The sequence below is a fragment of the Sutcliffiella horikoshii genome, from assembly GCF_019931755.1.
GTDB lineage: Bacteria > Bacillota > Bacilli > Bacillales > Bacillaceae_I > Sutcliffiella_A > Sutcliffiella_A horikoshii_E.
Map to the genome: position 1 here is coordinate 1,205,690 of NZ_CP082918.1, position 230,686 is coordinate 1,436,375.

The following is a 230,686-nucleotide window of genomic DNA, read 5'->3' on the forward strand; positions in this document are numbered from 1 at the left end:
GAGATGCTAAACGAGTTAAAGCTGGCAGTTGATCATAAAGGAACCCGTGAAGAGTTTATTCACTTGCTAAGATGGGACAGAAGTTATCGCGATTTTGTAGAAGGCTTTTTAAAGGACGAATGCACCTATGCTTTTGATCATCCTGATTGGAAAGCTGCGGAAACCATCCTGTCCATTGGTGAGATGCAACGATCGTTTTAAACATGAAATAAAATGACGTGGACCCTTAAAAGGAAGCCACGTCATTTGAGTATTACTTGATACCGTGATTAATTTTAGTTGCGATTTCTTGCAGATCTTGTGTTGTGTAATCGCTCTGGTTCGATTTCCATACTGCACCAAACCCGTCACCTTTGCCGTAGCGAGGGAGGATGTGAAGGTGATAATGAAAAACCGATTGACCGGCAGCTTCTCCATTATTATTTAAAAGGTTAAGCCCAATCGGTTCAAATTGCTCTTTTATGGAGTTAGCGATTTTAGGAACCACTTTAAAGAGATTCTCCGCGATCTCAGGTGTAAGCTCGTAAATGTTTTCTTTATGTACTTTCGGAATAACTAATGTATGTCCTTTTGTCACCTGGCTGATGTCAAGAAAAGCCAGAACATGTTCGTCTTCGTAAACCTTGGCAGCAGGGATGTCCCCATCAATAATTTTGCAGAAAATGCAATCACTCATCTGTTTCACCTCTGAACTTTAGTTTCATCTATTTTACCATGTTTTGGACAAGTATCCTAATAGGATGAGCAGGCAAAATAAACAAGCAAGAGCAAAAGCTCCTGCTTGTGAAGAAAGGGACGAGAGGCAACAAGCTTCTCTATCTGAATAAGGAGAAGCCTACAAACATCATTTTAGCGTTCAAATAACTGTGTTTGATAAACACCTCATCTGATTTATAAAATGTGTCTAATTGTCAGCTTTCCTGTTCAAAACAACCATCCCCTTGTTACTGAGTTTTACAACTTTAGTAACGCGGCTATCGACGTAAAGTCTCTTTAACGAACACCTCATTTTCAGAATGAATCAATCACAGGTTACGACTTTAGAGTAAAGTGTCGCCCGTAAGCACCTCATTTCTTTATCAATCGGAGTTGCGTTACAGATGATCGTGTGGTTGCAGTCGGTTAAGTCCCACAACGACGAGAGAAAAAGTTTAACCTAATCTAGAACAAAGCAACACTGTCTTTGACAGTCACCTCATCTACAAAGAAGTAAACCAAAGGCTTGTCTAAGTGCCCCTCTGTCCCCTTCCTTACTTATGATGCGCACTTTCGTTTAAATTATGTTATGGTAAAATTTAATAATAATAAAGTTTTATTTCAGGCAGAAAGGGTAGGTTGATGTGAGTTTATTGGAGATTAGTGGATTGACTGGCGGTTATACGAATCAGGCTGTGTTGAAGGATGTCTCATTTGGTGTCAAGGCTGGCGAGTTGGTGGGGTTGATTGGCCTTAATGGTGCCGGTAAAAGTACGACAATCAAACATGTAATCGGAACGATGGAGCCGAAGAAAGGATCCATCAAGATTAATGGAATTTCCATTCAAGAGGATACGACAAAGTATCGTTCGACTTTTACATTTATTCCTGAAACACCGATTCTATATGATGAATTGACGTTGTATGAACACCTAGAACTAACTGCGATGGCGTATGGGTTATCAAAAGAAACTTTTGAAGAACGATTGCACCCGCTACTAAAAGAGTTCCGTATGGAAAAGCGTCTTAAATGGTTTCCTGCCCATTTTTCAAAAGGTATGAAACAGAAGGTCATGATCTTAGCTGCTTTTCTGATCGAACCGAAGCTCTATATCGTCGATGAACCTTTTGTCGGTTTAGATCCGCTTGCCATTCATTCTTTGCTTGAAATGATGGATAAAGTGAAAAAGAGTGGAGCAGGCATCCTTATGTCCACGCATATCCTTGCGACAGCGGAAAGATACTGCGATTCATTCGTTATCTTGCATGAAGGGGAAGTGCGGGCAAAAGGAACGTTGGAAGAACTTAGGATGCAGTTCAAGATGCCGATGGCTTCGCTTGATGACCTCTATATTCAACTGACAAAGGAAGAGAGCAATGTTTAATGTCGATCAGCTCTGGCAAGCCAGATTCAGTCAATATTTAAAGGATACGAGAAGATATTTACGCTATATGTTTAATGACCATCTTGTGATCGTGATGATCTTTTTGTTAAGCGGCCTTGCTCTAGCTTATCAAAACTGGTTAGAGGTGGTACCGCCAGATTTTCCGTATGCGTTGCTAATGGGAATAATTTTAGCCCTTCTAATGACAAGAGGAAGCATACATACTTTTCTTAAGGACCCGGACCTTGTCTTTCTGCTTCCACTTGAAGAGAAGTTAAAACCATATATTAAAAAATCATTCCTTTATTCCATCGTATTGGAGAGTTATTTTCTTTTACTCGTATTTGGCGTTTCCGTGCCACTTTTCTTTACCTTGACAGATGCAACGCTCCAAACGTTGATATCCGTCCTTCTCTTATTGCTGGGAATGAAATCCTGGAACCTATGGATGACATGGCTCATCAATTTTTATACGGATAAAAAGGTAAGGCTTGTGGATGGGTGGGTCAGGCTTGCATTGAATTTCGGCCTGCTTTATCTCGTGTTTTCCGAAGCGAGTCTGCTGTTTATCGGTGTAGTTGTAGTTATTATGCTGCTTTTGCTTGCCTATTTCCAAAATGCGACCAAGAAAATGAACTGGAAATGGGACTTATTAATAGAAAACGAAACCAAACGGATGCAGTTATTTTACCGGGTAGCCAATCTTTTCGTTGATGTACCAGGACTTAAAGAAAAAGTAACAAGAAGAAAATGGTTGGATGTTTTCCTTTCCTGGACTCCTTATGCGAAAGACAAAGCGTTTGATTATCTATACCTGCGCACATTTTTGCGTTCGGGCGATTATTTTGGGCTTTATCTGCGGTTATTGATTATTGGAGCGGTTTTGCTTGTAACACTTCCAGTCGGGTATGCGACATATCTAGTGCCTGTATTGGTGCTGTATTTGACAGGGTTTCAGCTTATCCCGATGTGGCGGCACCACTACAATAAACTCTGGTTGTCGATATATCCTGTTCAAGAAAAGCACCGTATCCTTGCTTTTACGAAAATGATTACGGTTATCCTAATTTCACAAACCATTGTCCTTGCTGCTTTATTAGTTTTTGTAGCGACTTGGATGGAAGTAGTGGTTGTGTTGGTTGGCGGGATCATTTTTGCCTTCTTATATGTACAAGGTGTGGTAAAACGCAAAATTGCTTCGCTATAATCTCTAGAAAACACTCAAGGCTGCTTGGGTGTTTTTTAGATAAGAAAGTATATAATCGGTTGGATTTCCGTTTCAGGTGCTTCGCTTGCCTGCGGGCGGTCCGTGAGCCTCCTCAGGCTTCGCCTTCCGGGGTCTCACCTGTCCCTTCCTCCCGCGGGCGTCTGCGCGCCTTCCACTCCAATCAACATGGGACTACTTTTCACCTAATGGGTTATAGGATTTAGGAGTCTTAAGCTTTAGTTTTCGGTTTAACGCAACAACTTTAGTCATGTATTTTCCAGCTGTGGATTGGAGCAAATGGCGGAGACTCCAGCGGGGGAGTAACGGTAGGTTGAGACCCCGCAACGAAGTGAGGAGGCTCAAGCACCGTCCCGCGGAAAGCGAAGCCATTTGCGGAAAGGAACAGCGACGGTAACACAGTAACTGAAATCGTTTCGCCCGTTTTTTCTTATTTTGTGAAACATATTTAACATATATCCCGTATATGAAGTTAAGGATAGATAAAGGTGAGGAGTGTTTCCTTTGTATGAAGAAAAGGTAATGGATGAAACTAGAAGGTGGAAGATGCAGGTTGCGAAGAAATCCACAATGTTTCAGCGATTTTCTAAGGGTGCCCAAAATAAGGTGAATGCCGTCATACCAGAGAAAGTCCATACCATCATTACAGAGAGCATTAAAAAGATGGTTCAAGGGACACTTGTTGGGAGTAATATGACAACAAAGATGAACGAAGGACATGTTGTCATGACATTAGAAGAAAAGGAAAAATGGATAGAAGAGAAACTAAATGTATATAAAAAGACAGCCGCAGTGGAGGGGGCTGGGACAGGTGCTGGAGGAATCCTCCTTGGTCTTGCGGATTTTCCTTTGCTCTTGTCGATTAAAATGAAATTTCTTTTTGAAGTGGCTGCCATCTACGGTTTTAATACGAAGAATTATGAAGAGAGAGTTTTTGTTTTATACATTTTTCAGTTGGCCTTCTCAAGTGATTCGAGGCGAAAAGAAGTGTTGAGGTATATAGAAAATTGGGAAGAGCACAAAGAGGAAGCGAAGGAACTTGATTGGAAGGCATTTCAACAAGAATACAGAGACCACATCGATTTAATCAAAATGCTGCAAATGATTCCTGGGTTTGGAGCGGTAGTTGGGGCATATGCAAACTACAACTTTCTGGATCAGTTGGGGACGACTGCGAAAAACTGCTATCGGTTAAGAATGTTTAAAGAAAAAGGCATCAACATATGAAAACCGTCAGGCTCTAACTTGAGCCTGACGGTTTTTAGGGTTTCTCAACCACTTATTGATGAGTAGGGACGAGCTTTTCTTTCTCATGTTGATGATACAGTACAGTGGCAGCACCGAGTGTTTTAGCGGCAATGAGTAGTGACTTTTCGTTAATATCAAATTTAGGATGGTGGTGAGGATATGCCACTTCCAAGCCTTCTGGTTTTGCGCCTGTAAAGAAGAAAGTCCCCTTCACATGTCTTAGATAATACGAATAGTCTTCTCCGCCCATATGTGGTGGTGTTTCTTCCAACGTTTCCACCTCTTTTACACCAGAAGCGACGTTAACAAGATATTCTGTCTCGTCTTTATGGTTGACAACGGCAGGGTACCCTCTGTGGAAATTATATTCGTAGGTAGATCCGTTCAGTGCACATGTAGAAGATGCGACAACGTCTATTTCGGCTTCAATCATATCGCGTACATCATCATTGAATGTTCGCACAGTTCCTTCTAAATAAGCGGAATCGGCAATGATATTGAAAGCATTTTCTGCAACAAACGTTCCGACCGAGATCACTGCAGGGTCAACAGGGTTTACACGTCTGCTTACTATCTGTTGAAGATTGAGGACCAATTGAGAAGCGGTGACCACGGCATCTTTTGTTTTGTGCGGTTGTGCACCGTGGCCGCCGGATCCTTGGACTTTGATCGAGAAGCGGTCGGCTGCAGCCATCACAGGGCCTACCCGGTATTGAATTTTACCAACTTCCGTACCAGCCCATAAGTGGGTGCCGAATATGACATCGACTCCTTCTAAGCAACCGTCGTTGATCATGGCGACTGCTCCACCTGGTGCATATTCCTCTGCATGTTGATGAATCAGGACAACATTTCCTTCAAGGTCCTCTTTTAGTTCGTTTAAACATTTTGCGAGTACTAGTAATGTTGCGGTGTGACCGTCATGTCCACAAGCATGCATAACTCCCGGAACTTTTGATTTATATGCCACTTCTTTTTCATCCTGAATTGGAAGTGCGTCGAAATCGGCACGCAGGGCAACTGTTTTTCCTGGTTTCGCTCCGGCAATTTTGGCAACAATGCCATTTCCGCCAACGTTTGTTTGGTGAGCGATTCCTAGATTTTCATAAAATTCGGCTATGTAAGCGGCCGTATGGAATTCTTTAAAAGATAATTCAGGGAATTGGTGCAAATAGCGTCTAATCTCAACCATTTCATCGTAACGACTTTCTAGAAGTTCATTCAGCTTATCTAACAAGTGCCTCTCCCCATTTCTGAAATTAATTATCAATGCTTTTATTTAATATAGTATTCTATATGACTATTCGAAAAATTAATAGTCATAACTTTCATAAATTTAGTAAAATAGTAATTGGAAGTTGTTATAAGAGGAGACGTGAAATATGGAAGCAGAATTAGGAAAGAAGCTGGTCAAAGAAAAACAAAGTAGTAAATGGAGAAGGTTGATCCTATTTATATTATGTGGTGCCTTTTTTATATGGTCCTTTCAACAAATAATGAATGAACATGCAATTGGTTTTGATGAATCCATTCGCAGCATGGTAAATGGATGGGAAGCAGAGGCACTGATTAGTTTTTTTCACTTGTTTACGATGCTTGGGGATAAAACCGGAGTCATTATCATCATGTTACTATCCATCATGCTGATTTGGTGGAAACAAAGGGATTACGCAGCGATGGGAGTAATCGTTGGAGGCGTGATAATCGTCAATGAACTTAACAAATGGCTGAAAGGCTTCACAGGGCGCGAAAGACCGATGACAGGTCCAGGAGCGGAAAGTCTCAGTTTTCCAAGTGGACATGCGATGGTTGGGTTGTTTTTCTATGGCTTATTATTATATTTTGCATTAGCATATACAAAACAAAGTGGAATGCGTTTCTTTATTGCGATATTTGGGGTAATCTTTATCGCGCTTCTCGGTACAAGCCGAGTGTTTTTAAATTACCATTATCCTTCTGATGTTTTTGCAGGATATGCAGCAGGCTACATATGTTTGATTTTAGGAGTATTATTATATGAATGGATTCAATCGTTACGTCAAAGGAAGAAAGCAATGTAGCTGTGGCTCATTGCTTTTTTATCTTCATTTCAGTCTTCAGACGGACAAAGAAACTGGCTGTGGATAGGGGATTTTCAATAAGTGAAAACGTAAAATAGAAATATATTAGAGGGTTTAATCTAAACTGTGTCAAATATACAAGAAGGGGGGCTTTCGGAAATCAGATGAAAACATTTAATCAAAAAATCATGGCAATTGTCTTTGTTTTTATAGGAATAATGTTGTTGCTTGTCAATATTGGTGTCATTTCCTTGGAAATAAAAGAGTATTTTGTCACCTATTATCCAGTGCTAATTGTACTTTTCGGGTTGAAATTATTAGTAGATACTTTATTTTTTCATAAACGAGCGCTTTTCATAAGTTTATTTCTATTAGCTTTTGGAGGGTTGTTGTTAGTTGACCGTGTCGGCTATATCGATTTTCAGTTTCATATGTTCTGGAAATTGTGGCCGCTTTTAATTGTTTATTTTGGTATGAAATTGTTCGTAAATAAGCGTCCGGTCAAAATTCGGTTTACAAAGGAAAATGAGGAGTTTAATGATGTATTCGACACCTATGACGAGTCCGATGAAGATGGTAATTGGAAAGGAAATAGTACAAAACGTGTAATAACAATCGGCGATATGAAAATGAATAAGCAAAATTGGGCAGTAGAGCCATTGTCTGTTTGGAATGTAGTAGGCGATTATTATTTTGACTTTAGTAAGGCTTATATACCAGACAAAGAAACATGTATCCAAATCAAGGGAGTTGTCGCGGATTTAAAAATGCTTGTTCCGGAAGATCTGCCAATTAAAGTGTCCGCTAAAGTAAAGATCGGGCACTTGAATATATTGGGAAACACCTCAGAAGGAAAAGGGAACAAACTTTACTATGAATCCGAAAATTACAATGAAGCTTCTAGAAAGCTCAATATTGTGCTGGATATGAAAATAGGGGATGTTAGAATTGATCGGGTCTAATAAGGGGAGAAAAATTGAGAGTTTACGATTTTGGTATATCCGTTCTTTTATGGTTGTATCGGTTGTATCTGCGTTCCTTTTTTTCCTGTTTCTCCAGGTTGTTCTGCTTTTCTACCCGGATGGCTTAATCGTCAATGTTCAATGGAGTATGTTGTTGACGGTTGTGGCGTTCGTAATTTTAGCCATCACAAGTTTATATTTTGGCTATAAGCAAAGCGGATATATGAAAAAAAGAGTGGAGGATATTTCCACATACATTGCGACGTTGGGTAGAGGGAAATTTTCTGAAAGAATAGCAGTTGGTCAAAAAGATGAATTGGGTAGATTAGCAGAGGATATCAATCAGCTTGCCATTAAAATTCAAAACCAAGTGAGATCACTGCAAAAGCTGGCTGAAGAAAAGAATGAATTGGCAATCAAAGCCCATAATGCCGCAACAATTGAAGAGAGGCAACGTCTGGCAAGGGAGCTTCACGACTCGGTAAGTCAGCAGCTGTTCGCTTTAAGCATTATGTCTTCGGCTTCTATTCGAATGTTTGACTCCTATCCGCAAGAGGCCAAAAAGCAATTAACAGATATCGCAACCATCGCTGCCCAAGCTCAAGGAGAAATGAGAGCCTTGCTTCTTCATTTAAGGCCGGTCTCTTTGACAAATGATACGCTGTGCGTGGGGATTAACAAATTATTGGAAGAGTTAGAAGATCGAACTCCCATTACGTTTCAAAAAGATATTCAAGAAATTACAGTTCTTTCTAGTGCGACAGAAGATCATCTTTTCCGAATTATCCAAGAGGCGATATCCAATATTTTGAGACATGCTGATGCCACAATCGTTAAGTTGGACATGCATCAAAAGGGAAATCAGTATGTATACATATTTATTAGTGACAACGGTAAAGGATTTGAAATAAATCACCAAAAACAAGCTTCCTTTGGTCTTCATACGATGCGGGAGCGTTGTGAAGAAATAGGGGGACAGTTCCATATCCGATCTAAAGAAGGGGAAGGAACACATATTGAAATCAATATCCCGATACGAGAGGGGGAAAACTAGATGGATAGAATTAGAGTAGGGGTAGTCGATGATCATGATATGGTGCGAAAAGGATTATTGGCCTACTTAATAACGGAACCCGGGATAGAAATCGTCGGGGAGGGTTCTAGCGGACAGGCAGCCATCGAACTTGCTAGAAAAGAAAAGCCTGATGTTATCTTGATGGACTTATTGATGGAAAATGGTACAGGGATTGAAGCTACCAGGGAAATCATCAAATTTCATCCTTCCTGTAAAATCATTATTATCACTAGCTACTTTGATGATGAACAAGTCTTTCCAGCCATTGAAGCTGGAGCGTATAGTTATCTGTTGAAGACGGCAAGGGCGGAAGATATTATTAAAGCGATTGAGAAAGCTGTACAAAATGAGCCTGTCATTGAACCAAAGGTTGCAAGTAAGATGATGAATAGATTCCGGTCGCCATCCAAATTGCCACATGATGATTTAACAGACCGGGAACTAGAAGTTCTTATGTGCCTTGGGGACGGTTTGACAAATCAGGAAATCAGTGAGGAACTATTTATTGGAATCAAGACGGTGAAAACACATGTTAGCAATATATTAAGTAAGCTGCAGGTTGCTGACAGAACGCAAGCGGCAATCTATGCAAATAGACATGGAGTGCTCCGTGAGAAAAAATGAAGCAAACGAAAACCCGCTCTTCGTGAAGGGCGGGTTTTGTTGTGCTATAGTTTTAGCTTAGTCCTGTTCCGTTTTCTCTGCATAGTAAGTTGTTACATAGGAAGGGCGGGGGAAAATCTGTTGTTTCTGATCGACGCCTTCTGAAGTGCCGCGCTTTTCATGTGCTTTATCGTAAGCTTTGGATTCTTGCCATTGCTTGAAGTATTTCACGTCTTCCCATAACGTTAAAATAACATAAGTATCAGAATCTACTGGCCTAAGTACGCGGATTGCTGCAAATCCAGGTTCCTTTTCAATCAATCCTGCTCTTTGGCTGAAACGATATTCAAAAACAGGACGACCTTCATCTGTTACTGGAATGTTATTCAAAACGGCAAACTTCCCTTGTGACAGATCCCCATTGGAATCAAGTACTTCAAAATTCTTCCCTGATTTGAAGCTGGACTGCTCAAGCGTTTCGTGCATAAGAACCGCATTATCCTCCCCAAACATCAACAGACTTTCTCCATTTTCCAAATTGTTTCTTAGATCGGTTAAATAATCGGTGGTACCGAATGTCATATAAAAATTCATCTTCTATCTCTCCTTTATGTTTAATATCGACATAATAATTACAAAATAAGGGAAACCCGAGAAAAAATATGTAGAATAAGGTAGAATATAGGGTGGATAACCTTTCAATTTCACCTTACTAGATGATTATTCCCGGTACATAGGAGGAGGTAAACCACTTTGGAAAGATTTAAGAGAAATAAATTATCCCAAATGAAGCTACCAAACATCAAAGCAATCTTGTCAAAAAAGTACTTCCTTTTTCCATTTATTTTAGCATGTATTGCTTCTATAGGACTAATAGGTTATATCTTTATCATTTTATTAGGAGACTATGTCATTGATGAAAAGAAATTGATTATGGATTCTACGACAACCATGGTGGATGAAAACGGAAATGAGATAGCCTCGCTTTTTTTTGAAAACAGGGAAATTGTAGAGATAAACAAAATCCCAACCCATGTCAGAGAGGCATTTGTGGCAGTGGAGGACAACCGCTTTTATGAACATAGAGGTATTGATGTTCGAGCCATTGGAAGAGCGGTCTACCGTGATATTCTGGCAAGAAGCAAGGTGGAGGGGGGAAGCACCCTCACTCAGCAGCTGGCTAAAAACATTTTCTTGACCAATGAAAAATCTTGGCTTCGAAAAACGAAAGAAGCTGTAATAGCCATAAACCTTGAACGTAGGTACACAAAGAATGAAATCTTGGAAATGTATTTGAATCAAATATATTTTGGGCATGGTGCATATGGCGTCCAAGCGGCATCACAGCTTTATTTTAATAAGAATGTTGAAGACTTGACGGTAGAGCAAGGGGCTTTGTTGGCGGCTCTTCCAAAGGCACCTAACGGATACTCTCCCATTAACCATCCAGAGGAAGCGAAAAAAAGAAGAGATCTTGTCTTGCACCTTATGGAAGACCAAGGCTATATAGAGGCGGAAGAAGCTGTCGGGTTAATGGGGAAAACATTGGGCCTGGATATTGTAGAATCGCCAGAAAAACAGGCTTATTTAACGTATATCGATATGGTGATGGAAGAAGCAGAGGAGAAATATGGCTTTACTCCGGAGGAATTGCATAGAGGTGGGTATAAAATATTGGTTCCGATGAATGTTGCTGCTCAGGATGCTGCATTTCAACGTTTTCAGGACAATCAATATTTCCCTGGCACCAATGAAAACGTAGAAGGTGCGTTTGTCATGATGGATCAGCATAACGGTGGCGTAATGGCTGTTATCGGGGGCCGAAACTATGTGACCAAGGGGATCAACCGGGTCAATATTAGAAGACAACCTGGTTCTACCTTTAAACCTCTGGCTGTCTATGCTCCAGCATTAGAAGAAGGCAAATATGAGCCGTACAGCCTTCTGAAAGATGAGTTGCTATCCTATAAAGATGGACAGGAAGTTTATAAACCAAGAAACTACCATCATCAATATAAAAATGAAGTTACCATGTATGAAGCTATTAAAGATTCTTTGAATGCTCCAGCTGTTTGGGCATTAAATGAATTAGGAATCAAAAAAAGCAAAAGCTATCTGGAAAAATTAGACCTTGCTATACCTGATAACGGGCTGGCTATTGCACTTGGAGGGTTGAAAGAAGGGGTTACCCCTTTAGAGCTAACAAAAGCTTATCGATCCTTTGGCAATAACGGGAAGATTGTGGAACCTTATTTTATTCAGGAAATCAGGACAAGAAAAGGCGAAGTTATCGCCAAGGCCAAGAAAGCCGAAAAGAAAGTATTCAGTCCTCAAACAGCGTGGAATATGACACGTATGCTTGAAGGAGTGGTTCAGGACGGTTCGGCACAAGCAGGAGAGCTTCAAGGGGAGCTTGCCGGCAAGACTGGCACTACAAACTATCCCGGGGTAGATAATGCCATCAAGGATACTTGGTTTGTCGGATACACTCAAGATGTGATCGGAACCGTGTGGATGGGCTATGATACCACCACTCCAGAGCAGCATCTAACAGCAGGAGGGGCTTATCCTACAAGATTGTTGAAAGATATATTACGAGATGCCGGGCTTGATAATGGAGCGTTTTCCGTTCCTGTCGGAGTAACGGACTTGGAGAACCCAATCACTATGCCGGAAAGCATCCAACTGAAGGGGTCGATGACATTTCATCCTTTGAGCTTGTTTACGGTCGACTTGGAATGGAGTGAAGCGGAAGATGACCGGATAGTCTATAGGATCTATTCCGTTTCCGGTGACAAAGAGAGCCTGATTGGAGAAGTATCAGGAGACCATCAATACTCCGTTAAGAATATCAACATATTTAACGTGCCGGAATATTACGTCATTCCATACAACACCCAAACCAAAAAAGAAGGAAACCCATCCAAAACCCTAAAACCGACCTTTAGATAAGGTGGATATTTATAGCTGTTGATTGGAGCAAAAGGCGAAGACTCCTGAGGGAGATAGCGCTAGGTGGAGACACAACAGGCGAAGCCGAGGAGGCTCCAGCAGCGCCCCTAGGAAAGCGAAGCCTTTTGCGGAAATCAACAGCGGTGTATTACACAAACATATAGATAGAAAATAATTGAAATGTACTGTTTGAGGAGAAGCGGGAGATGAATGTACAAGTAGGAGCAACATTAGCACGATATGCAACAAACATTAAAGAAGCCTGGATAAATGAAAGAAGGTTAAACCTTGAGCAGACACATATCATTCATCAGAAAAACAAGCTGATGCTGGTCGTCTTTGTTACACTGCTCATCCTAGACCTTTTAACAAACCTTTTTATTTTCCCGGAGATACTTCCAGCCATCTTGCTTACTGCAGGCTTGGGATGTGCCCTGGTAGCTTTCTTTGTTCTGCGTCCTAAGCTTGCCAAGGTAGGGATGTATGTCATTGTATGTACATCTTTTATTCCCTTTTGGGTGGTTGCCTATCTCGATAAAGACGTGATCAATTTTTATTTTTTATCAATGCCTTTAATTATGTCTTCTTTATATAATCGTATTTTGCCCATATTAATTGCTAGTTTCTTGACCTGTATTACTCTGTCATTTTTTTATATCGACTATAGCAAAATTGTATTTTCCAATCATTTAAAAGTGGATGTATTATATTTCATTCTGTTTTCCATTTTCGTCACGATCTTCCTCCTCTTTTCAAGCAGGCTCACAGGAAGCCTTTTAGAAAGGGCAGAGAAAAAAGAGAAGCAAACCTCTCTAGAACTTTTGTCTACGAAAGAATATCTAGAAGCTTACTTCAATAATACGACGGACTCGATTGGAGTATATGACCTTAACGGTACAATATTAAAGGTAAATGCTTCTTTTGAAAAAATGTTTAAGGTGGATGGAAAAGACATCCTTGGTATGGAAACAAGCTTTCTTTCCTTCACATCTGCAAATTCATTACGGGTTTTTCTCAGTAAGTTAAAAAAGCAAAAGCAACTTTCCTTTGAATTACTAACGGCTACAAAGGAAGGAAATCATGTAGACCTCAACATCACGGTTACTCCTGTAAAGAACAGCGAGGGAGTCATCATAGCGCTTGTGTTTCTCATGAAGGATATTACCGACAAAAAGAGAACGGAAGAGGCACTCATGCAGTCAGAAAAGCTTTCTGTCATAGGAGAGCTTGCAGCGGGAGTAGCCCATGAAATCAGAAATCCAGTCACCGTCTTAAAAGGATTCGTTCATCTTCTTTCACAGGAAAGTAGAGAGAAAGAATTCTTCACCATCATGGATAAGGAATTAGAACGAATCAATCAAATTACAAATGAATTTATGGCGCTTGCAAAACCACAAGCTATCAAAATTAAAAGGCAGAATTTAAAAGAGCTCATACAAGAGGTCTGTGTCTTTCTTGAAAGTGAAGCTTTTATCCATCAAGTTGTCATAGAGGTTGTTCACTTTGAAGATTACATATGGTTGGAATGTGAACCAAACCAAATCAAGCAAGTGCTAATTAACTTAATAAAAAATGGCATGGAAGCAATGCCAGACGGCGGGAAGATAACCATTCATACTCAAGTGGTGGACGGTTGTGTGAACCTTGTGATAAAGGACGAAGGGTATGGAATTCCAGAAGAGGTGATCAATAAGGTGGGACAACCTTTCTTTACAACGAAAGAACAGGGCACAGGTCTCGGTCTCATGGTTTCCATGAAGATTATTGAAAACCACGGTGGTCAGTTAACGATACAGAGTGAGGAGAAGATAGGATCGACAGTGGAGATCTTGCTACCACATTTGGAGGTGGGGGAATAATCGTCTATTTTATGAACAATAAGCCCTCATTCTATACTTTCCTTACATTTATAGGTATAGTGTAACATGACAGAAGTGTAACGAAATAAAAGTAGAAAAAAGTCATTCGGAAGGGGTCATCATTTTGAGTCAAACAACATTTAACGATACATTTTTACGAGCATGTAGAGGAGAGAAGACAGAACATGTCCCATTATGGTATATGAGACAGGCTGGACGTTCTCAACCGGAATACAGAAAAATTAAAGAAAAGTATTCTCTATTTGAAATTACCCATCAACCTGAGCTCTGTGCATATGTGACAAAGCTTCCTGTTGATCAGTATAACGTGGATGCAGCCATTCTTTATAAGGACATCATGAGTCCCCTTCCTGCAATTGGTGTAGATGTGGAGATAAAATCCGGAATTGGACCTGTCATAGATAACCCGATCCGTTCTATGCAAGATGTTGAAAAGCTAGGGGAAATTCACCCTGAACAGGACGTTCCATATGTACTGGATACAATCAAACTATTAACAAAAGAACAATTGAATGTTCCGTTAATCGGTTTTGCAGGGGCACCTTTTACACTTGCTTCCTACATGATCGAAGGCGGCCCATCTAAAAACTATAATAAAACAAAAGCATTCATGTATGCAGAACCGAAAGCTTGGTTTGCATTAATGGATAAACTAGCTGATATGACCATCACTTATGTGCGCTCTCAAATCCATGCCGGTGCAAAAGCAATTCAAATTTTTGATAGCTGGGTAGGAGCATTGAATGTAGAAGACTACCGTTATTTCATTAAACCGGTAATGAATCGCATCTTCTCTTCTTTAAAAGAAGAAAATGTACCTTTGATTATGTTTGGTGTTGGTGCAAGCCACTTAGCAAACGAATGGCACGACCTTCCGCTTGACGTTGTCGGCCTTGACTGGCGCTTGCCAATCTCAGAAGCAAGAGAACGTGGAATCACAAAACCTGTTCAAGGTAACTTAGATCCTGCTATTCTTTTAGCACCATGGGAAGTTATCGAAGAGAAAGCAAAAGCAATACTTGACCAAGGAATGCAACAACCGGGCTACATCTTCAACCTTGGCCACGGAGTATTCCCGCAAGTAAACCCAGACACACTAAAACGTTTAGCAACATTCGTACATGACTATTCTTCTAATAAATAGAAATATAAAAAGAAAATAGACCAGAAAAGAGGTAACTATATGTCCAAAAAAACAATGGGCTTGTTGGTAATGGCATACGGTACACCATATAAAGAAGAAGACCTAGAAAGATACTACACACACATCCGTCGCGGCAGAAAGCCATCTGACGAAATGCTGCAGGACCTGCGCGACAGATATGACGCAATTGGAGGAATCTCTCCACTGGCACGCATCACAGAACAACAAGCAAACGCCTTAGGCGATCACCTGAACAATATTCAAGACGACATCGAGTTTAAAGTGTACCATGGCTTAAAACATATCGAACCATTCGTAGAAGATGCAGTTCAGCAAATGAAAGCAGATGGAATTAAAGAAGCGGTAAGTATCGTACTTGCTCCTCACTTCTCGACTTTCAGCGTTAAATCATACAACGGACGAGCACAAGAAGAAGCAGAAAAAATCGGTGGCCCATCCATCGTTTCTGTTGAAAGCTGGTATGACGAGCCGAAATTTATCCAGTACTGGGTAGATAGAGTGCAAGAAACGTTTGGATCAATGGATGAAAGTGAACGTGAAAAAGCAGTACTGATTGTTTCAGCACACAGTCTTCCAGAAAAGATCATTCAAATGGGAGACCCATATCCAAACCAACTTCAAGAAACTGCAGACCTGATTGCAAAGGGTGCAGGAATCAATAACTACGAAATTGCATGGCAAAGTGAAGGGAACACACCAGACCCATGGTTAGGGCCGGATGTTCAAGATATCACCCGTGACCTTCATAAAGACAAAGGATATACGTCCTTCGTTTACACTCCGGTAGGTTTTGTATCTGATCACTTGGAAGTTTTATATGACAATGACTACGAGTGTAAGATTGTAACAGATGAAATCGGTGCAAAATACTACCGCCCGGAAATGCCGAATACACAACCAGAATTTATTGATGCGATGGCTACCGTCGTATTGGAAGAATTAAAGAAAGTATCTCAGTAAATCTAGAAAAGAAGGCGATGAAACCATGAACGAGGAGAAAAAAAGGGTTGTCATCATCGGTGGAGGCATTACTGGCCTAGCTGCCGCCTATTATCTTCAAAAGGAAAAAAAAGAGAAAAACCTTGATATAGAGATCACCCTGATTGAAGCAAGCAATCGACTTGGAGGAAAGATCCAAACAGTCCAACGTGATGGGTTCACCATTGAACGTGGTCCAGATAGCTTCCTTGCTAGAAAGCTAAGTGCAGGAAGATTGGTAAAAGAAGCAGGTCTTGAAGATCAATTAGTTCATAATTCAACTGGTCAGGCCTACATCCTGCTAAAAGGACAACTGCATCCGATGCCAGAAGGAGCTGTAATGGGTATTCCTACAAAACTGTCACCATTTGTTACGACGGGATTATTTTCCCCGATCGGTAAAATGCGTGCAGCAGCGGACCTTATCCTTCCTGCTTCAAACAATGGCGGTGAAGACCAGTCTCTAGGTTCTTTCTTCCGCAGAAGACTCGGGGATGAAGTGGTGGAAAACTTAATTGAACCGTTGTTATCCGGCATTTATGCCGGTGACATCGATAAACTAAGCCTTCAAGCTACTTTCCCGCAATTTCAGCAAGTGGAAGAAAAATACCGCAGCTTAATACTCGGGATGAAACAGACAACTCCCAAACAAAAGCCTGCACCAGCCCAGAAGAAAAAAGGCATGTTCCAGACATTACGCGGTGGGCTTCAAACGCTTGTAGATGCTCTGGAAGAAAAGCTAGATCAAGTAACCATCTTAAAAGCTGTGAAAGTTGACTCTATTAAGAAAACAGCGGACCAGTATTCTCTATCTTTAAGTAATGGGAAAACCGTCCACTGTGATAATGTCATCATTTCAACTCCTCATCATGCTACAGCTGGCCTGATTCCTGAAGCGGACTATCTTGCTCCACTGCAACAGATGTCCTCTACATCTGTTGCGACCATTGCGATGGCTTTTGATGAATCAGCACTTAAACAAGACATTGACGGTACTGGATTTGTCGTGTCGAGAAACAATGATTATACGATTACAGCTTGTACTTGGACCCATAAAAAGTGGCCGCATACAACACCAAAAGGGAAAGTAATCCTACGCTGTTATGTTGGTAGAGTGGGAGAGGAAGCAATCGTTGATCAGAGTGATGAGGAAATAAAGAAAGTCGTACTGGATGACCTTAACAAAATCATGGAGGTCGGTGCGGAGCCTGAGTTTACGATTGTCACCCGTTGGAGAGAAGCAATGCCACAATATGCTGTCGGACATAAAAAGATGCTACAAGAGATGAATGACCGTCTATCAGAAGAGATGCCGGGAGTATATCTTGCTGGAAGTTCTTTTGAAGGGGTCGGACTGCCTGACTGCATCGATTCTGGTGAAGCGGCAGTTCAAGCGGTGTTAAATAGCATAAAAAATAAACCTGTTGCTCAGGTATAAAAAAACGGTTCAGTCGCGGATAAAGCGACTGAACTGTTTTTTTTTGAAAGTATGTAATACAGTTGATTTCCGTTCCAGGCGCTTCGCTTGCCTGCGGGCGGTCCGTGAGCCTCCTCAGGCTTCGCCTTCCGGGGTCTCACCTGTCCCTTCCTCCCGCGGGCGTCTACGCGCCTTCCACTCCAATCAACAAGATGGCTTCATTCATTTAAGGGTTAGTGAAAAGTCCTCTAACCGAGTTAGCTGTAAAAGGATTAACGTAACTTTACGCTATTTTCAGCTGTGGATTGGAGCAAATGGCGGAGACTCCAGCGGGGGAGTAACGGTTGGTTGAGACCCCGCAACGAAGTGAGGAGGCTCAAGCACCGTCCCGCGGAAAGCGAAGTCATTTGCGGAAAGCAACAGCGGCGACAATGCAAATACTAAACCTAGATGTTGCTTTTTTGTAAAAGAGCATCTATAATAAAACTCATTGACCGATATCGACATTTAGTCATATTGATGAAAGGAGCCATCAAATGGATCGTAAACAAAGTATCCTGGAGGCAGCTTTAAAATCTTTCTCTCTGTTTGGATATAAAGCTACGACGATGGATCAGGTTGCCAAGCTAGCAAACGTTGGAAAAGGGACGATTTATACCTTTTATTCTAATAAAGAAGAGCTCTTTAGTGAAATTGTAGCAGGTATACTAAGAGAAATGCAGGAAGTGGCTGACATGTCCATTAATCCCGAGCAGTCCTTTTTTGAAAATGCTCACAGAGCGCTTATCAGCTTGCTTGATTTTCGAAATGAACATCAATTAACCGTCAAACTGATTCAAGAAGAAAAGGAACTTGGGACAAAGATAGTCAACCAAGAACTTAACCGTTTGGAGCAAATGATTATTAGTTTTATCAAAGAAAGAATTGAAAAGGCCATAGAAAAAGGGGAATTAAGAAAGTGTGACCCGGAAGTAACAGCCTTTTTAATGCTTAAGCTTTATGTGGCGCTTGTTGTGGACTGGGAGGAGCATCATACCCCATTATCCAAAGAGGAAATTGCCAATCTATTTGAATTATATTTTATCAAAGGATTATCAACTTGATGATCCTTACTATTTTGAGTAAAAATGACTAAATGACAAAAATGGTCATAATGTAATGTGGAGGTAATAAAGAATGAAAAGTGTAATATTTGAGTGGAAGGAATTACTTGAAAATAAAAAAATTCTGATACCTGTAATAGCGGTACTATTGATTCCGTTGTTATATAGCGGAATGTTCCTGTGGGCTTTTTGGGATCCATACGAGAAACTTGATGAACTTCCGGTAGCAGTGGTCAATTTGGATGAAGGTGCTGAGTACGAAGGGGAGCCATTAACGATAGGGAAAGATCTTCAAGAAAACTTGAAGAAAAATGATGGTTTTAAATGGGAGTTTGTTTCGAAGGAAGCGGCATACGAAGGGCTGGACAAACAGCAGTACTATATGGTCATTGAAATTCCTGATAATTTTTCAAATAGTGCCACCACGCTATTAGATGAAAACCCTTCTTCACTGGAAATGAAGTTCGTTCCAAATGAGAGTTATAATTTTCTTTCAGCTCAAATTGGCTCGACAGCAGTAGAGAAAATTAAAGAGGAAGTATCCAAAGAGTTGACAAGTACGTATGCAGAAGCGATGTTTGCTAATCTGGAAAAGATGGCTGACGGATACAAAGATGCCGCAGACGGTACTAGTAAATTAAATAATGGCGTGCATGAGTTAAAAGATGGTTCTGTTGCTTTGAAAAAAGGATTGGAACAGGCTGCAGAAAAATCGATCGTATTCCAAGATGGAGTTGGAAAGGCCTATGGTGCCGTAAAAGATATCCATAAGGGAAATGAGGACCTGTCAAATGGTTTGGGCCAATTGCTTGAAGGTCAAGGAAAATTGTCATTAGCATCTGAGCAACTCCAAACTGGAGCAGCAACTCTTAACGATGGTTTAGCAAAAAGCAATGAAGGTATGTCACAGTTGCAAAATGCTCAAGAGGAACTCACGAATGGAGCAGGAAGCTTGGCAGAAGGTGCCGCGGAATTAAATGCTGGGACCGTTAAGCTTGAAGATGGGGCTTCACAAGCACAAGAAAAAGCAGAAGAATTGAATCAAGGAATGATTCAATTGAAAAAAGCACTTGAGCCCATGATAGAGCAGGCAAGCGAAGCACAACAGGCAGAAATCAATGCTTCTTTTGAACAGTTGATTAATGGCAGTGGTGAATTTTCTCAAGGACTGATGGCTCTTGAACAGGGAGCTTTGGAATTAAATACAGGCACTTCTTCCTTAGCGGAAAATAGCAGAAAGCTTGCAGATGGCCATTTAAACTTTCAAACTGGTTTGTCAGAACTGGCAAATGGATCTAACCAACTCTCTGAAGGTTCATCAGAACTTCTTAAGGGCCAAACTGAATTTAACCAAGGACTAACACAGTTTGGTGAAAAATTGGGTGACGCAAATGAGGGCAGTAAAAAGCTTGCAGAAGGGTCGGGGCAGCTCTTAGCTGGTATGGAGCAGCTTGACGGGGGATCCAAACAATTTCAACAAGGTACAAAAGAGCTTGCAGAAGGTTCAAATAAAATCACCACAGGACTGTCTGAAGTCGGTGATGGAACAGAAGAACTAGAGGGAAAATTGAAAGATGCTTCTGAGAAGTCCGGGGATGTTAAGGGGACTGACAAAACCTTTGATATGATGTCTGAGCCGGTGAAAGTTAAATCAGAAGTGGAGAATGGAGTTCCTAACTATGGAACAGGTTTTGCACCTTACTTCTTATCTCTTGGTCTTTTTGTAGGTGCACTCTTGCTTTCTATCGTATTTCCAATGCGCGATCCTGCAGGCATTCCTCGCTCAGGGACAGCATGGTTCAGCGGGAAAGTGGCGGTACTTGCAGCCGTAGGAATCTTGCAGGCATTGCTAGCAGATGCCGTATTGATCTTAGGATTAGGTGTAGAAGTGAAGAGCATGGCATTGTTTATTCTTTTCAGTATCCTTACTTCCTTTACTTTTATTGCACTAGTGCAGTTTTTGGTAACCACACTAGGTGACCCAGGCCGATTTGTTGCCATTCTTATTTTGATACTGCAATTAACAACAAGTGCGGGAACATTCCCGTTAGAACTAATTCCTAACGCACTTCAACCGTTCAATCTATTGTTGCCAATGACCTATTCTGTGTCAGGATTCAAAGCGGTTATATCAAGCGGGGACTTCGCTTACATGTGGGAAAATGTGTGGATATTAAGTGGATTCATGGTTGTTTTGCTTGCAGGAACATGGGGATATTTTGTTTATAAGTTTAAAAAAGACTACAAATCCCCAGTCGCAGAATCACCGTTAAGTTAATAGATTTTCTACTTAGGAGGCTGCATTAAAATGCGGTCTCCTATTTTAATATTAAATAATTGTAAAATTTTTATTGAAAACACTTACATTTCCTTTTATACTAGTAGTTATGAAAACGATTTCAACCATTCTACTAACCTATTATTTCAGCTAAGGTGGCGAGACTCGTGGCAACAATAGAAGATGTAGCAAAACTGGCAGGGTTATCAAGGACCACTGTTTCCCGTGTCATAAATAACCACCCGTATGTATCGGAAAAGAAACGTGTACTTGTATCAAATGCAATGAGTGAACTTGGTTATGTTCCAAATTCATCTGCAAGAAGTCTGAGGAGCCAGAAGACCGAAATGGTAGCGTTATTGATACCTCGTGTGATGAATCCATTTTTCAGTGAACTGATTGAACGGATGGAAATGGCTGCAGCCGAAAACGGTTACCAGCTTATCATCTGTCAGACAAAGTATTCAAAGAAAAAGGAACTTGATTATTTGAACTTGTTAAAAACGAAACAAGTGGACGGGATTATCCTTTCCTCCATACAAAATGACTGGAATATAATAGAACCGTTTTTAGAATATGGACCGATCGTTTTGTGCAATGAGTTTGAAGAAGAAGCAGATGTACCGTCTGTCAGGCTTGACCAGACATATGGCGGTTACATATCCACCAGGCATTTGTTGGAACTTGGTCACCGCAAGATTGCCTATTGTACTGGGGGATATAAAAGCAATGTCGCCAAAAGCAGGGAGGCAGGCTTTAAAAAAGCGCTTGCGGAATTCAATGTGGATTTTCGTGAAGAGTTCTCCTTTCGTGATGCCTTTACCATCGAGGATGGGAGAAGGGTGTTTCAGGAAATTTTGGAGCTGAAGGAAAAACCAAGTGCTATCTTTACAGGTGGGGATGAAGTGGCAGCAGGCATCATTTCAGAGGCGAAGCGCTCAGGCTGGAAGATACCAGAAGATCTTGCAGTAGTGGGCTTTGACAATCAGGCTATTACGGAGCTGGTGGAACCGACCATCACCACCGTGTATCAGCCTATTGATGAAATGGCGCGTAAAGCTTTCCAGGTCATGATGGAAAAGGTGCGTTCCAAACGCTATCGCCACAAGGAAGTTTATGAATATGATCTCGAGCTTATCGTTCGGGAATCAACGGTCAAACAAGGGGTTTACGTATAAAATAGAAAGAAGAGCACTTATGGGGATGAGTGCTCTTTTTGTTATGAGAAAGTATAACATCGGTTGATTTCCGTTCCAGGCGCTTCGCTTGCCTGCGGGCGGTCCGGGAGCCTCCTCGGCTTGCGCCTGCGGGGTCTCCCCTGTCCCTTCCTCCCGCGGGCGTCTACGCGCCTTCCACTCCAATCAACAAGATGGCTTCATTCATTTAATGGTTTATGAAAAAGCATCTAATAGAGTTAGCTAAATAAGCATAAACATAAAATTTACGCAATTTTTCAGCTGTGGATTGGAGCAAATGGCGAAGACTCCAGCGGGGGAGTAACGGTAGCTTGAGACCCCGCAAAGAAGTGAGGAGGCTCAAGCACCGTCCCGCGGAAAGCGCAGTCATTTGCGGAAAGGAACAGCGGTGTAAAACAATAAACCAGGGAACCTGCTATGAATCTAGCAAATTCCCTGGTTACTATTTTATATTATTTTAACTGACTGGACATACACTCATCGCAATGGTTGCCGTAGCACTCGTGCTGTTCATCCATTGTTTTTTTGCATTCAACGCATTTTTTAGGTGGTAAGGTTTTGAAAAATTCTGTACTTTTAATCAACATGTTATCACCCTCCGTTTTCTTATTTGTTGTTATTGTATTATAACAGAACTTGTCCTGTCAACATCTGTTTTAAAACAACTTCTCGAAATAGGAAAATGGGCAGGGATATGGTAGACTTGATTTTGGAATCCAAAAGAAGGGTGATGTATAGCCATGAAGCTTACTGTGGTAGGGTTTTGGGGAGGATATCCAGCTGTTAATAGTGCGACATCTGGGTATTTGGTCGAGCATGAAAATTTTAAATTATTGATTGATTGCGGAAGTGGTGTATTAGCACAGCTTCAGAATTACATAGAGGTAACAGAGCTTGATGCAGTGATTTTGTCACATTACCATCACGATCATGTTGCAGACATAGGTCCATTACAATTTGCGAGATTGATTTCCTTTTACATGGGCAAATCAGTGACGCAGCTTCCTATCTACGGACATCAGGAGGATATGCAGGGGTATTCCACACTAGATCATAAAGAATATACAAAAGGAATTGCATATGATCCTTCACAACCGTTAGAGGTTGGACCATTTAAAATAGAATTTCTGAAAACAACACACCCTGTACCGTGTTATGCCATGAAAGTATCCACAGATGAAGGTTCGTTTGTGTACACGGCAGATACAAGTTATCAGGAGTCATTCATCCCTTTTACCAAAGGGACAGACTTATTGATTTGTGAGTGTAATCTGTACGCGCACCAAGATGGCAAGGCTGCAGGACATATGAACAGCCATGATGCGGCAAAGGTTGCTCTAGGTGCAGAAGTTCCACAACTATTGCTCACACATCTACCGCATTTTGGAGAGGTGGAGCAGTTGGTCGAAGAGGCAGCAAGCATTTATAAAGGAAAAATCGATTTAGCACATAAAGGATTTAGTTGGGAGAGTGGAAAGAAATGATGCTTTTTATAGATAATAACGGAATTACGGATCCAAGAATCAACTTGGCAATAGAAGAATATGCCCTTAAAAATCTCGATATTGAAGATACCTATTTGCTTTTTTACATCAATGAGCCTTCCATCATCATCGGGAAGAATCAGAACAGTGTAGAAGAAATCAATACAAAGTATGTCGAGGACAATGGAATACATGTTGTTCGTAGATTATCTGGTGGTGGAGCGGTCTATCATGATCATGGAAACCTGAACTTCAGTTTTATCACAAAAGATGACGGAGAGAGCTTTCATAATTTCAAAAAGTTCACGGCACCTGTTGTGGAAGCATTGAAAAGCCTTGGAGTGGAGGCGGAAATGAGCGGGCGCAATGATATTCTTGCAGAAGGACGCAAAATTTCCGGAAACGCGCAGTTCTCTACAAGAGGCCGTATGTTCAGTCACGGTACTTTGTTGTTTGATTCTGAGATTGAGCATGTCGTTTCCGCGTTGAATGTGAAGAAGGATAAAATAGAATCCAAAGGGATTAAATCGATTCGCAGCCGTGTGGCAAATATTAAAGAATTCTTAAAAGAAGAGATTACGATTGAACAGTTCCGTCAGTTATTATTGGAGGCTATTTTTAAGTCCAAGGATATCCCTAAGTACGAACTAACAGAGAAAGATTGGAAGAACATTCACGAGCTCTCCAAGGAACGTTATCAAAACTGGGATTGGAATTACGGAAAGTCACCGAAATTCAACCTTCAGCATTCCCACCGCTTTCCAGTGGGTCAGATTGATGTGCGCCTCGATGTGACAAAAGGAAAAATAGAAAACTGCAAGATTTATGGAGATTTCTTTGGTGTTGGAGATGTGTCAGAAGTGGAAGACCTTTTATCAGGCGTGAAGTACGAGAAGGCAGAAATTTCACAGGCTTTAGAGGGATTAGATGTAAAACATTATTTTGGAAATATTACCAGAGATGAATTGATTGATCTAATATATTAATTTTAAGAGCATGGAGCGGGGATTCCTTGCTCTTTTTTTATATTAAAATATTTTATCTGAAAATTTTAATTTTATCGACATAATTTAATGACAGATATCTAGCAATCTACTATAATGGATAATGGGAGATTTATGAATGGTCATTCATTCAATTTATTCGAAGGGGAGATGAAACACTTGAATATTTCATCGCAATTGGCACTAACAGCGAAAACAAATCCAATGAAAGAAGCGTATATTTTTGAAGGGGATTCAAAAACTTACGCAGAATTGAACGCTGCAATAAACGCATTTGCTACAGGGCTTGAAAAGATGGGGATCTCACAGGGAGATCATGTCGGGCTTGTTGTCGGAAACTCGCCATACTTTGTCCTTGGACTTTATGGTGCGGCACGAATCGGGGCCACTGTTATTCCTATCAATCCAATCTATACTCCAGACGAACTTTCTTACATCCTTAGAGATGGCGATGTGAAAGCCATCATCACCTTAGACCTTCTTGTTCCACTGTTCGAAAAGCTTCATGGTCACCTGCCTTTAACGGAGCATTACATTATTTGTGAAACACCTGACGGAAAAGAAAAAGCGAAAGATTTTCCACTTGAACAACTTTCTGTTTATCCGAAATTGAAATCGTTTACATCCGTAATGGCTTCTGGAAGCTTTACATATGAAGGTCCGGAACTGAAGGATGACGATGTGGCCGTAATCCTTTATACATCTGGGACTACAGGCAAGCCGAAAGGGGCAATGCTGACACATAAGAACTTGTATCGCAATGCCAAGGATTCTGCGGACTTTTTGAAGATGAACGAAACGGATAAGGTTGTGGCAACTCTGCCTATGTTCCATGTATTCTGTTTAACAGTAGCATTGAATGCACCATTGATGAACGGTGCGACAGTCATCATTGTTCCAAGGTTCAGTCCGCAGGTGATTTTTGATGTGGTAAAAGAACATGAGGCAACAGTTTTCGCAGGTGTTCCGACCATGTACAATTTCCTTTTGCAATCTCCAGGGGATGTAGAAGATTTGAAATCATTAAGACTTTGCATTTCTGGCGGAGCTTCTATGCCTGTAGCTCTATTGAAGAATTTCGAAATGAAATACAATGTCATTATCTCAGAAGGCTACGGGTTATCAGAGGCATCTCCTGTTACATGTTTCAATCCGTTAGATAAGCCTCGAAAAGCTGGTTCTATCGGGACGACGATTGTAAATGTGGAAAATAAAGTCGTGAATGAACTTGGAGAAGAAGTGGCACCTGGAGAAGTTGGGGAACTTGTAGTCCGAGGACCGAATGTCATGTCAGGATATTATAAAATGCCAGAGGAAACGTCCGTTGCAATACGTGATGGATGGCTTTATACAGGCGATCTAGCAAAAATGGATGAAGACGGTTACTTCTATATCGTTGACCGCAAAAAAGACATGATCATTGTTGGAGGCTACAATGTTTATCCTCGTGAAGTAGAAGAGGTTCTTTACAGTCATGAAAATGTAGTGGAAGTGGCAGTTGTCGGGGTGCCTGACCCTCAGTTCGGTGAAGCGATAAAATGTTTTGTCGTAACGAATGCTCCGATAAATGAATCAGAGCTGCTTGGTTATTGTGCGGAGCGTCTAGCAAAATATAAGGTTCCAACATCTATTGAATTTTTAGAAGAGCTTCCTAAGAATACTACAGGGAAAATTTTAAGAAGAGCATTAAAAGAAAAACTAGGCGTATAAAGGATTTTTGCTCTCTGTAGAGAATGTATAAAATAGCGAAATTTGTAACCGCTAACAATCTTGGAGGGAGTAGGACAGATATGAGTTATATTGCAGTAGAGGTAAAAGATCATGTAGCAACCGTAACGCTTAACCGCCCAGATGCGATGAATGCGTTTAATTATGATATGTTAGTAGAATTGGGAAATGTAGCGGAGGAGCTTCGCACTAATGCCGACGTCCGTGTGGTAGTGATTACAGCGGCAGGGGAGAAAGCATTTAGTGTTGGAGCGGACCTCAAGGAAAGAAGAGGCCTTACCGAGCAGCAAGTAAGACGTAATGTGTACAAGATCGGGGATGTGTTCAACCGCATTGCCGACCTGCCGCAGCCGACAATCGCAGCAATAAATGGATATGCATTTGGAGGCGGGATGGAGCTTCTTCTTGCTTGTGATTTCCGTGTGACAGGCAAAGATGTGAAAATGGGACTGACAGAAACAAGTTTGGCAATCATTCCAGGAGCCGGTGGCACGCAGCGTCTGCCACGTATTATCGGTGAAGCAAAGGCGATGGAGCTGATTCTGACTGCTCGCCGCTTTTCCGGGGAAGAGGCTTACAGTTTTGGTTTGATTACAAGATTAGTAGATGAAGCCTCACATGCTCTTGATGGAGCCATGGAGCTTGCGCAGGAAATGTTGAAGAATGGCCCGATTGCGGTACAGCAGGCTAAATTTTCCATCCGACAAGGGATGGGAGTGGACATCCAGACAGGCTTGCAAATCGAGCGTAAAGCATATGAAGTGATCATCCCGACAGAGGATCGCGTGGAGGCGCTTGTTGCGTTTGGGGAAAAACGCGCGCCGGAGTTTAAGGGGAAATAAATTTTTGTGGACTCTCTCTTCTTTAGGAAGGGGGAGTTTTTTAACGTTATGAAGACCTTAATGACGAGTGAAAAGAAGAAGAGAGGTCCTCATGGTCGTTATGAAGACCTCAGTGACGAGTGAAAAGAAGAAGAGAGGTCCTCATGGTCGTTATGAAGACCTCAGTGACGAGTGAAAAGAAGAAGAGAGGTCCTCATGGTCGTTATGAAGACCTCAGTGACGAGTGAAAAGAAGAAGAGAGGTCCTCATGGTCGTTATGAAGACCTCAGTGACGAGTGAAAAGAAGAAGAGAGGTCCTCATGGTCGTTATGAAGACCTTAGTGACGAGTGAAAAGAAGAAGAGGAGTCCTCACCGCCAACATGAAGACCTTAGTGACAATGAAATATCATTGCTTCTTCACAACAAGCAAAAAATTATCTCGTATTGCGAAATACTCTTTACATATCCAGTAAACTACTAGTATATTTATAAATAATTCAATTTACTAGTATAGGAGAAATGCACAGTGGCAACGACCATCGCAGCTAGAAAAACCTCTTCTTTTCGAAACGGGTTGCAGGCTGGTGTCAGCATCGCAATCGGATACATACCTATTGCCATTACGTTCGGACTATTGGCAAAATCCGCTGGTTTAACAGTTACGGAAACGGTCCTGATGAGCTTGCTCGTTTTCGCAGGAGCGGCACAATATATGTCTTTGAATATGATTGTGTTGGGGTCTGGAGTATTTGAAATTGTCATGACCACATTTATTTTAAACATCCGTCATTTCCTGATGAGCGCTTCCCTCAATGAGAAGGTGGAAGAGAAGAGCCTCTGGAAAAAATCACTCTTTTCTTTTGGTATTACAGATGAAACCTTTTCTGTCACCGCTACCAAAGAGGGAACCATAAAGACAGGGTACATGTTCGGAGTAATCTTAATCGCCTATTCCAGCTGGGTGGTAAGCTCAGGAATCGGGCATGTCATCGGGAGCAGTTTACCTTCATCCCTTCAGGAAAGCATGGCGGTTGCCCTTTATGCCATGTTTGTCGGCTTGTTGATGCCTTCCTTAAAAAAGCACCGTAAAGTGGTGATGCTTGCAGGCGCTGCGGCTATTCTTAATTCTGTATTTTCTTTGGTGATTGGTATTGCTGCTGGATGGTCCATCGTCCTTGCGACCATTACGAGTGCTGTTGGGATAGAAATTTTATATGCAAAATGGTCAAAGGAGGAAAATGCAGATGAATAGTACCATCCTCATTATGATCGTCGGCATGGCTTTAGTCACCTATCTTCCAAGACTGATACCGTTTGTCATGTTTCAGGGCAAGGAGCTGCCGCCATTCATACAGGCAGTATTGAAGAATGTTCCCTATGCAACACTAGGGGCCCTTATTGTTCCTGGCATCTTCCTGATCAATGAAGATATTATGTATGGCGTGATTGGCGCAACAGTAGCATTTATTGTCGCTTATTTCGGTGCAAACGTCATTTTGGTTGTAGTCAGCTCCATTGCAGCTTTGAGTGTGTATTCCTGGCTGGTTGGCTAATAATGAAATGAGTAGGCTTTTCTTTCCTATAGCCTGCTTATTTTTTATATTGCGGCATAGAATATAACAGGGTGTTTAGGACGAGGAGGTGCGGAAATGTGAAAAAAACGGTTTCTCTAACGTTGGTCGGCTACATTCTCTATGCTTTAGCAGTGACATTTTACATATGGGTGGGAGCAGATACCTCCCTTCCGGCTGAACTTGCAGGAACAAAAGCGGATCCAGCCACTTTTCTAAGTAACAAGGAACTGATGATTACAGAAGAGTATTCTAAAATACGAAATACCATCTATTTTCTGACGCTTCCAGTGGAATGGATTTTTTATTTCCTTCTTCTTGTTTTAGGTGGCGCAAGGGCCATTCAAGGATGGGCGGAGAAAGTCACAAAATATAAAACGCTTCAGACAGGAATCTATCTTTTTTGGCTGACTTTTTTTAGCACGGTTATTCATTATCCACTGAGCTATTTACGTTATTTTCTCTCAAAAGATTATGGCATTACAGTTCAGTCTTATTCCGGCTGGATGCGTGACCAGGTTGTAGGATTTTGGGAAGGAATTCTTATTATGTGGATAGTGGTTCTTCTTCTCTATGTGCTTATCCGTAAATTTTCTAAATGGTGGTGGGCGATTGCCTGGTCATGTTTCATACCACTTGTATTTTTCATGATGTATATCCAACCGGTTGTCATAGATCCTTTATACAATGATTTTACCGAGCTGCAAGATAAGGAGTTAGAAGAAAAGATCCTGGATTTGGCTTCTGAAGCGGATATTCCTGCCGACCGAGTCTATGAAGTAAACATGGCGGAGAAAACCAATAGCATCAATGCGTATGTTACTGGAGTCGGCGGAAACTCGCGTATTGTGCTATGGGATACACTCCTGAATCGACTTAAAGAAGAGGAGATTCTGTTTATCATGGCACATGAAATGGGTCATTATGACATGAATCATATCGTAATTGGCATTACAGGATACATTGTGTTTTCTTTCTTTGCTTTTTACTTGATCCATTTGTCAGCAGGCAGGCTTCTAAACAGATTCGGTCAGAGGTGGAAAATCAATAGCTTAAACCAACTTGCCTCACTACCGCTATTATTGTTGCTGGTATCTTTGTTGCTTTTTCTTGCAAGTCCTGTAACAAATGCAGTATCTCGATATCAGGAACACAGGGCAGATGTGTATGCCATAGAACTAACCGGAAATGCAGAACCCGCTATTGAAGCATTTCAAGAAATTACGAGATCTAGTTTAAGTGAAGTGAACCCTCCTGCCTTAGTGAAGTTTTTTCGATATACCCATCCTTCAATGGTGGACAGAATCGCCTATTTAGAGCGGTATGTAAAAGAAGAGTGAGCAGCATGCAAGTGTGCGTTGCTTGCTTTTTTTTTGCGCTTTTTTACCGTGTCGAAAAATATTTGTGAATAAATTTTCAAAAAAGTCTTTTAAATTATGAACATTCTGTTATATAATACAATACAAATATACTAACTGTTTCATAACAAGAAAGGAGCAAGTATATCGTGAATACTGGTACAACAGGAATCAGCGTTACAGGTCAAATGAACAATGGCTATGAAACTGTACTAACACAGGAAGCATTATCTTTCATCGAGAAGCTCCATCACAACTTCAATAAACGCAGAAAAGAATTATTAGCAGAAAGAAAAGAGAGGCAAGCAAGGATTGATCGAGGAGAACAATTAAACTTCCTTGATAGCACAAAAGCTATTCGAACAAGTGATTGGAAAGTGAATGAAATTCCGCAAGACCTTCAAGACAGAAGGGTGGAAATAACGGGGCCGGTTGACCGCAAGATGATTATTCATGCACTTAACTCCGGAGCAAAGGTGTTTATGGCGGACTTTGAGGATGCCTCCTCGCCAACTTGGAGCAACATGATAGAAGGACAAATCAATTTACGCGATGCAAACCAACGCAAAATTGACTTCACGGCTTCAAACGGCAAAGAGTACAAACTGAACAAAGAAATCGCCACCCTTCTTGTCAGGCCAAGAGGCTGGCATCTAGAAGAAAAACATATTCAAGTCAACAACGAATCAGTTTCAGGAAGCCTTTTCGACTTTGGGTTGTATTTCTTCCATAACGCCAAGGTCCTTCAGGAAAATGGAAGCGCTCCATATTTTTATCTTCCAAAGCTTGAAAGTCACCAGGAGGCAAGACTATGGAATGATGTGTTTGTATTTGCCCAGAAAAAATTGGGCATCGAACAAGGGACGATTAAAGCAACGGTATTAATTGAAACCATCACGGCAGCATTTGAAATGGATGAGATACTGTACGAACTGAAAGAGCATGCTGCAGGTCTTAACTGTGGGCGATGGGATTACATTTTCAGCTTTATCAAGAAGTTCAGAAATGATCCATCCTTCCTTTTGCCGGATAGAAGCCAAGTAACGATGGCAGTCCCATTCATGAGAGCCTATACCCAATTAGTCATACAGACCTGCCATAAACGTGGTGCCTTTGCAATTGGCGGTATGGCAGCACAGATACCAGTAAAGAATGATGAAGAAGCTAACACACAAGCATTTGCAAAAGTAAGGGAAGATAAACTCCGAGAAGTGAAAGATGGACATGATGGAACGTGGGTGGCACACCCGTCATTGGTTCCGGTGGCATTGGAAGTCTTCAATGAACATATGGAAGGTCAGAATCAATTGCACATAAAAAGAGAAGATGTCATAGCTGATCCTAGTGAGCTTGTCCAGATTCCTGAAGGTACGATAACAGAAGATGGTTTGCGGAAAAATATTCATGTTGGGATGGAGTATATTGCCGCATGGTTGGATGGAAGTGGCGCGGTACCAATCTTTCACCTGATGGAAGATGCAGCTACAGCAGAAATATCCAGATCCCAAGTATGGCAATGGGTTAGACATCCAGAAGCCAAATTAGAGGATGGTACACAAATTACACTTGCGTTGGTCAAACAACTGGTTCAGGAAGAAAAACAGGCCATCATAGAAAAAGTAGGTCCTGACCGCTTTTCAAAAGGGAAGCTGGATCAAGCTGCCACTCTTTTTGAAAACCTAATCAAAGATGATAACTTTGCTGAGTTTTTAACACTTCCAGCTTACAATTTATTGGAAGATTAATAGATAACTAACCTTAGGGAGGAATTAATAATGAGAAGAGAAGAAAGAATTGCACAGTTAGAAGAAAGCTGGGAATTGGAACAACGATGGAATGGCATTGAAAGACCCTATTCTGCAGAGGAAGTGTTGCGTCTTAGAGGTTCCATTGATATTGAACACACATTGGCAAAAAGAGGAGCACAAAAACTTTGGGATCTTCTTCATACGCAGGACTATGTTCATGCACTTGGAGCTTTAACAGGAAATCAGGCTATCCAGCAAGTAAAAGCGGGATTAAAAGCTATTTACTTAAGCGGCTGGCAAGTAGCGGCAGATGCCAACCTATCGGGTCATATGTATCCCGATCAAAGTCTCTATCCGGCAAACAGTGTGCCGCATGTAGTTAAACGAATCAATCAAGCTCTGCAACGTGCAGATCAGATTCAATACTTAGAAGGAAGCGAAGAAGTGGATTACTTTGCACCGATCGTTGCGGACGCAGAAGCAGGATTTGGTGGTCAGTTAAATGTATTTGAGTTGATGAAAGGCATGATTGAGTCCGGTGCATCTGGTGTTCACTTTGAAGATCAATTGTCTTCAGAGAAAAAGTGTGGCCATCTTGGTGGGAAAGTATTATTGCCAACCCAAACGGCTGTGAAAAACTTGATCTCAGCACGTCTTGCTGCAGATGTTATGGGTGCTCCGACGGTCTTGATTGCCAGAACGGATGCGGATGCGGCAGATCTTATTACAAGTGATATTGATGAGAACGATCATGCTTTCTTGACTGGTGAGAGAACAGCTGAGGGATTCTATCGAACAAAGGCCGGCATTGACCAAGCGATAGCCCGTGGCCTTGCTTATGCACCATATGCGGATTTGATCTGGTGTGAAACGTCCGAACCTAACCTAGAACAGGCAAGAGCTTTTGCGGAAGCGATTCACGAAAAGTTCCCTGGTAAACTGTTGGCTTATAACTGTTCGCCATCTTTCAACTGGAAAGCAAAATTGGATGATGCCACCATTGAAACATTCCAGCAGCAGATCGCCCAGTTCGGCTATAAATTCCAATTTGTAACTTTAGCAGGATTCCATGCCTTGAATCATGGCATGTTCGAGCTTGCAAGAGGATATCGTGACCGTGGGATGGGAGCATATTCCAAGTTGCAACAAGCCGAGTTCGAAAGTGAGCAATATGGCTATACGGCAACCCGTCATCAACGCGAAGTAGGAACAGGGTATTTTGATGAAGTGGCGAAGCTTGTTTCCGGTGGAACATCCTCTACCACTGCACTGAGCGGCTCAACAGAAGAAGCGCAATTTTATCAAGCGAAAAAATAAATCCAACATTAACAAGGAGAAGAGAAGAGCCAACTGTGCTCTTCTCTTTTTCAGCGTTTTAACTCTCTAAGCAGAAACGCCCCAATCGTTCAGGAATTTTTTATATCTGGCGGAAAGTAAGTGGAACTGAGAAGGGTCATTGGCATCCAAGGCACTGTCAATTTTCTCTTGCAGAAGGTTTTTGTGGTAGTGGAATAAAGACTCATCAATGATCATCTGGACATACACATTCATCATATAGGCTTCAACGGACACTTTCTTGTTCATCTTTTTCGCTTTCATCAATTCCGTATAAGACTTCTCATTCTTCATGAGTTCCTCACCTCGAGCCTTTTTAATAGTATATTGAGGAACGCTATAAAAATCAACAAATTTTTAAAATATTTAAAATATTTTAAAAACCTTTACACAGCTTGGGTTTTCTGGGAAAATATACATAAATAGTCAAAATAGTGGTTCGATTGTCACGAGATGACAGAGAACACATATGGAAAGGGTGAACATAATGAAGAATAATGTCGAATTGTCGAGTGATTATGAGATTAATGGCTTTACTATGGCAATCATTCCTGTTGAAATGGAGGGAAATCTTTATTCAAAAGTACTGGAAGAAGAAGGAGAAATTTATGTTTCATTGCCGCCAATCAAAATCATTGAAGACAGCTGCAACTTTTACGGATCTAGTTTTGAAGGAAGAAAACAAGGTACCAAGGGCATCTCCGGCTATACTCACAAACCCCCAATCGTCATTGATCCGATGAATGACATTTTCTTTTTCCCCACTGCATCACCTACAAATGATAGCTGCATCTGGATTTCACTACATTATGCGTATGAATATAACAAGACCCCAACCGCTAACACAAAAGTGATGTTCCCGAACAACACCATCGTGGAATTTCCCATCTCGAAAACTTCTTATGAGGCACAAATCCACCGTACGTCCCTCTTTAGGGCGAAGCTCCAACAACGAGTCAATAGGAAAAGAAGTAATTCCAATCGAAGTCTTGTTGCTACACCAGGGATCATGTACAGATTGAGAAACAGTAAGGACTTGCAGAGCTAAATGACATAATGCACCTTTCAACATGAGAGGTGTATTTTTTTGGGAGAAAATTGCATATCCCATCCTTTTTGAATAACCCTAAGGAAAAGGACAGAGGAGGTATGTCTAACATGGAGCTTTTCACGGACTTAGCAAAAGTACTTTTCCGTATTGTAACCATCCTGCCATTAATGCTAATAGTTACGCTCTTCATGGGAAAACGGTCGATTGGAGAGCTTCCGGTCTTTGATTTTCTAGTTATTTTAACACTAGGTTCCGTCGTGGGGGCCGACATAGCCGATCCAAGTGTTCATCACATGCCGACTGTAGGGGCAATCATTGCCATTGCTCTCTTGCAAAAGTTTATTGCCTGGTGGAAAATAAAAAATCATCATATTGGGAAGTTGTTGTCCTTTGAACCGACGCTTGTTATTTATGACGGACAATTCCATATTGAAAATATGTACAAAATACATTACTCCATTGATAACATCCTGCAGATGTTAAGGGAAAAGGATGTCTTCCGTATCGAGGATGTCCACTTTGCATTAATTGAAGCGAATGGCGAGCTTTCGGTGAAATTAAAACCTGCAAAAGAAGCGGTTAAAGTGGAAGATGTGGCCACTGTACGTCCTAAGACTTCTATAGAATATAGCGTAATTATGGATGGGAGAATACAGCGAAAAACTCTGAACCTGTTGGGATTTGATGAAGCATGGTTAAAAGAAGAGTTGTTGAAAAAGGATATCGTTAATATCCAAGATGTTTTTTATGCTGCCATCAATGAAGAAAACAAGCTTCATGTTTCTTTGCGAAATTCTAAACTAAGGCCGACTATACCTATTTTTCACTAGTCGAAGACCCTTCCATTTTCAAAATATAATGCATTAAAAGTTCATTAACCTTATTCCTGATTCGCGGGTTGAAGTAATTATGGTGTTCTTCATATCCATTAAAAAGAAAAGCATACATCGTAAACGATTCATCCTGTTTTAATTTGTGGAGCTTCATTTGTTGCTGCTTCATGTCTGCTTTTATTTGCTTAAGTTGCAGCTGAATTTTGCGCATGACCTGATCAATAAGAGTGAGATAAGGTTCTTTTAATTTTATTCCGCTGTCTTTAATAATGCTTGTATCTCTTTCTAGTACAATCAGTAATAAAGGAAGATATATCGCCTGTTCAAACAGGTTTATTTGCTCTTTTGATAATCTTGTCATTTCATCTTCCTCCTAAATAATCAGAACGTTTGTTCGTATTTATTTTATACCAAAGTCTTAAAAATATGCAAGTAACTTTTTAAAACAGAAAAATAAAGTTTTTTTAAGTTTCTTAAAGGGGAATTATTTCATTTGTCGAAATAAGTAGAATAAAGAATTTTACATAAGGGAGAGATTTCAATGACAAAGAGAAAAATAGAGTCAACAGATCTGTTTCGTCTAACATCTATCACCGATCCGCAATGGGATAAACATTCCCGTAAATATGCGTTTGTGCAGACTACAGTACATGAGGAAGAAAATGAATATCGCTCTACCATTTACGTAGGGGATTTAGAGGGGAACGCGATACCATTCACATCTGGAAAAGGGAGAGCAACAAGCCCAAGATGGTCTCCGGATGGAAGCAAGCTTGTTTTTGTCTCCAACCGAAACGAGAAAAGCCAACTATATGTTATGCCGGTAAACGGTGGAGAAGCAGAGCAGGTAACCTTCTGTAAAAATGGTGCAAGAGGGCCAGTCTGGTCGCCATGCGGAACGAAAATATTGTTTAGTACTTCTGTAGAGAGTGCGGATGATTTGCATTCTACAAGCTCTAAAAGTGAGGAAAAGAAAAAACCTGAGCCTCTTGTAGTAGAAAAAATGCGCTACAAGTCCGATGCTAAGGGATTTTTAGACAACAAAAACGATCATCTTGCACTATTGGATTTGAAAACAAAGGAAGTAAGTCTCCTCACAGAAGGAGACAGGGATTATGGAAGCGCTGCATGGTCGCCTGATGGAACAAAAATTGCTTTTGTAGCAAATCTTGAAGAAAATCCAGATGTTTCTTTGGTTTCTGATGTTTATGTAATGGATGTTCAGTCAAAAGAAAAGAAAAAGCTTACACATAGCAACGGCTTCTTTTCCACCATCTCCTTTTCACCAGACGGTCAGTATCTGGGCTTTCTAGGACATGAAAAAGAGTTTCATAGTGCGACATTGACTCGTGTATGGGTGACCCAGATTGCAACAGGTGAAACCCATTGCCTAACAGAGAACCTTGATGTAGAGGTTGGGGATGTTGCTATTGGGGATTTCCATTCCGGTAACGTAAATCCTGGACTTATGTGGACAGAAGAGAGTGAGGGTTTCTATTTCTTAATGAGTGACCAAGGTGCTACAGGAATCTACTTTGGTTCTTTGGACGGTTCCATGTATCCAATTCATCTACCCGATGAGCACGTATATGCAGTAAGTATGCTTACAGATACCCATGAAGCAATTGTAGGGGTAAGCAACTCTACAGATCCAGGGGAACTTTACCACCTTAATTTCCGTTCTCAGACACGAACACAATTGACTAAAGTTAATGAAGCTTGGAAAAATGAAGTAGAGTTGAGTGTGGCAGAACCTATCCGCTATAAAGCACCGGATGGTTGGGATTTGCATGGCTGGATCATGAAACCTGCAGGATTTGAAGAAGGAAAGAAATATCCGACAATCTTGGAGGTACATGGCGGTCCTCATGCCATGTATGCCAATACGTATTTCCATGAGTTCCAAACATTGACGGCACAAGGATTTGTTGTGCTATTCACTAATCCCCGAGGAAGTCACGGTTATGGTCAAGAATTTGTTGATGCAGTGCGCGGTGATTACGGTGGCAAGGATTATCTTGATGTCATGGCTGCGATGGATTACGCGCTCGAAACATTCGACTTTATCGATGAAAAGAATCTTGGCATAACCGGAGGAAGTTATGGAGGTTTCATGACAAACTGGGTGGTCAGTCACACTGATCGTTTCAAAGCAGCTGTCACACAACGCTCCATTTCAAACTGGCTGAGCTTTTATGGTGTCAGTGACATTGGTTACTACTTCTCTGAATGGGAAGTGAAAGGGGATATGGGAGAAAAAGTCGATAAGCTTTGGGACCATTCTCCAATCAAATACGTGAGCAATGTCAATACGCCACTGCTAATCCTGCACGGTGAAAGAGATTACCGTTGTCCGGTGGAGCAAGCAGAGCAACTTTTCATTGCCTTAAAACAACAAGGAAAGACGACTAAGCTTGTTCGTTTCCCAGGTGCAAATCACGAGTTGTCCAGAAGCGGAGACCCAGCACTCCGCATTCACAGACTGGATCACATTAAGAACTGGTTTGTGGAGTACTTGGAAGGCACTAAGTAAAAAAAAGTAAAAAGCAGACGGGGCTCTTCCTTTTGGGAGAGCTTCGTTTCATTAGGAGGAGGGCACTATGATAAAGCTCCCGTCAGATTATATTCAAACAATCAGAAACATACATAAAGAAGAGGGAGAGGCCTGGCTGCAAAATTTTGACTCGCTGATAACGTACTGCGAGGAAAAGTGGAATCTGAAGGTTCTCCCTCCCTTTGAACTTTCCTATAATTTTGTTGCCCCTGCAGAGACAAAGGATGGAGGCAAAGTTGTCCTGAAACTCTCAGTGCCGACCAAGGAGTTCTATTCGGAAGTGGCAGCGTTAAGATATTTTGCTGGAGAGAGAATGGTCAAGATTATAGACACTGAAGTCGAAAAAGGAATATTGATATTGGATCATCTGATTCCTGGCGATACGCTGGCAACACTTGAGGATGATATAGAAGCAACCGAGGTTGCAACCAGTATTATGGAATCGTTGTGGGTACCGGAAACACCGGATTCTAGTTTGCCTCAAATCCAAGAAAGAGAGCAAAGCCTCATGAAATTTTTCAGCGCACATCCAACAGGTAAAGATCCTATCACACAAAATCTTCTTCAAAAAGCTATTAATACCTTCCGATGCTTGCTGGATGAAAAACAAGAAAGATACATCCTGCATGGAGATCTGCACCATTACAATATTTTAAAGGAGAAATCCTCATGGGTGGCTATCGACCCTAAAGGTTTGGTGGGAGAACGGGAATACGATACGATTCAATTTCTTCTAAACAATCTTCCGGAGGATAATATTGAATCGATTCTATACAAGAGAATCGCCGTTTTGGTGGATAAATTGAAACTGAATGAAAGAAGAATACTTGCATGGGGATTCGCACACTCTGTACTTTCTATCTGCTGGTCGATAGAGGACGGAGAAGAATATAGTGCACCATTTTATAAAAGCATATTTGTATTTGAAAAATTACATAATGAAAAATTTGGCTGTTTAACTTAGTAAAAAGAGTTTCTTTTTTTAAATAAGGTTATTTAATGGGACAATAAAGGAATAATTAGTACAATAGAGAAAGATGACTAGCAGAGAAGTGGAGATAGTGTAATGGAATTTATAGAATATATAAAAGAATTACTGACAATGGAAAATCTACTGGAGGTATTGGAAGAGTATCAATCATTTGGGCCACTGCCGGGTTTCTTGTTAGTGGTGCTGGAAGCATTTCTTCCTTTTCTTCCTTTGATCGTAATCGTCATGGCAAATGCTGCTGCTTTTGGTCTTTGGCTGGGGTTCCTCATTTCTTGGTCAGGGGCCGTGGTCGGAGCTGTGATTGTTTACTATTTTGTACATAAGTTGCAAAGATACCCCAGAATCCAGGCTTTGCTTAGAAAAGAAAAGATAAGGAAGATGATGTCTTGGATTGAAAGACATGGCTTCGGTCCTATCTTCTTTTTACTATGTTTTCCTTTTACTCCGTCATTTTTGATCAATGTGGTTGCCGGGTTATCCAAAATAAAATTTTACCAATTTTTTCTGGCATTGGTAGCCGGGAAAATGGTCATGATTTTTACCATCAGCTATATTGGCTATGATATTATTTCCTTTATTCGTGCGCCGATTAAAACGGCCATTGCTATTACCATTATGTTGGTATTATGGTTTATCGGGAAAAAAGTAGAACTTCGTTTACAGCTTTCAGGAGAAAAATAAACAATTGTTTGTAAAAATTCAGTATATTATGATAATATTAAAGTACAAAAGACCTAGATAGACATTCGGGGGTTATGAATTGAAAGAAAAGATCACAAAACGTAAATCAGCAATGAAATGGTTGGTTGTCACATTCCTTTTGGTGCTTATGATTCGTGCGCTTTTCTTTTCTAATTATATTGTAGAAGGGCATTCCATGAATCCAACATTGGAGCAAGGGAATTTCCTGATGGTTAATAAAATGGTTTACTCCTTTACGAAGCCGGAACGATTTGATGTGGTTGTTTTTCAACAAGAAGATGAGGATACCCATTACGTAAAAAGAGTAATAGGATTGCCAGGTGACCAAATTGAATACAAACAAGATATGCTCTATGTTAATGGAGAGCAAGTGACAGAGCCGTTCATCTCACCTGAGCGCTTAAAAATCTTTGGTGGCAACTTTACAGGTGATTTTTCTTTAGAAGAGTTGACGGGCGAAGAAGCAGTACCAAAAGGCCATGTATTTGTAATAGGAGATAACAGGCTCAACAGCTTAGACAGCAGGCATTTTGGATTTATAGAGATAGAAGACATTGTCGGTAAAGTTCATGTCCGCTATTGGCCTTTTGATGAATTTAATACTACCTTCAAGTAAAGAACACATTTCATCTCCGATAACCTAGTTAATCGCAGTGGAAGGCACGAAGACTCCTATGGGAGGAAGGGACATGGAAGACCCCGCAGGGCGAATGCCCGAGAAGGCTTCCGGACCGCCCATGGAAAGCGAAGTGCCTGGAACGAAGATTAGCTGTTTATACGGATTTCGAAATCTGTTCTTTTTTTACCTTTGCTTACAAAAACAGTATAATTAAAAGAGATTTAATTTTCAGATATAATAGGGGGATGGACATGAGATTACAGGGGAAAGTTGCAATTATAACAGGAGCTGCGAATGGCATAGGCTTGGAAGCGGCAAGGGTATTCTTAAAAGAAGGGGCAAAGGTAGCCCTGGTAGATTATGATGCAATGACTGGAGAGAAAAGAGTTGCAGAACTCCAAGCAGAAGGGGAAGCAGCGTTCTACCAAGTGGACGTTTCCAACGAGTCACAGGTAGTAGAAATGGTCGCAATGGTGAAAGAAAGATTCGGTAAAATCGATATTTTAATAAACAATGCAGGCATAACAAAAGATAATATGCTCCTGAAGATGAGTGGCGAAGATTTTCAAAAAGTAATGGAAGTCAATGTGAATGGTGTCTTTAATTGCACCCAGGCAGTGGTTCCTCATATGCTGGAAAACGGTAAAGGGAAAATCATCAATACGTCTTCCGTAAGCGGTATATATGGGAATGTTGGACAAACCAATTATGCTGCAGCAAAAGCTGCCGTAGTCGGTATGACAAAGTCATGGGCGAAGGAGTTTGGTCGGAAAAATATTAATGTGAATGCGGTAGCGCCTGGGTTTGTGGAAACGGCCATGGTGGAGACGATTCCTGAGAAGATGATCCAGACGATGCTTCAGTTGGTACCATTACAGCGGCTAGGAAAGCCAAGTGATGTTGCCAATGCGTATCTGTATCTTGCTTCAGATGAATCGGATTATGTGAATGGGACGGTTCTCCATGTAGATGGCGGAGTTATGATGTAAAAAGTAAATACTCGTCTTTTAAACTAGGTACTGGAAAGGTGCCTAGTTTTTTAGTATACATTTTTAGTATTTTGACGAAAAAAGTAACAAATCACTTCATAGCATATTCATTCTTGCCAAGACTCACACCGACACCGTATGATGAACTCAGGCTAAATAGTCAAATTTGAATAATTGAGTATAGGAGGACATCCAGGTGTTTAATGCACTTATTAAAAAACCAAAAGTAACATTGATATTTTTACTATTATTGGTGGTCATCGGTTCCTTGACCTATTTCCAAATACCAAAACGTGAGATTCCAGAAATCTCACTCAATGTAGGAACGATCACCACTGTGTATCCAGGGGCTGCTCCGAACGTAGTCGAACGTGATATTACCACCCCGCTTGAAAAAGAATTATTGGATATTGACGGGATGGACAGTGTCACTTCCGTTTCTGGATTGGGCGCATCCAATATCGTGATGGAACTGACCGATGATGCGGACAGGGATAAAGTATTCTCGCAAGTTCAACAAAAAGTTTCTGATGTAAGTCGGGATTTTCCAGAGGACGCTTTTGAACCAACCATTAACACGGACATTCAAATGGGAGCCATCGCTTCTTACAACGTCTTACATGAAGACCGTGCATTGTTATTAGAACAAAAGGATATTATTGAAGGATGGATTCCTCAATTAGAGGATATTGATGGTGTTCGAAAGGTAACAGTTAAAGGGCTGGAAGAGTCGAGCTACACGCTTAACTTGGATTCAGAAAGCATGCAAGAAGAAAGAGTGTTGCTTCCAGACGTCATAACAGCTATCCAGAACGAACTCGAAATCACCCCGCTTGGCAGTCAGCAAGAAGGCAATAAGATTTCCCAGCTGACATTTGAACATATCGAAAATATTGAAGATGTAGAAAATGTTTTTCTAAAAAAGGATGAGGAAGGAAATTCTCTGTATGTCGGGGATATTGCAAGCTTAACGCAAATTCCTACCGAACAAGAAGACTTCGTTACCTATAACGGTACACCTGCTATTTCCTTGACCATCATGCAAGAAAAAGGGGTGGATATTCCAACATTGCATGCCAAAGTGGATGCAGAGATGGAGCGCCTCTCACAAGAATTGCCTGATGAGGTGGAAATGGACCTTTATTACACACAAAATGATATCGTGTCCAAAATATTCAAAGACCTGGGGATCTCCTTTTTAATCTCCATTTTAGCTGTTGTATTAATCACATTTTTTGGACTGAATGCAGTTTCCGCGATCCTAGTGGCAATTTCGATTCCAATTTCCATTGCGCTTGGTTTGATTCCGCTGCCATATGCGAATGTTGACTTGAACCAGATTTCCATCATTGGAATAATCATAGCCCTCGGGATCCTGGTGGATGATGCAATTGTAGTGAACGACAATATTCAAAGGCGTTATCAACTAGGTGATAGCCCCCTTGAAGGCGCAATTAAAGGAACCAAAGAAGTTCGCGTTTCCATTATTACGTCCACATTAGCGATTGTATTTACATTCTTGCCACTGACATTCCTTGGTGGTCCGAACGGTGCATTCATTTTCGCACTGCCGACAGTTTTGATTGCTACCATCATCGGTTCCACCATTGTTGCATTGACGATTGTGCCGATATTTATGGCATGGCGTCAAAAGAAAAAGAAGAGAAACAAAGTGAAGGATGGACTGCTTGGTTCTCAGATTGAGAAAGTAGGTGACTGGTATAGTTCGAAAATATTGACCAAAGTCGTGAAAAAGCCGCTGCTTACTGGTCTTGCAGTTCTTATTTTCTGTACAGCATCATACGCCCTTGTTCCATTTATTCCAGTTGTTTTTTTCCCAAGTGCTGACAGGGAAGAGGTTACGGTATCTGTAACGTATCCTGCTGGAACCCCACTTGAGGAGACAGAGTCAAGGCTTGAAGAAATGGAAGACACCATCAAATCAGATGAAGCAGTATATGAAACAACTATTTTTGCCGGTAGTGGTGAACCAGGTATTTTCGGAAGCACGCTTTCCAATTCTGGTGAGAATACAGGGCAAATAGTAATCAGGGTTGATCGTGAGCAGCAGTCTGCAGCAGACACTATTGCAAAATGGCAGCCACAACTCCGTGATGAAAATCCAGATGCGGTTGTGATGCTATCCACTATCGAAGCTGGGCCACCAGTTGGAGCGCCAATTGCTTTAACGGTAGTCGGAGATGATATTGACGAGTTAATGAATTCTGTAAATGGAATGAAAGAAGAGATAGAAAGCCTAGAAGGAAGCGGGGCAGTTATCGATGATGTTGGATCCTCTCAACCTACTATCAACTATGTTCCAAACAGGGAAGAGATGGAAGAGCATGGCATCACCTCCCAGGAAATAAGCAATCAAATTAGACTCGTTACAGAGGGTATACCTGTCGGCTCCTATGAGGCTGGACTTGAAAGGGAAACGTTGACGATTGTTCAGGATCTGGTGGAAGATGGCGAAACTATTGATTTAGAAGCTTTGGAGCTGCCAAGTAAAACGGAAACAACTGAATTTGGAGCACCTGTTCTTGTCCCGTTATCTGAACTGGTAGAGGTGGAAGAAACAGAAGTGCTTCCTCTAATTCCTCATAAAGATGGAGACAGAACGATTACAGTACGCGTATATCCGGGGGAAGATGATAAGCAGAAGCTTGAAGCAGAAGTAAAAGAAATTGCTACTTCCTATGAGTCAGATAGTATTTCCGTTTCTGTCGGAGGAGAATCTTCTGCCAGAAGTGACTTCTTTATTGAAGTTGGTAAGTTGTTCGTTATCGTTATTTTCTTAATCTATATTTTAATGGTTGTTCAATTCAATTCATTAAGACTTCCATTATTGATTATGAGTTCTGTTTACCTCGCCATTTCCGGAGCCGTAATTGGACTATTCATTACCCAAACCGGCCTAGGATTTATGGCTATGATGGGGATTGTATCGCTTGCGGGAATTGTGGTACGTAATGCAACAGTATTCATCGAGTTCATGGAATCGCGTTTGCAAGAAGGTGCCACTCTAAGTGAAGCGGTCATAGATTCAGGGAAAGCGAGATTGAGACCGGTTGTGCTGACGGCGTTTACGTCCATTGCAGCATTGCTGCCAATTGCATTCAGTGGTGATGTATTATTTACGCCATTGGCAATCTCTATTATTTCCGGTATCTTCTTTTCGACCTTCTTTACATTGCTGTTTGTTCCGGCATTCTATATTGTGATTAAACGTAAAAAAGTGAAAGAAGCATAATTAACAAAAAGATACACCTAGCAATTATTGCTGACTAGGTGTATCTTTTTATTGTAGGGATATACTTTTAATGAAACATTATTATTCTTTAGTTCGTACAAGTACTATCTACTATAATCAGTTAAAAAGGTGATTGCATATTATATGGAATTCTATCTTGATATTCTACTATACGCACCATATGTAACAGCCGCCGTCCTTTGTCTTTTGACGTTCTGCTTTTTTGTGGATTCTAAGTATGTGGTCTGCCAACACAATGGCTATACGACATCTTTGGACCTTGAAACAAATAAATTGCAGTCTGTTATCGGTAAGCGGAGAAGGCTTATTACATTCATATATAGAAAACGGCCAACAAAAGAATCAACCTTAGATGAAGAAGATTCCTCTAACTACTTTGCATACATGAGTCGATAACCTTGTAAAAAGTAGGAGGAATTTACATGAAGAAATTTTGGACAGTGAGTTTAGTAATATTTTTATTGGCGCTATTAACAGGTTGTAACATGAGTGAGCCCATTACGGCTGATAGTTCAGGAGTATGGAATCACTATTTTGTCTATCCTTTGTCTCTTGCATTGACGACGGTCGCAGATTGGACTGGAGGAAGCTACGGTATTTCCATCATTGTCGTGACAATTGCTATTCGTACACTTATTTTGCCACTAGCATTAAAGCAACAGAAAAACATGCTTGCCATGCAAAAGCTAAAGCCAGAAATGGAAGCATTGCAAAAGAAATATAAAGACAAGAAAAAACCAGATGACCAAAAAGAAATGCAAAAAGAATTAATGGCATTATACCAGACGCACAAAGTGAACCCTGCCGCGGGTTGTTTTCCAATGTTGATTCAGATGCCTGTGATCATGGCCTTCTATTATGCAATCGGCAGAACGACGGAAATAGCCGAGCACTCTTTCTTTTGGGTGAGTCTTGGCCAGCCTGATCCATACTTTATCCTCCCGGTTGTGGCAGCAATCACGACATTCATCCAGACAAGAGTCACTCTTACTGATGACGTACAGCCACAGATGAAGATGGTCATGAACATCATACCTGTGTTTATTTTGATCGCCGGATTGACGTTGCCTTCTGCGCTGGCACTTTATTGGGTGATAGGAAATTTATTCGGAATTGGACAAGGACTATATTTGAAAAAACGTATGAAAACGTTGAAACAGATGGAAGAAACAACAGTCGTTCCAAGCACATAATAGGATAAAACCTCTAACCTCCTCTCAGGGAGGTTGGAGGTTTTTTTAGAATGAAAAATCTATAATACAGTTGATTTCCGTTCCAGGCGCTTCGCTTGCCTGCGGGCGGTCCGTGAGCCTCCTCAGGCTTCGCCTTGCGGGGTCTCACCTGTCCCTTCCTCCCGCGGGCGTCTGCGCGCCTTCCACTCCAATCAACAAGATGACTTCGTTCACCTTAAGGGTTAAAGAAGCATTGAATTTTAGTTTTGGGGTAATCCCATTAACTTTTAGTCATGTATTTTCAGCTGTGGATTGGAGCAAATGGCGAAGACTCCAGAGGGGAGTAACGGTAGCTTGAGACCCCGCAGCGCAGCGAGGAGGCTCAAGCACCGTCCCGCGGAAAGCGAAGCCATTTGCGGAAAGGAACAGCGTCGATAAACCAACCAACTAAGTTTTAAAAAGAATGGCTTACGCAACTCTTCTGATCCTCCATATTAAAATAGCATTCAGTAAAAACCATATTCCTAAAAAAGCCAAGACTGTTAGAAACGAAAAGTTATGGCTTATGATAGGACTGACGGCAGTGCCAATCAGTAAAGTGAAAGAATACAAGGAGATGGCGCTTCCGCGGTGATTGCTGCCTAATATCCCAATATATGTGATGATTGCCGGTAGGAAAAAGGAAATGGCAGCTACATAGATCACAGATAAAGCACCTATCACAAATAGATTTTCATAAAAAATCATCATAAAAAAGAACGAAAAGGAAATGCTCAACGAACAAATAAGAAGTAAACGCTTGGATCCCACGGTCCGCATCAATATGTCAGAAAAGAGACATGAAACAGTACCAACGAGCCCGACAGAACGGACCAACATAAAAGATTGATCAGGAAACGTTATGGATAAGAATTGAAACAGGCTATCGTAAAACGTCACAAAGGAGAGCAGCAAGGAAAAAACAATAAGGTAAAGAATTCGTAAATCACGGTCCGTCAAGAGCGTGAAAAAATGTTTCCAAGGTTTGTCCTTTGTACTTATCAATGAATGAGCTGAACTTAAGATGAGACGTGCAAATACGAACAACAGGAAGTAAACAAGTGAAAAGAAAACAAATACATCTTCCCATTGAAAATAAGTGACTATATGTTCGCTTATCATTGGGCCAAAAATGCCCGATAACAGAAAACCTGCATTAATAAGAGATATGGTAAAAGTTCGAAGGGATTGGGAAAAGTGGTCAAAGCAATAGGCAAAAGCGACTGGCGCAAAGCAACCAAGGGTGAACCCTTGAATGGAGCGGGCAACGTACAAATGAGAAATATTTGCAGAGTGCGCAATGAGTATGGTGGCTAATGCCGAAAACAGAAACCCGTAGCTGATGATCTTCTTCCGGCCGAATCGATCGGACAACGGCCCGAACATCAGGAGTCCTATTGCATAGAAGATGCTAAAGAAACTGCTGGCCAATATTACTTTTTGTTTGGAGATATTCCACTCCAAGCTTATCGGATTATAAAGTGGGATTAATGTGTATAGGTTACAGACCACTAAAAAACCCATAACGATTAATAATGTTGCTGAAAAATAATGGTTTTTTCTTCGTTCCATTTCCGTTCACCTGCCCATTTTACCTTATGCAATGGGTGTTTGACCGGTTCCATCCTCGAAAGTAACCCGTTGGCAATAATAGTAGTTTTTCAGTACAATAGAATAAGAAGAACATAAGTGCGTATTATTTTTTTGAATGGAGAAAATGGGGGATATCTAGTGTCTATACGATTTTTAATAGGAAGAACAGGCAGCGGGAAAACAACCTGGTGCAACGAGCAAATTCTTCACATGCTTAAAGAAGACCCGCAAGGTCCGCCAGTTGTCTACCTTGTGCCAGAGCAGATGACTTTTCAATCAGAATACTGGATCGTTCAGTCGCCTGATGTAAAGGGTATGATACGGGCACAAGTATTCAGTTTTACTCGTCTTGCATGGAGAATTTTACAGGAAGTCGGCGGTATCAGCCGTTTTCATATCGATCAGACCGGAATTCATATGCTGCTTCGGAAGGTAATTGAGGAACACAAAAGTAAGTTTCATGTGTTTGGGAAGTCTGCCGAGCAGTTCGGATTCATTGAACAAATGGAAAGCATGATTACAGAGTTTAAACGTTATTGCGTCACACCAGAACTTTTACATGAAGAAATCGTACGGATTGGAGAGGATGCCTCCATTTCTGAGCACGAAAAAATGCTAGCTAAAAAGCTGACTGACATACTAGTTGTCTATCGTCAGTTAGAAGCAACGCTGGAAGGCAAATATTTGGACGGCGAAGATTACTTACAGCTATTGACGGAAAAAATACCAAATTCAAGCTATATTCAAAATGCAGATATTTTCATTGATGGTTTTCATAGCTTCACGCCTCAGGAATTGGAAGTCTTAAAGGAATTAATGAAACATGCAAACTCGGTCACGGTTGCCTTGACTGCGGATAAACCATATGACGAAGAAGCACCATATGATCTTCATCTGTTCAGGGAGACAGGAACGACTTATCAAAGACTGAGGGATATCGCACTCGAAGAAGGATGCGAACTAGAAGAGCCGGTGCTTTTAAAAGGCACGCCCCGCTTTCAACATGCTGATTCCTTGCGTCATATGGAACAGTATTTTGATGTTCGTCCAACGGTCGTCTTTCCGGAAAAGGCTGATGTGTCTATTTTACAAGCAGTCAATCGCAGAGCGGAAATGGAAGGCATTGCGAGGGAGATCGTCTCCCTTGTCAGGGATAAGGGGAATCGCTATAAAGATATAGCTGTCATCGTCAGAAATGCAGAATCTTATATTGATTTGGTTAATACAGTTTTCAAAGATTATGACATTCCCTTTTTCGTCGATCAAAAGCGGACAATGCTACATCATCCTTTGGTCGAGTTGCTTCGTTCCAGCCTTGAAGTGATTTCAAGAAACTGGCGCTATGAATCTGTTTTCCGTTGTGTAAAGACGGATTTCTTTTACTCGCTCGATCAAGATATAAATGAGATGCGCGAAAAAACGGACAAGCTGGAAAACTATTGCCTGTCCTATGGTATACAAGGCCATAGATGGACTGCGACTGAGCCATGGAAGTATCGTCGCTTTTTTAGTGTGGATACAGAAGGTCCATACGTACAAACAGATGAAGAAATTGCTTATGAAAAGGAAATCAATGAGTTAAGAACGATGATCGTGGAGCCGCTTCATATGCTTGAAAAACGCTGGAAAAAAGCAAAGTCAATCGAAGGCTATTGCAAGGCGCTTTATGAATTTATGGAAGATTTAAAGATTCCACAAAAACTGGAAGCAAGAATGAAAAAGGCGGAGGAAGAAGGCAATCTGTCTTCTGCAAAAGAAAACGAGCAAGTATGGAAAGCGATTATTCAAATGCTCGATCAGATGGTCGAACTGATAGGGGACCATCCAATTTCGTTATCCATGTTTATGAAAATGGTGGAAAGTGGATTGGAAAGCCTGCGATTCAGCTTAGTGCCACCGGCAATTGACCAGGTTATCGTTGCTAACTTTGATCTTTCGCGCTTGACAGATATAAAGCACAGTTTTGTGATTGGTGTAAATGATGGGGTGATCCCTGCCAAGATCAAGGACGAGGGGTTTATATCAGAAGAAGAAAGAGAGCTTCTGTCAAACTACGGAATGGAGCTTGCACCGACAAGTCTAGAACGACTGCTTGATGAACATTTCCTTGTTTATACGTCTTTTTTAAGCCCTTCCCATCACTTGTATATAAGCTATGCCCTGGCAGATGAAGAGGGAAAAACACTGTTGCCTTCTTCTTATATCAAGCGAATAAAGGAAATGTTTCCGTCGCTACAGGAGAAGTTGTTGCTCAATGAACCTGCAGAGCTTAATAGCGAAGAGCAGTTAAGGTATATCCATACTCCATCGACCACACTATCCAACTTGGCAGTTCAGCTTCAAGCGTGGATGAAGAAATATCCGGTCGAACCGATTTGGTGGGATGTATACAATACACTTTTAGAAAGTGAAGAATGGCAGGATAAAACCGAACAGGTCTTACGAAGCTTATTTTATAAAAATGAAGCAAAAAAATTGAAACAAAAGGTCAGCCGTGAGTTATACGGTAACTTCATGGAAGCAAGTGTGTCGAGAATGGAGAAATTCAGTGCATGTGCCTTTTCCCATTTCGCATCACATGGTTTAAAGCTGAAGGAAAGAAAAATCTACCGATTGGAAGCACCGGATATCGGTCAGCTTTTCCACGCTGCACTTAAGCATATCTCAGATAAGTTAAGGCAAAGCGGCAACGATTGGAAGAACCTAACGAAACAGGAATGTGAAGTGCTGGCAAAAGAAGCCGTGCATATTCTCGCACCAAAGCTGCAAGGGGAAATCCTGTTAAGCTCCAATCGCTTCCATTACATCAAACGGAAGTTGGAAACGATTATCACAAGAGCTTCGCAAATCTTAAGCGATCACTCTAAAGCGAGCAAATTCACCCCAGTTGGTTTGGAACTTGGCTTTGGAAAGCAAGAAGAGTTGCCTCCAATTCAGATCAACTTGCCAAATGGTGTGACAATGGAGCTTGTAGGGCGTATAGACCGGGTAGATAAAGCGGAAGGAAGCAGTGGATTATTGCTTCGTATCATAGATTATAAATCAAGCAACAAAGCGCTTGACCTGACAGAAGTATACTATGGCTTGGCATTACAGATGTTGACCTATCTTGATATTGTCATCTCGCATTCTAAAGGGTGGCTTGGAAGTGAAGCTACTCCTGCCGGTGTCTTGTATTTCCATGTTCATAATCCAATGATTAAAACAAACGGAATGAAACCGGAGGACATCATTGAAGAGGAGATCTTTAAGAGCTTCAAAATGAAGGGCCTGCTTTTAGGTGACGAAGAATCTGTGAAGCTGATGGATCAGACGCTGGAGAGTGGACATTCCAAAATCGTTTCGGCTGCACTGAAAAAGAATGGTGGATTTCAAGCGAACTCGTCGATTGCAAGTGAAGAAGAATTCACGCAGCTCAGAACGTATGTAAGAAAGACATTTGAAGAGATTGGTATGAAGATATCCGAAGGGGAAACAAGCATTTCTCCGTACAAACTGAAAAATCAAACACCATGTACGTTTTGTTCGTATAAATCGTTTTGTCAATTTGATACATCTCTTGATGAAAACGAATATAGAGTGTTGCCAACGATACCTAAAAATGAGGTCATTTCCTCAATGAAAACAAAGATAGAAGGGGGAGAGGAATCATGAGTATGGAACTTCTTCCAAAACCAACAGATGCCCAGTGGACTGATGATCAGTGGAAAGCAATTGTCGCTTCTGGTAGAGATATACTTGTTGCAGCAGCTGCTGGTTCAGGTAAAACCGCTGTTCTTGTTGAACGGATGATTCATAAGATCGTCGAGGAACATGTTGATGTGGACAGGCTGCTTGTCGTTACCTTTACCAATGCTTCAGCTGCAGAAATGCGCCATCGAATCGGTGAAGCGCTGGAAAAACAGTTAGAGAAAAAGCCGGCATCGCTTCATTTGCGCCGACAGCTAAGTTTATTGAACAGAGCATCCATATCTACGATTCACTCCTTTTGCCTTGAAGTGGTACGGAAATACTATTATTTGATCGATATTGACCCAAGTTTTCGTATTGCCGATACAACAGAGATTCAATTAATGCAGGAAGAAGTTCTTGAGGGCGTCTTTGAAGAAGAGTATGGGAAAGAGGACAACGATTTATTTTTTGAATTAGTGGATCAGTACACAAATGACCGTTCGGATGGAGCGTTGCAAAGCCTTGTTCTTGATCTTCATGAGTTTTCAAGAGCCAATCCTAACCCTGATAAATGGCTGGATGAGATTGTAACTTTTTATCAGTCCACCAGCAAATTTTCTATGGATGAATTGCCTTTCATCTCGACATTGAAGCGGGAAATGAAACTGCAATTTCTCGGGGCTGAAAGTTTGTTGGAAAAGGCAATGAAAATTACGCTCGAGCCAGGGGGACCTGCTCCTCGCGCTGAGAATATCGAGCAAGATTTGGCACAACTTCACAGATTGCAAGCTGCCCTCGATACATCTTGGGGAGATTTGTATGAAGCAATGCAGGAACTCGATTTCTCCAGAGCCAAAACATGCCGCGGCGATGAATATGATAAAGAACTGATAGAAAGATGGACAAAGGCCCGTAATGACGCCAAAGCACTTGTACAAGGGATCAAAGATGAATTGTTTTCCAGACGTCCGGAGTCCTTCTTAAAAGATCTCGAAGAATTAGCACCTGTGATGGGTACCCTTGTCAATCTTGTAAAGCGGTATGGCGTGGAGTTCAGCTTGATGAAGCAAGATAAAGGGCTGGTGGATTTTTCTGACTTAGAGCATCTTTGTTTAAATGTGCTGACCACCTTTAACGAAGGGAAATTAGAGCGTTCCGAAGCTGCCCTCCGCTATCAGTCCACTTTTAAAGAAGTGATGGTGGATGAGTATCAGGATACAAATATGGTCCAGGAAGCTATCCTGAAGCTAGTTACGAAGGAAAGCGAAGAATCCGGAAATATGTTTATGGTAGGGGACGTGAAGCAATCGATCTACAGATTCCGATTAGCGGAACCATTTCTGTTTTTAAGCAAATACAAACGGTTCGATACGGAAGGAAGAGAGTCTGGCCTTCGTATTGATTTGAATAAAAATTTCCGGTCGCGTCCAGAAGTCCTTGATGCCACCAACTTTATCTTTAAACAGATCATGGGAGAAACAGTTGGGGAAATCGATTATGACGATGATGCGGAGTTAAAGTTCGGCGCAGCCTATTATCCGGAAGCAACAGATCGTGAATCGGAACTATTATTAATAGATCGAAGCGGTTCGGTTGCAGGGGATGAGGACGAACTATCGGAGTCTGCAGATAACACGACTGGATTCGATAAAGTGGAGCTGGAGACGGCTCAAGTCGAAGCGAAGATGATCGCTCAGAAAATAAAGCAGCTCATTCAGTCCGGCTATGAGATATATGATAAGGACAGAAAAGCGATGCGTCCTGTCACCTACAGGGATTTTGTCATCCTGATGCGCTCGATGCCATGGGCTCCACAATTTATGGAGGAGTTTAAGCAAGAGGGACTGCCTTTATATGCAAACTTGAGCACAGGATATTTTGAGGCAACAGAAGTCGCCATCCTTATATCGCTATTGAAAATCATCGATAATCCATATCAAGATGTTCCATTGGCTTCTGTGTTAAGGTCACCGATTGTCGGCCTTGATTCCAATGACTTGGCGACCATCCGCATTCAGCAAAAAAGGGGCTCGTATTATGAAGCGTTGATCGCATTTATGGAAAAGGCACCAGATTCTTTGGAAGAGCAAGAATTAGCGAAAAGAGTTCGGTTATTCTATCAGATGCTTCAATCATGGCGGACAGCTGCGCGTGAAGGTGCATTGTCCGAGTTAATCTGGCAGATCTATCAGGATACCCATTTCCTTGATTTTGTCGGAGGGATGCCGGGCGGAAAGCAGCGTCAGGCGAATTTGCGGGCACTGTATGACCGGGCAAGACAATATGAATCCACCTCATTCCGCGGCTTGTTCCGTTTCTTGCGTTTTATTGAAAGAATGCAAGAGAGGGGAGAAGACCTTGGTGCTGCAAGAGCACTTGGGGAGCAAGAGGATGTTGTCAGGCTGATGACGATTCACTCCAGTAAAGGACTTGAGTTTCCCATCGTCTTTGTTGCAGGACTATCCAGACAGTTCAATATGATGGACCTAAACAAAAGTTATTTGCTGGATAAAGAGCTTGGATTTGGTTCTAAATATGTAAATGCAAAACTGCGAATTACCTATCCTACGATCTTGCAGCTGGCATTGAAGCGAAAAGCGAAGGCACAGTTGATAGCAGAAGAAATGCGTGTGTTATACGTAGCTCTCACCAGAGCAAAAGAAAAATTATATCTGGTCGGAACGGTAAAGGATTTTGAAAAATCTCAATTGCTGTGGAGTGAACACGTCTCACATGAAAACTGGCTGTTACCAGACTATGTGAGAGCAGGCGCGAAATCGTATATGGACTGGGTTGGTCCATCACTTGTGCGCCATAAGGATGCTGAAGCGTTGAGAGGAGATAGTCCGACTGGGACAAACCAAGAGGACATCGTCAATCATCCGACTTCATGGAAGATATCCGTCACTAATGTGGAACAATTGCTGCAAGGAATAGAAACTGAAAAAGAAGCAGAAAACCTTCTCCTGGATAAGGTGAAACATGGCGAACAGGTCGACATCGAAAGTCCTTACAAAGCGAGAGTGATAGAACAGCTTACTTGGAACTATCCATATAAAGAAGCCAGTATCCATCGCTCTAAGCAATCCGTTTCAGAGATAAAAAGAATGAGAGAACAGCAGGATCCATACGCAGATACCACGCTTGTTCAAACAGAAAGAAGGTATTTCCTTGATCGCCCGGCCTTCTTGCAGAAGAAAAAACTGTCACCATCAGAAATTGGGACGGCGATGCACGCTGTGATGCAGAATTTAGATCTTTCCGCCGGAACCATCGATAGAGATTATGTACAGGCGCAAGTTATGGAGATGGTTCAAAAAGAACTAATAACAGCTGAACAGGCAAATGTCATCGACTTTGACGCAATCGTATCCTTCTTTACCACTCCTGTCGGGAAGCGGATGCAACAGGCGGAACATGTTCACAGGGAGGTTCCATTCAGTTTTGCATTGCAGGAAAATGAATTTTTCGAGCAAATGGATTTAAAAGAAGAGACCATTTTGGTGCAAGGTGTTATTGATTGCCTTTTAGAAGATGAAGAGGGGCTAGTATTGATTGACTACAAAACGGATACCATCACAGGTCGATTCGCTAACGGGTTTGAAGAGGCGGAACCTGTGCTTCGTAACCGTTATAAAGATCAAGTGGCTCTATATGCAAGGGCTGTTGAAGAAATTTGGAAGAAAGAATTAAAGGAGAAATATTTATATTTCTTTGATGGAAATCAATTGGTGAAGATGGATTAACACAAAGAGCGGCTCAGGTGGCAAATGTCAGAGGATGAAAAATTTGTTGCTTGAGCCACTTTCATGGAAGGGAAGAAAGAAGATGCGCATACTTCATACTGCCGACTGGCATTTGGGCAAAACCTTAGAAGGAAGAAGTCGTTTGCCAGAGCAGGCACAATTTTTAGAAGAACTTCTGCAAATCGTAGAAGAAGAAAAAGTGGATGTGGTACTGATGGCGGGAGATGTCTATGATACTGTCAATCCCCCGGCACAGGCAGAAGTGCTTTTCTATGAGTCGCTACAACAGCTATCAAACAATGGGAAAAGGCCGGTTGCCGTTATTGCAGGGAACCATGATAATCCAGACCGTCTTTCTGCATCCAGACCTCTTGCAAGCTCACAGAATATCTCCTTGCTAGGATACCCCACAATGGACGTTCAGAGCATCTATGTCCCCACAACGGAAGAAACTTTGAAGCTAGCTTCTTTACCCTACCCTTCAGAGTCCAGGTTAAACGAAGTGCTTTCCGAAGAGTTTGAAGAAAAAGTGATCAGGGATCATTATAATGCAAGAATTCGCCAGTTTTTTGATAAGATGTGTGAACAATTTACCGAGTCCTCTGTGAATATCGCAATGAGCCATCTTTTTGTTGCCGGTGGAAATTCCACGGATTCGGAACGCCCAATCGAAGTAGGCGGAGCATTTACGGTGGCAGCAGAAAGTTTGCCAGAGCAAGCTCAATATGTTGCCTTAGGTCATTTACATCGCCCTCAAACCATCAAACGTGCCAAAACGGCTGCCAGATACTCAGGCTCACCGCTTGCTTATAGCTTTTCAGAAGCTGGATATACGAAAAGTGTAACCATTATTGATGCTAAGCCTGGTAAAGAAGTAGAAACGAAAGAAATCTACCTTTCTAGTGGAAAGCCTCTTGTAAAATGGAAGGCAACAGAAGGAGTCCAACAAGTTTATAGTTGGCTAGAAGAAAAGAAAGACAGCAATGCATGGGTAGATCTTGAAATACATGTCACCAATGCTTTATCCATGGAAGAGATCCACCGCATCCGAAAACATCACGATGGCATCCTCCATATCCGTCCTATTTTTCCGGAAATGGTCGAGGAGAGAAAAGCGGTAAAGATGGACAGTGTTCCAATTGAGGAACTGTTTGTGAGGTTTTATGAAAAACAGTCAGGAGGCGCAAAACCTGAGGAAGAACTAGTCCGATTATTTCTCTCCTTATTGCAGGATGACACGTTGAAGGAGGAGCAAGTATGAAACCAATCACATTGACGATCGGAGGGCTTCACAGCTTCCGGGAAAAACAAATAATTGACTTTGAATTGCTTTGTGAAGGTGGAGTGTTTGGAATCTTTGGGCCCACCGGAAGTGGGAAATCCTCCATATTGGATGGGATGACGCTTGCATTGTACGGAAAAGTAGAGCGGGCCTCCAATAATACGCAAGGAATTATGAATCATGCGGAAAACCAGTTGGAAGTTTCCTTTTTATTTGAACTGGAAAATGCTAAAGGGAAGCAACGTTTTAAAGTGGAACGGACCTTTAAACGAACAGATGATATCCGCGTGAAATCAGGAATTTCAAGATTGACGGAAGTAAAAGAAAGTGAGCATATCGTGATTGCGGATAAGGCTAGTGAAGTGAACCAGGCCATTCAAGAGATACTCGGCCTAACCATTGATGATTTCACCAGAGCCGTTGTGTTGCCACAAGGTAAATTTGCGGAATTTCTATCGCTTAAAGGTGCGGACAGAAGACAAATGCTGCAACGCCTTTTCCAGTTAGAAAAATACGGTGATCAGCTTTCCCGAAAAATTAAGGAAGAGCTGCAAGAAAAAACGAGACTCTTGGGAGAAATACATGCCGAGCAGTTAGGGTTGGGCGAGGCTTCAGATGAGGCGGTAAAAGAAGCGGAAAAAGCGTTCAGAGAAGTAGAAGCGCTTGTTAAAAGGTCAGAAAAAGCACTTCAAGAGATGGAACATGCATTTGAGCAAAAAAAGAAGCAGTGGGAAAGGCAAGTAGAAAAGGCTCAGGTGGAAAAAAAGCTTCACTCTTACTTATTACAAGAGGCTTCTATTAAGGAGCTAGAAACTTCCTATACATTGGCAGAACAGGCAGAGAGCTTAAAACCTTTATTGGAAGATTTGAAAGAAGTAGAAAAAGCTTTATTAGAGTGGAAGCGAAGAAATAACTTTGACCAAAAAGCCAATGAATCTGCAAAAGGAGCATTGGACCAAGCGTTGAAAACGTATGAAGCAACAAGGGGTAAGAAAGAAGCAGAATTCCCTGTGCTGCTGGCAAAGAAAGAAAAGTTAGAACGTGCGAGAAACCTGGAAGACGGATTGACTGCCTATCAGCCCAAAATGGAAGAACACAAACGTTCTTTGGCTTCTAATAAAGAAGTATTTTCTACATTACACACTCAGGAAGAAAAAGCTAAGGAGCTGTATACCAAGGCAGTAAACAAGCAAAAGACAATAAAAGAGGAGCTTGCCTCCCTTGCGTTTGCACCTGCACGTCTAGAATTACTGCAGAAAGCATTTGACAAGAAACAAGAGATACTGCTCATTGAGAAAAAAATGAAGGAAAATGGAGCAGAAGTACAAACGCTGCAAAACAAAATCTCTTCGTTTCAGGCGGAGAATCAAAAAGCGGAAGCAAATCTGAATAAGGGAAAAGAAACTCTCTTAGAAATTTTCCAAAATACAGAGAAACACTATGATCATGCATCAGAAATGGCACAACAGCTTGATTGGCTGGAAAGGCAGATTGAACAGTTTTTAGAAGCGGAACAAAAACTTGCGGATGATGCTAAAATCCATCAACTTGCATTGGAGTTGGCCAAATCCCTTGAAAACGGAGATGCATGTCCAGTTTGTGGTTCCACAGAGCATCCTGGTCTAGCTTCTCATCAAGCTCATAGGGAAATAGCAAGCACCAAAGAAGAAACCGGAGTAGGGAAAATGCCTGCTGCGATTTCACAGCAAAAACAGGAAAACCTGAAAATTAAGTTTAAATTAGAGCAAATAGCTACAGAACTTCATCGAGAACTTGAAGGGGAAAAAGACTTGCCTACCCCGAAGGAATCATTGGAGAAATGGGATCTGTGGGACAAGGAATTGAACGAGTCCAAGGATACAGCGGTGCTGCTTGCTGAAAAGTACCATAGAATTGCAACAGAACAAAAAGCTTTCGTTCAAGATCTCATACAGTTGCAAGAAAAGAAAGAGAAGGTGGACAACTACCTTAAAACATGGTCAGGCACCTTTAAAGAAACAGCAAAGCTTGCTTCAAGCTATACGGAACAGCTTGAAGCATGGATAAAGCGTCTAGAAGATACAAAACAGGAGTTGGTAGAAAAGAAAAACAAGTGGGACAGAGATTTCGAAGAAGAAAAATATGAAGAAATTGAAACCACCTATCAAGCTGCCAAAGAAGCGGACAAGAAACGTTTGGACCTGCAGGAAAGAATAAATACTAGTGTGGATTTTATTGAATCAAAAGAGAAAGAATTAAAAGAAGCACTAGATAAGAAAAGAGAAATCGAAAAGACTATTTACCAAGAGGAATTGCAACTCGAACAGATTCAGAATCGTATGAAAGATACGCTAGAAGAAATAAAGTCCATCGTTGGAGAGAATAATATCAAAGATGAGCTGAAGCGTATTGAGCATGATGTGGAAAACCTAAAGAGGCTGGAAAGAGAAAACTACCAAAAATGGATTGAATCCCAGCAGCATGCTCAAGAAAGGGAAAAAGCTGCTTCACACAGTGAACAGATGGTAAAGGAAACGTTGTCACGCCTTGCTCTCCTCCAGGAAAAATGGAAACATGAGCTAGAAAAATCCGTGTTCACATCTATGGATGCTGTTGAGTCAGCAATTGTTCATATAGATTCAAAAGAAATGTGGAAAGAACAAATAGAACAGTACTGGGAGGAAAGAAAGGCCATTGAAAAGGACCTCTCTCGTTTGAATGCATTAATTGGCACAGAAAGATTGAGTGAAGCAGAATGGGTAGATTCCCAAGAGCAATTGCAGTCTGCCCGTAAGGATCTTCGCGATGGAATTGAAAGAAAAAGTGCACTTCAACAGAATCTTCTTTCATTAAAAGATCGTAATGAACGGTTTAGGGTTCTCGAGGAAAAGAAGACCAAGCTCTCCGAGGAGACTCAAGCATATCAAAAGCTGCAGAGTGTCTTTAAAGGGAACAGTTTTGTTGAATACTTGGCCGAAGAGCAGTTGCATCAAATAAGCAGAGATGCTTCAGAAAGATTGGGACAGCTTACCCGCCAAAGATATGCATTGGAAATGGACTCAAATGGAGGCTTCATTATCCGTGACGATGCCAATGGTGGTGTAAGAAGACCAGTTTCCACGCTTTCTGGTGGAGAAACATTCCTTACTTCCTTGGCACTTGCATTGTCCCTTTCCGCTCAAATTCAGTTAAGAGGAGAATACCCACTGCAGTTCTTCTTCCTTGATGAGGGCTTTGGGACACTTGATTCAGAGTTACTGGATGCAGTAGTTACGGCATTGGAGAAGCTTCAGTCCGACCATCTGGCAGTAGGGGTCATTTCCCACGTACAAGAGCTAAGGGCACGTTTGCCGAGACGATTGGTTGTTACACCTGCACAGTCTTCTGGGAAAGGTTCGGTCGTGACGTTGGAAAATTTATGATTATTTTATTGTAGTAATGTGAAGGGTTAATGGATGTGTATGGATGTTGAATTTGAATGGGGGAGGTGTATTTGAAATGGGAAAGAAGAAAAAGCACGACATCGGAACCTGTGAGCTTTGTGAAAGAGAAGAGGTGGAAATAACGGTCCATCATCTAACCCCAAAGGAAATGGGAGGGACCTTTCTGCCGACGGCTAATCTTTGTATTCCATGTCATAAACAAATACACGCCTTATACACGAATGAAGAACTGGCCATCCGTCTGAATACAGTTCTTCTCCTGAAGGATGACCCAAAGATTGCCTCCTTCATCAAATGGATCCAAAAACAGCCATCTACCAAAATCCCACTAACACGCAAGTCAAACGAACGAAAACAAAAACGATAAAATCCGATAATACCAACAAAAAAACCAAAACCCGTGCCACTTGCGTTGGCACGGGTTTTGTGGTATTTCGGGGTGGAAGGGGAAAGTCCTAGAGGGGTCTGACCCCCTTTTTTCTTTTTTTTCTCTTTTTTCTTTTGTTAGTTATTCGCCACAATATCCTGGTCATTGATGTCAGGGTCGATGGTGTTGGTGGCGGATAGACCGTTGTTGGTGATGACGAAGTTGCCGGTGTTTAGTGCACCGGATCCTGCTGAGGTTTTGGAGGCTGATTTAGGGGAGATGTAGAAGGAATCCCCGAAATTGATGACGCCTCCGCCTACACTGTTGATGGCAACCGGACCTACGATAGCTGGCATGTAGAACATCCTTTTTGTTTTTTGAGTGAGCGCACTCATGTTTTTATGATACTTATACTATATGAAACCTCCCCTAAAAGGTGAAGATACTGAAAATCTAATCATCCTCGCTCTTTTTTGGAGTATCTGGTATTCCCATTGCTTTATGAACCTCTGGGCCAAGTAGTTGCCTTGTATGTTTAACCCTGGCTTCCGCGCAGATTGTCTGGGATGAACCGATTTGCAGGACAGAGGAAGAAGAGACCCCTTTAATCTTGATATGATTCACACAAATGTTTGGGTTTACATTATTTACAGACATATTTACACGTTCTGTTAAAACTGGAGTCGGGGACTGCATCGTAAATATTGGGAACTCAGAGAAATTCCCTTCGTTCCCATAAAATTTCGGAAACTCTCTTTTTACAGCGAGAGCCCTGGACTTGGCATTAATATAGTACGAATCCCCAATATGAAAATAAGAGCTAAAGGACAAAGAGTGCAAATTAATCTCGTTTACTCTGGAAATTCTCATAGGCTATTCCGTAGTTAATGGAACAAATGGTCCAATTACCAATGATTCAGGGGGAGTGTCGAAATAAGATGTCAGGCAAATGTTCTGGGTATCCCCGACCAGAAAAATAGAAGAGGAAGAAACCCCAAGGATATCGACATTATTCACTTGCAGATTATGGTTTGTCACTTGAAAGTTCATATGTTAACACCACACATCTATTTTTTTTGAGGAAGAGTTTGAATAAAGACAGCAAAAGCTTTATCCATATCCCCTTGAAGCTGTTGAATCGCTATTTCCTTAATTTTTTCATCATTGTAGCCCTTTTGGACAGCTTCGGCCGTAATCGTATTTAACGTGTGATTCACACGTGAAGCTAGTTGATTGTTTACATCTTGAATCATGAAATCATGATAGTGTTTTTCGAGAGTTCTGCCTTGCTGTTTCGCTATCTGGTCAATCTTTGCTTTTCCATTTTTGTTGAGATATTCCCGTAAGTCTGCTTCAATACCTTGGGCTAAATTCTGGTTTCGTTGAGGTACAGGAACTTCTAGGTTGTTTTGGGTTACAACGAAATCTTCAATCTCACCTGCGGACCCAGGTGTCAACCCGATATTCAATGTGCCTTCCAACGTTTCTACCTTAAGTTGATCAAATTTATACTCAATTCGTTCGATATTCATACTTGGTTTTTCTTTTAATTGGGTGATTTCCTGTTGCATAAGTTTCACCAGTTCCTCGAGGGTGGAAATCTGTTTCGTCTGGTTTTCTACTACTTGTTGAAGTTGCTGGATCTGTTGCTGCGATTGATAAAAATACTGATAGTTATTGTACATCCGACCACCCCTTTCATTGGTTGCTGTTTAAGCGTCAAGAATCATCTCTAATACTTTATGCAAACACTGAAAATGGGTGAATGCCCAGAATGTAAATTTACCTTGAACCTGTTAATGGGACAAATATTTCAGATGAACTTGGAGGTGTTTCACTTGGTTGTTCTTCTGCTATCTCGGCACTGCTTACAGGTGCGGGTCCGACAAAGTTACCAGTATTGTATAAATTTGATAAGGACTTAATAACTCCCGCACTACCTATCTGAAAAACGGAGGAGTTCGATATACCTCCTATTTTCAGATGGTGGATGACGATACTTTGATTGATGAAAAAATTGGATGCCATACGTGCCCCCTCCTATTAGATTTCGCTTTACATATTCAAAGCAACGGGTTGATCATTAACATCTTGATCATAAGTGTTGGTTTGACTGTTGGTGTTGCTTATTGAAATATTATCTCCGGTATTAAAGCTTCCTGCTCCTGCAAATGTTTTGGCTGAACTGACTGGAGACATTTGAAAAACATCCCCGATATGAAAAATCCCGGAGTTACCGATGCTGTTAACATTTACAGCTCCGACGATTGCTGGCATAAACGTTAACTCCTTTTCTGTGCGCTTATGCTATATCCTATGACATTAGCCCGGTATGGTGAGTGTAAACGAAAAAAGGAAAGAGGATTTGGTGATAGGAATATAAAGGAAAAAGAGCTATAATATTCACTATGAAAGTACGAAAGGGAGGAATCTGGATGCAAGCGGCACCTATACAAGAAAAAGAGAGAATTGTAGCTTTAGATATTATAAGGGGAATTGCGATATTAGGCATTTTTCTAGTGAACATGCCATCATTTTTTGCTCCAATGCTTTATGTGAACATAAAAACATATTGGACTGATACACGGGATATTTTAGTGATGAATGGGATTGATATCATTGCCCAAGCAAGCTTTTATACCCTATTCTCATTTTTGTTCGGATATGGCTTTATTATTTTTACAACTAGAGTAGCAGAGAAAAATCTATCTGTACCAAAATACTTTTCCAGAAGACTAGTTGTATTATTGGTAATAGGCATCATACATGCGTTTTTGATCTGGCATGGGGATATTCTCATTACATATGCTTTATGTGGATTTATTTTACTATTTATGAGGAAAATGTCTTCGCAGGCGATGGTTTGGACGGGACTTCTTCTAATTGTGAGCCCAACAGCCCTGCTGTCATTATTAATGCTTGTAGTGACGTTGACGATGGGAGATACAGACCTCTATTCCACATTTGAGGCAAATGCTGCGCAATCATTACAGGTATACGCCAATGGAACATTTATGGAGATAACGAAACAACGGATTGCCGACTGGTCTTTCGTTAATATCGCAAACTTCTTCTTTATTGTATTGTCGGTTCTACCGATGTTCCTGTTTGGAGCGGCAGCAGCAAAATCCAAATGGCTAGAAAATGTGGAGGCAAACCTCTCATGGATGAAAAAGCTTTGGATTGCAACCTTTGTGATGGCATTAGTATTTAAGTTGCTGCCGTATTACACGGCTCAAAACTACACAACTGAATACCTTCAGGATGGACTAGGTGGTCCTGCAAGTGCGGTGTTTTACTTCTTATCTATTGTGTTTGCAAGCAGAACAGTTATAGGCTTGAAATTATTATCCCCTTTTCAGTACGTAGGAAAAATGAGTTTATCCAACTACTTGTTTCAATCAGTTGTTTGTTCGCTCATCTTCTATAGTTACGGATTAGGGTTATACGGATCTTTTACACCGTTTTATGGTCTATGGCTCGTTCTTGGTATATATATCTTCCAAATCATCATTAGCAGAGTATGGGTGGCAAACTTCTATTATGGACCGATGGAGTGGTTATGGAGAGCGGGTACTTACGGTAATAAGCCTAAATTTAAAAAGATGTGAAGCATATGCTTCACATCTTTGTCACTGTGCAAAGGAATATTTATTTTGGTTTTCCAATAAGTGGAGTTGTTGTTGCGACTGCTTGTTTAACAGAACATCAAGTTCTTGACTGCACTTCACAGTTTGAGATGCGGTAAATCCGTATTCTTTTGCGCAATGAATCATTTGCTGTCGTTTTAATTCAATTTTTAAGGCTAACATTTGCTTCTACTCCATTATAATAAGATTAAATAACGCAAGCGGTTGTCCTTATTATGGCACGCCTTTTACAAGAAAAAAAGCACTTCGATAAAACAAGTCATAATATAACAAATTACTACATAATCGCCGTATTTGTAGAGGGAAGGATGGATAGGTTAGTGCATTTATTATCTATGGAAATCAACGGGCAAGTTAGAATTGGGCTAACCGACGAAGCACATCTATATGTCATCGATCTTCAAAAAGCGCATGAAGCTAAAGGAGAGGAAAGTGTTTGGCCCACCACTCTTTTAGAAGGCATAGAAATTGGTGAGGATTTTATCAGCATAGTTGCTAGCCTGCGGGACTGGGTGTTCACACAACGAAATTCTAAGGATTATTTTATCCCTATGGAAGAGGTTCGGCTACTTGCGCCAGTACCAAGGCCTAGAAAAAACATCTTTTGTGTCGGGAAAAACTACCGCGAACATGTACTGGAGATGGGCGGTGAAGAGGATATCCCGGAGCATATAATGATATTTACGAAAGCTCCCACCACTGTAATCGGCCATGAAGAAATCATTCCTTTACACGAAGATGTAACAGGTCAATTGGATTATGAAGGGGAATTAGCAATTGTAATTGGAAAAAGCGGAAAGGGTATAGCTAAAGAAGATGCAATGGATTATATCTTTGGTTACACAATTGTGAATGATGTAACGGCTAGAGATTTGCAAAAGCGCCATAAACAATTCTTTCTTGGTAAAAGTTTGGATGGAACGTGTCCATTGGGACCAGTCATTGTGCATAAATCAGCAATAGATGATCCACAAAGCTTAAAGGTGAAAACGCTGGTAAACGGGGAAGTCCGGCAATCTGCTTCGACGGACCAGGTGATTTTTTCCATCCCGGAAATAATAGCAACTATTTCTAAAGGCATGACTCTGGAGCCGGGAGATATTATCGCGACTGGAACTCCTGCTGGGGTAGGGAAAGGATTTGATCCACCGCGTTTTTTAACTGGGGGAGATGTTTTAGAAGTATGCATCGAGAAAATAGGAGTTTTAAGAAATACGGTCAAGTAATATTTTTTGTTACAAGCAAAAAAAGCTGCCTGCTAGATTTAATAGATTCTAGCAGGCAGCTTTTTGATTATGATAATACTTGTTTCACTTTTTCAATAGCCCAATCTAAGTCTTCTTTGGAGATGACGAGTGGCGGTGCAAAACGGATGACCGTTTCATGTGTTTCTTTGCATAACAAGCCTTCTTCTTTTAGCTTTTCGCAGTAAGGGCGAGCTTCTTCCGTCAATTCAACTCCAATAAAGAGTCCGCGACCGCGAACTTCTTTGATGATAGGGTTTTTGATGGTGCGTAACTCTTCCATCATATAGTTCCCCAAGTCGTAAGAACGCTCTACTAAACTTTCTTCTTCTAATACTTCCAATGATGCCATGGAAACTGCACATGCTAGCGGATTTCCACCGAAAGTGGAGCCGTGTGATCCTGGATTGAAAACACCAAGGATATCTTTGTTTGCTGCTACGCAGGAAATAGGGAATACTCCTCCGCCAAGTGCTTTACCTAATATGTACATATCAGGCTCTACATTTTCCCAATCACAAGCGAATAGTTTTCCAGAGCGTCCTAGGCCAGCTTGGATCTCATCTGCCACATATAATACATTGTTTGCTTTACAAATTTCATAAGCTTCTGAGAGGAACCCTTCGGCTGGTATATTGATGCCTGCTTCACCTTGGATAGGTTCGAAGATGAAAGCGGCAGTGTTCGGTGTGATGGCACCTTTAAGTGCTTCGATGCTGCCATAAGGAATCACCTTGATACCAGGGAGCATAGGACCGAAACCTTGTTGATACTCTTCACTAGAGGACATGGATACAGCCGTCATGGTACGTCCGTGGAAGTTATCTTCACATACAATGATTTCTGCCTGGTTAACTGGCACATCCTTCACATCATAAGCCCAGCGGCGAACAGCTTTAACTGCAGTTTCGACAGCTTCTGCCCCTGTATTCATTGGTAACACCATATTTTTCTTCGTTAGTCTAGCCATTTTTTCATACCAAGGACCGAGTTGGTCATTGTGGAAAGCGCGGGAGGTCAAGGTGATTTTATCTGCTTGATCTTTTAACGCCTGAATGATTTTTGGGTGGCGGTGTCCTTGGTTGACAGCGGAATAGGCACTTAACATATCCATGTACTTATTGCCTTCCGGGTCTTCTACCCATACTCCTTGTGCCTTTGAAATCACAATTGGTAGCGGGTGATAATTATTGGCGCCAAATTTTTCTGTCATACTGATGATATCGTGTGTTTTAGTAGTCATAAATGAAGTACCTCCATTATTGAATGTAATGGTTTACAAAGGTATTATATCATTGTTAATATTCAAAATCTTATATAAAGGTAATTTACTTAGTTTTTTTCCGTCTCTATGGTATGATACTAGTAGTTTTGAGTGAATTGAAGGAGGTTAGTAGAAATGACACACGCGCATATTTCAACATGGGCAATCGCACTAATTCTGTTTGTCGTAGTACTATTTTTAACAAAAGCAGGAAAAGAAAAAGGTGCTAAGATAACAGCGATGGTACTTAGAGTGTTCTACATCTTGATCGTTGTGACAGGCTTGCAGCTTGGATGGACATTGCTCACAAACGGGCAATATGTATTGAAGATGGTATTAGGTATTGTTGTTATCGGCTTGATGGAAATGATTGCTGTCCGCACTAGAAAAGGAAAATCCACAGTTGTGGTTTGGGTTCTTTTCGTTGTGGTATTTGCATATATTCTTCACTTAGGTTTCAGTCTACCAATGGGTATGTAATCAATAAATAAAAAAGCTTGAATCCCCATCTTACACGGGATTCAAGCTTTTTTATTGTTTTGTAAATGTTTTGCTGATATTCATGTATTCTCTCGTTTTATATGATAAAGTAAAATAAGTGAATAAATTGTAAAAATTACACTTGTTTTGTAAAAAGATGAAGAATATATAGGAGTATATACTTATGAAAACAGAAGGAAACATACCATATAACCCCGAAAAAACAAGTGCTAGAGATATAGTTAAGCTAAACCGGATGATGAAAACTTCGGACCAACAATATAAATCCTTATTTGAACACAATGGGGACATCGCTTTTTCAGTGGATTTGCTTGGCAGAATAATAAGTGTAAACCCAAAATTCAAAGAAATATTTGGATTTACAGAAAAAAAGATGCTTCGTAAAAGTGCACTTAATTTCATAAAAACAAAGGACATTGAAAGAGTGACTGATCATTTTTTCAAAGCCTTGAATGGTATGGAACAGACATATGAAATTGAATTGATCGAGAAGGATGGGGAAGAAAGCACGTATCTCATTAAACATATTCCTATTGTTATTGACGGGGTAAGGACAGGTGTTTTTGGAATAGGAAGAGATATTACAGCACAGAAAAAAGCGGAAGAAAAAGTGGCTTATCTGGCTTACTATGACCCTGCAACAGCTTTGCCAAATAGACAGAACTTCCATGAAAGTTTAAAAGTGAAGCTGGAAGAATCGAAGAAAAGTAAGGAAAAGTTAGCAGTGCTTTTTATTGATTTTGACCGTTTTAAATTGATTAATGACAGCCTGGGACATCTTGTTGGCGATGAATTGCTAAAGTGGGAAATTGAACGGATTTCCGCCTTATTACCTGCGAATTGTTACCTTGCCAGATTTGGCGGGGATAAGTTTTCGTTATCCTATACGGGTTTTGAGAGTATAGATGAGGTAATCACAATGGCAAAGTCTATCTTGACTACTATTAAACAACCTATTAGGTATCTAGAGAAAGAATTCTATGTGACAGCAAGTATTGGAGTCAGTTTGTATCCAAATGATGGGATTACGGCAGAAAGTTTATTGAAGAATGCTGATGCAGCAATGAATCAAGCAAAAAAGCTTGGCGGAAACAGAGTAAAGTTTTATTCCGATGATATGAATAGTCAGGCATTATACCGGATTGAACTGGAAAGTTATCTACGTAAAGCGCTTGAAAAAAATGAGTTCTTCCTATGTTACCAACCGTTTATCGATATAGATTCAAAAGCCGTCATTGGTGCAGAGGCATTAATACGCTGGAATCATCCGAAGTTGGGACTTGTCTCACCTGCCGATTTCATTCCTCTGGCTGAAGAAACTGGGTTAATTATAGAAATTGGTGGTTGGGTGCTAGAAACTGCCTGTTTACATACAAAAAACTGGCAACAGGTTGAGGGGTATCAAGAGCTGAACATTTCTGTAAACGTTTCTGCCCAGCAGTTCCAGCAACCAAGCTTTGTATCAGAGGTGAAACATGCATTAACAACTTCCGGGCTTTCTGCTCGTCACCTGCATTTGGAATTGACGGAAAGTGCCATGTTAAAGAACGCCTTCTACAGTATTGAGGTGATGAAAGAGTTGCAGGGATTGGGTGTTAAAATCTCCGTGGATGATTTCGGGACAGGTTATTCTTCTTTAAGCTATTTAAGGGATCTTCCTATAAATAATTTAAAAATTGATCGCTCGTTTATTAAAAATTTGCGTGCCGAGTCAAAAGACCTTGCCATTGTTCATGCCATCATTACCATGGGTAAAGGGCTTAACTTGAATGTTATTGCAGAGGGGATTGAGACGGAGGAGCAACTAAGTATCCTTAGACAGTTAACGTGTGATGTTGCGCAAGGGTATTATCTATCAAAGCCGAAAGAGCAAACAGAATTCGAGAAATTTATGAATGATAGTCAACCTAGCTTGGTGTGACACAAGAAAGCCGCGATCCCTAAATCGCGGTTTTTTTTCTAGAGTAGATTGTATATAACCGTTGATTTCCGTTCCAGGCGCTTCGCTTGCCTGCGGGCGGTCCGTGAGCCTCCTCAGGCTTCGCCTTCCGGGGTCTCACCTGTCCCTTCCTCCCGCGGGCGTCTGCGCGCCTTCCACTACAATCAACAAGGTGGCTTCATTCAACTTAAGTTAAAGAAAAACCATCTAATCGAGATACCTGGAAAAGCATTACCGTATCTTAACATAATTTCTAGCTGTGGATTGGAGCAAATGGCGGAGACTCCAGCGAGGGAGTAACGGTAGCTTGAGACCCCTGAAGCGTTGTGAGGAGGCTCAAGCACCGTCCCGCGGAAAGCGAAGCCATTTGCGGAAAGGAACAGCGGCGGTTAACCTATCAACTATAGTTTTGAATCGTTCATTCAGCTTTTCTGCGCTCCATGTTGGTGAACATGTATCTTTTGCCGGTTTGCAGGGTGTATTCAAATCGATCGGTCACCGTTTTGCCTCTTGAAAAGTGGTGTTGAACGGAACATATAAATGTCTCATTATCATAAACAAGGAAATTCACCCCGGATGGCTCTTTAATATTATCCATGAACTGCATGGTGTTATAACAATAAATACAATCATAGATGGATATATTGGAGTTGTTCAATAGAGTGGTGAACTTTGTGAAAGCTTCTTCCGACAATTCTTCAAGCCACTCCATATAGGGCTGCGGAAGTCTTTTACGGACACGCACGGCATCTCCATTGTTTAACTCATATAAATGCTTGGTATGTAACACAACTTGACCGGTTTCTAATAACACCCCTGGTACCCATTCGTTTGAAAAGAGAATTTCAATGCCTTCTTCTGAAATCTCCTCCAAAAGAAATGCTTCATCGTCCTCGGCTTCAAAGAAAATCCATTGTTCGTTTATATTTTCAATTGTCCCGCATGTATAGGAGCGTTTCTGTTCATAAATGATGTTTTTTCTTTTTTGAAGATTCACAGTCGTTTCCTCCAGTAGTCAACAAGATTTGTAGGTGTAAACCTTTGTGTCTGCCATTCTTCCCTAGTTGGGTTGCCTTTAAACTAGATGCTTTTTTTATTACTTTACCCACTTTTCAGAGGAATATTGGGAGGAAGACTAACAAGGAAAAAAAGTGAAAGTGTTTCTGGAATTCATGGTATAAGCACTCCCGGCATAGTATAGAACACCCGTAGTTTGCTTGAAGCAAAAGGAGTGGATGGACAATATGTGCGGTATTGCTGGATGGATAGATTGGAAGAAAGATATTAAGGATCAGAAGGATATAGTAAAAAAGATGGCGGAAACTTTATCATTGCGTGGTCCGGATGATACAAACATTTGGATGGACCGTCATGTGGGATTTGGCCATAAACGTTTAGCTGTTGTTGACCTTGAAGGCGGGAAGCAGCCGATGACAAGGAATAAAGCAGAGGATAACTATACGATCTGTTATAACGGTGAGCTTTATAATACAGAAGATATTAGAAAAGAATTGATGAAAAGAGGCTATGGCTTTAAAGGGCATTCTGACACAGAAGTTTTACTGACGGCCTATATGGAATGGAAAGAAGAGTGTGTCCATCATTTAAATGGCATTTTTGCTTTTGCCATTTGGGATGAAGAAGAGGAAAAGTTATTCATTGCAAGAGACAGACTTGGGGTGAAGCCTTTATTTTACCATCAAGGGGAGGGGACGTTGCTTTTTGGATCCGAACTGAAAGCACTGCTCGCTCACCCGGAAGTCTCGAGTGAGGTTGGATACGACGGATTGGCAGAAATCTTTGGACTTGGACCTTCTCGTTCACCAGGTCATGGCCTTTTTCATGCAATCAAAGAGCTGCGGCCGGCACATTTAATGATTATGAGTAAAAGGGAAGGGCTGAAAATCAAGCGATACTGGAATGTAGAGAGCAGGCCGCATACCGATAGTTTCGAGGAAACGGTGGAGAAAGTGCGCTATTTGTTCACGGATGCGGTAACAAGACAACTTGTATCAGATGTGCCGGTATGTACGTTCCTTTCGGGCGGCTTGGATTCAAGTGCCATTACGGCAATCGCTGCAAATGCTTTTAAAAATGAAGGAAAGCCTCCACTAAATACCTATTCCATTGATTATGAGGAAAATGATAAGTATTTCAAAGCAAATGAATTTCAGCCAAATTCCGATGAGAAGTGGATAAGAAAAATGACGGAAACCTTTGGTACCGTTCATCATCAATCCATTATTTCACAAACCAATCTTGCGGCATATTTAAAAGAAGCGGTGCTAGTAAGAGACCAACCGGGAATGGCGGATATAGACTCCTCTTTATTATGGTTTTGCAGGGAAATCAAACAGAATTATGTAGTAAGTCTTTCTGGGGAATGTGCAGATGAAATTTTTGGAGGTTACCCGTGGTTCCATCGACCAGAAGATCTTGCTTCAAGTAACTTTCCTTGGATGCGTTCCACCCAAGCCAGAATGGAGCTGCTTCGACCGGAATGGAGAAGAAAGCTGAAACTAGATGAATATATTACTTCCAAATTTGAAGAAACGGTAGCGGAGACGCCTAGATTAGAAGGAGAAAGTCTAGTTGAAGCGCGCAGACGCGAATTGTTCTATTTAAATATGATTTGGTTCATGACAACACTGTTAGATCGCAAGGACAGAATGAGTATGGGGGCAAGCTTGGAAGTTCGCGTTCCTTTTGCGGATCACCGATTGGTGGAGTATGTCTGGAATATCCCTTGGGAAATGAAAATGCACGGCAACAGGGAAAAGGGAATCTTGAGAAAAGCTTTAGAAGGAATACTTCCAGATGAAGTGCTTTACAGGAAAAAGAGTCCCTATCCAAAGACCCATCATCCAGTTTATACGAAATTGGTTAGAAACTGGCTGAAAGAAATTCTGGAAGATACACATAGTCCGTTACTTGAATTTATGGATAAGAAGAAGCTGCAAGAGATCGTTTCTTCAGAAGGGAAAGCCTTTCAAGTCCCTTGGTTCGGTCAGCTGATGACAGGTCCTCAACTATTAGCTCACCTCGCACAAATTCATGTATGGTTTACTCATTATGGTGTAACAATAAAGGAATAAATTGCTAAGTATGATTAAATATGTTTTGATTAGAGTATAAAAACGCTTTAATGTATTAAAGAATTAAAAACTCCTGGTTAGGAGTTTTTATTTCCATATTAGCATGTACAAGCCTCCAACCCGTTTTTTACATAGAAAGAGTGTTATTGATTGTAAGAGTTATTACTATTGTGTATAATGTTTGTATAATCTTTGTTTAATTGATGAACGGTTTTTTTGGAATGAGGAGGCGTACTAAAAATGAGCAAAAAAATTGTAGTGGTTGGTGCAGGACCAGGTGGTCTGGCAGCTGCCATGATGCTCTCGGCGAATGGCTATGAAGTGACTGTAATGGAAAAGCAACCTTATGTTGGAGGGAGAAACTCTGCTATAAAATTGGGGGATTTCACTTTCGATATGGGGCCAACCTTTTTAAGTATGCCTCAGATTGCAGAGGAGATTTTTCAGGAATCAAGACGAAACATGCATGACTACATGGAAATGAAAGAATTAAAAGACATGTATGAACTAGTATTCCCTGATAAGTCTTTTATGGTGACTCGTAATAAGGAAAAAATGAAAGAAACCATTGAACGGTATTTTCCGGGAGATGGAGAGGGCTACGAACGATTTATGTCTGAGACGGAGAAACGGATGGACGCCCTTACTCCGATTCTTCAAGGGAAAATGGATCGTTTCTATCATTATTTTCAATGGAAAGTGATTAAAGCGTTGCCGCAGCTCAGCCTTGGCAGCAGTTTGTATGATCAATTAAGTAAATATTTCCGACAAGAACAACTCAAGCTTGCGTTCACTTTTCAATCCAAATATTTAGGAATGTCCCCGTGGGAATGTCCTGGTGCTTTCTCCATTCTATCCTGGATGGAGCATGCATATGGAATCTATCATCCTATTGGAGGGGTCAATCAGCTTTCCGAAAGCATGGCGAAAGTCGTGAAAGAATATGGTGGGACGATTAACCTTGGTACAGGTGTTAAAAAGCTTTGGCTAGACGGCCGCAAAGTGAAAGGTGTCATTTTGGAGAATGGCTCAAAAGTGGAAGCGGATGAAGTGGTGGTTAACGGTGACTTTGCCCATGTGATGACAAACTTAGTAGATGACAATGTATTACAAAAGTACAGCAAACGGAAGCTTGAAAAGAAAAAGTATTCCTGCTCCACTTTTATGATCTACCTTGGACTGGACACTACTTATGATCTTCCACACCACAGCATTATTTTTGCGGAAGACTACAAAAAGAATGTGGAAGAGATCACTAAAACAAAAAAACTTTCAAGTGACCCATCCATCTATGTACAGAATGCTTCTGTAACTGACCCTACATTGGCTCCAAAAGGAAAATCTGCCCTTTATATCCTTGCACCTGTTCCAAACAACTTCAGTGAGATAGATTGGCAGGAGAATAAAGATAAATTCCGAGAATTAGTCTTTCAAACTCTTGAGAAAAAGAGCGGATTTAAAGGCCTGAGGGATCACATAGAAGTAGAAAAAATCATTACACCGGCTGATTGGGAAAAAGAGGTACTTGTCTATAAAGGTGCTACTTTCAACCTTGGCCATCAATTGACACAGATGATGGTATTGCGCCCGCATAATAAATTCGAAGAGCTTGAAAACTGTTGGCTTGTTGGTGGGGGTACGCATCCAGGAAGCGGATTGCCGACCATCCTTGAATCAGCAAGAATCACAACCCGGCTACTAAGGGAAAAGCACGAAACACATGCTCAAAAAAGCTTTCAAGCGCAAAGATTGGAGAAGGCTCAATGAGTAAACATATTGCAATAGCAGGAGCAGGTATCGGTGGTATGATAACAGCGCTTCTATTAAAGAAGCAAGGGTTTCAAGTTAGCTTATATGAGAAAGAAAAACAAGCAGGAGGTAGACTTGCTTTTGTCGAAAAGGAAGGGTACCGGATAGATCAAGGTCCAACTATCGTCCTGCTGCCGGATATGCTGAAAGAAATTTTAGCGGAAGCCGGCGTGTCTGAAGATGCTTGGGAGCTACTTGGCCTTGATACCCTTTATACCATTCATTTCAAAGATGGAAAGAAATACACGAAGTATAAAGACAAAAATACACAATTACAAGAGTTATCAAAGCAATTTCCGGGTGAAGAAGAAGGCTTTAAGCAATATATGACGGACATGAAAAAGAGCTTTGAGGTCGGGAAAGCCTCCTTCCTGGAGAAATCGTTTACGCGAAAACGAGATTTCTGGACGGGGAAAAATCTTAAGACCTTGCTTAGGTTAAAAGCTTATCATTCAACCAAAAAATTCGCAGGATCCTATTTCAAGGACGAACGCCTCCGAGAAGCGTATTCCCTTCAAACATTATATATTGGAGGAAATCCACAAACGGCACCTGCCATGTATAGTTTAATTCCATACAGTGAGCATGAACATGGCATCCATTATGTAAAAGGTGGCTATGCCTCTCTCGTTGATGTACTGGTGGAAACTGTGAAAGCCAACGGAATTCCGCTGCATTTATCCAGTAAGGTGGAAAAAATTCAAAAAGAACATGGACGCGTTTCATCCATTAAAGTTAATGATGAGACTATTAAAGTGGATGGACTTGTGTGGAATGGTGATTTTCCTGCCTCAGCTGAACACTTCGACATTAAGAAAAACTATGAACCTTCCTCAGGATGTGTATTATTATATTTTGGATTGGATGGAACCTATCAGGATTCAGATGTTCACCAATTTTTCATGGGTGGAAATTTCGAACAGCATATGAAAGAAGTGTTTCAAGAGAAGAAGGTCCCAACAGATCCTTCATTCTACACGTTTAATCCAAGCGTAATCGATTCCACATTGGCTCCAGATGGAAAAAGCGTCCTTTACGTCCTTATTCCGGTTCCATCTGGCAGCCATATAGATTGGAGTAAGGAAAAGTCTTTTATAGACAGGATGATCAAGAGTATTGAGAATAGAGCCTTTCCTGAATTGACTAAACGAATGGAATGGATGGAAGTAAGAACACCTAATGATGCCGAGCGCGACGGACTGTTCCAAGGTGGTAGCTTCGGTATCGCTCCGAATTTATTTCAGTCTGGTGTATTCCGCCCTCAGGCTAAACCATCTTCTACGCTTGCCAATGTTTATGCAACGGGTGCATCCATACACCCTGGTGGTGGAATTCCAATTGTTATGCAAAGCGCGAAGCTTGCAGCAAACCAGATTATCCATGATTTTGCCCATCATTCATTTGCAAAGGATGTGAATCTCAATGAACGACTTAATGAAAGCATATCATCATTGTGAATCCATAATTAAAGAACATTCCAAAACATTTTATAAAGCATTTATGCTCCTGCCTAAAGAAAAGAAGCAGGCAGTTTGGGCTGTTTATGCGTTTTGCCGGCAGGTTGACGATATAGTGGATGAAGGAGTGAATCCGAAAGAAGAGCTTTTTACATTCAAAGGGATGTTTGCTGACTTTCTAGAAGGTGAATTGCCGTCAGAAGATCCAATGTGGCTAGCTCTTCAGGATGTGTTCAATCGATACGAGATGGATGTCCAATCCTTTCATGACATGATAGTTGGCCAAGAAATGGACTTATATAAGAATTTGTATTATTCAGAGGAGGAAGTGTTGCATTACTCCTACCATGTAGCAAGTACTGTTGGACTGATGCTGCTACCGATACTTGCACCAAAGAAAAAAGATGAATTACGAGAGGATGCCATTGCGCTCGGACAGGCGATGCAGATTACTAATATTCTTCGGGATATTGGAGAAGACCTTGAGCGTGATAGAATCTATATTCCTATTGAAAAGTTGGAAAAAGCCGGCTATTCATTGGATGACTTGAATAAGCATATCGTGAATAACAAGTTCATATCGGTATGGGAAGAGATGGCGAACAAAGCGGAAAGTCTTTATGAACAGGCGTTAAGTACGATTCATCTGTATCCGATGCATTCGAGAACTCCTGTAAAGGGAGCGGCCTATTTATATCGGGCGATACTAGGTTCGATTCGCAAAAAGGGATATTCAGTATTTAAAACAAAGCATTATGTTACAGGAGAAGAAAAGCAGCAAATCATATCGCAAATATAAAAACCACAGTCCAGATGGGCTGTGGTTTTATTTGAAGGATAAGAATGTAACTAGATACGGTTGATTTCCGTTCCAGGCGCTTCGCTTTCCTGCGGGCGGTCCGGAAGCCTCCTTGGGCATTCGCCCTGCGGGGTCTTCCCTGTCCCTTCCTCCCGCGGGAGTCTGCGCGCCTTCCACTCCAATCAACAAGGTTGCTTCTTTGAAGCTAAGTTTTAAAAACCTTTTAATTGAGTTAACTGAAATGGCATTAACATACCTTTACGTAATTTCTAGCTGTGGATTGGAGCAAATGGCGTAGACTCCAGCGGGGGAGTAACGGTAGCTTGAGACCCCACAGCGCAGCGAGGAGGCTTAAGCACCGTCCCGCGGAAAGCGAAGCCATTTGCGGAAAGGAACAGCGGCGATAAACCAAAAACTTATGTCTTATAATAAAAAGGCAATTTATCAGGTTTTATTTATTTGCTTTACTTATGGCATCTGCAACATTTAGGCCGGATAGTGTGACCATCGGCGAGCCGCCGCCAGGGTGGGTGGAACCGCCGACAAAGTACAGATTGGCAATATCAGCGGATTTGTTCCTTGGACGGAAAAACGCATCTGTTTTACGGTTGGATGCCATCCCGTATAAAGCTCCTCTAAAAGCGCCAAAAGTAGTCTCAATATCTTTTGGAGTAATCACCTTCTCAGAGAGCACATTCTCTTTCAACGATAACCCTCTTTTTGCCAATGTGTCATAGATAAGTTCCTTATAGTCATTAGCATTCTCGTTATGAGGTGATGTTGCTGGTGCATTCACCAAGATGAAAAGGTTGTCCCCATTTGGACTTTTCTCCTTTTCTGTAAAAGAAGAATTACTCAAATAGATGGTGGGGTCACTCGCATAAGCTTTCTCCTCAAATAAACTGTTGAACTCTTGCTTGTAATCGCTAGAAAAATAGACAGTATGATGTAATAGTTCAGCATGTCTCTTCTTCATTTCTGCAAGTACCACATAAGCAGAGATGGAAGGTTCAAATTTTGCCGCCTTCTTATCTGAAAAATGCGGCCTGTCCACTTCCTTTACAAGTTCTGGATATGCGACAAGAAGATCTGCATTCATGACAACTGTATCGGCAGGAAAGCGTGCCCCGTCTTCTGTTGATACAGAAACAGCCTGTTTGTTCTTGACTTCCATACTGGTAACCTTGCAATTAGTATGGATTATAACTCCGAGCTTCTTTGCGAGTTTCTCGAATCCTTCTGCAATTATTGTGTTACCGCCTTTTGTATAGTAGACACCTTCTACAAGCTCCAAATAAGCGATAAGGCCAAAAGTTGCAGGAGAGACATAGGGAGAGGAGCCGATATAGGTGGCATATCGGTCGAGTGCTTGTATGACAAAAGGGTTAGTGAAATACTTTCGGTGAAAACGATGCAAGGACTGTAACGGACGCACCTTGCTGAAGGAATATCCTAACCCTGGTGAGAGATAATCCGCAGTGGAGGTAAAGGTCCTCCGGAAAAACTGACTTTCTCCCATCTTATACAAGCGCGTGACTTCCTCCAAATAAGAAGGATAATTCTTGGCACCTGCCGGGTCGAGCGTTGCCAGCTGGTCCAGCATTTTGTCTCTATCAGAACTGAAGTCAAAAACAGCCCCATCTGGTGAAAAATTACGAGTATGGGAAGGGAGTTTAATAAATTCAAAGTACGAATCGGGATTTTCCCCTGTTTGAGAAATAACTTCCCTGAATACATGTGGCATCGTAATCGTATTCGGTCCAAAATCAAAAGATGCCTCTCCCAATTGAACAGGCATCAGCTTTCCACCTAAGTGGTTGTTCTTTTCCAATAATGTTACAGTGAATCCCTTGGCAGCAAGACTGATTGCGGCAGACAATCCACCAAGGCCTCCACCTATGACAACGACATTTTTCATTTATAGGCACGACCCTTCCAAATATAATGTTGTTTTCTCCAAGATTTCCACATGGAAGCGTGCAGAATGACTAAGAATGCCAAAGCGCTAAACGGCATGAAAAGAAATAAATATGCTAGCTGTCCCGTCCGAAGATCAATATAAAGCTTTTGCATCCATACTAGTAGCAGAGGCACCAGAAACCAAACTCCATATATAGGAGAAAGAATTGCAAAGAAAAGAGGAGAAATATAAAACAAGCTGTAAAACAATGTTAAGCCCATCGCCATTAAAGGGGACTTTCCAATGCCGATATAAATATTTTTCAAAAATCCATTCCAGACTTCTTGATTGGTTTCATACATATGACAGGTAACATAAGGGGTGGCATTTATTAATTTCACTTGGAATCCGTGTTCCTTCATCACCCTGGCGAGGTGGACATCTTCCACAATGCTGGATTTTACGGAGAAATGGCCCTCTACAAAATCATAGGCGCTTCTTTCAAACAACATGAACGCTCCGTGAGCTGCACTAGCAGGCTTAAAGGAGCTGTAATTAGCCAATGCAAGGGGAAGATGAAGCCAGATAACAAAATGTTGCATTGGTACCACTAGCTTACTTAGCCAACTTGTAACCGGAAACCTTGGGAAACCCGTAACCAACCCGACTTTCTCGTTTTTGAAAAAAGGAAGCATGCTTTCTATGGTATTCTTTTGCAGTCTTGCATCCGCATCTAAAAATAACAAATAATCTCCGTTGGCTGCATGGGAAAGCTGATAGCAGGCATGCACTTTTCCTGCCCAGCCCTTTTTCAAAGGAGCCCCTTGCAGGATAGAGAAACGGCTATCTTTTTTAGTGGAATCTACCGCCAAGGAATAGGTGGAGTCCGAAGAATGATCATCCAATAAGATGAATTCTAAATTCGAGTATGTGAGTTTCTTAAAATTTTCGATTAAATCGAGGACGTTCCGCTCTTCATCGCGCATTGGTACCAGAATCGATACAAGCGGTGCCATAGAAGTTTTTATTGGTTTTGGATAAGCAGGATAAAACAATCCGTTGATGATAATCCAGAGGAAAGACAATAATAACCCGCCAGAAAGCAAGATAGTGAATGACTCCATAACTGTTTTCCTCCTTCAAAGTCCATACCTATAGTAAAGATTGATAATGGCTTGTTGTTTGTTGTATTACATCATGCTTCACTTTATCCAGCAGAATGGTATAGTGATCCTCTAATGATTGGTTTTTTTCTTTTGAAGAGGTTCCTGCCAGTTGAGAATAATAGACAGGTTCTTCTAATTTAATATATACTGCAGGCTTGCGTTCACCAGTGAAAGTATAGTAAAGGCATACTGGAACAATCGGGATATCAGTATTCTTGGTGATGTGCACGGCTCCTGGGAGGAAACCGAGTGGACGAATCTCAAGGTGTCGCTCATCTCCCTGCGGGAACAGCCACAAGGTTTTTGCGTCTTTTAATCTTTCTTTTGCATAATTCATAGAGCGGACAATGTCCTTAGGATTTTCTCTGTTGACCGAAAATGCACCAATTTTACGAAAGAAAGGGAACTCCCGAATTCCCTTTTCATGCATCATCACATAACTCTCCTGTTTGGTAACAACTTGATTCAAATGGAAAACAACCAATGCATCCCACCATGTACTGTGATTGACAATATACAAGGCTGGGGAAGGGGGAAGGCTCACATGCTCACCCTGTGCATAATAGACTCCTTTAAAATGATATCTGAGAAAACGTTTATTAAATTGGTGAAAAAAATAATCAAACCGTTTGCTTTTTTTTGCTGGAATCATGTAGGAACTCCTTTGATTTCAGTGTAGCCAAATATAATAAAAGTGTTGGAATAATGGTGACAATCAATGCCAGATATAGCTTTGCGGTTAAAGCAATCATACAGAACATCCCGATCATTAAACCGTACAATACATACATATTCCTCTCCCAGTAGTGATTTTCCTTTGGAGAAATATTTTTCGAGCCTAATAAAATGACCAGGTGAAACAATAAGGAGAGTCCGAACCAGCTGTAAAAGTTAAACATAGGAATGTCGTAATAAAAGCTCGTTCCTTCCCAAATCCAATACTCCTTTGCTATAAAAGCAACAGGATCAATGATAAGATCCAGTACCACAGTTGCAAAAGCGGCAAGGATTGCTTTTGTGAGGACAGACGCATTTGGAATCACTCTGTTTGCCAGCACATGTGACGTGGAAATGACCAATACCCATGCAAAGCCAATTGTGATAGGAACATCAAATAACTTCGGTCCGAAATAGGAATTATAATAATAGTCGCCAAAAAGAAAGCCATATTTTACGCCAAAATGCTCAGCAGCCATTGCTGTAAAAAAGACGAGAAATGTAAAGAAAACTCCGATAGCGCGGTAATTTTTAATAAAATATATAGCCCCTAGGGTTCCGGCGGTGACGAGAAAAACGACATTCGCCCATTCCAGCCAAGGAGGCAAAAGATCAAAAGTCAATAACACGACCCCACATATGTACCATACGATAAAAAAACGGACAATCAATTTTTCCCACATATTAATCTTCAACAATATCACCTCTAGGAGGAATTATAGCATTATAGTTTAATGATTGTATAGGTTTTGTATACATGAAAAAGCGATTCAGTGGGCTTAGCCATGAATCGCTTTTTACTATCTATTAATCATAATAGGCGAAGAAGGGACGGTTTAAACTTCCTTGGCTTTACGTTTTTGTGTAGTTCCGCCTAAATTGTTCAAACGATGAACTAAACCAGTACCGAATTCCGGTGCAGAGCTATTATCAGAAAAGACCGATTCTCTAAGCTCATAAGCAGAAGAACCATGCTCTGCAAAATCAAGTCCGGAAATCTCTTCTTCCTTCGTAACACGAATACTAGTAAAGCGGGTAACAATGAATAGAAATAAGCCAACAGAACCGACTGTCCATGCTGTAACGGCCAGTATGCCGATTGCTTGAATGCCTAATTGGGAAACTCCGCCGCCGTAAAATAATCCCGTTGAAGTGGAGAATAAACCTACAGCAAGGGTTCCCCAAATGCCGCAAACGCCATGAACCGCAATGGCACCAACCGGATCATCAATCTTTGCTTTACGATCGATGAAGGTAACTGCCTCGACTAAAAGAACCCCTGCAACCAATCCAATAATGATGGCACCAATTGGAGATACATCTCCTGTTCCTGCTGTGATACCAACTAACCCGGCTAGGGCACCGTTCAACGTTAAGGAAGCATCAATACGCTGATAACGTAATTGCGTATAGAATGCAGAAGCCAGTACTCCGGCAGATGCAGATAGTAAAGTGGTCGTGATGACATGTGGAATCAAGGAAGGATCTGCAGCTAAGGTGCTACCGCCATTAAATCCAAACCAACCAAACCAAAGGATGAATACACCAAGTGCCCCAAGTGGGATGTTGTGACCAGAAATGACATTAACTTTGCCGTTTGTGTATTTTCCAAGACGTGCTCCTAAGAATTTTACAGCTACAATAGCACCAAGTGCACCGGTGAGATGGACGACTGTAGAGCCTGCAAAATCAGTAAATCCTAGCTCTGATAACCATCCGCCACCCCATACCCAGTGACCAACAATCGGATAGATCAGTGCTGTCATGGCAACGGTTAATAAAATATAACTAGATAGCTTCATGCGCTCTGCGACTGCCCCGGAGATGATAGTGGCGCAAGTTGCCGCGAACATTGCTTGGAAAACGAAGAAACCTATTTGATCTTCGTGCCCAGTAAGGAAAAATCCATCAAGTCCTGTAAAACCCCCGATTGAACTGCCGAACATAAGAGCATAACCTATTGCTAAATAAAGAACGGAGGCAATGGATATAGTCAGGAAATTCTTCATTAAAATATTCAGTGCATTTTTAGAACGAGTAAATCCTGATTCCACCATCGCAAATCCTGCATGCATAAAAAATACTAAAAGAGCTGCTACCATAATCCAGACCATATCAAGAGAGACGCTTAAACCTTCAACCGTAGGTGCTTGCGCATGAGCTGTAGAACTGACCAATAATCCGCCTGTAACGAGTAATCCAATTTTCTTCTTCAAATTTATCATCCTTTCTTAATTGAGATTAAATGATGGCAAGCTTTCCGTTTTCTCCTGTGCGGATCCTGATGGCATCTTCAACTGGGTAGATGAAAATCTTTCCGTCCCCGACTGTATTGGTAGAGCATATTTCTTGAATGATTTGTACGATTTCATCTACGTATTCTGATTCCACAACCATTTCCACCTTTACTTTAGGCAAAAGCTTTATTTCGAACGTGTTTCCTCTAAAAAGACCTTGTTGGCCTTTTTGCTGTCCGCAACCTGCTACTTCTGAGACGGTTAAACCGTTGATTCCGACTTCTTCCAGTTTTTCACGAAGAGCGCGGAAAGTTTCCGGTCTAACGATGGCTTCCACTTTTTTCATCAATATCTCTCCTTTAAGTTAATGTTATGTTTCCTAACATCAGTAGTTATGTTTTATATCATATTCTATAATTATGCAGCGCGCAATAGGAATTATCAAAAAATTCAGTCGAAAGCGCTTACTAGTTTGTAAGGAAATCTTACATACGGATAAGTTTAGGTGATGAAATGAAAAAAAGCCCCCCAATTGGAGGACTTTTTAAAAGATAAGATTATATATAACTTTGTTGATTTCCGTTCCAAGCGCTTCGCTTGCCTGCGGGCGGTCCGTGAGCCTCCTCAGGCTTTCGCCTTCCGGGGTCTCACCTGTCCCTTCCTCCCGCGGGCGTCTGCGCGCCTTCTACTCCAATCAACAAGGTGACTTCATTCAGCTAATGGTTTGTGAAAATTCATCTAACTGAGTTAATTATAAAAGTATTAACATCTCGTGCTTGTAATTCTCAGCTGTGGATTGGAGCAAATGGCGGAGACTCCAGCGGGGGAGTAACGGTAGATTGAGAACCCGCACCGAAGTGAGTAGGCTCAAGCACCGTCCCGCGGAAAGCGAAGCTATTTGCGGAAAGGAACAGCGGTAATAACAGATTAACTATGATTTTTTAGTAAATAAAAACTTTACGATGCTTTTTCGTGGACGAAGGATTTGGTTACCCAAATGCGGGATTTCCAGCGATATAGCATGATAATGCCACGCAACCACTCATCTAAGATCATGGCAATCCACACTCCGACTAAACCAAATCCAAAATGAATGCCAAGCACATAGGAAACAGTAACACTAACACCCCACATCGATAAGATCCCAATATAAACAGGAAATCTTACATCACCTGCTGCACGCAAGGCATTGATTACAACCAAGTTGAATGAACGCCCCGGTTCCAATATCACGGTAAATAGAATCAGTGTACCTCCAAGTGCAATAATATCCGGGTTATCTGTAAAGAACCCCAAAAGTGTATCAGAGAAAAACGCGATCGGAATAGCAGTCAAAATAGAAATCAAGATGGCAAGGCGCAAGCTTTTTATACAGCGTTTGTAAGCCTCTTCTATTTTCCCTGCCCCAATTTGATGACCAATCATTATTTGTGTACCCTGACTGATAGCAACACTGAATAAGAAGATAAACATCATCAAACTTTGAGCATATACCTTTGTTGTCAATGCTTCTGTACCTATCATGACAATGAAATAGGTAATAACAATTTGAGAGGTATTATAGGACAAATGCTCTCCAGCTGATGGGATGCCTATTTTTAATAAATTTTTCAAATGGCTTACAGGCAGGCGGAACATCTTCTTAAATGGTAAAGGTTCTTCAATTCTTTTGAAAAGAAGAATGGTAATGACAATTAAACCTAATGCACGGCTTGTTACAGTGGATATTGCTACTCCTTCCACACCAAGGACTGGGATGCCGAACGGACCAAAAATAAACAAATAATTTCCGATAACATTGAGAATATTCATACCAATGGTTACATACATGGCATCTCTGGTAAACCCATAGCTTCTGATGGTTGCACCCATCGTAATGACGAGAGCCTGAACAAACGAGAAGATCCCAACCATTTTCAGATAAGAATCTGCCTCTGTTAAGAGTTCAGGTGGGAGATCCATCAATAATAAAAGCTTGGAACTGAAAAAGAATACTAAAATACTGATGGCTACACTAAAAATTAAATTTGCGCCGATAGAGACAACAGTAACTTCTGCTGCAGTTTCTCTGTTTTTTGATCCAAGATACTGTGCAACCAGAATTGTCGTACCTGTTGCGATGAAACCAAACATGACAATCAGCATAAACAAGATTTGATTGGCTACCCCGACGGCTGCAACGGAGTCATCTGAATACTGACTCAACATTAATATATCTGCATTCCCCATTAGCATGTGAAGAAGAACTTCAATAAATATCGGCCATGTTAAGGCGAAAAGGGTGAGTTTCTTTGTATTTGTTTCTTTCATTAATTTACTCCTTTTGATGATTCCGACATAAAACCATTCCTAGTTTAAACGCATTTCATTATAATAGAAAGAGATGATTTCGATACTTATTGGATTTTTACGACTTGAGGTGTAAGGAATGTCAATGATAGCTATGTCCATCCCGCCGTTTCCGACTTTTATAAGGGGCGGGGAATATACATTTAATAAAGGAGAACGCCATTTTTCCAGGGTGTTTACTGTTTTTGATCTTTTGTATGTGAAAAAAGGTACCTTGTTTATGCAAGAAGACGAAAAAAGGTTTGTTGTGAAAGAAGGACAATATGTCATATTGGTTCCTGGCGAAAGACACGAAGGATATGCAGATTGCACAGAACAAACCGACTATTTCTGGTTGCATTTTGTTATCCCGGGAAATGACTATCAGATGGTGGAAGATAAGGATCTGGACTGGTCCTTTGTATATAAAAAAGAACCAACCTTTACAGAAGTAGGTTATTATCAGTTTCATATTCCTCAGTGGGGAGAGGTGAAAAGAAGGGAAATCGTTGAACAGCAGTTGGAAACGCTTCTTACCACAAGAGATGGGGATGCACATGTCCCAGATGATTACTTAAAGCAGCAAATTCAATTCTCTGAGTTCATCGTGCAGTTGCAAAAAGAGGCATTCTCGATTCCCAGTGCGACCGAAAAGGTGTGTGAGAGTGCCATGAAGTATATACAAGAGAACTATAAAGAGGCTGTTAATATGAGTGTGTTAAAAGAGGAATTGAATTTTCACCCCGATTATTTGACACGTTGTATGCAAAAAACAATAGGAATAAGTCCGATGCAGTACTTAACCCATTACCGTTTGCATCATGCGAAAAAGCTTTTGGCGGAAACGGAGTATAAGGTATCTGCCATTTCCCGAGAGGTAGGGATTGATGATGTTACCTATTTTTCAAAGTTATTTAAGAAGGTGGAGGGCACAACACCGATGGAATACCGGAGATTGGTGCATAGGAAATGAGTCTATAAACAAAGAAATGCCCGCTATTTTTCATAGCGGGCATTCTCATTTTTATTAAATTAAATCAATATGCCAAAATCTGAAAGCCATACGCCGGAAGCTTCACTTGCAAAGCAGTGGCGTCAGCAGCAAATGCAAACTCTTCACCGTTCCACAGATCGCGCAATACCGTGCCTTTCACGCCATCTGGCAAGGTAACGATCAAGTCCTTGTCGCTATTATTAATAACAAATAAAATTCTTTCTCCCGTGGAATCAGAAACCTTCTCGTACATTACATGATTGGTCTCATCATTTGCTTCAATAAAGCGGATGTCGCCGTGGTTTCCGAATACAGGAAGCTCTTTGCGAAGTTCAATCAGCTTCTTAACAAAGTCAAACATATCACGATCTTGTTTTTCTTCTTCCCACACCATGCACTTGCGGCAACCTGGATCTTGTTCACCTGTCATGCTGAACTCATCACCATAATAGATGCAAGGAGCGCCGACAAAAGATAATTGGAACAAGAACAATAGTTTCAATTTATCTTTGTTTTCTTCGCAAATTGTAAGTATACGAGGGGTGTCATGACTGCCCAATAAATTAAATGCAACTTCATTTACGTTAATAGGATAGGAGTGCATCACCTTGGAAATGGAATTTGCAAACTCAGTTGCTTTGGTTTTGTTTTTAGCAAGATAGTCAAGAGTAGCGGTAGTAAACGGATAGTTCATGACTGCATCAAATTGATCACCTTGCAACCATGGCATCGAATCATGCCAGATTTCACCAAGAATGTAGACGTCCTCTTTTTCAGCCTTCACAGCCTGACGGAAATCTCTCCAGAACTGATGGTCTACCTCATTGGCAACATCCAATCTCCATCCGTCAATGTTAAATTCCCTTACCCAATAGCGGCCCACTTCCAATAAATATTCCTTTACTTCTGGATGTTCCGTATTAAGCTTAGGCATATCCGAAACAAATGCGAATGCATCATAATTCGGTTTAGGCTTAGTCACAACAGGGAAGTTCCAAATGTGGAACCAATCCTTATACTTGGATTTTTCTCCATTCTTCAAGACATCCTGAAACGGTTCCCAAAAATAGCCGCTATGGTTGAACACAGCATCAAGCATTATTTTTATTCCGTTCACATGACAAACTTCCACAAGTTTCTTGAAGGTCTCTTTGGTCCCGAATTGCGGATCGATTTCCATGTAATCGATTGTGTCATATTTATGATTGGATTTTGCTTTAAATATCGGAGTGAAGTAAATGCCTGTGATCCCCAATTCAACAAGATGGTCAATATGTTCTATAACCCCCTCGAAGTCTCCACCGAAAAAGTTAGTAGTAGAAGGTTCTGTGCTTCCCCATGGAAGAGCGCCTTTTGGATCGTTTTCTTTGTTGCCGTTTCCAAAGCGTTCGGGGAATATTTGATACCAAACAGTATCCTTTACCCATGTTGGAGCCTTGAAGACATCTATTTTGTTTAGGAAAGGAAAGCAGAAGTAAAGTCCGCAGTCTTTAGGTTCTTCCTCATAAAAGCCTTTTTCATTATAAATAATGGTTTCTTCACCTGATTTCAGGGCAAATCCGTAACGTAGACGTCTGAACTCTGGGGAAACTTCTGCAAGCCAATAATCATAAAGGTCGTCTGATCCTGTTTTCTTCATTGGCTTTTTAAATGAAATCCATTCGCCGTCTTCCCATATATATGGGTCGCCATGAATTAATTCTACTGCTTCCACATCCTCTTTCTTTGTTTGCAGACGGATGTGTAAAGTTGTTTCATTATAGGCGTATGCAAAATTGTTCTTTGGACGATGGAATATTGCTTCCTTAAGCATATAGCATTCAACCTCTCCTTCATGCAATCGCTTGCATTTATTGCGAAAAAAAATGGTTGAAATGGTTTCATTGCCATTTTATTCAACATAAGGGTATGTCAAAAAAGAAACAATGTCAATGAAAAGAGAACGGATAATGGAGAGGGAATGGTGTTGAAAAAAACTTCGTGATGCAAAAGTCCCGAAGAAAGAATGATAAACTCATATATACCAAGGGTTTTAAAAGAAAGTGTTCATCAAGCAGGCTTTTAAACTATCAGTATATTAAAGTTTTTTTAAAAAACAGGTTGTCAATTGGGCGAATACATGTATAATAAAAAGTGAAAGTTGTGCAATCGTTTTCATGAAAAATGTAAGCGTTATATGTTTTCGCTTACATTTATGCAATCGTTTGTGCAATTTAGTAGAAAGATTATTCAAATGACGGAGGGGTCAAAATGAAAAAGTTTTTAGCAATGCTTATGGTTGCTGTCCTAACACTAGGCGTCCTTGCAGCTTGTGGTCCACAACGTGACACAGGTAACAACGCAGGTGGAAACGGCGGTTCAGCAGAAGGCGAAGGTACTACAACTGAAGGAGTAGATAAGCCAGAAAGCCTTACAGTATGGGTAAATGATGACGAGAAACAAAGAGCGGCATTAGATGAAATCTTTGCTGCTTATACAGAAGAAACTGGTATTGAAGTAGAAGCTACTGGTATTTCTATGTTGGATCAAGTTGAAGCGCTTGCTCTTGACGGTCCAGCTGGTAACGGACCAGACGTATTCTTTGGTCCACATGACCGTCTTGGTGATATCGTTCTTCGTGGTCTAGCTGACCCAATCGACTTAGGGGAAGATGCTTCTCTTTACAGCGAAACTGCAATCAATGCTGTAACAGTTGATGGTGAAGCTTACGGAGTACCTCAAGTTATTGAAACTTACGGTATGTTCTATAATAAAGATCTAGTATCTGCAGAAGAAATTGCAACAATGGAAGGCCTTATGAAAGTTGCTGAAGAGCAAACTGACGGTGGTCAAGACAAATACGGATTCTTAATGGAAGCAACTAACTTCTATTTCATCTATCCTTTCTTCGCTGGTAACGGCGGTTATGTTTTCAACAATGATGGATCTGGTTTCGACGCTTCTGATATCGGTCTTGCTAATGAAGGCGCTGTAGAAGGTGGAGAACTTGTTCAATCTTGGTTCGACAACGGTTACATCCCTAAAGAAATCAATGGCGACATCATGAGTGGTCTTTTCACAGAAGGTAAAGTTGCAACTGTACTTACAGGCCCTTGGAACATCGCTACTTACAGAGATGCTTTAGGTGACAAATTAGGTACAGCTACATTACCGAAGCTTGACAATGGAGACGTTCCTAAGTCTTTCGTTGGTGTAAAGGCTTGGATGTTAAGCTCTTACTCTGAGAATCAAGAGTGGGCAATCGACTTGATGAAATTCATCACAAACTATGACAATGCAATGAAATACTATGAAGTTGCTGGTGAAATGCCTGCACTTCAAGAAGCTTTAGATAGCGACGAGATTGCTAACGATGAAATCATCGGTGCATTCGCTGAGCAAACTCAATATGGTGAGCCAATGCCAAACATTCCACAAATGCAACAAGTTTGGGATCCAATGGGTAGCGCTCTTCAATTCATCGCTAACGGAGACGATGTTGGTGAAGTATTAGAAGAAGCAGTTCAAACAATCGAAGATAATATTGCAGCTAGTGGAGCTGAATAATTACTAACGATTAAACCTGGTGGGTAGACTAAGCTGCAACGCTAGTCTATCCACTATATTTCTTTAAGAGGAGGATCTGCTATGTCCGGCACAGCAACTGAAAAAATGCGCTCACACAATCCAACCTTAGCGATGGTCCTTTCCATTATTTTTGCTGGGTTAGGTCAACTCTATAACCGCAGATATGCGAAAGGGATTACATTCATCATCATCGAAGCTGCATTTTTGATTACGTTTTTCGAGTTTCTTAACATTGGTTATTGGGGCCTATTCACACTTGGAGAAATTCCTCGAGTAGACCACTCCATCTTCTTACTAATACAAGGACTAATTTCTGTTATTATCACTGTTTTTGCAGTGGCCTTATACTACCTGAACGTAGTGGATGCAAGAAACAATGCCATCGACTTGAAGTTGGGAAAAGAAAAGCCGACTGTAAAAGAAGCGCTTAAAAACTTCTATGACAATGGATTCCCTTACTTTATGGTTATTCCAGGATTGATCCTGCTTTTGTTCATCGTAGTGCTTCCTTTAATGTTCATGGTTTCCTTGGCATTCACGGATTACAACCTGTATAACACACCGCCAAGAGCATTATTGAGTTGGGTAGGTTTTGAGAACTTTACAAGTCTGGTATCGATTCCACTTTGGAAAACTACTTTTGTAAGTGTATTTGCCTGGACGATTGTTTGGACAGTTTGTGCAACAACTGGCCAGATCGCATTAGGACTATTTTTAGCATTGCTAGTAAATGACCCCCGAATTAAATATAAACGCTTTATCCGTACGATTTTGATTTTACCTTGGGCAGTACCTGCTTTCGTTACAATCTTGATTTTTGCTGCGATGTTCAATGATCGCTTCGGTGCCATTAACCGTGACATCCTGGGAACAATCGGTGTTGCGCTTCCTTGGTTGACTGATCCGTTCTATACAAAAATCGCCATTATCATGATTCAAACATGGTTAGGTTTCCCGTTCGTATTCGCATTGTTCACAGGTGTACTTCAAAGTATCTCAAAAGACTGGTACGAAGCGGCAGATGTAGATGGCGGAACGCGATTCCAGAAATTCCGTTTCATCACGATGCCACATCTTTTATTTGCAACTGCACCACTATTGATCATGCAATACGCAGGAAACTTCAATAACTTTAACATCATCTATCTATTCAATCAGGGTGGTCCAGCTGTGCGTGGACAAAATGCCGGTGGATCGGACATCTTGATATCATGGGTATATAAACTGACATTCGATACGAGTAACTACAACATGGCAGCAGCAATATCTATTATACTCGGACTGATAGTAGCCGGTTTTGCCTTCTTCCAATTCCGTCGTACTCGTTCGTTTAAAGAGGAGGGTAATATTTAATGAACCTTAAAACGAAATCCAAGATCGAAGTATCATTGATCTATCTATTCCTAGGCTTCATGTTCATCATTATTGCCTATCCGCTTTTATGGACAATCGGCTTATCACTGAATCCTGGAACAAGTCTTTATTCCGCTTCCATGATTCCGGAAAACTGGTCACTTGAACATTATGTTTGGTTATTTACTGATCCACAGAGTGACTACTTGATCTGGTATAAAAACAGTATTCTTGTTGCAATCGCCAATTCATTTTTCTCTGTTATGATTACGGCGTTCGTTGCTTACGCGTTCTCTCGTTACCGTTTCAAAGGTAGAACGTATGGGCTATACGCATTCTTACTATTACAAATGTTCCCGGCGTTAATGGCGATGGTAGCCATCTATATCTTGCTGAACATGGTAGGTTTATTGGATTCTCTTGTAGGTTTGACAATCGTGTATATCGGTGGACAAATTCCATTTAATGCATGGCTTGTAAAAGGGTATTTCGATACGATTCCAAAAGAGTTGGATGAAGCAGCTAGAATGGACGGAGCAGGACATTTTGGAGTATTCTTCAAAATCATGCTTCCACTTGCGAAGCCAATCTTAGCGGTAGTAGCTCTATTTAACTTCATGGCGCCATTTACAGACTTTATCCTGCCACGAATTGTTTTGAGGAGCCCGGAGAATTTCACGTTGGCACTGGGATTGTTCAACTTTATCAATGATCAATTTGCTAACAACTTCACGCGTTTTGCGGCAGGTTCCATCCTGATTGCCATTCCAATTGCATTGTTATTCTTGTTCTTACAACGCTATTTGATTGCTGGACTAACTGCAGGTGGAACAAAAGGATAAGAATAGTATATAATCGTTTATGGAAAGCAAGGGTTCAGATAACCACAAGCTGAAATACTAAAACGATTTAAGGGAGGGAAGCGGAATTGATGAAAAGAGTGATGGGGCTCATTCTCGTTCCGTTTCTTCTTTTTTCTGCATGGTTCGTTCCATTCGTTCAACCTGTAAACGCTGAAAAAGAAGAACACGCATGGCAAGATGAGATTATTTATTTTATAATGATTGACCGATTCAATAATGGCGACACCTCTAATGATTTTGAGGTAAACCGAGATGATCCAAAAGCATATCACGGCGGAGATTTCCGCGGGATTACAGAAAAACTAGATTACTTAAAGGATATGGGATTCACTGCCCTTTGGCTGACCCCGATCGTCCAGAATGAAGAAAAAGGGTACCATGGCTATTGGACGGAAGACTTCTATAATACAGAAGAACATTTCGGTACCATCGAAGAATTCAAGGAACTAGTGAAAGAAGCGCACAAAAGAGACATGAAAATCATCGTGGACCTCGTTGTCAACCACACTGGTTACCAGCACGCATGGCTAAATGAAGCAGACAAACAGGATTGGTTCCACCCAAATGAGCCTATCCGTAACTGGGATGACCAAGAACAAGTGGAGAATGGCTGGATCTACGGTCTTCCAGATTTAAATCAAGACAATCCCGAAACCAGAAAGTATCTGATTGATATGGCAAAATGGTGGATTGAAGAGACAGACATTGACGGCTACAGATTAGATACTGTCAAACATGTACCAAAAGATTTCTGGAAAGAGTTTTCGGAAGAAGTGAAATCGGTTAAAGAAGACTTCTTTCTAATCGGGGAAGTATGGCATGATGACCCGAACTATGTGGCAGGTTATCAAGAAACAGGGATAGATTCGTTTGTCGATTTCCCGACATACAATGAAATTACGCGTGTATTTTCAGGACCGGATGAATCGTTGACTCGATTGGATTCACTGTTCAAAAACAAGCAAAGCCTATATGATAACCCTTATGTTCTAGGAACCTTCTTAGACAATCATGATGTAGAGCGCTTCACAAGAGCAGCGATTAAAAAGAAACAACACCCTCCAACACGGTTGAAGTTAGCATTGGCCTATATGTACACCACTCCAGGTATACCGATAATGTATTATGGAACCGAAATAGCGCTGGATGGTGGAGAAGACCCAGATAACCGCAGAGATATGAATTTTAGAGCAGACGAGGAATTAATAAATTATATTACAAAGCTGGCAGAATTGCGTAAAAGCATGCCAAGCCTAACACATGGCACGTATGAAATGGTCTATGACGATAATGCCATGGCTGTAATTAAGCGCGAGTACGAAGGGGAAACCACCTTTATTGCGATTAATAACTCCAGTGAAACGCAAGTAGCTCCTATAGATGTTGAACTTGTAGGGGAAGATCTTGAACTACGTGGTACATTGGGAGACGAATTGGTTCGTAATTCTGACGGCAAATACACGATCGGTCTAGACAGAGAAACAGCCGAGATCTATACCGTGAAAGAAGATTCCGGTATTAATGTTGGGTTTGTCAGTGCGATGGCATTGATTTACGGCGGTTTTATTGCTTTTATTGCAGCTGCTGTAATGAGAAGAAAGAAAAAGAATAAAGAATAAATGTGCCTAACTCCTCCATTAAGGGGGAAGGTACTGTTACATTTGTATGCGTTTCCAATTAATGAAGGGGGAGGGATAGGTGCATGGCAGTTACTATAAAAGATGTCGCAAAGATTGCCAATGTGGCACCTTCCACAGTTTCTCGCGTTATCGCGAACAATCCACGCATAAGTGAAAAAACAAAAAAGCGCGTGAGAGAAGCAATGGAAGAGCTTGGATACCATCCAAACTTTATTGCCAGAAGCTTGGCTAATCAATCCACACAAGTAATCGGACTTGTGATGCCGGCATCAGCAGATAAAACGTTTCAAAACCCATTTTTCCCAGAGGTGCTAAGGGGAATTAGCACTGCCGCACATGAAAAACAATATGCCCTGCATATGTCAACCGGTGTAACTGGCAACGAGATCTTAGAAGGTGTTATGCAGATGGTTCAAGGCCGTCGTGTTGATGGAATCATCCTACTATACTCGGCAGTCGAAGATAAAATCATCAAGTATTTGCAAAAAGAGTGCTTCCCATTTGTCGTAATCGGTAAGCCATTTGAACAGGTAGAAGAGATTACCCATGTTGATAATGACAATTACCGTGCCGCCAAAGAAGCAACACAGCATCTTATTGGCCTTGGCCATAAAAGAGTGGCATTTGTCGGAGGTAGTATTCAATTGGTGGTTACAATTGACCGATTGCTGGGATATGAAAAAGCAATTAGAGATGCAGGAATTCCGTATAAAGATGAATACATCATTCATGAGGAGTTTTTGAAAGAAGGGGGACAAGAAGCGATTTCCGAACTTCTTTCTCTTGAGGAGCCTCCTACAGCCTTGGTCGTATCTGATGATTTGATGTCACTCGGTATTCTTAATACCCTGCATGACATGGGAATTTCCGTACCAGATCAGATGTCCATAGTAAGCTTTAATAATGTGTTGCTTGCAGAAGTGGCAAGGCCGCCATTGACCTCTGTTGACATCAATATCTTTCAACTTGGCTTCCAGGCTGCGAAGACATTGATCCAAAAGGTGAAGGATCCATCTGAACCAACAAAGCGAATCATCATTCCTCATAATATGGTGAAACGCCAGACATGTAAGGATATGACGAAGTAAAGTAACATTGTTAGAAAAGAAATTTAATGACGGAAGCCTGCCTCTGATGATGGGGTTGGCTTTTTTCTATAATTTAGAAGATATTATAATCCGGTTGATCTCCGTTTCAGGCGCTTCGCTTGCCTGCGGGCGGTCCGTGAGCCTCCTCAGGCTTCGCCTTCCGGGGTCTCACCTGTCCCTTCCTCCCGCGGGCGTCTGCGCGCCTTCCACTTCAATCAACAAGGTGACTTCATTCAATACTAACCGATTAAAACTCTCTTGATTTTTGATGATTTCTTGCGATTTTAGTGGGGTGAAAAAGGGTTCGGTCAATTATCTAAAAACTTCGGTCAACTTTGGCGAAAACTTTGGTCAACTTCGCAAAAACTTCGGTCAACTTTCAAAAAACTTCGGACATTTATACAACATCCCATTTTTGCAAAAGAAAAAAACACCCAAAAGCGCCCTTCGATTATCAAAGAGCGCATAGTACATCCGATTTCCATTTACCCGTTCACAATCTTCCCGCCATTCACATGCAGCATCTGTCCTGTCATGTAAGAAGCGTCATCACTTGCCAAAAACACGTAGCTTGGTGCGACCTCTTCAGGCTGTCCAGGACGCTTCATCGGGGTATTCGCTCCAAAGCTCGCTACCTTATCGCTAGAAAACGTAGACGGAATCAATGGCGTCCAGATCGGTCCTGGAGCCACCCCGTTAACTCTTATCCCTTTTCCAACCAATTGCAGAGCCAGTGAGCGTGTAAATGCCACGATGGCCCCTTTGGTAGCGGAATAATCCACCAGCAGCTCGTTGCCTGCATAAGCAGTAACAGATGCTGTATTGATAATGCAACTCCCGCTGGCTAAAAAAGGTAGCGCAGCCTTAGTTAAATAGAAAAAGGAAAAAATGTTCGTCCGGAATGTTTTCTCCAGTTGTGCAGCAGTAATATCTTCAATGCCTTCCTGTGGATGCTGTTCTGCTGCGTTGTTGATAAGGATGTCTATTTTACTAAAGTTGGCCATTGTTTCATCCACGATTTGCTTGCAGAATGCCTCCTCACCAATATCGCCTGCAATAAGGTGGCATTTCCGACCTTCAGTCTCGACCTGTCTTTGTGTTTCCTTTGCATCCTCGTGTTCATTTAAATAGACAACTACAACGTCTGCCCCTTCTTTTGCATAATAAATAGCGACAGCTCTGCCGATTCCGCTGTCCCCGCCTGTGATGATTGCCACCTTATCCTTTAATTTTTCACTACCTTTATAAGTCACGTCCTCTGACTTAGGTTTAGGTGTCATCTCAGACTCAATGCCTGGCTGTTTGTTTTGATGCTGTGGGGGGAGCGTTTGTTTCTGCTGATTTGTCATTAGTAGCACCTCCAATAATCTTTCCTATTATGAGAAAAGCGCCTATAATTTATCCAATGAGAGAAAAAAGGGGGAGAGTTACATGATAATTAGAGAAGCAAGAATAGAAGATGCAAAAGCACTTTTAAAGCATGCTAAAAAAGTATATGGAGAAGGTCGCAACCTTTTAACTGCACCGGAAGAATTCAAAGTCACCGTAGAGCAGGAAGTACAATGGCTAAAAGATAATATGGAAAAAGGGCACCTTACCCTTGTGGCAGAACAAAATTCCAATATTGTTGGAATGCTAAATGCCACAAAAGGATCTAGAAAAAGAGTAAAGCATATCTGCATGTTTGGCATTAGCATACAGGAAGAACACTGCAACAATGGATTAGGAAGCAAGATGATACATAGACTGCTTGTTTGGGCAAAAGAGGATAAAGATATTGAGAAAGTCTGCCTGGAAGTGTTCGCCCACAACGAACGTGCCATCCATGTATACGAAAAGCTTGGATTTAAAGTGGAAGGTAGAAAAGAAAGGCATGTGAAATTTGAGGACGGAACTTATTCGGATGAACTGATCATGGGACAATTTGTTTAAGAAAATAAAATACCCCCGTCACTTTTCGCGGTAGACGGGGGTATATATGTATGGTTGCAGCTTAACGGTAGTTTACAAATTGCAGGTCAATATCCAAGTCAGCCTCACGAAGAGCAGCAATAACCTGTTGAAGATCATCACGATTCTTTCCTGTTACACGTACCTGGTCATCCTGGATTTGCGTTTTTACTTTCAATCCAGAGTTTTTGATGATGGTATTGATTTTTTTCGTATTGTCTTTATCAATACCCTGAACAAGCTTTCCGCGCTGACGAACTGCCCCTTTAGAAGCATCTTCAATCTTACCGTATTGAATATTTTTCGTTGGAACATTTCGCTTGATCATTTTACTGACCATTACATCTTTCAATTGATCCAATTTGAATTCACTGTCTGAAAGAAGGACAATTTCTTCTTTTTCTAACTTGATGTCACTGACAGAACCTTTAAAGTCAAATCGATTCTGAATTTCTTTTAACGCAATATTAATGGCGTTTGTTACTTCAGATAAATCTACTTTTGAAACAATATCAAAAGAGCTCTCTTTTGCCATGGAAATCCCTCCATCATAGGTTTAAAAATTTTACCAAATGGTAATTGTAAGAAAAATATCGCTTTCTGTTCCTAATTATAGTAGAATAAAGCGATTTGGACAACTTAATCAAAGTCATGTACACTTTACATAACAAACTCCAGCATTCATATAGTATGCGAATGTGGTTGATAATAATGGGCAAAAAGGAAGGTATAACGAAATGATGCAAACAGGTACGGTATTAGAATTGACGGTTGATCGCGAGACGCCGCTTGGATATATGTTAACAGATGGAGAAGAGACAATCCTCCTTCATAAAAATGAAGCAACAAGAGAATTAGGGGAAGATGAAACGGTCGAGGTTTTCTTATACTCTGACCAAAAAAGCCGTATTACAGCTACCATGACGATTCCAAAAGGTCTAAATGGGCATGAATGGATGGAAGTAGTGGAGCCGCTGCCGGGCCTTGGTGTTTTCATAAACATCGGAATTGCAAAAGATGCTCTTATCCCAGCAGATGATCTCCCTGTATTTGAAGAAATTTGGCCACAAGTTGGCGACCATTTGCTATGCCGCGTAAAAACGGACCGCCGTGGAAAATTGATTGGAAAACTCGCTACGCAAGATGTAATGTTAGACAGATCCATTAAAGCACCATCCGATATCCTTAATCAAAATATTCAAGGGACCATCTACCGCCTTTTAAAAGTGGGAAGCTATATGATTTCTAACGAAGGTTATGTTGGCTTCATTCATAACTCAGAACGTAAAGAAGAGCCAAGATTGGGCCAGGTGGTGGAAGGAAGAGTCATTGATGTGAAGGATGACGGAACTATCAATGTATCTCTATTGCCGCGCAAACAAGAAGCAATGGACGAAGATGCCCAAGTTATCATGGACTATCTTGAGCTAAGAGGCGGAACAATGCCTTACAGCGATAAAAGTGCCCCTGATGATATCAAGGAGCAATTCAATATCAGCAAAGCCGCATTTAAGCGTGCAATGGGCAAGCTGTTGAAGCAAGGGTTGATTCGTCAGTCTGAGGGTTGGACGTATAAGAAGGATGAAGAAAAATAATTGTGTGTTCGGCTTCGCCGGTTTGCAGCTCATTAGGTGACTAGTGGGCTGTTTTTTTTCATGTAAAAAGCCGCCCCTCAAAAAAGAAGCGGCGCTACAATATATCCTACAAATGATCCGTCTTCTTAGAATACTGACGCTCACCTTTTTGTTCATTCTTCTCACGCTGCATGTTCTTTTCATGGCGTTTAGCGTTGTTGTCTTTTGCTTTTTTGTCGTTATCGCTTGTGTGTGGCATAGAAAAACCTACCCCTTTCTGAAAAAGATAGGAATAGGTTGTCCTGCCTGCATGAAGTTATGTGTTACGCTTTTTTCCCGTTGAGGAAGAATAAGGCGATGGTTCCCGGGCCCGAATGAGCGCCTACTGCTGAACCGATAGAAGTAATGGTAAAATCATCACAATCACAAGACTCTTTAATCATTTCTTTTAAAGCTTCTGCGGTAGCAAGGTCGTCTCCATGGCTGATACCGATTCGTTGTTCCCCAGAGTCAAAACCATTACGCTCCCGCATGACTTCCACCATCCGGCGCAATACTTTCTTGCGGCCCCGGATTTTCTCAAGTGGAACCAATTTTCCATCTTCCATATGAAGCAAAGGCTTGATATTCAAAAGTCCTCCGACAAATGCGGATGCTTTACTTACGCGACCGCCGCGAGCTAAATAATCTAAATTATCGACTGTGAAAACATGTTCCATATGACTAATATCATGATTCACGGAAGACAACAATTCTTCTTTGGATGCTCCGTCACTCGCCATTTCAGCAGCTTTTTTAACAACAAGACCATATCCTAAAGAAGCGCATTTGGAATCAATGATTGTTAAGTCAAGATCTGGATATTCTTCCATTACTTCTTTTTGCATCAATACTGCTGTTTGATATGTACCTGATAATTCAGAAGAGAAAGCTACATAGATGGCAGTTTCATTTTTCTGTGCCACTGTTGTAAACAGTTCTTTCATGAAAACAGGGGAAGCTTGTGAGGTTTTAACTACTTCACCACTCCGCATGGCATCATAAACTTGTGAAGAATCAATAGTGACCATGTCCTCATATTCTGTGTCACCAAACAGAACTTTTAAAGGAATAAGGTCTATCATATCACTTGCAAAAAAATCTTTTGGTAAGTCGCTGGCACTATCTGCGATAATTCTTATTGTCATAAGGTCACCTTCTTTACTATACTTACAAGCATGGGTTAAGCTGTATGAAAAAATAAACGTTCCTTCCGTTAGAGGAATATTGCTCCTTTTTTCAAGTTTACCTATTAATGAATCACTCTTCAAGAAAAGAAAATCCGGATTTTCGTTTCAGGAGGGTAAAAAGAGGAAAAATACATAAAATAAGGCAGCAGGCTGTTAGGAGGTTTTTGGCCATATGAATGTGCAACAACATGTAAAAAAGGTGCTAATTGTACTAGTGGGAGCTTTTCTGAACGCGATTGCGATGAATTTCTTCCTTATACCGGCGGATGTTTATGCTAGTGGGTTTACAGGTGTATCTCAGCTGATATTCCGTATTTCAGAAGATTTTCTCCCTTTTACGGTTTCAACAGGTATAACGTTATTGCTTCTTAATATACCGGTTACAATATTGGCGTGGAAGAAGGTAGGACGCTCTTTTACTATTTATAGTTTTTTAAGTGTTTTCTTAATGTCGTTTTTTCTAGAGGTTGTACCGATCTACAGCTTTAATGACGACATTTTACTTAATGCTGTTTTTGGTGGTGTCATCGCTGCGGTGGGTGTCGGTTTGACACTTAAGTGGGGGGCATCTACTGGTGGTTTGGATATTATCGCCATGATTTTATCCCGGATGAAGGACAAGCCTGTAGGAACGTACTTCTTTGCACTTAATGCGGTAATTATCGTCACAGCGGGTCTTGTGTTTGGTTGGGAAAAAGCTTTATATACGCTTGTGACTCTTTATGCTTCTACTCGTGTTATTGATGCGATCCATACGAGACACGAGAAGCTGACAGCAATGATTATCACGAAGAAAGGGCAGGCGGTCAAAGAAGCCATTCATGCGAAAATGGTACGTGGTATTACGTCGGTTCCGGCACGCGGGGCATTTACAGGGGAAGATAAGGAAATGCTGATGATTGTTATCACTCGTTATGAGATGTATGATTTGGAGCGGATTTTAAAGGAAGCGGATCCGAATGCTTTTACTAATATCGTACAGACTACTGGTATTTTCGGCTTCTTCCGAAAAGATTAAGTTCCGTTAAACACCTCTGGTGATTTCCGCACCGGGCTTCGCTTTCCGCGGGGCGACCTTGAGCCTCCTCGCTGCGCTGCGGGGTCTCAACATTGTCGCTACTTTCCCCGCAGGAGTCTACGCCCTTTGCTCCAATCCCCAGCTTGAAATTTAAAAAACAGCGCACAAGCTTTGGATATGGCTTGTGCGCTGTTTTGTGTGTTACTTGTCTTGTTGACTGTTGAAAAGTTCTTCCTGCAATTCGCGAAGCTGCATTTTTTCAGCATCGTTTGAATTTGCATAAGCGGAGGATAATGCGTTTTTGGCAACACTCATCGAATTCGAGTCGATTTCAGATGAATAATCATGTTTATTGTTATGCTCAGGTGCAGAATCATTCTTGCCATTTACCACATTCATCACTGCTTCACGAGCGGATTGGAATAATTGGTTTCCCATAATTATATCCCTCCAAGAGAGTTGCGTTCGGCTTGATGTGCTTTGCGCTCTTCTGCTTGTTCCATCGTAAGGTGATAAGGGATTTGCTGGTCATGAAGCTGTACAGAATTTTTACCCTGCTGAACAAAACGTTTTGATTTGCTGCTTCTACCCATTATGAAAGCCCCCCTTTTCATATCGGACAATCGCTTGTCCACTATGTAGTCTAAGTAAAAATGGTGCTTTCTATTAGGGCAAATATTGGTCTTAAAGCTTAAGTTTTTTCTCTAAAAATACAGCAATCCCATCTTCTTCGTTACTTAGTGTGACTTCGTTGGCTTTTTCTTTCAATCCGTCAATGGCATTTCCCATTGCCACACCAGTGCCTGCATACTCAATCATTTCATAATCATTATCTTCGTCCCCAAAAGCAATGATGTTTTCTTTCGGGATATTGTAATGAGCGGCAACTCTTTGTAATCCCACTGCTTTGTTCATGCCTGTGCGAACAAGCTCGATAACGTGCCATGGTGCAGCCCATCGTCTGTGGTCGATTACTTCGGCATGTACTTCTGATAGGTATTCTCTAATTTTAGGCACTTCTTCTTCACTTGCGTGGATAAGGATACATGTTGGATCTTTTTTTAGTACCTTTCTCAAGTCACCTGTCTCTATCTTTGGATTACCAAACCCGAAGATATCTAACAATTTTTCATCATGAAAGTGGAAGTAAACATCATCCATTACTTCTGCCAAAATATTATGTATGTTATATTTTTCGCTTACTTCAACGATTTCTTTTACTGTATCAATGGAAAGTGGCTCATGATAAACGCCCCATTCATCGTTGCCGGGGTAATGCACAAATGCGCCGTTAAAATTAACTATGGGAGAAGTAAGATTCATTTCTTCATAATACATGATGCTTGCTCTGTATGGACGTCCGGTTGCAATTACGACTTCATGTCCCTGCTCCATTGCTTTTTGAAGGGCGACTTTATTTCTTTTGGAAATTTTTTTGTCATCTGTTAATAATGTTCCGTCCAGGTCAACTGCAATTAGATGTTTTTCCACCATATCAAACTCCTTTTTTGTACATAAAAAAATTCTTCTGATTCAAGTGTAACCTTTTTCAAATTTGATTGTCTACATGTTAAACTAGACAAGAGTATATTAAATAGGAAAAATGAGGTAAAAACTGGACTGGGGGACGTAAGATGATAAATGTCATCAAGCAGAAGACAGGTGCTGTTTCCTATCTTCATGTATGTGAAGCAGATTCCTTTTCAAATTCGAAGCCTACTGTTATCTTTGTACATGGGTTTCAAAGTGTAAAGGAAAATAACCTGCATTATGCCTACCTTTTAGCTGAAAAAGGCTTCCGCGTCATACTTCCTGATTGCATCCATCATGGTGACAGGGATAGCGGATTGAAGAGTCAACAAATGATGCAGGCATTCTGGGAAATTGTGATACAAACGGTTCATGAAATAGATATTTTAAAGAAACACCTCACGGAATCAGGATTAGCTGATGAAACGGAAATTGGGGTTGCAGGAACATCCATGGGCGGCATCGTAACCTTTGGTGCATTAAAAAAATATCCTTGGATCAAAGCAGCAGTCAGTTTAATGGGTTGTCCAAGCTATCAAGATTTTGCACGCTACAAAGTGGACAAGTTCCTTGAGGCAGGGTTTGCATTGCCATTTTCAGATGAGCAATTGGAATCATACTATGCGAAATTAAAACCATATGATCTAGCAAGCGACCCATCATCCCTTGAAGAAAGGCCTTTGTTATGCTGGCATGGGAAACGGGACACAGAGGTTCCGATTGATCCATTATTGACGTTTGTAAAAGCCAATAAAGGTTATTATAAAAATAAGCCAAACAATATAAAGGTCATCGTGGATGAATATGCAGATCATAAAGTGAGCAGAGAAGGTGTGTTGGCAACAGTGGATTGGTTTGCTGAGCACCTAACACAAAATGTAAAGGAGCGATATCATGCAGGAAACATTAAAAGATAAAGTAATGGAGATATTGGAAGAAGTGGAGGACCCTGAACTTGGGGTTGACATTGTTAACCTTGGACTAGTTTATGACGTGGAGATCGACGCATCCAATAATGTGGATATTACTATGACATTGACTTCTATCGGTTGCCCGCTTGCAGGGGAGATTGTGGAAGATGTCAAAAAGAAGCTTGCACCAGTGGAAGAAATCAATGATGTGGATGTGAATATTACATTCAATCCGCCTTGGAGCAAGGATCGAATGTCCCGTCTTGCAAAAATAGCATTGAACGTTACAGACTAAAAAACACATTAGAGTGGAAGGGGAGAAATGGTCATGAAAAACAAAGTGATACTTGTCAGTTCCAATCAATTGGGTAAAGGTGATGAAGCTTTAGGTGAAGGTGTGCTTGAGACATTTTTTACCATTCTAAAGCAACGCGAAGATAAGCCAGAGGCAATTTTTCTGATGAACACAGGGGTATACACGTTAACAGAAGAATCACTTGTATCTGTCCACCTGAAAGAGATCCATGAAGCTGGCGTTCCTGTATATGCTTGTAAAACTTGTGTAGACCATTATGAGGTGGAAAAGCAGCTCATAAGTGGGGAAATTAGCGGCATGGGCCATTTTATTGACCTTGCCTCTAAGCATGAAGTTCTGACGATTGCTTAATTATGGATGACAGAAGCCTCTATGGATTGAGACATGAAACAGGACAACTTGGGTACGATAAAAAGGAGATAATTTCATCTCATTTTACGGTACAGTCTTAGAATTTTCATGATCTGACTATAGGAGGTATTCGTATGGGACAGAATCAACAATTCAGACCGGGTCAAAAAGCGCCCAATAACGGCATTTATTTAGAAATAGGTGAGACCGGAAGCGGAGTGAAAAATCCTCAGAAGGTAAACCTAAAAGCCGGGGACACTTTTCCCGAAACTTCCAACCACAATCGCCTCTGGGCGAAAAAGCGCCGTCCGTAACTATTAAGTCATCCTCTTTATGAGAGGGTGGCTTTTTTGGATATTCAATGAGGAAACTTTTAGATGGCTCGGTACGTAGAAATATTATAAAAAAGGAGTGATCTCAAATATGAACATCAACCAAATGACCACCAAGCTCCAAGAAGCCGTTGTGATGGGCAAGAGTCTTGCGGAAAAGATGAACCATCAGCAAATTGAACATGAGCACCTTCTTCTTGCATTGCTTCAGCAGTATGAGGGGCTTACAGACAGAGTGTTGAGTAAGCTAAAAGCAGATACACAGGCGCTCCAACTCGACCTTAATACCTTACTTAGATCAAAACCTGAAGTGAGCGGTGCAACCAGTGACGCCTATATAAGCAATCAACTGAACCAAACGTTCAAAAAAGCAGATGAATGGAAAACAGAATGGGAAGATGACTATCTCTCCATCGAACATATTCTTCTAGCACTGTTCCATAAGAACACCACCACCCACCAATTGAAAAAATTAAGCAACACCTATGATATTACCGAAGAAAGATTAAAAGCAGCCATCCAAGAAATAAGGGGGAACCAACGAGTGACTTCCAAAGAACCTGAATCTACATATGAGGCGTTAAAAAAATATGGAAGAGATTTAATTGAAGAAGTTAAAAGCGGCAAACTGGATCCTGTAATTGGACGTGATCAAGAAATACGCAGGGTCATCAGAATTCTTTCCAGAAAAACCAAAAACAACCCTGTCCTGATCGGTGAACCGGGTGTAGGAAAAACCGCAATTGTTGAAGGACTTGCACAAAGAATTGTGAGAAAAGACGTTCCAGACGGCTTAAAAGATAAAACTATATTTTCGCTCGACTTAAGCTCACTAGTAGCCGGTGCAAAATACAGGGGAGAGTTTGAAGAACGCCTTAAAGCAGTGCTCCAGGAAATCAAAAAGAGCGACGGGCAGATTCTGCTTTTCATCGACGAACTGCACACCATAGTCGGTGCCGGTAAAACGGAAGGTTCTATGGACGCGGGCAATATGCTTAAACCCATGCTTGCTCGCGGTGAATTGCACTGTATAGGTGCCACAACCTTAAATGAGCATCGACAATATATTGAAAAAGACCCAGCGTTAGAGCGCCGTTTTCAACAAGTTCTTGTCCAAGAACCTACAGTGGAGGACACCATCTCTATTTTACGCGGACTCAAAGAACGTTTTGAAATACATCATGGTGTCAATATCCACGACAGGGCCATCGTTTCGGCGGCAGTCTTATCAAATCGTTATATTTCTGAACGCTTTTTACCAGACAAGGCAATTGATCTGGTGGATGAAGCGTGTGCTATGATTCGGACTGAAATAGACTCCATGCCATCTGAACTGGATGAAGTGACAAGAAGAGTAATGCAACTAGAAATTGAGGAGGCGGCCCTTAAGAAAGAAAAGGATCAGGCGAGCATGGAGAGGCTTACTCAACTTCAGCAAGAATTAGCCAACTTAAAAGAGAGTGCTTCAGCAATGAAAGCGCAATGGCAACTGGAGAAGGATGATATCCAGTTAGTCAGAATCAAACGAGAGGAGCTGGAAAAGTCGAAACGCGACTTGGAAACAGCTGAAAATGATTATGACCTGAACAAGGCTGCAGAACTAAGGCACGGCAAAATTCCTAGTTTAGAGAAAGAACTTATCCAACTAGAGGAAAAAGCCAAACAGAAGAAAGCATCAAACCAACTTCTAAGAGAAGAAGTGACAGAAGAAGAGATTGCCGGGATTGTGGCTAAGTGGACAGGCATTCCTGTCACAAAGCTTGTGGAAGGGGAAAGAGAAAAGCTCTTAAAACTGGAAGAAATTCTTCATGAACGGGTAGTCGGGCAAGAAGAAGCAGTCCAGCTTGTATCGGAAGCAGTCATTCGGGCAAGAGCAGGAATAAAGGATCCAAACCGTCCCATTGGCTCTTTCATATTCCTTGGTCCTACTGGTGTAGGGAAGACGGAACTTGCCAGAGCGCTTGCACAATCGCTTTTTGATAGTGAAGAACAAATCATACGCATTGATATGTCAGAGTATATGGAAAAACATGCGGTTTCAAGATTGATCGGCGCACCTCCAGGCTATGTTGGCTATGAAGAAGGTGGACAATTGACAGAAGCAGTCAGAAGGAAGCCTTATTCTGTAGTCCTTCTAGATGAAGTGGAAAAAGCTCACCCTGAAGTTTTCAATATCCTATTGCAAATGTTGGATGACGGAAGGATTACAGATTCACAAGGAAAAACAGTCGATTTCAAAAATACAGTCATCATCATGACCTCAAATATCGGCTCTCATATCTTGTTGGAACATGCAGGAGAAGAGCTAACGGAGGATACTAAGGAAAAAGTGATTCTGCAATTACGAAGCCACTTCAGACCAGAATTGTTAAACCGAATAGACGACACGGTCATTTTTTCTCCACTATCTAAAAGTGAAATTGGACTAATTGTAGAAAAGTTGATAAAGGATTTACAAAAACGACTGGAGGATAAGCATTTGACATTAGCTCTGTCAGAAGAGGCAAAACGCTTTATTGCAGACAGTGCTTATGATCCGGTTTTCGGGGCAAGGCCGTTAAAACGTTTTATCCAAAAACATATCGAGACTTTAATTGCAAAAGAAATAATAAAAGGAAGCATCCAAGATTTTCAAAAAATAATTATTGAAGTAGAAGAAGGAAAACTCATCATCCGTGACAAATAATAGTATAGACAAAAAAAGAACTTGTCTCAGGGAGCAAGTTCTTTTTTTACAAATATCAGTGCTTTTCTACCGGTTCGTTTGGTAACGCTTCCCCGATCAGCATCACTAATACAGCGAAAACGACCGCGATGATTGAAGCTAATACGTAGTTATATGTATCACCCTGCATGTTAGCTACAACATAAGAAACCATGTTTATAAGAAGAAGTGACCAGAAAATAGTCCAAAATGCGCGCATTGTGACTCCCCCTCCATTTCATTATTTCAAAGCTCATTCAGAGGATATTTTACCACAAACGCGACATATAATAAATGTAAATATGTTTAACTTAGTCGAAAAAGGGGTTGTTAAATGGTGAATAGTAATGAAAAACTTCTTGAATTGAAAATGTTGTTAGATCAAGAGGGGAGTAATTTGACTGAGCTGGGTCAACGTACTTTGGAGAATTTAAGAGAAGAGCTTCAATATGACGAAGTGGGAAGGGATTAGGTTTTGACGCCTTCCTTTTTCTTTTTTTTAGATTGTGTTTTATATTTTTATCTTTGAAAAGTGGCCTTTTGACTCTGTCATAACAGAACTTTTCTACATAGCATACGATATATAAGTTTGTGAAATGGGGGGGAGATGAGTCAGATGAGCTTAAATCAACGTTTTTTTCAAATGGGCGGTCAATGGAATGCTGTACATGTGCCAGAAAAACCGAATGGTTTCGGCTGTCTAATCATTGGAGATGCCAACCATTTCGTTGATGAACATAATAGCCTGTGGTTGCAACATATCGGGCGAAATAAAATTGTTGAAGAAATTCTGAAATGTGGATATACCTTGTTTTATTCCAACCTTTATGGGGCTCATTGGGGGAGCAGTCAATCGGTGCTTCAGGCCAAACAGCTTTATCATATTATCATGAAACAAGAAATCCTAAATGATAAAATTCATATCATAGCAGAAGGGATGGGTGCGCTGACAGCCTTGCAACTAATGGAGGAGTTAAAAGAACAGATTCGTTCGGTTGCATTCATTAATCCATGCATGGATTTAAAAGCACAACTCGCACAGGAAAAAGACAGAAAGTTTTTCTATAAAAAGGTGAAAAATGAAATCGCAAAGGCCTATAATGTGCCAGTTAATGAACTCGAAGCATATCAAGATCTTCCTGATTTAAGTCGGTTTCAACAATGTTCCGTACCAGTAAAAATATGGCAAACCACCACCAATTTTACGTTCGATCCTAATCTTCACTGCAAAAAATATGAAGAGTTGCGCTCAAAGAATCACTCACCAATCACAGTTGCCTATCATCTTGTAGAAAAACGATATTCATACGGTCCATCCATATGCCAGTTCTTCAAGAAATATGAACAAGAATTATAAAAAGTCCCATTCCGCTGTCATGGAATCGGGACTATAATTTTGTTTTTTTGCATATGGATACAATATCAATAAAGATGGGTGGAATAATAAAATGATGAAAAATGCAGTGGTCCTTGGAGCCACCACACAAGTTGGTTTCGCCCTTTGTCAATATCTGATTGCCAAAGAAGTAGAAGTTACAGGACTGGTATGGTCGGAGAAAATGGATGGAAAATCCGAAGAGATGTTAATGGAGATTGGTCGCAACGCTTTTTTTAGTTCTCAATCAGATCGTTTTTTTAATCAAAGCATAGATACCGTATTTTATTGTCTTGACGAGATTGATAAACTGGATGAAAAAGAACAAAAACAATATGTCGATCTAGCAGGAAATGCAAAGAAACTTGTATTTATCTCTTCTTATCGCAAGATTTCAATGACCAGCGAATTTAGACAACATGTAATGAGTAAGTTATCAGGTAGCCAAGACCAATCCTCTTATGCCATATATTTGCCGATGGTCTATGGTCCATGGCAGCATGAAGAGGAATCGGTCAATAAAAGACTATTAGAAGAATTAGAGCAGAAAGAACCTGAACCGATGGCAATCAAAGAACATGATGTTTTGTTTGTGGAGGATGTTGCAGAAGCTATCTATTACTTTCTAATTCGTGATGAAGAGGTGACGGAGGTCCTTTTCGAGAATGATAACCCAAAAGCAATGGAAGAATTAATAAAAGAGTTAAATCTAACTTGCCTGACTATTGTTGAACCGGAGGAAGTACAGAAGCTCACAAAGTACAAAGTGCCACAACAGCATACAATAAAAGAAGGTATACAAGCACAAAGAGATCAGTTGTATCATAGATTAAAAATCGATTAGTAGAGACCTGCCCCTCTATTCCAAGCATTTTAACAGAATATTAACTTTTCCTTTATCATTAAAGCATGTACAATATAGAAGGAAGATCGTGAAACAGAAATAGAGGGGCAATCCTTTTAGGCACTAGGGGGTGGTACTTACATGAAAAAATCATTAATGGTAATCATACTATTTATTCTTTTATTAACTGCATGTGGACAAACTACTCCTGAAAGCGGAGATCAAAAGGTCGGCTTGTTGGTCCCTGATACGATAAGTGATCAGGTATGGGGAACAAAAGGCTATAAAGGGCTGTTGCGGATTCAAACGGAATATGACCTGGATGTATATTATAAAGAAGGCATACATACTGATACATCGATTAAAGAAGCGGTGAAAGAGTTTCATAAAGACGGAGTTACCTTGGTATTTGGGCACGGCAGCGAATATGCGCAAACATTTAATGAGATATCATCTGATTATCCAGACATTCATTTTGTATGTTTTAATTCACAAGTTCAAGGTGATAATGTAACAAGCTTAAATTTTGAAGCACATGCCATGGGCTTTTTCGGTGGGATGGTAGCTGGTCATATGACGGAGACTAATACTATCGGAATTTTAGCCGCATTTGAATGGCAGCCTGAAGTGGACGGATTCTTCGAAGGGGCATTACATGAAAATCCTGATGCTAAAATTATAATAAAGTACACGCAAGACTGGAATAATCCTGATAAAGCATTGGAAGTGCTTGATGATATGATCGCTCAAGAGGTGGATGTTGTGTATCCTGCTGGTGATGGATATAATGTTCCTGTCATCAATAGCTTAAAGGAACAGGGTCTATATGCGGTAGGATTCGTCTCTGATCAGTCAGACTTAGGGGAGAATACTGTACTTACCAGCACCATTCAGCATGTCCCTGCCTTGTACGAACTGGTGGCTAGTCGTTTCTTTGCAGGGGAATTAGAATCTGGTAACCTTTCCTTTGATTTTAAAGATGATGTCATTTCACTTGGGACATTCAGTCCGCTAGTAAGCAAGGAATACCAGGAAAACATTAATCAACAAATCGAGGATTATAAGTCCACCGGATTATTACCAAACGAAAAATAGAAAGTAGGTACGAATATGGAACAAGATAGAACGATGCAATATATGGAAATAGCTATGAAATATTTACCAGAAGCACAACAAATGCTTGATGAAACAGGGCTGGAGTTGGAGCCTCAACATATTCAACCACTTGTCTCCTTACTGACAAAAGTGATGGATGAAGCATATGAACTTGGAAAGCAAAATGCGTTAAATATGGAATAAAATAAGGACTATCCAGGGGAGATTTGCTGGATAGTCCCTTTTATGTGCATCCTGAATGGGTTACTTCTTGAAATAATCTAATATTGGAGAAAACTCTTTAATCATCGGTTTCAGCTTATTGACTGATTCCATAATGGAGTCTACCTGCTCCATAAGTGCGTAATATTCATCCCCAACCTTTTTATCAGAAGCACTTTCCATTATATCTTCGGCTGGTTGTTTTCTAGGTTGAACTCCAAACATCATTCTAGTGAATGGATCTACTTCGATCTCGCTGTCCACCTTTTTTTGTTCTTCACTCATGATTTTCACCTCACCTAATCAGCATTTATCCCCCTCTGAAACTATAGTATGCCGTCTAATTTAAATGGGATAGGCATTGGTCCAAAAGCTTCCCTTTCAAGCAAAATAGGCATTTATGTATTGTCAATCCAGATAGAATGCGTTAAAATTAGTACCAAGTCATAATAATTGATATTAAAAAAGTTAAAAGTCCAAAAAGAGAGTTAGGTGTTATATCGGTGAATGCAGGGATACTAGGAATCGGTAGATATGTACCTGAAAAAATATTAACCAATGCAGATTTGGAAAAAATGGTTGATACCACAGATGAATGGATAAAAACAAGAACAGGCATAGAAGAACGAAGAATTGCAACAGACGATGTAGATACATCACAGATGGCATATTTTGCAGCAGAAAAAGCCTTGAAGGATGCAGGAATCACAGCAGAAGAACTAGACATGATCATCGTTGCTACTGTCACACCTGATAATCCTTTTCCAAGTGTTGCTTGCATGATTCAGGAACGACTAGGTGCCAAAAAGGCATGCGCCTTTGATATGAGTGCAGCATGCGCCGGATTCATGTATGGAATCATCACTGCAAAACAATTTGTGGAAGCCGGAACATATAAACATGTTCTAGTAGTAGGTGTAGAAAAACTGTCCAAGATTGTGGACTGGGAAGACCGCAACACAGCAGTCCTTTTCGGTGATGGGGCAGGTGCAACTATAATTGGACCGGTTTCAGAAGGTAGAGGAATTCTATCTTTCGAACTTGGAGCAGACGGCACTGGAGCGAAACATTTATATCAGGATGAAACCATTGTAATGAATGGCCGCGAAGTATTTAAATTTGCGGTTCGTCAAATGGGTGAATCAGCTGTAAATGTATTAGAAAAAGCCGGTTTATCAAAAGAAGATGTGGATTTCCTTATTCCTCATCAAGCAAACATTCGAATCATGGAAGCTGCGAGAGAAAGACTAGGCCTTCCACTGGAAAAGATGTCAATGACTGTGCAGAAATACGGAAACACATCGGCTGCCTCCATTCCGATTTCCATAGTGGAGGAAATCGAAAAAGGAAATATACATGACGATGATTTAGTGGTTATGGTAGGATTTGGTGGAGGATTAACTTGGGGAGCAATCGCCATTAGATGGGGAAGATAATAAATATTAATTGGATACAATGGTGGAAGGAGCAGGACAATCATGCAAATGCCTAAAAAAAGAGTAGTAGTAACTGGCCTTGGAGCGGTGACTCCAATCGGTTTAAATGTAAATGAGGCGTGGGAAAATGCGATTAACGGAGTTTCTGGTGTAGGACCGCTTACTAGAGTGGATAGTGAAAAATTCCCGGCAAAAGTGGCTGCAGAAATCACAAACTTTAATGCAGAAGATTTTATGGATAAAAAAGAAGCAAGAAGAATGGATCGCTTCACTCAATACGCTATTGCAGCTTCTTTCATGGCTGTTAAAGATGCCAATCTGGACATTACAGATGAAATGGCACCTAGAGTTGGTGTTTGGGTAGGTTCTGGAATCGGTGGAATGGAGACCTTTGAACAACAGTATAAAACTTTCTTGGAAAAAGGAGCACGTCGTGTAAGCCCGTTCTTCGTTCCAATGATGATTCCTGATATGGCTACAGGTCAAATCAGTATCGCACTTGGGGCAAAAGGTGTGAACTCTTGTACGGTAACAGCCTGTGCAACAGGTACAAACTCCATTGGAGATGCATTTAAAGTCATCCAACGCGGTGATGCGGATGTTATGATTTCAGGAGGAACAGAAGCGCCACTGACGGAAATGTCCTTTGCAGGATTCAGTTCTGCAAAAGCATTATCCATGAACCCAGATCCAAAAACGGCGAGCCGACCATTTGATGCAAACCGTGACGGCTTTGTCATGGGTGAAGGAGCAGGGATTGTCGTGTTGGAAGAGCTTGAACATGCCCTGGCACGCGGTGCTCGCATTTATGCCGAGATTGTTGGCTACGGCGCGACTGGTGATGCCCATCATATCACAGCACCTGCACCGGGCGGAGAAGGCGGTGTCCGTGCGATGAGAATGGCGATTGAAGATGCCGGCCTTCAACCAGGAGATATCGATTATATTAATGCACATGGAACAAGCACGGAATATAATGACAAGTTTGAAACACTTGCTATCAAAGAAGTGCTTGGCGTACATGCGAGCGATGTAGCTATTAGCTCTACAAAGTCCATGACAGGTCATTTGCTTGGAGCAGCAGGTGGGGTAGAAGCGATTTTTACCATTAAGGCCATTGAAAACGCCGTTATACCGCCAACCATCAATCTAGATACACCAGATCCAGAATGTGACCTTGACTATGTACCGAACGAAGCGAGGCACAAAGAAGTCAAAGCTGCAATGAGCAACTCACTAGGCTTTGGCGGACACAATGCAACGATTGTGTTTAAAAAATACGAATAAGTAATTTTAGTTAAAAGCAGTAGGAAGTGATTTATACTTTCTGCTGCTTTTTTTGTTACCTCACCAATCCCCCCTCTTCATCATACAATGACATCAAAAAGCAAAGAAAAGGGCTGTAGAACATGAGTATTATTCATACGGATAGATGGTTGGAAGAAGACTATCACCAGCCATTGAACATTTCCAAGAAATTGCTGAAGTACTTTGAGGACGTAACTGCAGCGGAACTATACGATTATCTAATTATGCATGGGATGTATCGACCGGTCAGGGATGGAAAAGGGACGGTTGAAAAATTAAAGACATTGGATTGCTGGAATATTGTCTTAGGAGAATGGAAACGGTTAAAGAAACTTTGGAATGGACCGGATATCCCGATTTTCATCTTTCCTTCGGATAAACACAATAACCAAATGAAAAGGGATTTCAAAGGAAAAGCCGGGGTAGCATTCAAAGATAAACTGTTCTTATTTCTACCGGAGGATATTGAAGTGAACGAAATGAAGGCATTGTTGACTCATGAATATAACCATATATGTGTACTCTCCAAGAACAACAGAAAAGATGATCAATATACGCTTTTAGATTCTGTACTAATTGAAGGTCTTGCGGAAAGTGCGGTAAAAAGCTTAGTAGGAAAAGAATATACCTCTAGCTGGACTTCTTACTACACGGATAAAGAACTTGAAAATTTCCTAAACAAATATATAATTCCCAACAAAGAAGTGAAAAAGAGCGAAAGGGATCATATGAAACTACTATATGGAAAAGGATTTTATCCGAAAATGCTTGGTTATTGTGTGGGATACTACCTTATTCAAAAAATATTAAAAGAGGAGAAAATTACCTATAGAGCATTAATGTCAAAGAGCCTTTCTGAGATAGCAAAGCTATCATTTGAATAATTCTTTGAGGAATAGGAGAAAAATTACAAAAAACAAAAAATCTAGCAAAAAAAGCTAGTTTTTTTGTTTTTTTTTGTATATAATCAGTTTTTGTAGAAGATTGCTACAAGTTTCAATTAAAAAAATTTTTAGTTTATTTTCAAAATAAGCTTGAACTTGTAACGGAATTGTAATAATATACAAACAGACGATAATTATTTTCCGATAATTTAGTTTTTACAGTAAATTTTGAGTAAAAAGACTGAAGATTTTGTAATAAACAGCATGGAAAATCTATAATGGCAATCTTTGAATAGATTAATAGCTAGTAGTTTTGTAAATTTGTAATATAAAGATTAAGAATTAGTTAAATTTTCTAATTTCTATATATTACATATTTAGACATCATACAGACCATGCATCGAAAGAAAAAAGGATGGTGAAGGCTAAATGTCAGCTTTATTGGAAGTGAGAAACCTAAAAACTCACTTTTTTAGAAAAAAGCAAGCTATTCCAGCTGTAGATGGTGTAGATATCTCCATTAAAAAAGGAGAGACTGTAGCACTCGTTGGAGAATCAGGATCTGGTAAATCTATTACTTCCCTATCTATTATGGGTCTTGTTCCAAGCCCAGGAGGAAAAATCGTTGATGGAGAAATTCTATTCGACGGACAGGATCTTGTGAAACTGACAGAAAACCAATTATGTAAAGTTCGCGGAAACGATATTTCCATGATCTTTCAGGAACCGATGACATCATTGAATCCTGTTTTAACAATCGGTGAGCAAATTACCGAAGTATTAATTCTTCATCAAAAAATGACTAAAACAGCAGCAATGAAAAAAGCGATTGAAATGTTAGAAGTTGTAGGATTTTCAAGAGCAGCTGAAATTGTCAATGATTATCCGCACCGTCTTTCAGGTGGTATGAGACAAAGGGTAATGATCGCGATGGCGATGAGCTGTAATCCAAAGTTATTAATTGCGGATGAGCCAACAACAGCGCTGGATGTTACCATTCAAGCTCAAATACTAGATTTAATGAAAGACCTTAGCCATAAATTTGACACTTCCATCTTGTTAATTACACATGACTTAGGGGTTGTATCAGAAGTAGCTGATAGAGTAGTAGTTATGTATTGTGGTCAAGTGGTAGAAGAAGCGTCAGTTGACGATTTGTTCGAAGAGCCGCTGCATCCATACACAAATGGTTTGATGGGGTCCATCCCTGATATTGAAGGAGATATTTCTCGCCTTCAATCTATCGATGGTAACGTACCACCGCCAACCAATTTACCACAGGGCTGTCGTTTTGCCCCACGCTGTCCAAAAGCATTCGATCGTTGTCATAGCGAAGTTCCTGAACTTCTTAAGCGAAGCGGAAACCGCTCTGTTCGATGCTTCTTATACGAAGGCGAGGAGGCGAAATAATGACTGCAACCGAGATTAAATCAGAAAAGACTTTAACGGAAACAAGTTCTGACAATATCCTTGAAGTAAGAGGTTTGAAGAAATACTTTCCAATTAAAGCAGGATTATTACAAAAGCATGTAGGGGATGTAAAAGCGGTTGATGACCTAAACTTTTATATTAAAAAAGGTGAAACATTAGGACTTGTTGGTGAATCTGGATGTGGAAAATCCACAACAGGAAGAACCATCATCAGACTATACGAACCTACAGAAGGAAACATCATATTCAAGGGAAGAGATATTGCGACAATGAGTGAAAGCGAACTTAGAAAAACGGTTCGTAAAGACATTCAAATGGTCTTCCAAGACCCGTTCGCGACGCTTAACCCAAGAAAAACATTAAGATCAATCCTAAAAGAACCATATAACACGCATAACTTGTTCACTAAAAAAGAGCGTGAAGAAAAAGTGCAAGAATTACTGGCAAAAGTGGGATTAGATCCAAGTTTTATCAACCGTTACCCACATGAGTTTTCCGGAGGACAACGTCAACGTATCGGGATTGCTAGAGCCCTTGCCTTAAATCCGGAATTGATTATTGCCGATGAAGCAGTATCTGCACTGGATGTATCTATACAAGCCCAAATTATCAATCTTATGCAAGACCTTCAGAAAGAAATGGGACTATCTTATATCTTTATCTCGCATGATTTAAGTGTAGTTCGTCATATTAGTGACAGGGTCGGCGTAATGTATTTAGGGCGGATGATGGAACTAGCTACCAAGCAAGATTTATATAGTGAACCACTTCATCCTTACACTCAAGCTTTATTATCTGCTGTTCCTTCTACTCGCCGCAAAGGGCAAGTGAAGAGAGAGCGGATCGTTCTAAAGGGTGAATTACCAAGCCCGGCTAACCCGCCGACTGGTTGTGTATTCCATACACGATGTCCAGCAGCAATGGACGTTTGTAAGCAGATTATTCCTCAATTCAAAGAGGTTAAACCAGATCATTTTGTTGCTTGTCACCTATATGAATAGGTGGCAAGTACATAAAATATATACCCTTTGAAAGGGGGAGATAATCCAACAGCTAACTTTCTTTACCTTTCATTTTCAGAACATTAAAAAATTTTAGGGGGAGTAAACGTGAAACAAAAATCATTACTACTTATCGTTTTAACGTTAGTTCTGTCCTTGTTCCTTGCTGCTTGTAGCGGATCGAACAATGCAGGTACAAATACTAACAACACAAACAACACTAACAATGCAGCTGGTGAAAACAATGGTGAAGCGGCTGAAGAAGATGAAGAAGCTACAAATGAGCCTGTACAAGGTGGAGATCTTGTAATTGGTTCTACTGGTAGCCCGACAATGTTCAACCCACTTTACTCTGCAGATACTGCAAGTTCTGCAATTGAAGGTTTCATTTTTGACGGATTATTAACGAGCGACACTTCTTTTGAAACAAAATTGAACATGGCTGAAAGCTGGGATATCTCTGAAGATGACCTAGTTCACACGCTAAAAATCAAAGACGGCATCAAGTTCCACGATGGCGAAGCTCTAACTGCTGATGACGTTGTCTTCACTCTAAGCATTCCTTTAAACGAAGACTATGATGGTCCTCGTGCTGGTTACTTCGAGAAAATCGAATCAGTTGAAAAAGTTGACGATTTAACTGTTAAAGTAACTCTTAATGCTGTAGATCCTACAATCCACATCGCATTAGGTTACCCAATCCTTCCTGAGCACATCTTAGGAGAAGTTCCAGTTGCTGAACTTGGTGAGTACACTGAATTCAACACTAAAGCCCCAATCGGAGCAGGTCCATTCAAATTCGAAACTTGGGAAGATGGACAATTTGTTAAAGTTGTAGCAAATGATGACTACTGGGATGGTCGTCCATACTTAGATTCTTTAACTTACCGCATTATTCCTGATGCTGACGCATTAATGACTGCTTTAGCAGCTGGCGATATCCAATACTATACTGTTCCTTCAACGGACATTGCAACAGTTCAAGAATGGGAAGCTAACGGAGACCTTAAAATCGAGTCTGGTTTAGCATTATCTTACACTTACTTAGGGTACAACCTACGTAACCCATTATTCCAAGATGTAAAAGTACGTCAAGCTCTTACTCACGCACTTGACCGTGAGCTTATCGTTGAATCTGTAATGAACGGTGACGGTGAAGTTGCTGATGTTCCTGAGTCTCCACTTAGCTGGGCTTATGACGAAGATGTTCCACGTTTTGAGTACGATGTAGAAAAAGCAAAAGCAATGCTTGAAGAAGCTGGATGGACTCCAGGTGCTGACGGAACTCTTGAAAAAGACGGTCAGAAATTTGAGTTCACTTTAAAAACTAACCAAGGTAACAAAGTTCGTGAAGATATCGCTGTAGTAGTTCAAGAGCAGTTCGCTGAGCTTGGAATCAAAGTTACTCCAGATATCATGGAATGGTCTGCATTCTTGGCTGACATCGATCCTCCAAAATGGAACTTCGATGCTATCATCCTAGGATGGGCTCTATCTACAGATCCAGATCCAAGTGGAATCTTCCACTCTAAAGAAATCGAAGAAGGTTTGAACTTCGTTGGTTGGTCTAACCCAGAAGCTGATAAGTTAATGGACGAAGCTAACCTAACAATGGATCGTGACGAGCGTGCTGCTAAGATCCAAGAAATCAACAGAATCATTGCTGAAGAGCAACCATATACTTTCTTGTACTATCCAAATGCACACCGTGCAATGCCTACTGAGCTAGAAGGCTTTGAGTTCCATGCAAGAGATGAGTTCTACAACATCAGCAAATGGTGGTTAAACACAGCTAACTAATTTAACCCCGTTTAATGGTTGAAAAGAGGGGAGGGGAGTTTCCCTTCCTTCTTTTTTACTGAATGGAATTACTTTGACACAATTTCCACGGCTCGGAAATATACAGTTTGGAATGACCAAACTTGTATTTCTTTAAATTTGAACACTTTACTGTGCAACGTCGCAAAATGTACAGTATTAAAATAAAAAACACGTTTACTTCTACCTTCCTAAAGTAAAGACAGAAAAGGAGAATCAGCTATGATCTCATATATCATCCGCCGTTGTTTAATGGCGATTCCCCTATTATTCGGTATTACAGTATTATCCTTTGCCATTATCCAAATGGCACCAGGTGGTCCTACCTCTTTAATGATGGATCCGAATATTAGTAAAGAAGATATGAAGAAATTTGAAGAACGATATGGATTAAATGATCCAATACACGAGCAATATTTTACATGGGTATCAAACATGGCGACAGGGGATTTTGGTGAGTCATTAATCCGCCGTGGAGTGCCAGTTAGTGAAATGATTATGAATCGTCTGCCTAATACATTATTACTAATGATTGTTTCAACTGTATTGGCAGTAATTGTAGCAATTCCGTTTGGAGTTATTTCCGCTAGAAAGCAGTACAGTCTAACTGATTATACTGTTACAGTTACATCTTTCCTTGGTCTGGCAACACCTAACTTCTGGATAGGTTTAGTTCTAATCATGGTATTTGCTGTGCAGCTGCAATGGCTTCCTACCGGTGGGGTAGCTACCTTGAATGCTGAATTCAGCATACTTGATAGAATACATCACTTAATATTGCCTGCATTCGTATTAGCAACAGCTGATATGGCAGGGCTAACGAGGTATACACGTTCTAGTATGCTTGAAGTTTTGAAGCAAGACTATATGCGTACAGCAAGAGCAAAAGGATTAAAAGAAAACAAAGTAACATATAAACACGGTTTACGTAATGGATTGATTCCAGTAATTACGATTTTTGGTTTAATGCTACCCGGTTTCATTGGGGGATCGGTTATTGTTGAAAAAATATTTGCTTGGCCTGGTATTGGATTGTTATTCTTTGATTCCGCCTTCCAGCGTGACTATCCAGTAATTATGGCACTAACAGTTATCTCAGCGGTCTTTGTAGTTATCGGAAACTTGGTTGCCGATATCCTATATGCAATTTTTGACCCGAGAATTGAGTACTAGAAGGGGGAACATCGATGCAAACTCAACCATCAACTCAACCAACTAACCAATCGTTAAACCCCAATATTAAGAAAAAACCTGATACATTAACGAAAATAACGATTAGTAAATTTATGAAGAATAAACTTGCTGTCATCGGGGCAGTACTTCTCTTCATAATCATCACACTAGCACTATTTGCACCACTTATTGCACAGTTTGAACCGCAAAAGCAAAGCTTATTGAACAAATTACAGACTCCAGGTGGAGAACATTGGCTTGGAACGGACAGATATGGTCGTGATGTATTTTCACGTATCCTGTTCGGAGCTAGAGTATCACTACTAGTTGGATTTGCTTCTGTAGCAGGTTCTATTACAATTGGAACAGTTATTGGTGCGGTTGCCGGTTATTTCGGCGGAAAAATTGATGCAGTTCTAATGCGTATCGTAGACGTTATCATTTCCATTCCAACTATTTTCTTGCTAATCACATTGGTTACAATCTTCCAACCAGGTGTGGACAAGCTAATCTTGATCTTCGCTTTAACTGGATGGACGTTTACAGCACGTCTTGTGCGTGGAGAGTTCTTATCACTTCGTACACGTGAATTCGTTCTTGCTTCCAAAACAATTGGAACAAGAAGTCATACAATCATCTTCTCTCATATCCTACCAAATGCGATGGGTCCAATCATCGTATCTGCAACATTAGGAGTAGGGGGAGTTATCTTGGCAGAATCCGCGTTAAGTTACTTAGGTTTAGGGATCCAACCGCCAACACCAAGTTGGGGGAACATGCTTCAGGATGCGCAAAACTTTACTATCATGTTAAAACACTGGTGGTATCCGTTATTTCCTGGGTTAATGATTTTAATAACAGTGTTAAGTTTCAACTTTGTTGGAGATGGATTACGTGATGCACTTGATCCAAAAACACTTGACTAGAAAAGCTGAGAGCCGATCTCGGCTTTTCTTTTTGCCTATTTTTAGACGAACTTGTCATTATTTTATTGTCATGTCATAAAATGATAATAATAGTTTGGACAAGGAGACATTATTATGCTCATAAATAGGAAATATTTTGTGAGAGATGGCTAATGATCAGGGGGATTCTTTTTGTCACTGGGTTTGGCATCTCGGTTGTTGGCGGAATTAGCACGATTGCATACTTGAATCTATTTGCAACAGGATTAAGTTTAATGGAGTTTTTATTTTTTCTGCTTACCAGGCCAGAATGCTATCTTTTACCTATTGGTATGATTCTGGTTGCCATCAGCATCTATTTATCTGGCGACCCAAATCCGTCTTTTCGGGACAAAGAGTAGACTTACGGAAAATTAATTGGGTATTTTGGAATAATTATGCACTTCACTGTTCATACTGTTGGATAAATAAAAGAGTAGATGTGAAGTGAGGGGTATGATATGTTGTATCTTCATGACGTATGGGTAAATTGGTTTGAAGGAGAAGAAAACGGTTATAATGTTTGTCATTTTCATGAGTGGAGGAAGGACGATAGTGTAGAATTGTTGGACCAAGTTCCTCTATTGAAAGTAGATTCTGTTTTGTTTCATTATATTGAAAACGACCTCCAAGAGCTGCCTTCATCTTTGCTGGAAGATATTTTTCAAAAAAGCTACATTCGCAAAAACCATGAGAGAATTCAACTGGACTACTGCTTTGTTGTAACAGATGGACAGGGAATATTAGCTGTTGATACGATCGGTTATAATATTCCAATTCGCAAAAGTAGATTGATTCCACGGCAAGAACAACTAGTATATGATATGGTGGAAAACCATGATTTTCAAATGTATTCTTTCTCACCAACTAGCAAATCGCAAAAAGATTATCATATTTTATCCCCATCACCAGATATAATGAACGGTTTGACTAGAAAAGAAAGACAATTGAAGCAACTTCTTTTTATGGCATTGGATCAATTAAGGTCAACTTGCAATGTTGCTGAAATTAGATATTGGTATACGGAATGGAACCCTATTCATTACCGAGAAATTCAGTCGATGAGTTTTGAGGAAGTCTGGTCACAGTTGCTTGAGGAAACAAGGGAAGGTTGGTCTGAAAAACATCAGACATTCTGTGAGCATTTGGTAAAAGGTCAGCCGTTCTTTGAGAAGTTGTGGGAGTTGGAGCAACACCCGAAAGTTAATTAACTGTCGAATATTTCCGAGGAAAGAAAAAGGCTGTCAGAGATTTGCACTGACAGCTTTTTTTATTTGTGCTTAACGGCGTTTGCGGCCTAGGCCCATTGCATTTTCAATTTTCTTAAGTGTTTTCATGGCAACACGGTTTGCGCGTTCGGCACCTTCATCAAGGATGGCATCGAGTTTGTCTGATTCAATAAGATCATTGTACTTCGTTTGAATAGGTTCAAGAGCTTCAACTACTACATTGGCAAGGTCACCTTTAAAGTCTCCATATCCTTTTCCTTCATATTGAACTTCCAATTCCTCAATCGTTTTGTTGGCCAAAATAGAATAGATAGAAAGTAGATTGGAAACTCCGGGTTTGTTTTCTTTATCGTAACGAACAATTCCTTCAGAGTCGGTTACTGCACTCTTAATTTTTTTCTCCAGTTGCTTGGGCGAATCCAATAAGGAGATAAAAGACTTAAGATTTGGATCTGATTTACTCATTTTCTTTGTTGGCTCTGTTAGAGACATGATTCTCGCACCGACTTTTGCAATCTTAACTTCTGGAACAGTCAGGATATCTCTGTATTTTTTATTAAAACGTTCTGCAAGATCTCTTGTCAATTCAAGATGTTGTTTTTGGTCTTCTCCAACGGGAACAACATCTGTGTTGTAAAGTAGGATATCTGCAGCCATTAATGGTGGATAAGTAAGTAATCCCGCCGTTACGGCTTCCTTCCCTGTTGATTTATCCTTAAATTGTGTCATTCTTTCCAATTCACCGATATACGCAACGCATTGCATCATCCATCCAAGTTGAGCGTGCGCAGGTACTTCTGATTGAATAAAAAGTGTTGCTTTTTCTGGGTCAAGGCCGATCGCAAGGTATAGAGCAGCTAGCTTTCGGATATTTCTGCGTAGCTCCTGTGGATCCTGTTGAACTGTAATTGCGTGTTGGTCCACGATACAGAAGTAACTGTTGTAATCGTTTTGCAGTTCGACAAACTGCTTCATTGCTCCGATGTAGTTACCAAGCGTTACATTCCCACTTGGTTGAATCCCTGAGAAAATTGTTTTCATTGTTTATTCTCCTCTTCTTTATAAATAGGTGATGGTTATTTTTACTTTGTATAAAATAATAAGTTGATTGCAGTGGAAGGCGCGCAGACTCCCGCGGGAGGAAGGGACAGGGGAGACCCCGCAACGAAGTGAGGAGGCTCCCGGACCGCCCGCAGGAAAGCGAAGCGCCTGGAACGGAAATCAACGGTTAAGATTTAACACACACAAAAAGGCCCAATCATCCCTGAAAAAGGGACGAATGGACCGTGGTACCACCCTTATTATTTCACACAAAAAATGCAGAAATCACTTAACCTTGTAACGTAAGGATACGTCACAGCCTACTAATTTGTTCAGCCGTGAAGCTCAGAAGTCCATTCCTAAACGGTTAGCTGTTTGTTCACACCACCCACAAACTCTCTAAAAACTAAGCAGTTTAGTACTACTCTTCATCATTGCTTTTATTGAATAAATATTCTTTTATTATAACCATTTCAATGGAAAATATCAACTATTGTAATACATAAATAGCGAAATCAACATACAAAGGAACAACAACAGGGAAGCTACAAAAATATGCTGAGTGGATAGTGGTTGTAATAGTTCAGATGGCGGTCTCATTTCATTTCTAATATCTTGTGCTAACTCTTTGTCAGGTTGTGAGGATGCAAAAATTCTTCTGAAACTGTAGGTAATACCATCAAAAAAACCTTTTTGGACCACTAATGTAAATAAAGAAATAAAAATAAAGACACTAGAAATGGTAAAGGATGTATTAATGAAGGTCAGCAGGTTAATTTCTCCATAATATATCCAACTTGTGCCGAATGTCGCTAAAAGTAAAATCAAGAAAAAGATGAGTGAAGATCTAATCGAAATATTCATGCTCCCTCCTATGTAAGAAGTTTAAAATTTGTCATCTAAATTGTATTGTAATGAAATGAATAGAATAAGACAAATATAAAGAAACTATAAAAGGAATTACTTGTAAAAGTATAAAGTCAAAAAGATGTAACGTTTGTAATATATTTGCAATATTTGAAGCATTATTCACGAAAACTTTATAGGTCTTTCGAACCATTTTTGTAATGAATATGCTTGAAATATCAGTATTTTGTAAAATTGACGTTAAATTTATGAATGCACAATGTTTAGAAAACTTGTATAATAAAAATCGTTACCTCGAAACACAACAATTTTCGACATAATTTTCTAGGGGGTTAAGTAAATGAAAAAGTCAAAATATTTACTTCTTTTAGCGCTTACACTTGTACTTAGTGCTTTCTTAGCTGCATGTGGCGGCGGAAATTCAGCGCAAAACAATGGAGGACAAGGGGAAACTCCACCAGCAGGTGAAGGAGAACCTACAGGTCCACAAGTACTTAACGTAGTTGATTCTGCAGAGATTCCAACAATGGACTCAGTACAAGGTACTGATGCAGTAGCATTCAACGTAATGAACAACGTTTTTGAAGGTCTTTACAGACTTGGAGAAAATGATGAAGTAGTAGAAGGTGTTGCGAAAAGTCATGAAGTATCCGAAGACGGTCTTACTTATACTTTCACATTACGTGAAGATTCCGTATGGTCAAACGGCGAGCCTGTAACGGCAAACGATTTCGTATTTGCTTGGCAGCGTGCAGTTGACCCGAACTCTGGTTCTGAATATGGTCCATATATGATGAATGGAAAAATCAAAAATGCTACACAAGTTTCTGCTGGTGAATTACCACTTGAAGAGCTTGGTGTAAAAGCAGTTGATGATTATACTCTTGAGGTAACGCTTGAGCAACCAGTTGCTTATTTTGAATCTTTAATGACATTCCCTACGTTCTTCCCACAAAACCAAAAGTTCTTGGAAGAACAAGGTGACAAATATGCATTAGAAGCTGACACTCTAATCTACAACGGTCCATTCACTTTAGACAGCTGGGAGCATGAAGTAGGCTGGACAATGAAGAAAAATGCTGACTATTGGGATGCTGAAACAGTAAAACTTGATGAAATCAACGTTAAAGTTGTTAAAGAAGTTTCTACTGGTGTTAACTTATACACTGCACAACAAATTGATATTTCTCCTGGTTTAACATCTGACTTTGTAACTCAGTACAAAGAAGATCCAGATTTGATTTCTTACCTGGAGCCAACTATTTTCTGGTTTAAATTTAACCAAACGAAAAACGAAGCTTTAGCGAATGTTAACATCCGTAAAGCAATTTCTATGGGCTTCAATAAGCAAGACATGGCTGATTACGTATTAAACAACGGTTCTATTCCGGCAAACTACTCTGTACCTGTTGAATTTGTTCAACACCCTGAAACAGGAGAAGACTTCCGCGAAAAGAATGGCGATATAAACGCATTTGATGCAGAAAAAGCTAAAGAGCATTGGGAAAAAGGTCTTGAAGAGCTAGGTACTGAGGCTGTTACAATTGAAATCCTTGGTGGAGACACTGAAACAGCGAAAACTATGCAAGAATACCTTCAAAACCAATTGCAAGAAAATCTTCCTGGTTTAACAATCAAGTTGAAAGAAGTACCATTTGCTCAACGTCTGGATTTAGATGCAGCAATGGACTATGACATGCAGCTTGCTGGATGGGGTCCTGACTATCTTGATGCGATTTCTTTCTCTAATCTTTGGATTACAGATGGTGGAAACAACAAGATGGGTTATTCCAACGAAGAGTACGATAAATTATTGAACGACGTAATGACTACGTATGCGAACGATCCAGTAAAACGTTTTGAAGCGATGCAAGAAGCAGAAAGAATTCTTCTTGAAGAAGACGCTGCGATTGCTCCAATCTACCAACGTGGTACGACAAGACTTTGGAAGCCTTACGTTCAAAACGTATACCGTCACAACTTTGGTCCTGACTTCAGCTACAAATGGGCTTACATCAGCGGTAAATAATATTATACTGATATAAAAATAATTCTTTTAAAATAGAGAAAAAGAGAGTATATTTGAAACATATACTCTCTTTTTCCCTGTAAGGAAATTGTCGAATTTTAGGGAAAATTATAAACAATTCGAATTCGACGCATTATTTTTTAGGAGGTGCAGAGATGACAAAGTACTTGTTGCAACGTATCTTATATATGTTTATCACCTTATTCTTAATTGCCTCATTTACATTCTTCCTGATGAAGATGATGCCAGGTTCCCCATTTACGATGCAAGACAAACTGTCAGAAGCACAAAAAGCAATTCTAAATGCCAAATATGGTCTTGATGATCCAATGCCTGTACAATATTTGAAATATCTAGGAAGCCTAGTTCAAGGTGATCTTGGTATCTCGTTTCAATATGACAACAGAAGCGTTACGAGTTTGATTATGCAGCGTATCGGCCCATCAGCTCAACTTGGGTTCCAAGCAATGTTCTTCGGTACAATAATCGGAATATTCTTAGGAGTTATTGCTGCATTAAGACAAAACACATGGGTTGACTACGGTTCCACCATTATGGCCGTGCTTGGTAAATCGATTCCTTCCTTTGTTTTCGCAGGATTATTACAATACTGGATTGGGGTTAAACTTGGCTGGTTTCCAGTTGCCTTCTGGTCAGGATGGGAATTTACGGTCCTGCCAACGATTGCACTAGCGATGTTCCCAATCGCCATTTCCGCACGTTTCATGCGTACCGAAATGATCGAGGTTTTAGGTTCAGATTATATTACTTTGGCACGTGCTAAAGGTGCTTCCAATTATGATATCGCAGTAAAGCATGCATTAAGAAATGCATTGATTCCAGTCGTAACGGTTCTAGGACCGTTGGCTGTAAGTTTGATGACAGGAACACTTGTTATTGAGAAAATCTTCTCTATCCCAGGTCTTGGAGAACAGTTTGTGCGATCCATTACAACAAACGACTATCCAGTAATCATGGGAACGACATTGTTCTTTGCAGCACTTTTCATTGTCATCGTTCTTGTAGTTGATATTCTTTATGGAATTATCGACCCGCGTATTCGCCTGGCAGGAGGTAAGAAATAATGAATAACAACAAATTTGATAAACTGCCAAAGGAATTATTCCAACCGGCGGTACAAGACCCTAGTAAAAGTGAAAAAATAGCGAAACCAAGTTTGACCTATTGGCAAACTGCATGGTTGCGCATTAAGAAAAATAAAGCAGCTATTGCTGGAGCTGTTATTCTAATCGTCATTGCATTTCTTGCACTTTTTGGACCATTTATGAATAATCACGGTTTTAATACTCAGGATGTAACACAGGGGAATCTTCCTCCTAAAGTTCCTGGCATTGAGAAACTTGGTATCATGGATGGAACAAGAGATGGAGTGGACGTTTACGAACAACGTGGAGTTGAAGATTATTATTGGTTCGGTACCGATAGTCTTGGACGTGACTTATGGACACGTGTTTGGACAGGTACACGTATTTCTCTATACATTGCCCTATTAGCAGCTTTCATTGATATGGTAATAGGTGTAGCTTATGGTGGAATTTCAGGTTTTTACGGTGGACGTACAGATAACATCATGCAACGTATCATCGAAGTTTTAGTTGGTATTCCAAATTTAGTTATCGTTATTCTAATGATTCTCGTACTTGAGCCGGGGATTATAGCGATTACCATAGCATTAACCATAACCGGTTGGGTCGGAATGGCCAGGGTCGTCCGGGGGCAGGTTCTAAAGCTTAAGAGCCAGGAATATGTCCTTGCATCCAAAACGCTCGGTTCAACCAATAACCGAATCATAACTAAACACTTACTGCCGAACGTGGTAGGAGTAGTCATCATTAATACGATGTTTACCATTCCAAGTGCTATTTTCTTCGAGGCATTCCTAAGCTTCATCGGACTCGGCTTGAAGCCTCCTATGGCATCACTTGGTACGTTAATAGACGACGGATTCAAATCCTTGCAGATCTTCCCGCACATCATGGTGTTCCCAGCAATTATCATCAGTTTATTGATGATTGCGTTTAACCTTGTAGCGGACGGGTTCCGTGATGCATTAGATCCTAAGATGAAAGACTAGTTATAAAGGCAGGTGAATGACAATGGAAAAAATTCTTGAAGTGAAAAACTTACATGTTTCTTTTGATACATTCGGAGGAGAAGTCAAGGCTATCCGTGGAGTTGATTTTGATTTAAAAAAAGGTGAAACGTTGGCGATTGTGGGGGAATCCGGGTCCGGAAAATCCGTAACTACAAAAACCGTTATGCGTTTATTACCTAAACATAATTCCAATATTAAACACGGTGAAATCTTATTTGACGGAAAAGACTTAGCAAAGCTTTCTGAAAAAGAAATGCAGAACATCCGCGGAAAAGAAATCGCAATGATTTTCCAGGATCCAATGACTTCTCTAAATCCGACAATGACTGTTGGTAAACAGATTATGGAAGGAATCATTAAACATCAGAAACTGAGCAAAAGCGCCGCTGCAGAAAAAGCAATCGACTTGCTTCGTCTTGTAGGAATTCCAATGCCAGAAGAACGCTTTAAGCAATATCCTCACCAATTCTCTGGTGGGATGAGACAAAGGGTTGTTATCGCAATCTCACTTGCTTGTAACCCTAAAGTGTTAATTGCGGATGAACCGACTACTGCACTGGACGTAACCATCCAAGCACAGATTCTTGATTTGATGAAAGACCTTCAGAAGAAAATAGATACATCCATCATTTTTATTACACATGATCTTGGTGTTGTAGCAAATGTTGCAGACCGTGTAGCTGTTATGTATGGTGGCCAAATCATTGAAACGGGAACGGTGGACGAGATTTTCTACGATCCACGCCACCCTTACACATGGGGGTTATTAAGCTCCATGCCTGATTTAGACCTAGGTGATGAAGATGAGCTTTATGCGATTCCAGGTTCACCACCTGATTTGTCTGATCCACCAAAAGGAGATGCATTTGCTCCTCGTAACGAATTCGCTATGCAAATTGATTTGGAAATGGAGCCGCCAATGTTCCAAGTTTCCAAAACGCACTTTGCGAAAACGTGGTTGTTACATGAAGATGCACCAGCGGTAGAACCACCACTTGCTGTTCAAAAGCGTCGACGTCACATGCCACAAAACTTCGAAAAGCCTGTTTTGGTAAAGGACGGTGGAAACAATGGCAACTAATGAAAAATTAGTGGAAATTCGCAACCTGAAGCAGTATTTTAACGAAGGAAAGCCGAATATGGTCAAGGCTGTAGATGGCTTGAACTTTGATATCTTTCGCGGTGAAACACTAGGACTTGTTGGAGAGTCCGGATGTGGGAAGTCTACGACAGGCCGTACCATCATCCGCCTTTATGATGCAACAGACGGAGAAGTACTCTATGAAGGGGAAAACGTCCACGGCAAAAAGTCTAAGAAAGACTTGTTGAAATTCAACCGTAAGATGCAAATGATCTTCCAAGATCCATCTGCATCCTTGAACCCTCGAATGACGGTTGCTGATTGTATCGCAGAAGGCATCGATATTCACGGTTTGGCTAAGTCGAAGAAAGAGCGTCTAGCTCGAGTGCATGAACTACTAGAAACGGTTGGTTTAAATAAAGAGCACGCCAACCGCTATCCACACGAATTCAGTGGTGGACAGCGTCAACGTATCGGTATTGCTCGTGCACTAGCAGTGGAACCGGATTTCATCATTGCCGATGAGCCGATTTCAGCATTGGACGTTTCCATACAGGCACAGGTTGTCAACTTGATGAAAAAGCTTCAAAAGGAAAAAGGTCTAACGTATTTATTCATTGCCCATGACCTTTCCATGGTGAAATACATCTCCGACCGTATCGGAGTAATGTATTTCGGTAAAATCGTAGAACTTGCAAATAGTGATGATTTGTATAACAATCCGATTCACCCGTACACAAAATCCTTGCTATCCGCGATTCCTCAACCGGATCCGGATTCCGAGCGCACCCGTAAACGTTTTGCTTACGACCCAGCGTCCCATGGCTATGCCAAGGATGAGGAGTTAGAGTTGCGTGAAGTACGACCAGGACACTTTGTCTTGTGTTCAGAAGCAGAGTACAAGAAGTATCAAGCTGAGTATGCAGGGAAATAAATTTTTCTAGAAAACCGATTCCTCTATTGTGGGGGTCGGTTTTTTTGTTGGGCTTGGGCGGGGGTGGCGGTTCTAAATGACCGAAGTTCTGTGAAATGAAGGGGAATTGTCTAATAGAACGGTTCTATACGCCTGAAGCTCATGGAAAAGAGGAGGAAATGTCTAATAGAACGGCTCTATACGCCCGAAGCTCGGGGAAAAGAGGAGGAGATGTCTAATAGAACGGCTCTATACGCCCGAAGCTCGGGGAAAAGAGGAGGAAATGTCTAATAGAAGGGCTCTATACGCCCGAAGCACGGGGAAAAGAAGTGGAAATGTCTAATAGAACGCTTCTCTATGACCGAAAGCACTCCGCAAAAGCGAAAACGGTAAGAGAGAGCCAGTCTCTCCGCCCGAAAGCACTTCGCAAAAGCGAAAACGGTAAGAGAGAGCCAGTCTCTCCGCCCGAAACTCCTCCACAAAAGCCAAAACGGTAAGAGAGAAGCCGTCTCTCCACCCAAACCCCCTCCGCAAAACCCAAAATGGTAACAAAGAAGCCTGGATGAAATCTGACAACTCCACCACTCTAGTACTCTCGAATTATTTTGAAGGAAATTGTTGAAAAAGGTAAAAAAACAACGATTTTCCAGTATAATAGAGATAGCATATAAGAGAAGGGATTTTGAAATGAAATGATGAAAAAAATGATTGGTGGTCTTGTGGCTGCAGTCGGAATTTTCGTATTAGGTGGAACGTTCGTACAAGCAGAAGGAGAAGAAGTACTTCAAGCTGCACAACATGCAACAAAAAAGGTGGAAATGCAAACTCGCGAGTTACCAGTATCGATTGCGAGATTTGCGTTTGACTCTGGATATACCTTCACTTACCCTGATGCAGTTAGAGGAATCTATGTAACGGGACATTCCGCAGGCGGAGAAAGATTTCCACGCTTACTGGATCTACTGAACAAAACAGATCTTAACGCAATGGTTATTGATATTAAAGATGATCATGGATACCTGACTTACATACCGGAGGAGGAAAACTCCCCATTCATGGACATTGCGCAGCCTTATATCAAGGACCCCAAACAAATGATGAAAACCTTGGAAGAAAATGAAGTATACCCTATCGGTAGAATCGTAGTTTTCAAGGATACTGTGCTAGCAAAGAAGCGCCCGGATTTATCTTTTCAGGAAAATGGTAAAGTATGGGTGAACGGACGTGAAGAAGCATTTGTTAGTCCTTTCCTAAAAGAAGTGTGGGACTACAATATTGATATTGCGATTGAAGCGGCTAAAATGGGCTTTCAGGAAATACAGTTCGATTATGTGCGTTTCCCTGAAGGATTTGAAAAGAGAGACACAAGTCTTGAATACACTTATGGGGAATATAAGGATTTAGATATGGACAATGTCCAAAAACGAGTGGAAGCAGTGACGGATTTTGTAGAGTATGCTCGTGAGAGATTAGAACCTTACAATGTTCAGGTGTCTGTGGATATCTTTGGTTATACAGCAACGTTGCCAGAAGCACCAGGAATCGGACAGAACTTCAGTCGCATTTCAGAGCACGTGGATGTTATTTCATCTATGATTTATCCAAGCCACTGGACAGCTTATTTTGGGATTGCAAAACCGGATACAGAACCATATAAACTGATTGCTGAGTATTCTAAGCTTGAAAATGCCAAGCTAGACGAGTTGGAAAATAGGCCAGTATCAAGACCTTGGATTCAGGACTTCACAGCAACTTGGCTTGGGGCGGGCAATTATATTCCATATGGACCGAAAGAAGTGGAAGATCAAATCCTTGCTCTAAACGAAAATGGAATTGATGAATACTTAATATGGAATGCAGGTAACAACTATACAGAAGGACTAGACTTTACACCTTTGAATGATTAAGACTTAATACAAAATTAGATATTGTTCTTTGTCGCTTCGAAAAACCTCATTAAAAGTAATATTTTAATGAGGTTTTTTTATTTTTCTCCGCGTTTGTCCATATCCAAGTTTGGGAGTATTTCATTATATAGGAGTAAATAGGAGAGGGGAGAACAAAATGTCCAAAAGAAAGAATAAATTTAACAATCAATGCTTTTCTTGCGATGACTTGGAAAGAGCAGGACTTGGGTCTGGAATGGCTGCAAAGGAATTGTCGTTTCAACCTTTAACGACAACTACCACAACTTTTCCCATATTAATATCACTTGATGATGCATTAACTACTCCAGGAATTGAATTTTTAAGAAATGGAATATCTTCAGGACTTCAAACAACAACAGGTGGTATTTACGACCTTTCATATATTGTAAGTTCTACAGTAACGACTCTTACTGGAGTTGCCAACACATTGATATTCGAGCTTGTAACAAGCACAGGAAGGGTAATACCAGATTCTACATCTTCTCAATCTTTTCCTGCAGCATCGGTAGCAGGATTTGCTGCTAATACCAATTTAGAGGTAGCGGTGAGAGCAAGATTGTTCCCGGGTGAATCTGTTTCCATAGTGTTGAGATCAATTACCCCATTAATATCAGCAGGAACCATTTCTATCAACACAGCATCATTGTTTATTACACCAACGGCAGATATTGAAGAATTTAGAGAAGAATCATCACATTGTAAAGAAACAGAAACCAGAAAAGATCCTTGCAAAAAAGCCTTGTATTTAAGTGCTTATAAAAACTCGTCCTATAGAAATTAAAAGTATGCTTTAAAAGTTAAAAAGCCGACTGCCCTCCTAATTAAGAAAGGACAATCGGCTTTTATCAGTTATTTCTTTTTCCCACCAACACTCTTCCAACCAGCCTGCACACTTGCAGACTTATCGAAGCTTTCAGAGCCTTTCTTTCCGCCAAAAAGCTTTTCTCCGATACCGTTTGTTAGTACGCCCATAACGGCGGTAATTCCGATTACCAGTATTGCTACGATAGTAAAGTCAATGAAATATTCAATCAAAACCACACATCCCCTTTGTCTTATGTAATCGTATACAAAAAACAATCATACTCCTATTGTATGGTATGTTTAATAGAAAGGGAAGAGGGTATATTAACACTGAGGTCTGTTCAAGTTTGTTATACTTAAGGTGTACATAGAGATATAAAGAAAGGGGAGTTTATTACAGAATGAATTGGTATGAGAAATTAAATCAGTATTTTCCAGTAGAAGAGATGAAATCAAGGGAGCATATGGAGCTTCTTTTAAAAGAAAGAGGGGACATTTATCACAAGGATGAAGGAGAGCATCATGTATTAATGTATGTGGAGCTTGATAACTTCATTTTCATCGACTACTTGTTTGTTTCAAAAGATGCAAGAGGGATGGGACTGGGACATAAGTTGCTAGACAAAATGAAGGAAAAAGGCAAGCCGATTATTTTAGAAGTAGAGCCAGTGGATTACGAAGACACTGATACAGAAAAACGACTTCGCTTTTATAAAAGAGAAGGGTTTGAACATGCGACATCCATAGGCTATAGACGTCGTTCTCTTGCCACAAATGAAGTGAATGCGATGGAGATCCTTTACTGGTCACCGACAGATGCAGGTGAAGAGGCGATCTACGAGGGAATGAAGGCTACATACGAGCAAATTCATACATATAAAGATAAAGAACTGTACGGTGAATCTTATGATAAAGTAGACAAAGTACTTACCTATGATGAAGACGATGATAATGAGGATATTTTATCTAAATTGTAAAAAAACGTTAGTTCATATGACGAGAAATAGAACCATTACCCACGGGTAGTGGTTTTTTAACAAGAAAATACTTGCATAAACAAGTATTTTTCGTTAAAATAAAATCGCTGAGAGGAGTTGAAAAGATGAAACCTGACAGTAACTACAAATTAGATGATTCAATAGGTTATAAACTTTTCCATGCATCAAGACTAATGAATAATCGCATTAACAAATATTTTAAAGAGAACGAATTTCCAGTCACCTATGAACAATGGCAAATACTGAGTAGATTGTATGAGAGGGACGGGCTAACGCAAAATCAAATTGCAGAACTAAATGAGAAAGATCAACCAAGCGTTTCGCGTTTAATAGTGAACATGGTAAATAGGGGATTGGTAACAAGGTCACAACACCCTTCTGATGCGAGGATTAATATTATTAATCTTACAGAACAGGCAAAAGAGTCGGAGGAGAAGCTTAAGACCATTGCAAATCAAACGATTCAAGACGCAACGAAAGGGATAGATCCTGAAGATGTGACAAAATGCCTTAGAATGCTGGATCAAATTAGAGCAAATCTTAAATAAAAAATGTTTGTTTAAGCAAGTAATAGGCTCAGGGTTATTAGTTGTTTAAACAAGTATTTTTACAAAAGATAAATTATAGGGAAAATACTGTTTGGCTTATTTTTTTTAACCGCTATTGAGAATGATTATCTATTTCAAATACAGTGTAAGGAAGGAAAACATAATGAAGAAAAGGTATCTATTCATCTTGCTAATTACATTATCTTTTATCTCTTTATTTGTTGGGGTAACGGAAATACAACCTTGGAAATTGTGGCAGGGAATAAGTGAACAGCAACTCCAGGTTCTCTTGCTTAGTAGAATCCCGAGACTGCTAAGCATTATTATCGCTGGTATTGGAATGAGTGTTTGTGGCCTGATTATGCAGCAGCTGACTAGGAATAAATTTGTCTCACCAACTACTGCTGGAACAATGGACTCTGCAAGACTCGGAGTGTTAGTATCCCTCTTGCTTTTTTCTTCTGCCGGAATGTTACTTAAAGCTTCCATTGCCTTTTTCTTTGCTTTGGCAGGGACGTTCATTTTCATGAAGATTTTAGACAGGATTAAATTCAAGGATCTCATTTTCATCCCGCTAGTGGGGCTGATGTTTGGAAGTATTATAGGGTCCATCACCACATTTTTTGCTTATAAATATGACCTTATTCAAAATATGTCGTCTTGGTTGCAGGGGAATTTCTCGCTAATTATTAAAGGAAGATACGAGCTGCTTTACATAAGTATTCCATTGCTTATCATTACATATCTTTATGCAAACAGATTTACCGTTGCAGGTATGGGAGAAGACTTCTCGATTAATCTAGGACTGCCGTATAAACAGGTAGTAAACATTGGACTTGTCATAGTGGCAGCTGTGACATCTATCGTCATCCTGACAGTAGGCATGATACCATTTCTTGGCCTGATTGTGCCAAATATTGTGAGTATTTTTCGGGGAGATCATCTGAAAGAGAATCTGCCATACACTGCGATGATTGGAGCAATTTTTGTCCTTGCATGCGATATTCTCGGTAGAATTATCATTTATCCTTACGAAATACCAATTGGTCTGACTGTCGGCGTAATAGGTAGTGCGTTATTTCTTTATCTTTTGTTTAGGAGAAGTATATATGAAGCTAAAACATAAGATTTATCTATTAATAGGTTTACTAGTAATCTCTGTTTCTCTTTTCTTATTTTATGATCTTGGTTCAAGTTGGGACTATGCACTACCAAGGAGGGCAACGAAAGTACTTGCTATCATACTTACTGGCGGTTCCATTGCTTTCTCTACCGTGATTTTTCAAACGATTACTAGTAATAGAATATTGACGCCTAGCATTATCGGATTGGATTCTCTTTATATGCTTGTCCAGACATTTATTATTTTCGCCTTTGGTTCTACAAGTTTTATAGCAGTTAACAAGGAAGTGAATTTCCTCCTTTCGGTATCATGCATGGTACTGTTTGCCATACTCCTTTACAAATTCCTATTTAAAGGAGAAGGGCGAAATATTTATTTCCTGCTTCTGGTTGGGATAGTATTTGGAACGCTGTTTGGCAGTCTATCTACGTTTATGCAGGTACTAATTGATCCGAATGAATTCATGCTTATCCAGGATAGGATGTTTGCAAGCTTCAATAACGTCAACACGGAGCTTTTGGTTGTTTCAATTATTCTTTTAATCGGCATCGGGGTTTATGTTTCTCGTTATTTGAAATATTTAGATGTACTGGCGCTTGGAAGGGAACAGGCTATTAATCTTGGAGTACCTTACAACTTCATTGTTCAAAGATTTTTGATTATTATTGCCATACTTGTTTCCATCGCGACTGCCTTGGTTGGTCCGATAACATTTTTAGGTTTGCTTGTTGCAAATATTGCCTATCAATTTATGAAAACTTACCGTCATACATACCTATTAACTGCCTCTATTCTGATTAGCATTGTGGCGCTTGTGGGGGGGCAGCTGATTGTAGAACGAGTATTCACATTCTCTACTACCCTAAGTGTAATCATTAATTTTACCGGCGGTGTCTATTTTATTTATCTGTTATTAAAGGAGAGTAAATCATGGTCGAAGTAAAGAACCTTACGAAAAGCTATGGAAACAAAAAAGTGGTGGATCAGGTAAGCACTATAGTGAAGAAGGGGAGCATCACTTCCTTTATAGGTCCTAATGGTGCAGGCAAAAGCACCTTGTTGTCCATGATGAGCAGATTAATAGAAATGGATTCCGGCGAAGTTTATATAGATGGAAACAATATTGTCAAACAAAAAAGCAACATCTTAGCGAAAAAGTTATCCATTTTGAAACAGTCCAATCATATGCCGATTCGCTTAACTATTAGGGAGCTTGTCAGTTTTGGAAGATTCCCTCATTCACAGGGTAATCTGTCTGCAGAAGATTGGAGAGAGGTAGATGCAGCACTTGCTTACATGCAACTGGAGGAAATGCAGCATAAGTTTCTGGACCAGTTAAGTGGAGGGCAAAAGCAGAGAGCATTCATTGCCATGGTTATTGCGCAGAACACAGAGTATATTCTGTTGGACGAGCCGTTAAATAATCTTGATATGAAACATTCGGTTCAAATAATGAAAGTACTGAGAAAGCTTGTTGATGAGACAGGTAAGACCGTTATTATCGTTATCCATGATATTAACTTCGCATCAGTGTATTCCGACTATATTGTGGCGCTGAAGAATGGAAAATTAGTAAAGCAAGGTAGGACAGAGGATATCATTAAAGAAGAGGTTTTAAAGGATATCTATGATATTGATATAAAAGTGAAAGAAATAGATGGAAAAAATATATGTATTTATTTTTCTTAAGGAGGAGAAGACGATGCTAACTTACAGGAATGCTATTCCTTGATGGACTTCTCAAGAACTGGCGCCACCCTTATGTGGAGAGAAAACAAAAGGGAGTTCAATAGAGAATAGAAACATCAATTTTAGCGTTATCCAAAAATTTCATGAGGTGAAGGAAATGAAGAAAAATCTATTCATATTATTTTTAGCTTTCTTATTATCGTTAGTTGCTGCCGCGTGCGGTACAAATAATAATGCAACAAGTGGAACCGAAACTGCTTCAGCAGAAGCGAAAACTACCGGGAATACAGATACGATGACTATTGAACATCAATTAGGAAAAACAGATATTACGAAATCTCCTGAAAACGTCATTGTATTCGACTTTGGAATATTAGATTCCCTGGACAAATTGGGAGTGAATGTTTTAGGAGTTCCTCAAGCCAACATACCTCCTTACTTATCAAAATATGAAGATGCAAAATATGAGAATGTAGGAAGTTTGAAGGAGCCGGATTTTGAGAAAATACATTCGCTTGACCCAGAGTTAATCATCATTTCCGGCAGACAAGCGGAAGCATATGAGGAGTTGTCCAAAATAGCTCCAACTATCTTCATGGGAGTAGACACAAATAACTACCTCCCATCTTACAAAGAAAATATGACATTACTTGGAGAGATTTTCAGTAAAGAGTCCGAGGTTAAAGATGAATTGGCTCAGGTGGAAGAATCCATTAAAGCATTAAAATCCAAAGCAAATGACTCCGGTAAGAACGCATTAATTATTCTTGCAAATGAAGGGAATATAAGTGCTTATGGTCCTGGTTCCCGTTTTGGTATCATTCATGATGAGTTCGGATTAACACCTGTGGATAATGGGATAGAAGTTTCAACGCATGGTCAGAATGTTTCTTTTGAATACATTCTTGAAAAGAACCCGGATTACTTATTTGTCATTGACAGAGGGGCTGCCGTGGAAGGAGAGTCAAGTGCCAAAGCATTATTAGATAACGATATTATCAAGCAGATAAATGCGAGTAAAGAAGGGAACATTGTGTATCTTGATCCTAACTACTGGTACTTGTCAGGTGGAGGACTTATATCCGTTTCGGAAATGGTCAAGGAAATCGAATCCAGCTTGGAATAAGTGGTGCAAAATATTGTATTGAGATGAATATAAGAGAAAAACAAACTCCACCCTAAACTAGAGGCAAGAAGCTACTAGTTTAGGGTGGAGTTTTATTTACTCTTGGCTGTTTTCGTATGCTTTTTTCATCAGCTGGGTAATCTCCGTGTACCCTCTATCATTCGGATGGATGTCTTCTTTTGCGATGTGCGTCCACTCCAATGCTTTCCCATCGAACGCTTCATACGGGTCAATAACCAGTGTGTTGGATTCATCTCCATACTCCTCAATAAAACCATTAAACAATGGGGCATATTTAGCGCCAAGGTCCGTCAGTTCATGACCTTCTGGGTAAGGATTATATAGTCCTAAAAGGATGATAGTAGCATCTGGATTTAGTTCACGCAGCAATTTGTAAGTTTCCTGATAGGTTCTTTTCAGAATTTCCATTCGCAGGTTGAGTGCTGTCTCATCCTCCCCCTCTGGTACAGAGCGGATGGTTTGTAAGAAGTCATTGCCCCCGATGGAAACAGAGATGACTCCGGCTGTCTTTAGACGGTTTTGCAAGGCCTCATCAGCATTCAACAATGCCAATAAGCCTGTGGAGGAAAGGCCGGGAATCCCATAGTTCTCCACCGTGACATTGTTTTTCTCACGTAAATACTTTGTGAATTGCGGAACAAAGCCGTGAATGCGTAAATAGTTTTCTTCAGACGATCCAAGACCTGCGGTTAATGAATCTCCAATGGCGATATAGGTAATTTCACCAGGAGATTCAGCAGTTGCGGGAGGATAGATAAGAAAACTTGAAACAAGCAGCATTGTAACCAAAATCCATTTTTTTAGCATGTTAATCATCCTCCCGCAAATTATTTAGGCATCCAGCTTTTCTAACTTTTTAAGCTTTCTTTTTTCCTTAAATTCATCAAATAGATAGTAAACAACCGGTATTAAAATCAGTGTAATAATGGTTGCAAAACTTAATCCGAATACGATAACAATTGCCATCGGCTGCTGAATTTCCATCCCTTCTCCAAAGCCCAGAGTTAACGGAATCAAACCAAGAATGGTGGTAAGGGCGGTCATGAAGATTGGTCGTAGACGAGTTGGTCCTGCTATAAGGATAGCTTCCCAAGTTGTTTTGCCATCGCGTTTCATCATATTTACATAGTCGACAAACACGATGGCGTTATTGACGACTATCCCGGTGAGAATCAGCATCCCTACGAGTGATCCAACACCAAGTGGTTGGCCGGTGACGAGGAGGCCGGTAATGATTCCGATAATCGTCAGCGGCACACTGAACATAATGATAAATGGATAGAAGTAAGATTCAAACTGTCCAGCCATGACCATATAGACAAGTACAACAGCAAGAGCCAAGGCACCACCTAGTTTGAAAAAGGCGTCATTCATCTGTTCATCCTGTCCGCCAATCGTTATTTTATATTGATTGTTTGGAATGTAGATGTTTTCTTTCAATGTTTGTTCGACATCATCAATGACGCTGCCAAGATCGCGGTTCACAATATCGGCATTAACCGTAATTTCTCGGTTTCTATTCGTCCGTGTAATCTGGCTTGGTCCTTGTCCTCTCTCAACAGTTGCGACTGCTTGGAGAGGAATGTTTTCACCAGTAGGGGTATTGATCAGCAACTTCTCCAGATCTTGAATAGAAGCGGTATACGTATCTTCAATGGTTAATCGGATATCAAGTTCAGCCCCGTCACGAGCCATTCTTGATGCGACAAGTCCTTTTGTGGCATTAGAAACGGCAGAAGCGATCTGTGCACTGCCAATTCCAAACTGGCTTGCTTTGACTCTGTCAATATCTACGACAATCTCTGGATTTCCTTCTGTATAGTTAGAAGAAGGCTCCCTGATCCCATCTATTTCAGAAAGAAGATCGACTGTCTCATCCGCCATTGATTTCAGCGTGGTCAAGTCAGGTCCTGTAATGCTTAAGGATACAGGATTTTGAGAAAAGCCGGAGTCTCCGGAAGAAAGAGAGATTTCTGCTCCAGGGATATTCTCAAGCTTTTGCCTGATTTCGTCTCCAACAAGTTTATCGGAGCGGCTCCGTTCTGTAACTGGTGTCAAAAGAATGCTGTAGTTTGCCCGGTTTGTCTGGGTACCAGCTGAAACAGAAAAGTTGTCTGTTCCCCCGACTGTCACAAATGCCAGGTCGATTTCATTAATATCAGACAACCTCGAATCAATTTCTTCCATCACATCATATGTAGCATCAAGTGAGCTCCCGTCAGGTAAGCGTACAGTCATGGAAATGAAACTTTGATCCTGCTGAGGCAAGAATTCTTTTCCGATAAAAGGGATACCAATTAACGAAATTAAAAACAAAATGACAATGGAGGTTACGGTCTTTTTCGGATTTCTCAATACTTTTTCCAAAATAGAACGATACCAATTGGTGAATCCCGTAAACCTCTCTTCGAAACGAGATGTGTTTGTATTTACTTTTAATAGTAGAGACGAGAATAATGGAACAATAATCAATGCTGTGAACAAAGAAGCTAGCAATGAGAATGAAACGACAAGGGCTAGTGGCTTAAATAATTGTGCAGCCAAACCGTCCACAAATACGATAGGTAAGAAAACAATTACGGTCGTTAAAGTGGAAGCAATGATGGCAGGGCCGACTTCGCTTGTTCCTTCAATTGCCGCATCTTTCATGGAATAACCTTTTTGTCGTAAACGATAGATATTTTCCAAAATGACAATGGCGTTATCGACCATCATCCCGATTCCTAGCGCAAGTCCCCCTAATGTCAGCAGGTTTAACGTTTGTCCGCTGAAGTACATAAAGATAAAGGTAGCTACAATGGAAACAGGGATAGAAAATAAAATGATAAGTGTACTGCGGATGTTTCGTAAAAAGAAGAACAGGACCAGTGCAGCCAACAAACTACCAGCAATCATGTTGGTGGTCACGGCGCGAATGGATTGTTCGATAAATTGACTTTGGTCAAATATCGGTTTTATTTCGACGCCTTCTGGCAAGTTGCTTCTTATTTCCTCTAGCTTCTTTTCAATATCATTTGCCACAGTCACTGTGTTGCTTCCGGACTGTTTTAAAATAGACATCCCGACAGCTGGTTCTCCATTCAGGTAACTTAGTTGGGTAGTCGGTTGAAGGGTTTCTTTTACTTCACCGAGCTGGTCAAGCTGAATGACACCTTTGGGAGTAGGAATCGGAAGCGTTTGTATGTCATAAATGGAGGCATATTCTCCGGTAATTCTTATGGGCAGGTTTTGATTTTGATCGGTCAGAGAACCACCAGGCAGGTTTAAGTTTTCGGCAGCGATAACTTGTTGTAATTGATCAATTGATACCTCAAAGGAAGATAGAGCGTTTGGATCCAACGTTATCCGTACTTCGTTTTCTGCTCCGCCTTCAACTGAAATGGACGCAATTCCATCCACACTGCTTAATTGGGGTTCAATATCTTGTTCAGCCAACTGCTTTGCTTTGGTCATCTCCCCTGATGGGTCTGTAATGGCAAGCTGTACAATTGGAAGATCACTTGGATTGAAGCGGAGAACCCTTGGCAAATTGGCACCTGAAGGAAGAAAATCTCGAACGGAATCAATCCGCTCCCTCATATCCAAGGAGGCGAAATCCATATTCGTCCCCCAGGTGAAGGACACGAGAACAAGCGAGCCTCCTGTTCGAGAAATGGAGGTAACTGATTCCACATTCGGCAACGTGCTCATTGCATCCTCAAGTGGGGAAGATATCAAGTTCTCTATTTCTTCAGGACCAGCGCCCTCATAGGTGGTGGTTACCGCTACAATCGGAAAAGTTAATTCAGGAAACAAGTCCACCGGCATACCGCGCATGCTGACGGCGCCAAGTATTAACATAAGTATAATCACCATTGACATCGCAATGGGACGTAATACAGAAAGCTTCGCAATTTTCATCTAATAGGTTCACTCACTTTGTTCAGTTATTTCTGCACCGTCTTTTAATCTTTCTTTTCCGTTTACGGCTACTTTCTGGCCTTTAGAAACTCCTTCAATAATCTGCATAAATTCATTGTCACGGAATCCGGTTTGAACATCTTGTCTTACCGCTTTATTCTCTTCAATGACATATACATATGGATTTTCCTCTTCATATAAAATGGCGTCCATAGGTACGACAGTTTGAGCTTCAAGGTTATCAACCGCTACAAATGCAGTAGCTCTCATTCCGCCTTTGATCGCTAATTCTGTATTGCTGACTGGAATGGTGACGGAAAACATATTTGTCTGCTGGTTGACTGTTGGAGAGACTGTCTCAATTTTGGATTCAAACGAATCTGCCAATCCCTCAAAGGAAATGGTCGCATCTTGCCCAGCTTTTAATTTACTTACTTGATAACTATTTACTTGGAAGGTTGCTGCTATATTGTCTAACTGTATAATCGTTCCAATTGGAACATTAGGAGAAGCAATGCCATCGTTGACTACATTTAATTCAGAAACTATTCCATCAATCGGGCTTGTAATCGAAGTGGCATCTGCCATTTGCTGTGCTTGCTTCAGACCTTGTCTAGCCTGATTTAGTTGAGCTTCCACTTCCATGGTGTTGAAGGTGGGCATTTGTTGGACTTGGCTGGCAGCAGTCGCAAGTTGTGCCTGTTTGACCATCACATCCACTGTGCTTTGAACCAAATCAAGCGAAGTAACAGCTCCTGTGTCAACGCCATCCAAAAGAGCCTGAGATTTTTCTAAACTTTGGTTTAATTCTTCCTGCAACTTGGGTATAGCAGAAATAGAGGCCTGACTTTCAGCTGCCTCTTGCATTTCTTTCATTTTTGAAAGGGCATTTTCTAGCTCTGTTACTGCACTCTGAGCTTGAGTAACTTGTTCGGTTGCAGCTTCAGAATCCAATGAAACAATTAAATCGCCCTTTTTTACTATATCTCCAATTTTCACATGAACAGATTCAACGGTAAGGGGGGAGGTAGTTAGGAGTGGTACTTGTGTTTCCGGTACAGCCAGTCCGACCAATTCGATCGTATTGCTGATGTTTTTTTCCGTAACTTCAGCGATCGTAACAGGAATTTTATTGGACTCTGTATTCTGGCTTGTAATCTCTTTTTGACTGCAAGCAGTTGAAATTAAGAGTACGAACATGGCAGGAAGCAGCCAATATTTTTTCAACATATATCACCTCATACTTATCTTGTCTAATTATAAAACTAACATGTATTACAAACCCTTACAAATCCTAACTATCAAAGGGCTATTGAAACAATAAAATTGTTACTACTTTGTGAACATATAAAAAAATAATGAGAACTAATTTCATTTATATGAAACCTTCAAGCACAACCAAACGTCTGAATAGATGTAAGCCAAGTAGTAAGTAAAATTATTTAAACTGATTATAAGATTTCCCCTTTAGATTGTAGTGCAAGGTGTGAGACTCCTGAGGGAGATAGCGGTAGCTTGAGACCCCACAGGCGAAGCCGAGGAGGCTCAAGCACCGCCCCTAGGAAAGCGAACACCTGGAACGGAAATCTAAAGGGCGTTAATGTAAAAAGAAAATTTGAACATGCTGTGACAACTTGTCCGACTTTTAAAATACTATACCTTTTCAGTCGGAAATCGTGTATAATAAACAATAGAGATTACTTCTTTAGAGTAATTTCAAATTGAGAGCGATTCACAATTAGAAACGTTCAGCATGTTCTTTCGAATAATACTAGATAAAAAGGAGAGGAAAGTTCATGGTAACCCTATATACATCTCCAAGTTGTACTTCTTGTCGTAAAGCAAAAAATTGGTTAGAAGAACATAACATTCCATATACAGAAAGAAATATTTTCTCTGAGTCCTTATCAATCGATGAGATCAAAGAGATTTTACGAATGACGGAAGACGGAACAGATGAGATCATCTCAACTAGATCTAAAATCTTCCAAAAACTGAATATAAATGTGGAAGCAATGCCACTTCAAGAATTATATTCCGTTATTAAAGAACACCCTGGTCTATTAAGAAGACCTATCATCATAGACGAAAAACGACTACAAGTAGGGTACAACGAAGATGAGATTCGTCGATTCTTACCAAGAAAAGTAAGAACCTTCCAATTAAGAGAAGCACAACGATTAGTTAACAGCTAATAAACAACAAAACTTCTACATGCCTCATCGCATGTAGAAGTTTTTTTATCCCTATATTCTCCTTATTGATTGAAGTGCAAGGTGTGAGACTCCAGCGGGGGAGTAACGGTTGGTTGAGACCCCACAGGCGAAGCCGAGGAGGCTCAAGCATCGTCCCGCGGAAAGCGAGCACCTGGAACGGAAATCAATAAGCGTAAAAGCAACAACCTTTTCATCAGATCTTTTGTAACTGTCTTTTATACAGTCCTGTAAAAACCAACATACCTAGTATTAGCACATATGGAAAATACGCCTGCCACTCACCGGCAGGAAGCATAACAGCGACCCTAGGTTCAAAAATAATCATCTTTCCGGCCGTATAGCACAATATGCTTGCTCCAAAATAGATAATTATAGGATATTTCTCCATTGCCACTAATATAATTTTACTCCCCCATATAATTATTGGTATGGAAAATACCAGGCCAATGATCACCAAATAAAAATTACCATGTGCAGCACCTGCTACAGCCATAACATTGTCTATTCCCATAACGATATCGGCAATCACAATTGTTTTAATAGCAGCACCAAGGGAGTGCTTGCCCTCAACAATTGTTTCGTTTCCTTGTTCGAGGATTAAATGTGCTGCTATGTAAACCAATAATACCCCTCCGATAAACTGAAGGAACGGAATAGCCAAGAGATAGACGGCACAGATGGTGAGTAAAATTCTGCATACAATTGCCAGAAGTGTACCGATTATGATTGCTTTGTTACGATGCCGCTCTGGAAGATTGCGACATGCCAGTGCTATCACAATGGCATTATCTCCACCGAGCACAATATCGATGCCAATGATGATTAGTATGGAAGTTATCAGTTCCAGCTCCACTTTATCGCCCCTTCTTGTCCCAGTCCTCTATAAATATAGTGGTCAAGAAGTGAGATTATGCCTGAAAAAATAGTTGCAAGAGCAAGTCTGGGTGTTTTTAAAAAGGTAGGATAGGCATTTTAACGATTTTTGAAAATGTGAGCATTTTTGTTTCCATTCTTCCTTTTTTTATCATAAAATAAAAGTACAAGTATCACTCTTGATAGTACAATGTTCTTTTTATATGCTGCGGTCATGGTCTAGCTTTGAAGGCTAGGTACTTGAGGTCACTACTCATCTCTAAACGGGGATGTAGAACAATCTATGTTTTGCTTAAATGGACCGGAACCAAACCGCATTTGCTCATCTTTGCATAGATTTTAGGTTTACTCGCTATGCTAAATGGATAAATTGTAACAATAAGGTATAAGAAATTTGTGGAGGGTCCCTTCCAAGGAAAGACGGAGGAAAATGAGAAGCGGACAATAAGAGACTGGCATTTCTCGTTTGAGATTTGTTTGCAAGAGAGCACGCTTATCATTTACCGAATCAGAAGGGAGTTGTTAAGAATGGAAATAGAACGTATTAATGATCATACGGTAAAGTTTTATATTTCATATGGTGATATAGAGGAACGTGGGTTTGACCGCGAAGAAATCTGGTATAACCGCGAGCGTAGTGAAGAACTATTCTGGGAAATGATGGATGAAGCCCATGATGAAGAAGATTTCATGGTGGAAGGCCCGCTATGGATACAAGTTCAGGCCCTTGATAAGGGATTGGAGGTCATCGTCACCCGTGCTCAGTTATCTAAAGATGGCAAGAACTTCGAGGTACCTGTGTCAGAGGACAAGCGAATTGACATTCCAGTGGATGAACGAATAGAAGCGCTTCTTGATCAGCACTTTAATTCTTCAACGAAAACAGATGAAACAAAAGACGAAAAACTGGATGAGGAGAAAGACCTTCTGCAATTTATGGTCCGGTTTAGAGATCTCGAGTATATTATTTCTGCGAGTCACCGATTGCAGCACTTAGAAAATTTAAGCAACCATCTGTACTTTTACGAGAAAAGCTACTATTTATATGTTGATTTTTCAAGTGAGCATTATACAGATGAAGAGATTGACAATGTACTAAGCGTGTTACTCGAGTATGGGGAAGAATCAGCCATCTCCATTCACCGTCTTCAAGAATATGGTTCGGAAGTTGCCAAGGACGATGCAATGAAGGAAATGACGAAGCATTTTCCTCTTAAATAATGTAAAGCCGATTTCACAATGTTGAAATCGGTTTTTTCCAATTGAAATATTATGATTATACATAAAGTAAGATTTTGCGTGTGCGTTTAGGATAGAGGAGAAGTGAGTCTGTTGAAAAATACCATTCGGGTTATTGTATTTATATTAGTAATCGGTGCTGTTTTATTTGCAACCCAAGGCCTTTGGGAAGGCTGGTTGCTAGGATCCATTTCTATTTTTTTTACTATATCTGTCGTCTTTATAGCATTTTTAATTTCTCTTGAAAATAGACACCCGACCAGAACGCTCACCTGGTTGGTCGTCTTAGGAAGTTTTCCCGTACTTGGATTTTTCTTTTATTTGATATTTGGCCGGAATGTCAGGAAGCGTAGGCTTTTTCAAAGGAAAGCCCTTCTGGATAAGGAAGTACTGGAAGAAGTGGAAGGAACCCCAGAGTATACGGAAGAAGACATGCGCCTATTGGATGAAAGTAAGAAAGGGATTTTTCAACTTTCTCAGAATATCGGAAGGAGTCCTATCTCCTTTGATACGGAAACGGTAGTGTTGACTAACGGAAATCAAACATTCACCAGGATTCTTGAGGAAATCAGCAAAGCAAAACACCATATTCATTTTGAATACTATATTGTAAGAGATGATGAAATAGGTACTCAAATCAAAGATCTATTGATTGAAAAAGCTAAAAGCGGTGTACAGGTACGATTTCTGTTTGATGCCGTGGGAAGCTTTCAATTGGGCAGTAAATACATAAAGGAACTCCGTGCGGCAGGAGTGGAAATCGTCTCTTTCTCACCTGTTAGGGTACCTGTATTTAATAACAAGATTAACTTCCGTAATCACCGTAAGATTATTGTGGTTGATGGGGATGTAGGCTTTGTTGGCGGGCTGAATATAGGGGATGAGTATCTGGGACGTGATGAGTATTTTGGTTTTTGGAGGGATACCCACCTCTATGTTAGAGGAGAAGCAGTTAGGACGCTTCAGTTAATATTTCTGCAGGACTGGTATTATGCAACAGACGAATCTCTGCTTACCCCGAGCTATTTGACCCCAGCCTTAGCGAATGAAGACGGGAAAAAATATGGCGGAGTCCAAATGATTGCAGGAGGACCAGATCAGGAATGGGAGGTCATAAAGAGTCTATACTTTTCCATGATCACTTCTGCCCGTAAATCCATCTGGATTGCCTCGCCATATTTTGTTCCTGATGATGATATTTTCACGGCACTGAAGGTGGCAGCGCTAAGTGGCCTTGATGTCCGCTTATTGGTGCCGAAACGTCCAGATAAACGAATCGTTTACTATGCTTCTAGGTCCTATTTTCCTGAAATGATGGATGCAGGTGTAAAGATTTTTCAATACGAGAAAGGCTTCCTGCACAGTAAAGTGGTGGTTGTTGATGAACAGGTTGCTTCCATCGGAACTGCAAACATGGACATGAGGAGTTTCCATTTAAATTTTGAAGTAAATGCTTTTCTTTATAATACCGAAAGTGTGATAACACTTGTTGAGGATTACGAGCAAGATTTACACGATGCGAAACCAATTGCGAAAGAGGTATTTGCCAATCGTCCTTTTTATCAGAAGGTGTTTGAATCGTTAGCAAGGTTAGCCTCCCCACTACTGTAAAAACCGGAGATATTCTTTCCGGTTTTTTTGTGGACTTTTGAAGGAAATTGTCTAAGTGTGGCGAATGGTATAGAGGTGTAAAAATATTTATCGAAAGGTGTGTTGGAATGTTTGTTGCAAAAAGAAAAGACGGATCTTTTATTTCGTTACTGGATTGGAAGACCCGAGAAGAAGTTGAGCGCCTGACAAAAGGAGAGCAGTTTTTCTGTCCAGCTTGTCATCGCACTCTCCAGTTAAAACACGGCCAGGTTAAAAAAGTCCATTTTGCCCACATGAACGACTCCTGCAATGCCTCCTCAGAATCAGAAACCACCTACCATCTTGAAGGCAAGGCCAAGCTTTACGAAAGTCTCCTCCACTCATATGCCAACCCAAAACTAGAACATTACATCCCGAGCACAAATCAAAGAGCGGATGTTTACATGGAAGCAGAGAATCAAAAGTTTGCGTTTGAGTTTCAATGTTCTTCTATATCAAAATCAGAGTTTAGTAAGAGGACGCAACTGTATGAAAGCTCACACATCAAGCCAATATGGATCCTCGGAAAAGAAAAACTAGGAAACATACAATCACAAATGAAGTTTTCTCCTTTTCAATGGCAATTTCTCCAAAGACATACCCCACGAAGTTCACCATACATCCTCAGTTTTTGTCCAAAGTCTACTCAATTTTATTATCTCTACCCATCTTTTTCTTTTAACACATCTACCACTTATATCTCAACATTGACAAGCAAGGTTTGGATAGACAACCCAAACTTCACCCCACCAAAAGCATCTTGGAGAGAGCACTTTCTCCACTATAAAAAGAAATGGAGATATGTTTATTCACTCTATAAGCCGCACAATTATTTAAGAAAATACTGTTATGCTAAAATGAATATTCCTCTTTCGTTGTTTCCCGCAGAAATCGGTCTTCCTGTTCCTTCTTTCTACAGAATGCATACACCTGTCATTGAATGGCAAGCATGGCTCTATTTTGATTCTATCTTTCATACACCATTGCATTCCATTATTCATGTGCCGACCGTCATGCAAAACTTTAAACGTCGGATTAAAAATTCGCAAATAACAATAAGAGAGCTGCCACTTGTTAAGGCCGGTTCCTATGAGGATGCTATTGTGGAATATCTTAACGCCCTCGTTTTCATCGGGGCATTAAAACGGGAAACCCCTGTAGTTTATCGAAAAATAAAAAATGAACTGCCCTTTTCGTCCATAGAAGAGGCATGTAAACAAGATCGCATCGTATTGGAATACTTGTTGCATATCATACAATCTTAAGATTAATAAAACAAAAAAGGGAATAATAAAGACGTGTCGAATAGTTTAAAGGATGCACTTTTTATTTTTAAAGGGGGTTAAATGATGGCGGAACAAACTGCTGTTAAGAAATTACAAGAACGTAAAGACATCTCTGTGGAGGATACATGGAGATTGGAGGATATTTTCTCAAGTGATGAAGCATGGGAAAAAGAGTTTCAAGAAGTAAAGGGAATGATCGGCAAGATAAAGGATTATGAGGGGAAATTATCAGAATCTGCTGATGCGTTGTTTGAAGCATTGCAGTACCAAGATTCCATCTCAAGCCGATTAGGAAAGCTGTATACATATGCACATATGCGCTACGATCAAGATACAACCAACTCCTTCTACCAAGGGTTGAATGACCGTGCAACCAATCTTTATACACAAGTGGCAAGCGCGCTTTCCTTTGTGGTACCAGAAATTTTGACCATGAAAGAAGAAGACATTGCAAAGTTCCTTCAAGAAAATAAAGAGCTTGCTCTATACGAACACTCTTTAGATGAAATTAATCGCCAACGTCCGCATGTGCTGTCTGCGAAAGAGGAAGCTTTATTAGCTGAAGCTTCTGAAGTGTTATCTGCATCATCCAACACTTTTGGAATGCTGAACAATGCCGACATTACCTTCCCGTCTGTAAAAGATGAAAACGGGGAAGAAATCGAAATCACGCATGGCCGATACATCCGCTTCCTAGAAAGCGAAGATCAAGAAGTAAGAAAGAATGCTTTTAAAGCAGTGTATGAAACATATGGGAAATATCGAAACACATTCTCCAGTACATTAGGTGGAGCGGTGAAAAAGGACAACTTCCAAGCGAAGGTCCGCAACTATGATTCTGCACGTCAATCTGCATTAAGCAACAACAATATCCCGGAAACTGTATACGATAACTTGGTGAACACGATCAATAAAAACTTACACCTTTTACACCGTTATGTGGATCTTCGCAAAAAAGTCCTTGGTGTAGAAGAGTTGCATATGTATGATCTTTACACTCCTCTGATCAAGGAAGCGAACATGAAGGTTTCTTACGAGGAGGCAAAGGATTACTTACTTAAAGGTCTTGCGCCACTAGGTCAGGAGTACTTGGATATTGTAAAAGAAGGATTCGACAACAGATGGGTAGACGTTCAAGAGAACAAAGGCAAGCGTTCCGGTGCTTATTCTTCTGGAACATATGGTACAAACCCTTATATCTTAATGAACTGGCAGGACAATGTGAATAACTTGTTCACGCTTGCACATGAGTTCGGCCATTCCGTGCACAGCTACTATACAAGAAAAACTCAGCCATATCCGTATGGAAACTACTCCATCTTTGTGGCAGAAGTAGCATCTACATGCAACGAAGCACTATTGAATGATTATCTGTTAAAAACAGTGGATGACGACAAAAAGCGATTATACTTGTTAAACCACTATCTAGAAGGTTTCCGCGGCACAGTATTCCGTCAAACGATGTTTGCTGAATTTGAGCACAAGATCCATGAACTTGCTCAAAATGGTGAAGCATTGACTGCCGACCTGTTAACAGAAACATACTATGAATTAAACAAGAAATATTTCGGTGAGAACATCACGATTGATGAGGAAATCGGATTAGAGTGGGCGAGAATCCCTCACTTCTACTACAATTATTATGTATATCAATACGCTACAGGCTACAGTGCAGCAACAGCACTAAGCAAGCAGATCTTAGAAGAAGGACAGCCTGCTGTGGACCGTTACCTTGAATTCTTGAAAGCGGGAAGCTCCGACTATCCAATCGAAGTCTTGAAAAAGGCTGGAGTGGACATGACTCAATCCAACCCGATTGAAGAAGCTTGTAAGGTATTTGAAGAGAAGTTAAAAGAAATGGAAGAGTTGCTTTCCTAATAATGCCAATGGGGGACCACCTTGTAATGAGGTGGTTTTTCTTTATGGGGAAAAGGGTTATTTGAACCCTTTAAATCGTCGCTGATTGTTCAAGAGAACGATAAGCAGGAAGATAGAAAAGAATAGTATAGGAGAGGTGAAATAGATTGGGTACAGCTTCATAAGTCCAAGGACATTAATGAAAAGGCTGAACAGGATAAACAGGATACATAGGATGAACGGGATTTTTGACATAGAGGCTGCTCCTTTCAAGTAGACTTGTACCTCTACTAGCTATATGTACGTAAAAGGGGAAGAATCCATTACAAAAAAATTCGTTTGTGACAAAGTTGTGAAATAGAGGTCTAACCTCTTGTCAAAAGTCGACATCATCTGATATATTTATAACTGTGAAACGATTCACAAACAAACATATACCCCTTTGTTTGACCGTGAAAAATTTCTCCCATCCCCTTTGTTGTCTTTAATGACAATAGATTAGCCCTGGTCCCGTTGACCAGGGCTTTTCCTATGTGGAAAAAACTTAGTCGAACGGCGCAGCCGGCATTAAGTATGCCCCAAAAAACGAAACGGGCCATACGATAAAATTGAAAAAACAACTACTTAGGCCTTAATAGCTTAAGAAGTTGTTCTGAAATATAAAAACCGGAGAAGCAAACATCATGAGTTTGCCTCTCCGGTTTAAATTTCTTTCTAAGTCAATTCGCAATATATCTCCAAAACGTTCCGTGCTTCACAGGAACCTTCTCCACTCGCTGTGCCAGCTGAAGCTTCTTTAACTCATGTTCCACTTCCACAATCGGCAGGTTATATACTACCGAAATCTCCTTTGTTGCTACAAACGAAAACTGTGATAAGAAGTCCTCCAATGGTGGCAGCATCTTAGGAAAAGGCTGTTCCCCGAGCATGTCTTGTAAAATGTGCACATACACCTCATAGGAATGATAGCCTGAAACCTTGATACCTTCTTCTTCAATATTTTCGTTAAAGAAAACAAGAGTTGGGATCTCAGATACGTCCATCTCATTGGTGATTTTGAAATCGCAATTCAACGCCTTGGATGCACATTCCCCGTTCATATCCTTTGTGAACTCTTCCATGTCGAGTCCTACCGACTCCGCACATTCCATTAACACAGGGAGTTCTGAGATATTCTGCTTCTCTAAGAACAGTACTTCTTGCAGCTTTCGCAGGTACTTGATTCCTGCCTTACGTCCTTGAAGCTCGGCGGCCTTGATTGCAATGGATGCAACATAGGGCGATTCAATGGGATTCTCAAGCCACAATGACCCATCACAGGACATGCCGGAGCGGGTTGCCGTGCGTTCCCAAACTTGTGCCATCGAAGCAGCATAATGTTTTTTGGCAAGATTGAGTGATGTCAATTGGCCTGTGACAATATGCTTGATGGTAAAGTACTGTCCGTACTGCACATATAACTTCTTTAGCATCGGTTCCAATGCCCAGCACTCCGGGCAGAGAGGATCGATGAAGAAGTAAATCTCTATTGGTTTATTGGTAGTATGCTGAATGTTTTGTAAATAAAATAATTTCTTATCATTACAGGTCACATGAATCTTCCTTTTCTTCAGGTTTGTCTGGGGTATTGATCATATGTTGAGCCGTTAGTACTAAACGCTGAAAAAATTCTTTTCGATATGAACCCTCAAGTCCCACTTCATCCATTGCCTCTTCCATGCATGCAAGCCATGCTTTAGCACGAGTAGGAGTAATTTCAAAAGGCAAATGGCGCGCACGCAGCATTGGATGCCCATGCTCACTTGTATAAAGAGGTGGTCCTCCTAAGTATTGGGTAAGAAATTGCTTTTGCTTCCTTGCTGTTTCCGTCAGGTCATTCGGGAAAATAGGAGCTAAACTGGGATGGCGACCTACACGATCGTAAAATGCGTCTACAAGTTCATTAATTACTTGCTCTCCGCCAACAGTTTCAAAAGGTGATTGTATGTTATCCATCATTTTTAACTCCTTATATCTAAAGTAACGATTGTATGTATATTTTAGCAATGTGGTTATTATATCTCAAACAATTCGATTCCACCCTTGCAAAAAATAGGGAAAAAAGGGAGTTGAGTGGCATAAAAAACACCGCGCATGAATTTTCACTTTCATACGCGGTGTTTTTAAAAATTTTTAGGCTTGATAGTTTCCGGTAACCTTTCGGACGTAGTTCATGGTTTCTTTGAAAGGGGGGACTCCGTTGTATTTGTCTACATTGCCTGGTCCTGCATTGTAGGCGGCGAGTGCAAGGGTTAGATTGCCGTCATATTTGTCCAGCATCTGACGGATGTATTTGGTGCCACCCATAATATTTTGCCTCGGATCCATTGCATTAGTGACACCGAGTCCTTTTGCCGTTAAAGGCATGAGCTGCATTAAACCGGTTGCCCCTGCATGGCTAACCGCCGTTGGGTTAAAATTGGATTCTTGTTGGATGATTTCTTTAATTAATTTCGGGTCTACTCCATATTTTACAGAAGCTTCCTCAATGATTTCTTCAAAATCTGATCGTCTAGCTACACTCATCTTTTCACCAACTGAGCCAGTAGCATGAAGAGGAGCTGCACTTTTACCAATCTCCGCTTCCAGCATGCTCGCATTCATGGAAAGCAATGCTGAATTCAGTGGATGAGAAAAAGAATGCTGTCCAGACAGCGGAGAACTCCCAGTGTCCGTTGTCATCATTCCCGCCAACACGCTAGAGAAAGGAAGGTTGGAACCGGTGCTAGTAGGTTGCTTGTTTTCTTGTAAACCTTGTAAAGCTTGAAGTTGCATCATGGATCGAAGTTGTTCTACGTTCATTTTTGGTCCCCTTCTCCTGTAAGTGAACAGGCTTTTGCCTCGTAAAATCTTACAATTTTATTTTTCGTTTCACGGAGAGGGATTCCATATGCCTCCAGCAGCTCGTGGAACAATTTTTCGCCTTCTGCATAATTGTTTACTTCATATTCCAGTTCAAAGTCGCTAGTATCCATATAATTGCTTTCATCCAATACTAATAATCCGTCTTTGTATGAAAGCTCGGCGCGGTTTGTTTTTAACGATCCAAAGTAGATTACTTCAGATGGGGAGATACTAAGCTCGTCCATTAAAATACTGGAGATAATTCCGTTGATCAATCCGTTCTTTGCGCTTTTCATAGCTACAAATTCATCCTCAGAAACCATCTGATGTGTTTCAAGAAGTCCTTCTGCAGCAGGTTGTTTTAGGGTAAGAGTATAGGTATCGCTTTTTTTTCGAACGCGGAGAGCACAGCCTTTTTCCTTTAGTGCAAACCCAGGCGTGTCAAAATAATGGTTTTCCTGAGTGAAAAAATCATCTGAATTCACTTTAAATGCCGAACAGAGAGATGTAAATTCATCAAAGGTCAATAAATTCTTAAATTCGATTTCGATTTCTTGGTTAGTCATAGTTTTACCTCTCCTAATTGATATACTTCTATTATTACTTGCTTTTCGAGGGAAGGCAATGTTTAACTGCCATTCTTTTAGGAATCATTAAACACAATTATTTGGTAAAAAAGTTAGGTTTCCATTTCGTTGCAGGAAGGGAATTATGATAATATATGAGTAGGATTTAGGTTGGAAGGAGATTATTATGCAAAAAAGAATTGAAATCAAGAAAACATCATGGAATGAACAACAACTTTTGCTGGAGGCGGATTCTGTATCTTTTCCGCTTGATCAAGTGTCTGCGAGCAATCAAATGCTGGTGGATTCAGACAATCTCGCATTTATCTATAAACTGGAGACAGCGACTGAATTTATCTATGTTAGCATTAAGGATGATTTTTGGACTGATGTAAAACAGGCATTAGAGGATAAAAAAGCAATTGTACTAGTAGTGGACAAAACGGCATTACTGCTGACAAACATAGAAGAAGAACTAGGGTACTTAATAGAAAATATTAGAGACAACGCCAATTACGGGGAAGAGATGGAGAGAAGAGTAAACGAGATTTTTTAAGGGGTTTGGCCAATTATGATACAACACTGGGATTTGTTTTTAGCGCCTTATAAACAGGCAATAGATGAAATGAAAGTGAAATTAAAGGGGATGCGAGGGCAATTTAAGATGCAATCGGAGCATTCTCCAATTGAGTTTGTTACGGGAAGGGTCAAGCCGATAGCAAGTATCTTGGATAAAGCGACACGCAAAGGAATTTCTCTTGAAAAGCTGGAAGATGAAATGCAGGACATTGCCGGTGTCCGCATGATGTGCCAGTTTGTGGATGATATACATAGAGTGGTGGAAATTCTCCGTATTCGGAATGACTTTGAAATTGTCGAAGAACGAGATTATATTTCCTCCCGAAAAAACAGCGGCTATCGTTCCTATCATGTGGTTGTCCGTTACCCTGTACAGACGATTGAAGGGGAAAAGAAAATCCTCGTAGAAATTCAGATCAGGACACTTGCGATGAACTTCTGGGCAACCATTGAGCACTCGCTGAATTATAAATATAGCGGCCAATTTCCTCAGGATATAAAAGAAAGACTGGTTCGTGCAGCGGAAGCGGCATATCTCCTAGATGCGGAAATGTCGCAGATTCGAGGAGAAATCCAAGAAGCACAAGCCATCTTTTCACGAAAAAAAGAGCTAGATTCGAACTAACAAAAGGGGTGGGAGTATGAAATTTGCCATAACCTCCAAAGGGGACTCGGTTTCAAACACATTGATGCACAAAATGAGGACCTACTTGCAGGATTTTGATTTGACTTATGATGAAGATCAACCTGATTTGGTTGTTTCTGTCGGGGGAGATGGGACACTTCTATACGCGTTCCATCGCTACCGCAGCCGCCTGGACAAGACTGCTTTCATCGGTGTCCACACCGGACATCTTGGATTTTATGCCGATTGGGTGCCAGAGGAAATTGAAAAATTGGTCATTGCAATCGCCAAGACCCCTTATCAAATTGTGGAATACCCATTGTTGGAAGTGATTATCCGCTACAATGATGGGGGAAGGGAAGCGCGTTACTTAGCACTAAATGAATGTACGGTTAAAAGTGTGGAAGGTACATTGGTGATGGATGTAGAGATCAAAGGGCAGTTATTCGAAACATTCCGCGGTGACGGCCTGTGCATCTCCACTCCATCTGGCAGTACCGCCTATAATAAGGCGTTAGGCGGGGCAATCTTGCACCCATCCTTACCGGCTATTCAGCTGGCAGAGATGGCATCCATTAATAACAGGGTATTCCGTACCATCGGATCACCGCTAGTGTTGCCGCAGCACCATACCTGTCTATTAAAGCCTGTCAATGATGTTGACCATCAAATCACCATTGACCATTTGACCTTGCTACATAAAGATGTGAAATCTATTCAAAGCCGCGTGGCAAAAGAGAAAATTCGCTTTGCACGCTTCCGTCCTTTCCCATTCTGGAAACGGGTTAGCGATTCATTTATTACCGATAAATAAGAGGACTGGTTGTTATGGAAAGATTTTTTCAAATCTTTAAAGCTGGAGCCCGAGACGAAGGAAAACTGCTTCGCGAATTCTTAAAAGAAAGGCAAATCTCCAAAGCTGCCTTGATCGATATAAAATTCAACGGTGGGGCGCTGCATGTGAATGGCAGCGCCGTTACTGTGCGATACGTTCTGCAGGAAGGCGATACGGTTGAAGTGTTTTTTCCAAAAGAAGAGCCGAGTGAAGATCTGGTGGCTGAAGAAATCCCCCTTGATATCGTATACGAGGATGAATATGTCCTTGTGGTGAACAAGCCTGCAGGGATGGCATCTATCCCGTCTCGGGAGCACCGACATGGAACACTTGCTAATGCAGTGCTTGGCTATTATCAATCCAAGGGAATTTGTGCAACCATTCATATTGTAACTCGTTTGGATCGTGATACATCAGGATTGATGCTTATAGCCAAACACCGCCATGCGCATCATCTTTTTTCGTTGCAGCAGAAGGAGTTTGGCGTTAAGCGCCGGTATGAAGCTTTGGTTCATGGGGAGATGAATGTTGATGAGGCTGAGGCTAGTGGGGCTGTGGATGCACCGATTGGGCGGAAGGATTCGAGTATTATCGAGCGCGAAGTCCGGGAAGATGGGCAGCGTGCAGTGACGCATTACATGGTGCTTCGCGCTAGAGAAAGTTGGAGTCACGTTTCTTTAAGGTTGGAGACTGGACGCACCCATCAGATCCGCGTCCATATGGCATATATAGGGCATCCGCTGCTCGGAGATAGCCTTTATGGAGGTTCTGGTGTTAATGGATTGTCACGCCAGGCTTTGCATAGCTGTGAGTTGAGCTTCTTTCATCCAGTGGAAGAGCGGGAGATGACGTTTCGATGCACGTTGCCGGAGGATATGAGTAAAGTATTGGGGAAGAGCTGACGATCCATGGGGATGTCAGCTTTCTTTTTTTGGGGGCTAGCTTGCTCGCTGACGGTCGAGTGGGTTCGTTTTGAAGTAAATGGGAATCGCCCGTAATTTCTGATTTTCGCCCGTAAACTAGAAAAAATCGCCCGTAAATTCTAATTATCGCCCGATTTAGTAAAACACTGCATTTGAGAGTGAACCCCGGTGGCGGATTCCCGTCATTGCTGTCACATTTCCGCCGTCAAGCCGTCGCTGTCCCAGCCAAGCCCACTCCAACAAGCTCAACCGCCATCCACCGTCCCCTCAATCCCACAACTCCCTAAACTTCTCCTTCACAAACGGCATCCCAGAGTCAACAGAAACCGTCTCCATTTCAGGATAGCGCAAAGCGGAAAGTTTACCCCCAAAGACCGCTCCTGTATCAATGTTAGCGGTGTTATTGACGATTCTCACTTCCCTGACTGGCGTATGACCATAGACAACCCAAGCATCGCCGTCATATTCTTGCGCCCAATCACGGCGAACAGGCATGCCGTTTTCATGGAACTCTCCGGTGATATCGCCGTAAAGGACAAAAGTTTTCACCTTTTTTCCCTCTTTCCCTATGTATTCCTTCTTAATGCCGGCATGCGCTACAACTAGCTTGCCATCATCCAATACATGATAGAGGGGCGCTTCTTCATAAAGCTTGATGAACATTTTCCTGAACTCTTTCTGTGCAGCACCCGACAATGCTTCAAACTCCGCGACAGTCGTTTCAAGTCCATGTGTATGCTGTACTTTGTTGCCTAAAAGAAAGCGATACAACTTGTTGCAGTGATTTCCCGGTACGTAATAGCCAAGTCCAGCATCGACCAAAGCATAAACAATCTTCACCACACCGATGGAGTCAGGCCCTCGGTCAGTAAGATCGCCAACAAAAGCAAGTTTTCTTCCCTCAGGATGTTTATACAGACCCTTGACCTCTGAGTAACCCAAGTCTATTAGAAGAGATTTAAATTCCTCTATGCACCCATGAATATCACCGATGACATCTATTTTCATAAAGTTAAAACACTCCTTTTTATACATATCTATCCCAGTTTCCCCATACAAATGAGTGAGAAAAAAGGAAAAAGTTCATACTATTGTTAATATCTTCATTTTACCATTATTGTAAATTTTACATGAAGAATTTATCAGATTGCTGTATTAGCGCAGTAAAAACGTGATATAATTCTTGCTTATTACATACAAAAAAAGAACTGATCGGGGAAGATAGTATGTTTGAATTACCAATTAAGGAACCGGTATTAGTTTTTACAATTGCCATGATCATCTTTTTCATTTTTCCCTATTTCATGAAATTGTTGCGTATACCGGGATTGATAGGTCCGATTTTAGCAGGGGTAATCATTGGCCCCAATGGTTTGGCGGTGCTTGAAAGAAGTTCCACCATTGAGCTGCTTGGCACAGTAGGCCTGCTATTTATCATGTTTATAGCCGGGCTTGAAATGGACCTGGACGGATTTAAGAAATATCGTAACCGCAGTATTGTTTTTGGTTTGATGTCATTCTGGATTCCGCTGCTGTTCGGTACAGTCATCAGCTTGCTGCTTGGCTACAGTGTGGCAGCTGCCATTCTAATCGGATCAATACTTGGATCTCATACCCTCTTAGGCTATCCGATTGCAAGTCGACTTGGAATCGGGAAAAGTAAAGCCATTACCACAGCTGTTGGCGGTAGCATTTTAACGGATACATTTGCCTTATTGGTGCTGGCAGTCATAACAGGTGCGGCAGCAGGAGAGCTGGATATTTATTTTGGTGTGAAGTTGACCTTCTCCTTGATTGTTTTTGTTGCGATTATATTCTTGGGGACGCCGTTTCTCTCTAGATGGTTTTTCCGGAACGTGGCGACAGAAGGAACTGGGGAGTTCATTTATGTCATGGTCATGCTGTTTACAGCGGGATCGTTGGCACTTATTGCAGGTCTGCAGCCGATTATCGGTGCGTTTTTAGTGGGTCTTGCCCTGAACCGTTTCATCTTTGACCAAGGGCCACTAATGAACAGAATACGTTTTACAGCAAACAGCATTTTCATTCCGTTTTTCTTGTTATCAGTCGGAATGCTGATGGATTTGAGTGTACTTGTCGGCAATGCGAAAGCTTGGGTGTTAACGGTTGCTATCGTGCTCGGGCTATTGGTGAGTAAGTATATTGCCGCGGTATTGACAAGTAAATTTTACAAATACACTAAAGATGAAAAAATGGTGATATTCGGCCTTACGACGCCGCAAGCTGCTGCAACACTTGCTGCCACACTTGTCGGATTTAATGTCGGGCTATTGGACCAGGCGACGGTCAATGGAGTCATCATCATGATTTTGATTACGTGTATTATTGGTCCTTATTTAGTTGAAAAATATGGACGCAAACTTGCACTGGAAGAAGAAATGATGCCAGTTCAAAAAGGGGACGCACCTGAGCGAATCTTAATTCCCATTGCCAACCCGAATACGATGGAGTCCTTGATGGACCTTGCTTTTGTCATCAGACAATCTAATTCTGTCGAACATCCGCTATACGCGCTGAGTGTCGTGCAACGGGACATGTGGGGAGCAGATGGAGATGTTGCAAAAGCAGAAAAAATGCTGGGGCAGGCAGTTTCCTACTCCAGTGGCGCAGATGTTCCACTCCGCGTGACGACAAGGGTAGACCGAAACATCGCGATCGGAATAAACCGTGCCATCGCGGAAGAACGTATCACCACCCTTGTGGCAGGCTGGAACGGAGAACGTACTGCTCCTCAGAAAATTTTTGGCGGCGTCATCGACCAGGTGCTGGATCAGACGAATGTGTCCGTATTGATTTCTAAACTTGGCCATCCGTTAAATACGACAAAGAGGATTGTGCTAATCCTTCCAAAAGGGATTGATCATAAACCAGGATACTGGGACGCTCTTGCTACGATTAAATTAATCGCTAGTAATCTTGGTGCGACGATTCAATGTTATGTTATCAAAGGATTTCCAGATGTATATAAAGCGCATATGCGCGAAATTAAACCGAATCCACCGACAGTAGTGGAGTGGGTGGAAGGTTGGACGGCACTTTATGAAAACAAGCTGCCTACCCTTCAAGCGGATGACCTTGTGGTTGTGATCAGTGCGAGGAGAGGGACGACCGGCTGGCATCCACAGCTTGAGAAGATCCCAGGTAAACTTGCCAAAATTAATCCCGAAAGCTTTATCATCTTCTATCCACGCGAGGAAAAAGAGGATCTGCGAGGGACGCGCGGAACGGAGATACCGAAAGAAGTACTGCTTGGCAGGGATTATGATTGATTAGATTTGTTTTGCTAGGAAGCAGTGCAGGGTGAAGGAAACCTGTACTGCTTTTTTTCTTCCCAAAAGATTTAATTCGCATTTCGACAACTATATGCTATAATTATGACTAGGTACTAATAACTTATATAAATAGGAGGATATAAAACAATGAACTTATCCTTAGATGGTCGTACATATGTAGTAATGGGAGTAGCAAATAAAAGAAGTATTGCATGGGGTATCGCACGTTCCCTGCATGACGCAGGTGCACGCCTTGTGTTCACGTACGCTGGTGAGCGCTTAGAAAAGAGCGTAAGAGAGCTTGCAGATTCACTAGAGAGAAACGACTCCATCGTTCTTCCATGTGACGTTACAAAAGACGAAGAAGTGCACACTTGCTTCCAACAGATTAAAGAAGAAGTTGGCATGATTCACGGTGTTGCGCACTGTATCGCATTTGCGAACAAAGAAGAGCTACAAGGCGATTACATGAACACAACAAGAGATGGATTCCTGTTGGCGCACAATATCAGCTCTTACTCTTTAACAGCAGTAGCTAAAGAAGCGAAAGAGATCATGACAGAAGGTGGAAGCATCGTTACCCTAACATACCTAGGCGGCGAGAAAGTAGTTCCTAACTATAACGTTATGGGTGTGGCAAAAGCTAGTCTTGATGCAAGTGTGAAATACCTTGCCAATGACCTTGGAAAAGTAGGTATCCGTGTGAACTCCATTTCCGCAGGTCCGATTCGTACGCTTTCTGCTAAAGGTGTAAGTGACTTTAACTCCATTTTAAAAGAGATTGAAGAAACGGCTCCACTGCGCAGAGTGACTACACAAGAAGAGGTTGGGGACACAGCTTTGTTCTTGTTCAGTAACTTGTCCCGCGGGATCACTGGGGAAAACATTCACGTGGATTCCGGGTACCATATTTTATAATACAAAAGCCGCAATGAATTTTGCGGCTTTTTCCATTTTATGCTGGTGGTGTTTGAGCTTGACTAATACTAGTTACATCTTTACAACAGATGTGCAAAATCTGCGCCGGATCATCTCCATCTTCAGGTACTAATAAAACAAGTATACCTGGCTTTTTCTTAAAATCTAAAAGTGTCCCAGTAGTCCGACCAGGCCCTGCATTATAGGTAACAGTAATAGCTTGATTAATAAAGCTCTCCGTGTAACGTCCACAAAAACAGCTTTGATCCCCTTTATCGTTCTTCTTCCATGAACAGCAACCGCTGTCCATACCTTTGTCATGATATAATCCCATAACATTCACCCCCTAAATATAGAGATACTATATAGTACTCAATAAAAGATTCTTTGGAAAGGCGCTTGTCCCTTAAATAGAAAACTACTTCAAAAATATCATTTCTATCATTTTTTATTAAAATATCATTCATCAATTACATTCACCCATACCTCCCTCCGAACTCTAGCATATTCTATAGCAAAAGGAGGGAATCACCAGATGAAATTGATAGTTTTAGACCCTGGTCATGGTGGACAGGATCCGGGGGCTGTGTTTCAGAGGCTCCAAGAAAAAGTAGTGAATTTAGATATTGCCAAACGTGTGAGGACATATTTGGAAAAAGAATATGAGGTTAAAGTGATGATGACAAGAGAGGGGGATTCCACCGTCAGCTTGGAAGCGAGAAGCAATCTCGCAAATTCTGTTAAGGCGGATTATTTCTGTTCTATTCACCACAACGCTGGTGGAGGGACAGGCTTTGAAAGCTATCGTTACAATGGTAGCAATGCGTTTTCTAGTAAATCGAAGACTTTTCAGGAAATTGTTCATAGGGAAGTCATTAATGTGGTTACAAGTAAATACAATAGGAGAGATAGAGGAGTCAAAGCGGCGAACTTCCATGTGTTAAGAGAGACGTCGATGCCATCTGTTCTGTTGGAGATCCTGTTTCTAGATAGCACCGAGGATAGAGCGCTCATCCAGCATGAATCGTTTAAGGAGGATGTGTCGGCAGCTATTGGTGAAGGTCTTGCCAAAGCTTTGGCCCTGCCAAGGAAGGTGACAACCAATTTGTATAAAGTAATTGCGGGTTCTTTTAAGGATAAGAAAAACGCGGAAGCCAGACTTGAATTTCTTCAGGAAAAGGGTATTACAGCATTCATGGCCACCACAACATTAAACGGTGCACCATATTTCCGTGTGCAAGCGGGTGCATTTAAAGACAGGGAGAACGCGGAGAATCTTGGCGCCGAAATAAAAAAATTAGGAGTCGAAGCATTCATACTAGTCGAAACCACTATGTCACCAGCTCCAATCCCTCCAGCAGATCCAACACCACCAACTCCACCTGCTCCACCAAATGTTCCAAAACCAACAGGACTATCCATTGAAGGTAAATCTGTATTAAAAGCAGAAGAGCTTGATACTTTTGTTAAAACGATTAACCCTAAAGCCCCTATGCTTGGAGAATATTATATTGAGCTAGGAGAGGCTTATAACATCAGAGGAGATGTTGCCTTTGCACAGGCAATTCATGAAACGAATTACTTCCGTTTCACCGGAATTGTCAAACCGCACCAGAACAACTACGCTGGTATCGGAGCGACAGGTGGAGAAGTGAGAGGTGCCTCGTTCGCTACCCCTGAAGAAGGTGTCCTTGCTCAGATTCAGCATCTGTACGCATATGCCAATCGAAAGCCGCTACCAACAACCTATCCTAAAGTAGATCCACGCTTTGACCTTGTCACAAGAGGAATTGCCCCTGGATGGATAGATTTGAACGGACGCTGGGCTGTTCCTGGAACTCAATACGGACAGTTAATCTTGAAAATATATGAAAAAATGCTGGAAGAAACGATTACGGTAAAACAGGAAGAGTTGGAGAAGATGAGGGATGTGCTGGTAGAAGTAAGAAGAGAAAGTTAAAAGGAATCTAAGATTATTGGTGATAAATGGAAAATTAGTGGTTTTTTTTCACGAATGTCATTAAACAACCTATTAGTAGCATAATATAGTGAAAATCCTAATCTGTTAGGGAGGGGTTTAGATGACATTAGAGGTTTGTAAAGCAAAATTGAATGTGAATTTCAAGCATGGATTCACCATTTCGCCAGAATTAAGTATAGAAGAAGCATTAAAAGCAGTTTTGCAAGGCTTAAAAAATGGAGACGCTCAAGAGGTAAATATAGCTGTTGAATACCGGCAGAAAGAGACAATTGAATAATTTATAATAAAATGTTTGATTAGCAGTTCTGGAAGTTAACTTTAACTACCAGAACTGCTCTTTTGTAACAGAAGAAACAATTAGTGCTAAAATCCATTTAAATCAGCATATTTACACAAACCTTTTAAACAAGCAGGAATATACTATTAATATAAAAGATAAAGGAGTGAAGCTGATGATCAAAGTAATAAGAGTACTTGGTGAGAGTAAAGTAGTAGAAGAAAATCAAGTGAAAACGAAGAAGAAAACTTCCAAAAAACCTTTGGATAATAGGCTTTTAAGATGTAATTTACGACCATGGTTTATGAAAATCAACTAATATGGCGAACAAGTAATGTAATATAAATAGCAATAGAAAATAGTCTGATGTCCTCAAAAGACAACAGACTATTTAATTTCATATAATTGTTACTAATCTTAGGAATGATGTAGATTTTCTATTTCTTTTTTCAGAGCAGCAAGCGCTATATCACTTAATTGTTCCATTTCTTTTATTTTGTAAGCAATTTGTGACATTCTATTTTTACCATTTTTTAGTACGTGTTCAAGTTTGGCTTGTAATACTGCTTCTTCCTCTTCGTAATTACAAAAGAAATCCTCTAAATCAAAGGCCTGGAGGAGGCTTCTTACTTTGCTTAATTTACTTAAACAAAATGTTGGGACATTATTTCTAATACCTACTAAAGAGGGATGGAGTTTAAAGGAAACTAAATAATCCAAGTTCTGTATATGACTATATGTTACGTCCAAGTATTGATAATTCTTGATGACTATATCGGCTTTGGGATTAAGTTTCAAAATTGTTTCCTTTAACTTTAAACAAGTGTTGAGATCTGAGAATCTGTTTCGAACGTCCACTACAGCTATTAGAGAAATTGTATATTCGTTAGGGGATAATGTAGAAAGAATTTTAGCTATTTTATTTAGAGGGAATTCTTCATATGAGAAACTACAGACACCTATTGTTTTTTTATATGGGTTCTTAATAATCGGATAATTTGGTTGCTTATAACTAAAAGCAATATCTGGAACTTTTTTAATATTGGCATTCAGTTTTAAATATTCAGCAAGCCTTACAGAGTTTGAATCTCTTACATATAATCCTTTTGCATGTGTAATAACTTCACGATACTTTTCAACTTCCTCTTTTGGCCAGGTTTCAGGAGGATAGAAGTCTACAATCCCTACACCGTAAACCCATGTTGGAAGTTTTATTAAACCTTTTGGAAAGTAACTGTCGTTATAAGAGTAAGGAATGATTAGGTCTCCTCCTCCTACAATGACAGAGTCAGAAGAGAAATAATCCATATGCTTAACAATTGGATAAACAGTATGTTCATGAAAGACCTGTTTGAATGTTTCAAGAAATAGTTCATCACCAAAATTTCCTTGTCCATAATAGCCAGCAATACCAATTTTCATTTACTCACCTCATCTGTTCTTTTAAATATGGAAATCCTAGGGTTATTAAGTCTTATATGATTATTATTTTTACTTTTTAACTGAAAGCTAGGAAGAGCTCCTAATTTCTTAACTAACTCCGTAATGTCTACAGAGTATGTTTTGTTAATGGATTCTTTCAAGTTGTAGCTTTTAAAGGAATGGAGGTCAAGTTTAGTGGAATATGTTAGCTTGTCGAAATCTATTTCATTCAGGGTATAATTAATTTCTACATGTAAGGTAGTAAAAGAATGTGTTGTTCCAATATCAATGTCCAAGTAAATATGGTTACTTCCTAAGTCTATATTTTCTTTTGGTGCTTTCAAGAAACATTGATACTCACCTTGAGGCTTTTGCCCGATGAATGGAGGATCGTGTTTAAGATTAGTGTTAGGATAGTATGAATTGGTAGTGCAGTGTGCTAAGTTAAAAGTATTGTTATGATAAAAAATAGAATTTAGTAGTTGTTGGGTTTCACTGGGCTTGTTAATGGCTGGAAAATAATTTACCAATGATTGTTGAATTGTTCTATACCGTTCTTCCCAACTAAATTGTTTAGCATATTGTGATAAGTAGGACGGATTTCGCTTATACACAAGTGCTTTGGCAATATATGAGAGAAATTGATGATGAGTATCTGCAACATCTACAAACGGTATCATTTTCTTAACTTCTGGGAGATTAGTAGAAACAACTGGTTTTCCTGCAGCTAAATATTCATAAACTTTAATGGGGTTTGTACTTTCCGTAATTCTGTTTAGTTCAAATGGGATAATACAAATATCGAAATAAGCAAGAATAGCTGGTAGATCACTATAATCTCTGTACCCAAGATAAAAAACATTAGTTTTATTTACTATTTCAGAAGTTAACATAGGACCTATGATAATAATTTGACCATGCGGGTAGGTGTCAGCTAGTTTGGAGATGATTTCTTTATCTACCCATGGGGCCCATGCACCTATATAACCAATTTTCGGCCCGTCTGAAAAAGGTACACCTTCTAAATTATCCATATTTATAAATTGAGAGTTATGGAAAAATTCCCACTCGCACCCATTAGGAACTAGCGTAACAGGCGTTTCTGGTGCAATCTTCTTCATTTTCTCCTTCAAATTCATGGCGGTACAAACAATTGTATCTACCTCATGGACCCACCGTTTTTCATCATCATCCCAATCTGGAAAGTCATCTACACAATCGTAAACGAGAAAGTCAGCATTAAATTCTTTAGCAAATGGAATTTTTTTGCTCCACGATGTCCAATATAGTTTATCTTCCTCTAACATAGGTAATATTTTATCCATAAAGAATTGGGCATGGTTAATAGTGAATAAGTTATTTTCTACTTCACTCCAAACTTTTCCAGGTTGGTTTTCCTTATTAAAATATAGGACAGTGTGATTGTCTTTAGCAAACTGCCTCATTAAATGTTGAGGGCGCTGCCTCATAAACGACCAATCAATTGTAGGTGGATAAATTATAATAGTCATAGCTCACCTCTATTATTTAATTTAGAATAATATCTAAGATTCTTTTACTAATTCCAGTTTTTCCATATGGGTGTGTCCAGTCTGCTTTTTTCAGGATACTCGCTTTTACAGCTTCAAGTATCTTTTCTTTTTGGTAACCAGCGAGTGTATTTGCTCCACATTCAAGTGTCTCAGGTCTTTCTGTGTTTTCCCTAAGAGTAACGCACGGTGTGCCAATGATGCAGGACTCTTCCTGCAAACCCCCGCTATCTGTAATAACTAGCTTTGCATGATATTGCAGGTGAATAGTGTGGTAGAAATTTGGTGGAGGATCTAAAATGATGATGTTAGGATTATCCACCAGTCGTTGAAATAGATTCTGTTGTGCCAAGATCTTTTTTGTTCTGGGATGCATGGACAAGACTAATTTACTTTCGGGGTGGGTGGCAAGATCTAAAATGGATGAAAAAATGGAATGGAGACGTATAGGGTTGTCTGTGTTTTCCTGCCGGTGAACAGTAATAAAAAAGTATTTCTTTGAGTCAAGACCATAAATATCTAATACGTTTATCTTGTTATGATGTTTAACATGCTCTATCGCATCTACTATTGATTGCCCTACGAGATAAATACCACTATTGATACCCTCTGTGTTTAAATTTTTTACTGACTCTTCAGTAGGAGCGAATAAATAAGTTGACATATTATCTACTAGAATACGATTTATTTCTTCCGGCATTGTTTTATCGAAGCTTCTTAATCCTGCTTCTACGTGTGCAACTGGAATGGACAATTTTGCAGCTGCTAAACAAGCTCCTAGAGTAGTATTGGTGTCACCATGAACGACTATTGTATCTATTTTCTCTCTAATAATTATCTCTTCTAATTGAACCATTATTTTCGCAGTTGTTGCCGCATGAGAGCCAGAACCAACACCTAGGTTGTAGTCTGGTTTTGGAAGACCAAAAATATCAGCAACCATTCCGTCCATATGGTAGTCGTAATGTTGTCCGGAATGTACATATAGATGATGAGAGTTTCTTTTTTTCATTTCCTTAATCAATACTCCCATTTTTATCAATTCTGGTCTAGTGCCTACCACTACTGCCATCTTTTTATTCAACGAAAAGCACCCTTTCATTTATTGAGACTGTTAATTAGAGAGATTGCTTGCTTTACACGATGGCTCCAAGTATTGGAGAGTGCGAAATTTTTACGTATTGAGCTGTCACCTGGATTTTCTAATCGCGATTGTACTTTTGAAATAAATTCAGGGTAACTTCGTCCAATATCAACAAATTCTTTAACCAATAAACATTCAGGTAACGCTGTGGATACGACTGGTTTGCCTGTGGCCAAATATTCATACATCTTCACTGGATTTGTGGCTAAAGTAACAGGAGTTATTTTGAAAGGTATAATACAAACTGCCATCTGATTTAAATAGGATGCTAATTGATGGTGGGGGAGATGCCCTAAGAAAGTTATATTCGGTAAATGATCTAAAGTGAACTTTCTACCAAATTCGATTCCTATAATCTTGATTTCACAATCTTTAAATGCACGCGCAAGTCTTTTGATTAAATTATCATCTACCCAAGGAGCCCATGCCCCGATATAGCCTATTATTTTTTTTTCACCTGTTACACTCTGCTTTGATGGAATGTGGAGACCCATAGACTCGTCATATCCATTACGAATCAAGTCAATTCTTTTATGAGGATACTCTTTTTTTAGACGCAAGTATAGTCTTTCTGCTGTACAAGTAACTGCATCCGCGACCTCCATCATTTCTTTCTCATATTTAACCCAATCTGCAAATTCATCCACACAATCATAAATTATCCAGTCTGCTTTATATACTTTTAATTCCTTTGCTAACATTGCCCATGAGCACCAAACACCAACTTTGCAATCTTTCTCTTTTCTGACTTTTGGTAATGTATAATTTAACCAATTGTCATGATGATGGACTAAATAAAGGTTTGGTGCAATTTCCTCTATTTCCCGATCCTGTTGAGTCTTATTACAGTAGAATACCGTGTATCCTTGTTTCGCAAAATTCTGCATTAACTGTTGAGGTCTTTGCTTCATAAAACCCCAATCGATGGTTGGAGGATAGATAAGGATGTTCACTGATATTCACTCGCTTCCGTATTCTGTTTTTTGGAAAAAGTCATAATTTATATTATGTAATAAAAAAATAGAAGGTGTGGACTAATTGACTAATACATGTATGTTAACTATTGTTATTTGTACCTATAATGACGGGTCTTATTTAACAAATGCAGTATCAAGTGTTATCTCTCAAACAAAAAGGAACTGGGAGCTCATTATAGTTAATGATGGTTCTGAAGATAATACAAAGACAATCCTTGACTCCTTGGTGTGGAATCCGTCAGTTCGGATAATCCACAATAGAGTTAATTTGGGGAAAGCTGCTTGCTTGAATATAGCTCTTAATGAGGCAAAAGGAGAATGGTTAATGGAGTTAGATGCAGATGACTGGCTTCCCAATAAGTGTACAGTGAAACTAGAAGAGCAGATCCTTGCATTAAGTAATGACGTAGCTTTAATATATGGGAAATATAAGGAGTGGCGAGAACGAACAAGAGATGGTGCCCTTTTTTTTTCGAAAATACATGGAAGAAAATATGTTGACCTGATGCAATATATAAACAATCCAACTCCAATAGCCCCTAGAGTCTATAAAATGGACTTATTAAGGAAAAGTAATGGATGGTGCTTATCAGATATGTATGGAGGCAGAATGTATGAGGACATATATATGGTTTGCACAATATCTAAACTTGGAAAAGTGGAGTTTGTTAATGATGTTTTATATCACAGGCGCCTCCGAAAAAACAGTATCTCAAATAAAACGTCTGCTAACTATATCTCTTGGAAGAAGTGGATGATGTCCACACTAATAAAAGGTAGCGAATAAAGATCAATTCGCTACCTTTTAAATTATGCAACTGCCAACACGCGAATTCCTTCCACATTAGCAAAGAACACAGTGATTAGTTCAGTTGGTGTTACATAAGAACCATTTGTAACTTCCACGACAAAAGATTCAGTACCAACGGATCGCAATATTCCTTCAACAAAAAATTGGTTAGCCCCATAAACTTCTATATCTCTATTAATATACTTTGATAAAATTTCAGCAAATGTCACGATTTTCCCTCCCGTCTTTTCCTAAGCAACGCTTATAACACTAGTATATGGAATGATAAAAACATCTCCAGTAGGAGTTGTTATTTCTACTGCATCTGTTCCTACAGTCGTAACCGTTCCCTCGATGACATCAAAAGTGGCATTGACTGTAACTGTATTACCTAAATTAGCCTGGAATTCCTCTCTAATAGCGTCAATTGGAGCACCAAATTGTGCTTCTAAAGCGGCAATTCTTGCTGTATTAGCTGCTAAGGTTGCTTCTATAGATGCTAGCCTTGCTAGGATAGCTGTCAAATTTGGGGGTGTTGGTGGGAAGCAGCCCCCAGCAGTACCCTGTTCTCCTCTTCTCCTTTTGGACCAAAGGGGTTCTTGTTTGCAGTCGCTATAACAACCTTCAATATATATTATTCCCATTAATGGTTATCCTCCTTTATTACTACTTTCACCATTCTATCTTATTCAATTTCTTTTGATTGGTAACCTTGTAAATTGGACAGGAGGTGCCCTTTTTTATGTACTTGGATATATAATGAATGAAAAACACCAACACATACTAATGTGCTGGTGTTTAGGTTTGATCATATTATTAAGCTGCCGGTACTGGGGAGATAAATGCAAGGTCTTTACAGCATACATATACTAGTTGACCGGCTTCAGTAAATGGTCCATCACCTAGTTCGACAACTACCAGTGTGATAATTCCGGACTTTTCATCTATACATGCTATACGGTAGGTTGTTGTAAAAGCACCTGCAACGGTACCAACTACAACCTCTTGCCCAAGCAAAGATTTAGGGTACTTGCCACAAAAACAATCTTGGGAGTGATTCTCTTCTTCTCTGATAGGTTCTGTTCTTGAGCATTTAGATTTATATTCATAATATAAACTCATTTTTCTTTCCTCCTTAACTAATAATTGATTTTATTAACCAGCCACAGGTGGTACTGGTGAGATGAACGCAATGTCCTTGCAACATGCATAAAATAGAGCTCCAGGTAACAAAGGACTTCCCTCTGGAGCGGTTACTACTACTAGCGTAATAATCCCAGACTTTTCATCAACGCATGCTAAACGGAATGTAACCCCTGTCAATGTACCAGCAATGGTACCTACAATAACTACTTGCCCTAATAAATATTTAGGAAATTTTCCACAAAAACAATCTTGACGATGATGTTTGTCTTTATGGTCATGATGATTTCCACAACAACTCATAATTTTTGCCTCCCTCTAATTATGTTAGGAAAATTTATCTTCCTACAATAATGTATTCTGCTTCTAGTAATCGGAGAGGGCATTTACCATGGTACAAGCGCCTTTTTTTCTATTAAACTAGTAATTATGCCTACGTGAACTTGAGGTTAATTCTGTTTACTGCTTTTAATGGAGAAGGCAAGCCACTACTGTAAAGAAAGCCATCGACTGTTAATTTTGAAGAGCGTTGATTGATTGTTATTTCCCATCCTTTAAACGAAAGGGATTCATTCTTTTTTAAATTTGGGCTTCTGGTAGGTCTAATCCAATATTCACCTTCACTTCTAATCTTTTCTTTCCAATCCTTTGTTGCATAAACCCATTCACCAGATTGACTAGGGTTATTTTCTTCCAATAGATCAGGATTACTTATCTTTCCCGTAAGAGAGACTCTTTCTCGGGAGGTCACTTTAAGACAAAGTATTAAATCTTCATAATCCAAGGTGGAGTTATTCTCAATATGAAAGTCTGCCAAGATTGTGATGAGGGACTCTTCCTTTGAAACAATGAAAGTATAGTTGAAGTAGCTGTATATCGTGTCTTTATTACGTGTTATTATAGGTTGATCAATAGGTTTTATAGTTATTTCCGAGCTTATCTTTCTCTCTTCCTCTAGTTCCACTTCTAACAACATAACTTTTTCCTTTAGTTTATTTATTTCACCAACCAACCTATCAAGTTGATTAAATTTTACTTCTTTATATTTATTCTCCCAAAAAAGAGTTCTAGTTTTTTCTTTTTGTAGCTGCATTTGAATTTCATGAAGACGGTTCTTATATTTTGTTATTTCTGCTTTATAATGAATTAGTATTTGTTTGTTCATTTCATTTAAGTTTCCCACAATATCATCTCCTTCTTTATTCTTACAACCTATGTAGATTGATGTTTGTCATATGAAAACAACCATCACTTTTCAGGTCTGATTGACCTGAAAGTTGATGGTTGTGATAAGATATAAAGCACTTCTTTAAAGGAAGTATTTAGCGTCTTCTATGTGCCGGGAATATTTCTGGGCATTGCGGTGGGAATTCTTTAGGCGGGCAAAGAAGGCCTTCAATAATTTCCTCACGCGGTCTGCAAACTCTTGCTTCCACTTCTAATTTAACATCTGCTTCCATTTGAACATCTAAGCAAAGAATAAGGTTAACGTCTAATTGAGAAAGGTCTGGAGTTGCAATTAGGTTTGCATCACATTCAAAGAAAGTGATATGGCAATCTAACTCTGTTCCTTCAGGTGCACAAAGAAGGAATGTTTGAACAGTTGCGAAAGGGATTGGAGCAGAACAACATACAACATGCCCCATCTCATCTACGATATGAACTGTTACATAACCCTTGATTAACACTTTGACTCTTTGCAGGGTAATTTCAGTTCCTCCAATTTCCACTTCTACATCTTGACGTCCACCCGCTTGATCAATCTCTTTACATACTAGACCTTTGTGGTGGCGATGATGATGGTGTGCAAGTGTATCAACCTTATGTCCATGTTCATCAGATAAGAAACATTTTACAGACAAAGGCCCTAGCTTTTTATCGCATAAGATGTCTGCAATGTTATCATCTTCGTTATGGTCTAGGTCACAAGCAAATAGGCCATTTAAATCATTCTTGCAAATAGGTTTTAGAGCTACATCTAGTTGGCGGGTAACCCAGTCGTAAACCTTACGAGTCTTAATACAGACTCTTTCAGTTTCGTTATGACTCACTTAAAACTCCTCCTATACTTTTATTACCCATTTGGGTTACGGGACTACTGTATAGTATGAATTTGTTGGGTAAGTGTGCCGAGATAAAAACCCAAATTTTATTTTTGTATTTGATTGTCATATTTCCCAAGCTAATGGAATTACTTTTAAAAGGGAAGTTTTTTGGGAGGGATAAGCATGAAGAGCTTTAAAAACGACGATAAAATAATCTTGCAACAGAAAATTATTCATTTAGGTGCTGAGGTGAAGCGCCTTACTGCAGATGTAGAAAGACTTAATAGTAAGTCTCTCTTGAAGAATATAGAAAAGCAAAAAGACGCCTATGAAGAGAAAATTTATCAGCTTACTGACCAATTGACCAAATTGGAGGAAGAGGAAAACGAAAAAATCTCTAAGCTTCAAAATGAAGTTGCACAATATAAAGGAGAGCTTATTAAGCAAAAAGAGAATCATCAAGGGAAACTGATGACCATTAGCAATGAAGTGTATCAGCTTAAGCAACAATGTGAGGCAGAACGGACGGCACACTTGAAAGCAATTGAGGTGAATGAACAACTATCGGAGGAGTTTGAGGTCCTGAAGCGAGAGCTCGAAAAGGAAAGCACAATTAATCAGGATCTTGAAAAAGAATACGAAATGGTAAAAGAAACAGTCAAAGGGTTACTTGTCAAAATTGAAAGCTCTAATCAGGCAAGTGAAGGTTATCAAAAAATAGCCGATATAAATGAGCAGTTGGAGGTAGAAAACCTGTCTTACCGCAAAATGGTCGCTGAGTTAGAAGAGAAAGTCAAAACGTTGCATAATGAGAATGCTCAGCTAATGGAAGATTTGAAAAAGTTGAATGAGAGTGTAAGCGAGCTAGAGAAAAAAGGTGATCAGGTAATCCACGAATCCACCAAAGTTTCCAGTCTAGAAAAGAAGAAAACTGCTCCACAGGATCAAGAATATGATCCACGTATACAATCTTGGTTTTATAATAATGTGAAAAAAACTGGTAAATAGAGCAAAGGTAATGATATATGCGGAAAACCTTTTTGTTAAAGATGCATAAGATGGTACTATCTTATTCAATTAACAAATTGGGGGTTTACTATGAACAATTATTATTATTATAATTCGAAAAAACAAGTTGAGAATACGCAAGTATTTACTTCGGCAAACTCTCCAAAAAAATCTATAAGCAAAAAGAAAAAATCCTCAGGTTGTAACTGTGGAAAAAAGAAAAAGATTATTACAGAGGATTAATATTCAATACTACTAATTCCCCTTTTCATACATATCATCAATATGAAAGGGGGAATTTTTTTGCTTGAAAGCTGGTTTTGGTTTGTTCTGCTTGGACTTGCCAGTTTCCGTTTAACAAGGCTTATTGTACTGGATAAGATTGCCGGTTTTATCCGAAAGCCTTTTATGGAAGAAATTGAGGAGAAGAATGATAAGGGAGAAATAGAGGAATACATCATCATTAAAGGAAAAGGGCTCAGACGCTGGATTGGGGAGCTGCTGAGCTGTTACTGGTGTACCGGGGTTTGGGTTACAACAGGATTGTATCTTTTAATGACGTTTTATCCTTTTATAGGGGAGCCTGTACTGATTATTTTTGGTGCAGCAGGTGTTGCAGGGATTCTAGAAAGTATCGTGGCAAGAATTATCGATTAAATGTGGCTCTCCTTAGGGAGGGCCTTTTAAAGTGGACTTTTCTATACATAATTTAGAAGGAAGATATAAATATTAAGAGATAGAGTAATGACGCAAAATGAGGTGATGTAGTGAAAGCGGTGGCGTTTGTAGTGATTTTGGTGATGTCTTTGAGTGCGTTAGGAGCGTGCGGGCAAGGTGAGGTGAAAGAAAGAGTCGAGGATACTGTCATGAGGACTTCTAGTGAACAAAAGGAGAAGTCTGACAAAGAACAACGGGCAGAGGAGATTGCGAAAGATTTCAAAGAGGTAAAAGGTGCAATTGCATATGATACGGAAGACGAATTGGTAGTTGCTTTTCATGTGACACAGTATCAGAAGTTTTTTACGGAGAAGATTGAAAAAAAGGTGAAAAAAGCATTGGAAAAAGAGTTTCCAGATGAAAATGTGGTTGTTTCCCATGATTTAAAGATTCGCCTTGAAATTGAAAGGCTTAGAAGAGATGTAGAGCAGAATGAGATTTCTGAAAAAGAGTTGGAAAAGCGGATTGAGAAAATGAAGACACTACGTGAAGAAAAAGCATAGGAGGTGCCATCTAGTGAGCAAGAAGGATAAGCAACTAACACCAGAACAGAAAGCCTATCAGAAGTTGGAACAGAAAATTGAGTTGAAGCGACCGGTTTGGAAGAATTGCATCATCGCCTTTTTGGTGGGTGGCGTCTTTTGTATTGTGGGACAGGCAATTCAATTAATGTACATATATTTCTTTAATTTTACAGAAGTGACGGCGGGAAATCCGACTGTCGCTACCATGATATTTATCGCCATGTTGCTCACAGGATTTGGTGTGTATGACCGGATTGCGCAGTTTGCCGGAGCGGGAAGTGCCGTACCTGTAACAGGGTTCGGGAACGCCGTCATTTCTGCTTGCATTGAACATAAAACAGAAGGTTACGTGCTTGGGGTAGGTTCTAATATGTTCAAACTCGCAGGTTCGGTTATTTTGTTCGGCGTATTCTCGGCGTTTGTCGTTGCGCTTGTGAAGACGATTGTTGTTTCGATAGGAGGGTTCTAATGCTACAGGGAAAACAATCATGGGTATTCGCCAATAAGCCTGTTATCACCTCAAGTGCTGCCATTGGTGGTCCTTTTGAGGCGAATGGCTTGCTTGCTAATGACTTTGATATGCTGCACAAAGATTTGTGGCTAGAGCAGGACAGCTATGAAAAAGCGCACCGTGTGTTGTTAGAGCAAGCTTGTGAGACTGCTCTGACGAAGGCGGAATTGGCATTGTCTGATGTGCAGTTTCTATTGGCCGGCGACTTAATTAATCAGATGACGCCATCTAATTTTGCGGCTGAGGCTCTGGAAGTACCGTACCTTGGTGTGTTCGGAGCGTGCTCGACTTCTATGGAAGGATTGGCGCTGGCTAGCTTCCTGGTGAACTATGGCGGAGCAAAGTACTGTTTAACAGGAGCTTCAAGTCATAATGCGGCTGTAGAGAAGCAATTCCGTTATCCAACAGAATATGGCGGCCAGAAGCCTCCGACGGCACAATGGACCGTCACAGGCGCGGGTGTGGGGCTTGTAAGCAGTGTTGGTATAGGGCCGCATGTCACTTCTGCTACGATTGGCAAAGTCATTAATATGGGACTTGCGGATCCGTTCAATATGGGTGGTGCGATGGCTCCTGCTGCGGTGGACACGATAGAAGCCCATTTTAAAGATACTGGCAGGGATCCATCCTATTATGATCTGATTGCAACAGGTGACCTTGGACAAATTGGTCGAGAGGTTTCGCTTGAATTGTTGAGGGAAAAAGGGTTACAGATAACTGACGCGCAGTATCAGGATTGTGGGTTGATGATTTATGATGAGGGCCAACCGGTTTTAGCAGGTGGAAGTGGAGCGGGTTGCTCGGCTGTGGTTTTATATGGCCATCTGTTGAATGAGATGAAAAAAGGGACATATAAGCGGATTTTGCTAGTTGCTACTGGCGCATTGTTATCTCCAGTTTCCTTTCAACAGAAGGAATCTATCCCATGTATTGCTCATGCAGTGTCCATTGAGATGGGGATGGGGGGTGTCAGCTGATGTTGTTATCGTTTTTTTGGGCATTTGTTGTAGGTGGACTTATTTGTGTGATCGGACAAATTATGTTTGATGTGTTCAAACTAACTCCCGCACATACGTTGAGTACGTTGGTGGTGGCAGGAGCAGTAATGGATGGTCTAGGGTTGTATGAACCGTTTATTGCTTTTGCGGGGGCAGGTGCAACGGTTCCCATTACAAGCTTTGGGAATTCTTTGGTGCATGGTGCTTTGGAAGAGGCTGAGAAACACGGGCTTGTCGGAGTGTTGACAGGGATGTTTGAAGTGACAAGCTCAGGTATTTCAGCAGCAATCGTGTTCGGTTTCATCGGGGCACTGCTGTTTAAACCGAAAGGATAAGGAGGCTGCGTTTTAGATGGATGAAAAAATGATGCTTACTTATAACAGGGCAAGTCTGAATATGATTCGAAACAACCTTCACGTGTATGCGATGGAAGCGAGTGACCCGGTTGCCCAAAACACCTACCACGAATCGATGATGAAAATTGACGATCTTCTTGCTAACATTGATAAAAAGATAAACGAAATTTAAAGAAATTAGGAACGAGTGACGGGGAGGAGTTTGTGGTGCCGCAGTGGATAGAGGTTGCTATTAGGTCATTTGCGATTATTATTGGGTTGTTTTTGATTACGAAGCTTTTAGGAAAGAAGCAGCTGTCAAAGCTGTCTTTTTTTGAGTATATCGTTGGTATCACAGTGGGGGATATTGCCGGGACATTGTCGATGGATCGGGAATTGGATTTGAAGAACGGTATTACTAGTATTTTAATCTGGTCCCTTTTTCCGCTTGTGACTTCACAAATTTCCCTTCGATACAAAGGGTTCCGAGATTTCGTGGAGGGTAACTCAACCGTGTTTGTGCGAGAGGGAAAGATTCTGGAAGGGAACTTAAAGAAAGAAAAGTACACGATAGATGAATTTCTTGAGCAATTGCGTAAGAAAGATATATTTTCAGTAGAAGATATCGAATTTGCCACGCTTGAATCAAACGGTGAGCTTAGTGTGCTTTTGAAAAAGAGCAAGCAACCTGCCACATACGGAGATCTCCATCCTGACATTCCTGATCAAAAAGAGCCTCAAACAGTAATTATGGACGGAGATATTTTAGATGAGTCCCTTGCTCAGATAGGGTTAAACCGGGCATGGCTGGATGCGGAACTCGAAAAACGGAATGTTCTCTTGGATAATGTCTTTCTTGCTCAAGTAAATGCTTGGGGAGAAATGAGTGTGGATTTATATAATGATCATATAAAAGCGGCGCCGCTGAAAGAAAAAATGTTAACACTTGTGACACTTGATAAATGTTCTTCAGATTTTTCGTTTCTTAGTGTAACCGCGAGTTCGGCTGGGAGCAGCGCTTTTTATCAGAGTGCTATGACTAGTCTGGAAGAGCTAAGCCGGAAGTTGCGCCCATTATTGAAGGGTTAAGCTACCGGCTTTTTTTTCGTTCATATAATAGTTTGAGGTGAAGATTGATGAGCGAATTTGATTTTGGAGATGAGCATTTAAAGTTTCTTTTTGAGCGGTGGAAGGTGGATGAAGGAATTGCGGAGGCCGGCAAACAGGCGAAAATAAATATTCAATCAGCAGATGAGGGATTCATGCATGTGCAACAATTGGAAGCGCGGATGAAAAAATACATTGGCAACTTGGAACGGTGGATGGAAGGTAAGGCAACTACTGTTGGTCCGGATTATGAGGATGAAGAAGAGTGAATTTTATATTTGCGAAGTGGGAGAGAGGTAGGGGTCCCCTTCGTTTTTTGTTTTTTGGGGGAAAGTTGTAGAAGCTTTTCTTTTAGTGGTAGAAGGTAGCGTGTTAATGGTAGAAGCAGCAGGTTAAAGTGGTAGAAGGTATGCCGGGAAATGTAGAAGGTCACTTGGGAAATGTCCAACCTAACAATCATCTAGCCAACCTCTAAAGTCAGCCAGACTTATAAACTCACACCAGACCCCCAAATCCCCCCTTTTCTAAAAAAAATCCGCAAAACTGCACATTGCGTGTAAAAGTGCCCATACCGTTTTTGGAAAAGTACATATAGTAATAGGGAATCTTCATTAAGGAGGTGCGAGATTATGGGTTACTATGGAGGCTATCCTTATGGTGTAGGTGGCGCTAACTACGGCTACGGTTGTGGCAACCAAGGCGGCACATTCGTGCTAATCGTTGTTCTATTCATTCTTTTGATCATCGTTGGTGCATCTAAATTCTATTAATAAATAATTAGTGGGAATAAGGAAAGTGCGGGACGTGTCCCCGTGCTTTTCTGTTTCGTCCACCATTCAAGCAGTGATCAATTATTAGTGGCACACCGATAGGCTCTCTCACATATGATGTGATATATCCGAGAGGAGGATGTTTGGTGGATAATAATATTTTTAAAGGCATTGAGAAAAAGACGGGCGTAAACATGAAGGACGTATTTGAGCTTGCCAATTCTATGCAGAATGCGAATTTCAAAGACGAGCAGACGGTGCGTAATTTGGTGTCTCGTGTAGCGACGTTGGCGAATAAGAAGGTACCTAAGGAATTGGAAGATAAGATTGTTAATACATTGATTAATGGGAATAAGCCTGTTGATATGGGGACTATTTCGAAGATGTTGAATGAGAAGAAGAAGTAAAAAAACATCTGCCTTCCACGTTTAAAGTGGGTCGGGCAGATGTTTTTTGTTGCGTTGAACGCGTCAAACGCCGCTGTTGATTTCCGCAAATGGCTTCGCTTTCCGCGGGGCGACCTTGAGCCTCCTCACTTCGTTGCGGGGTCTCAACAATGTCGCTACCTCCCCCGCTGGAGTCTACGCCTTTTGCTCCAATCAACAGCTAGGAATATCATAATCTAATTAAAATCTCGCTTACCTTGAAACTCCTACTCTATCGTCTCCAAGTCCTTAAGCACAACATTGCGGTCGGCGTCTTTGTTGATTAGTGTGGATGCTTCTTTTGCCAGGTTAAGGTACTTTTCCTTTGCTGCGTTATCTCCGCTTAGGCTGTATGCCCGGGCTAGGGCTTCGTATGCGAATGCGAGGTCAAAGTCCTTGATCTCATGCTCTAAAACGATATCAAGGTTTCTTTTAGCATGCATGAGGCAAGGTTCTGGGCGTCGTAAAACGGCGTATACTCTTGATATTTGCCATTCACCTCGGGAAAAGTTGACAGGTCCGCCAATTTCGCCCCAGTGGAAGCGGGAGGAATGCGCTTTATGTATCATTTGGAAATCTTCTTCAGAAGTACGGTCCGGCTTTTCCATCAGATCCCATACTTCATTGAATAGGTTAACAGCGGTTTTTCTATGAAAAGTATATTGTAGATCTTGCTCTTCCTGTGCGACGTTGGCCATTTTACAACCCCTCATTTATGAAAAATTATCTATATACTCTAAATAGTAGCATTTTTTAATAAAAAAATGGAGCATTATTAGTACAAGCATCCTTCTTTTCGTTTCAGTAACTCTGCTTCCAGTAGTAGAATGAAATAGTGATCTAGATTTTCTGCCTTCGCGTTTTCATATGCAAACTGGAGAGATTCATCGGACAATTTGGTGATGGAACAGTTATGGTGAGGATCCAATGTTTTCAAAAAAATATGCCCCTTTCAACTCATCTATAAAGGGTACATACCCAGATAGGAACCGTTAAAACGTTCTTTTTCACTATTCAAAAAATAAAGTTTTTTCTGTTGTTTTTTGTTGACAAAACGAAAAAGCGCAATCCTGAAAAACTAGGAGGATTAGCGCTCTTCGTTAGAGAATATCTTTTATAAATCTAGTCATGTAGGCCTTTTTTCCTCGACGATTCATCGGTACGGAAAGTAGCAATGTTTCTTTTGCTCTTGTCATTGCCACATACAATAGTCTTCGTTCTTCTTCCAGTGCCCCGAGCTCGCCATTCCGGTAGGATTCTAAGGCAAAGTCGTGTGGAAGGCTGCCATCGACGGCGCTGAGAACATAGACATGGGTGTACTCCAGTCCCTTGGAGCGATGGATGGTGGAGAGGTGGATAGCATTGGAATACTGCTTGCTGAGTCTCTTCATCTCATCTGTCTTTGCAATCATATCTTCCACATGGTCGAGAAAATCAGAGATGCTCTTGAACTTGCGGGCAACCACCTTCAAGTCGCGAATATCATCGGATCCTTTTTCGAGGGAATTCCCTTCGTTGCCGCGTTTTTTAATGTAATCATCAAAGCCCATGTCTTTTTCTATCATCTCCAGAGCAACAGAAGGAGAGACGTTGGCAAGTGTTTTAAACAATGGGATGATCCGCTTGATTTTTTTCACTTGAAACGGCTGGGCGTTGGTCAACTTGCTCAATGCTTTTACTAAACTGCAATCTTCCAAAATACTGATGGCTTTTGCATCCTGGAGGTTGGATTGCTTAAGGAAAAGAGCTGGCAGTATATCTGATAAGGCCTGGACATCATTGGCGTCGCGACTTAGTCGCAAGAAACCGAGAATACCTTTCACGATCCTTCTTTTATAAAAGCTTTCGTAATCTTGATCAAGCTTGAACGGAAGGCCGGATTGTGAAAGTCTCTCGAAAATTGCACGTGCAGCACTATGGGTCCGATATAGGATAGCGAAATCACTTGGAGTGGCCCCTTGTTCAATTTGTTCCTTCATATCCTGTACGATAATCGTAGCTTCCTCTTCCTCATCATAAGGGTAAAATAAAATCGGAAACTGTTTATTGTCTCGCTGAGCGATCATTTTTTTCACTCTGCGGTTCTTGTTTTTTTCAATAACTTGATTGGCCGAAGCAACGATTGTATGCGTAGATCGGTAGTTCTCTGAAAGAGTGACGACTTTTGTGGAAGGGAAATCCCGATGAAAGTTCAAGATATAATCAGGACTACTCCCTCGAAACGCATAAATGGACTGGTCATCATCCCCAACAGCACAGATATTTCCACTTTTAGCCAGTAGTTTCATTGTTTCATATTGTACCTTGTTAATATCCTGAAATTCATCAATCAAGAAATATTGAAACCTTTCCTGATATTTCGCGAGCAGAGCTGGATTTTCCATTAACAGCTCATAGCAGCCAAGCAACATATCATCAAAATCAAATACATTCTTCTCGCGCTTCCAGTCCTCATAGTCCTGATACAAACTCTGAAACTGTTCTTCTAGCTTACTTGTTGGTTTAATGGCCTTTGGTGTTTGCATGTTGTTTTTCCAATAACCTATTTGTTGAATGGCCTGATCAAATGGAAAATCCTTTTCGTCCAAACCAAGCTTGCGACCGGCTTGTTTTAAAAATTGCTCCTTTTGCCAATCCCATTTCAATAAATTGTCGCCGTTCCATCTCTCAGGGTGATGGTGTTGAAGCATTCTGTAGAAAATACTGTGGAATGTACCGGATAAAAGAGTGGTGAACATTCTTGAACCGGGTGATTCATATAATCGAAGTCGTTCTTTCATCTCATTTGCTGCCTTGGCTGTGAAGGTAATCAGCATGATGGATTTTGGATCGATTTTCTCCTCTTGGACCATATAAGCGACACGAGTGATCAATACCCGAGTTTTTCCGCTGCCGGCACCTGCCAGTACTAGCAATGGTCCATCTACTGTCGAAACAGCTTCTTGCTGGGCGGGATCTAAAAATATATTTTTTTCTTGTAACCCATAGAAAAACCCACTTATATTTGAATGGCTTTTCGTATGTTCTTTAATAAAGATAGGTAGATGTGTCAGCGGCATTGGTGCTTTCCATGTATCCACTGGCTTTTCTTTTTCCGCAATAACAGTTCTGGATTTAGGATAACGGAATCCATCTCGCTCCACATATTCTTGTTTTTGCGCTACCGCTGTTTTTGTCTTCGGCACTTTTTCTTCATGAGCTATAGAAGCATCTATGTGATAAAAATGAGGTTCTTTTTTAAGACCTAAATAGAGCTTGACACTCTCACCACAGATTTTGCATGTGAGATCGCCCTTTACGCCGGCGTCATACACCTCTTGATACAATTCTCTTGCCATTGTTTTTATATGTAATGTTCGTTCTTTCCAAACAGCATACTTCATACGTGTAGACTCCTTTATAACCGTCAATCTTATCCATAGTAACACATATTATATAGAGAGAACACGAGTCAAAGGAAGTTTGTGTTATGCAAAAACAGGGAAAATTATAGGTAAAATAGGGAAGGGGAGAAATGTGATGGGATATGTTTTACCAGTGCAAATGGATACCTACACACAATATGCGAACCGAACTGTTTCCGAAAAACAACGGATTAAACTTGATCCAGTATTTAGACCGGCTTTTTATAAGGTGGATCCCCAGCAGTCATGGGAAGAGATTCATAAAAATTTACAGCACAATCAGGCTAATCGAAAAAAAGAAAAGCAAGCTTCAGGCATTTCAGACAAATTATTGGCCGACATAACAGGAAAAGGACGCTTCTTTCACGAAACCATATAGTAGTTCAAAGATATAGGGAGTGTGTGTTACGTGGAGTTTCATCCGATAACAGATAACGTTTATTATTTTCAAGGGTCCGTCAATATTGGGTATGTAAAATTTTCCGATACGGAAGGAATGCTCATTGATGCCGGACTTGAAGAACAGGCGATGAAAAAAGTGTTAAAAATTTTAAAAGCTGAGGAACTGCCAATAACGCATCTATTCATTACGCATGCACATGCCGATCATTATGGCGGAGCGGAATATTTGCAAAGGCAACAAAAGGTCTTTACCATGGCACCTAAATTTGAAGCTGCCATCCTGCAAGAACCAATGCTCGAGCCATTGTACTTGTTTCACGGTGTGAATCCCATTCAGGAATGGAGGAACAAGTTTTTGGAGGGGAAACCGGTTAAGGTGGATGTTATTCTCGAAGAAGCAGGTGAGGTGAGAGTGGGGGAGTCCCGCTTTCAAACAGTCGATTTGCCTGGACATAGTTACCATCAATTCGGCGTGATCGTCGAGGATATTCTTTTTGCCGCTGACGCCTATTTTGGTGTGGAAATCCTACATAAACATGGCATTCCTTATACTGTTGATGCAAAACAGACAATGGAAAGCCTTGAAAAAATAAAAAAACTCCCGTGTGCAGGAGCGGTGCCTGGACATGGAAGCTATGAAAAAAATCATCTTTCTACCATTGAGGAAAATTTACAAGTTCACGACCAAATTGAAAATTTACTATATTCACTGGTGGATCAAGAGGAAGACGGAATTTCCATTGAACAGTTAGTTACAAGAGCTTGTACGGAAAAAGAAATCACTATTCGCAATGTGCCGTCATTTATGTTGTTCCGAACGGCCGTGACAGCATATTTGACTAAATTGATTCAAGAAGGTCGTGTGGAGATTTTAGTCCGCAACAATCAATTGGTCGTGGCATCCTCTTCTGAATAAGGCATTACATAGATTGGCTTTCCTTCTTCCCATTCGGCAAACACGATGTCTTGTGGGGTATGGTAGCCGATTTTTTTTATTTCGTTTAACAGCCATTGCTCAGACAGGTTGAATTCATCTAAATTGTCCTTTAAAACTTCTCCATCAGAAATAACCGGAATAGGAAGGGTGACCGCTTTAAAAGGAATGTTGAGATCTTCGTTTAGAGGTTGAGCATATGGGTGCTTCTTTAAAACACTAACTGTCCCATCCGTTTCAAGGATGGCATATTCGACTTCTTGAATGGAGAAAGCCCCTTTTGAACGAAGAAGGTGTCGCAGCTGGTCAATATCTAGTTTGGACTTCTTCAATTCCTTTTTATTAATGATGCCTTTATGTATGACGATAGACGGTCTGCCTTCTAATAATCCTCTTGTTTTGCGCACTTTCTGTGTGATCGTTTCAAGTAAAAAGACCAACAGCCCCCACATACCTAGTGCGAAGATAATTTTAACCACTCCAATATCATTATCATACAACGCATTTCCTACAAGTTCCCCTAATACAAGTGCGGAGATAAAATCGAACGGTGTTATTTGAGTGATTTGTGTTTTCCCGAGTAACTGGGTAATGAGAAATAGTGAAAAGAAACCAATTACCAATTCTACTGCAATACGACCGTAGTCCATCATCATGATTATGTCATCCTTTATGTTGGGTCCTTGAAAGTAGTATTAGTATGGAGGGGGAAAAGTATGAAAACAAAAAAGATATCTCTCGACAGGTTTCCCTTGGAGAGATATCTTTTTAGATGTTTTTCGTCATGGTCACATGGGGGATTCCGGCATCCATAAATATGTCGGAAACCGTTTCGTATCCAAGTTTCGCATAAAAAGGTTCAGCATGTGTTTGCGCATTAAGCTTTAATACATGCATCTCTTTTGTTTTTGCATATTCTTCAATGGTATTCATGATAAGACGTCCGGCACCTTTGGATGTACGATGGGAAGGAAGGACACAAATTCGCTCCACTTTGCCGATGCCCTCAACAATGCGAAAACGCCCGGCACCAACTGCTTGATCATCATCATACAAAACAAAATGTGTAGAGTCTTCTTCGTATTGGTCAATCTCTTCTTCAAGAGGCACATTTTGCTCTTCCACAAATACCGTTTTCCTTACAGAATAGGCATCCTGCAGTTCTTTCTCTGTATCTACAACTTGTACATGCAAGGGTCAGCAATCCTTTCCAAAGCGGAATGTTTCATAAACCGTCCACATGCCATCTTCTAATTGATAAAGAAGGTGGAAGCGGTCAACCATCTCTTCATGTTCAATATTGGTCATTTTTAATTGACCTAAAACATCTGAGTGTTCATCGTCTGATAAGTTTTGCCCGATTGTTATATGAGGCACATAGGAAAATTCACGGTTATCTTGAAAATATCCGTTGCCGGAATGTAGCTTTTCATGTAGTGATAAAAGTTCGTCTGTTGGATCGACTTTAAGATAAATGACATTGTTTACCGGAGCAAAAGAGCTCACTTTATAGATGTTCAAAGGGATTGGTGTAGTATCTTTTGCGATAGCTGCAAGCTCATCGGTCACTGATTTCATATCATTTTCATCAATTTCGAATGCTGTTTTTAATGTCACGTGCGGCGGAATCAGTGCGTAGTGAGCATCATAACGTTTTCGAAATGAATTTGCGAGATCTTGTAATTTTTTGGTCGGAAAAATAGCTATTCCATATTTCATCCAATATCCCTCCTATTAGCGATTGTAATATAGTAACTTATGTTCTTATTTTATCTTAATTTTTTTCAAAAGAATAGAAAAGTTTCCCTTTCATTCTTAAATAACTATTCGTGTTGCATAACTCCTGTAGATTTCCGTTACGGATATTCGCTTTCCGCGGGGCGGTGCTTGAGCCTCCTCGCTGCGCCGTGGGGTCTCAAGTCTACCGCTACCTCCCGCCGGAGTCTCATATCCTGCACTCCAATCTACAGGGAATCTCACTTAAATTACGATAGCATTTTTGGTAAGGCTTGTTTTAGGTCTGGTTGCCAGTAGGTCCAAGTGTGTGTGCCTTCGAATTCTTCGTAATAAACGGAGAATCCTTTTTCTTTCATTAATGTATGAAGTGCCCGGTTTGGTTTGATAAAATTCTTCTTCTCTCCATTTGTAGTCGGAACTTCCGTTTCCTTTGTACCGATTACATGGTAGAGGGAGAGGAAGGATGGTTGACTGAATTCTTCCACTTTATTCATGACCTTTTCATCCACATATGGTGATTGCATGATGACTTTGCCAAATGTATGTGGGTATGACAGAGCGGTCATCAGTGACACAGTTGCTGCTAGGGAATCCCCAATTAAAGCTCGTCCCATTCCCATTTGATAGGATGGATATTTTTCATCGATATATGGTGTCAATTCATGTGCAAGAAAGCGGATATATGCACTGTTCTTGCTTCCGTCTGGATGGTACTTCTCCCAACGATCTTTTACGTTTTTGTAAGGGATGCCTACAATGATCGTATTTTGCATTTCGTTTGCGGCAAGCAGTTTGTCGGTGGTGCTTCCGATGCGACCGAGTGTGAAATAGTCTTTACCATCCTGTGCTATAAGAATGTTGTATTTATAGAGTGGTGAATAGTTAGCTGGTGTATATACCATTAGAGTCATTTCTTCATTAAGTTCGTTGCTGTATAGCGTGAATTCTTCAATACGCCCAACGTTTTTACTCATTGTTTATTACCTCCTGTGATGCCTTTATCTATTGTGGTAAGCGCTTTATCGTTTATCATATCATATTTTTATCAAATTTGTTGAATGGTAAGCTTTGTTGTCGAGAGTTAATTACAATAGGAGCTTTATGAACTCCCTATTTCCTTTCGTTTCAGTTGTTCGCTTTCCACGGGGCGGTGCTTGAGCCTCCTCGCTGCGCTGTGGGGTCTCAAGTCTACCGCTACCTCCCGCTGGAGTCTCACAACTTACACTCCAGTCAAACGGGGGTTGTCAAAAATAATTTTAATTATTTTCTGTCAATATATTGACCTTTTTCACATACGTTATATAATATATTTTATCCAATTAATCCGATTAATCTAATATGGATTATGCGAAAAGTGTAAAGTAGGTGCATAGGTTGTTTTTACAGATATCAGATATTACGAAAGTTTATACACAACAAAATGTTGAGAATAAAGTGCTTTCATCTATAAATGTTGACATACAAGAGGGTGAATTTGTTTCCATCCTTGGGCCATCTGGCTGCGGGAAATCCACCTTGCTTTCTATGGTGGCTGGATTGCTTAAACCGACAGAAGGAGAAATCCGACTGAAGGGATCGGTAATTACAAAGCCAGGGAAAGATAGAGGAATGGTGTTTCAGCAGGCTGCCTTGTTTCCGTGGATGACCGTGGAAGAAAATGTTCTATTTGCGATCCGAGATATGAAAGACAAGGAAGAAAGAGAGAAGAGGGCTCTTCATTACTTAAAAATGGTGCAGCTTGGTAGTAACCTTAAACAATATCCGCATGAATTATCAGGTGGAATGCAGCAAAGAGTGTCTATTGCACGAGCCCTAGCCATGGATCCGACTGTTCTATTAATGGATGAACCGTTCGGCGCACTAGATGAACAAACGCGATTGCGTCTTCAACAGGAACTAGAAACGATTTGGTTGCAGACGAAGAAGACCGTTTTGTTTGTCACACATAGCATTCATGAATCAATTAAACTCTCAGATCGGATCCTTGTGATGGGAACAAGACCTGGAACTATTATTGCAGACATCAAAGTAGATGCGGCTCGCCCGCGTTTACGGACAAATGAAGAGGTTGCCCTTTTGGAATCTCAAATCAGTGCAATGTTGGAAAAAGAGATTGATAAGGTTGTAGAGGAGGAGTTGAGACGATGAAAGCTGGAGTAAAACGCCTCATATTCTTTGCCTCCTTATTTATCATTTGGGAAGTGGTGGTGCTGTTAATCGGTTGGTCACCTGCCGTGATGCCAAAACCATCCAATGTGGCAGTGGCCCTTTATCAAGGCTTTATGGATAAAACATTACTTTATGATTTAGGGGCGAGTTTCAAGCGCCTCGGTGTGGGACTGTTTTTGGCTCTAATTATCGGAACCTTGCTTGGAATTTGGCTTGCTAAGTCAAAAACAGCAGATGAAACAGTAGGGACGCTTGTCCTTGCACTGCAAAGTGTGCCAAGTATTGTTTGGTTGCCGCTTGCGATTATCTGGTTTGGATTTAATGAAACGGCCATCATTTTTATCGTTACTTTAGGTGGAACACTCGTTATGACCATTAATATGAGGATGGGAATCAAAAGCGTCCCGCCTTTATATATAAAAGCTGCTTCCACGATGGGAGCTAGTGGTGTTGAAATGTTTTGGAAAATAATTTTGCCTGCATCCGTTCCATATGCGGTGACAGGTGCAAGGCTTGCATGGGCGTTTGCTTGGCGAGCGCTGATGGCGGCTGAATTACTTAGTATGGGACCTGGGTTGGGGTACACGTTGAAATATGCAGCTGATTTCGGACAGATGAGTCTGGTGTTCGGCGTCATTATCATCATTTGTGTGATCGGTTCAGTGGTAGATCTAGTTATCTTCCAGCGCTTCGAGAAAAATGTTATCAAACGCTGGGGCTTGGATTCATAAATAGAGAGCATGGGAGGAAAAAAGATGAAAAAAGGTTGGTTGATTATCAGCGCATTATTTTTATTAGCAATGGGGGTCCTTACTGGCTGCGGTTCAAGCACAAGTGGATCAAACGGCAAAGAGAAAGTTGTTATTGGATATTTTCCTAATATCGATCATGTGCCAGCGATGGTTGCTCGTGAGAAAGCATTATATGAAAAAGCCCTTGGGGATCAATATGAGGTGGAATACAAGACATTCCCTGATGGTGGAGCGTTTATGACAGCATTGAAAACAGGAGACATCCAAGGCGGCTTAGTTGGACCTGGTCCGGCTATGAACAACTATGTAAGCGGAGCGGATGTGAAAGTGGTAGCCGGAGCATCTTCTGGAGGAACGGTAATCATAGCAAGTAAAGAAAGTGGAATTACATCTGTGGAAGGGCTTGATGGTGCCACATTTATCACGCCTGGAGTTGGTTGTACGCATGACGTTCAGATGGAAACATTTTTACAAGATTACGGCCTTTCTTCAGCTCGTATTGGCGGAAGCATGAAACATGTAACTGGAAATCCTGCACAATATGCAGGAATGTTTGAATCTGAAAGTGTAGATGCAGCAGCAGTTCCAGAGCCGTGGGCTTCCTTGTTATCCATCGAGCACGGTGCTAACATTCTTGTTGACAGTAATGAGATCTCCTTTGGAACTACTCTACCTAACACCATCTTTGTTACAAGCGGTAAGTTGATTGATGAAAATAAAGATCTGGTACAAAAATTAGTAGATGCACATCAAGAGTCAGTGGACTTCATTTCTGAAAATCCAGAAGAATCAAAAGATATTGCCATCAATTCTATTAAAGAACTGACAAACCAAGAACTATCAAAAGAAGTTATTGATTCTGCGTGGGAAAGAATTCGCTTCACTCATGAAGTAGATGCAGAAGTGGTCCAGGAATTTGCAAACTCGTCCTTTGAACTTAAATTCTTGAAGGAAAAGCCTGACTTCAAAAATTTCATTGATTCACAATTTGTTAACTAGCATTTCATAAGAGTGTCGGGCTATAATGGTCTCGACACTTTTTTATGAGTTTGGAGGAATATTCTTGAAAAGACTTTGGCCGATATTGTCATTTGTAATCTTACTTGCTCTGGCTGGTTGCGGAAGCAGTGAAGTTAATTTAGATGAAGAATTTTCAATGAAACTTGAGGTTGGAGAGCTTGATGGAGTAAATCAAGATAAGCAGAGCTTCACTAGTTCTAAACATGAAGGGGAATTTTGGTTAGCTAATTTTATTTTCACTAACTGTGATACAGTTTGTCCTCCAATGACGGCCAATATGGCAAGGATGCAGCGGGAAATGAAAGAAACAGGCGTGGAAGTGCCAATTGTTTCTTTTAGCATCGATCCTGAGAAGGATACTCCGGAAGCTTTAAAGGAATATGGTGATTTGTATAAAGCGGATTATCAGTCATGGGATTTTGTTACAGGCTATAATCAGGAAACGATAGAGCGGTTTGCAAATGTATCATTTATGGTGCCGGCTTCCAAAGAAGAAGGTTCAGATCAATATATGCACAGTACGAGTATCTTCTTAGTGGATAAAGAAGGATATGTACGGGAGTCCTATAGCGGTTTGGATGTGCCTTTAGAAGAAATCATGGAAGACTTAGAAAAAGTAACAGATTAACATAGGATTATTACGTTTTCCCTTTAACACTCATATGATGTCATATGGGTGTTTTGTATTTTAGAAAAACATGAAAAATATGGGGGGAAACGATGGAAATAACAAAAACAAACAACCTCTCTAAAAAAGAATATGAAGAAGTGGTTAATCTTTTGAAGAAATGCGAGTTTCATGATGGCTACGAAATAAGTGCCAGTATTAATTTATCCATGATTAAAAAAGGGGACACCACTCATCTTGGTTTAATTTTAGCGCGGGAGAAAAATGAATTAATAGGTTTTTTAGGTTTGTTTTCTTTTATAGATCCGAAAAAGATAGAACTTGCCGGGATGATCCATCCAGAATACCGAAATCAAGGGAAGTTTAGTAGCTTGCTTGAAAGTGCAAAGGAAATGACAAGGGAGCGTGATGCAGACGAGGTGCTTTTTGTTTGTCCCTCAAAGTCTGACGCTGCCATTCATCTCGCATTAAAAATGGAAGCGACCTACGTGTATTCTGAGTTCACCATGGAGTACAATGAGAAATTTCACAAAAAGTATGATTGTCTGCAAAACATGTCCATTAAAACAGCAGATCTATCTGAAGCTGGAATTATAATGAAGCTTTTATCGGACGGATTCGATGTTGCGCCAACTGATGAAAATGTGAAGAGTCTAATTGAACGTAATGCTTCAAATCCGGGATACGAGCTGTTTCTTGTGCATGTAGATAAAACTCCGATCGCTACAATAACAGTAAGTGATGAGGAGGAATCAGTGTATTTAAGCGCATTTACGATAAATCCAGACCATAGGGGCAAAGGATACGGTCGTGCAATATTAGAGAAAATAGTATCAGACCTTAAAGTTAGATATCCTAAAAAAGCAATAAGGTTGGATGTGGACGTAAGAAATGAAGGAGCAATAAAGCTCTATGAGAAAGCTGGATTCAGGGTGATAGACGGGTATGATTATTATCTTGCCAAGTAAGGGTTTTCAAAAAATTGCAAATGAAGAGGTGGCAGCATCGGCTACCTCTTGTAGATTACATTGATTGTTCATGTGAAGGTGATGATAGTTGTTGTTTTGGAAGATAATGTTCAACGAGTTGGTCCAGGTAGTTGATTTTTTCAAGCGCGGTAGTTTTATCAATTTGTTTATAGTGGTGGTTTCCGCCTTTTTCCTCGTCCATTTCGTCTGCAAGCTTCACTACTTTTTGTAATGGACTTCTCTTGACGTCGATTTCAGGCAGATAGGAATCTGTATGCAAAAGGATAGCAACAGAGATCTTTTTAGCGTTTTGGGGGTTTTCTCCTAAGCGAATCAATAACTTGTGGGCACGCTCTGCACCTTTAATTGCATGAATATCATTTTCTCTGTAAAGCTCATAGTCCCATTTTCCTTGACGATACCATTCGTAATGGCCTATATCGTGCAGAAGGGCAGCTTTAGTAGCTAAATCTACGCTTACATTATATTTAAACGCCAAATGAAAGGCATGGTTGGCCACTTCAAGGGCATGTGCAACTCCTGAGCGCTTCAAATACTTCTGTGTTATAGGGTGTGTAAAAATATCTGTAAGTGTTACTTCTCTCATTAATATCTCCCTCCTGTAAAAATGTGTTTCTTTATAGAATATCACATATGAGGAAATGTGTGCAAGAGAAACGTTCAGATAACCTCATTCTTGTATGTTTTAATTAAGGGGCGATAGGATAATATTCTATCTAACAGAAACGTTCTTTTTTGATTGCGCAGGTAACAGAATGCCGTCACATTATTTTTGTTTATATTAAACACGATTAAGGATCTTTGTGTGATGGAACCATTTTTGGACATATAGATTATTTCAATAGGTGTTCTTGAATTAATGTAACACTCGAGCGTTCGGCTCATTATTATCATCTCCTTACCATTATTATATACGAACATATGTTTTATATTCAATAAAAATACGAACGTATATTCTGGTTGTTTTTTGGGGAGTAAGGAATATACTTGAAATATAAGAAAGGAAGGTGATTTTGTGAAACCATCTACTACATTAAAGTGGGTTACAGGCGGAATGGAGGCTTTTTTGGCTATTCCTGTGCTTGGAGGTCTGACTGTGATGGGGTTTGGTTATTCTCCATTGGGACTTATGTTGATTTTACATATCATTACGCTGGTGTTTAGTGCGAAAGAAGGGCAGAAGTTTCACGGTAGTATTTGGGGAATTGTTGCGTCTTGTTTAGGATGGGTCCCTTTTGTGGGTTGGGCTTTACACACTATAACAGCTATAATCCTGATGATTGATGCTTTTGCTTCGGGAAGAAAAGAAAAAGGTATGCAAGTGTAACCGTTCCGAGTTTGGGGCGGTTTTAATTTTCGAATTGGTTAAACGCCGCTGTGGATTACCGCAAATGGCTTCGCTTTCCTAGGGGCGGTGCTAGAGCCTCCTCGCTCCGCTGCGGGGTCTCAAGCTACCGCTATCTCCCTCAGGAGTCTCCGCCTTTTGCTCCAATCCCCAGCTATAAATCCCCCTGATATTTCGTTTAACTTATATGAAGTTTAGTTTTGTAAAATTTTCTTTACAAACAAGTGTGGACTATCTATAATAATATTTACAGTCGAATATGAGATCTGATAGTTCAGCGGGAGAATACTACCTTGACAGGGTAGGGGTCGGGGGTTCGAATCCCTCTCAGATCATCTAAAAAGCTCCACTCTTTCTATATAAAGGGTGGGGCTTTTTCTTATTTTACTTCTATGCTCTATTACTCTATTAAAATGGTCAAATCTCTTAATTCATTCGTCTATACATTGAAAAATGCTAGACATACTATGTAGAAACTAATGTTAAAGGAGATGTTTAAATGGCAGATATATGTCAAAATTGTAACTGTTCCCCGTATCAAAACCTTTGTGTCTGTGCCACCCAAAACGGGATCACGGTCATACAACCCGCATGTCAAACGCTTCCGGATGGAAGCACCGCTAGTAACCCTTGTTTCAGGCCATCGCCAGAAAACCGTTCTTATTGGTCTTATAAATTCTCGACTGATAATGCAATGGCTACTAGAGGGATTAGTAGTTTTGTGATTCCTGTATGTCAAAACATACCGGCAAATACGATAATAGTAAGTGAAAAGGTTGATGGGTGTGGGACCTTTACCTCCGTACCGTTCACCATCAGTCCTACAGATCCGAACTATGGTCCTGCGCCAACAGGTTTCAATTGGTTGAAGGTGGAATCGAATAACCGTTTCGATAAGGGTGTCACGGTTGAATACCGCTTGGAAATTGTGGGGAACTACCCTAATGGTACACAAGGAATTAGAGTAAGAGCAGCAAATGTGAACTACACGTTTGCTTGTGATGGGTGTTATATTGTTCCTCAATGTCCTGCTCCAGGTCAATTGATTGTCAATAAAAGTTGTGAAGAAATATTTGATGGTAATACGGTAAGACTTGCGTTTCAAATTACAGTAACAAATCCTGGGGGATCTCCTTTAGAAAATGTACAACTTACAGATACCCTACTCTTTTCTCCGAATATTACGCTAGGGCCAATTACAATAAGCGATCCTAGCCTAAATGTAGACCGCTCAGTCCCAGGAAGAATTTTGATTACCGGCAACTTAGGTACAATTGAGCCTGGTGGAGAAAGAGTTATTACGTATTCTCTACCTGTTACAGCGGTATCAGGACCTGGAGAATATTTGATTGACAATAGAGCTAGTGTTGTATCAGGTACTTCTCAGGCATCAGACTTCTGTACGTTAAACCTTGATGTAGTCCAACTTTCTGCCGCTAAATGTTGTACAATCAATGGGAATCAAGTTACGTATCGCTTAACAGTAACAAATACACCAAACTCTCCGGGAACAAATGCACGAATTGTTGATACCTTAATGATTCCTACAGGATTAACTGTTAGATTTTCATCTTTTGGCGGTTGCCAAGCAAGATTCCGTACTGGTGAAGAAGTGCCGTTGAATCAAGACATCACAGGTCAAAGAATGATTGACATCGTTTGTGATAATCTGGATATTCCTCAAGGAGGATCAGCTCACCGTGATATTCAACTAACTATTGTTTCGGCCTCTACTCAATCTGCGACAATTAATAATACTTTGAACGCCGTCGACCCACTTGGTGGTCAAAACCAATTATTCTTGCCTACTCTAAATGTTCCTGTAAGTGTAGATACCGCTTATATAGCATCCATTACCTGCTCCAACCCTTGTCCAAATAACATCAATCCAGATAATGGTCAATTCTTTACTGCACCAAGTACAATGAACGCTGCTAGTCAGTCCGATTGTGGATGTGGAGGAGGATTAACTAGTTCTAATCCTACAAGAAGGTATAATTGGAAATCGGAACTGTAGTAGTTAGTAAAATTGTGAAGCGCATTCTCATGCAGAATGTGCTTTTTTACGTAAAACAAGAATGTTGACATTATACCTAAGGGGGTATAATATAAAGAAACAAATGAACCGTATTGGAGGAGATGGTTGTTGGTCATTTCTATTGCTTTGATATTCATATTAATTTCCGTTTACTTTTATAATAGATATGTTCCTGTTTTAGGTGTTCCTTGTGTGAAAAACATAGAACTTACCAGCCCTGCAAAAGTTGTTGATGTTAGGGATTATAATTATGTGGAAGAGCCTGTTCCTGTAGCGGTGAATATTCCTGTTGCTTATCTGCAACGGAACTATCAACAATTTAAAGAGGAAAAAGTAATAGTCCTTGCATCTAGCCATCTTGAAAAAAACATTAGTGTGCGTTACTTAAAGAAAAAAGGTATTGAAGTGATTGGATACAGAGTGATCGGGAACAACTGTAAGTGCCCGAAATTAAAAATGGTATAAGACGATGTTAGAACTAAGAAAATTATTTCCGGGTTTTTTATATTTTACAAGGCAGGCGGGCTAGTTAATCGCTTGTCTATTTTTTGTCATGTGAGGAATTGACACAATCATTTTCTATTAGTATGAATATACTTTTAATAGATTAATAGAGGAGGTGAGAGTCGTGGGAGTTTTGTATGTAGAATGCAAGGTGTGCTGCGAAGTAAAGTGTAAATGCTATCTTCGTCATAGTAGACCTGCTATGGACAATGCGGTTTCACCGATGGAAGATGCGGCGCGTGGCAAGAAAAAATGCGGCTGTAGTGCTGGCGCATCCCGCTATTACAAGTACAATGATTAAATGCTAGTGAGAGAATAGACGGGCGGTAAATGCGCTCGTCTATTTTTTCGTTTTAGTAGAAATGTACAAGCGTAATCTAGCGTTTTTCATACTATATAGTAGCTCAAAAAATAGGAGGTGAAAATTTTGGGAATAGTTTATGTGGAATGTTGTGAGAGAAAGTGTTGTTGTTGCTGTGATAAGAAGGATAAGTGTCCGAATCCAGTGAGAAGAAATGAGTCGGCGGTTTGTGGAGGTTTAAGGTCAATGCTTGCTATGCAAGGTGCTGTATATGTTCCTTTAGCGAATCTAACTTTTGTATTCACCAATACTACTTTAAGGTATGATTCCGGCTACTGTCCAACATTATTTGCAGGTTACAGAACGCCAACTGTGGCTGAGTTGCAATCAATTGTAACTAGTTTAACATCAACAGGGGCTATCGGTGGAACGCCTCTTTGTCCAATGGTTGTGTGGGCATTAAATGGAACAGAACCAGTTCTAGTGGAGGTTGTACCTGCACTTGGGACGGTCGAAGTCCTGAGAACCCCTTCTTTACGTTGTAAGGCATACCGTATCTGTGTAACGACAACTCTTCCACCTAATGGTTTATAACCTTAGAGCTTTTTCAGAAGGATATCAATAATATCCTTCTCTTTTACATAATTATCCTCCAAATGACCAAACTAATTTTAACAACGCTCTGAAAGGCAGGTCCACTCCAACAATGGAAAATTCCCATAACCATATACGACTCACTTCTGCAGAAATTGGGCATTTGTGGAGCAGTTATTTGTTTGAAACGTCCGTTCATCATATGTTCCGATACTTCCTGGTACATGTGGATGATCCAGATATTGAGAGATTTGTGGAGCAATGTCTGCGAACATCCAAACGACATGTACACAGATATATGGATATTTTTAAGAAAGAACAATTTCCTGTTCCGAGAGGTATTACTTCTGAAGATATCAATACAAAAGCTCCCCGGCTTTTTTCGGATGTTTTTTATCTTCATTACATTGATGGAATGGCAAAGTTTGCGCTGAACGGATTCGCGCTGGCGGTCGCGGAAGTTTCTCGTAAGGATGTCAGGGAAGTGTTTCACCTGCATATTGATGCTCTCCAAGAAATAACGGAGATGGGGAAGAGGTTGCTATTAGAGAAGGGGCTTTATTCTAGACCCCCGTATATTACAACGCCGAAACAGGTCGATTTTGTGGAAAGTGGTCATTTTTTTGCTGGATTTACTATTGATAAGCGTCCGTTGACTGTATTTGAGATGAACCAGCTTTTTCAAAATGTACGTTCCAACTCCCTGGGGAAAGCACTGTTAAAAGGATTTATGCAAGTTACGGATGATAAAAAGCTTTGCGCTTATTTTGAAAAAGGGAAAAGCTTGGCCAATAAGTATGTAACGACGTTTTCTACCATACTTTTGAAAGAGGATTGTAATGTACCTTCCACCTATGGAAGTGAAGTGCTGGATTCTTCTGTTTCTCCTTTTTCAAACCGTTTTATGCTCAATCATGTGACACATCTGATTTCATATGGAACTGCAAATTACGGGTTGTCGATGGCGTTAAGTCCGCGCAAAGATCTAGCTTTAATGTACTTGAAGGTGATAGGTGAAGTGATGACATATGCTGGTGATGGTGCGAAACTTCTATTGAAGCATGGCTGGTTGGAACAACCTCCTACTAAATCGGATCCAAAGAATTGTAAAGATTAAAAAAGAGCCTTCCCGAACGGAAAGTCTCTATTTCTCAAAATATAGATGATAGTGAAGTTGGCAACCGGGGTTGAAAGCTGCCTTACATGTCAGGCAAATCGATTGGCTGTTTAAATACTCGTTAATCGTCAGTTCATTTTTGCAGTTTCCACAAAGAATTGCTTTAGTATGAAACTTGTCTTTTGGCCATAAGGTTATAGGGTGATCTGCATGTTCTTCATGACATTGGTAGCAAGGGTAGTAATCTCTGCAGCAATGAAACTTAATGGCAATGATATCTTTTTCTGAATGATAATGAGTGCATCGTGTGAAACTATCAACGGTTGCGCCGAGTACTTTAACAGTCAATCCATCCATCCCCTTATTTCATGAAATTAGTTAGGTTGCCAAACGATTTCGCCGGACTTTGTTTCTTTATCTATTTCCACTTGAAAATCATGTTTTTCATAGAAATGAACGAGACGGTCTACGTGGTCCCAATCACGCTTTGCGATGTCCCCTGTTATGCAATGGATATTCTGATCTTTAGCGACTTCCTTAAGATAATTCATGCAGATAGAGCCATATCCTTTGTTTTCGGGTCCCTTTATATCACCTATAAAAATGGTATCATCCTTTTTGTAAGTAGCCTGTATGGAGAAATCCCACTGGCCGCGATAGGCGGTTTCGCAATCGTTAAGCATGATCTTGCAGGAGTTATTGTCGTAATTTGTGTAAACGACAACCCAGTTATCATCTTTCGTTTGATCAATGCCGATCACTTGCCACTTTTTGGCGATTTCTTTCATGTTTTCTTTCATGCGGAACATTTGGAATTCCAAATCGTCTAGTTCCTGTTTGATTTCTTCTTTATCTCTTGTCTCTTCTTCGGCCATGAATAAGCTTGTGAAAGACATCCAATTCCCCCTTGAAATCTATAAAAAAATCTACAAAGATAGTTATTTTCCGAGTGTAATTGACAATCAGCATATAATTATACAGGTGTTTTACAAAAGTTTCAAATTACAGCGTGCAAAAATAAAAGCAAGTCATCACGAGGGACGACTTGCTTTCATTTTTTTATTCTAATAAAGGCGCTAATAATATGATGTATAGCGCAATTAGTAACTTGCTTCATCACAAGCATTATAAGTTGTCCAGCTACATGGACATGATTTATAAATGACATAAAAGTATTATATTCGTTTGCCGCGGTATAATTCCATGGTAGTTTCCCTTACTTAAACAACGTAAGCCCTACCTCTCATACGTCCTTACGGCTCCTAGGCCGTGCCAGATCGATTAAGCCTCTGTGAAAAAACTATATGGAACGCCAGTGCATCCTTGTGACACATTGGTATTGCTTAAGAATGTCATAACGTTCTTCCTTTCTATATCAAGTTACTAATATGATGGGTGTGTACCCAATCTCTTATTATACAACAATTACTACCAAAGTCAAGTGTGTAAAATAAAACTCGATTTTTGTAGGAAAAATTTTTACAGAATTCTTTTGATATTTGGTAAAATAAAAAAAGATAAAGAGAAGCAGTTGAACAATTAATAGGGAGACTAGATATGTTAAGTCAAAACTTACAAGGTTTGAAGCAACCATCAAGTAGTGCAGAAGAATTCCTTAGAAATAATGAATTGGCTGATCTCATCCAAAAACAAGTTTTTGCCACCATTTTGAAAAATAAGCTGGATATGGCTGAATCTGAGATGAAAATTTGGATTGCAGGATGCTCCACTGGACAAGAAGTCTACTCTTTAGCGATTTTGTTAAAAGAGACGATTGAATCAATGGATGAAAATGTGGAGATGGATTTCAAGATTTATGCCACGGACTTGGATTATGATTCTGTAAAGATTGCAGGTGCAGGAGTCTACCCTGATACAGCTTTTGAAAATGTTCCATCTGGCATTCTGAATAAATATTTTGATAAGAAGCAGGATTTCTATGTGGTGAAAAAATCGATAAGGGAGCATATCATCTTCGCCCCTCATAATATTGCCAAAGATCCTGGCTTTCATCATCTGGACTTTATCAGTTGCAGAAATGTATTGCATTATTTTCAGCCCACACAGCAACAAAGAATTATTTCGTCGTTCCATCATTCTCTAAATGAAGATGGATATTTGTTTTTAGGGCAATCAGGATCTATAGGCGATAGTAAAGAGCTTTTTCGAGCGATCAATAATAAATGGAAGATATATATAATGCAAGAGGTGGGGGGGCGTAAACGAAGTAAAGACGCGGGCCTCCATGCCATACAGGAGGATAGTCAAGAAGAGAAAGAGTTGCAGTTCTTAAATGAAGAACTGGTCCAAGCAAAAGAGCGCATTTCTAGTTTGCAAGTGAAACTGGAAGACATCTACATCAAGTATGAAGATAAGTACGAAACCCTTAAAATCGATTCGTATCATCCAATTCTTTTCGTGAAGGGATTGCTCCAAATTATTAAAAAGCAAGAGTTCTATAAAGAAGAATACGCAGTTGCCATGCTTAAAGAGATGAATAAACTTGAATGGGCAATTGAAAATTTTCTAACGGATGAACAATAGACACAAGAAACCCCCGTCAAATCATTTGACGGGGGTTAAACTATTTTATCAAGAACGGAGAAGAGTTTTAATATCTTCCAACTCAGACTGTATTAATTTAATATATTCCAGCTTCCCAACCTCTGATAAATCATCTTGAATAATTCCAAGTAAATCATTGATTGTGGAGATCTTTCTTTCTGCTTGCTTTTTATGGAATTCTAAAGATACATCAGGCTCTGCGTCTGTCATAACAACTTCATTCCATTTATTTTCTTCAAGCTGCTTACGCCATTGTTGAAATTCCAACTGTACATCCTGGAAAGCAGACGATTCATTCATACAAACCAAATGGATCAGCTTTTCTTTTGGCTGATAATGAAAATATACAGTGAACAAGGTTGTGGGGGAATCTGTTGTTTTTAAGTTAAGCTCCATTACTCCTGGAGAAGGAATGGTCTTAATTTGTTTAAACTTTGTCTTACTGTCCCAATCCACCAAGTCTAGAAATGATGTGACAGGATAGAAGAGATGGGTGACTGACTGGGAAACATTGATGATTTCAAAGTCCTCAGTCATTTTAAAATATGGAACGGGAATCCGGTACATTAAAGAAGCACTCCTTTATTGATGATTCCGGCTTCTTTTCTATAATCTTCCAACCATTGGAAAAGGAAGGATGTATCCTTAGCAATGAGAGTTTCCGCAGGACAGCATGATCGAAAGGCAGATTCCGCATGCAAGCGGCTTCCAACTATGAAAGTGGTGCCAGGGCTTATATTTTGCAGTCTTTCGATTGTTTCTTTAAGTTTAGGAAGGTGATGTCTAATGGACACAGAAATGCATACAACATCTGGCTGCCATTTTTTTAAGCTGTATTCTGCATAGTCCAATGGCAGGTTCGAACCAAGGTCATATACATCCCAACCATATTCTTCGAAGAGGGATGAGGCCATTCTCAATCCCAGATCATGTTCTTCTCCTTCAACACAGAAAAACATGGCACGTGGGGAAGGGGAATGTTCTTCTATAAGTCTATCATTCAATTTTTCCAAATGATATTTAGTCAGTATCAACTCACATGTACCTGTCGCCAAATGCTCATGGGCAACAGAAATTTTATTTTCCTCCCACATTTCGCCAATACGATACATGGCGTCCCGGAGGATAAAGTCATAAATAAACGCACTATTGTAGCCTTGATCCATCGTATCTTCTACACAAGACCAACCGGAAGCCACATTTTTTTCGAGAAGGAATTGTGATAGTTTCTTGGAGATTTCATTCATTTGACCCCTCCTATTCCAGACATAGTAATTACCAACAGTATACTATATTTTCCGTAAAATCAAATGCTTCTTCCTTGAAATGCCTTTTTCTGTCTGTCAGTTGCCCTTATATGGGATTAAAATTACCTTGACACCGGGCTATACAAGACAAGGATTTTCTCTTATGCTTAATAGAGGTAAATATTAGTAGCAAAGGAAGTGTCACAATGACTTATCAATCAAATGTACAGGAAACCTTCTCGTTAATCAAAGAACTGGTTTCTATTCCAAGCCCTTCAGGCAATACGGAGAAAGTAATAGGTTTTGTTGAAAAGTATTTAAGTGAATGCGGGGTAGAAACAGTACGAAATCGAAAGGGAGGCTTGATTGCTACCATTAAAGGAACCGATGATAAAAAACATCGTATGCTGACAGCTCATGTAGATACGTTAGGAGCAATGGTAAAAGAAGTGAAATCCAATGGAAGATTGAAGCTTACTACAATAGGCGGGTTTCGCTGGAATTCCGTTGAAGGGGAATATTGCCAAATTGAAACTTCTTCTGGAAAAGTGTATTCCGGAACGATCCTCATGCATCAAACATCTGTTCATGTATATAAAAATGCAGGAGACGCACCAAGAAACGATGAAAATATCGAAGTTCGTATTGATGAAAAAGTCACCAATGCAGACGAAGTAAGAGCTCTTGGCATTGAAGTGGGAGACTTTGTTTCATTCGATCCGAGGGTTCAAATCACAGAAAGCGGCTACATAAAATCCAGGCATCTGGATGACAAAGCAAGCGTTGCTATCTTACTAAAACTTATCAAATTCATTCAGTCAGAAAAAATAACGCTTCCATACACTACACACTTTTTAATTTCTAATAATGAGGAAATTGGCTACGGGGGGAACTCCAACATCACCCCAGAAACGGTGGAATACCTTGCAGTGGATATGGGAGCACTCGGAGATGGACAATCATCAGATGAATACACAGTATCTATCTGTGTAAAAGATTCCAGCGGACCATACCATTATGGACTAAGAAAGCATCTTGTTGATCTTGCAAAGAAAAACAAAGTGGATTACAAAGTAGATATTTATCCATACTACGGCTCGGATGCTTCTGCTGCCATCCGTTCAGGACACGATATCATCCACGGACTGATTGGACCGGGAATAGAATCCTCCCATGCTTTCGAACGCACACACGCAAGCTCGATTGAAAACACGGAGAAGCTGATTTACCATTACTTGTTGTCGGGTATGGTGAAGTACTAATGTAAAGAACAGCCCACAATACTTGATCGTGGGCTTTTTTTTTACGTAAAATACTCAATCCGCGCCTGAGGAAAATAAGAGTGGATATACTCAGACAAGGTTTCTTTAATCTCTGTTGCTTCATCCTTCGTATATACATACTTGCCAATCCCGTAACGCCCCCATTTATACTGGCGCTTTGCTTCGTCCAGTTCAAGCTTTGTCATTGGATAGTTTTGTTGAATGACCCTTTTGGCTGGTTTAGTGAATCGGTGTTGAATTAATTCAAAGGTAAGATCTTCAGTGGCGCTTGCAGGAAGCTTATCATATAGCTTTTGGAATAACGTTTTATATCCCTCTTCCCAGCCTTCATGCAAGTAGATTGGTGCAACGATAAATCCAAGAGGATAGTTTGCACCTGCCACTTTGGCGGCAGCTTCGATCCTCAAATCCAAGGAAGATGTCCCGGGCTCGAAATTTTTTATTACATAATCGGCATTTACACTAAAACGAAACCTTGTTTTCCCGTGATGATCTGCATCAAGCAAATGATCAACATGATGGAACTTTGTAACAAATCGAAGCATTCCATGTTCAGATTTTCCAAAGTATTCAATAGCTTTCTTCAAGGAATGAGTCAAATGGTCAATACCTACAATGTCTGATGTACAGGACGCTTCAAACCTGGTGATCTCAGGCGCTCGCTCTTGCATGTATTTGTCGGCAGCATCAAAGATTTCATCCAAGTTCACATAAGTCCTGATATAAGGTTTGCTTCCCATGGTTGTCTGCAAATAGCAATAATGACAATGGCCCATACAACCTGTGGCAAAAGGTATAGCATATTCAGCGGAAGGTTTGGATGAATCAAACTTCAATGTTTTTCTTACTCCGACGACTAATGTGGATTTAGCTGTCCTGTATTTTTGAAAATCATTATCTCCAGGCAGGTTTCTTATTTGGTTGTGGGAAGTGGTCTCTCGAATTTCAAGACCCATCGATTCAAACTTATTTTTTAACTCCACTCCGAGCGGATAGTCAAGAGCTCTAGGTTCAATGTAGACAAGCTGTGGAACAAACGGTTTCATGTATTGCCCCCCTTTTTATTCGAATGTTGGACCAAAATAATCATTATATAATGCTTCTGCTTCTTCTAATGAAGTAAAAAAGACAAACTCATCTGACAGTGGATAATACGTATCATAGAGAAAGATGGAAAGCTGTCCATCCTCGTATGGATTTGCCATAACGCTTGCCTGTTGGATCGATGCTACATTCTGTGTGTGTGGATTACGATAAAAAAGGTATACGACATCTCCTTCTTGTAAGGAAGACGACTGAGCTTGTTGGTATGAATCCATATTAGTCACCTGCTTTTAGTTGTTTCGTTTATTTGTGGGATTATATTCTTACTTTAGTCTTAAATGTATCGGGAAAAATATCCTTGAGAAATAATGTAAAACAATTTACTTGAATATTATGAAACTTAAAGGAGACTTTATTCGTCTAATCAATTAGGGATAACGGGAGGTGGTTTTGCAATGAACCATGTGGATTTGCGACCGAAAAAAAGATCGAAACTTCGCATTTGGCTGGGTACTCAATTTTACATAGCAAAGAGATGGATAGAGTGGATGACAGGAAATAAAAACTTTGCAGCAGAAAAGACAGAGGAAGAATTGCCATATCAAGTGTTTTTACATAAAACGCCTACGCTTAGAAAGTTAAAGAACGTGGATATGTGGTATCAGCATAACAAGGTAATTAATTTGAAGATTGCTGTTCATAAACTGAATGGAGTTGTCATTCGACCTGGTGAAACTTTTTCCTATTGGAAGTTGATTGGGAAACCAACGAAGAGCAAAGGATATGTAGATGGAATGGTTCTTTTTTATGGTGCATTTAAGCCTGGTCTAGGAGGAGGTTTGTGTCAATTGTCAAACTTAATATATTGGCTGACATTGCACACACCGCTGACTGTGACAGAACGATACCGCCACAGTTTTGATGTCTTTCCTGATGCACGGAGAACGCAACCTTTTGGCAGTGGTGCAACCTGCTCCTATAATTATTTGGATTTACAGGTGAGAAATGATACAGATCAAGCTTTTCAATTAAAGGTGAGAATGGAAGGAGACTTCTTGGTTGGTGAATGGAGGTCGGCGAATCTTCCAACTGAAAAATACAAAGTATATGAAAAGGAACATAGCATCACTTCCGCTTATTGGGGAGGCTATTTGCGCCATAATATCATCCATCGCAAAGTGATGAACCTCCAGGGAAAAGAAATCGATGACCAATATGTAACAGAAAATCATGCTATTATGATGTATGAGCCTCTATTGGAAGCAACAGAACAAAGCGGCTAAAATACGTTGTTAAGGGTGTGCTGAATGTGATTTCCATTCCAAAAGAAATGAAAGACCAAATGATAGGCAGGATTCAAGCATATTTTGAAGAAGAACGAGACGAAGAGATTGGCGAACTTGGAGCGGATCTGCTGTTGGACATATTTATGAAAGAACTCGGACCGTACTATTATAATCAAGGTATTGCCGATGCAAAGGCTTTAATGGAAGAACGATGGGGATCCGTTGAAGAGGACATCGAGGCTTTGAAACGATCTACTGGGGGCGGCGGCAGGTACAGGTAGAGAGGGTTGACGAGGATCTACATATATGATGGTTGTTTTGGGAAGCAACTTCTTTGGCTATTGTGGGGCCGGAGAGGTTGTTTTTTATTTTGGATTTCAAAAATTGGAGGGGGATATCAGTTGTTGGAATTTTACAATTAAAGGGAATCGCCCGTATTTTTCTATTTTCGCCCGTAAATCTGAAAAATCGCCCGTAAACGCAAATTATCGCCCGAAAGTGGTCCGAAATCGCCCGTAAATCTCAAAAGTCGCCCGTAAATTCAGATAATCGCCCGATTCCGTTTTATGGTGGATTTATTGCTGTCATCAAGCTGCCCATCGAGCGGCGCAACGTCCCTTCGACATTGGTTTCAAAAATCCAGAGAGTTCTCAAGTTTTGCTTTTTTGGTTTAGTGGAATGAAATGAGTATAGGTGGTGATGGTGTTGAAGGCGAATGTGTTGGTGATTGGGGGCGGTGTTGGCGGTTTGACAGTTGCGCTGAAACTTGCGAAGTGTGGTGTTGGCGTGACGGTTGTGGAACAGGTTAAAGGCAGCCCGCACATGTATAAGGGAGAATTAGTGCAGCCGAAGACGCTACAAATTTTCGAGAAAAATGGCATTCTTCCAAAGGTGTTGGAACATGGACACAAAATTAACCACATTGAGTTGGTAGAGAAGAAGAAGCTCGATAAAGAAGTTAAACAGCCGATTCAATCAATGAGTTATAACATACTTCCAGACCCTTATAACTATGCATTGATGATCCCCCATGAAACCTTAAAAACGATTCTACTTGAGGAAGCACAGAAATATCCTTCCTTTAAATATATACAGCCTGGCCGGTTTATGGGTTTTGAAAGCAACAAGGCTAAGGTGAGAATGGAAAAGGAAGAGGTATTACTAGAAGCAGATTATTACGTTAGTGCAGAAGGGCGGAAATCCAAGGTCCGTGAAATGATGGAGGTACCGAAAAAGGAAAAAAAGTATGACCATCATTTTTTGACTGTCACGTTTCCAAGGCCTGAAAGCATGACAGAAGGAAAGATCATCTCTACAGATGACACCTTCTTAGGACTTTTCCCTTTGCCGGATAATCTTGTACGCAGCGTTTATTTAATTCCAAAGGGTTCCTATAAACAGATGATAGAAGAAGGGCTAGATTCCTTTTACCAAAAATACTTAGAACTTTGCCCGGAACTGGATGGTTTTGTACAAAGTATAGATTCTTGGAAAAAAATACAGCTTATGATTCCGGTGCATTATCATGTTTCAAACTATGTGAAAGGCAACATAGCTTTGCTTGGAGATGCTGCACATAGCGTGCATCCAATGGCAGGTGAGGGCATGAATTTGGCTATTCAGGACGGAGACGTGCTTGGCGAGCTGCTTTGTTGGATGTACGACAAAGATAAACATTCCCCGGATTATCTATCCTTTTATGAAAATGTAAGAAGACCAAGGGTCCGTCATGTATTGAAATTAAGTCACCTTTCCGCCTTGGCCTATTCCCGTCCGCTCAAATCTTTCGTGACGTGGAGAAGCAAAGTGATGGATCAGCTGACAAACGATCCCGTTCTTCATATTAAACATATGTTGAATATTTCTGGTTTGGGTATTTGGAAGGAATCCCTGGTGGATAGGGTCATTCAGTCTGGAGTAGTCCCTAAGAGGAAGGAACGCGATGAGCGGATGATTGACGGCCGTCATCTTTTTACAGAAGAAGAAGATTACCCATGGAAAAATAAGGAGGAAGCATAGGTATGATAAGTGAATATGTGAGACTTTTTAAAGCGCGAGGGTATATGAAGCGAAACTTGCCCTTCCTATATAGTTGGCATGCCTATGTTGGGTATGAACTGGATTTATATGAAGCATTTAAAAAACCTAAGACAATTATGGAAGTTGCGAAAGAACATGATCTAAAGGAAGACCTTTTGAAAAGATGGGTCGAAGTAGGCGGCGTCATCGGTTATCTGAAAAAGAAATCGAAGGAACGTTACCAAACGGTGAAGAAATTCATGGTTCCTTCGAGTAAACATAACCCCAGGTCTACCGGGGTGCTTCTAAAAGAGATGATGGAACTCCATATTCCAACGCTGATCAAGTATCCAAAAATGATGAAGACAGAAAAGAAAGAGCAATTTAATCAGAAAGAACATGGAATGGTCGTAGCGCAAACTTCTTCCCTTTTAGAGCAGCTGGCTATTCCAAGAGTGATGAAGGTAATGAAAAAAGCCAAGCCAAATACCGTGGTAGATGTCGGGTGTGGCAGCGGAGGATATTTGTTAAAGCTTTCACAGAAGTTCCCGAAAGCAAAGATGCTTGGAATTGAACTGAATGAGGATGTAGCAGAGGAAGCAAGTAAGAACTGTCAAAAACAAAAACAGGTTGAAATTGTTTGCGAGGATGTTCATAAATGGTCTCCAGAAGATAAGGTGGATTTTGTCATGTTAAACAACATCCTTCATTATATATCCCCTGATGACCGGACGGAGTTGTTCAAGAAAATCAGTGAATGGTTGCCCCCAAAAGGAACATTATCGGTGGTGTCACCTATACACAACTCTAAACATGGAGGACAGTTTTCAAGTGTGTTCAACAGTTTTTTTACCGCGTTTGATAATTTGTACCCACTTCCTTCCGAGGATAATCTGAAGGAACTGGCAGATGCAGCAGGGCTTAAAGTGGAAAAAATGCAGCCGGTCATCAAAGAAGGCGGCTGGTATCAAATTACCTTTAAGAAATTGAATTAAACCTTAATTAAAGGGCTCAACTTTGGAGAATTTCCAAGCTGAGCTCTATTTTTGTGGTGTAATAATCCTCTATTAGAATAGTTTTCCTTATCTTTCTAATATAAGGAAAAGTCGTAATAATCCCTTAATATACGCGTTATCTACGTAACCTAAATGTTATTCTACTGTTCTTTAAAACTAGTAGAACCATGTTATGATTAGAACACTGAGTCAAATACATAGGAGGTATTTAGTATGAAAAAGAGCATGGTTTCTTTAGTAACGGCAGCGGCCCTTGCAGGTACGTTTAGTTTAGGTGCAAATGCCTCTGCTGCAGAAGTTACGGTAAAGAAAGGCGACACGCTTTGGGACATTGCTAAAGCGAACAATATATCAGTAGAAGAAATTAAAGAGTGGAACGGTTTATCAAATGACGTTATCTACCCACAAGATCAATTGAAAGTAGCATTGTCTGAACGCTACAAAATTGAAAAAGGTGACACGCTATGGGGAATCTCTCAGAACTATGAAGGTGTTACGTATCAAAAATTAGCAGAATGGAATTCTATTTCAAACCCTGATTTAATTTATGCAGGGGACGAGCTGGTTATCTATGTTGATGGAAATCCAGTTCCTGTAGAAGCTCCTGTTAAGGAAGAAGCACCAGCTGAAGAGCCTGTAACAGAAGAGCCAGCAGAAGAAGCACCGGCTGAAGAACCTGTAACAGAGGAACCAGCAGAAGAAGCACCGGCTGAGGAGCCTGTAACAGAAGAGCCAGCAGAAGAAGCACCAGCTGAGGAGCCTGTAACAGAGGAGCCAGCGGAAGAAGCACCAGCTGAGGAGCCTGTAACAGAAGCACCAGCAGAAGAAGCACCAGCTGAAGAGCCAGCAGAAGAAGAAACAGCTGCTGACCAAGAAGTAGCGCAAGAATTAACGATGACAGCTACTGCTTATACAGCAAGTTGTGAAGGATGTTCTGGTATCACTGCAACAGGAATCAACCTGTTGGAAAACCCAGATATGAAAGTTATTTCAGTTGACCCAGATGTTATTCCTTTAGGATCTAAAGTTTGGGTTGAAGGTTATGGCGAGGCAATTGCTGGAGATACTGGTGGAGCAATCAAAGGAAATAAAATTGATATCTTCATTCCGGAAAAGCAGGATGCTATTAACTATGGTGTACAAGAAGTTCAAGTAAAAGTTTATAAGTAATAGATAGTAAGGGGCTGCTCGATGTCATCGGGTGGCCTCTTTTTCTATTGTTAATTTAAAGCGGTTGATTTCCGTTCCAGGCGCTTCGCTTGCCTGCGGGCGTTCCGTGAGCCTCCTCACTCCGCTTCAGGGGTCTCACCTGTCCCTTCCTCCCGCGGGCGTCTGCGCGCCTTCCACTCCAATCAACTGGTATTCTGCCTTACAATAAAATTAATCTTCCCTCTTGATAGATTTTTAGGTAAAATATGAGAATATTTCCAAATTTCAAGTGGGGAGAGGTATTAATCATGATTAGGAGATTGACAGAAACGGATCACGAAAAATGTTTTGATTTTCTAAGTGAACAACCTGCAGAAAATTTGTTTATCATTGGAGACATAGAGGCTTATGGTTATGAAAAGGACTTCCAGAAACTTTGGGGGGAATTTAACGAAGAAGGCGAACTTATAGCGGTTCTTCTAAAATATGAAGAAAATTATATTCCATATGCAAAAGGAGCATTTGATGCAGAAGGTTTTGCAAATATCATGTTGAGTGATCCTAAATTTAGTATGATGTCAGGTTTAAAGGGTGTTACTGCAAAAGTTGAACCTTTTGTCATGCACCGACTAAAAAGGAAAAGACAGACCTATTATGCGAAGTGCACTGCCTTATCACATGATTTAGCTGCTACTGTTGATACTTCAAAAGTCCTTCAGGCCACGCCAAAAGATGCAGACAGACTTGTTCAGTTACTACATTCCATTCCTGAATTCAGTGATTCCATCATTACCGTGGAAAGAAAAAAGCGTGTGTTAGAGGAAGGTGTTTCTCGCTCCTACTTTGTGGAAGAGGATGGTGAAATGGTTTCCACTGCCTCAACTACCGCAGAAAACACGGTATCTGCCATGGTAGTGGGCGTGGCGACACTTGAGAATTTTAAAAAGAAAGGCTACGCAACGCAATGCATGGTCAAACTGTGTAATCAACTTCTTAAAGAAGGAAAAGAGCTGTGTTTGTTTTATGACAATCCAAGTGCAGGAGTAATCTATAAGCGGATAGGTTTTCAGGATATTGGATTCTGGATGATGTATTCATTTCATAGAGAAGAGAAAGTGTAGGAGCTCCCAACTTTTATTTAACGTTTTACCCAGTCGCTGAAGTGGAATAAGGTAATAGGTACTTATCATATAAACGAGGCGATTGGATGAATTTAAAAGAGGAAGCGCGATATTGGAAGGAACAGATCGATTTAAGTAAGGTATGGGCGCCTGGTCTGCTTATCCTTGCGGGGATAGTTCTCATGATTTCCGCGACGGCTTTGTTCCTTGAATTAGCAGAGGATGTGTGGGAGCAGGAAAAGTTTACATTTGACCATGTCATCATGGATTATATTGAGTCGATAGAAAGCGAAACATTGACTAACACCCTAAGGTTGTTAACGGAAACGGGTTCTGTATGGTGGATAACTGCTGCGAGCATGCTTACGGTGTTATTCCTTTGGTTGAAAAAAAGAGATGTTCTCGGCGTTGTGTTTTTCATTCTTGCCATCGCTGGTGGGGGATTGTTTATCTTTGTCTTGAAGTATTTTTTTCAGCGCGAACGGCCTACAATGGCTCCGGAATACGACGGGAATGGATACAGTTTCCCGAGCGGGCATGCGTTGGGAAGTTTCATCTTATACGGTTTCATCATTTATCTGATTGGCAGAGAGAAGCGTTTCTTTAAAACGAGAATGCTGGCAATCGGGCTATTGGCCACCCTTATCATCCTTGTTGGTGTTAGCAGGGTCTATCTCCAGGTACATTATCCAAGTGACATATTGGCAGGCTATGCAGTCGGATTGATCTGGCTGATATGCTGCATATTCTCAATGGAAATGATGAAGGTTTACCGGGATAAGGATAAGCGGGCCCATCTCACTAATCTTATTTATCATCGGAAATGAAATAGAACGGTCCCATAAGGGCCGTTCTATTTCATTTGTTCCTCTACTTCTTTATTGAATCTGTCTCTCACTTCATCAACATCAGTTGTATCATATTCCTCATGTAACAAAGGTTGGAGTTTTTCCATCACCATTGTTTGCTCGTATAAGTCTCTATCATAATCATGGTTTAATTCTTCAAGCGTCAAACCTAATGCTTCCGCATAGGCTTTATGCTGGGGAACATCACTCTGATCTGGTCCTTTCGTTATCCAATTATCTAGTTCTTCTTCTGTAACGGTCACATTGTATTTAGTTTTTGCTACGCTCATAAATGTTTCGTAATACTTGTGGTTATATTCCGCTTCTTCCAAGGCTTCCTCTTTGGTGAGGTCTCTTTTATTCATTAGCCTCTCATCGCCAATGGCACGAATCACCCATTTTTCCAACTCTTTGTTTTCTATTTCCATTTCTTTTGCGCGATCTACGATATATTCCATAATGAATTTATATTCTTCATATGAAAGTTCACTTCCTGCAAACAATCCGTCTAACGGGCCTGCCTCATTTGCCTCATTTGTCTCTTTTTGTTCCTGACATGCTGTTAACAATGTTAAAGTACAGACGATAATAAAGGTAATAAGTTTTTTATTCATCATTTCTCACCTATGGCTTTTTCTTTTATCGTACCAATAAACGGGGAAGAGGGCAAAGCAAAGGGTTAGATAGAGCAAGACAGATCGGGAGTGAGTACTTTGTTAAAATTCATCTCTACTTTTATGCTGGTGGCTATTATTGGTGTGATTGGTTATCATTTTTATGATTATGTCGATGGGGGTTCCTTATTTTCTTCCACGACACTTGCAAGTGTACAGGAAATAGAGCATCAAGAGTTTGAAGATGCAGTTCTTTATCAGGAAAACAGGGAAGTCAGCACTTTAGAAGTCTTAGCAGAACAACATAAATATTTGAATGATGTAACTGGATGGGGCGGGGCGGACACAGTCGATCTCCGTAACTTGAAAACATCTGATGATTGGAAAGAACTGAAAGCCAGCGTGAACTGGATGAAAACAGAGGGATTTGCTCCATCCAAAGTGTGGAATGATATGGAAAATGCCAATGGCCTTATCATGCTTGTGGAAAGAAACGATGACAGAATGGCGTTAAAATACTTACACCGGATCTTTCATGATCTGGACGTATCCCTCAATGAAGTAACCAAAGAAGAAGGCGAAACAAATGTATGGGGTGTCACCCATGCTCTCGGCAATAACCGTGAAATTAGAAGAATAAATAACTACTTGAAAAAGAACTTTTAAGCGGATGCTATTTCCGCTTATTTTTTTGCAAAAAATTCAAAAAATTTGCTGAAACTTAAAGGGAATTTGTCCGTATCTGTAGAAATAGTAAGTGTTGTGAATGGAGAGAAGGAGGAATCCGTCGTGAAAATCACAGAATTTATGGGTAATAAAGTATGCACACTGATGATGGAGTCAGAAGGACATAAAGTGAAGATTGAGTTTATGTATTCCGAAATGCATCCAGAAATTCTTGACTACAGTTTCCGAATTAATGGTAATCCTTCCTTGCAAACTAGAAATATTGTCAATGATCTTGCGGAAAAAAAAATGCAGGATTTATTTTATCAATTAACTCAAAATGTCCTCTAGATGACTCTATTGTAGAGTCTCTTTTTTTTGTAACACCGCTGTTGATTTCCGCAAATGGCTTCGCTTTCCGCGGGGCGACCTTGAGCCTCCTCACTTCGTTGCGGGGTCTCAACATTGTCGCTACTCCCCCGCTGGAGTCTTCGCCTTTTGCTCCAATCAACAGCTATGAATCACTATTTCTTTTAAGTTAAAAGTAATAATAATCATTGTCCCACTTAACTGAATAATGAGATAATGTAGTGGATATGCAAAGGGGGATTTGTGATGACAATTACGGTGGATATGATTGATAGATGGGATGGAGAGGATGGTTTAAAGCGGTATCGCGAAGAGTTTTACATAAAAGAAGGATCCATTTACATGGATGGGAATTCGCTTGGGCTTTTGTCTAAAAGGGCGGAATCATCCCTTCTAAGCTTATTGGATTCTTGGAAAAACCATGGTATAGATGGTTGGACAAGCGGGGAGGAGCCGTGGTTTTATTTTGCGGAAAAACTTGGGGAGTTGAGCGCGCCGCTTGTAGGTGCGAAAAAGGAAGAAGTGATGGTCACAGGTTCTACCACCGGTAACCTTCATCAATTGCTTGCAACTTTTTACGCTCCAACAGGAAAACGGACCAAAATTGTGGCAGATGAGTTGAACTTTCCTTCTGATATATATGCGATTCAAAGCATCCTAAAACTTAAAGGTTTTAATCCGGAAGAACAGCTTATTAGAGTGAAGAGCAGGGATGGACATACCATTTGTGAAGAGGATATTATACGAGAGCTAAATGAAGAAGTAGCCATACTTATTTTGCCTACCGTCCTATATAGGAGCGGTCAGTTATTTGATATTGAAAAGATCACAAAGGCAGCTCATGAAAAGGGAGTTATTGTCGGGTGGGATGGATGCCACTCCGTGGGTGCCATTCCGCATGAATTCCATCAATGGGAAGTGGACTTTGCTTATTGGTGTAACTATAAATACTTAAATTCAGGCCCAGGAGGAGTAGGGGCATTGTTTGTCCATGAAAAACACTTTGATAAAACACCTGGGTTAACTGGCTGGTTTGGTTCGGACAAGCAAAAGCAATTTGATATGGAGCATACGTTTACACCTGCTGCTACAAGTGGAGCGTATCAGATTGGGACACCGCATATCTTCAGTATGGCTCCGTTGCTTGGTTCTTTAAAGATGTTTGAAGAAATTGGGATGAAGAAAATCAGGGACAAATCACTCCATCAAACGAGAGTGATGATGGACCTAATCGAGCAAGAGCTTTCGGGATATGGATTCAAAATGACCAATCCAATGGATGATGTTTGCCGTGGAGGTCATGTGAGTTTAGAACATCCAGAAGCTGCACGAATATGTAAATCATTGAAGGAGTTCGGAGTGGTGCCGGATTTCCGTAAGCCGAATATCATCAGGCTGGCTCCAGTTGCTCTGTATTCTACTTATAAAGATGTGTATGAAACCATACAGATACTAAGAAATATTATGAATGAAAAACATTATGAAAAATACTCCAATGAACGGGAAGTAGTTGCTTAAGGAGGCAATGCGATGAGAATGTATGATATATCAAGGCCGCTTAGTGAGAACACACCAACTTGGCCTGGGGATACTCCCTTTCACTATCAGGTAAACTGGTCCAAGCAGCATACTGGATCGGTTAATGTTGGCAGCGTAAAAATGAGTGTGCATACAGCAACACATGTAGATGCCCCATTTCATTTTGATGACAAGGGAAAGCGGATGGATGAATTGGACCTTTCTGTTTTCAAGGGGCCAGCCGTCGTAGTGGATGTGAAAGGGCATCATATAATTGAACGGAAGCATGTAGAAGAAGTTATAGGTCGACATCATGGAAAACGAATTCTCTTTAGAACGGATGCATGGGAGAAGGAAGGAGAGTTTCCTGAACGAATCCCAACATTGTCTTTTGAGGTGGTCGAGTTGTTAAGGGAGTTGGAAGTACCTCTAATTGGTGTGGACCTTCCAAGTGTAGATGTTTTGGATAGTAAAGAGCTAACCATCCATCATAGTTTGCACCAAGCCAACATTTCCATTTTAGAAGGAATTGATTTAAGAGAAATGAAAGAAGGAGAGTACGAGCTGATTGCCCTGCCTTTGAAAATCGAGGGTGCTGATGGGAGTCCGGTGCGAGCAGTTCTTATAGAAAATAGTTGAATAGAAATTTGCTTTCCATCCTTTGTTTTCATACAATAGACATTAATCTATTATGGTGAGGTACAAAGATGAAAAAATGGCAAAAAACCAGTTTAGTTACTTTAGGGATTGTTGTTGGTGTAGCAGCTGCAGCCTGTCTCTTTCTAATTGCAACACCTTATAAATTAATCAATGAAGAGAGTATGGAATCAACTGAAGATGTAATGGTGAAAGAAAACAGTGGCTGGATATCCTTCTTTCCAACTGAAGAGAATGATGAAGCAGGCATCATCTTCTATCCTGGTGGAAGAGTGGAGGCTGCCGCATATGCTCCATTAGGCAAGATGTTGGCAGAAGAAGGGGTTCCTTTTGTTATCGCGAAGATGCCTCTGCATCTTGCAGTGCTAAATTCAGATAAAGCGGATAAAATCATTAAGAAGTATGACGATCGGGAGTGGGTGATAGCTGGTCACTCTCTCGGCGGGGCAATGGCAGCCAAATATGTGAAAAAAAACCCTGATAAGGTCACAGGCTTGATCTTAATGGCAGCATACCCTTCAGAAGATGATGATTTGACTTCATTTAAGGGAGACGTCATCACTTTTGAAGCACAGCTTGATGGTGTTATTGATGAGGAAAAATTAACAAAAGCTGATTCCCGTCTTCCATCTCAGATGTATACCTTTATCATTCAAGGCGGCAATCATTCACAGTTCGGCGATTACGGTCTCCAAAAAGGAGATAATGAAGCAAGCATCCCAAAAGAAGAACAATGGGAACGAATAGTACAAGGAATAGTGAGGAGCTTCTAAAGCTCCTCACTATTTATTTTTATAGAATAAGGTAGCATATAGTACTGTTGATTTCCGTTCCAGGCGCTTCGCTTGCCTGCGGGCGGTCCGTGAGTCTCCTCAGGCTTCGCCTTCCGGGGTCTCACCTGTCCCTTCCTCCCGCGGGCGTCTGCGCGCCTTCCACTACAATCAACAAGATGGCTTCATTCATTTAAGGGTTTATGAAATGCCATCTAACTGAGTTAACTGAATAAGGATTAACGTAACTATACGTAATTTTCAGCTGTGGATTGGAGCAAATGGTGTAGACTCCAGCGGGGGAGTTTCGGTAGGTTGAGACCCCGCAACGAAGTGAGGAGGCTCAAACACCGTCCCGCGGAAAGCGAAGCCATTTGCGGAAAGGAACAGCGGCGATTAACCACTAACTAAAGTTTTATGCTAAAGAAGGAACAGGCGGTTTAATAAATTTAACTAGTTGATAATCCCCGTGCCAGTAATCTCCACTTTTACATTCGGTTCAATTTCAATTGTCGGGTACACTTCCCGCCATTTCATAGCTTTCCATGTTTTATTGTGATGAGCTTTAATTTGCTGTCCAATTTTTAATACATCACTATTAGCATCTTGAATGATCTTTATTACTTCTTCAGACTGAGTGGTTAAATATTGTGCTGCTTTTTCCTCGAGCACCTTTACCTTTTGTTTACTCACTAAATGATTCTTCGGATACTCTGCAATAGCACCAGTTACTTTCATATCTATCTTTACTTGTATATCGGTAGGGGAGTTTACCGTTGTAGTTATTTTACTTTTAGCTTTAGAGATACTTAATGTCATATAACGATTCTGTGGATTTTCCTCTTCTGGATGAACCATCATATTTACTTGCGCAACTTTCGCTTTTTTATTTGCAAGCATAAGTAAGGTAGTAGAATGTTCAGCGTCAAGTGTAACGCCTGTATAGGTTCTGTCACTGATTAATCCCATTCCCACTACTTCAATATCATTCGTTTCAATCATTTTAATTACAGGAAGGGAAAAGTCTGCACTTGGATCAAACATGATGGGACAGACAGTTTGGACGGTCTCATTTTCAATGATGGTATTGTCCTCTGCCGTTACCAATAGATCTGAAATGGCTTCTGTTAATAACGTTTCTTTGATTGTTTTCATGTGTATGATGTCTTCTGCTTTTCCTTCCACGATGGCAAGCTTCGCACCAAGGGGAGCCTTAGGATCGCGATATAAAATATCAAGGATGGAATAGATATCTTTTTGGGCAAGTTCTTCTCCCATTAAGTACATCCTCATTTTACTTGGCGAAAATTCTCCAGGAATCCGTCTGTCTAAATTTAACCTTGTATCCCTTAGTGTGATTCCCTTGCCTTCTACCACTCCAACGGTAGCTTGCCCGGGTTGTCCGCCCACACTTAACTTTTCAGATTCACGAATGGCAACATGAGAGATGATTTCATCGCCTTCCCCTGCGTCGAATGCGACAGTAAACACTAATTTTAAGTCTTTTAATAATCGCTGATCCCAGCAACCTGTCAAAAGTATCAGTGTTAATAAAACACAAACTATATTCCAAAGGTTACGACGACTCATAATTTTTCCCCCTCTGCAATTTTTTCTTAGCCAAAGCAACCATTAAAAACAAAACTGGAAGCAAGAAGACGAAGATAAACACGATGTATTGAAAAACATTATCGATGTCTTCTATTAAAAATTTATTTTGCAGAAAAAAACCTGAAATGAAAATCGGTAATACAATTACTGGTACAAATGGAGCGTGAGATTGTGTATGAAACAATTCCTTCAAACCCTTGCTTGCTTGATACAAGTAAATGATGAAAGAGTTCGTCATTGGAATTACCCAGATGGACAAGAAGATAAGATCAAGCCTTTCGATCACTTCAAATGAAATAGCCTTTAGCATGTAAAGGACAGGTTCTGGGACGAGTGTCATCTCTTCAGGGCTGAAAATGATTAAACTAGTAAATACAAGAAAACTATAAATGAGCACTGTTGATATATTGGCAAAGGTAAGCGTTTTAGCTGTTTTTTGTTTGTTTTTTATCATAGGGTAGATCAATAAAATAAGTTCAAAACCTGTCAAGGCGATTAATACATCCTTAATTGCCAGAAATATATTCTTAAATCCACTTTGACCTATAGGTAAAATGTACGCTATATTTGCATCTCGATAGACAGTTGCTACAAGCAGAATGAAGAAAACAATGACTCCAGTGGATAATCCAAAGAACCGAGCGATGATTAAGATATTGTCTGTTGCCAAATAGACAGCGACAATAATGATTAATAAATAGAGGATCCAAAAAGGCGTGAGGGGGAGAATCCATTTGTTAATCAATCCTGTTTGTAAGACAGCTACAAGGCCGGCAATCGCCGTAAAATACAGGGTATAAGAAAGAATAAGGAGACTACCTAAATATTTGCCGAACAGATGTCGTAATAATTGAAAAAAGTTCTTCTCAGGAAAGCACCTTGATAATGTTAAAGAAATCATCATCCAGAGCTGAATGACAAAACCTGCTAAAAGTGTAGATATCCAGCCATCCCCTTTGGCTGTGCTATGGACAGCAAAAGGTAAGGAAAGTATGCCAACCCCAATTTGGGCTTGAATGATAAGATAAAACAATTGACCTTGACTGATACTTACTGCACTGCCCTTTTGCATAGTAAAACTCCTTATTATACCTTCTTTTTCTTCTTTTGTGGCATGGTATCACTGGGTCTCTTACTGAATAACGGCAATGGGACCCTTATTAATGTGTCTTTCATTTCTGCCCATCTTAAAGTAGAGAATGGAGCGAAATATGGGGTGCCAAAGGACTCAAGCTTACAAAGGTGAATAAGCAGGAACATAAAAAAGAAACTCATTCCGATTAACCCAAACATGGCTGCCATAATCATAAACGGAAAGCCCAATAGACGGATGGAGGAGCCCATTTCGGTAATAGGAACGATAAAGGAAGAAATTGCTGTAATGGCTACAACAATAATCATCGTGTTGGATACTAGGTTTGCCTCAACCACCGCCGTCCCAATAACCAAACCTCCAACCACCCCGATCGTTTGCGCGATCCTGCTCGGCAGCCTGATGGATGCTTCTCTTAAAATCTCTAAAGTGATTTGCATGCCTAATGCCTCAATCAGGGGGGGATACGGAACGTTCTCCAAGGAAGATTTGATGGAGAAGACGATTTCCGTAGGCAAGATTTCAAAATGAAAGGATACAATGGCTATGTATAATGCAGGCAGAGCGATTGATATCAAAAATCCCAATATCCTCAGAAAACGGATAAAGGAACCAAAATACCACCTGCTGTTATAGTCATCAGGTGATTGATAAAAGGTAAAAAAAGTGGTAGGGGCAATTAACGCACCGGGGCTGCTTTCCGTCATAATAGCTATTCTTCCATCCATTAAATTGGCGACAGTACGGTCGGCTCTTTCGGTGCTAAGCATGGTTGGGAAAATGGAAGAGTTCTCGCTTACAAATTCCTCAATATAGCCTGGAGCCAATACAAAATCAATATTTATTTCTGATAGCTTTTTTTCTATAAGTGCCACTGTTTTTTTATTGGCGATATGATCAAGGTAGATTAAGCCAACCTTTGTATGAGAGTCATTGCCGATGGAAAAGTACTTTACCTTCAAGTTTGGATTGTGGATACGTTTTCTTATTAAAGAAATATTAGTAGACAGCGATTCAACAAAACCATCATGTGCTCCACGAATAATTCCTTCTGTCTCAGGTTCTTTGACTTTTCTATCATTCGAAAACGGTACGTCAAATACATACGCAAGATCACAATCTTTGCTGAGAACGATACAACTACCTTCTAGTAGGCTTTGTGTAATTTCTTTCAAACTGTTTGTTTCTTTTACTAGTGGAAGAGATCGTTTTTCATCCCTGTAGCTGATTCTACTTTCTTTAAGGGGTTCTAAAATTCTTTCTTGAACGAGCTTTTTATCTATGATTGTTTCAATATAAACGATATAAGCTTCCTCATCTTGCAGGTGAAGATACTCCATGATGAAATCCTCAGAATGGACGAACCTTTCCCTTAAATGAAGAAGGTTTTCTTCGAGCTTTGTGGTTAAAGTGAGCGGATCATTTTTCGTCATGGTATTCTTCACCACCTTTAAAACTTATATCTTTCGGTTTACTATATTTTCCTATGTCAACGTGGTAATTATGCATAGTAGATGAAGTTCTTTTGTTATACTTAAGGAAAATGAGATTTCAGGGGTTATATAATGAAGAAATTGTCCGTATCAGTTAGAAAACTTGTAGAATTTGTCATGATGGGAGGAAGCATCGACTCTCGATTTACAGGCTCCAATGTTATGCAAGAGGGCACAAGGACCCATCAACGATTGCAAGCCGAGAGAGGAGACAATTATGAAAAGGAAGTATATCTTTCCATCGAAATGCAAGTAGATGACTATGAGCTACATATAGAAGGAAGATGTGATGGAGTCTATCGGAATGAAAATCAAGTCATCATAGAGGAAATAAAAACAACAGCAAGGGACTTGGACTCTGTCACGGAAGAGGATTATAAAACATACTGGGCACAGTTGCAAATGTATGCCTATATTTATTGCCTGAAAAATGAACTAGATAAAATAACGGTTCACATGGTATATGCAAAAAGGGAGAACAAGGACGAAAAGACTTTTGAGAAGCATTATGAGTTTAATGAACTGCATGTGTTTGTGGAGGAAATTGCAAAAGAGTACCTTTGTTTCCAAGAGCAATTATGGAAACTGAAGCAAGCAAGAACGGATAGCATTTCCAACCTTAAGTTTCCGTATGAGTCTTACCGAACCGGTCAAAGAGACCTGGCAAAAGCCGTCTATAAAACGATACGCGAAGAAAAGAGGGTATTTGCAAAAGCGGCAACAGGGATCGGTAAAACCATTGCCACTATTTTTCCATCGGTTCTCTCCCTGCAGGAGGGAAAGCAAGAGAAAATAATGTATCTGACAGCCAAGACAGTCACAAAAATGGTGGCAGAAGATTCATTTAGGCTACTTATTGAAAAAGGATTAGAGATTAAAGCCGTTACAATCACTGCAAAGGAAAAAATCTGTTTTCAAGAAGAGACCATTTGTCAAAAGGAATTCTGTCCTTTTGCAGATGGTTATTATGACCGGCTTAAAGAAGGAATTAAAGATATCCTTGAGAACGAACGGATGATGGATAGGAGAATCATTGAGTTATATGCAAAGAAACATCAACTCTGTCCTTTTGAGTTTTCGCTTGACCTTGCGATGTTTGCCGATGTGGTGATTTGTGACTATAACTACTTTTTTGATCCAAAGGTGCGGCTTCAACGTTGGGGTGATTTTCATAAGGAGACGATCCTTTTGATTGATGAAGCGCATAACCTTGTGGACCGATCTCGGGAGATGTTATCTGCTTCCTTGTCAAAATCAGTTTTTTTACAGGCTTCCAGAGAAATAAAGGGACTGGAGCCGGAGTTGTACTTGAAGCTCAAAGCGGTTAATGACATATTATTGCAATGGAAAAAGGAATTGCTGGCGTTAAATGAATTTGTGTTTGATGACAAGCCTTCACACTTAATAGAAGTACTGGAGGCAGCTGTGGAAGGTTGTGAACAGTGGTTAATACGGAATCCGTCAGGGATGGCTCACCAAGAGATATTGGAAGCCTATTTTGCAGGACAAGATTTCTTAAGAATAGCAAAAGTCTATAACAAGCGATATAAAACCATCGTGACGATCTATAAGAGTGAAGTCACGGTTAAGCTTGCTTGTATGGACACTTCGGAGGCTATCAAAGAATCGACAAGCAAGGCGGTTGCAACAGTGTTCTTCTCTGCCACTCTTCATCCCTTGGGCTACTTTCAAACTGTTTTGGGCGGGGAGGAGCATGATTATTATATATCGATCAATACACCATTTCACCCTGATCAAATTAAGGTTTATGCCAAAAGTATCTCTACAAAGTATCAAGATAGACAAAATTCCATTCAACCGATTGCAGAGGTGATCAAAGAGGTGTTTCATTCAGAGAAAGGGAATTTTCTCGTGTTTTTCCCTTCTTATGAGTACTTATCTTTGGTCTTTGAAGCGTATGAGAAGTTTGCTTTGGAGGACTCCATTGAAACACTCGTGCAGCAGCCTGTCATGACAGAAACGGAACGGGAGCTGTTCCTTGAGAGATTCGATCCTGACAGGGAAGGGACCTTTATAGCATTTGCGGTACTGGGAGGAATTTTCTCTGAAGGAATCGACCTGAAAGGAGACCGTTTGAACGGAGTTGGAATTATTGGGGTAGGTTTGCCACGAATCTCTCTTGAAAGAAATGTAATGAAGGAGCATTTTCAAAAGCAAGGTCAGAACGGATTTGATTTTGCTTATGTCTATCCAGGTATGAATAAGGTGCAGCAAGCAGGAGGACGGTTAATTCGAAGTGAACAAGATACTGGTTTCCTTTTGCTAGTAGATGATCGTTATTTCTACCCTAAATATAGAGATCTTCTTCCACCTGAGTGGCAACATTTCAAAAGGAAATAAACTTAAAGAATAATTTACATTAGCTTTATCCTGTATCAATATTTTTTGGGTATATTCTAAGTAATTAGGATAATAAACCAAAACCTTACCTTTTAAACTGTAGCCTATGAAAGGGAAGTGACTAATAATGAGCAGGAAACTCCAACAAGCGTTAGAGCAGCAACGTGAGTATTATATAAACAAACTTCTTCTAATCGGTGTGTATGATTCACTTGTGTTGGATGGGATGACGACGACTGAGTTGAAGACGGAGTACAATTATTTCTTTTATGATGTACCAAGTAAAAAGGTCAGCACGATAAAGAAGGCATAACCCATACGATTGGGTTATGCCTTTTCGCCTCTTAGGCTGTATTGTTTTGTTTTTTCCTTTTCTTCTTGTGATTCAATATGGAGTGTTCTTGTTGGGAAGGCAACGACTACGTCTTCTTCCTCTAAAATTTCCATGATTTTAAAGTTGATGTCCTCTTTTACCTCTAAATACTCGCCCCACATAACTGATTTGGTAAAGAAATAGAGGAATATATCCAGGCTGCTGGCTCCAAAACTATCAAAACGGACTAGAATCGTTTCTTGGTCAATCGCTTCATGGTTCCGCAGCATGTTTTCCATTCTACGAACCACTCTTTCTAAACTTGTACGGCTCGTATCATATTGCACGCCAAGTTTAAAGGTGACTTGACGTTTCCCCATTTTGGACCAGTTTGTGATAGGTTCATTTGATAAAGTGGCATTAGGGACTGTAACTACAGCTTGAGCAAAGGTTCTCACTTGTGTACTGCGGAATGAGATATCCTCTACGACTCCTTCTACACTTGGTGTCTTAATCCAATCTCCCATTGTAAAAGGCTTTTCCGTTACAATGATAAATCCACCTAATAAGTTTTTAATAGACTCTTGTGCGGCCAATGCAAAGGCAAGTCCGCCAAGACCCAGACCTGCTACAATAGCGCCAACATCATATTCCCAAACTTCTAAAACAATGCTGAATACTAATGCGATAAGGATAAATCGCAATACCTTCGTTACAAACGGCATGACGATTTTGTCTACTTCAAATTCTAATCTAGTGGAAAGGTTGGTAAATAGATTAGAAGAATAAGGGATAAAATTGAATATCCCCCAACCAAATAAGGCAATAATGGAAGATCGCATCAGTTTGGTTAATGTTTCTGCTTCCATTAAAGTAAATGGGGCTGTTTTCAATGCAAAGAATATACCAAGTATTACAAAGAACATTCTTACCGGTTTATCAAAGGCAAGTACAATATAAGTGAAAAGATCTGTAGGTGTTTTTTTAGAAACGGCTAATATTCCTTTAAAGAAGTACTTGGTAAACAGTTTTCTCCATAAAAGGAACAACAGGAGGATAAGTACGGAAACTCCCATATCAATCCAGAAATTCATATCCGTCCAATAGTCTGCAGTCCAGACATTGGTGAACCAATCAATTGTTTTATTCACAGGCACAAACCTCCTTAGGGTGGGTGCATCCATTATTTAAGGGACTCTATCATAAATCACTATATTACTACGAAGTATGGCAGATTTCAACGACTAGCCTAAGTGCAGGAATGGTCAGAATAATTAATATTTTTATAGAATTACAAATTAAATAGTGGTAGTATTTTACTATATTGAAAGTGTTTCGGATTTCGTTGGATTACTGGAGGGGGAAGTCATGGGGGTATTTTGGAAAATAACGAAGTCATTTCTGTTCTTTTTATTTATTGCTGTTTTACTAATCTTGGCCGTCTTGTTTCCGAGGCAGCCTGATATTGATGTTCAAGGAAGGGCTCAAACGCTGGAATACGGCTATGAATTTTCCTGGGCAGCATATCACCACAATATCTCTTTATTCCTTAAAGATGTAAAAGAAAATAACACATTAGGTATGACCAGGTATAATAAACCAGCTGAAGAGGAACTATGGCCACATTTAGGGAGAAGTCTGAAAGTAATATTTGCCGCATGTGCCATCACAATTATCTTTGGAATATTAAAGGGAATTTTCGATTTTTATGACCGTAATAATGGGTGGAATATTTTTGGGAAAGGGTTAACGTGGCTCATCCAATCTATTCCCGATTTCTTTTTGATTCTTTGCTTGCAATGGGTGATTATTTTTCATTTACCTTTTATTAAATTGTTTGGCCATTCCCATTGGTTCAGTTTCTTGATTGCAGGGTTACTGGTTGCATTGTATCCTATGCTTTATGTTGCACGAATCACTTCTGCAACGCTTGGAAACGAAAAAGGGAAACCATATATCCAAGTAGCCCGTTCTAAGGGGTTGTCAAAAGAAAAAGTGTTATGGAAGCATATGCTTAAAAATAGTCTCTATCCGATCATGTCCAACCTTCCGGCGGTCATGCTCTACTTATTATCCAATCTTCTAATCGTAGAATGGTTTCTGGATTACAGGGGAGCGGCCTATAGAATGTTTCAGGCACTTGATGTCAAAAGCTCTTTATCGGGAAGTATGCGTTATGTGAATGAATCTGGCCTTATTATCGGGTTCGGATTAAGTTTTATGGTAATTGTATTCGCCGCGCAGGTCCTTTCCATTATATTTATGAAGAAACTTGAACCAAGGTAGGTGATCGGAAACGATGAAACGGAATTGGACGTTGATTTTAGGAAGCAGCTTTTTTACTATATTGGTCTTGATTACGCTAGTAGGACCTTACCTTCCTTTTATAGATAATGTACTAGAATCAAAGCGGATAATTTTCACGGACTCTGGAGTGTTAACCGCACCATATGAGCCTTCAAGCGATTTTCTTTTAGGTTCAGATAAAGAGGGAAGAGACCTATTAAGCATTATAGTGGTCGGGGCAAGAGAAACTCTCGGATTAATATTAGCCGTTGCAGTATTACGTTATGTAATAGCAATACTCTTGGCCGTACTGTCGGTAAATAAAAAAGGCCCATTCCACTGGATCCTTCAAGGGTGGAACCAAATATTTTCTGCATTGCCGGTCATTTTTTCAGCCATTATCCTTTTGAGCTTACCTATCATCTTTTTTCATGAACACCGCTTCTTCTGGGCAATCGTAATCTTGGCAGCGATTGAAGTGGGAAGGGTGGGGACGATTTTACAAAGTCATTTTAATATGATTAAGAAGACACCTTATGTGGAAGCTGGCATTACTGTCGGCGTATCTCCTTTCACTCTTTTTACTACGTATTATTTGCCAAATGCTTTGCCTGACTTGGTGGTTCAATTCTTCCTTGATATGGGGAGGATAGCGTTGTTAATTGGACAACTTGGTATTTTTAGTATTTTTATTACTCAGCAGTTTGTTCAGTTAAGCTATGGTTCCGGGATTATTGAAAACACAAGTTTGAATTGGGCGACGATGCTTGGTCAGGCAAGAGGGGATTTGTTGCGTGCGTTCTGGATTCCATTCTTCCCTGCCCTGGCGCTTGCTTTTACAGTTTTGACATTTAATGTTCTAGGTGAAGGGTTGCGCAAACACTTCCACCGGTTAGAAGCATAGTACTTAGATTTCTAGCTGTTGATTGGAGCAAAAGGAGAAGACTCCTGAGGGAGATAGTGCTAGGTGGAGACCCCGCAGGCGAAGCCGAGGAGGCTCCAGCAGCGCCCCTAGGAAAGCGAAGCCATTTGCGGAAATCAACAGCGGTGTCCTATAAATATTAAGCTTGTCGAAAGTTCTCGACAGGCTTTTTTATATTCTTTAAAATAGGAGAAGTGTGCATTTACAATTGTTAGGGGTTAAGTTATGAATAAGACTAAGATCAATCAATTGATTCCGGGAATATTACTTGTCCTAATTATTTCGGTAGCAGCCAAACTATTAGGGGGATTTTTCCCATCAATCGGTGGCGTACTATTCGCCTTACTAATCGGGATCATAATCCGGAACAGTTTCGAACTTAATGAAAAATATAATCTAGGAATAGCAGTGGTTGTGAAAAAGTGGCTTAAGATGGCGATTATCCTTTTAGGTGCCACTTTAAGTTTTGGAAATATCCTTGATATTGGGGCTCAATCCATTTTCGTAATTCTTTTAGTGGTTACAGGAGGGATAACAGTCACATTATTGGTGGGTAAACTGATGAAAATTGATAAAATGTTATCCTTATTGATTGGTGTTGGGACCAGTATTTGTGGTGCCACAGCCATTTCTGTTGTAAAAGGTGTTGTGCAAGCAAAGGAAGCGATCGTGGCTTATGCCATTTCTACCATCTTCTTCTTTAATATCTTGGCAACGTTCCTTTATCCTGTACTTGGTCAGTGGCTTCAGTTATCCGTTACTCAAATGGGGATTTGGGCAGGTACATCAATTCATGATACTTCATCTGTAGTGGCGGTAGGATACTTGCTTGGAGATGAGGTAGGGGAAGTTGCTACAACAGTCAAACTTGTTCGTACTCTGTTTATCTTGCCTCTTGTACTTGCCATTTCATTTATTATGGTTCGCAGAAATGACAGTACACAAAGTTTGAAAGGGGCCTTTCCGGTTTTTATCTTGGGCTTTTTATTCATGAGCGGAATGTATTCAACCGGTATCATCTCAGAAGCAATCAGCGGGTATATGGGGTCTATCGCCAAATTTCTGATTGTCATGGTCATGGCAGGCGTCGGTCTTCAGGTTAGATGGAAGAGTATTCGCATTTTAGGAATGAAGCCTTTTATAGCTGGTTTTATTGCTTCTGTGTTTGTGGGAGTAACCAGTCTATTGTTCATCCTATATATTTTGTAACCTCTATTATGAAATGGCATCCTTTTTATCTAATAAATCTGCGGTCTGTTCCAACAGTTTAGTTCTTAATGAAGCCAGATAGAACGGAGAAAGCATGGATGTTATATCCTGCCAGGACTCAAGTGATGGACGGAAAACAATCAGTTTAGATACATGCAATGTTTTTTTTCCTAAAAAAAGTCTATATCTTCGGCTATCTTCTGGCTCTGTTTCATCTAAAAATTCAATAATGATGCTGTCATCTAATTCAATGATGGGATGGACAACGGCAAAGGCTTGCACGACAATCACCTTTTCCTTTTTTAGTGTCCATCCTTTCCATTATTCAACCCTGTTATACATGCTGTAACTCTTAGTGACCACTAGATTTATGCAAACCTTTTAGAGAAGATAGCACGTTTTGAAATGGTTGTGTTGTTTTACTTGCTTCGAACTCTTGAAAAGGATCACCAAGTTTCTTTAACCTTTCCTGAACCGTGAATAGTGTAAATTCTTCTGGCCGTAAATCTTCTTTAACTTCCTTCCAATACAATGGTGTGGCGACTGTTGGGACATCATTCCCTCTTAATGAATAAGGAGCAATAATTGTTTTGCCTTCTGCGTGCTGCACATAATCCACATACACTCTATTTCCTCTATGTTTTTTTAGCCGTTCCACTGTAAAGAGAGCAGGCTCTTTTGACACTAAATAATGTGCAATGAACTCAGTGAATTGCCTAGTTTCCTGATAAGTAAATTGTCCTTCCGGTAAAGGGATATATACTTGAAGCCCTTTTCTTCCCGACGTTTTAATGAAAGAGTGAAGTCCAAGTTGATCGAAAACGTCCTTCATCATCAAGGCACCTGTTATTGCGATGGAAAAGTCCTCTTTGGTAGGAGGATCAAGATCAAAAACAATTTCACTCGGCTCAGTTGTAAGAACCGTTTGAAATGGGACGTGAAATTCCAATGCAAGCTGATTGCCAAGCCAAATTAAGGTTTCCATATTGTTGCATAAAATAAAGTTAATATCTTGCTCAACATGAGTCTCTACAAATGAAGGGGCATAATCAGGACAATTCTTTTGATAAAAACTTTCCCCAGACATACCATGTGGAAAACGGATGACTGTGATCGCTCTGTTTTTTAAAAAAGGAAGCAAATAAGGAGAGCTATAAGAAAGAAAATCGACAAAGGCCTGTTTTGTCACCAATGGTTCTTCCCAAAGCGGTTTGTCCGGGTTGGTGATGGAAACAGAAGCAGGGAGGGCTGGTTTTGATAAGTTATCCGCAGTACATTCCTTTACATCGACATCAAAGCGAAAACGCTTAAATTCTGGGTGTCTAAGCTGATTTTGATATATTTCTAAATAAAATATCTCTACGCAGATCCCTGGCTTTACATAAACAAATTTCTCATCCTCTCTGTAACTGTTTTGTTTGATGACTCCAATTAATGCAGATCTCTCTTCAGATGTTAGCCCATGTGAAAACAGACCAAGGTCCTCCACTGATCTATCTTTGAATACACCTATATGAAAATAACCATTATCCTTTTGATAAGCAGTGATAAAACATGTTACCGTTTGATAGTTTTTTACTTTAATCCAATCTGTTATACGCTTGCCTTTGCTGTATGTACTGTTGATTTTTTTTGCAATTAATCCTTCGCCATGCTCCTGTTTGATTTGGGCCCACAATTCCTCAGAGTCGGTGGAAAAAGGAACGTATTGAAGTCTTGAACTGTTTTTTACAACAGGTGAAAGTGGTAAGCCACTTTGTTCAAAAAGCCGTAAAAGTCTTTTCTTTCGATCTGAAAATTTTGCTGACAGCAAAGCTTCTCCTTTAAGTTCCAGTAAATCAAAGGCTAAAAGTGTGGCGGTGTGCTCTTTGGATAGCGTGTTGATTTTTTCTTTCGTTTTCGTTCTTCCCCGTTTTTGTATCATCTGAAAATTTCCTTTTAGCGGAGAAGTTAAAACAACAAGTTCACAGTCTATTGTTACAGGAAGCATTTGTTTCCAAGCCTTGTTAAGGGTTAATTCGCTTAAGAAACGGACAATTTCGGGGAAGGAGGTGGAAAGTTCCGTTCCGCCTCTGCTTTGGAGACTAATGTGGTTGGTGTTTAAGGAGGCAATGCATCGAAAGCCATCATACTTGACCTCATATACCCAATCATTCCCTTGAGGGGCATTTCGGTGAAGTGTGGGAAGCATTGGTTTGATCATGATAATAACTCCTTTCATATCGATCATTCGTTAGTCAGAAGAAAACATCTAACTTATCAGCTAGATGCTTTCTTTTTTCTGGTTGTCCGTTTTTTTGGCTTGGTACTGGATGTTTTCTTTTCAGAAGCGTCCGCCTTGGCCTCGGTCTTTTTCTTAGCGGTTTTGCCACCCTGGTCTTTGGTTCGTTCGATACTTGCTTGTAATGCGCTCATTAAGTCCACGACATTCGACTTATCTGAATCAGTAGGAGTCGTGGTTCCTTCTTCTTTATTAATTTTTTCTTGTACCAGTCTGAGCACGGCTTCCCTGTAATCATCATGGTATTTTTCCGGATCAAATTCTGTAGTCAATTGATCAATTAAGGTAATGGCTGTATCCAGCTCTTTTTTATCTACTTCTTTTCGTTCTGGTACGCTTGGTACATCCCCAACATTACGGACCTCGTCGGGATAATGCACCGTTTCCATCACAAGGCAATCCTTATAAACACGGACTATGGCAAGTTGCTGCTTGGAACGAATAGTAATTTCAGCAACCCCAATTTTCTTGGAATCCTCCAATGCTTCCCGTAACAAAGAGTAAGCCTTGCTGCCATTCTCCCCAGGTCCTAAAAAGTAGGAGCGGTTGAAATAGATGGGGTCGATATCTTCGAGCTTTACAAAATCAATGATTTTTACACTTTTGTCTTCATGTTCTTCTTTTAATTGTTTTAGCTCTTCATCAGATAAAATGACATATTTTCCTTTTACATACTCATAGCCTTTTACTAAGTCATCTTGTTCCACTTCTTTTTCACAGTTTGGACAGACTTTCTCGTATTTAATAGGACTGTGGCACTCCTTGTGCAACGTTCTTAGTTTTATGTCTTTGTCTTCGGTGGCCGAATACATCTTTATCGGAATATTGACCAATCCGAAGCTGATGGAACCTTTCCACATTGTGTGCATGCTATATCACCTAAATTATCTTAAAATTTTGACAAAAGCACTATTCAGGTGCTCAGATGTAGTTTATCCTTATTGTAAAGGATAAGTATGATAAATATTGGAAGGGGTGTCTTTGCGTGAAGGGATATTTCTTTACTGGATTTCCGGGATTCATTTGCCAAGAGCTGGTGCGTGAATTGTTACTAACGAAAAAGAACGTCACAAATGTATTTTTATTAGTGCTTCCGACTCAAAAAAGCGTTTCTGTACCCATCATCCAAACCTATCACCAACAATTTCCGCATACAACGTTCCACCTTATTGAAGGGGATATCACACAACCAAATTTAAACATGAGTAGTGAAGACCAAAAGCTTGTAAAAAAAGAAACAAACTATGTGTATCATCTTGCCGCGATCTATGATCTAGCGGTGAAAAAAGAGATTGCCTATCAAGTGAATGTCAACGGAACAAAGCAAGTGGTGGAGTGGTTAAAGAAGCTCCCGAATCTCGAGCGGTTTATCTATTTCAGTACTGCTTATGTGGCAGGAAAAAGGGAAGGAAAGCTTCTGGAAACGGAATTGATACATGAGGCCTCATTTAAAAATTATTATGAGGAAACAAAATATTTGGCAGAAATAATAGTGGACAGGGAAAAAGACCATTTACCAATAACGATCATTCGTCCTGGAATTGTAAAAGGACACAGTCAAACAGGAGAAACAAGCAAATTTGATGGTCCATATCTTATGTTGAATTTTCTTCATTCTCTTCGGTTTTTACCATTAATCCCACATTTGGGCAAAGGGGAAGCAGAATTCAACGTTGTTCCAATTGATTATATTGTAAAAAGTACATGCTATCTGACCCATTCAGATCGCGCGCTAGGTAAGACTCTTCATTTGACCAACCCTGAGCCGATTACAATTAGAGAAGCATATACAGTTCTCATGGAAAAGTTTCTTAAAAAGGCGCCAACTGGATCTATTCCTCTCCCATTGGCAAAAACATTCCTTCGTGTTCCAACTGCGAGAAAGTGGCTGAAAGTGGAACGAGAGGCACTGGATTATTTCACATGGAAAGGCAGCTTTGATTGCAGGGAAGCAAGAAGAATCCTTGGTGACGCAGATATAAACTGTCCGTCTTTCCATATAACCGCTGATATGATGGTAAAGTACTATAACGAACATAAATACGATCAGATGAAACACATTCATATATCGTAAGCTTTGAAGAAAGTATAAATACGGTTGATTTCCGTTCCAGGCGCTTCGCTTGCCTGCGGGCGGTCCGTGAGCCTCCTCGGCTTGCGCCTGTGGGGTCTCACCTGTCCCTTCCTCCCGCGGGCGTCTACGCGCCTTCCACTACAATCAACAAAGTTACTTCATTCACCATATTTAAAATGCTATCTAACCGACTTACTGAAAAATCAATATCGTTCCTTTTACGTAATTTATAGCTGTGAATTGGAGCAAATGGCGAAGACTCCTACGGGGGAGTAGCGGCAATGTTGAGACCCCGCAGCGAAGCGAGGAGGCTCAAGGTCGCCCCGTGGAAAGCGCAGCCATTTGCGGAAAGGAACAGCGAAGTTTAACCAAATTCAAAAAGGACCAAGCGGTTATGCCTGGTTCTTTTTATATGCAATCATACCGAAACGAAAGAACTAATGGAAAATAAATTGTAGGTAATTCGAAGTATTCTAAAATTATTTTTTGTCTCTCCCCCGAAAAGATTGAAACATTCACGTAACATTTAAGTGACTAGTCAATGATAATTGGCCAAGGCAATAAAGGAGGACATGGAATAACGCTAGAAAAACGACGAAATGGACATATAAACCAACTATTTTTTGAAAGAAAATAACCTCTGAATTTTCGGGCAATGGAATAATGTTACTTATATTAACTTATTATTACAATCAGATCAGGCTTAACAGGTTTTTACATTGACATTTTATAGATAAAAGTACACCTTTATATATAGACAGGTGACTTTTTCTATAGATGAAAAAGCCTCCTTCTTAATACATGCTTATGAACTCATTTATTTATATAATATGTTAAAAGATAAGCAGGAGGAGAGGTGAAGCCGGTGCTGAGCCTACTTTTTAAATTCGGCAAACGACGCACAAAGACTCTTGAAGATGAAGTGCTGGAAATACAAGCTGGCAATATTCAACTACAAAACAATCTGATTAATAAATATAAACCTTTTATCGCTAAAGCAGTGTCATCCGTGTGTAAAAGGTATATAAGTGAAACGGATGACGAATTCAGTATCGGGTTGATCGCCTTTAATGAAGCGATAGAGAAATATTCCAAAGACAAGGGCAGCTCCTTGATTTCTTTTGCAGACCTGATCATTAAGCGCAGAGTTATCGACTATATAAGAAAAGAGAGCAAAAACTCTACCGTTACGATGTCTGAACAGGAAGTTGATCAAGACGATTATGCTTCTAACAAAATAGAAGCTACTTTATCTGTGGAAGAATTCAATAAACAGATTGATCAAGAGCATCGAAGAGAAGAGATCAAGTACTATCAAACGGTTTTAAATGAGTTTGGACTTAGCTTTGCAGATCTTTTGGAATGCTCACCTAAGCACGCTGATGCAAGACAGAATGCCATAGAGGTTGCACATACTCTCGTACAAAACCAAGACCTGAAAAATCATCTGTTCGAAAAGAAAA

At 40.4% G+C, this 230,686-nt stretch carries 228 protein-coding genes, 1 tRNA gene and 1 other annotated feature (2 of these 230 cut by a window edge); of the genes, 150 read left to right on the forward strand and 79 right to left on the reverse strand.

Annotated features, from left to right (window positions below; genetic code table 11):
- Nucleotides 1-201, forward strand: partial view of a hypothetical protein gene (locus K7887_RS06245; RefSeq protein ID WP_223492682.1) — the 3' end only. The gene continues 678 nt to the left of window position 1, outside the view; only the last 201 of its 879 coding nucleotides appear in the window; the start codon falls outside the window, past its left edge; it ends in the stop codon at nt 199-201.
- Nucleotides 202-253: 52 nt separating this feature from the next.
- On the opposite strand, the gene K7887_RS06250 is transcribed toward K7887_RS06245, so the two are convergent.
- Nucleotides 254-676, reverse strand: a complete 423-nt coding sequence (locus tag K7887_RS06250; protein ID WP_223492683.1) for an HIT family protein — start codon at nt 674-676, stop codon at nt 254-256.
- A gap of 664 nt (nt 677-1,340) precedes the next feature.
- On the opposite strand from K7887_RS06250, the gene K7887_RS06255 reads away from it, so the two are divergent.
- From K7887_RS06255 to K7887_RS06265, 3 genes are all read left to right on the forward strand, one after another.
- Nucleotides 1,341-2,081 carry an ABC transporter ATP-binding protein gene (locus K7887_RS06255; RefSeq protein ID WP_223492684.1) on the forward strand — a complete coding sequence of 247 codons (741 nt, stop codon included), beginning with the start codon at nt 1,341-1,343 and terminating at the stop codon, nt 2,079-2,081.
- A complete protein-coding gene (locus K7887_RS06260; protein ID WP_223492685.1) occupies nt 2,074-3,288 on the forward strand; it encodes an ABC transporter permease in 1,215 nt (404 codons plus the stop codon). The genes K7887_RS06255 and K7887_RS06260 overlap by 8 nt, the downstream gene beginning before the upstream one ends.
- 522 nt (nt 3,289-3,810) lie before the next feature.
- Nucleotides 3,811-4,533 (forward strand): EcsC family protein, encoded by a 723-nt coding sequence (locus K7887_RS06265; RefSeq protein ID WP_399209323.1) that lies wholly within the window; start codon nt 3,811-3,813, stop codon nt 4,531-4,533.
- Nucleotides 4,534-4,585: 52 nt separating this feature from the next.
- Here K7887_RS06265 and K7887_RS06270 read toward each other — a convergent pair whose 3' ends face one another.
- A complete protein-coding gene (locus tag K7887_RS06270; RefSeq protein ID WP_317849239.1) occupies nt 4,586-5,791 on the reverse strand; it encodes a M20 family metallopeptidase in 1,206 nt (401 codons plus the stop codon).
- A gap of 145 nt (nt 5,792-5,936) precedes the next feature.
- Between K7887_RS06270 and K7887_RS06275 the strand changes: the two genes are divergently transcribed.
- From K7887_RS06275 to K7887_RS06290, 4 genes are all read left to right on the forward strand, one after another.
- Nucleotides 5,937-6,614 (forward strand): phosphatase PAP2 family protein, encoded by a 678-nt coding sequence (locus K7887_RS06275; RefSeq protein WP_223492686.1) that lies wholly within the window; start codon nt 5,937-5,939, stop codon nt 6,612-6,614.
- 164 nt (nt 6,615-6,778) lie between these two features.
- Nucleotides 6,779-7,576, forward strand: a complete 798-nt coding sequence (liaF, locus tag K7887_RS06280; protein ID WP_223492687.1) for a cell wall-active antibiotics response protein LiaF — start codon at nt 6,779-6,781, stop codon at nt 7,574-7,576.
- Nucleotides 7,554-8,630, forward strand: coding sequence for a sensor histidine kinase (locus K7887_RS06285; RefSeq protein WP_223492688.1), 1,077 nt, complete (start codon nt 7,554-7,556; stop codon nt 8,628-8,630). Before liaF ends, K7887_RS06285 begins: the two co-directional genes overlap by 23 nt.
- Complete coding sequence (locus K7887_RS06290; protein ID WP_223492689.1) at nt 8,631-9,275, forward strand: response regulator transcription factor; 645 nt, start codon at nt 8,631-8,633, stop codon at nt 9,273-9,275.
- 57 nt (nt 9,276-9,332) lie between these two features.
- Here the strand turns inward: K7887_RS06290 and K7887_RS06295 are convergent, their stop codons facing one another.
- Nucleotides 9,333-9,848, reverse strand: a complete 516-nt coding sequence (locus tag K7887_RS06295; protein ID WP_223492690.1) for an antibiotic biosynthesis monooxygenase family protein — start codon at nt 9,846-9,848, stop codon at nt 9,333-9,335.
- A 207-nt stretch (nt 9,849-10,055) separates the two neighbouring features.
- On the opposite strand from K7887_RS06295, the gene K7887_RS06300 reads away from it, so the two are divergent.
- The 8 genes from K7887_RS06300 to K7887_RS06335 all read left to right on the forward strand — a co-directional run bounded on the left by K7887_RS06300 (nt 10,056) and on the right by K7887_RS06335 (nt 22,205).
- Nucleotides 10,056-12,206 (forward strand): transglycosylase domain-containing protein, encoded by a 2,151-nt coding sequence (locus K7887_RS06300; RefSeq protein WP_399209672.1) that lies wholly within the window; start codon nt 10,056-10,058, stop codon nt 12,204-12,206.
- Nucleotides 12,207-12,412: 206 nt separating this feature from the next.
- Nucleotides 12,413-14,065: an ATP-binding protein gene (locus tag K7887_RS06305; RefSeq protein WP_223492692.1), complete on the forward strand. Its 1,653-nt coding sequence runs from the start codon at nt 12,413-12,415 to the stop codon at nt 14,063-14,065.
- 124 nt (nt 14,066-14,189) lie between these two features.
- Nucleotides 14,190-15,230 (forward strand): uroporphyrinogen decarboxylase, encoded by a 1,041-nt coding sequence (gene hemE / locus K7887_RS06310; protein WP_223492693.1) that lies wholly within the window; start codon nt 14,190-14,192, stop codon nt 15,228-15,230.
- Nucleotides 15,231-15,269: 39 nt separating this feature from the next.
- Nucleotides 15,270-16,211, forward strand: a complete 942-nt coding sequence (gene hemH, locus K7887_RS06315) for a ferrochelatase (protein WP_223492694.1) — start codon at nt 15,270-15,272, stop codon at nt 16,209-16,211.
- Between the two features lie 25 nt (nt 16,212-16,236).
- Nucleotides 16,237-17,667 (forward strand): protoporphyrinogen oxidase, encoded by a 1,431-nt coding sequence (gene hemY, locus K7887_RS06320; protein WP_223492695.1) that lies wholly within the window; start codon nt 16,237-16,239, stop codon nt 17,665-17,667.
- Between the two features lie 515 nt (nt 17,668-18,182).
- Nucleotides 18,183-18,749: a TetR/AcrR family transcriptional regulator gene (locus K7887_RS06325; RefSeq protein WP_223492696.1), complete on the forward strand. Its 567-nt coding sequence runs from the start codon at nt 18,183-18,185 to the stop codon at nt 18,747-18,749.
- A 73-nt stretch (nt 18,750-18,822) separates the two neighbouring features.
- Nucleotides 18,823-21,027, forward strand: coding sequence for a YhgE/Pip domain-containing protein (locus K7887_RS06330; protein WP_223492697.1), 2,205 nt, complete (start codon nt 18,823-18,825; stop codon nt 21,025-21,027).
- 167 nt (nt 21,028-21,194) lie between these two features.
- Nucleotides 21,195-22,205, forward strand: coding sequence for a LacI family DNA-binding transcriptional regulator (locus K7887_RS06335; protein ID WP_223492698.1), 1,011 nt, complete (start codon nt 21,195-21,197; stop codon nt 22,203-22,205).
- 470 nt (nt 22,206-22,675) lie between these two features.
- Here K7887_RS06335 and yhfH read toward each other — a convergent pair whose 3' ends face one another.
- On the reverse strand, nt 22,676-22,810 hold the full coding sequence (gene yhfH / locus K7887_RS06340) for a protein YhfH (protein ID WP_082380846.1): 135 nt from the start codon (nt 22,808-22,810) through the stop codon (nt 22,676-22,678).
- Nucleotides 22,811-22,963: 153 nt separating this feature from the next.
- Here yhfH and K7887_RS06345 point away from each other — a divergent pair, with 153 nt between their 5' ends.
- From K7887_RS06345 to aceA, 9 genes are all read left to right on the forward strand, one after another.
- On the forward strand, nt 22,964-23,707 hold the full coding sequence (locus K7887_RS06345) for an MBL fold metallo-hydrolase (RefSeq protein WP_223492699.1): 744 nt from the start codon (nt 22,964-22,966) through the stop codon (nt 23,705-23,707).
- A complete protein-coding gene (locus K7887_RS06350; RefSeq protein WP_223493593.1) occupies nt 23,707-24,693 on the forward strand; it encodes a lipoate--protein ligase in 987 nt (328 codons plus the stop codon). Before K7887_RS06345 ends, K7887_RS06350 begins: the two co-directional genes overlap by 1 nt.
- Before the next feature lie 177 nt (nt 24,694-24,870).
- Complete coding sequence (locus K7887_RS06355) at nt 24,871-26,421, forward strand: fatty acid--CoA ligase family protein (RefSeq protein ID WP_223492700.1); 1,551 nt, start codon at nt 24,871-24,873, stop codon at nt 26,419-26,421.
- Nucleotides 26,422-26,501: 80 nt separating this feature from the next.
- On the forward strand, nt 26,502-27,281 hold the full coding sequence (locus tag K7887_RS06360) for an enoyl-CoA hydratase-related protein (protein ID WP_223492701.1): 780 nt from the start codon (nt 26,502-26,504) through the stop codon (nt 27,279-27,281).
- A gap of 506 nt (nt 27,282-27,787) precedes the next feature.
- Nucleotides 27,788-28,513, forward strand: a complete 726-nt coding sequence (locus K7887_RS06365) for an AzlC family ABC transporter permease (RefSeq protein WP_223492702.1) — start codon at nt 27,788-27,790, stop codon at nt 28,511-28,513.
- Nucleotides 28,506-28,814: an AzlD domain-containing protein gene (locus tag K7887_RS06370; RefSeq protein ID WP_223492703.1), complete on the forward strand. Its 309-nt coding sequence runs from the start codon at nt 28,506-28,508 to the stop codon at nt 28,812-28,814. Before K7887_RS06365 ends, K7887_RS06370 begins: the two co-directional genes overlap by 8 nt.
- Before the next feature lie 98 nt (nt 28,815-28,912).
- A complete protein-coding gene (locus tag K7887_RS06375) occupies nt 28,913-30,172 on the forward strand; it encodes a M48 family metallopeptidase (RefSeq protein WP_223492704.1) in 1,260 nt (419 codons plus the stop codon).
- Between the two features lie 167 nt (nt 30,173-30,339).
- Nucleotides 30,340-31,935, forward strand: coding sequence for a malate synthase A (gene aceB, locus K7887_RS06380; protein WP_399209332.1), 1,596 nt, complete (start codon nt 30,340-30,342; stop codon nt 31,933-31,935).
- Nucleotides 31,936-31,965: 30 nt separating this feature from the next.
- Nucleotides 31,966-33,255, forward strand: coding sequence for an isocitrate lyase (gene aceA / locus K7887_RS06385; RefSeq protein ID WP_223492705.1), 1,290 nt, complete (start codon nt 31,966-31,968; stop codon nt 33,253-33,255).
- A 66-nt stretch (nt 33,256-33,321) separates the two neighbouring features.
- Here aceA and K7887_RS06390 read toward each other — a convergent pair whose 3' ends face one another.
- The gene (locus tag K7887_RS06390) at nt 33,322-33,567 is read right to left on the reverse strand and encodes an IDEAL domain-containing protein (RefSeq protein ID WP_223492706.1); all 246 of its coding nucleotides are present in this window, start codon (nt 33,565-33,567) and stop codon (nt 33,322-33,324) included.
- 193 nt (nt 33,568-33,760) lie between these two features.
- Between K7887_RS06390 and K7887_RS06395 the strand changes: the two genes are divergently transcribed.
- Together K7887_RS06395 and K7887_RS06400 are read left to right on the forward strand one after the other, a co-directional pair.
- Nucleotides 33,761-34,321, forward strand: coding sequence for a competence protein ComK (locus tag K7887_RS06395; RefSeq protein WP_223492707.1), 561 nt, complete (start codon nt 33,761-33,763; stop codon nt 34,319-34,321).
- Between the two features lie 110 nt (nt 34,322-34,431).
- The gene (locus K7887_RS06400) at nt 34,432-35,154 is read left to right on the forward strand and encodes a DUF421 domain-containing protein (RefSeq protein WP_223492708.1); all 723 of its coding nucleotides are present in this window, start codon (nt 34,432-34,434) and stop codon (nt 35,152-35,154) included.
- Here the strand turns inward: K7887_RS06400 and K7887_RS06405 are convergent.
- Nucleotides 35,141-35,518: a YhjD family protein gene (locus tag K7887_RS06405; RefSeq protein WP_223492709.1), complete on the reverse strand. Its 378-nt coding sequence runs from the start codon at nt 35,516-35,518 to the stop codon at nt 35,141-35,143. The genes K7887_RS06400 and K7887_RS06405 overlap by 14 nt on opposite strands.
- A gap of 180 nt (nt 35,519-35,698) precedes the next feature.
- Here K7887_RS06405 and K7887_RS06410 point away from each other — a divergent pair, with 180 nt between their 5' ends.
- From K7887_RS06410 to yidC, 8 genes are all read left to right on the forward strand, one after another.
- Nucleotides 35,699-37,690: a S9 family peptidase gene (locus tag K7887_RS06410; protein ID WP_223492710.1), complete on the forward strand. Its 1,992-nt coding sequence runs from the start codon at nt 35,699-35,701 to the stop codon at nt 37,688-37,690.
- A gap of 67 nt (nt 37,691-37,757) precedes the next feature.
- Nucleotides 37,758-38,675: an aminoglycoside phosphotransferase family protein gene (locus tag K7887_RS06415; RefSeq protein ID WP_223492711.1), complete on the forward strand. Its 918-nt coding sequence runs from the start codon at nt 37,758-37,760 to the stop codon at nt 38,673-38,675.
- A 102-nt stretch (nt 38,676-38,777) separates the two neighbouring features.
- Nucleotides 38,778-39,383, forward strand: a complete 606-nt coding sequence (locus K7887_RS06420) for a TVP38/TMEM64 family protein (RefSeq protein ID WP_010192172.1) — start codon at nt 38,778-38,780, stop codon at nt 39,381-39,383.
- 79 nt (nt 39,384-39,462) lie between these two features.
- Nucleotides 39,463-40,020: a signal peptidase I gene (lepB, locus tag K7887_RS06425; protein WP_223492712.1), complete on the forward strand. Its 558-nt coding sequence runs from the start codon at nt 39,463-39,465 to the stop codon at nt 40,018-40,020.
- Between the two features lie 254 nt (nt 40,021-40,274).
- Entirely contained in the window at nt 40,275-41,012 is a 738-nt protein-coding gene (gene fabG, locus K7887_RS06430) for a 3-oxoacyl-ACP reductase FabG (protein WP_223492713.1), read from the forward strand.
- 196 nt (nt 41,013-41,208) lie between these two features.
- On the forward strand, nt 41,209-44,265 hold the full coding sequence (locus tag K7887_RS06435; protein ID WP_223492714.1) for an efflux RND transporter permease subunit: 3,057 nt from the start codon (nt 41,209-41,211) through the stop codon (nt 44,263-44,265).
- Nucleotides 44,266-44,409: 144 nt separating this feature from the next.
- Nucleotides 44,410-44,682: a hypothetical protein gene (locus tag K7887_RS06440; RefSeq protein ID WP_223492715.1), complete on the forward strand. Its 273-nt coding sequence runs from the start codon at nt 44,410-44,412 to the stop codon at nt 44,680-44,682.
- Between the two features lie 26 nt (nt 44,683-44,708).
- Nucleotides 44,709-45,479, forward strand: a complete 771-nt coding sequence (gene yidC / locus K7887_RS06445; protein ID WP_223492716.1) for a membrane protein insertase YidC — start codon at nt 44,709-44,711, stop codon at nt 45,477-45,479.
- Nucleotides 45,480-45,926: 447 nt separating this feature from the next.
- On the opposite strand, the gene K7887_RS06450 is transcribed toward yidC, so the two are convergent.
- Nucleotides 45,927-47,069, reverse strand: a complete 1,143-nt coding sequence (locus tag K7887_RS06450) for an MFS transporter (RefSeq protein WP_223492717.1) — start codon at nt 47,067-47,069, stop codon at nt 45,927-45,929.
- Between the two features lie 159 nt (nt 47,070-47,228).
- On the opposite strand from K7887_RS06450, the gene addB reads away from it, so the two are divergent.
- The 5 genes from addB (at nt 47,229) to K7887_RS06475 (ending at nt 59,579) form a co-directional block, all read left to right on the forward strand.
- Nucleotides 47,229-50,744 (forward strand): helicase-exonuclease AddAB subunit AddB, encoded by a 3,516-nt coding sequence (gene addB, locus K7887_RS06455; RefSeq protein ID WP_223492718.1) that lies wholly within the window; start codon nt 47,229-47,231, stop codon nt 50,742-50,744.
- Nucleotides 50,741-54,508 carry a helicase-exonuclease AddAB subunit AddA gene (gene addA, locus K7887_RS06460; RefSeq protein ID WP_223492719.1) on the forward strand — a complete coding sequence of 1,256 codons (3,768 nt, stop codon included), beginning with the start codon at nt 50,741-50,743 and terminating at the stop codon, nt 54,506-54,508. Before addB ends, addA begins: the two co-directional genes overlap by 4 nt.
- A gap of 82 nt (nt 54,509-54,590) precedes the next feature.
- Nucleotides 54,591-55,769, forward strand: a complete 1,179-nt coding sequence (gene sbcD, locus K7887_RS06465) for an exonuclease SbcCD subunit D C-terminal domain-containing protein (RefSeq protein ID WP_223493595.1) — start codon at nt 54,591-54,593, stop codon at nt 55,767-55,769.
- A complete protein-coding gene (locus tag K7887_RS06470) occupies nt 55,766-59,191 on the forward strand; it encodes an SbcC/MukB-like Walker B domain-containing protein (protein ID WP_223492720.1) in 3,426 nt (1,141 codons plus the stop codon). The genes sbcD and K7887_RS06470 overlap by 4 nt, the downstream gene beginning before the upstream one ends.
- A gap of 76 nt (nt 59,192-59,267) precedes the next feature.
- Entirely contained in the window at nt 59,268-59,579 is a 312-nt protein-coding gene (locus tag K7887_RS06475; protein ID WP_223492721.1) for an HNH endonuclease, read from the forward strand.
- A gap of 137 nt (nt 59,580-59,716) precedes the next feature.
- On the opposite strand, the gene K7887_RS06480 is transcribed toward K7887_RS06475, so the two are convergent.
- The 6 genes from K7887_RS06480 to K7887_RS06505 form a co-directional block, all read right to left on the reverse strand.
- Complete coding sequence (locus K7887_RS06480; RefSeq protein ID WP_010192140.1) at nt 59,717-59,935, reverse strand: spore germination protein; 219 nt, start codon at nt 59,933-59,935, stop codon at nt 59,717-59,719.
- A gap of 97 nt (nt 59,936-60,032) precedes the next feature.
- Nucleotides 60,033-60,449 (reverse strand): spore germination protein GerPE, encoded by a 417-nt coding sequence (locus tag K7887_RS06485; protein WP_223492722.1) that lies wholly within the window; start codon nt 60,447-60,449, stop codon nt 60,033-60,035.
- 3 nt (nt 60,450-60,452) lie between these two features.
- Complete coding sequence (locus K7887_RS06490) at nt 60,453-60,629, reverse strand: hypothetical protein (RefSeq protein WP_010192131.1); 177 nt, start codon at nt 60,627-60,629, stop codon at nt 60,453-60,455.
- 17 nt (nt 60,630-60,646) lie between these two features.
- The gene (gerPC, locus tag K7887_RS06495; protein ID WP_223492723.1) at nt 60,647-61,264 is read right to left on the reverse strand and encodes a spore germination protein GerPC; all 618 of its coding nucleotides are present in this window, start codon (nt 61,262-61,264) and stop codon (nt 60,647-60,649) included.
- A 97-nt stretch (nt 61,265-61,361) separates the two neighbouring features.
- On the reverse strand, nt 61,362-61,607 hold the full coding sequence (locus tag K7887_RS06500) for a spore germination protein GerPB (RefSeq protein WP_223492724.1): 246 nt from the start codon (nt 61,605-61,607) through the stop codon (nt 61,362-61,364).
- A gap of 27 nt (nt 61,608-61,634) precedes the next feature.
- Entirely contained in the window at nt 61,635-61,856 is a 222-nt protein-coding gene (locus K7887_RS06505) for a spore germination protein (RefSeq protein ID WP_223492725.1), read from the reverse strand.
- 158 nt (nt 61,857-62,014) lie between these two features.
- On the opposite strand from K7887_RS06505, the gene K7887_RS06510 reads away from it, so the two are divergent.
- Nucleotides 62,015-63,190 (forward strand): DUF418 domain-containing protein, encoded by a 1,176-nt coding sequence (locus K7887_RS06510; RefSeq protein WP_223492726.1) that lies wholly within the window; start codon nt 62,015-62,017, stop codon nt 63,188-63,190.
- Between the two features lie 21 nt (nt 63,191-63,211).
- Here K7887_RS06510 and K7887_RS06515 read toward each other — a convergent pair whose 3' ends face one another.
- A complete protein-coding gene (locus K7887_RS06515) occupies nt 63,212-63,391 on the reverse strand; it encodes an aspartyl-phosphate phosphatase Spo0E family protein (protein WP_223492727.1) in 180 nt (59 codons plus the stop codon).
- Nucleotides 63,392-63,537: 146 nt separating this feature from the next.
- Between K7887_RS06515 and K7887_RS06520 the strand changes: the two genes are divergently transcribed.
- Complete coding sequence (locus K7887_RS06520; RefSeq protein ID WP_223492728.1) at nt 63,538-64,455, forward strand: fumarylacetoacetate hydrolase family protein; 918 nt, start codon at nt 63,538-63,540, stop codon at nt 64,453-64,455.
- A 67-nt stretch (nt 64,456-64,522) separates the two neighbouring features.
- Here K7887_RS06520 and K7887_RS06525 read toward each other — a convergent pair whose 3' ends face one another.
- Nucleotides 64,523-65,716, reverse strand: coding sequence for an ornithine--oxo-acid transaminase (locus tag K7887_RS06525; RefSeq protein WP_223492730.1), 1,194 nt, complete (start codon nt 65,714-65,716; stop codon nt 64,523-64,525).
- A 156-nt stretch (nt 65,717-65,872) separates the two neighbouring features.
- On the opposite strand from K7887_RS06525, the gene K7887_RS06530 reads away from it, so the two are divergent.
- Nucleotides 65,873-66,217: a DUF1516 family protein gene (locus K7887_RS06530; protein ID WP_148978650.1), complete on the forward strand. Its 345-nt coding sequence runs from the start codon at nt 65,873-65,875 to the stop codon at nt 66,215-66,217.
- Nucleotides 66,218-66,401: 184 nt separating this feature from the next.
- Complete coding sequence (locus K7887_RS06535; protein ID WP_223492731.1) at nt 66,402-68,159, forward strand: sensor domain-containing protein; 1,758 nt, start codon at nt 66,402-66,404, stop codon at nt 68,157-68,159.
- A 436-nt stretch (nt 68,160-68,595) separates the two neighbouring features.
- On the opposite strand, the gene K7887_RS06540 is transcribed toward K7887_RS06535, so the two are convergent.
- A complete protein-coding gene (locus K7887_RS06540; protein ID WP_010192108.1) occupies nt 68,596-69,174 on the reverse strand; it encodes a DUF2777 family protein in 579 nt (192 codons plus the stop codon).
- Nucleotides 69,175-69,421: 247 nt separating this feature from the next.
- On the opposite strand from K7887_RS06540, the gene asnB reads away from it, so the two are divergent.
- The 4 genes from asnB to K7887_RS06560 all read left to right on the forward strand — a co-directional run bounded on the left by asnB (nt 69,422) and on the right by K7887_RS06560 (nt 75,337).
- Complete coding sequence (asnB, locus tag K7887_RS06545) at nt 69,422-71,272, forward strand: asparagine synthase (glutamine-hydrolyzing) (protein ID WP_223492732.1); 1,851 nt, start codon at nt 69,422-69,424, stop codon at nt 71,270-71,272.
- 240 nt (nt 71,273-71,512) lie between these two features.
- Nucleotides 71,513-73,039, forward strand: a complete 1,527-nt coding sequence (locus K7887_RS06550; RefSeq protein ID WP_223492733.1) for a phytoene desaturase family protein — start codon at nt 71,513-71,515, stop codon at nt 73,037-73,039.
- Complete coding sequence (locus tag K7887_RS06555; RefSeq protein WP_223492735.1) at nt 73,036-74,538, forward strand: phytoene desaturase family protein; 1,503 nt, start codon at nt 73,036-73,038, stop codon at nt 74,536-74,538. The genes K7887_RS06550 and K7887_RS06555 overlap by 4 nt, the downstream gene beginning before the upstream one ends.
- The gene (locus K7887_RS06560) at nt 74,504-75,337 is read left to right on the forward strand and encodes a phytoene/squalene synthase family protein (RefSeq protein ID WP_223492736.1); all 834 of its coding nucleotides are present in this window, start codon (nt 74,504-74,506) and stop codon (nt 75,335-75,337) included. The genes K7887_RS06555 and K7887_RS06560 overlap by 35 nt, the downstream gene beginning before the upstream one ends.
- Nucleotides 75,338-75,788: 451 nt before the next feature.
- Here the strand turns inward: K7887_RS06560 and K7887_RS06565 are convergent, their stop codons facing one another.
- The 7 genes from K7887_RS06565 to K7887_RS06595 all read right to left on the reverse strand — a co-directional run bounded on the left by K7887_RS06565 (nt 75,789) and on the right by K7887_RS06595 (nt 83,667).
- Nucleotides 75,789-77,255 (reverse strand): phytoene desaturase family protein, encoded by a 1,467-nt coding sequence (locus K7887_RS06565; protein WP_223492737.1) that lies wholly within the window; start codon nt 77,253-77,255, stop codon nt 75,789-75,791.
- Nucleotides 77,252-78,361, reverse strand: a complete 1,110-nt coding sequence (locus tag K7887_RS06570) for a glycosyltransferase family 2 protein (protein WP_223492738.1) — start codon at nt 78,359-78,361, stop codon at nt 77,252-77,254. The genes K7887_RS06565 and K7887_RS06570 overlap by 4 nt, the downstream gene beginning before the upstream one ends.
- Nucleotides 78,362-78,389: 28 nt before the next feature.
- On the reverse strand, nt 78,390-79,055 hold the full coding sequence (locus K7887_RS06575; RefSeq protein WP_223492739.1) for a lysophospholipid acyltransferase family protein: 666 nt from the start codon (nt 79,053-79,055) through the stop codon (nt 78,390-78,392).
- Nucleotides 79,024-79,815, reverse strand: a complete 792-nt coding sequence (locus tag K7887_RS06580) for a carotenoid biosynthesis protein (protein ID WP_223492740.1) — start codon at nt 79,813-79,815, stop codon at nt 79,024-79,026. The genes K7887_RS06575 and K7887_RS06580 overlap by 32 nt, the downstream gene beginning before the upstream one ends.
- 141 nt (nt 79,816-79,956) lie before the next feature.
- Nucleotides 79,957-81,336, reverse strand: coding sequence for an ammonium transporter (locus K7887_RS06585; protein ID WP_223492741.1), 1,380 nt, complete (start codon nt 81,334-81,336; stop codon nt 79,957-79,959).
- Between the two features lie 25 nt (nt 81,337-81,361).
- Complete coding sequence (locus K7887_RS06590) at nt 81,362-81,703, reverse strand: P-II family nitrogen regulator (RefSeq protein ID WP_223492742.1); 342 nt, start codon at nt 81,701-81,703, stop codon at nt 81,362-81,364.
- A gap of 611 nt (nt 81,704-82,314) precedes the next feature.
- Nucleotides 82,315-83,667, reverse strand: coding sequence for an MATE family efflux transporter (locus K7887_RS06595; RefSeq protein ID WP_223492743.1), 1,353 nt, complete (start codon nt 83,665-83,667; stop codon nt 82,315-82,317).
- 118 nt (nt 83,668-83,785) lie between these two features.
- Here K7887_RS06595 and K7887_RS06600 point away from each other — a divergent pair, with 118 nt between their 5' ends.
- Nucleotides 83,786-84,658, forward strand: a complete 873-nt coding sequence (locus K7887_RS06600) for a helix-turn-helix transcriptional regulator (RefSeq protein ID WP_223492745.1) — start codon at nt 83,786-83,788, stop codon at nt 84,656-84,658.
- Between the two features lie 64 nt (nt 84,659-84,722).
- Here the strand turns inward: K7887_RS06600 and K7887_RS06605 are convergent, their stop codons facing one another.
- Nucleotides 84,723-86,492: an alpha-glycosidase gene (locus K7887_RS06605; RefSeq protein WP_223492746.1), complete on the reverse strand. Its 1,770-nt coding sequence runs from the start codon at nt 86,490-86,492 to the stop codon at nt 84,723-84,725.
- 437 nt (nt 86,493-86,929) lie between these two features.
- Here K7887_RS06605 and K7887_RS06610 point away from each other — a divergent pair, with 437 nt between their 5' ends.
- From K7887_RS06610 to K7887_RS06630, 5 genes are all read left to right on the forward strand, one after another.
- Nucleotides 86,930-88,225, forward strand: coding sequence for a sugar ABC transporter substrate-binding protein (locus K7887_RS06610; protein ID WP_223492747.1), 1,296 nt, complete (start codon nt 86,930-86,932; stop codon nt 88,223-88,225).
- 81 nt (nt 88,226-88,306) lie between these two features.
- Nucleotides 88,307-89,599, forward strand: a complete 1,293-nt coding sequence (locus tag K7887_RS06615; protein WP_010192075.1) for a sugar ABC transporter permease — start codon at nt 88,307-88,309, stop codon at nt 89,597-89,599.
- The gene (locus K7887_RS06620; RefSeq protein WP_223492748.1) at nt 89,599-90,441 is read left to right on the forward strand and encodes a sugar ABC transporter permease; all 843 of its coding nucleotides are present in this window, start codon (nt 89,599-89,601) and stop codon (nt 90,439-90,441) included. The genes K7887_RS06615 and K7887_RS06620 overlap by 1 nt, the downstream gene beginning before the upstream one ends.
- A gap of 89 nt (nt 90,442-90,530) precedes the next feature.
- Nucleotides 90,531-92,081: an alpha-amylase family glycosyl hydrolase gene (locus K7887_RS06625; RefSeq protein WP_223493596.1), complete on the forward strand. Its 1,551-nt coding sequence runs from the start codon at nt 90,531-90,533 to the stop codon at nt 92,079-92,081.
- A gap of 83 nt (nt 92,082-92,164) precedes the next feature.
- Nucleotides 92,165-93,190, forward strand: coding sequence for a LacI family DNA-binding transcriptional regulator (locus tag K7887_RS06630; RefSeq protein WP_223492750.1), 1,026 nt, complete (start codon nt 92,165-92,167; stop codon nt 93,188-93,190).
- 485 nt (nt 93,191-93,675) lie between these two features.
- On the opposite strand, the gene K7887_RS06635 is transcribed toward K7887_RS06630, so the two are convergent.
- A complete protein-coding gene (locus tag K7887_RS06635; RefSeq protein WP_223492752.1) occupies nt 93,676-94,539 on the reverse strand; it encodes an SDR family oxidoreductase in 864 nt (287 codons plus the stop codon).
- Nucleotides 94,540-94,621: 82 nt separating this feature from the next.
- Here K7887_RS06635 and K7887_RS06640 point away from each other — a divergent pair, with 82 nt between their 5' ends.
- The gene (locus K7887_RS06640) at nt 94,622-95,122 is read left to right on the forward strand and encodes a GNAT family N-acetyltransferase (protein ID WP_223492753.1); all 501 of its coding nucleotides are present in this window, start codon (nt 94,622-94,624) and stop codon (nt 95,120-95,122) included.
- A gap of 61 nt (nt 95,123-95,183) precedes the next feature.
- Here the strand turns inward: K7887_RS06640 and K7887_RS06645 are convergent, their stop codons facing one another.
- On the reverse strand, nt 95,184-95,675 hold the full coding sequence (locus K7887_RS06645; protein ID WP_010192059.1) for a YajQ family cyclic di-GMP-binding protein: 492 nt from the start codon (nt 95,673-95,675) through the stop codon (nt 95,184-95,186).
- 205 nt (nt 95,676-95,880) lie between these two features.
- On the opposite strand from K7887_RS06645, the gene K7887_RS06650 reads away from it, so the two are divergent.
- Nucleotides 95,881-96,735 carry a CvfB family protein gene (locus tag K7887_RS06650; RefSeq protein WP_223493597.1) on the forward strand — a complete coding sequence of 285 codons (855 nt, stop codon included), beginning with the start codon at nt 95,881-95,883 and terminating at the stop codon, nt 96,733-96,735.
- 106 nt (nt 96,736-96,841) lie between these two features.
- On the opposite strand, the gene K7887_RS06655 is transcribed toward K7887_RS06650, so the two are convergent.
- Together K7887_RS06655 and K7887_RS06660 are read right to left on the reverse strand one after the other, a co-directional pair.
- The gene (locus K7887_RS06655; protein ID WP_082852400.1) at nt 96,842-96,973 is read right to left on the reverse strand and encodes a DUF3941 domain-containing protein; all 132 of its coding nucleotides are present in this window, start codon (nt 96,971-96,973) and stop codon (nt 96,842-96,844) included.
- Nucleotides 96,974-97,037: 64 nt separating this feature from the next.
- Nucleotides 97,038-97,901 carry a DegV family protein gene (locus K7887_RS06660; protein WP_223492754.1) on the reverse strand — a complete coding sequence of 288 codons (864 nt, stop codon included), beginning with the start codon at nt 97,899-97,901 and terminating at the stop codon, nt 97,038-97,040.
- A 214-nt stretch (nt 97,902-98,115) separates the two neighbouring features.
- On the opposite strand from K7887_RS06660, the gene K7887_RS06665 reads away from it, so the two are divergent.
- On the forward strand, nt 98,116-98,961 hold the full coding sequence (locus tag K7887_RS06665; RefSeq protein WP_223492756.1) for a YitT family protein: 846 nt from the start codon (nt 98,116-98,118) through the stop codon (nt 98,959-98,961).
- Nucleotides 98,962-99,162: 201 nt separating this feature from the next.
- Here the strand turns inward: K7887_RS06665 and K7887_RS06670 are convergent, their stop codons facing one another.
- From K7887_RS06670 to K7887_RS06680, 3 genes are all read right to left on the reverse strand, one after another.
- Nucleotides 99,163-99,399: a DUF3813 domain-containing protein gene (locus K7887_RS06670; RefSeq protein WP_223492757.1), complete on the reverse strand. Its 237-nt coding sequence runs from the start codon at nt 99,397-99,399 to the stop codon at nt 99,163-99,165.
- Nucleotides 99,400-99,401: 2 nt separating this feature from the next.
- The gene (locus tag K7887_RS06675; RefSeq protein WP_010192046.1) at nt 99,402-99,554 is read right to left on the reverse strand and encodes a hypothetical protein; all 153 of its coding nucleotides are present in this window, start codon (nt 99,552-99,554) and stop codon (nt 99,402-99,404) included.
- 91 nt (nt 99,555-99,645) lie between these two features.
- Nucleotides 99,646-100,452 carry a Cof-type HAD-IIB family hydrolase gene (locus K7887_RS06680; protein WP_317849252.1) on the reverse strand — a complete coding sequence of 269 codons (807 nt, stop codon included), beginning with the start codon at nt 100,450-100,452 and terminating at the stop codon, nt 99,646-99,648.
- Between the two features lie 143 nt (nt 100,453-100,595).
- Here K7887_RS06680 and K7887_RS06685 point away from each other — a divergent pair, with 143 nt between their 5' ends.
- The 5 genes from K7887_RS06685 to clpB all read left to right on the forward strand — a co-directional run bounded on the left by K7887_RS06685 (nt 100,596) and on the right by clpB (nt 105,087).
- Nucleotides 100,596-101,408 (forward strand): alpha/beta fold hydrolase, encoded by an 813-nt coding sequence (locus K7887_RS06685; RefSeq protein ID WP_223492761.1) that lies wholly within the window; start codon nt 100,596-100,598, stop codon nt 101,406-101,408.
- Nucleotides 101,383-101,697 (forward strand): metal-sulfur cluster assembly factor, encoded by a 315-nt coding sequence (locus K7887_RS06690; protein WP_223493598.1) that lies wholly within the window; start codon nt 101,383-101,385, stop codon nt 101,695-101,697. The genes K7887_RS06685 and K7887_RS06690 overlap by 26 nt, the downstream gene beginning before the upstream one ends.
- Before the next feature lie 33 nt (nt 101,698-101,730).
- Entirely contained in the window at nt 101,731-102,069 is a 339-nt protein-coding gene (locus K7887_RS06695) for a DsrE family protein (protein WP_223492762.1), read from the forward strand.
- A 134-nt stretch (nt 102,070-102,203) separates the two neighbouring features.
- Nucleotides 102,204-102,383 carry a YjzC family protein gene (locus K7887_RS06700; protein WP_010192036.1) on the forward strand — a complete coding sequence of 60 codons (180 nt, stop codon included), beginning with the start codon at nt 102,204-102,206 and terminating at the stop codon, nt 102,381-102,383.
- Nucleotides 102,384-102,492: 109 nt separating this feature from the next.
- Complete coding sequence (gene clpB / locus K7887_RS06705; RefSeq protein WP_223492770.1) at nt 102,493-105,087, forward strand: ATP-dependent chaperone ClpB; 2,595 nt, start codon at nt 102,493-102,495, stop codon at nt 105,085-105,087.
- 55 nt (nt 105,088-105,142) lie between these two features.
- Here the strand turns inward: clpB and K7887_RS06710 are convergent, their stop codons facing one another.
- Nucleotides 105,143-105,325: a YjzD family protein gene (locus K7887_RS06710; protein WP_010192034.1), complete on the reverse strand. Its 183-nt coding sequence runs from the start codon at nt 105,323-105,325 to the stop codon at nt 105,143-105,145.
- Between the two features lie 114 nt (nt 105,326-105,439).
- On the opposite strand from K7887_RS06710, the gene K7887_RS06715 reads away from it, so the two are divergent.
- The 5 genes from K7887_RS06715 (at nt 105,440) to K7887_RS06735 (ending at nt 108,623) form a co-directional block, all read left to right on the forward strand.
- Nucleotides 105,440-105,577: a hypothetical protein gene (locus K7887_RS06715; protein WP_223492772.1), complete on the forward strand. Its 138-nt coding sequence runs from the start codon at nt 105,440-105,442 to the stop codon at nt 105,575-105,577.
- A 144-nt stretch (nt 105,578-105,721) separates the two neighbouring features.
- Nucleotides 105,722-106,462 carry an alpha/beta fold hydrolase gene (locus K7887_RS06720; protein ID WP_223492774.1) on the forward strand — a complete coding sequence of 247 codons (741 nt, stop codon included), beginning with the start codon at nt 105,722-105,724 and terminating at the stop codon, nt 106,460-106,462.
- A 91-nt stretch (nt 106,463-106,553) separates the two neighbouring features.
- The gene (locus K7887_RS06725; protein ID WP_223492775.1) at nt 106,554-107,324 is read left to right on the forward strand and encodes an NAD-dependent epimerase/dehydratase family protein; all 771 of its coding nucleotides are present in this window, start codon (nt 106,554-106,556) and stop codon (nt 107,322-107,324) included.
- 141 nt (nt 107,325-107,465) lie between these two features.
- Entirely contained in the window at nt 107,466-108,419 is a 954-nt protein-coding gene (locus K7887_RS06730) for a BMP family ABC transporter substrate-binding protein (protein WP_223492776.1), read from the forward strand.
- A gap of 15 nt (nt 108,420-108,434) precedes the next feature.
- Nucleotides 108,435-108,623: a ComZ family protein gene (locus tag K7887_RS06735; RefSeq protein WP_223492777.1), complete on the forward strand. Its 189-nt coding sequence runs from the start codon at nt 108,435-108,437 to the stop codon at nt 108,621-108,623.
- A gap of 60 nt (nt 108,624-108,683) precedes the next feature.
- Here the strand turns inward: K7887_RS06735 and K7887_RS06740 are convergent, their stop codons facing one another.
- Nucleotides 108,684-108,926 carry a hypothetical protein gene (locus K7887_RS06740; RefSeq protein WP_223492778.1) on the reverse strand — a complete coding sequence of 81 codons (243 nt, stop codon included), beginning with the start codon at nt 108,924-108,926 and terminating at the stop codon, nt 108,684-108,686.
- A gap of 218 nt (nt 108,927-109,144) precedes the next feature.
- Between K7887_RS06740 and K7887_RS06745 the strand changes: the two genes are divergently transcribed.
- From K7887_RS06745 to K7887_RS06790, 10 genes are all read left to right on the forward strand, one after another.
- Nucleotides 109,145-110,077, forward strand: a complete 933-nt coding sequence (locus K7887_RS06745) for a beta-ketoacyl-ACP synthase III (protein ID WP_223492779.1) — start codon at nt 109,145-109,147, stop codon at nt 110,075-110,077.
- Between the two features lie 48 nt (nt 110,078-110,125).
- Nucleotides 110,126-111,364 (forward strand): beta-ketoacyl-ACP synthase II, encoded by a 1,239-nt coding sequence (gene fabF, locus K7887_RS06750; protein WP_223493599.1) that lies wholly within the window; start codon nt 110,126-110,128, stop codon nt 111,362-111,364.
- 122 nt (nt 111,365-111,486) lie between these two features.
- Nucleotides 111,487-112,269 carry a DUF2268 domain-containing putative Zn-dependent protease gene (locus K7887_RS06755; protein ID WP_223492780.1) on the forward strand — a complete coding sequence of 261 codons (783 nt, stop codon included), beginning with the start codon at nt 111,487-111,489 and terminating at the stop codon, nt 112,267-112,269.
- Nucleotides 112,270-112,698: 429 nt separating this feature from the next.
- Nucleotides 112,699-113,679 (forward strand): ABC transporter ATP-binding protein, encoded by a 981-nt coding sequence (locus K7887_RS06760; protein WP_223492781.1) that lies wholly within the window; start codon nt 112,699-112,701, stop codon nt 113,677-113,679.
- A complete protein-coding gene (locus K7887_RS06765) occupies nt 113,679-114,701 on the forward strand; it encodes an ABC transporter ATP-binding protein (RefSeq protein WP_223492782.1) in 1,023 nt (340 codons plus the stop codon). Before K7887_RS06760 ends, K7887_RS06765 begins: the two co-directional genes overlap by 1 nt.
- Before the next feature lie 108 nt (nt 114,702-114,809).
- Nucleotides 114,810-116,501: a peptide-binding protein gene (locus K7887_RS06770; protein WP_223492783.1), complete on the forward strand. Its 1,692-nt coding sequence runs from the start codon at nt 114,810-114,812 to the stop codon at nt 116,499-116,501.
- 240 nt (nt 116,502-116,741) lie between these two features.
- Nucleotides 116,742-117,692, forward strand: a complete 951-nt coding sequence (locus K7887_RS06775) for an ABC transporter permease (protein ID WP_223492784.1) — start codon at nt 116,742-116,744, stop codon at nt 117,690-117,692.
- A gap of 14 nt (nt 117,693-117,706) precedes the next feature.
- Nucleotides 117,707-118,618, forward strand: a complete 912-nt coding sequence (gene opp4C / locus K7887_RS06780; protein ID WP_223492785.1) for an oligopeptide ABC transporter permease — start codon at nt 117,707-117,709, stop codon at nt 118,616-118,618.
- 152 nt (nt 118,619-118,770) lie between these two features.
- Nucleotides 118,771-118,998, forward strand: coding sequence for a YuzI family membrane protein (locus K7887_RS06785; RefSeq protein WP_223492786.1), 228 nt, complete (start codon nt 118,771-118,773; stop codon nt 118,996-118,998).
- Nucleotides 118,999-119,097: 99 nt separating this feature from the next.
- A complete protein-coding gene (locus K7887_RS06790) occupies nt 119,098-119,847 on the forward strand; it encodes a YjbA family protein (protein WP_223492787.1) in 750 nt (249 codons plus the stop codon).
- 69 nt (nt 119,848-119,916) lie between these two features.
- On the opposite strand, the gene trpS is transcribed toward K7887_RS06790, so the two are convergent.
- A complete protein-coding gene (gene trpS / locus K7887_RS06795; protein WP_223492788.1) occupies nt 119,917-120,906 on the reverse strand; it encodes a tryptophan--tRNA ligase in 990 nt (329 codons plus the stop codon).
- A gap of 227 nt (nt 120,907-121,133) precedes the next feature.
- Nucleotides 121,134-121,350: a binding site (T-box leader), on the reverse strand.
- A gap of 42 nt (nt 121,351-121,392) precedes the next feature.
- Nucleotides 121,393-121,770 (reverse strand): DUF3899 domain-containing protein, encoded by a 378-nt coding sequence (locus tag K7887_RS06800; protein ID WP_223492789.1) that lies wholly within the window; start codon nt 121,768-121,770, stop codon nt 121,393-121,395.
- Nucleotides 121,771-122,113: 343 nt separating this feature from the next.
- On the opposite strand from K7887_RS06800, the gene K7887_RS06805 reads away from it, so the two are divergent.
- From K7887_RS06805 to K7887_RS06835, 7 genes are all read left to right on the forward strand, one after another.
- On the forward strand, nt 122,114-123,802 hold the full coding sequence (locus K7887_RS06805) for a peptide ABC transporter substrate-binding protein (protein ID WP_223492790.1): 1,689 nt from the start codon (nt 122,114-122,116) through the stop codon (nt 123,800-123,802).
- A 155-nt stretch (nt 123,803-123,957) separates the two neighbouring features.
- Nucleotides 123,958-124,887, forward strand: coding sequence for an oligopeptide ABC transporter permease (opp3b, locus tag K7887_RS06810; RefSeq protein ID WP_223492791.1), 930 nt, complete (start codon nt 123,958-123,960; stop codon nt 124,885-124,887).
- Nucleotides 124,887-125,897 carry an oligopeptide ABC transporter permease gene (gene opp3C, locus K7887_RS06815; protein ID WP_223492792.1) on the forward strand — a complete coding sequence of 337 codons (1,011 nt, stop codon included), beginning with the start codon at nt 124,887-124,889 and terminating at the stop codon, nt 125,895-125,897. The genes opp3b and opp3C overlap by 1 nt, the downstream gene beginning before the upstream one ends.
- A 22-nt stretch (nt 125,898-125,919) precedes the next feature.
- The gene (locus K7887_RS06820; RefSeq protein ID WP_317849240.1) at nt 125,920-126,999 is read left to right on the forward strand and encodes an ABC transporter ATP-binding protein; all 1,080 of its coding nucleotides are present in this window, start codon (nt 125,920-125,922) and stop codon (nt 126,997-126,999) included.
- A complete protein-coding gene (locus K7887_RS06825; RefSeq protein ID WP_223492794.1) occupies nt 126,989-127,933 on the forward strand; it encodes an ABC transporter ATP-binding protein in 945 nt (314 codons plus the stop codon). Before K7887_RS06820 ends, K7887_RS06825 begins: the two co-directional genes overlap by 11 nt.
- Before the next feature lie 671 nt (nt 127,934-128,604).
- A complete protein-coding gene (locus K7887_RS06830; RefSeq protein ID WP_223492795.1) occupies nt 128,605-129,819 on the forward strand; it encodes a putative glycoside hydrolase in 1,215 nt (404 codons plus the stop codon).
- 157 nt (nt 129,820-129,976) lie between these two features.
- Nucleotides 129,977-130,621, forward strand: a complete 645-nt coding sequence (locus K7887_RS06835) for a hypothetical protein (protein WP_223492796.1) — start codon at nt 129,977-129,979, stop codon at nt 130,619-130,621.
- Nucleotides 130,622-130,689: 68 nt separating this feature from the next.
- Here K7887_RS06835 and K7887_RS06840 read toward each other — a convergent pair whose 3' ends face one another.
- Entirely contained in the window at nt 130,690-130,875 is a 186-nt protein-coding gene (locus tag K7887_RS06840; protein ID WP_223492797.1) for a hypothetical protein, read from the reverse strand.
- Between the two features lie 170 nt (nt 130,876-131,045).
- Here K7887_RS06840 and K7887_RS06845 point away from each other — a divergent pair, with 170 nt between their 5' ends.
- From K7887_RS06845 to K7887_RS06870, 6 genes are all read left to right on the forward strand, one after another.
- A complete protein-coding gene (locus tag K7887_RS06845) occupies nt 131,046-131,621 on the forward strand; it encodes a GNAT family N-acetyltransferase (RefSeq protein WP_223492798.1) in 576 nt (191 codons plus the stop codon).
- 125 nt (nt 131,622-131,746) lie between these two features.
- Nucleotides 131,747-132,190, forward strand: a complete 444-nt coding sequence (locus tag K7887_RS06850; protein ID WP_223492799.1) for a MarR family winged helix-turn-helix transcriptional regulator — start codon at nt 131,747-131,749, stop codon at nt 132,188-132,190.
- A 163-nt stretch (nt 132,191-132,353) separates the two neighbouring features.
- On the forward strand, nt 132,354-133,316 hold the full coding sequence (locus K7887_RS06855; RefSeq protein ID WP_223492800.1) for an ABC transporter permease: 963 nt from the start codon (nt 132,354-132,356) through the stop codon (nt 133,314-133,316).
- Entirely contained in the window at nt 133,300-134,256 is a 957-nt protein-coding gene (locus K7887_RS06860) for an iron chelate uptake ABC transporter family permease subunit (protein WP_223492801.1), read from the forward strand. The genes K7887_RS06855 and K7887_RS06860 overlap by 17 nt, the downstream gene beginning before the upstream one ends.
- Entirely contained in the window at nt 134,244-135,002 is a 759-nt protein-coding gene (locus K7887_RS06865; RefSeq protein WP_223492802.1) for an iron ABC transporter ATP-binding protein, read from the forward strand. The genes K7887_RS06860 and K7887_RS06865 overlap by 13 nt, the downstream gene beginning before the upstream one ends.
- A 157-nt stretch (nt 135,003-135,159) precedes the next feature.
- Nucleotides 135,160-136,128, forward strand: coding sequence for a siderophore ABC transporter substrate-binding protein (locus K7887_RS06870; protein ID WP_223492803.1), 969 nt, complete (start codon nt 135,160-135,162; stop codon nt 136,126-136,128).
- Between the two features lie 96 nt (nt 136,129-136,224).
- On the opposite strand, the gene K7887_RS06875 is transcribed toward K7887_RS06870, so the two are convergent.
- Genes K7887_RS06875 through K7887_RS06885 form a run of 3 tightly spaced genes read right to left on the reverse strand, consistent with a single transcriptional unit; the run spans nt 136,225 to nt 141,279 of the window.
- Entirely contained in the window at nt 136,225-136,956 is a 732-nt protein-coding gene (locus tag K7887_RS06875; protein ID WP_223492804.1) for an SGNH/GDSL hydrolase family protein, read from the reverse strand.
- Nucleotides 136,957-136,980: 24 nt separating this feature from the next.
- The gene (locus K7887_RS06880) at nt 136,981-140,049 is read right to left on the reverse strand and encodes an efflux RND transporter permease subunit (protein ID WP_223492805.1); all 3,069 of its coding nucleotides are present in this window, start codon (nt 140,047-140,049) and stop codon (nt 136,981-136,983) included.
- 9 nt (nt 140,050-140,058) lie between these two features.
- On the reverse strand, nt 140,059-141,279 hold the full coding sequence (locus K7887_RS06885) for an efflux RND transporter periplasmic adaptor subunit (protein WP_223492806.1): 1,221 nt from the start codon (nt 141,277-141,279) through the stop codon (nt 140,059-140,061).
- Between the two features lie 566 nt (nt 141,280-141,845).
- On the opposite strand from K7887_RS06885, the gene spxA reads away from it, so the two are divergent.
- Nucleotides 141,846-142,244, forward strand: a complete 399-nt coding sequence (spxA, locus tag K7887_RS06890) for a transcriptional regulator SpxA (RefSeq protein WP_010191975.1) — start codon at nt 141,846-141,848, stop codon at nt 142,242-142,244.
- 214 nt (nt 142,245-142,458) lie between these two features.
- Here spxA and K7887_RS06895 read toward each other — a convergent pair whose 3' ends face one another.
- Complete coding sequence (locus K7887_RS06895; RefSeq protein WP_223492807.1) at nt 142,459-143,118, reverse strand: TerC family protein; 660 nt, start codon at nt 143,116-143,118, stop codon at nt 142,459-142,461.
- Nucleotides 143,119-143,666: 548 nt separating this feature from the next.
- Here K7887_RS06895 and mecA point away from each other — a divergent pair.
- The 4 genes from mecA to pepF all read left to right on the forward strand — a co-directional run bounded on the left by mecA (nt 143,667) and on the right by pepF (nt 149,170).
- A complete protein-coding gene (gene mecA, locus K7887_RS06900) occupies nt 143,667-144,359 on the forward strand; it encodes an adaptor protein MecA (protein WP_223492808.1) in 693 nt (230 codons plus the stop codon).
- 111 nt (nt 144,360-144,470) lie between these two features.
- Nucleotides 144,471-145,988 (forward strand): cardiolipin synthase, encoded by a 1,518-nt coding sequence (gene cls / locus K7887_RS06905; protein ID WP_223492809.1) that lies wholly within the window; start codon nt 144,471-144,473, stop codon nt 145,986-145,988.
- Between the two features lie 107 nt (nt 145,989-146,095).
- Complete coding sequence (locus K7887_RS06910) at nt 146,096-147,271, forward strand: competence protein CoiA (protein ID WP_223492810.1); 1,176 nt, start codon at nt 146,096-146,098, stop codon at nt 147,269-147,271.
- An 84-nt stretch (nt 147,272-147,355) separates the two neighbouring features.
- Nucleotides 147,356-149,170: an oligoendopeptidase F gene (gene pepF / locus K7887_RS06915; RefSeq protein WP_223493600.1), complete on the forward strand. Its 1,815-nt coding sequence runs from the start codon at nt 147,356-147,358 to the stop codon at nt 149,168-149,170.
- Between the two features lie 57 nt (nt 149,171-149,227).
- Here the strand turns inward: pepF and K7887_RS06920 are convergent, their stop codons facing one another.
- The 5 genes from K7887_RS06920 to K7887_RS06940 form a co-directional block, all read right to left on the reverse strand.
- The gene (locus K7887_RS06920; RefSeq protein WP_223492811.1) at nt 149,228-149,404 is read right to left on the reverse strand and encodes a hypothetical protein; all 177 of its coding nucleotides are present in this window, start codon (nt 149,402-149,404) and stop codon (nt 149,228-149,230) included.
- Nucleotides 149,405-149,868: 464 nt separating this feature from the next.
- The gene (locus tag K7887_RS06925; RefSeq protein ID WP_223492812.1) at nt 149,869-150,741 is read right to left on the reverse strand and encodes a ClpXP adapter SpxH family protein; all 873 of its coding nucleotides are present in this window, start codon (nt 150,739-150,741) and stop codon (nt 149,869-149,871) included.
- Entirely contained in the window at nt 150,731-151,147 is a 417-nt protein-coding gene (locus tag K7887_RS06930) for a globin domain-containing protein (RefSeq protein ID WP_223492813.1), read from the reverse strand. The genes K7887_RS06925 and K7887_RS06930 overlap by 11 nt, the downstream gene beginning before the upstream one ends.
- Nucleotides 151,148-151,321: 174 nt before the next feature.
- Nucleotides 151,322-151,990 (reverse strand): lytic transglycosylase domain-containing protein, encoded by a 669-nt coding sequence (locus K7887_RS06935; protein ID WP_223492814.1) that lies wholly within the window; start codon nt 151,988-151,990, stop codon nt 151,322-151,324.
- Nucleotides 151,987-152,598 (reverse strand): CYTH domain-containing protein, encoded by a 612-nt coding sequence (locus tag K7887_RS06940; protein WP_223492815.1) that lies wholly within the window; start codon nt 152,596-152,598, stop codon nt 151,987-151,989. Before K7887_RS06940 ends, K7887_RS06935 begins: the two co-directional genes overlap by 4 nt.
- Nucleotides 152,599-152,785: 187 nt before the next feature.
- Here K7887_RS06940 and K7887_RS06945 point away from each other — a divergent pair, with 187 nt between their 5' ends.
- The 4 genes from K7887_RS06945 to K7887_RS06960 are packed head-to-tail and all read left to right on the forward strand — an operon-like array spanning nt 152,786 to nt 155,539.
- Entirely contained in the window at nt 152,786-153,154 is a 369-nt protein-coding gene (locus K7887_RS06945) for a UPF0738 family protein (protein WP_223492816.1), read from the forward strand.
- 15 nt (nt 153,155-153,169) lie between these two features.
- Entirely contained in the window at nt 153,170-153,802 is a 633-nt protein-coding gene (locus K7887_RS06950) for a GTP diphosphokinase (protein ID WP_010192858.1), read from the forward strand.
- A 16-nt stretch (nt 153,803-153,818) separates the two neighbouring features.
- The gene (locus K7887_RS06955) at nt 153,819-154,616 is read left to right on the forward strand and encodes an NAD kinase (protein WP_223492817.1); all 798 of its coding nucleotides are present in this window, start codon (nt 153,819-153,821) and stop codon (nt 154,614-154,616) included.
- Between the two features lie 14 nt (nt 154,617-154,630).
- Complete coding sequence (locus K7887_RS06960; protein ID WP_223492818.1) at nt 154,631-155,539, forward strand: RluA family pseudouridine synthase; 909 nt, start codon at nt 154,631-154,633, stop codon at nt 155,537-155,539.
- A gap of 288 nt (nt 155,540-155,827) precedes the next feature.
- On the opposite strand, the gene prpE is transcribed toward K7887_RS06960, so the two are convergent.
- A complete protein-coding gene (prpE, locus tag K7887_RS06965; protein WP_223492819.1) occupies nt 155,828-156,568 on the reverse strand; it encodes a bis(5'-nucleosyl)-tetraphosphatase PrpE in 741 nt (246 codons plus the stop codon).
- A 218-nt stretch (nt 156,569-156,786) separates the two neighbouring features.
- On the opposite strand from prpE, the gene K7887_RS06970 reads away from it, so the two are divergent.
- Entirely contained in the window at nt 156,787-158,850 is a 2,064-nt protein-coding gene (locus K7887_RS06970; RefSeq protein ID WP_223492820.1) for a cation:proton antiporter domain-containing protein, read from the forward strand.
- Nucleotides 158,851-159,000: 150 nt separating this feature from the next.
- Nucleotides 159,001-159,771, forward strand: a complete 771-nt coding sequence (gene fabI, locus K7887_RS06975) for an enoyl-ACP reductase FabI (RefSeq protein ID WP_223492821.1) — start codon at nt 159,001-159,003, stop codon at nt 159,769-159,771.
- Nucleotides 159,772-159,808: 37 nt separating this feature from the next.
- Here the strand turns inward: fabI and K7887_RS06980 are convergent, their stop codons facing one another.
- Nucleotides 159,809-160,105, reverse strand: coding sequence for a hypothetical protein (locus K7887_RS06980; RefSeq protein WP_223492822.1), 297 nt, complete (start codon nt 160,103-160,105; stop codon nt 159,809-159,811).
- Nucleotides 160,106-160,306: 201 nt separating this feature from the next.
- On the opposite strand from K7887_RS06980, the gene K7887_RS06985 reads away from it, so the two are divergent.
- The 3 genes from K7887_RS06985 (at nt 160,307) to K7887_RS06995 (ending at nt 162,348) form a co-directional block, all read left to right on the forward strand.
- Complete coding sequence (locus tag K7887_RS06985) at nt 160,307-161,731, forward strand: N-acetylmuramoyl-L-alanine amidase (RefSeq protein WP_223492823.1); 1,425 nt, start codon at nt 160,307-160,309, stop codon at nt 161,729-161,731.
- A 121-nt stretch (nt 161,732-161,852) separates the two neighbouring features.
- On the forward strand, nt 161,853-162,029 hold the full coding sequence (locus tag K7887_RS06990) for a hypothetical protein (protein WP_223492824.1): 177 nt from the start codon (nt 161,853-161,855) through the stop codon (nt 162,027-162,029).
- Between the two features lie 175 nt (nt 162,030-162,204).
- Nucleotides 162,205-162,348, forward strand: coding sequence for a hypothetical protein (locus K7887_RS06995; protein ID WP_223492825.1), 144 nt, complete (start codon nt 162,205-162,207; stop codon nt 162,346-162,348).
- A gap of 98 nt (nt 162,349-162,446) precedes the next feature.
- Here the strand turns inward: K7887_RS06995 and K7887_RS07000 are convergent, their stop codons facing one another.
- Genes K7887_RS07000 through K7887_RS07015 form a run of 4 tightly spaced genes read right to left on the reverse strand, consistent with a single transcriptional unit; the run spans nt 162,447 to nt 167,077 of the window.
- On the reverse strand, nt 162,447-163,451 hold the full coding sequence (locus K7887_RS07000) for a polysaccharide pyruvyl transferase family protein (protein WP_223492826.1): 1,005 nt from the start codon (nt 163,449-163,451) through the stop codon (nt 162,447-162,449).
- Nucleotides 163,448-164,962, reverse strand: a complete 1,515-nt coding sequence (locus tag K7887_RS07005; protein ID WP_223492827.1) for a glycosyltransferase — start codon at nt 164,960-164,962, stop codon at nt 163,448-163,450. Before K7887_RS07005 ends, K7887_RS07000 begins: the two co-directional genes overlap by 4 nt.
- Nucleotides 164,963-164,978: 16 nt before the next feature.
- Nucleotides 164,979-166,064 carry a non-hydrolyzing UDP-N-acetylglucosamine 2-epimerase gene (gene wecB / locus K7887_RS07010; protein WP_223492828.1) on the reverse strand — a complete coding sequence of 362 codons (1,086 nt, stop codon included), beginning with the start codon at nt 166,062-166,064 and terminating at the stop codon, nt 164,979-164,981.
- 14 nt (nt 166,065-166,078) lie between these two features.
- Nucleotides 166,079-167,077: a glycosyltransferase gene (locus K7887_RS07015; RefSeq protein ID WP_223492829.1), complete on the reverse strand. Its 999-nt coding sequence runs from the start codon at nt 167,075-167,077 to the stop codon at nt 166,079-166,081.
- An 85-nt stretch (nt 167,078-167,162) separates the two neighbouring features.
- On the opposite strand from K7887_RS07015, the gene K7887_RS07020 reads away from it, so the two are divergent.
- Complete coding sequence (locus K7887_RS07020; protein ID WP_223492830.1) at nt 167,163-167,888, forward strand: glycosyltransferase family 2 protein; 726 nt, start codon at nt 167,163-167,165, stop codon at nt 167,886-167,888.
- A 23-nt stretch (nt 167,889-167,911) separates the two neighbouring features.
- Here K7887_RS07020 and K7887_RS07025 read toward each other — a convergent pair whose 3' ends face one another.
- From K7887_RS07025 to K7887_RS07050, 6 genes are all read right to left on the reverse strand, one after another.
- The gene (locus K7887_RS07025; protein WP_223492831.1) at nt 167,912-168,121 is read right to left on the reverse strand and encodes a hypothetical protein; all 210 of its coding nucleotides are present in this window, start codon (nt 168,119-168,121) and stop codon (nt 167,912-167,914) included.
- 21 nt (nt 168,122-168,142) lie between these two features.
- Complete coding sequence (locus tag K7887_RS07030) at nt 168,143-168,535, reverse strand: mechanosensitive ion channel domain-containing protein (RefSeq protein WP_223492832.1); 393 nt, start codon at nt 168,533-168,535, stop codon at nt 168,143-168,145.
- Nucleotides 168,536-168,707: 172 nt separating this feature from the next.
- Nucleotides 168,708-169,013 (reverse strand): hypothetical protein, encoded by a 306-nt coding sequence (locus tag K7887_RS07035; RefSeq protein ID WP_223492833.1) that lies wholly within the window; start codon nt 169,011-169,013, stop codon nt 168,708-168,710.
- A 33-nt stretch (nt 169,014-169,046) separates the two neighbouring features.
- Nucleotides 169,047-169,337: a hypothetical protein gene (locus tag K7887_RS07040; protein WP_223492834.1), complete on the reverse strand. Its 291-nt coding sequence runs from the start codon at nt 169,335-169,337 to the stop codon at nt 169,047-169,049.
- A 130-nt stretch (nt 169,338-169,467) separates the two neighbouring features.
- Complete coding sequence (locus K7887_RS07045) at nt 169,468-170,217, reverse strand: hypothetical protein (RefSeq protein WP_223492835.1); 750 nt, start codon at nt 170,215-170,217, stop codon at nt 169,468-169,470.
- A 139-nt stretch (nt 170,218-170,356) separates the two neighbouring features.
- On the reverse strand, nt 170,357-171,085 hold the full coding sequence (locus tag K7887_RS07050; RefSeq protein ID WP_223492836.1) for a BMQ_0737 family morphogenetic spore coat protein: 729 nt from the start codon (nt 171,083-171,085) through the stop codon (nt 170,357-170,359).
- A gap of 177 nt (nt 171,086-171,262) precedes the next feature.
- Between K7887_RS07050 and K7887_RS07055 the strand changes: the two genes are divergently transcribed.
- The 11 genes from K7887_RS07055 (at nt 171,263) to K7887_RS07105 (ending at nt 177,456) form a co-directional block, all read left to right on the forward strand.
- On the forward strand, nt 171,263-172,087 hold the full coding sequence (locus tag K7887_RS07055) for a coiled-coil domain-containing protein (RefSeq protein ID WP_223492837.1): 825 nt from the start codon (nt 171,263-171,265) through the stop codon (nt 172,085-172,087).
- Between the two features lie 303 nt (nt 172,088-172,390).
- Nucleotides 172,391-172,744 carry a DUF1360 domain-containing protein gene (locus K7887_RS07060; RefSeq protein WP_317849241.1) on the forward strand — a complete coding sequence of 118 codons (354 nt, stop codon included), beginning with the start codon at nt 172,391-172,393 and terminating at the stop codon, nt 172,742-172,744.
- A 110-nt stretch (nt 172,745-172,854) separates the two neighbouring features.
- On the forward strand, nt 172,855-173,307 hold the full coding sequence (locus K7887_RS07065; RefSeq protein ID WP_223492839.1) for a YhcN/YlaJ family sporulation lipoprotein: 453 nt from the start codon (nt 172,855-172,857) through the stop codon (nt 173,305-173,307).
- A gap of 13 nt (nt 173,308-173,320) precedes the next feature.
- The gene (gene spoVAC, locus K7887_RS07070; RefSeq protein ID WP_223492840.1) at nt 173,321-173,797 is read left to right on the forward strand and encodes a stage V sporulation protein AC; all 477 of its coding nucleotides are present in this window, start codon (nt 173,321-173,323) and stop codon (nt 173,795-173,797) included.
- Nucleotides 173,797-174,816 carry a stage V sporulation protein AD gene (spoVAD, locus tag K7887_RS07075; protein WP_223492841.1) on the forward strand — a complete coding sequence of 340 codons (1,020 nt, stop codon included), beginning with the start codon at nt 173,797-173,799 and terminating at the stop codon, nt 174,814-174,816. The genes spoVAC and spoVAD overlap by 1 nt, the downstream gene beginning before the upstream one ends.
- Nucleotides 174,816-175,172: a stage V sporulation protein AE gene (spoVAE, locus tag K7887_RS07080; RefSeq protein WP_223492842.1), complete on the forward strand. Its 357-nt coding sequence runs from the start codon at nt 174,816-174,818 to the stop codon at nt 175,170-175,172. The genes spoVAD and spoVAE overlap by 1 nt, the downstream gene beginning before the upstream one ends.
- Before the next feature lie 16 nt (nt 175,173-175,188).
- Entirely contained in the window at nt 175,189-175,365 is a 177-nt protein-coding gene (locus K7887_RS07085) for a hypothetical protein (protein WP_223492843.1), read from the forward strand.
- A 35-nt stretch (nt 175,366-175,400) separates the two neighbouring features.
- The gene (locus K7887_RS07090; RefSeq protein ID WP_223492844.1) at nt 175,401-176,261 is read left to right on the forward strand and encodes a DUF421 domain-containing protein; all 861 of its coding nucleotides are present in this window, start codon (nt 175,401-175,403) and stop codon (nt 176,259-176,261) included.
- Between the two features lie 47 nt (nt 176,262-176,308).
- Nucleotides 176,309-176,548, forward strand: coding sequence for a hypothetical protein (locus tag K7887_RS07095; protein ID WP_223492845.1), 240 nt, complete (start codon nt 176,309-176,311; stop codon nt 176,546-176,548).
- Between the two features lie 360 nt (nt 176,549-176,908).
- Nucleotides 176,909-177,049 (forward strand): YjcZ family sporulation protein, encoded by a 141-nt coding sequence (locus tag K7887_RS07100; RefSeq protein WP_088017705.1) that lies wholly within the window; start codon nt 176,909-176,911, stop codon nt 177,047-177,049.
- Nucleotides 177,050-177,195: 146 nt separating this feature from the next.
- On the forward strand, nt 177,196-177,456 hold the full coding sequence (locus tag K7887_RS07105; RefSeq protein WP_223492846.1) for a sporulation-specific transcription regulator SpoVIF: 261 nt from the start codon (nt 177,196-177,198) through the stop codon (nt 177,454-177,456).
- A gap of 245 nt (nt 177,457-177,701) precedes the next feature.
- On the opposite strand, the gene K7887_RS07110 is transcribed toward K7887_RS07105, so the two are convergent.
- The 3 genes from K7887_RS07110 to K7887_RS07120 form a co-directional block, all read right to left on the reverse strand.
- Nucleotides 177,702-178,172 carry a hypothetical protein gene (locus K7887_RS07110; RefSeq protein ID WP_223492847.1) on the reverse strand — a complete coding sequence of 157 codons (471 nt, stop codon included), beginning with the start codon at nt 178,170-178,172 and terminating at the stop codon, nt 177,702-177,704.
- Nucleotides 178,173-178,249: 77 nt separating this feature from the next.
- Entirely contained in the window at nt 178,250-178,411 is a 162-nt protein-coding gene (gene sda / locus K7887_RS07115) for a sporulation histidine kinase inhibitor Sda (protein ID WP_223492848.1), read from the reverse strand.
- Nucleotides 178,412-178,574: 163 nt separating this feature from the next.
- Nucleotides 178,575-180,857, reverse strand: coding sequence for a UvrD-helicase domain-containing protein (locus K7887_RS07120; protein ID WP_223492849.1), 2,283 nt, complete (start codon nt 180,855-180,857; stop codon nt 178,575-178,577).
- Between the two features lie 136 nt (nt 180,858-180,993).
- Here K7887_RS07120 and K7887_RS07125 point away from each other — a divergent pair, with 136 nt between their 5' ends.
- Together K7887_RS07125 and K7887_RS07130 are read left to right on the forward strand one after the other, a co-directional pair.
- Complete coding sequence (locus K7887_RS07125) at nt 180,994-181,257, forward strand: hypothetical protein (RefSeq protein WP_223492850.1); 264 nt, start codon at nt 180,994-180,996, stop codon at nt 181,255-181,257.
- 30 nt (nt 181,258-181,287) lie between these two features.
- Nucleotides 181,288-182,196 (forward strand): MBL fold metallo-hydrolase, encoded by a 909-nt coding sequence (locus K7887_RS07130; RefSeq protein ID WP_223492851.1) that lies wholly within the window; start codon nt 181,288-181,290, stop codon nt 182,194-182,196.
- On the opposite strand, the gene K7887_RS07135 is transcribed toward K7887_RS07130, so the two are convergent.
- The 4 genes from K7887_RS07135 to K7887_RS07150 all read right to left on the reverse strand — a co-directional run bounded on the left by K7887_RS07135 (nt 182,166) and on the right by K7887_RS07150 (nt 184,925).
- Nucleotides 182,166-182,867, reverse strand: a complete 702-nt coding sequence (locus tag K7887_RS07135; protein ID WP_223493601.1) for a DUF421 domain-containing protein — start codon at nt 182,865-182,867, stop codon at nt 182,166-182,168. The genes K7887_RS07130 and K7887_RS07135 overlap by 31 nt on opposite strands.
- Before the next feature lie 115 nt (nt 182,868-182,982).
- The gene (locus K7887_RS07140; protein WP_223492852.1) at nt 182,983-183,408 is read right to left on the reverse strand and encodes a GNAT family N-acetyltransferase; all 426 of its coding nucleotides are present in this window, start codon (nt 183,406-183,408) and stop codon (nt 182,983-182,985) included.
- 3 nt (nt 183,409-183,411) lie between these two features.
- On the reverse strand, nt 183,412-183,933 hold the full coding sequence (locus K7887_RS07145; protein ID WP_223492853.1) for a YjcG family protein: 522 nt from the start codon (nt 183,931-183,933) through the stop codon (nt 183,412-183,414).
- Between the two features lie 266 nt (nt 183,934-184,199).
- Nucleotides 184,200-184,925: an alpha/beta hydrolase gene (locus K7887_RS07150; protein WP_223492854.1), complete on the reverse strand. Its 726-nt coding sequence runs from the start codon at nt 184,923-184,925 to the stop codon at nt 184,200-184,202.
- 400 nt (nt 184,926-185,325) lie between these two features.
- Here K7887_RS07150 and K7887_RS07155 point away from each other — a divergent pair, with 400 nt between their 5' ends.
- From K7887_RS07155 to K7887_RS07175, 5 genes are all read left to right on the forward strand, one after another.
- Nucleotides 185,326-186,099, forward strand: coding sequence for an ABC transporter ATP-binding protein (locus tag K7887_RS07155; protein ID WP_223492855.1), 774 nt, complete (start codon nt 185,326-185,328; stop codon nt 186,097-186,099).
- A complete protein-coding gene (locus K7887_RS07160; RefSeq protein WP_148964795.1) occupies nt 186,096-186,851 on the forward strand; it encodes an ABC transporter permease in 756 nt (251 codons plus the stop codon). The genes K7887_RS07155 and K7887_RS07160 overlap by 4 nt, the downstream gene beginning before the upstream one ends.
- Before the next feature lie 24 nt (nt 186,852-186,875).
- Nucleotides 186,876-187,871, forward strand: a complete 996-nt coding sequence (locus K7887_RS07165; RefSeq protein ID WP_223492856.1) for an aliphatic sulfonate ABC transporter substrate-binding protein — start codon at nt 186,876-186,878, stop codon at nt 187,869-187,871.
- A 64-nt stretch (nt 187,872-187,935) separates the two neighbouring features.
- Entirely contained in the window at nt 187,936-188,520 is a 585-nt protein-coding gene (locus tag K7887_RS07170; protein ID WP_223492857.1) for an SCO family protein, read from the forward strand.
- A 92-nt stretch (nt 188,521-188,612) separates the two neighbouring features.
- Nucleotides 188,613-189,488, forward strand: coding sequence for a GNAT family N-acetyltransferase (locus tag K7887_RS07175; RefSeq protein ID WP_223492858.1), 876 nt, complete (start codon nt 188,613-188,615; stop codon nt 189,486-189,488).
- A 55-nt stretch (nt 189,489-189,543) separates the two neighbouring features.
- Here K7887_RS07175 and K7887_RS07180 read toward each other — a convergent pair whose 3' ends face one another.
- Complete coding sequence (locus tag K7887_RS07180; protein WP_223492859.1) at nt 189,544-190,095, reverse strand: HD domain-containing protein; 552 nt, start codon at nt 190,093-190,095, stop codon at nt 189,544-189,546.
- 429 nt (nt 190,096-190,524) lie between these two features.
- Here K7887_RS07180 and K7887_RS07185 point away from each other — a divergent pair, with 429 nt between their 5' ends.
- The 6 genes from K7887_RS07185 (at nt 190,525) to K7887_RS07210 (ending at nt 195,408) form a co-directional block, all read left to right on the forward strand.
- Nucleotides 190,525-190,836 carry a hypothetical protein gene (locus K7887_RS07185; protein WP_010192941.1) on the forward strand — a complete coding sequence of 104 codons (312 nt, stop codon included), beginning with the start codon at nt 190,525-190,527 and terminating at the stop codon, nt 190,834-190,836.
- Between the two features lie 281 nt (nt 190,837-191,117).
- Nucleotides 191,118-191,189 (forward strand) — tRNA-Val (locus K7887_RS07190).
- A 164-nt stretch (nt 191,190-191,353) separates the two neighbouring features.
- On the forward strand, nt 191,354-192,871 hold the full coding sequence (locus tag K7887_RS07195; protein WP_223492860.1) for a COG1361 family protein: 1,518 nt from the start codon (nt 191,354-191,356) through the stop codon (nt 192,869-192,871).
- Nucleotides 192,872-193,084: 213 nt separating this feature from the next.
- A complete protein-coding gene (locus K7887_RS07200; protein WP_223492861.1) occupies nt 193,085-193,357 on the forward strand; it encodes a hypothetical protein in 273 nt (90 codons plus the stop codon).
- Nucleotides 193,358-193,943: 586 nt separating this feature from the next.
- Nucleotides 193,944-194,291 carry a hypothetical protein gene (locus K7887_RS07205; protein WP_223492862.1) on the forward strand — a complete coding sequence of 116 codons (348 nt, stop codon included), beginning with the start codon at nt 193,944-193,946 and terminating at the stop codon, nt 194,289-194,291.
- A gap of 112 nt (nt 194,292-194,403) precedes the next feature.
- Nucleotides 194,404-195,408: a DUF3231 family protein gene (locus K7887_RS07210; RefSeq protein ID WP_223492863.1), complete on the forward strand. Its 1,005-nt coding sequence runs from the start codon at nt 194,404-194,406 to the stop codon at nt 195,406-195,408.
- A 27-nt stretch (nt 195,409-195,435) separates the two neighbouring features.
- Here K7887_RS07210 and K7887_RS07215 read toward each other — a convergent pair whose 3' ends face one another.
- Together K7887_RS07215 and K7887_RS07220 are read right to left on the reverse strand one after the other, a co-directional pair.
- Nucleotides 195,436-195,765, reverse strand: a complete 330-nt coding sequence (locus K7887_RS07215) for a CHY zinc finger protein (RefSeq protein WP_223492864.1) — start codon at nt 195,763-195,765, stop codon at nt 195,436-195,438.
- Between the two features lie 17 nt (nt 195,766-195,782).
- Nucleotides 195,783-196,304 carry a GNAT family N-acetyltransferase gene (locus K7887_RS07220; RefSeq protein WP_223492865.1) on the reverse strand — a complete coding sequence of 174 codons (522 nt, stop codon included), beginning with the start codon at nt 196,302-196,304 and terminating at the stop codon, nt 195,783-195,785.
- A gap of 661 nt (nt 196,305-196,965) precedes the next feature.
- On the opposite strand from K7887_RS07220, the gene K7887_RS07225 reads away from it, so the two are divergent.
- Nucleotides 196,966-197,952, forward strand: coding sequence for a CheR family methyltransferase (locus K7887_RS07225; RefSeq protein WP_223492866.1), 987 nt, complete (start codon nt 196,966-196,968; stop codon nt 197,950-197,952).
- A gap of 48 nt (nt 197,953-198,000) precedes the next feature.
- Here K7887_RS07225 and K7887_RS07230 read toward each other — a convergent pair whose 3' ends face one another.
- Together K7887_RS07230 and K7887_RS07235 are read right to left on the reverse strand one after the other, a co-directional pair.
- Nucleotides 198,001-198,540, reverse strand: coding sequence for a hypothetical protein (locus K7887_RS07230; RefSeq protein WP_223492867.1), 540 nt, complete (start codon nt 198,538-198,540; stop codon nt 198,001-198,003).
- Nucleotides 198,540-199,220 carry a cobalamin B12-binding domain-containing protein gene (locus K7887_RS07235; protein WP_223492868.1) on the reverse strand — a complete coding sequence of 227 codons (681 nt, stop codon included), beginning with the start codon at nt 199,218-199,220 and terminating at the stop codon, nt 198,540-198,542. The genes K7887_RS07230 and K7887_RS07235 overlap by 1 nt, the downstream gene beginning before the upstream one ends.
- 206 nt (nt 199,221-199,426) lie before the next feature.
- Here K7887_RS07235 and K7887_RS07240 point away from each other — a divergent pair, with 206 nt between their 5' ends.
- Nucleotides 199,427-200,482 (forward strand): M42 family metallopeptidase, encoded by a 1,056-nt coding sequence (locus K7887_RS07240; RefSeq protein WP_223492869.1) that lies wholly within the window; start codon nt 199,427-199,429, stop codon nt 200,480-200,482.
- A gap of 41 nt (nt 200,483-200,523) precedes the next feature.
- Here K7887_RS07240 and splB read toward each other — a convergent pair whose 3' ends face one another.
- Both splB and K7887_RS07250 read right to left on the reverse strand, forming a co-directional pair.
- Nucleotides 200,524-201,549: a spore photoproduct lyase gene (gene splB, locus K7887_RS07245; RefSeq protein WP_223492870.1), complete on the reverse strand. Its 1,026-nt coding sequence runs from the start codon at nt 201,547-201,549 to the stop codon at nt 200,524-200,526.
- A gap of 15 nt (nt 201,550-201,564) precedes the next feature.
- Nucleotides 201,565-201,822 (reverse strand): transcriptional regulator SplA domain-containing protein, encoded by a 258-nt coding sequence (locus K7887_RS07250; RefSeq protein WP_223492871.1) that lies wholly within the window; start codon nt 201,820-201,822, stop codon nt 201,565-201,567.
- 180 nt (nt 201,823-202,002) lie between these two features.
- Here K7887_RS07250 and K7887_RS07255 point away from each other — a divergent pair, with 180 nt between their 5' ends.
- The 7 genes from K7887_RS07255 to K7887_RS07285 all read left to right on the forward strand — a co-directional run bounded on the left by K7887_RS07255 (nt 202,003) and on the right by K7887_RS07285 (nt 208,965).
- Nucleotides 202,003-202,830 (forward strand): VanW family protein, encoded by an 828-nt coding sequence (locus K7887_RS07255; RefSeq protein WP_223492872.1) that lies wholly within the window; start codon nt 202,003-202,005, stop codon nt 202,828-202,830.
- Nucleotides 202,831-202,856: 26 nt separating this feature from the next.
- Nucleotides 202,857-203,114: a DUF2164 domain-containing protein gene (locus K7887_RS07260; protein WP_223492873.1), complete on the forward strand. Its 258-nt coding sequence runs from the start codon at nt 202,857-202,859 to the stop codon at nt 203,112-203,114.
- A 418-nt stretch (nt 203,115-203,532) separates the two neighbouring features.
- Nucleotides 203,533-204,852: an FAD-dependent oxidoreductase gene (locus tag K7887_RS07265; RefSeq protein ID WP_223493602.1), complete on the forward strand. Its 1,320-nt coding sequence runs from the start codon at nt 203,533-203,535 to the stop codon at nt 204,850-204,852.
- A 2-nt stretch (nt 204,853-204,854) separates the two neighbouring features.
- Nucleotides 204,855-205,847: a class I SAM-dependent methyltransferase gene (locus tag K7887_RS07270; RefSeq protein ID WP_223492874.1), complete on the forward strand. Its 993-nt coding sequence runs from the start codon at nt 204,855-204,857 to the stop codon at nt 205,845-205,847.
- 234 nt (nt 205,848-206,081) lie between these two features.
- Nucleotides 206,082-207,038 carry a 3D domain-containing protein gene (locus tag K7887_RS07275; RefSeq protein ID WP_223492875.1) on the forward strand — a complete coding sequence of 319 codons (957 nt, stop codon included), beginning with the start codon at nt 206,082-206,084 and terminating at the stop codon, nt 207,036-207,038.
- A gap of 287 nt (nt 207,039-207,325) precedes the next feature.
- Nucleotides 207,326-208,138: a GNAT family N-acetyltransferase gene (locus tag K7887_RS07280; protein WP_223492876.1), complete on the forward strand. Its 813-nt coding sequence runs from the start codon at nt 207,326-207,328 to the stop codon at nt 208,136-208,138.
- An 86-nt stretch (nt 208,139-208,224) separates the two neighbouring features.
- A complete protein-coding gene (locus K7887_RS07285) occupies nt 208,225-208,965 on the forward strand; it encodes a phosphatase PAP2 family protein (RefSeq protein WP_223492877.1) in 741 nt (246 codons plus the stop codon).
- Between the two features lie 26 nt (nt 208,966-208,991).
- Here the strand turns inward: K7887_RS07285 and K7887_RS07290 are convergent, their stop codons facing one another.
- Nucleotides 208,992-209,600 (reverse strand): hypothetical protein, encoded by a 609-nt coding sequence (locus tag K7887_RS07290; protein WP_223492878.1) that lies wholly within the window; start codon nt 209,598-209,600, stop codon nt 208,992-208,994.
- 99 nt (nt 209,601-209,699) lie between these two features.
- On the opposite strand from K7887_RS07290, the gene K7887_RS07295 reads away from it, so the two are divergent.
- The 5 genes from K7887_RS07295 (at nt 209,700) to K7887_RS07315 (ending at nt 213,583) form a co-directional block, all read left to right on the forward strand.
- Nucleotides 209,700-210,266, forward strand: a complete 567-nt coding sequence (locus K7887_RS07295; RefSeq protein ID WP_223492879.1) for a hypothetical protein — start codon at nt 209,700-209,702, stop codon at nt 210,264-210,266.
- A gap of 123 nt (nt 210,267-210,389) precedes the next feature.
- Entirely contained in the window at nt 210,390-210,617 is a 228-nt protein-coding gene (locus K7887_RS07300; protein ID WP_148986912.1) for a hypothetical protein, read from the forward strand.
- 264 nt (nt 210,618-210,881) lie between these two features.
- Nucleotides 210,882-212,153: a kynureninase gene (gene kynU / locus K7887_RS07305; protein ID WP_223492880.1), complete on the forward strand. Its 1,272-nt coding sequence runs from the start codon at nt 210,882-210,884 to the stop codon at nt 212,151-212,153.
- A gap of 12 nt (nt 212,154-212,165) precedes the next feature.
- The gene (gene kynB / locus K7887_RS07310; RefSeq protein ID WP_223492881.1) at nt 212,166-212,792 is read left to right on the forward strand and encodes an arylformamidase; all 627 of its coding nucleotides are present in this window, start codon (nt 212,166-212,168) and stop codon (nt 212,790-212,792) included.
- 68 nt (nt 212,793-212,860) lie between these two features.
- Nucleotides 212,861-213,583, forward strand: a complete 723-nt coding sequence (locus tag K7887_RS07315; protein WP_223492882.1) for an alpha/beta fold hydrolase — start codon at nt 212,861-212,863, stop codon at nt 213,581-213,583.
- Between the two features lie 450 nt (nt 213,584-214,033).
- Here the strand turns inward: K7887_RS07315 and K7887_RS07320 are convergent, their stop codons facing one another.
- The 3 genes from K7887_RS07320 to K7887_RS07330 are packed head-to-tail and all read right to left on the reverse strand — an operon-like array spanning nt 214,034 to nt 217,717.
- A complete protein-coding gene (locus K7887_RS07320; RefSeq protein WP_223492883.1) occupies nt 214,034-215,170 on the reverse strand; it encodes a Ger(x)C family spore germination protein in 1,137 nt (378 codons plus the stop codon).
- Nucleotides 215,157-216,263: a GerAB/ArcD/ProY family transporter gene (locus tag K7887_RS07325; protein ID WP_223492884.1), complete on the reverse strand. Its 1,107-nt coding sequence runs from the start codon at nt 216,261-216,263 to the stop codon at nt 215,157-215,159. The genes K7887_RS07320 and K7887_RS07325 overlap by 14 nt, the downstream gene beginning before the upstream one ends.
- Before the next feature lie 14 nt (nt 216,264-216,277).
- Nucleotides 216,278-217,717: a spore germination protein gene (locus tag K7887_RS07330; RefSeq protein ID WP_223492885.1), complete on the reverse strand. Its 1,440-nt coding sequence runs from the start codon at nt 217,715-217,717 to the stop codon at nt 216,278-216,280.
- 132 nt (nt 217,718-217,849) lie between these two features.
- Here K7887_RS07330 and K7887_RS07335 point away from each other — a divergent pair, with 132 nt between their 5' ends.
- On the forward strand, nt 217,850-220,138 hold the full coding sequence (locus K7887_RS07335; protein ID WP_223492886.1) for an ATP-dependent DNA helicase: 2,289 nt from the start codon (nt 217,850-217,852) through the stop codon (nt 220,136-220,138).
- 127 nt (nt 220,139-220,265) lie between these two features.
- Complete coding sequence (locus tag K7887_RS07340) at nt 220,266-220,451, forward strand: stress protein (RefSeq protein WP_223492887.1); 186 nt, start codon at nt 220,266-220,268, stop codon at nt 220,449-220,451.
- A 14-nt stretch (nt 220,452-220,465) separates the two neighbouring features.
- On the opposite strand, the gene K7887_RS07345 is transcribed toward K7887_RS07340, so the two are convergent.
- Nucleotides 220,466-221,602 (reverse strand): mechanosensitive ion channel family protein, encoded by a 1,137-nt coding sequence (locus K7887_RS07345; RefSeq protein ID WP_223492888.1) that lies wholly within the window; start codon nt 221,600-221,602, stop codon nt 220,466-220,468.
- 217 nt (nt 221,603-221,819) lie between these two features.
- On the opposite strand from K7887_RS07345, the gene K7887_RS07350 reads away from it, so the two are divergent.
- The 3 genes from K7887_RS07350 to K7887_RS07360 all read left to right on the forward strand — a co-directional run bounded on the left by K7887_RS07350 (nt 221,820) and on the right by K7887_RS07360 (nt 224,868).
- Nucleotides 221,820-222,737 carry an ABC transporter permease subunit gene (locus K7887_RS07350; RefSeq protein WP_223492889.1) on the forward strand — a complete coding sequence of 306 codons (918 nt, stop codon included), beginning with the start codon at nt 221,820-221,822 and terminating at the stop codon, nt 222,735-222,737.
- 13 nt (nt 222,738-222,750) lie between these two features.
- Nucleotides 222,751-223,641, forward strand: a complete 891-nt coding sequence (locus K7887_RS07355; RefSeq protein ID WP_223492890.1) for an ABC transporter permease — start codon at nt 222,751-222,753, stop codon at nt 223,639-223,641.
- A 243-nt stretch (nt 223,642-223,884) separates the two neighbouring features.
- On the forward strand, nt 223,885-224,868 hold the full coding sequence (locus K7887_RS07360; RefSeq protein ID WP_223492891.1) for a YeiH family protein: 984 nt from the start codon (nt 223,885-223,887) through the stop codon (nt 224,866-224,868).
- A 6-nt stretch (nt 224,869-224,874) separates the two neighbouring features.
- Here K7887_RS07360 and K7887_RS07365 read toward each other — a convergent pair whose 3' ends face one another.
- From K7887_RS07365 to ku, 3 genes are all read right to left on the reverse strand, one after another.
- Nucleotides 224,875-225,159 (reverse strand): hypothetical protein, encoded by a 285-nt coding sequence (locus K7887_RS07365; RefSeq protein ID WP_223492892.1) that lies wholly within the window; start codon nt 225,157-225,159, stop codon nt 224,875-224,877.
- A 61-nt stretch (nt 225,160-225,220) separates the two neighbouring features.
- On the reverse strand, nt 225,221-227,071 hold the full coding sequence (locus K7887_RS07370) for a DNA ligase D (RefSeq protein ID WP_223492893.1): 1,851 nt from the start codon (nt 227,069-227,071) through the stop codon (nt 225,221-225,223).
- Between the two features lie 56 nt (nt 227,072-227,127).
- Complete coding sequence (gene ku, locus K7887_RS07375) at nt 227,128-228,018, reverse strand: non-homologous end joining protein Ku (RefSeq protein ID WP_223492894.1); 891 nt, start codon at nt 228,016-228,018, stop codon at nt 227,128-227,130.
- Between the two features lie 116 nt (nt 228,019-228,134).
- Between ku and K7887_RS07380 the strand changes: the two genes are divergently transcribed.
- Together K7887_RS07380 and sigI are read left to right on the forward strand one after the other, a co-directional pair.
- On the forward strand, nt 228,135-229,223 hold the full coding sequence (locus K7887_RS07380) for an SDR family oxidoreductase (protein ID WP_223492895.1): 1,089 nt from the start codon (nt 228,135-228,137) through the stop codon (nt 229,221-229,223).
- An 856-nt stretch (nt 229,224-230,079) separates the two neighbouring features.
- Nucleotides 230,080-230,686 carry the 5' portion of an RNA polymerase sigma factor SigI gene (sigI, locus tag K7887_RS07385; RefSeq protein ID WP_223492896.1) on the forward strand. It continues 176 nt past the right edge of the window, so 607 of the gene's 783 nt are visible here — the first part of the coding sequence; the start codon lies at nt 230,080-230,082; the stop codon falls past the right edge of the window.

Excerpts from the sequence above, each read along its gene's own strand:
- K7887_RS06700 (WP_010192036.1), top strand. The coding sequence starts at position 102,204 with ATGGGACAGAATCAACAATTCAGACCGGGTCAAAAAGCGCCCAATAAC.
- K7887_RS07150 (WP_223492854.1), bottom strand. The coding sequence starts at position 184,925 with ATGAGTAAAAACGTTGGGCGTATTGAAGAATTCACGCTATACAGCAAC.
- K7887_RS06790 (WP_223492787.1), top strand. The coding sequence starts at position 119,098 with ATGTTGTATCTTCATGACGTATGGGTAAATTGGTTTGAAGGAGAAGAA.
- K7887_RS07095 (WP_223492845.1), top strand. The coding sequence starts at position 176,309 with ATGAGCGAATTTGATTTTGGAGATGAGCATTTAAAGTTTCTTTTTGAG.
- K7887_RS06615 (WP_010192075.1), top strand. The coding sequence starts at position 88,307 with ATGTCCGGCACAGCAACTGAAAAAATGCGCTCACACAATCCAACCTTA.
- K7887_RS06575 (WP_223492739.1), bottom strand. The coding sequence starts at position 79,055 with ATGATTCCAGCAAAAAAAAGCAAACGGTTTGATTATTTTTTTCACCAA.
- K7887_RS06610 (WP_223492747.1), top strand. The coding sequence starts at position 86,930 with ATGAAAAAGTTTTTAGCAATGCTTATGGTTGCTGTCCTAACACTAGGC.
- K7887_RS06570 (WP_223492738.1), bottom strand. The coding sequence starts at position 78,361 with ATGGAGTCATTCACTATCTTGCTTTCTGGCGGGTTATTATTGTCTTTC.
- K7887_RS07335 (WP_223492886.1), top strand. The coding sequence starts at position 217,850 with ATGAAGAAATTGTCCGTATCAGTTAGAAAACTTGTAGAATTTGTCATG.
- K7887_RS06330 (WP_223492697.1), top strand. The coding sequence starts at position 18,823 with ATGAAAAGTGTAATATTTGAGTGGAAGGAATTACTTGAAAATAAAAAA.
- K7887_RS06960 (WP_223492818.1), top strand. The coding sequence starts at position 154,631 with ATGGAAAGATTTTTTCAAATCTTTAAAGCTGGAGCCCGAGACGAAGGA.
- K7887_RS06710 (WP_010192034.1), bottom strand. The coding sequence starts at position 105,325 with ATGCGCGCATTTTGGACTATTTTCTGGTCACTTCTTCTTATAAACATG.
- K7887_RS06850 (WP_223492799.1), top strand. The coding sequence starts at position 131,747 with ATGAAACCTGACAGTAACTACAAATTAGATGATTCAATAGGTTATAAA.
- opp3C (WP_223492792.1), top strand. The coding sequence starts at position 124,887 with ATGAATAACAACAAATTTGATAAACTGCCAAAGGAATTATTCCAACCG.
- K7887_RS06670 (WP_223492757.1), bottom strand. The coding sequence starts at position 99,399 with ATGGGAAACCAATTATTCCAATCCGCTCGTGAAGCAGTGATGAATGTG.
- hemH (WP_223492694.1), top strand. The coding sequence starts at position 15,270 with ATGTCCAAAAAAACAATGGGCTTGTTGGTAATGGCATACGGTACACCA.
- K7887_RS07350 (WP_223492889.1), top strand. The coding sequence starts at position 221,820 with ATGGGGGTATTTTGGAAAATAACGAAGTCATTTCTGTTCTTTTTATTT.
- K7887_RS07145 (WP_223492853.1), bottom strand. The coding sequence starts at position 183,933 with ATGAAATATGGAATAGCTATTTTTCCGACCAAAAAATTACAAGATCTC.
- asnB (WP_223492732.1), top strand. The coding sequence starts at position 69,422 with ATGTGCGGTATTGCTGGATGGATAGATTGGAAGAAAGATATTAAGGAT.
- K7887_RS06910 (WP_223492810.1), top strand. The coding sequence starts at position 146,096 with ATGTTTGTTGCAAAAAGAAAAGACGGATCTTTTATTTCGTTACTGGAT.
- K7887_RS06930 (WP_223492813.1), bottom strand. The coding sequence starts at position 151,147 with ATGATGGATAACATACAATCACCTTTTGAAACTGTTGGCGGAGAGCAA.
- K7887_RS07030 (WP_223492832.1), bottom strand. The coding sequence starts at position 168,535 with ATGGGAATAATATATATTGAAGGTTGTTATAGCGACTGCAAACAAGAA.
- K7887_RS06820 (WP_317849240.1), top strand. The coding sequence starts at position 125,920 with ATGGAAAAAATTCTTGAAGTGAAAAACTTACATGTTTCTTTTGATACA.
- K7887_RS06865 (WP_223492802.1), top strand. The coding sequence starts at position 134,244 with ATGGTCGAAGTAAAGAACCTTACGAAAAGCTATGGAAACAAAAAAGTG.
- K7887_RS07340 (WP_223492887.1), top strand. The coding sequence starts at position 220,266 with ATGAGCAGGAAACTCCAACAAGCGTTAGAGCAGCAACGTGAGTATTAT.
- K7887_RS06765 (WP_223492782.1), top strand. The coding sequence starts at position 113,679 with ATGACTGCAACCGAGATTAAATCAGAAAAGACTTTAACGGAAACAAGT.
- K7887_RS06470 (WP_223492720.1), top strand. The coding sequence starts at position 55,766 with ATGAAACCAATCACATTGACGATCGGAGGGCTTCACAGCTTCCGGGAA.
- K7887_RS06595 (WP_223492743.1), bottom strand. The coding sequence starts at position 83,667 with ATGAAAGAAACAAATACAAAGAAACTCACCCTTTTCGCCTTAACATGG.
- K7887_RS07280 (WP_223492876.1), top strand. The coding sequence starts at position 207,326 with ATGATTAGGAGATTGACAGAAACGGATCACGAAAAATGTTTTGATTTT.
- K7887_RS06480 (WP_010192140.1), bottom strand. The coding sequence starts at position 59,935 with ATGCCAGCTATCGTAGGTCCGGTTGCCATCAACAGTGTAGGCGGAGGC.
- K7887_RS07110 (WP_223492847.1), bottom strand. The coding sequence starts at position 178,172 with ATGGCCAACGTCGCACAGGAAGAGCAAGATCTACAATATACTTTTCAT.
- K7887_RS07100 (WP_088017705.1), top strand. The coding sequence starts at position 176,909 with ATGGGTTACTATGGAGGCTATCCTTATGGTGTAGGTGGCGCTAACTAC.
- K7887_RS06555 (WP_223492735.1), top strand. The coding sequence starts at position 73,036 with ATGAGTAAACATATTGCAATAGCAGGAGCAGGTATCGGTGGTATGATA.
- K7887_RS06250 (WP_223492683.1), bottom strand. The coding sequence starts at position 676 with ATGAGTGATTGCATTTTCTGCAAAATTATTGATGGGGACATCCCTGCT.
- K7887_RS06550 (WP_223492733.1), top strand. The coding sequence starts at position 71,513 with ATGAGCAAAAAAATTGTAGTGGTTGGTGCAGGACCAGGTGGTCTGGCA.
- K7887_RS06725 (WP_223492775.1), top strand. The coding sequence starts at position 106,554 with ATGATGAAAAATGCAGTGGTCCTTGGAGCCACCACACAAGTTGGTTTC.
- gerPC (WP_223492723.1), bottom strand. The coding sequence starts at position 61,264 with ATGTACAATAACTATCAGTATTTTTATCAATCGCAGCAACAGATCCAG.
- K7887_RS06305 (WP_223492692.1), top strand. The coding sequence starts at position 12,413 with ATGAATGTACAAGTAGGAGCAACATTAGCACGATATGCAACAAACATT.
- K7887_RS06630 (WP_223492750.1), top strand. The coding sequence starts at position 92,165 with ATGGCAGTTACTATAAAAGATGTCGCAAAGATTGCCAATGTGGCACCT.
- addA (WP_223492719.1), top strand. The coding sequence starts at position 50,741 with ATGAGTATGGAACTTCTTCCAAAACCAACAGATGCCCAGTGGACTGAT.
- K7887_RS07255 (WP_223492872.1), top strand. The coding sequence starts at position 202,003 with ATGAACCATGTGGATTTGCGACCGAAAAAAAGATCGAAACTTCGCATT.
- K7887_RS07235 (WP_223492868.1), bottom strand. The coding sequence starts at position 199,220 with ATGAATGAAATCTCCAAGAAACTATCACAATTCCTTCTCGAAAAAAAT.
- K7887_RS06345 (WP_223492699.1), top strand. The coding sequence starts at position 22,964 with ATGAAGCTTACTGTGGTAGGGTTTTGGGGAGGATATCCAGCTGTTAAT.
- K7887_RS06755 (WP_223492780.1), top strand. The coding sequence starts at position 111,487 with ATGAGTATTATTCATACGGATAGATGGTTGGAAGAAGACTATCACCAG.
- K7887_RS07000 (WP_223492826.1), bottom strand. The coding sequence starts at position 163,451 with ATGAAAATTGGTATTGCTGGCTATTATGGACAAGGAAATTTTGGTGAT.
- sbcD (WP_223493595.1), top strand. The coding sequence starts at position 54,591 with ATGCGCATACTTCATACTGCCGACTGGCATTTGGGCAAAACCTTAGAA.
- K7887_RS06590 (WP_223492742.1), bottom strand. The coding sequence starts at position 81,703 with ATGAAAAAAGTGGAAGCCATCGTTAGACCGGAAACTTTCCGCGCTCTT.
- K7887_RS06640 (WP_223492753.1), top strand. The coding sequence starts at position 94,622 with ATGATAATTAGAGAAGCAAGAATAGAAGATGCAAAAGCACTTTTAAAG.
- K7887_RS06415 (WP_223492711.1), top strand. The coding sequence starts at position 37,758 with ATGATAAAGCTCCCGTCAGATTATATTCAAACAATCAGAAACATACAT.
- K7887_RS07135 (WP_223493601.1), bottom strand. The coding sequence starts at position 182,867 with ATGATGGACTACGGTCGTATTGCAGTAGAATTGGTAATTGGTTTCTTT.
- K7887_RS07165 (WP_223492856.1), top strand. The coding sequence starts at position 186,876 with ATGAAAAAAGGTTGGTTGATTATCAGCGCATTATTTTTATTAGCAATG.
- K7887_RS06935 (WP_223492814.1), bottom strand. The coding sequence starts at position 151,990 with ATGAACGTAGAACAACTTCGATCCATGATGCAACTTCAAGCTTTACAA.
- K7887_RS06720 (WP_223492774.1), top strand. The coding sequence starts at position 105,722 with ATGAGCTTAAATCAACGTTTTTTTCAAATGGGCGGTCAATGGAATGCT.
- K7887_RS07290 (WP_223492878.1), bottom strand. The coding sequence starts at position 209,600 with ATGAATAAAAAACTTATTACCTTTATTATCGTCTGTACTTTAACATTG.
- spoVAD (WP_223492841.1), top strand. The coding sequence starts at position 173,797 with ATGCTACAGGGAAAACAATCATGGGTATTCGCCAATAAGCCTGTTATC.
- spxA (WP_010191975.1), top strand. The coding sequence starts at position 141,846 with ATGGTAACCCTATATACATCTCCAAGTTGTACTTCTTGTCGTAAAGCA.
- K7887_RS06260 (WP_223492685.1), top strand. The coding sequence starts at position 2,074 with ATGTTTAATGTCGATCAGCTCTGGCAAGCCAGATTCAGTCAATATTTA.
- K7887_RS07085 (WP_223492843.1), top strand. The coding sequence starts at position 175,189 with ATGGATGAAAAAATGATGCTTACTTATAACAGGGCAAGTCTGAATATG.
- K7887_RS07270 (WP_223492874.1), top strand. The coding sequence starts at position 204,855 with ATGATAAGTGAATATGTGAGACTTTTTAAAGCGCGAGGGTATATGAAG.
- K7887_RS06625 (WP_223493596.1), top strand. The coding sequence starts at position 90,531 with ATGAAAAGAGTGATGGGGCTCATTCTCGTTCCGTTTCTTCTTTTTTCT.
- K7887_RS07035 (WP_223492833.1), bottom strand. The coding sequence starts at position 169,013 with ATGAGTTTATATTATGAATATAAATCTAAATGCTCAAGAACAGAACCT.
- K7887_RS07180 (WP_223492859.1), bottom strand. The coding sequence starts at position 190,095 with ATGAGAGAAGTAACACTTACAGATATTTTTACACACCCTATAACACAG.
- kynU (WP_223492880.1), top strand. The coding sequence starts at position 210,882 with ATGACAATTACGGTGGATATGATTGATAGATGGGATGGAGAGGATGGT.
- K7887_RS06275 (WP_223492686.1), top strand. The coding sequence starts at position 5,937 with ATGGAAGCAGAATTAGGAAAGAAGCTGGTCAAAGAAAAACAAAGTAGT.
- K7887_RS07215 (WP_223492864.1), bottom strand. The coding sequence starts at position 195,765 with ATGGATGGATTGACTGTTAAAGTACTCGGCGCAACCGTTGATAGTTTC.
- K7887_RS06450 (WP_223492717.1), bottom strand. The coding sequence starts at position 47,069 with ATGGAACGAAGAAAAAACCATTATTTTTCAGCAACATTATTAATCGTT.
- opp4C (WP_223492785.1), top strand. The coding sequence starts at position 117,707 with ATGCAAACTCAACCATCAACTCAACCAACTAACCAATCGTTAAACCCC.
- K7887_RS06805 (WP_223492790.1), top strand. The coding sequence starts at position 122,114 with ATGAAAAAGTCAAAATATTTACTTCTTTTAGCGCTTACACTTGTACTT.
- K7887_RS06860 (WP_223492801.1), top strand. The coding sequence starts at position 133,300 with ATGAAGCTAAAACATAAGATTTATCTATTAATAGGTTTACTAGTAATC.
- K7887_RS06835 (WP_223492796.1), top strand. The coding sequence starts at position 129,977 with ATGTCCAAAAGAAAGAATAAATTTAACAATCAATGCTTTTCTTGCGAT.
- fabG (WP_223492713.1), top strand. The coding sequence starts at position 40,275 with ATGAGATTACAGGGGAAAGTTGCAATTATAACAGGAGCTGCGAATGGC.
- K7887_RS07320 (WP_223492883.1), bottom strand. The coding sequence starts at position 215,170 with ATGAGTCGTCGTAACCTTTGGAATATAGTTTGTGTTTTATTAACACTG.
- K7887_RS06955 (WP_223492817.1), top strand. The coding sequence starts at position 153,819 with ATGAAATTTGCCATAACCTCCAAAGGGGACTCGGTTTCAAACACATTG.
- K7887_RS06740 (WP_223492778.1), bottom strand. The coding sequence starts at position 108,926 with ATGAGTGAAGAACAAAAAAAGGTGGACAGCGAGATCGAAGTAGATCCA.
- K7887_RS07160 (WP_148964795.1), top strand. The coding sequence starts at position 186,096 with ATGAAAGCTGGAGTAAAACGCCTCATATTCTTTGCCTCCTTATTTATC.
- K7887_RS06605 (WP_223492746.1), bottom strand. The coding sequence starts at position 86,492 with ATGCTTAAGGAAGCAATATTCCATCGTCCAAAGAACAATTTTGCATAC.
- K7887_RS07205 (WP_223492862.1), top strand. The coding sequence starts at position 193,944 with ATGCTTGCTATGCAAGGTGCTGTATATGTTCCTTTAGCGAATCTAACT.
- pepF (WP_223493600.1), top strand. The coding sequence starts at position 147,356 with ATGGCGGAACAAACTGCTGTTAAGAAATTACAAGAACGTAAAGACATC.
- fabF (WP_223493599.1), top strand. The coding sequence starts at position 110,126 with ATGCCTAAAAAAAGAGTAGTAGTAACTGGCCTTGGAGCGGTGACTCCA.
- K7887_RS06995 (WP_223492825.1), top strand. The coding sequence starts at position 162,205 with ATGATCAAAGTAATAAGAGTACTTGGTGAGAGTAAAGTAGTAGAAGAA.
- trpS (WP_223492788.1), bottom strand. The coding sequence starts at position 120,906 with ATGAAAACAATTTTCTCAGGGATTCAACCAAGTGGGAATGTAACGCTT.
- K7887_RS07330 (WP_223492885.1), bottom strand. The coding sequence starts at position 217,717 with ATGACGAAAAATGATCCGCTCACTTTAACCACAAAGCTCGAAGAAAAC.
- K7887_RS06660 (WP_223492754.1), bottom strand. The coding sequence starts at position 97,901 with ATGACAATAAGAATTATCGCAGATAGTGCCAGCGACTTACCAAAAGAT.
- K7887_RS06370 (WP_223492703.1), top strand. The coding sequence starts at position 28,506 with ATGAATAGTACCATCCTCATTATGATCGTCGGCATGGCTTTAGTCACC.
- K7887_RS06475 (WP_223492721.1), top strand. The coding sequence starts at position 59,268 with ATGGGAAAGAAGAAAAAGCACGACATCGGAACCTGTGAGCTTTGTGAA.
- K7887_RS06405 (WP_223492709.1), bottom strand. The coding sequence starts at position 35,518 with ATGACAAGATTATCAAAAGAGCAAATAAACCTGTTTGAACAGGCGATA.
- K7887_RS06830 (WP_223492795.1), top strand. The coding sequence starts at position 128,605 with ATGATGAAAAAAATGATTGGTGGTCTTGTGGCTGCAGTCGGAATTTTC.
- K7887_RS07265 (WP_223493602.1), top strand. The coding sequence starts at position 203,533 with ATGGTGTTGAAGGCGAATGTGTTGGTGATTGGGGGCGGTGTTGGCGGT.
- K7887_RS06695 (WP_223492762.1), top strand. The coding sequence starts at position 101,731 with ATGAAAAACAAAGTGATACTTGTCAGTTCCAATCAATTGGGTAAAGGT.
- K7887_RS06990 (WP_223492824.1), top strand. The coding sequence starts at position 161,853 with ATGACATTAGAGGTTTGTAAAGCAAAATTGAATGTGAATTTCAAGCAT.
- K7887_RS07360 (WP_223492891.1), top strand. The coding sequence starts at position 223,885 with ATGAATAAGACTAAGATCAATCAATTGATTCCGGGAATATTACTTGTC.
- K7887_RS06985 (WP_223492823.1), top strand. The coding sequence starts at position 160,307 with ATGAAATTGATAGTTTTAGACCCTGGTCATGGTGGACAGGATCCGGGG.
- K7887_RS06525 (WP_223492730.1), bottom strand. The coding sequence starts at position 65,716 with ATGACTACTAAAACACACGATATCATCAGTATGACAGAAAAATTTGGC.
- K7887_RS06970 (WP_223492820.1), top strand. The coding sequence starts at position 156,787 with ATGTTTGAATTACCAATTAAGGAACCGGTATTAGTTTTTACAATTGCC.
- K7887_RS06945 (WP_223492816.1), top strand. The coding sequence starts at position 152,786 with ATGCAAAAAAGAATTGAAATCAAGAAAACATCATGGAATGAACAACAA.
- K7887_RS06950 (WP_010192858.1), top strand. The coding sequence starts at position 153,170 with ATGATACAACACTGGGATTTGTTTTTAGCGCCTTATAAACAGGCAATA.
- K7887_RS06785 (WP_223492786.1), top strand. The coding sequence starts at position 118,771 with ATGATCAGGGGGATTCTTTTTGTCACTGGGTTTGGCATCTCGGTTGTT.
- K7887_RS06285 (WP_223492688.1), top strand. The coding sequence starts at position 7,554 with ATGTTAGAATTGATCGGGTCTAATAAGGGGAGAAAAATTGAGAGTTTA.
- liaF (WP_223492687.1), top strand. The coding sequence starts at position 6,779 with ATGAAAACATTTAATCAAAAAATCATGGCAATTGTCTTTGTTTTTATA.
- K7887_RS07275 (WP_223492875.1), top strand. The coding sequence starts at position 206,082 with ATGAAAAAGAGCATGGTTTCTTTAGTAACGGCAGCGGCCCTTGCAGGT.
- K7887_RS06825 (WP_223492794.1), top strand. The coding sequence starts at position 126,989 with ATGGCAACTAATGAAAAATTAGTGGAAATTCGCAACCTGAAGCAGTAT.
- K7887_RS06535 (WP_223492731.1), top strand. The coding sequence starts at position 66,402 with ATGAAAACAGAAGGAAACATACCATATAACCCCGAAAAAACAAGTGCT.
- K7887_RS07355 (WP_223492890.1), top strand. The coding sequence starts at position 222,751 with ATGAAACGGAATTGGACGTTGATTTTAGGAAGCAGCTTTTTTACTATA.
- K7887_RS06600 (WP_223492745.1), top strand. The coding sequence starts at position 83,786 with ATGTCAATGATAGCTATGTCCATCCCGCCGTTTCCGACTTTTATAAGG.
- fabI (WP_223492821.1), top strand. The coding sequence starts at position 159,001 with ATGAACTTATCCTTAGATGGTCGTACATATGTAGTAATGGGAGTAGCA.
- K7887_RS07125 (WP_223492850.1), top strand. The coding sequence starts at position 180,994 with ATGGGATATGTTTTACCAGTGCAAATGGATACCTACACACAATATGCG.
- yidC (WP_223492716.1), top strand. The coding sequence starts at position 44,709 with ATGAAGAAATTTTGGACAGTGAGTTTAGTAATATTTTTATTGGCGCTA.
- K7887_RS06675 (WP_010192046.1), bottom strand. The coding sequence starts at position 99,554 with ATGGGTAGAAGCAGCAAATCAAAACGTTTTGTTCAGCAGGGTAAAAAT.
- K7887_RS06885 (WP_223492806.1), bottom strand. The coding sequence starts at position 141,279 with ATGTTGAAAAAATATTGGCTGCTTCCTGCCATGTTCGTACTCTTAATT.
- K7887_RS07005 (WP_223492827.1), bottom strand. The coding sequence starts at position 164,962 with ATGACTATTATAATTTATCCACCTACAATTGATTGGTCGTTTATGAGG.
- K7887_RS07225 (WP_223492866.1), top strand. The coding sequence starts at position 196,966 with ATGTTAAGTCAAAACTTACAAGGTTTGAAGCAACCATCAAGTAGTGCA.
- K7887_RS06920 (WP_223492811.1), bottom strand. The coding sequence starts at position 149,404 with ATGTCAAAAATCCCGTTCATCCTATGTATCCTGTTTATCCTGTTCAGC.
- ku (WP_223492894.1), bottom strand. The coding sequence starts at position 228,018 with ATGCACACAATGTGGAAAGGTTCCATCAGCTTCGGATTGGTCAATATT.
- K7887_RS07040 (WP_223492834.1), bottom strand. The coding sequence starts at position 169,337 with ATGAGTTGTTGTGGAAATCATCATGACCATAAAGACAAACATCATCGT.
- K7887_RS06760 (WP_223492781.1), top strand. The coding sequence starts at position 112,699 with ATGTCAGCTTTATTGGAAGTGAGAAACCTAAAAACTCACTTTTTTAGA.
- K7887_RS06730 (WP_223492776.1), top strand. The coding sequence starts at position 107,466 with ATGAAAAAATCATTAATGGTAATCATACTATTTATTCTTTTATTAACT.
- K7887_RS06485 (WP_223492722.1), bottom strand. The coding sequence starts at position 60,449 with ATGAGAATTTCCAGAGTAAACGAGATTAATTTGCACTCTTTGTCCTTT.
- spoVAE (WP_223492842.1), top strand. The coding sequence starts at position 174,816 with ATGTTGTTATCGTTTTTTTGGGCATTTGTTGTAGGTGGACTTATTTGT.
- aceA (WP_223492705.1), top strand. The coding sequence starts at position 31,966 with ATGAGAAGAGAAGAAAGAATTGCACAGTTAGAAGAAAGCTGGGAATTG.
- kynB (WP_223492881.1), top strand. The coding sequence starts at position 212,166 with ATGAGAATGTATGATATATCAAGGCCGCTTAGTGAGAACACACCAACT.
- K7887_RS06870 (WP_223492803.1), top strand. The coding sequence starts at position 135,160 with ATGAAGAAAAATCTATTCATATTATTTTTAGCTTTCTTATTATCGTTA.
- K7887_RS07240 (WP_223492869.1), top strand. The coding sequence starts at position 199,427 with ATGACTTATCAATCAAATGTACAGGAAACCTTCTCGTTAATCAAAGAA.
- K7887_RS06775 (WP_223492784.1), top strand. The coding sequence starts at position 116,742 with ATGATCTCATATATCATCCGCCGTTGTTTAATGGCGATTCCCCTATTA.
- K7887_RS07210 (WP_223492863.1), top strand. The coding sequence starts at position 194,404 with ATGGAAAATTCCCATAACCATATACGACTCACTTCTGCAGAAATTGGG.
- K7887_RS07285 (WP_223492877.1), top strand. The coding sequence starts at position 208,225 with ATGAATTTAAAAGAGGAAGCGCGATATTGGAAGGAACAGATCGATTTA.
- K7887_RS06655 (WP_082852400.1), bottom strand. The coding sequence starts at position 96,973 with ATGCCACACACAAGCGATAACGACAAAAAAGCAAAAGACAACAACGCT.
- K7887_RS07055 (WP_223492837.1), top strand. The coding sequence starts at position 171,263 with ATGAAGAGCTTTAAAAACGACGATAAAATAATCTTGCAACAGAAAATT.
- K7887_RS07220 (WP_223492865.1), bottom strand. The coding sequence starts at position 196,304 with ATGTCTTTCACAAGCTTATTCATGGCCGAAGAAGAGACAAGAGATAAA.
- K7887_RS07315 (WP_223492882.1), top strand. The coding sequence starts at position 212,861 with ATGAAAAAATGGCAAAAAACCAGTTTAGTTACTTTAGGGATTGTTGTT.
- K7887_RS06490 (WP_010192131.1), bottom strand. The coding sequence starts at position 60,629 with ATGAACTTTCAAGTGACAAACCATAATCTGCAAGTGAATAATGTCGAT.
- K7887_RS06650 (WP_223493597.1), top strand. The coding sequence starts at position 95,881 with ATGCAAACAGGTACGGTATTAGAATTGACGGTTGATCGCGAGACGCCG.
- K7887_RS06565 (WP_223492737.1), bottom strand. The coding sequence starts at position 77,255 with ATGAAAAATGTCGTTGTCATAGGTGGAGGCCTTGGTGGATTGTCTGCC.
- K7887_RS06980 (WP_223492822.1), bottom strand. The coding sequence starts at position 160,105 with ATGGGATTATATCATGACAAAGGTATGGACAGCGGTTGCTGTTCATGG.
- K7887_RS06440 (WP_223492715.1), top strand. The coding sequence starts at position 44,410 with ATGGAATTCTATCTTGATATTCTACTATACGCACCATATGTAACAGCC.
- K7887_RS06940 (WP_223492815.1), bottom strand. The coding sequence starts at position 152,598 with ATGACTAACCAAGAAATCGAAATCGAATTTAAGAATTTATTGACCTTT.
- K7887_RS06875 (WP_223492804.1), bottom strand. The coding sequence starts at position 136,956 with ATGCTAAAAAAATGGATTTTGGTTACAATGCTGCTTGTTTCAAGTTTT.
- K7887_RS06635 (WP_223492752.1), bottom strand. The coding sequence starts at position 94,539 with ATGACAAATCAGCAGAAACAAACGCTCCCCCCACAGCATCAAAACAAA.
- prpE (WP_223492819.1), bottom strand. The coding sequence starts at position 156,568 with ATGAAAATAGATGTCATCGGTGATATTCATGGGTGCATAGAGGAATTT.
- K7887_RS07370 (WP_223492893.1), bottom strand. The coding sequence starts at position 227,071 with ATGATCAAACCAATGCTTCCCACACTTCACCGAAATGCCCCTCAAGGG.
- K7887_RS06735 (WP_223492777.1), top strand. The coding sequence starts at position 108,435 with ATGGAACAAGATAGAACGATGCAATATATGGAAATAGCTATGAAATAT.
- K7887_RS07195 (WP_223492860.1), top strand. The coding sequence starts at position 191,354 with ATGGCAGATATATGTCAAAATTGTAACTGTTCCCCGTATCAAAACCTT.
- K7887_RS07120 (WP_223492849.1), bottom strand. The coding sequence starts at position 180,857 with ATGAAGTATGCTGTTTGGAAAGAACGAACATTACATATAAAAACAATG.
- K7887_RS07325 (WP_223492884.1), bottom strand. The coding sequence starts at position 216,263 with ATGCAAAAGGGCAGTGCAGTAAGTATCAGTCAAGGTCAATTGTTTTAT.
- K7887_RS06290 (WP_223492689.1), top strand. The coding sequence starts at position 8,631 with ATGGATAGAATTAGAGTAGGGGTAGTCGATGATCATGATATGGTGCGA.
- hemY (WP_223492695.1), top strand. The coding sequence starts at position 16,237 with ATGAACGAGGAGAAAAAAAGGGTTGTCATCATCGGTGGAGGCATTACT.
- K7887_RS06500 (WP_223492724.1), bottom strand. The coding sequence starts at position 61,607 with ATGGCATCCAATTTTTTCATCAATCAAAGTATCGTCATCCACCATCTG.
- K7887_RS06800 (WP_223492789.1), bottom strand. The coding sequence starts at position 121,770 with ATGAATATTTCGATTAGATCTTCACTCATCTTTTTCTTGATTTTACTT.
- K7887_RS06560 (WP_223492736.1), top strand. The coding sequence starts at position 74,504 with ATGAACGACTTAATGAAAGCATATCATCATTGTGAATCCATAATTAAA.
- K7887_RS06505 (WP_223492725.1), bottom strand. The coding sequence starts at position 61,856 with ATGCCAGCAATCGTCGGAGCTGTAAATGTTAACAGCATCGGTAACTCC.
- K7887_RS06715 (WP_223492772.1), top strand. The coding sequence starts at position 105,440 with ATGGTGAATAGTAATGAAAAACTTCTTGAATTGAAAATGTTGTTAGAT.
- yhfH (WP_082380846.1), bottom strand. The coding sequence starts at position 22,810 with ATGTTGATTAAAAGTACAGAATTTTTCAAAACCTTACCACCTAAAAAA.
- K7887_RS06410 (WP_223492710.1), top strand. The coding sequence starts at position 35,699 with ATGACAAAGAGAAAAATAGAGTCAACAGATCTGTTTCGTCTAACATCT.
- K7887_RS06665 (WP_223492756.1), top strand. The coding sequence starts at position 98,116 with ATGAATGTGCAACAACATGTAAAAAAGGTGCTAATTGTACTAGTGGGA.
- clpB (WP_223492770.1), top strand. The coding sequence starts at position 102,493 with ATGAACATCAACCAAATGACCACCAAGCTCCAAGAAGCCGTTGTGATG.
- splB (WP_223492870.1), bottom strand. The coding sequence starts at position 201,549 with ATGAAACCGTTTGTTCCACAGCTTGTCTACATTGAACCTAGAGCTCTT.
- K7887_RS06510 (WP_223492726.1), top strand. The coding sequence starts at position 62,015 with ATGCAAGCGGCACCTATACAAGAAAAAGAGAGAATTGTAGCTTTAGAT.
- K7887_RS06515 (WP_223492727.1), bottom strand. The coding sequence starts at position 63,391 with ATGTTAGCCTTAAAAATTGAATTAAAACGACAGCAAATGATTCATTGC.
- K7887_RS06530 (WP_148978650.1), top strand. The coding sequence starts at position 65,873 with ATGACACACGCGCATATTTCAACATGGGCAATCGCACTAATTCTGTTT.
- K7887_RS06645 (WP_010192059.1), bottom strand. The coding sequence starts at position 95,675 with ATGGCAAAAGAGAGCTCTTTTGATATTGTTTCAAAAGTAGATTTATCT.
- K7887_RS07230 (WP_223492867.1), bottom strand. The coding sequence starts at position 198,540 with ATGTACCGGATTCCCGTTCCATATTTTAAAATGACTGAGGACTTTGAA.
- K7887_RS06390 (WP_223492706.1), bottom strand. The coding sequence starts at position 33,567 with ATGAAGAATGAGAAGTCTTATACGGAATTGATGAAAGCGAAAAAGATG.
- opp3b (WP_223492791.1), top strand. The coding sequence starts at position 123,958 with ATGACAAAGTACTTGTTGCAACGTATCTTATATATGTTTATCACCTTA.
- K7887_RS06295 (WP_223492690.1), bottom strand. The coding sequence starts at position 9,848 with ATGAATTTTTATATGACATTCGGTACCACCGATTATTTAACCGATCTA.
- K7887_RS07250 (WP_223492871.1), bottom strand. The coding sequence starts at position 201,822 with ATGGATTCATACCAACAAGCTCAGTCGTCTTCCTTACAAGAAGGAGAT.
- K7887_RS06395 (WP_223492707.1), top strand. The coding sequence starts at position 33,761 with ATGAAGAATAATGTCGAATTGTCGAGTGATTATGAGATTAATGGCTTT.
- K7887_RS06880 (WP_223492805.1), bottom strand. The coding sequence starts at position 140,049 with ATGAAAATTGCGAAGCTTTCTGTATTACGTCCCATTGCGATGTCAATG.
- K7887_RS06620 (WP_223492748.1), top strand. The coding sequence starts at position 89,599 with ATGAACCTTAAAACGAAATCCAAGATCGAAGTATCATTGATCTATCTA.
- K7887_RS06845 (WP_223492798.1), top strand. The coding sequence starts at position 131,046 with ATGAATTGGTATGAGAAATTAAATCAGTATTTTCCAGTAGAAGAGATG.
- K7887_RS07175 (WP_223492858.1), top strand. The coding sequence starts at position 188,613 with ATGGAAATAACAAAAACAAACAACCTCTCTAAAAAAGAATATGAAGAA.
- mecA (WP_223492808.1), top strand. The coding sequence starts at position 143,667 with ATGGAAATAGAACGTATTAATGATCATACGGTAAAGTTTTATATTTCA.
- K7887_RS06685 (WP_223492761.1), top strand. The coding sequence starts at position 100,596 with ATGATAAATGTCATCAAGCAGAAGACAGGTGCTGTTTCCTATCTTCAT.
- K7887_RS06420 (WP_010192172.1), top strand. The coding sequence starts at position 38,778 with ATGGAATTTATAGAATATATAAAAGAATTACTGACAATGGAAAATCTA.
- K7887_RS06520 (WP_223492728.1), top strand. The coding sequence starts at position 63,538 with ATGGATAGGTTAGTGCATTTATTATCTATGGAAATCAACGGGCAAGTT.
- K7887_RS06360 (WP_223492701.1), top strand. The coding sequence starts at position 26,502 with ATGAGTTATATTGCAGTAGAGGTAAAAGATCATGTAGCAACCGTAACG.
- K7887_RS06855 (WP_223492800.1), top strand. The coding sequence starts at position 132,354 with ATGAAGAAAAGGTATCTATTCATCTTGCTAATTACATTATCTTTTATC.
- K7887_RS06325 (WP_223492696.1), top strand. The coding sequence starts at position 18,183 with ATGGATCGTAAACAAAGTATCCTGGAGGCAGCTTTAAAATCTTTCTCT.
- K7887_RS06350 (WP_223493593.1), top strand. The coding sequence starts at position 23,707 with ATGCTTTTTATAGATAATAACGGAATTACGGATCCAAGAATCAACTTG.
- K7887_RS06400 (WP_223492708.1), top strand. The coding sequence starts at position 34,432 with ATGGAGCTTTTCACGGACTTAGCAAAAGTACTTTTCCGTATTGTAACC.